The organism is Paenarthrobacter sp. CCNWLY172, assembly GCF_037402035.1.
Taxonomy (GTDB): domain Bacteria; phylum Actinomycetota; class Actinomycetes; order Actinomycetales; family Micrococcaceae; genus Arthrobacter.
Genome location: NZ_JBBEGB010000005.1, coordinates 224,176 through 404,096, shown reverse-complemented (window position 1 = coordinate 404,096; position 179,921 = coordinate 224,176). Strand labels below are relative to the sequence as shown.

The following is a 179,921-nucleotide window of genomic DNA, read 5'->3' as shown; positions in this document are numbered from 1 at the left end:
GCCACGGCGAACTTCATCCCGTTCGTATGCCGCGGCAACACCGTCAACGGATGCAACACCATATCCTCCACCGCATAGTCGAGGAGCTTCCCGCCGGCCAGGTTGAGCTTCCCCGTCTCCGCGATAGCGGCCAACCGCTCCTCCACCTCATCAGGAAGGATCTCCTCGGGGTCGTATCCTTCCAGCCCCAGCAGGACAGCAGTGAAGGTGCCGTGCCCCTTACCGGTGGCGGCCAACGATCCGTACAGATCAACCCGCAAACCGGCAATGGATTCAAGGTCACCGGATTCACGAAGCTCACGGGCAAACACCGCCCCGGCACGCATCGGCCCCACAGTATGAGAGCTCGACGGCCCAATGCCTACAGAGAACAGATCGAAGACCCCAACGGCCATGGCTATTTCCTCACTAGTAAAACGACATTGAACCCGCCCCGCCCCCAACAAACGGAACGGACCCCAAACCCCCCTTCGCCGATTCGGGGCTTCGCTGCACAACATGCCGCGCGAACGGCACGTCCCGCAGCACCCCCCCGAATCGGACAAAACACCAACGAGCCAAAAACCCCGGTTAGGCGAGGTTCGCGACCCCCGGGTACAGCGGGTGCGCCTTCGCAAGAACATCAACACGGTGACGCAGCCCGGAAAGGTCCGCGTCGGCGTCGGCGATTAATGCCTCGGCGATGATGTCGGCCACCTCGCGGAAGGCTGCTTCACCGAAGCCGCGCGTCGCCAACGCCGGAGTGCCGATGCGCAGTCCGGAGGTGACCATGGGCGGGCGGGGGTCGAACGGGACGGCGTTGCGGTTGACGGTGATGTCGATCGTGGCAAGGCGGTCTTCGGCTTGCTGGCCGTCGAGTTCGCAATTGCGGAGGTCGACGAGGACCAGGTGCACGTCCGTTCCTCCGGAGACGACGCTGATGCCCTTGGCGGCGACGTCGGGCTGGACCAGTCGCTCGGCAAGGATGCGGGCACCCGCGAGGACACGTTCCTGACGCTCCCGGAACTCCTCCGAGGCGGCGATCTTGAAGGCCACGGCCTTGCCGGCGATCACGTGCTCCAGCGGACCACCCTGCTGGCCCGGGAACACGGCCGAGTTGATCTTCTTGGCGATGTCGGCGTCGTTGGAGAGGATGATGCCGCCACGCGGACCGGCGAGGGTCTTGTGCGTGGTGGACGTGGTGACGTGCGCGTGCGGGACGGGCGAGGGGTGCAGCCCCGCAGCCACCAGGCCGGCGAAGTGGGCCATGTCCACCATCAAGTAGGCGCCCACGGAGTCGGCGATCCGGCGGAACTCGGCGAAGTCCAACTGCCGCGCATAAGCGGACCAGCCGGCAACGATCAGCGCAGGTTTGTGCTCCTGTGCCAGGCGCTCAACCTCGGCCATATCCACCGTGTGGGTGTCCTCGCGGACGCCGTAGGGAACCACGTTGTAGAGCTTGCCTGAGAAGTTGATGCGCATGCCGTGCGTGAGGTGCCCACCGTGAGCCAGGTTCAGGCCCATGATGGTGTCGCCGGGCTTGATGAGGGCGTGCATCACGGAGGCGTTGGCCTGCGCACCTGAGTGTGGCTGGACGTTCGCGAACTCGGCCCCGAAAAGGGACTTGATGCGGTCGATCGCGAGCTGTTCGATCACGTCAACGTGCTCGCAGCCGCCGTAGTAGCGCTTGCCCGGGTAACCTTCGGCGTACTTGTTGGTCAGGACCGAGCCTTGGGCCTGCATGACAGCAACGGCCGTGTGGTTCTCCGAGGCGATCATTTCCAGGCCGTCGCGCTGGCGACCCAGTTCGTCGTCGATCTTCGCAGCAATCTCAGGATCCAGCTCTGACAGCCGGGCGTCCAGCGACGCCGACACCACTTGCTGGTACTCAGTTACGGATACCGGGTTCACAGTTCTCCACCGTTCGTTGCAGCGTATTCTTCGGCCGACATGAGGGGCCCTTCTTCTGTGGCAGCAACCTTGAACAGCCAGCCCGCGCCGTAGGGATCGTTGTTGATGAGGGCGGGCTCAGTGACAACGGCGTCGTTGATCTCGGTCACCTCCCCCGTCACGGGCGAGTACAGGTCCGAGACCGACTTGGTGGATTCAACCTCGCCACAGGTCTCACCTGCGGTCACTGTGGAACCAACCTCGGGGAGGTCCACATACACAATGTCGCCCAGGGCGTCAGCGGCCACCGCGGAAATCCCGATCCCCACAGGCCCTTCACCGTCAGCGGCAACCCACTCGTGCTCAGCCGAGTACTTCAATTCAGCAACTACCTTGCTCATAAGATTCCTTCTCTCACTAACTGAAAACTTTTCAAGATCACCCGCTGTAGGGGCTACTTCCGACGCTTGTAGAACGGGAGCGCGACTACTTCGAAGGGCTCAGCCTTCCCGCGCAGGTCCACCTCGACCGTCGTGCCCGGCTCTGAATGCTCGACGTCGACATACGCCATCGCTACTGGGTAACCGAGCGTGGGGCTCGGTTGGCCGGAGGTGACTTCGCCGATGAGCGAGCCGTCTTTGAGGACCGAGTAGTGTCCGCGGGCGGCGCGGCGGCCGGTACCTTTGAGACCGACCAGCTTCTGGCCGATGGTGGATCCGACCCCGGCTGCCTTGATCGACGTCAGTGCTTCCCGACCAACGAAGTCGCTTTCCTTAGCTAAGGAAACTACCGGGCCGAGGCCTGCGGCGTAGGCATTGACGTGGATGGAGAGCTCGTTGCCGTAGAGCGGCATTCCGGCTTCCAAACGCAGTGAGTCGCGGGCTGCGAGGCCTGCCGGGATGAGGCCGTGGCCTTCGCCGGCTTCGAGCAATGCTTCCCAGAGGCCCGGGGCGTCGAGGTTCGGGACGTAGATCTCGAAGCCGTCTTCGCCGGTGTAGCCGGTGCGGGCCAGCAGCAGGTCCTGGGTGCCGCCGTCGAACGTCAGCCCAACCTCAACCGCAGCGTAGTACTTCAGATCGGTGACCAGCGCGTGCTGATCGGTGGGAACCAGGGTCAGCAGGATGGCTTCGGCGTTCGGGCCCTGCACCGCGATCAGTGACGTCTCGGCAGAAACATCCTCAACGACGACGTCGAAACCGGCCGCGCGCTTCAGCAGCGCCGCGGCGACCACCTTGGCGTTGCCCGCATTGGGGACCACCAGGTACTTGTCCACGCCGTCCTCAGGAGAGGGTCGACGGTAGGTAATAAGGTCGTCGATGATGCCGCCGTCGGTGTTGCAGATCAGCGAGTACTTCGCTTTGCCCACGGCGATCGCCGACAGCTTGCCTACCAGCGCGTAATCCAGGAAGGCCGCAGCGTCCGGGCCGGACACCCAGACTTCACCCATGTGGGAGAGGTCGAACAAGCCCGCGGACTTGCGGACTGCGTGGTGTTCGGCGAGTTCGGACTCGTACTTCAGGGGCATCTGCCAGCCGCCGAAGTCCGTGAAGGATGCACCGGCCTTTTTGTGCTGCTCGTAGAGAGCGGTGTAGTTCTCAGACATGTCGGGAGTCCTTAGTTTTCGAAGTCTTCGAGCGGAGGGCAGGAGCACACAAGATTCCGGTCACCGGCGGCGCCGTCGATCCTGCCGACCGGCGGGAAGTACTTGTCCTGCTTCAGGTGGTGGACCGGGAAGGCGGCCTGCTCGCGCGGGTAATCCCGGTCCCAGCCGGAATTCACGACGGCGGCAGCCGTGTGCGGCGCGTTGCGCAGCGGCGAGTTCTCAACGGTGAAATCACCGCTGGCCACCTGCTCAATCTCGGCGCGGATGGTGATCATGGCTTCGATGAAGCGGTCAATCTCCACGAGGTCCTCGGACTCCGTCGGCTCCACCATCAACGTGCCGGCAACCGGAAACGCCAGGGTGGGGGCGTGGAAGCCGAAGTCGATCAGACGCTTGGCCACGTCTTCGGCCGTGACACCCGTGCGGGAGGTCAGTTCGCGGAGGTCCAGGATGCACTCGTGCGCCACGAGCCCGCCCTCACCCGTGTAAAGGATGGGGAAGTGCTCATCCAGGCGGGAAGCAACATAGTTGGCTGCAAGAAGCGCCGACTTGGTAGCTTCCGTCAGCCCCTGCCCACCCATGAGCTTCACATACGCCCAGGAAATCGGCAGTACACCGGCAGAGCCGTAACGTGAGGCGGAAATCGCGACACCATGACCAGGCTCGTGCGCAGCCTTGTTCGCGTCACCGGGCATGAACGGTGCGAGGTGTGCCTTGGCAGCAACCGGGCCCACGCCCGGTCCGCCACCGCCGTGCGGGATGCAGAAGGTCTTGTGCAGGTTCAGGTGGGACACGTCGCCGCCGAACTTGCCCGGCTGTGCCAAGCCAACCAGTGCGTTCAGGTTTGCGCCGTCAACGTAGACCTGGCCGCCGGCTGCGTGGATCGCGTCGCACACCTCGCGAACGTCGGCGTCGTACACACCGTGCGTGGACGGGTAGGTGATCATGATGCAGGACAGGACGTCCTTGTTGGCTTCAATCTTGGCGGTCAGGTCCGCGTGATCGATGGTGCCGTCAGCAGCCGTGGCCACCACCACTACCTTCATGCCCGCCAGCACAGCAGACGCTGCATTGGTGCCGTGGGCCGACGCGGGGATGAGGCAGACAGTGCGCTGCTCATCACCGCGGGACAGGTGGTAGCCGCGGATTGCCAGCAGACCTGCGAGCTCACCCTGGGAACCGGCGTTCGGCTGGATGGAGACCTGGTCATAGCCCGTGATCTCCGTGAGGTCAGCTTCCAGATCCTCAATCAGTTCCCGCCAACCAGCAGTCTGGTGGTCCGGAGCGAACGGGTGGATGGAGGCGAACTCCGGCCAGGAAATGGCTTCCATTTCAGCAGTGGCGTTCAGCTTCATGGTGCAGGAGCCCAGCGGGATCATGGTGCGGTCCAGAGCAAGGTCCCGGTCGGACAGCTTGCGGATATAGCGCAACAGCTGCGTCTCGGAACGATGCGTGTTGAACACCGGGTGCTGCAGGAAGTCGGACGTCCGGACCACGTCAGAGGGCAGCTCAAACCCGGCCGCGTCCCCCACGGGTCCGGCGCCAAAGGCGACGGCTACCGCGGAGAGGACGTCCGGCGTCGTGGTTTCATCAACGGAGACACCAACGGTGTCGGCGTCGATGAGCCGCAAATTGATACCGCGGGCTTCAGCGGCGGCGATGACCTTGTCGGCCTTGCCCGGGACCCGGACGGTGAGGGTGTCGAAGAAGGCCTCGGAGACGAGTTCGCGGCCGGCCTTCTGCAGTGCGGTGGCAAGCGTACGTGCGTGGCCGTGGACGGTCTCGGCGATCGCCTTCAGGCCCTCGGGGCCATGGTAGACGGCGTACACCGAGGCGACAATGGCGAGCAATGCCTGGGCCGTGCAGATGTTGGACGTGGCCTTTTCGCGGCGGATGTGCTGCTCGCGGGTCTGGAGGGCCAGGCGGTACGCGGGGACGCCGGCGTTGTCCTTGGAAACACCAACGATGCGGCCGGGAAGTGTACGTTCCATGCCTTCGCGAACGGCCATGTAGGCAGCGTGCGGGCCGCCGAAGAACAGCGGGACACCGAAGCGCTGCGCAGTTCCGACGGCGATGTCCGCACCTTGCTCGCCCGGGGGCGTGATGAGGGTGAGCGCCAGCAAGTCAGCGGCCACGGTGACCAGGGCACCGTGTTCCTTGGCGTCGGCGATGACGCCGGAGTGGTCGAAGACGCGGCCGGAAACGCCGGGCTGCTGCAGGACGATGCCGTTGATGTCGCCATCGGGAAGACCTGCCGACAGGTCAGCAATCTCCACTTCGAAGCCCAGCGCCTCGGCGCGGCCTTTCACGATGGCGATGGTCTGCGGGAGGAGGTCGGCGTCCAGGACGGTCTTGCCGTCCTTGGCCGTCTTGGACTTGTTGGCCCGACGCATCAGCAATACGGCCTCGGCAACGGCGGTGGCTTCATCCAGCAGCGAGGCGTTGGCTACGGGAAGTCCGGTGAGGTCCTGCACCATGGTCTGGAAGTTGAGCAGCGCTTCGAGGCGGCCCTGCGAAATTTCCGGCTGGTACGGCGTGTAGGCCGTGTACCAAGCGGGAGCTTCCAGGATGTTGCGGCGGATCACCGGGGGCGTCACGGTGTCGTAGTAGCCCTGGCCGATCATCTGGACAGCGGTTTTGTTCTTGGAAGCCAGTTTGCGCAACTCGGCGAGGACCTGGACTTCAGTGAGGGCGTCCTGCAACTTCAGGGCGGTGTCCTGCCGGATGGAATCGGGGACCGCGACGTCTACCAGGCCGTCGACAGAGTCGTAGCCGATGGCCTTGAGCATGGTGTCAACGTCGGCTTGGCGGCGGGCGCCGATGTGCCGGTCCGCGAAGGCGGTGGGGGTTGATTGAACAGTCAAGAGGAACTCCATGATTCAGGCGCCCAATGAGCGCCACGATGATGTGGGGTTCCTCCCCGCTCTGTATTGGACCTGAGAGATTCCGCAGGAATGGTTGCCTGCTTGCACCGTCGGTGAGCCCGGTTGCCCGGACTGCTTTCCAGAGTTGCCTAACCGCGGCGGTACATGGGCCTGAGAGATTCCTGGGGAGGATTTGCTCCTACGGCGCCTGACTGGATGTACCGGCAGGACTCTCCCGCCGCAGATCAAAAGCGTTGCGCCACCATGAGTGACACGCTTCACACCATAGCGGGTTGTTTTGAAAAAGTGCAAGCAAGGTGTGGTTACTGATGCATCGCGTTCGACCCCCGCGGAATGTTCCTCAACGACCACACCAGGTCCCTGCTCGCCTGACAGGGAGTCATGGGTGTGCCGGGATGTGGGAGAAAGCAACGCTCTCTCACATCCCGAGCCCTTCCCACCAACGCTCTCTCACATCCCCGCTTACACCGGCTGGAAACCCCGGAGTGGTATTTTGATCTCTGCTGGAGGCAGACACTGCACCTATTCGGAGGATCATCCATGTTCAAGGGTTTCAAGGACTTCATACTTCGCGGCAACGTGATCGAGTTGGCCATTGCCGTAGTCATCGGCAGTGCGTTCACAGCCCTCGTTGCGGCCTTCACCACCAACATTATTAACCCCGTGATCGCCGCCGCAGGCGGAGTGAACGCTGATGGTCTCGGCTTCAGGATCTGGCAGGACAACCCCGCCACCTTCATCAACATCGGTGCCGTGCTGACGGCTCTCGTGACCTTTGTGATCACCGCTGCCGTGGTCTACTTCATCTTTGTGGCACCCATGAACAAGATCAATTCCCTGGTCAAGGACCGCCTCTCCACCGAGGAGCCCGAGGAAGAGCCGCTTCCGGCAGATACTGCCCTTCTGGCCGAAATCCGCGACCTCCTGAAGGACGCTGCTGCCGCCCGCAGCACTGCCCGGACCTCTGGCCTTGGATCGGACCTGGACTCCGAACTCGATTCCGACCGAACCCGCTAGGATCGCCGGCTCCCTGCGGGCATCAGTTCCCAGTTGCTTCACCGAACCCGGTGTTCTCTCCGCGAGGGCGCCGGGTTCTTGCACGTTCACCGGCCCGTCCACAGAACGTGACGCGCTGGCAACCGGCGCGAAACGGGGGGAGGGCAGCATGGGAACATGAAGCCCAACCCGAGCACTTCCGTCACCGCGGATCTTCTGTGTGATGTCTGCGGACAATTGCCTGAACCTCCCAAGGCCCGGCTCACCCTCGCCAACATCGCGGTGATGCTTCCTATCGAACTGTTGGTTCATGCGGCCGTGGTGGGAACCACCCTCCCCTACGTGGCCAAGGTCCTGCTGCTTGCAGTGACCGCCACCGTTTTGGTGATCTGGGTGGCCGAACCTTCAGCTGCCAAGGTCCTCCGGGGCTGGCTGCACGCGCCGGCCCTCCGCCAACGGCACAGACTACATCTGGCACCGGCCTTGTGGCGGGCCCGGACAGTGCTACTGGACCAGCCAGGTTCACTGCAGACGGTCACACAGTCCTTGGCCAAGTTGGGCACGAACATCCTCAGCCTTCACGTCCACCCGGTGATGAGAGCCGGGTCCCTCGCCCCGGGACACATCGGAACTGTCATGGACGAGTTTGTTCTCTCCGCCCCGGGGGACGTCACCGAGCAGGAACTGTTGAAAGCCCTGGCCGACGGCGGCGGGTGTAGGTCCCTTGTTTGGCCCACCACCGCTTTGGCCATGGCAGATGGCCAGACCAAAGCACTGACCCTGGCGACCCGGATTGCCGGAAACCCGAAGGAACTTCCGCACGCAGTGGCCGAGCTGCTTTCCGCCAAAGTCGTCCCGAGCGATCCGGAGCATCCGGCGCCCGAGACGAGCGCCGGCGTCGGGCCTTCACCGGACGTCCTCAAGATCCCCACGGCCTGGAATGGCCCGCTGGTCTTTTCCCGACCCGGCGAACCGTTCACGCCGGCCGAGTCCGCGCGGGCGCATAGGCTGGCTGAGCTCGCGGAGATCCTGGCGCACAGCCCGGCGGCCCCGGAGAGAGCGCGCTGCTGAACCCCACAGCGTTCAGTCCTGGTCGATCTTCTCGAGGAGCTTCCCCAGGGCACCCCGGATGTCGTCGTAGTCGTACTGGCCGGCCCTGCTCTCGGCGGCGATCACACCACAGCGGTGGATCTTCCTGAAATCACCGATGGGGAACTTGTAGTGGCCCTTTTGGTCATCCGGGTGGTCGTCGTCCACCCCGAGGAACCACTTGGAGTATTCGGCGTGCCCGTGCTTGTCCAGGAAGGCGTTTTCGTCCTTGGTGGAGGGCGCGTGCTCACTCCAGTCGTCTCGGGTGTCCTTGACCACCTTGCCGTCCGTGACCAGGCGCTTCGCATGGTCAAAGGCCTTTTTGTTGAGTTTCACTGTCATGGCGCACCTCGCTGGGGTTGGTGGCTTGGGCTGAATCCGGAAGCTCGTGCAGCCCAGCATAGGACGCCGGCGGACGGGTGGAAAGGCCGTTGGGTCGGAGGGCCGGAATGGCAGCCCCGGCGCTCAGGCTCAGCTACCGCGCCCAGCCATAGCGGTCAGTCCACCAGCCGGATCCTGAGACCGGTTCCCCGCTCTTTCTCCACCAACCTCCGCTCTATGGGCCCGCTTTGGGCAAGCCAGAGGACTTTGCCGTCATAGGTGACGGACTCCACGCAGCCTTGGTCCACTACCTCGTTGTACCGCCAGACCTCCACCGTCTGGCCCACGAGGACCCGCCAATTGGTCACGGCCCTGCCTTCGATGTGGCTGAAAGGCGTCCCGGTCGACGATTTTTTGTTGCTGTCCTTCACGTCAATGACTCCTAGCGGTGCTTGACAAACTGTCTGTAAAGACTTGTGCCGCCACGGGCCAGTACATGACGCGGTTCGCGGGTTTTTCCTAGAGTCCCTTCACCGCGCCCAGGACCTTGGTCAGTGAATCCTTGGCATCTCCGAACAACAAGGTGGTTTGGGGTTCGTAGAGGAGTTCGTTTTCGATACCGGCAAATCCCGGACGCATGGAACGTTTGAGGAATACCACCTGCCGGGCGTCGGCAACTTCAAGGATGGGCATTCCGTAGATCGGTGAGCCGGAGGTGGTCTTCGCGGCAGGGTTGACGACGTCGTTGGCGCCCACCACCAAAGCAACATCGGCGGTCTTGAATTCGGAGTTGATATCGCCCATTTCCTTCAACGATTCGTAGGGCACGTTGGCCTCAGCCAGCAGCACGTTCATGTGTCCGGGCATACGTCCTGCCACGGGATGGATGGCGAAATCCACGTCGATTCCGCGGGCTTCCAACGCCAGGGCGAGCTCGGCCGCGGTGTGCTGTCCTTGTGCGACCGCAAGCCCGTATCCCGGCACAATGATGACCCGCTGGGCATAGCCGAGCAGCACTGCAACGTCCTCTGCGCTGGAGGACCGCACTGGCCGCTCGCTCACAGCAGTGGATCCTGCCGTCGAGCCACCTTTGAAGGCGCCAAACATGATGCCGGCGACACTCCGGCCCATCGCCGCCGCCATGGCCCGGGTCAGGATGGTGCCCGAGGCTCCCACCAACGTTCCGGCGACCAGCAAAAGAACATTGCCCAGCACCAGCCCCGATGCCGCGACAGCCAAGCCGGTGAAGGCATTCAGGAGCGAGATGACGATCGGAACATCCGCGCCACCCACCGGAAGAACCAAGAGGATGCCGGTCATAAGACCCAGGACCAACAGCACCAGCGCCAGCGCGAGCGAGCCGTTCAGGATCACCACTACACCGGCACCCACCGCAGCCAGTAGAACCACTGCCATCAGTGCGGGCAGGCCCGGGAATGTGACGGGGCGGGTGGTCATGAGCCCTTGGAGCTTGGCGAACGTGACACCGGAACCGGCGAAGGACACCGCACCGACCAGCAGCGTAAAGACGATGGCCAGGCGAACCCAGGGATCGTCTGAGTGGGAGAGTTCCAGCATGGCAACAAGCGCAGCAGCACCACCACCAACACCGTTGAAGAGGGCCACGAGCTGTGGCATTTGCGTCATCTGCACGCGGCGGGCCACCGGCGCCGCCACACCTGAACCCACGGCAATGGCACCGAGGATCCAGGGAACGTTGTCCAACTTCACGGAGACAAAAACCGTGACCACGGCCAGCAGGGCGCCCAAGGCGCCAATCAGGTTGCCGCGACGGGCCGTTTTCGGTGAGTTCAGCCCCTTCAGCGCGAGGATGAAGCACGCCGCCGCAGCCAGATAGAGGAGCGCCGTCCACGTGGGATTAAGCAGCGTCACTGTTGGCGCTCCTTCGTCACGGCTTCGGCGGAGCCCGGACCAGCCGGCTCAACTTTCGACGGCGGCCGTTGCCTTCCGCGGAACATCTCCAGCATGCGGTCGGTCACCACGAATCCGCCCACTAGGTTGGCCGTGGCAAGGACGACAGCCAACAAGGCTACTGCCAGCACCCATGGGTCAGCAGCCTGTCCGGCAACGATGATGGCTCCCACCAGGATGATGCCGTGGATGGCGTTCGCGCCCGACATGAGTGGCGTGTGCAGGGTGCTGGAAACCTTGGAAACAACCTCGAAGCCCACGAACACGGCCAGCACGGTGATCGTCAGCAGGCTCATGCCATCCATCAGCGCACTCCTTCAGTTCCGGGACGGGTTGTGCCAACGGGTGCTGTTTCGCCTGCGAGCGCCCTGAGTGCCTCCGCGGTGGGTGCGTGCCTGACTTCGCCGAGGTGGGTGAGGCAGGTGCCCGCTACTACTTCGTCGTCGAAGTCCGGGGAGACCGTCCCGTCTTTGGTCATGAGCGCCAGCAGATTGGCCACGTTCTTGGCGTAGAGGCGGGAAGCGTCTGCGGGCATCGCGGAGGCTGGGTCCTTGATTCCCACCAGTGTCACGAGCCCTTGGCCGTCAGCGGTGGGCACGGGGATGTCCTGCCCTGGGATGCTTCCCTCAACATTCCCGCCGGACTCGGCCGCCAGGTCCACGACCACGGAGCCGGGGCGCATACCCTGCACCATCTCGCGGCTCACCAGGAGCGGCGCCCTTCTGCCGGGAACAGCGGCGGTGGTAATCAATACATCGGCTTGGGCAACGTGCGGTGCCAGGAGTGCCCGCTGCAACGCGCCGCGGTCTGCGCTGAGTTCGCGGGCGTATCCACCGGATGCCTCGGCGGTTTCCAGGTCCAGTTTGATGAACGTGCCGCCCATGGACGCTACTTCGTCCGCCGAAGCCGGGCGGATGTCGTTGGCGGAAACCCTGGCCCCGAGCCGCTTGGCTGTGCCGATCGCCTGCAGTCCTGCAACACCTGCACCCAACACCAGCACCTTGGCGGGCGGGATGGTCCCGGCCGCCGTCATGTACAGCGGGAAGAACCGGGGCAAACGCATGGCCGCCTCGAGGACGCAGCGGTAGCCGGCCACCAGGGCCTGCGAAGTGAGCGCATCCATGGATTGGGCGCGGGAAATACGGGGAACCAGCTCGAGGGCAAAGGACGTGATTCCACCTGCGGCGAGCGCCCGCACCGTAGGCAACTCCGAGGACGGCGACCCCAACCCGACGGTGACCGAACCCCGGCGGAGGGCTCCCGCCGTCGACGGTTCCATGGGACGTACGTGGCAATAGACATCAAGCGATCCGAGAACCAACGACTGCACCACAGCGGCGCCCGCCGCCCGGTAGTCGTCGTCGCCATGCCCGGACGCCAGCCCCGCACCGGACTCGATCTCAACCTCCAGCCCCAACCCCACCAGCTGCTTCACCGTTTCCGGCGTTGCGGCCACACGTCGCTCACCGTCGAGCCTCTCGCGCGCTATGCCTGCTTTCACCCGCCACCCCTTTTCCGGAATTCTCCAGAACTCAGTTGGCATGAGTCTATGACCGCAAAGGTCCCGGCGGGAGTAGGGGCTGCGCTATGTGCATAAGTCAATTAGGGTCGGTAAGAGCTGGGGCAACCAGTCACCACACCGTCGACGAGCCGGTTCCGGCCGTGCCGTTGGAAAGGAACGCCGCAATGGACACTTTCAAAATCGGTTACTTCGTCGGAAGCCTGGCGAGCAATTCCATCAACCGGGTCCTCTCCAAGGCGCTCATCAGCGTCGCGCCTTCGGAGCTCGAGTTCCATGAGATCGCCATCAAGGACCTGCCTCTTTACAGCTCGGATTACGACGCCGATTTCCCGCCGGCGGGCCGGGAACTGAAGGATGCCATCGCCGCATCGGACGGCATCCTGTTTATCTCCCCTGAGTACAACCGCTCCATTCCGGGCGCGTTGAAGAACGCCATCGACTGGGGTTCGCGCCCATGGGGCACCAACTCATTCGCCAGGAAGCCCACGGGAATCATCGGCGCATCGCCAGGCGGCATTGGAACGGCGGTGATGCAGTCGTCCATGCGCAGCGTGTTGAGCTTCCTGGACGCGCCGCAGCTGAACGCACCTGAGGCTTACATCCGCTTCGTCGCAGACGCGTACGACGACGACGGGTCAGTTAAGGACGAGGGAACCGCGGCCTTGTTGCGGCATTACATGGAGGAATACAGCGCGTTCGTGCAGCGTGTCCTCGCAGCCAACGCCCCGGGCCACATCGGGGACCAGGAACCGGATTCCGCCAAGCTCACGCGGTAGAGGCCGGTGGGTGCGGGTTACGTCCCCCCGGTGGCTGCACCGGCGAAATCACCCACCACCACGGTTTAGTCAGTATCCTTACGAGTACGAGGATTCACGCCCCTAAACCTTGGAGGTATCGATGTTTCGAAGACTAGCCACCACTACCTTGGCCGTGGCCCTTTTCGCAGGGTCCATGCTCCCTGCAACGGTCGCAGCCAACGCGGCGCCAGCCGTCCAGGGCAGCGCGGTCCAAGGCAGCGCGGTCCAAGGCAATGTAGCCGCCACGACACCGACACCCACAGCGGATTCCACCAACCCCTCCGGCCCCTCGACGCAAACACCAACCAACCCGGCACCATCATCCGGGGCTCCCAGCTCGCCGAATCCGGCAGGTAGTGGGCCCGCCAATCCGGGGACGGGAGAATCGGGCCCCCAAGAGCAGACCCGCACCGACGCCACGCCATGGGTGCTGGCCGGAGTAGCCGCAGTCATCATCATCGCCTTGATTATCTGGACCGCGCGCAATCGGCGCGGGCGGGACAAGGGGATCAGCGACGAGCCGCGCTAGGCGACGGGCTACGCCTTGGGAGCGCCCGCCGCCAACCGGCCGATGATGCTGCTTTCCAGGTGCTCCAGCAGGTGCCGCGGATTGTCATAGACCTCTGCGGCACCTGCGTCACGCAGCTCCGCCTCACTGATTCCGCCGCAGGTCAAAGCAATCACGGGAACACCAATGGCCGCACCGGCCATGACGTCCCAGACTGCGTCGCCAACAAAAACTGCATCCTCCGGGCTGACGCCAAGCTTCTCCAGGCAGGCGATCAGGATGTCCGGCGCGGGCTTGCTCTCCTTGGCGTCGTTGGAGCTGGTCCACGCATCGATGGAGGATCCGGCGTCGAGGATGTGCCTGCTGACCTCGAGGTCCCGCTGTTGTGCTGACGACGCCAAGCCCACTGCCAGCCCTGACTCAGAACACGCTGAGAGGAGGTCGCGGACGGAGTCGAAGGGCCGCAGCGTCGGCCAGAACGTTGAGAACACTGCGCTGTGGGCTGATTTCAGTTCTTCCTGCAGGTCTTCGGTGCAGTCAGGTACGAGGCTCTGGATCAGGCGGTCGCCTCCCATGCCCACCCGCCGATGGATGGCGGACATCTCTATGTCCAAGCCTTCACGCCGGAACGCCTGCCACCACGCCATGGCGTGGAAGTAGCTGGAATCAATCAGCGTGCCGTCCACATCGAAGAGGACCCCGCGCGTCTTTGGTGATGCTGAATCAGATGTCATTGCCAGCCACCTTCGGTTTGGTCTGGATGCCCTGCGCCGCAAGGGCAGGATCGGTGACTGGTTCCTCGAGCAGGAGGACGGCATACCGCTCGGGGGATCCCGTTCGCAACAGGCCCGTCCCGGCCACTTCCCTCATGGCAGCGACTCCCTCAACGGCCTCGTCCAGCGAGGAAAAACGTTTTGAAAGCCCCATCAATTCGTCGCTGCCGTCCAACACCAGAATGCGAAATCCTCCGTCGGGGGTCTCTACCAGTTCCAAATGACCGGCCATACCGACCTCCTTGCCTCAACAACCCACCCCATAGTAAGACTACTTAGTATAGGGCTGATCGACATATTTCGTCACGCGGGAATTAGGCGCCTGCAACTTCTTGTTGGCACGGACATGACAACAATCGGAATCATCGGTGCAGGACACATTGGCAGCCAGGTTGCACGCAAGGCCGTGGAATTGGGCTATGACGTCGTGATCAGCAATTCACGGGGACCCGAAACACTCGGCGAACTCGTTGCGGAACTGGGGCCGCGCGCCCGTGCCGCCACGGCAGCCGAGGCAGCAGCGGCGGGCGATTTCGCCGTCGTGACCGTGCCCCTCAAGAACTATCAGAGCATCCCGGCAGAGCCGCTCGAGGGCAAGATCGTCATCGACACCAATAACTACTACTGGGAACGCGACGGCCGCATCCCCGAGCTGGACAACGGCGAAGCCACCACGTCCGGCCTGCTCCAGAAGCACCTCCCCACGTCCAAAGTGGCCAAGGGCTTCAATCACATCTTCGCCAAGGACATCACCACCGACGGCACCCCGGCCGGTACGCCCAACCGCCGCGCGCTGGCCACCTCAAGCGACTTCCCGGAAGCCGCCGAGCTGGTCACCAAGCTGTACGACGAATTCGGCTTTGACACCGTCAACATCGGCCCGCTGGAGGACAGCTGGCGCGTCGAACGCGACCGCCCCGCGTACGTCATCCGGCAGACCGCCGTCGAGCTCCAGGACAACCTCGCCAAGGCGACCCGTACGGTCTAAACCAACAACGCACGACGGCGGGCAAGCGGCTGGCGCTGGCCCGCCGCCTTGTTCTGGGCTGCTCCCCTGAAAAAGGGGATGGAAACGGTGTCATAAACCGGGTCCGTGGCGCACTTTATGGGTGGCTGCTTCCTCAGGCGCTTGGCGCATCAGGCACCTGGGGAAGCAGTTGCCCCCAGCGCCCCGACCCGAGGAGTCCCATGTCCACCAAGATTTCGAGCTGGCCCGCCGCAACCCCCATGTGGGTGGACCTGGGTGTTGACGACCTTCATGCCGCGAAGACTTTCTATGCAGACCTTTTTGGTTGGGAATTCGTGTCAGGTGGCGTGGAATCCGGCGACTACGTCCTGGCTCATCTGAGGGGCCGCGCCGTGGCCGGAATGGGCCCCAAACAAAATCCCGGCATGCCCACAGCCTGGACCACCTTCCTGGCCTCTGACGATGTTGACCTCACGGCGAAAAAGATCGGCACGGCCGGAGGGCAACTCCTGGCCCCGCCCTTTGATGTCATGGAGTCCGGCCGCATGGCCCTGGCCACCGACAGTGTCGGTGCGGCGTTCGGCGTCTGGCAGGCCGGCACCCACATCGGCGCTGAACGCGTCAATGAGCACGGCTCCCTGTGCTGGAATGAACTTCACACCCGCAACTATTCCGCGGCCCGCTCCTTCTACTCGGAGGTCTTCGACGTCAGCTACCAGGATGTCACCGAAGAGGGCCTGGTCTACTCCACCTTCCGCCGCCCTTCGGACGGCCGGGAAGTGGGCGGGATGCAGCACGACACCGCACTTCCAGAAAACGCGCCCACCCACTGGATGACCTGGTTCGCCAGCGATTACGTGGCGGGGACGGCAACCCGGGCCGTCGAGTTGGGCGCAACCCTGCTGGGCCCCGTGGCGGAAACCACCCTGGGCCGGATGGTGGTGATCCGGGCGCCGCAGGGCGAAGTGTTCGGCGTCATCGACGCACCGCGGACCAGCGACTAATCAGGCTGCTGCGGGGTCCAGGGCTTCCGCGATGACCTCGTGCGCGTGGGCCGCGGCCAAGGGTGCCGCCAGACGATGAACTGCCTGGAACGTCCTCCGCACCGCCGGACCGTGCCATTCCGGCGGAAGGTAGTCGGTGGGGAGGTTCGGGTCGCGGTACGGGAACTTACGCCACATGGTGAGCATGGGAATGTAATAGCGGAAGGCGTCACGGCGCAGCTCTTCGGTGGAATCAGCCAGCGCCCTCTCGGGATCGTCGCCTACCTTCTCCGTCCATTGCTGCTCCGCACCTTCGTACAGCCCAAGGAACTCGGTGAATTGCTCATCGAGCTCCTTGAGGTCCCACCATTCCGAGATCTTGGGTCTCATGGGGCCGTCAAAAACGTAGTCGCTCCGGAACAGGTCCACGAACTCAATGAGCCCCCCGGCGGTAAGCCGCTCCCGGGCTTGCTCCAGCTTGTGGGCCGGCGCGATCCACACCCCGTTGGCCACCGAACCGAACCCCAGGGCCAGCAGCGCGGAACGGAGCTGGTGACGGCGGTTGCGCATGGATTCCGGCACTGAGAAAACAGCAAGGACCCACGTGTCCACCGGGGCTGGCGGTTCCGGTGCGAAGATCCGCCGGTCACCCTCACGGAACACATCGCTGATGGACTCGGAGATCTTGTACTTGGCGATTCCACCCTCGCGGACACTCTTCAGCACGCCCTTGGCCTTGAGCCTGGAGACCGACGACCTTACACCCGGAGCGTCATAACCGAGCGAACCCAGCATGGAGATCAGCGCAGAAACCGGCAAAGCATCGCCCGCGTTCCGGCCATAGAGGCCGAAGATCGTAACGAGCAACTGCTGGTGGCGCACCGGGGGTGCCGGGACGGCGAACATCGAAGGATCCTCATTTCCGCGCCCCCAATCAGGCGCCAGTCCAGTTCATCATAGGTGCGGTGATGGTCCCCGCCGATGTTCCGGATCAGCCCAGCGAAAGAAGAAGGAAGAGGATTGCGAGTACCAGCGCCACAGGAGTCATGACGAAACGCTCGGGCTTGCTGCGTGAGATCGCATTCATGACGACGCCCAAGGTGAAGTAGCCGGTGAGGACCCACATGAAAACCCCGGTAAAGGATTGGTTGACCAGCACCGGCACGAGGCCGGCCTGCGCCAAAGCCGTATAGCCGAAGAGGGCGTACAGCAGGATGGAGACGATGCTTCCGATCCTCAGTTTCCGCGGCAGGACGTCATGCTGTCCGCCCCAAGCGAATCGTCCAATAGGCGCGCCAGCAACCAAAGCCACTTGGAAAACGGCCAAACAACCAAGGATTATGCACGCGAGAATCGCGTAGAGCTGCTCCACCGGCTAAGCGTAACCGCCCGGCGCCGCACCGTCCGCGAACCTGACATGAACGCGGAACGAAAAATCCATTGCGACTGGCCGCATCTTTGTAAGCATGCTTACTATAGATGGACGCTGTTCGAGGCCCCACGCCTCACAAGGTTCTTTCCGTATCAACGACAGGAAGCACATCATGGCAGGAAATCTCGTAGCCCGTTCCCTTCACGACCTCACCGCCGCGGCATGGTTCGGCGGCTCGCTGATGGGGGCCATCGGACTGAACGGTGCCGCAGCAGAAGCCAAGGATCCCACCGAGCGCACCCGCCTCTCAAGCAAAGGCTGGGGTAAATGGGCTCCCGTTCAGACAGCAGCGTTCGCCGGACATCTGGCCTCGGATCTGGCCATCGCCTGGGAGAACAAAGGCCGGATCGCCAAGCAGGACAACGTGGCCGCAAACACTGTCTACAAGACTGTGGTGACTTTGGCGGGAGCTGCCGTCACCTTGTACGCAGGTGTTGTGGGCAAGAAGGTGGATGAGCTCTCGGGCGAGGGCGCTGAGGGTGCCACCGAACCCCGCGCCGGCGCGTCTGACGAGTTGAAGGCCGCCCAGACGCAGCTGAAGGCGCTCCAGTGGGCCATTCCTGCATTCGCTGCCTGGGTGATCATCCTTGGTGCCAAGCACGGCGAGATGCAGCGGCCCAAGAACATTCTGAAGGGCCTGCGCTAGCCACCCGCCCCGCGCACCCCACCCCGCGAAAACCCCCAGCCCTCGCTGGGACGGCAGTAGGTGACAGTCCCAGAATCCGGCCTTGTCACCTACTGCCATTTCGGCGGGGCTATTCGGTAATTCGCCCGGCACGTTCCGCCTTGACGGCGCGGACCAGATGTTCCGGCCAAGGCTGCGCCGACGTCGCGCCTTGGGGGACATACGCGGTGGTGACCGTCCCGTACGCGGCGACATCACCGGCGTCGGACGTTACCTCGAAAGCCAGCGTCAGCGAGGTTCGGCCAAGCGCACTGACCTTCACGGTGGCGGTGATGCGCTGGCCGAACCACAGTTTGGCCTTGTAATTAACCACCTGCTGGACGCGGGGAGCGCTGGGGAAATAGTCCGGCAACTCCAGCGAACGGAAGAGCTCGGCCTCCGCAGCCTCAACCCAGCGCAGGACGGCCGAGTTGTGCTGGTGTCCGGAGGCGTCGGTGTCCACCCATTCCACCGTCCGCTCGACGCACGCCTCCGGAAACGTTTCCATGCTGGCTCCTAGCGGGCGCTGACGGTGGCGTCGTCGGGATCAACGTCGACGACGCCGACGGGCACCTCAGGCTGTGGTTTGGGAATCATCGCCACAGCACCGGCTGCCAGTACTGCGATGCCGGCGAAGATCGCAAAGTTGGCCTCGAAAGGCAACTTGGAGCCTGCGATCCAGCCGCCGATCAACGGCCCGGAGATGGCACCCAGACGGGCGAAACTCAGGGCCCAGCCCGTTGCCGTGCCACGGACCTTGGCCGGGTAGTAGTCGGCGATGTACCCGGTGAGCACCAGTGACGTGGAGATGGAACCGACACCGGCGAAGGCGACGAACAGCAGGTTGACCACCATGGTGTTCGGGAAGACAAGCAGCATGATGCCCAAGCCGCCCAGAATGTAGAACACCACCAGGATGAGCTTCTTGCCGTACTTGTCTGCGGCACGGCCCAGGAGCAGGCCACCGATCGCGGAAGCAAGGCTGAAGACCAAGAGGAAGGTCAAGGAAGATCCGAGGTCATAACCGGCCTTCTTCATGATGCTTGGCAGCCAGGTGTTCAGGCCATAGACGAGGACCAGGCCGCAGAAGAGCGAGATCCAGAAGAACACCGTGGAGCGCAGGTACTTTCGCGAGAACATGGTGGTGATGGTTTTCCACCAAGGATCCGCCTGTACACCTGCTTTGGGAGCCACGGCAACAACAGGCGTGTAGTTGGAGATGTTCAGCTTGGTGGCCAGTGCCTTGGCCTCGGTCTTGCGGCCCTTGGATTCCAGGAATTCCAATGACTCGGGGAGGAACTTCCAGATGATCGGAATCAGCACCACTGGTGCTGCGCCGATGGCGACGACGGCACGCCAGCCACCCATGGGGAGGACGAACAGGGCGGCCAGCGCAGCTGCGACGATGCCCAGTGAGTAGCCGGAGTACATGAGGCCGTAGTTGTAGGAGCGCTTGTTAGGCGCCGAGTATTCAATGGTGAGGGCCGCTGCCACCGGGATGACACCGCCCATGCCTAAACCACCGATGAGCCGGAACAGTCCGAAGAGCTCCGGTGTCGGAGCCCAGGCAGCACCGGCCTGGGTGAGCGTGAAGATGGCCATGGAGGCCAGGAGCATCTTCTTGCGTCCCACGAGGTCGCTGAGCGTACCGATGAAAAGGGCACCAATAAGCATGCCAATCAAGGCATATGAGCCCAGGCCGCCCAAGGCCAGCGGGCTGAGGTTCCATTCCTTGTACTCGGCAAGTGCCGGAAGGATGGCTCCGAGGACGCCGACGTCGTAACCCTCGGCGAGGATCGCGAGCCAGCAGCAGAACAACACCAGGCCGGTGGTCTTCTTGGGCACGTTCCAGTTGTTGACGGGTGCGGTGGCCATGGCTACTTCACCAAAACCGATGCGGCGGCGGACTCGGGGGTCCAGCGGAGGTGGGTATTGGCCTCTTCGATGTCCGCTTCCTTCAGCAAGGACAGACGCGGACGAACGGCGTCAGTGCGGGAGCTGGGTGGTTTCCGGCGACCGGCACGGAACTGCGGGATCCAGTCAGCGCCGGGCCCTTGGTACTCCTGCTCGGCGGCGGCGTGGAGGGTCCACTGGGGATCGTAAAGGTGCGTGCGGCCCAACGCGATAAGGTCCGCGCGGCCTGCGAGGAGGATGGAGTTCACGTCGTCGTAGGTGGAGATGGCGCCGACGGCGATTACCGCCACGCCTGCCGGTACGGCCACTTCCTGACGGATGCGGTCCGCGAACGGTGTCTGGTAGCTGCGGCCGAAGGCGGGCTTCTCTTCTTTGGCGACCTGACCGGTGGAGACGTCCAAGCCGGCAGCGCCGTGTGCCACGAAGGCGCGGGCGATTGCCACGGAATCGTCGGAAGTGTTGCCACCCTCGATCCAGTCAGTCGCGGAGATGCGCACCGTCACCGGCTTGCCGGCGGGCCACGCCGCGCGAACGGCGTCGAACACTTCCAGCGGGAACCGCAGCCGGTTCTCCAGGCTGCCGCCGTATTCGTCGGTCCGCTTGTTGGACACCGGCGAAAGGAAGGAGGACAGCAGGTAGCCGTGGGCAGCGTGGATTTCGAGGAGGTCGAAGCCTGCCTCGTCGGCGCGGACCGTGGAAGCGACGAACTCCGCCTTGATGGCGTCCATGCCGGCGCGATCCAACTCCACGGGAGTCTGGTTCTCCGTGCTGTACGGCAGGGCTGAGGGCCCGACGGTGGTCCAGTTGCCGGACTCGAGCGGCTGGTCGATGCCTTCCCACATGAGCTTGGTGGAACCCTTGCGGCCTGAATGACCCAACTGGGCACCGATCTTGGCGGTGGAACGGCTGTGGACGAAGTCCACGATTTCCTTCCAGCTGTCACGCTGTTCGTCCGTGTACAAGCCGCTGCAGCCGGGGGTGATCCGGCCTGCTGCGGAGACGCAGACCATTTCGGTCATGACCAGGCCGGCACCGCCCAGAGCTTTGGAGCCGAGGTGGACCTTGTGGAAGTCGCCCGGGATGCCGTCCGTGGCTGAGTACATGTCCATGGGGGAGACCACAATGCGGTTCTTCAGCTCCAGCCCGCCCACACGGAACGGCTGGAACATAGCCGGAGCCACCTCTGTGAGTCCCTGGGATTCTGCGAAGTCGCGGTCCACGGCGTCAGCGAACTCCGGGTCACGCAGGCGCAGGTTTTCCTGCGTGATGCGGCGGCTGCGGGTCAGCAGGTTGAAGGCGAACTGGGTGGGGTCCTGGTCCTTGTACTGCCCGATGCGCTCGAACCATTCAAGGGATGCCTGCGCGGCACGCTGGGTGGATGCGACCACAGGCCGCCGTTCGGCTTCGTATGCCGCCAGTGCGGATTCAACATCCGGGTGCTCATGCAAGCAAGCGGCCAGCGCCAACGAGTCCTCCATGGCCAGCTTGGTGCCGGACCCGATGGAGAAGTGGGCAGTGTGGGCCGCGTCGCCCAGCAGCACTACGTTGTTGTGGCGCCAGTTCTCGTTGCGGACCGTGGTGAAGTTGATCCACTTGGAGTTATTGGTCAGGACCTCGTAGCCGTTGAGTTCCTCGGCAAAGATCTCGCGGATCTTGGCGATGGCCTTCTCATCCGAGACACCGGGAGGGAAGACCTCGTTGGCGGTCTCGTCGAAGCCCGCGGCGTGCCACACGTCCTGGTGCATTTCCACAATGAACGTGGAGCCCTCATCCGAGTAGGGGTAACCGTGGATCTGCATGACGCCCCACTCTGTTTCCTTCACGAAGAACTTGAAGGCCTCGAATACCTGGTCCGTACCAAGCCACATGAACTTGTTGGTCCGCAGGTCCAGGTTTGGCTTGAACGAGTCAGCGTACTTGGCGCGAATCTGCGAGTTGATGCCGTCCGCGGCAAGAACAAGGTCATAGTTGGCTTCGAGTTCCTCAACAGCAGGAGCCAAGGTGCTGAAGCGCACGTCCACGTTCAGTTCGATGCAGCGGCGCTGCAGCAGTTCCAGCAATTCCTTGCGGCTCATGGCAGCGAAGCCCTGTCCGCCCACCGTGATCATCTGGTCACGGAAGTGGATGTCGATATCGGACCAGCGGGCGAAACGGCGGCTCATGTACTCGGCCACCACGGGATCGGCGTTGCCGATGCCGCCCAGGGTCTCATCGGAAAAGACGACGCCGAAGCCAAAGGTGTCGCTGGCAGCGTTGCGTTCCCAGAGAGTGATGTTGTGGGACGGATCCAGCTGCTTCATCAGGGCGGCGAAGTACAGGCCACCGGGGCCGCCTCCAACAATTGCGATTTTCATGGATGTTGCTCCTTCTCAGGCCTGGCTCTGGCCGGCGGGGGTAAGTTGTTCGGTCTGGCTCGCGTTCGTGGTGGCATCCTCGGTGAGGACCTTGTCGCGGAGCTTAAAATGCTGGAGCTTACCGCTGGGATTGCGCGGAAGTTCGGTGACGAAGCGGACGTCCCGTGGGTACTTGTACGGGGCGATGGTTTGCTTTACGAAGTCCTGGATTTCCTTGCGCTTCGCGGCGTCGCCGGTGACGCCTTCACGCAGGACAATGAACGCGCAGACGATGCTCCCGCGCTCCTCGTCCGGAACTCCGATCACGGCGTTTTCCACGACGTCAGGGTGCTGGTCGATGGCCGTCTCAACCTCTGGAGCGCCGATGTTGTAACCGGAGGAGACGATCATGTTGTCCGAGCGGGCCTGGTAGGTGAAGTAGCCGTCAGCGTCCATGGAGAACGTGTCTCCCGTGACGTTCCACCCGCGGACCACGTAATTCGCTTGGCGGGCGTCGTCCAGGTAGCGGCAGCCGGTAGGGCCAATCACGGCGAGGCGGCCGATGGTGTCCGGGCCGAGTTCGTTGCCGTCGTCGTCCAGGATGGTGGCCCGGTATCCCGGCACAGCGCGGCCCGTGGTTCCCGGACGGATGTCGTCGCCGGCAGCGGAGATGAACACGTGCAGCATTTCCGTGGCACCGATCCCGTTGACCAACCGCAGCCCGGTGGCCTGGTGCACGGCCTCCCACGTTTCTTTTGAAAGGTGCTCTCCGGCGGAAACGGCGATGCGCAGGCCACGGAGGAGGTCGCCGCGCTGCTCCTTCAGGATGGCGCGGTACGCAGTGGGGGCGGTGAACAAGATGGTGGCCCCGGCTTGCGAGGCGTGCTCCGCCAGTTCCACAGGTCCTGCCTTTTCGGTCAAGAGCGACGACGCCCCAAACCGGAGGGGGAAGACCACCAAACCGCCCAGCCCAAAGGTGAAGGCCAAGGGTGGCGAACCGGCGAAGACGTCCTCCGCGGTGGGCTGCAGGATGTAGCGGGCAAAGGTATCTGCGTTGGCCAGGATGTCCCGGTGGAAGTGCATGGTCACCTTGGGCACCCCGGTGGTGCCCGACGTCGGACCCAGCAAGGCAACGTCGTCGGAGGCTGTGTCCACTGCCGTGAACTTGCCGCTCTTGTGCTCGCAGCGGGAGGCGAGGTCGCCGTCGTCGTCGAATCCGTTACCGGCGCCGTACGTCAGGACGGTGAGGTCGTCCCCGGCAGCAATGGCGAGCTCGTCCACAAACCGGTGGTCCGAAATGGCGACCGTCGGCTTTGTGAGTTGGATGAGCGTGGCCACCTCGGTGGAGCGCAGCATAGGCATGGTGGTGACCACTACGCCGCCGGCCTTCAGAACGCCCAGCCAGGCAGCGACGATCCACGGATTGTTGGGGCCGCGCAGGAGCACGCGGTTTCCGGGAACAACACCGAGGTCCTCGGTGAGGACCTGGGCCACCTGGTTGGATCGCTTCTGGAGCTGACCGTAGGTCCAGACCGAGCCGTCGGGGGTCCACAGGGCCGGGCGGTCCGCGCCGTACTGGTCGACAGCGTCGTCGATCAGCACAGCGGCAGCGTTGAGCCGTTCCGGGTAGTGGAGTTCGGGGAGGGTGAATTCAAGCGCAGGCCAGGTATCGGCGGGCGGCAGGTGGTCGCGGGTGAACGTGTCCACGTGGGCCGATGGCAACATGCTCATGGCCGTTCCTTTCAGTGGTGCGTCGTTGAAGCTGATGGTTGGGGAGGAAGAAAACTCTTTAGGCGCCGGCGCGGATCATGCCCTCCTGGGCCACGGTGGCGAGGAGCCTTCCTTGCAGGTCGAAGAAGCGGCCCATGGCAAGGCCCCGGTTGCTCTGGCCGGAGATGGCTTCCTGGACATATAAGACCCATTCGTCCGCACGCCCGTCCCGGTGGAACCACATGGAGTGGTCAAGGCTGGCGGTGGCGAGTCGGGGGCTGGACCAGTTCAGTCCGTTGACCCGGAGCAGCGGCTCCAAAATCGTGTAATCGCAGACGTAGGCGAGGGCCGCGCGGTGGAGGTCGGCGTCGTCGGGCAAGGCATCAAAGGCTTTGACCCAGATGGCTTGCTGAGGCACCGCACCGCCTTCAAGCTCGATGTATACCGGGCCGGGAATATGCCGCATATCGAAGCTACGACCGGTGGACCAATAGTCTGCGGCCGCTCCCTCGGTCCCGTCCAGCGCTTCCGCTGCCGTCCGCAGCGATTCAGGCTCGACGGCGGCAGGCGCCTCAGGCTGGAAGTCCGGCCCGTCCTCGGGAACCTGGAAGGAACCCATCGCGGCATACACGGGCTTGCCGTTCTGGAAGCCGCGAACGGTGCGGGTGGAGTACCCGCGGCCGTCCCTCAGGCGCTCCACTTCGTACCGGACACTGGAACCGATATCCACCGGACGCATGAAGTAGCTGTGCATCGAATGCAGAGTTCTGTCAGCATCAACGGACCGCATCATTGCGGCCGCTGCCTGTGCCACCATGTCTCCACCGTAGGCTTTTGGCCACGGCACGTACTGGGTGGTTGCTTCATACGCTTCATCGAATACTTCGGCCGTTGCCGGCGTGAGCTCGATGGCCTTCAGGAAGGTCTCCGACGTTAGGGTTCCAGTGATCATGACTTAGGCCCGGCGGTAGTCGGCGAGGGTTTCGTCGGCAACGTCTTCGAGGTTGACCACGAGGTTCTCCGGCGTACGCGCGGTGAGCCAGACCAGTTCTTCCGTGACGGACATGTTGGCTTCTACGTGGGGCATGAAGGGCGGCACGAACACCCAGTCGCCGGCCTTCATGTCGATGAATTCCGAGTAGTCCTCGCCGAAGTAGATGCGGCCGTGGCCCCGGAGTACGTAGCCGCCGGTTTCGGCCTCACCGTGGTGGTGCGGCAGTGAGCGGTATCCGGGGGTGTTGGATACCTGGCCGAACCAGATCTTGGTTGCCGGAGTGTGCTGGATGCTCACACCGGAGACGCGGATGCAGTCACCGGACTGGGCGGTATTCGTGTCTTCGGCGCCTGCGCGGGTGACAACGGGAACAACCTTGCCGTCAGCCTGGGCATAGATGGAGTTGTCGCCTTCGAGGCGGTATTCGGTGGTGGTCTGGCTCATGGGTTTGTCTCCTTTGGTGTGGTGTGACGTTTCTTAGGCGGGGACTGCGACAGGCGCGTGGATCCGGAACGTGTTTTCCAGCCGGCCGATCCCGTCGATCTCGGTGGCGAGGACGTCTCCGTCCTTGAGGAAGCGGGGCGGGGTCATCCCCATGCCCACTCCCCCGGGCGTGCCCGTGAGGACAAGGTCGCCAGGACGCAGGATGGTGAACTGCGAAATGTAGGACAAGAGCTGCGCCGGGCCGAACACCAAGGTGCTGGTGTTTCCGTGCTGGACGAGCTCTCCGTTGACGTACCCACGGACGTTGAAGCCCTCGACGTCATGGGGGCCGGATTCATCCGCAGTGACCATGACCGGCCCTACCGGAGTGGTGCCGTCCCAGGCTTTACCTTGGAACCACTGCAGCGTCCGGCTCTGCCAGTCGCGCATGGAGACATCGTTGGCCACGGAGTACCCGGCGATGGCCTCACGGGCTTGGCCTTCGTCCGCGTGGAACAGTTCAGAACCGACGACGACGGCGAGCTCGGCTTCCCAGTCGACGCGGCCGCTGCCGTGGACTTCCACAGCGTCGTTTGCGCCCACCAGGGTGTCCGCGTACTTGGCGAACAGCGTGGGGTACTCCGGAAGGTCGCGGCCCATTTCCTGGATATGGTCCCCGTAGTTCAGGCCGCAGCAGATGACCTTGCCGGCCCGGGGAAGTAGTGGGGCGAGGTCCGCGTCAGCCGCTGCTATCACGGTCTGGTCCGTGGATGCAGCGGCCTCTTCCACCACAGAACGCCACTCCGGCTGGGCCAGGAGCGCCCCAACGTCTGTGGCGGGCAGCGCGAGGTAAGAGTCGGCGCCCGTAGCGAGTGCCGCCGTCGTACCTCCGTTGGCCGTGCGCAAGGTGGCGAGTTTCATTGCAGGTTCCCTTCGAGTTTTACGATGTGTCGACTTTTTTACGATCGTCACATATGCTCAACGTAGCACGGCGGAAATGATCTGCACAGAGGCTTTCCAAAAGTTTTTGCAGTTGCCACAACGAGGAGGAACAGCATGAGCCACCAGACGATCAACCCGGAATCGCTGCCCAAGCCATCAGGCTTCGCGCACGGCATTCTTGCCGGCAACACAGTTTTCCTGGGTGGACAGACGGCCCTGGACAAGAACATGAACATTGTTCCCGGCGGCATCGTGGAGCAGTTCACGCAGGCCTTCTCCAACGTGATCACCACGCTGCGTGAAGCCGGTGGAGAACCCGAGGATTTGGTCAACGTGACCATTTACCTCACGGACGTGGACGACTACATGGCCAACGGCCGCGAAATCGGACGCATCTGGCGCGAGATGGCGGGATCGCAGTATCCGGCAATGGCTGGCATCGGTGTCACACGGCTGTGGCAGAAGGAGGCCCTGATCGAAATCCAGGGCATCGCGGTCATTCCCGAGCGCTGAGCCTCTGGCCGTACCGGGCGCCTGTGGTGAACCATGTCCCTATGGGAACTGTCACCGAATACTTGGAGAACGTCAGCGAGGCCAACCGCGGGATCCTTGAACGGATTGTGGGGATCGCCCGCGAGCTCGCGCCGGAGGCCGAGGAAGGCGTCAGCTACGGGATGCCCGCGCTGCTGGTTGATGGCAAGGGCTTCCTGAGCGTGCAGGAAACCAAGAAGCACCTGGCACTGTATCCGTTCAGTGGGCAGATCCTGCCTGAGATGTCGGAAGAGCTGGGCGGCTACTCATGGTCGCCGGGGACGCTGCGGTTTTCGGCGGACAACCCCGTCCCGGACTCGCTGGTGCGGCGGATCCTGGAGACGCGGCTGGCTTCGATCCGGAAGTAGGTTGTGACGGCCTAGTGCTTCGCCGAGACGTCCTGCGAGATGGCGTTGGCCGTGGCCACCACTTCCTGCCGCACTGCATCGAGGTACTTCTCCGGATCCGGCTGGGCTGCTACCGCCTGGGCCTGAAGGGACACGTTGATCGCAGCCACATTATCGCCATTGTTGTGGTTCCACACCGGCGCGGCGATGGACATCAGCCCGATCTCCAGCTCCTGGTCCAGCAGGCACCAGCCTTGCGTACGGACGCGTTCGACGGCGGCCCTCAGGTCGGGGACGCTGGCGACGGTTCGCGGCGTGAGCGGGGTGAGTTCCGCCGTCGTGAGGTAAGCCTCCAGCTTGGCCTGCGGCAGGCCGGCGAGCAAGACGCGGCCCATGGAGGTGGCGTAAGCGGGGAAGCGGGTGCCGACCGTGATGCCGACATTCATAATCCTGCGGGTGGCGACACGGGCCACGTAGAAGATGTCCGGTCCGTCCAGGACCGCGGCGGACGTGGACTCCCCCAGTTTCAGGCTCAGTTGCTCCAAGTGCGGCTGGGCCAACTGCGGCAGGGACAGCGCCGACAGGTAGGAGTAGCCAAGCTGCAGCACCTTGGCCGTGAGGGCGAAGGTCTTGCCGTCGGTGCGGACGTAGCCGAGCTCCACCAGGGTGTGCAGGAACCTCCGGGCCGTGGCGCGCGTCAGGTCAGTACGGGCGGCGACTTCGCTGAGGGTCATCACCGGGTTGTTCGCATCGAACGCCCGGATCACTGCGAGACCCCGGGCCAACGACTGGACGTACTGGTCGCTGGCCTGCGGGGTAACTGCGGAGTCGGTCATGGTTACCAATCCTAGGGTGCGTTGCGGGCCCCGCAACGAGAGGGCCGAACTTGCGGGGCCTACTCTGCAGGGTTAGCACCCCGGAAACCCTGCGCAGCGGGCCTCGCAACGAGGAGCCCGAATTTGCGGGGCCTGCTCTGCCTTTGTTAGGCCGACTTTTTCAACGGCAGCGGTACGAGCTCCTGAATTTCTTCGAAAGTGCAGCCGAACGTCTCGCGGACGGTGACGCCGTCGGGGCCTGTCAGGAAGACGGCTTTGTCTGTGTACACGCGGGTGACGCAGCCGACGCCGGTCAGCGGGTAGGTGCACTGCTCCACGAGCTTGGACACGCCCTCGCGCGTCAACAAAGTCATCATCACGAAGACGTCCTTGGCGCCGGTGGCAAGGTCCATTGCGCCACCTACGGCCGGGATGGCGTCCGGGGCGCCGGTGTGCCAGTTGGCGAGATCACCGGTGGCGGAGACCTGGAAGGCGCCGAGGACACAGATGTCCAGGTGCCCGCCGCGCATGATCGCGAACGAGTCGGCGTGGTGGAAGTATGAGGCACCGGGCAGCTCGGTGACGGGGATCTTGCCGGCATTGATTAAGTCACCATCGACGTCACCGCCCTCAGCTGCCGGGCCCATGCCGAGCATCCCGTTCTCCGTGTGGAGCGTGACGTTTTGTTCCTCGGTGAGGTAGTTGGACACGAGCGTCGGCTGGCCGATGCCCAGGTTCACGAAGGAACCCGGGGCGATGTCGCGGGCCACCAGCTGGGCGAGTTCGTCGCGGCCCAGCGGCTTCTCGGACGTCTGGATGCTTGTCTGGGTGCTCATGCTCAGGCCACCTTTTCTTTTGTTCCGGCAGAATCGACGCGGACCACACTGTTGACGTAAATGCCCGGGGTCACTACGTTTTCCGGATCCAGGGAACCGGTGGGCACGATCTCCGAGACCTGCACAATCGTGTGCTTGGCCGCGGCAGCCATGATGGGCCCGAAGTTCCGGGCGGTCTTGCGGTACACGAGGTTGCCCTTGCCGTCGGCCTTGAGTGCCTTGATGAGGGCAACGTCGGCGTGGATCGGTGTCTCGAACACCTGCCACTTCCCGTCCAGCAAACGGGTTTCCTTGCCCTCCGCCAAGGTGGTCCCGTACCCGGTGGGCGTGAAGAACCCGCCAATTCCGGCGCCGGCTGCGCGGATGCGTTCGGCCAGGTTGCCCTGCGGGACAAGTTCCAGCTCGATTTCGCCGGCGTGGAACTTGGCGTCGAAGTGCCAGGAATCGGACTGCCGAGGGAAGGAGCAGATCATCTTGCGGACCCGGCCTTCCTTGATCAGCAACGCCAAGCCCTGGTCGCCCTGGCCGGCGTTGTTGTTGACCACGGTCAGGTCCTTGGCACCGCAATCCATCAGGGCGTCGATGAGTTCGAACGGCTGCCCGGCGTTGCCGAAGCCACCGATCATCACCGTGGATCCGTCCTTGATGCCGGCGACAGCCTCGCCCACAGTGTCAATGAAGTTCAACATGACCAGCCCTTTCTATGCCGACGCGCCGGCAGTGACGTTTTCGAGCACCACGGCCAGTCCTTGGCCCACGCCGATGCAGATCGCTGCAACGCCCCAGCGCTGCCCGGAAGCCTGCAAGGAACGGGCCAGCGTGCCAAGGATGCGGGTACCGGAGGCACCGAGCGGGTGGCCCATCGCGATCGCGCCGCCATGGCGGTTCACGATTGCGGGGTCGATCCCCCACGCGTCAACGCACGCCAGCGACTGCGCGGCGAACGCCTCGTTAAGTTCGACGGCGCCAACCTGGTCCCAGCCGATGCCCGCCTTAGCGAGGGCCTTGTTCGCCGCTTCAACCGGGGCGAATCCGAAGAACTGGGGATCATTGCCATGCGCGCCGCGGCCGGCAATGCGGGCGAGGGGCTCCAGGCCCAGCATCCCAGCAGCCGCTTCCGAACCGATCCACGCAGCCGAAGCACCATCAGACAACGGCGAGGCATTCCCGGCGGTGACCGTACCGCCGTCGGGCCCCGACGACTCAGGCCGGAACACCGTCTTCAACCCGGCCAGCTTCTCCGCCGATGATCCGGCACGGATGCCCTCATCACGGACCAGATCAGTGCCCGGAACCTGCGACACCAAAGAATCGTAGAAGCCTCCGTTCCACGCAGCGTCGGCCAGATTGTGCGAATCAGCCGCAAAAGCATCCTGCCGCTCCCGGGTGATCCCGTACTTCTCGCGCAGCCGCTCTGTGGCCTCACCCAGGGAGATGGTCCAGTCCTTGTTCATCGCCGGGTTCACCAAACGCCAACCCAGCGTGGTGGAAGCGAGGGTCATATCCCCGGCCGGGTAGGGCTTGGAGGTCTTTGGCAACACCCACGGCGCACGGCTCATGGATTCGGCACCGCCTACCAGCATGAGGTCGGCGTCGCCGGCGTTGATCTGCCGCGAAGCGATGATCGCCGCGTCCAGGGACGAGCCGCACAGCCGGTTGACCGTGGTGCCCGGGATGGAAACGGGCAAGCCAGCCAACAGGGTAGCCATGCGGGCGACGTTGCGGTTTTCCTCGCCGGCACCGTTGGCGTTGCCGAACACCACCTCGTCGATCCGCTCAACATCCAGCCCCGGCGCCCGGCGAACAGACTCACGGACCACGTGGGCGGCAAGGTCATCGGGACGGACAGCGGCAAGGCCGGAGCCGAACTTGCCAAAGGGCGTGCGCACGGCGTCGTACACAAAAGCCTGGTTCATGGGTTTCTCTTTCGTTCTTCCCACCTGGGTGGGGGACTTAGTTGGGTTCGTTGGCGTCCAGGTCAGCGAATACTTTCTGGGCCGTCTTGAAGGCCGAATTGGCCGACGGAACACTGCAATAAATGGCGGTCTGCAGCAGGATTTCCTTGATCTCGTCCCTGCTGAGGCCGTTGTTGAGGGCCGCCCGGACGTGCATGGCGAGCTCCTCCCAGTGACCGTGGGCCACCAGTGCTGTGAGGGTGACCGCGGATCGCATTTGCCGGCTGAGGCCGGGTCGCGTCCAGATGCCACCCCAGGCGATCCTGGTGATCATGTCCTGGTAGTCCTCGGTAAAAGAATCCTTGGTGGCGTTGGCCCGGTCCACGTGCGCATCGCCCAGCACTTCCCGGCGGACCACCATGCCGGCGTCGTAAATGTCCTGGGCGGTAGCGTCGGGCTGTACGGCGCCGTTGTGGTCGGAAGTAGTCACAGTCCGTTCTCCTTCATGAAGGTGCGCATCAATTCCGCCACGGCGGCGGGCGCCTCGGCGGGGGCGAGGTGGGCGACGCCGTCGAGCGCTACAGCCCGGGCGGTACCGCCGCCTGCGGTAATACCGGCGGCAACAGCTTCGGCGAACGACGGCGGAGCAACAGAATCTTCGACGCCGGCGATCGCCAGCGTGGGGACGGTGATGCTGCCGAGCTGCTCGCGGACGTCGAACGACGCCAGGGCTTCGCAGCAGAACGAGTAGCCGAAGCGGTCGGCGTCGCGCAGGGCGTGCAGGAGGCGACTGCTGATGTCCGGCTGGCGGTCCATGAATCCGGGCGCAAACCAACGCTCCGCGGAGCCTTGGATCATCACAGGCGTGCCCAGTTTGCGAACGGTCTCCGCGCGTTCCAGCCAGCCTTCCGGGGTGCCGAGCTTGGCACCGGTGCACTGGACAGACAGGCTGCGGAGGCGGTCGCCGTGCTTGATCCCGAGCTGTAGGCCGGTGGCCCCGCCCAGGGAGACACCGGCGTAGTGGAACTTTGCGCCCGGCGAAACAGAGTCGACAAGATCGACGACGGCGTCCGCCAGTTCCGCGACTTCGAAACCTTCGGTGGTGGTCGGCGAGATGCCGTGGCCGGGGAGGTCCCAGCCGATGACGTCGTACTCGTCGCCCAGGAGGGCAGCGGTTTCCGTCCACAGCACAGTGGAGGTGCCCAGCGACGGGCCCACCACCAGGAGCGGCTTCGCTCCCAGTTCGCGCTGCGGGGAGAGCAGCACGGCCTTGACAGTTGGCTTAGCCACGAGTGGCTCCCTTCGATGAGGCTTCGATCCCTTTAGTGGGCGCTGCAAAGTGCGGGTACGCGGCGAGGATACGGCGGCTGATCTCACGCGCTTCGCCGAGGTAGCTCGCCGGATCCAGCAGCGCCTCAAGTCCGGCGTCCGAGAGCTGGTCCGCCGGAACGGTTTCGCGCAGCAGTTTGGTGTAAATGCGGGTCTGTTCGGCGGCGGCCGCCTTCAAGGTTTCGTCGACGACGGCCTGCAGCTTCTGCTTTCCTTCCTCACCCAGGAGCGGTGCGACGGCGGCCACCACCCCTTCGCTGAGGAGCAACGGCCCCGAGATGTCGAGGTTCCGGCGCATTGCGTCGGGGAAGACCCGGAGGCCTTCTGCGAGTTCGCGGAGGTGTCCCGCAGCGCCCATGGCCAAGGCGAGCAACTGGCGGAGGGCCGGCCATTCACTATGCCAGGCGCCGTCCGGCCGCTCGTCGTTGAAAGTTGCAGCCGCGAGATGGAGTTGCGATGCCAGCCCGGGAGCCTGCAACGCCGCACTGCGGATCAGCACCGACAAGACAGGGTTCTGCTTCTGCGGCATGGCCGAGGAAACTCCGCGTCCGGCCGCCAACGGTTCGCCAAGTTCGCCGACTTCCGGGCGGCTCAGGAACAGCAGGTCGGCAGCAATCTTGCCGAAGGAATCGATCAGTGCAGCGAGCCCGTCGCCGAGGGCAGTGATCGCGAGGCGGTTGGTGTGCCACGGAGCGGCAGCGGGTGCGAGGCCCAGTGCGGCGGCCAGCGCATCGGCCAGTGTGAACGGCGTCGCGGCCGATCCTGCAGTCAGCTTGGTACCCGAGGCCAGCGTTCCCCCAGCCCCACCAAACTGCACCGGCAACTCCAGGGACTCCAACCGCTCAGCAGCAGCGGCCACGCCCTGGAACCACTGGGCCGCCTTGAGCCCGAACGTGTACGGAAGCGCATGCTGCGTCAGGCTCCTGCCCACGCACAGCGTGTCCGCATGTTGCTCCGCCAAGGTAGCCAGCGCCGTCGTCGTGCCCTTGGCCTCTGCCAGCAACGCCGTAACGGTGCGGCTGGCGAGCAGCATGAGCGCGGAGTCGAGGACGTCCTGGCTGGTCAGCGAGGTGTGGACAGCGGAATTCGCGCCAACGCCGGCGGTATCCAACTCCCGGACCCGGGCCCGCAGATCACCGAGCAGGGGGATGACCGGGTTTCCGCCACCCTGGGCGCGTTCCGCTACCGAAAGAACGTCGTAAGAACCGGCATCGGCGGCTTCGGCCACCACGGCGGCGGATCCTGCGGGAGCCAGTCCCGCCTCCTCAAGGACGGCAGCCCAGGAGGCTTCGACGTCGAGGATTGCCGTGATCACGGCACGGTCGCCCGTCAGCGCCGCCACAGTGGGCGAGGCCGAGACGGGGCTGAGGAGGCCGAAGTCGCCGTTGGTCATGCCTGGTCCGTCGCCAGATCCAGCGAGCCGTCCTGCTGGAAATCCAGGAAGACGGTCTCGTCGCCACCCTGCAGGCGGATGTCCCAGGTGAGGCCACCGTCAGGATCGCGGCGGGCGATGAGCGTCTTGCGGCGCTCCGGGTCCAGGGAGCTCAGCAAAGGATCGTTGGCCAGGGCTTCCTCGTTCTCCGGCAGGTAGACGCGGGTGAAGAGGCGGTTCATGAGGCCACGGGCAAACACGGCCACGGAGATGAACGGTGCTGCGCCGGGTGCCGTGGGGCCGGGGTTGACGGTGGTGAACGTGTAGACGCCGGAGTTGCCCACGGAGCCACGGCCCCACCCGGTGAAGGTGTAGCCGTCGCGGACCAGGGAACCGGTGCGCTGGACGATGTTGCCGTCGGAATCCGGCTGCCAGATTTCCAGGATGGCGTCCGGAATGGCATCACCGGCGCCGTCGTACACGGTGCCTTGGAGGCGGATGCTGCCGGGGCTGCCGGGAGCCAGGAGTTCGTTGTCCTTGTTAAAGGGGAGGGCGTAGCCGTAGAAGGGTCCTACGGTCTGGCCCGGTGTGGGTGCCAGCTTGCTCATGCGCTTACTCCTCGTCCCCGGCGTCGCCGTATGCTTCGTTTTCGGTCCAGGTGCGCTTGGAACCGGTCAGGATGATGTCCCACTTGTAGCCGAGGGCCCACTCGGGGCTGGTGAGCTCATGGTCGTACTGGGCCACCAGGCGGTCGCGGGCATCCTGGTCCACGATGGACTGGTAGATGGGATCCAGCGGGAAGAGCTGGTCACCCGGGAAGTACATCTGCGTGACGATCCGCTGGGTGAACTCCGAACCGAACATGGAGAAGTGGATGTGCGCCGGGCGCCAGGCGTTCAGGTGGTTCTTCCACGGGTAGGCGCCGGGCTTGATGGTGGTGAAGCTGTACGAGCCGTCGTCACCGGTGATGCACCGGCCGACGCCGGTGAAGTTCGGGTCCAGCGGTGCGGGGTGCTGGTCGCGCTTGTGGATGTAGCGGCCTGATGCGTTGGCCTGCCAGATCTCCACCAGCTGGCCCGCCACCGGACGGCCATCACCATCGAGTACGCGGCCGGATACGATGATGCGCTCACCCTGCGGTTCGCCGTTGTGCTGGATGGTCAGGTCGGATTCCAGGGCGTGCACGTCCTGGTGTCCGAATGCCGGCGAGTAAAGCTCAATGGTCTCCGGGTCCGCGTGGTGCAGGCTCTTGGTGGGATGGCGCAGGATGCTGCTGCGGTACGGCGCGTAGTCCAGCCGCGGCATGGTCTCCGGTCCCTTGCCGTTCTTCAACGCCTCGGCGTAGCGGTCCCCGATGCCCTTGATCTCAGCACTGAGATCCGCTTGGGTTTCCACCTTCTTGGCTGGATGGGCGGCATTTGCGGCGTGTGGCTCAGCGGGCGGCACGAGTTCCTCGGATTCGAGCGCCTGTGCTGTCTGTTCTTGCGGCACGGCCGGCTCCTTTCGGTTGGTGGGTTCTCTTGGGTTTGCGGGGCGGCGGCGGGTTTACACCCGGTGGAGCGAGTCGTATTGGACGGCGTGGCGCACCGGGGCGTTGGGCGCCCCGTAGCCGTCGTAATTGCCGCGGCGCTCCACCATTTCGAAGAACACACTGCCCACGGTGGCGGTGTAGAAGTGGAGGAATTCGCCGTTGGCGTCCCGGTCATACAGGAGGTTGAGCTCCTTGAGGGTGGCCAGGAAACCGGGTTCAAGATCGAACCGGGCGTCCAGGTCCTCGTAATAGTTGGCCGGAATTTGCAGGAACTCAAGGCCTCTTTCTTGGGCGGAGCGGGCAGCCGCCACGAGGTCGTCCACGGCGAAGGCGATGTGTTCCTGGTACGTTTTACGGGCTGTTTGGGCCTGCTGCGCGGGCGCCAGGTTCAGGACCAGCCTGATCGCACCGTTGCTGGTCTCCATGACCTGCGAGCGCACCAGGCCATTGGGGCTGGGAACCTCAGCGAACGGCTGTGGTTCCAAAGCCAACGCGCTGGTGTAGAAGAGCACAGCCTCGTCAAAGTGTTGCCACGGCTGGGCCAGGTTGACGTGGTCAATCACTGCGTTCTGTGCGCTGGAGGCGTGCTCCTGGCCTTCGCCGAACTCGTGCGTCCACGCCGCGGTCCCATCCGGGCTGCCCTGGCAGAGGAAGATCTCGGTGGAGTCCGGTGCGGAGATGCCTTGGAAGACCTCCTCGTCCGCCTGGACCTTGCGGGCCACCACGGGAGCCTTGAGCTGCTGGGCGCGAGCGGAGGCAATCACTGGAGAGTCAACGTCGAATCCCAAAGCGGCAATGGCCGGTTCAGCGTTTTGTGCCGCCTGTTCGTTGATGATCACGCGCGCCTGTCCCATGGTCCACAGTTGGACGTCCTTGGTGCGGTGGCGGCCTTCGAACCCGAAGCCGAGCTGGCCCAGGAGCTTCTCCAGCTGCGCGGTGTCGTCAGCCTTGACCTCGGCGAAGTTGAAGCCGGCGGGTTCGTTCACCTTGGGCAGCGTGGCAAGTTCCATGGGATAACGACGGCGGGACGCGCTTTCGTTGCCGGCTGCTTCGGTTCCCGCGGGGCTGCTTGCAAGCCACTGGGCGCTCTGCTCCTCCAGCCAGATCAACGAACGCATGGCGTCAACGGCGGTGCGATCCGTGTCGGACTGCCGGAAGACGTCATTAAAGACTTCCAAGGAGACCGGCCCCGTGTAGCCGGCCCGGACGACGTGGCCCATGAACTTTGCGAGCTCGAACTGCCCTTCGCCCGGGAACACGCGGTAGTGGCGGCTCCAGGAGAGGACGTCCATGGAGAGCTTGGGGGCATCGGCAACCTGGACGAAGAAGATCTTCTCCGCGTTGATGTCCTCGATGGGCGCGGTGTCCCAGTCACGGGAGAGGATGTGGAAGGAGTCCAGGCAGGTGCCCAGGTTGGGGTGGTTCACCATCTCCACCAGGCGGTAGGCGTGCTCGTAGTCGTTGACATACTTGCCCCAGGCCAGCGCTTCGTAAGCAACGTTGACGCCGTGGGCCCCCGCAAGTTCGGCGAGTTCGGCCAGCTGCCCCGCCCTCAGCGCGTCATCGTCGATGGTTGCCGTGGCGACGTTGGAGCAGACCAGGATGGTGTCCATGCCCAGGCGTTCCATCAGGTTGAACTTGGCCTCGGCGCGCTTAAGGTTGGCCTTCAGCAAGTCCGGAGTGACGCCGTCGAAATCCCTGAACGGCTGGTACAAATCCAAGCCCAACCCGAGATCCGCCGCCATTTTCCGGACTTCTTCCGGACTGTGCGGCGAGGTCACAAGGTCCTGCTCGAAGATCTCGATTCCGTCGAAGCCAGCAATGGCGCAGGCCTGCATCTTCTCTTTCAAAGTGCCGGACAGGCAGACGGTGGCGATTCCTGTGCGCATCAGCGGCCTGCCTTCGCGAGTGCCGGGGCTGCTGCATCCTCGGCGGCGATCAGCTCCAGGAAGTGTGCGCGCATGCGGTCGCGGTCGGCATCCCGTCCGGTGATGAGCCTGAAGGCGTCGGACGCCTGGCCGACCGCCATCCGGCCGCCGTCGAGGACGTCGCAGCCCTTGGCGCGCGCTTCGCGGACCAGCTGGGTTTCGATGGGGCGGTAGACGATGTCCGCCACCCAGTGGCGAGGTTCCAGGAGATCGATGTCCAGCGGCAGGCCGGGGTGGGCGGCCATTCCGACCGGCGTGCAGTGCACCAGGCCGTCGGCAATGGGCATGATCTGCGGGAGTTCGTCGGTGCTCCGCGGCGTGACGGTGGCTTCGGGGAAGAGCCCGCCGAGCTCTGCGGCACGTTCCGCAGCACGCGCAGGATCCATGTCCACGAGGTCCAGCGTGCCGACGCCGGCTGTGAGAAGCGCGTAGGCCACGGCCGAGCCGGCGCCGCCTGCGCCCAGCTGGACCACGCGGTCCAGCGTCGCCCCGGGCAGCCCGTCGGCGAGCGCCGAGCCGAAGCCGGAGAAGTCGGTGTTGTGGCCAATAAGCCGACCGTCCCGAATCAAGACTGTATTGACGGCACCCAGGCGACGGGCGTCGTCGGAAATTTCATCAAGGTGCTCTAGCACCAGCTGCTTGCACGGGTGCGTGATGTTGAGGCCGTTGAAGCCCATGCGCTGGGCGGCAGTCAGGAGATCCCCGACGGCGGTGGCCGGCAACTCGAGTTCCAGCAGGTCGATGGGGCGGTACAGCAAGCGAAGGCCCTGCACATCGGCTTCGCGTTCGTGCATGGGCGGCGTGAGCGAGGGCATGACGCCTTCGCCTATGAGGCCCACCAGAACGGACTCGGCTCGGTTGCTCATCCTAAAGCTCCTTTGACTTCAGCACCGCGGGATTCGACGCCTTTTGGGGGCGCCGCCTGACCGGGTGTTCTTAGATTACTACAAGTGTTCATATTCCGCACGCATGTTCTTATCGCGAACATCTGCGAAGGGCACTCCCAACCAGGTAACAGATAACGCTCCACTGGGGGCTCATAGCGACAGTTGCTGTCACCTGGTTGGGATTAGCGCTGGGGCAGGCGGGCCGCGAGTTCAGCCGCAGCCTCCTGCAGGGTGGGCACGTGGGCGATCAGCTCCTCCATGGTCATGCGAAACACCGGCACGGCGACGGCCACCGAGGCGAAGGCGTGACCCTGCGAATTGAGGACGGGAACAGCGACGGCGCGCATGCCGATCTCATTCTCTTCGTCCATCACGGCGTAGCCCTGCCGCCGGACTTGCTCGATCTCCTCACGAAACGTGTCGCGATCGGTAATGGAATGCTGGGTGAGCGGATCCAGGGGGAGCTCCTCCAAGAGCCGCTTGCGCTCAATCTCATCCTCGAACGCCACGATCGCCTTGCCCACCGAAGTTGTATGGAGCGCCCCGAGATGGCCAGGGTCGCTGGTGACGCGGAAGGTCTTGGGGCCGTCCACCTTGTTGACCGTCAGATGGTGGTTGCCATCGCGAACGGAGAGGATGGTGGCCTCATGCGTGCGATCGGTAACCCGCTGCAGGACGGGCAGCGCAGTGGCGGCGAACCCATGGTGGTTCGATACCCGCTGACCGAGCTGGAAGACGCGCAAGCCCAAGTGATACCGGCGCCCGTCGGGCTCGTAATCCACAAAGCCATCGCGCGTCAGCGAGCCGAGCAGGCGGTATGTGGTGCTGAACGGCAGCCCGGCACTCCTCGCAAGATCCGCCGCACTGGCGCCGCGCGGCTCATCGCCCAGTAGTACCAACAAGCTCAGTGCCTTGCCGACCATGTCTGTCTTTGTGTCCTCTTTCACACTCATAGCTCGATGCTCTCACATAGTGAGAGCTATTTCTAGATGGTGGTGACTTCTCTTGACAAGTGACCCCACTCACAGCCACTATTGCTGTATTGCACAAGTAACTCTCACCATGTGGTTACTTGTCTGGGATTGACCGGCCGCACCTCGCTTGGGTCTCCCCACGAAAGCCAGATCCGCGACATCGTCGTCACAGAAGGAACCACCCATGAGCCAAACAATGCCGTCAGCGACGCCAGGCACTGAAACCGCCGCCGGAACCCCCAAAAAAGCCGCGCTTGCCAGCTTCCTGGGCAGCGCCGTCGAGTACTACGACTTCTTCATCTTCGGCTCGGCCGCGGCCCTGATCTTTCCCCACGTGTTCTTCCCGTCCGCCGATGCCAACGCGGCCATCATGTCCTTCGCGACGTTTGGCTTCGCTTATGTTGCCCGCCCCGTGGGCGCGGTGATCCTGGGCCACTTCGGTGACAGGATCGGCCGGCAGAAGGTGCTCATGTTCACCTTGGTCCTGATGGGTGCAGCTACCTTTGTGATCGGCTGTCTCCCCGACTTCAAGACCATCGGCTGGTGGGCGCCCGTCCTGCTGGTTCTGGCCCGTCTTTGCCAGGGCCTCTCGGCCGCCGGCGAGCAGGCTGGCGCCTCGTCCATGACGCTGGAGCACGCTCCGGACAACCGCCGCTCGTTCTTCACCTCGTGGACCCTCACCGGCACCCAGGGCGGCCAGATCCTGGCAGCGCTGGTCTTCATTCCTGTGGTGGCCCTGCCGGACGACATCAAGTACGGCATCGGCTGGCGTATTCCGTTCTGGTTGAGCGCTGTCGTGGTTCTGGTGGCGTTCTTTATCCGCCGCACGCTGCACGAGCCCCCGGCATTCGCAGAAGCCAAGAAGAACAACGAAATCTCCAAGCTCCCTGTTGCCGACCTGCTCCGCCTGCACTGGCGCGATGTCCTGCGCGTCGTCTGCTGCGCCTTCATCGCCGCAGTGAGCACCGTGTTCGGAACGCTCGCCATCAAGTACGCCCAGGACGTCGCCGGGGTCAACAGCACCATCACCCTGTGGCTCGTAGTTGTAGCCAACATCGTGGCCCTCGGAACACAGCCCCTGTTCGGCATGCTTTCGGACAGGATCGGCCGCAAGCCCGTCTTCATCTACGGCGCCCTTGCCAGCGCCGTCATGACCCCGGTCTTCCTGCTCACCTTGGAATCGGGCAATGTGCCGCTGATGTTCCTGGTGTCCGTGGTGTTCTTCTCCTTCGGGTACGCCGCTGCCAACGCAGTATGGCCGTCCTTCTACGGTGAAATGTTCAGCACCAAGGTCCGCTTCTCCGGCCTGGCTATCGGCACCCAGCTCGGCTTCCTCATGGCAGGGTTCGCCCCGGCAATCGTGACTGCACTGGGCGGAACCAAGCCCGGCGGGTGGGTGCAGATCTCCATCTTCACCGCCGTGATCTGCGTGATCGCAGCCGTCTCAGCCATGACGGCCCGCGAATCAGCCAAGACCCCAACTGCGGAGCTCGGCCTGCCCAAGCAAGCCCAGCACGCCTAAGCCCGACGCTTCTTCCCAGTGAGCTGGGACCAAGGCAGCGAAAACCCGGACTGTCACGAGACATTCCGGGTTTTTGCTTGCCCTAAACCTGAGGGCTTATGGCAACGGGGAAGGAGCCGCCAGACCTCGCCGATGCTACCGCGGGTCCACCGCCACCGGCTTGAACTTTCCCGTGCCCGTCCCGGAGTAAAGCAGCAGCGTTCCGTCGCCGGCTACGCCAACCAGGGTCGGATCGCCTGTGCCCGTGAAAGCGTTGCCGAGGGCAGCGAAGGAGGTGAACATGTTCCATCCAGAGCCCAGGTACTGCCGTGCGAGGAACCCTCCGCTGCCGTTGCCCGGGTAAAGCCACAGCGCCCCGTCCGTCCCCCGGGCAAGGACATCTTCCCGGCCGTCACCGTTGAAGTCGCTGCCCTGCATCACCGCGTTGAAGATATTCCACCCGGTACCGACCTGCTTCCATGGCTGGAATCCCCCGGCCCCATTTCCTGGGTAAAGCCATAAGGTTCCATCCGCGGCGCGCGCCAGGATGTCAGCCTTTCCATCACCGGAGAAGTCGCCCGGCGCCAGCATCTGCGTGAAGCCCTGCCAGCCAGTGCCGATCTGTTTGCGGGCAAGGAACTGGCCCTTCCCGTCGGTCGGATACAGCCACAGCGTCCCATCGGAGGCCCTGGCCACAAGATCCGGGTGCATGTCACCATCAAAATCGCCCACACTCAAAACTGACGTGAAGACGTTCCAGCCCGTCCCCACCTGCACGCGCGGCAAGAAACCACCCGAACCGTTGCCAGGGTAGAGCCACAGGATGCCATTGGTGCCGCGGGCCAAAATGTCAGCGACAGCATCGCCGTCGAAATCCCCCGCCTCCCACACCTGGCTGAACTGGTTCCAACCGTTTCCAATCGCCAAGCGGTCCGCGAAGCCGGTCCCGTCACCGGGATAAAGGGTCATGCGTGAACCGACGCCGAGGACGTCGGCCTTGCCGTCTCCGGTAAATTCCTGCCCGCCGACGATGTCGCCCGCCAGGTTCCACCCAGTCCCGACGGCGGTACGCGGCAGGAGGCTGCCCTTGCCGTCGCCGGGGTAGACGTAGAGGGTGCCGTCCGACGAACGGGCCAGGAGTCCTGCTATACCGCCCCCGAACGTTCCCGCCGCCGAAAGACTGGTGAACGCATCCCAGCCCTGGCCGATCTGCCGCTGGGCCAGGAAGCCTCCGGAGCCGTTTCCGGGATAGAGCCACAGCCGGCCATCGGTTCCGCTTGCCACCAGGTCTGCCCGGCCATCGCCGTTGAAGTCACCAGGTGCCACCAACTGGGTGAAGCCCTGCCAGCCAATACCTACCTGCAGGCGTGGCAGGAACCCGCCCTTGCCGTTGCCCGGGTAGAGCCACAGAGCGCCGTCGCTGCTGCGCGCCAGAATGTCAGCGAAGCCGTCACCGTTGAAATCGGAGGTGCCCAGTACGGCGTTGAAAATATCCCAGCCACTGCCAATTCGCACGGGCTCTTCAAGACGGTTTCCGGGCAGTCCTGCATAGAGCAGAAGCGAACCGTCCGCTTCGCGGGAAAGGACGTCGGCAAGCTTGTCGCCGTCGAAATCGCCGGCGGAAAAGCTCATCCGCGTCTTCAGTTTGGTGTCAGCGTTGATGGTCACCGTGGCCGACGTGGCGCTGACCGAGTTGATGGTCACCCTGGTGCCCGTATAGGTGGTGAAAGTGCTGCCTGCCTGCCAGGCATGGTTCTGGCTGTACCAACCATTAAAAGGGGTGGTGTCCGGCATAAGAATCAGTGACGAGGCGATGGTGGCACCGCCGCGCTGGACGATTTTGACGCCCTTGTTGCCGCCAGAGAGGTAGCTGTCGTAAGCACCCACAGGCTGCCGGAGTTCCAGGTAGTAGACCTCCCGGCTGACAGGATCCGTGAACTTGATGGCGCGCTGGGCCTCTGTGCCGCCCCAGGGCTTCAGGGTGTAACTCTTGACTCCCGTGGCCACGCCGGTATCGCGGATTTCGTCGCCTCGACCGAGGCCTCCGTAGTCCCAAAACGTGGAGCTGATGACCGGCGAGTTCCACTGCGCAGCGCCCATGATGTCTGTGGTGTCGCCGTATTCGCGGATGTAGCAGGACGGGTCCGTGAACTGGCCATTGCTGTTGACGCCGACGTCGGATGCCCCGCTGCGGCACTGCAGGGCATCAGCGTGCATCATGCCAATGACGTGCCCGAACTCATGGCTCATCACGTTATTGGAGAAGTTGCTGATCTGCGGCATCAAGACGCGGCCACTGTAACTGCCGCTGCTGTAGCCGGCGCCGAGAGCGTTCCCGGACAGGGTGGTGGTGGGAATGTAGATCACCAGCGCCGTGTACGGGCTCGCGGACCAGTTCAGCTCGCTGGTGATGGTGGCGATGATGGAGCTGTAGCTGTCGGTCGACTTCGCCCTGGACTGGTGCCCGGCAACCTTGCTGTTCACCGTCATGGACAGTTTGTTGGCCGACATCGCCTGCCAGTACTTGCTGGCGGCCTCCACCGTCTTTTCGGCGTCGGCCATGGAGACAGTGTTGGCGTTGTCCGCCAGCTTTGCCGTCACCAGCCGGACACGGATGTCCCCGGCGGGGCCAATCGCTGCCGCACCGTCACGGAGGAGGGAGTCGACGTCGGACTGTCCCTTGGGTGCATCGTCAGCCGGCGGCGTCTCGAACGTGTGATCAGAATGCGGGGTGCCCTCGACGAACTGGACGTTCGGATTATCCGGACCCGGCACTGGAACGGCCGTGGCGGGGGCCTGAACAAAAAACAGGCCGGTGGCAAACACCACCAAGCCTGTGGACAACGCGATTGATCGCCGCAAAACACCCATTAAATCTCCCGGGGACGGAGCCTGTGGTTCCTGTGAGTCTCAAGAACCGAGATCAGGCTACAGCCGCACCCGCGATGCGCCGGGAAGGCGGGGCTGCGTCACCGGAAATGCAACCAACCCGGAATGCTAACCGGACCCTAACCACCCCGAAATACCGTGGCAACATTGCCACGCCACACTGGAAGGGCCGGCAAGTGCAGGCACCAGCTCCAGCCCAGGAGGCCACCATGTTGAAGGAAGTCACAACACACACAACACGAGTACGCGCGATCAGCCAACTCCACCGTGGAGACGAGATCGAAGCCCGACTGTCCGTGGGACCCGCCTATGATGACGTGGTCATCCGCCGCGGACAGGTCCAGGAAACCGCGCCGGGTATCGGCGTTGTCTGGATCATGGATCACGCCTCCGGTATGAGGAAAGCCATCAATACCGACGAATGCAGTGTTTGGCGCGTCGCCTGAACCGGCCTGACCCCAAACCCCGCTCAGCCACCGGCCACGGACTGGACTATCAGGACCTCCTGGCCGGCTGCAACCTCCGTATCAAGACCCTTCAGACGCCGGACCTCATCACCGTTCACGTAAATATTCACGAAACGACGCAGCGCCCCGGTTTCATCACGCAAGCGCCTGGCCAGCACCGGGTAATCTCCGGTCACCGAATCAAGCAACTGTCCAACGGTCACAGCCCCGTCGGCGGACGCAGTCAGATAGGACTGTCCGCCGACGAGTGGCTGCAGGACACCAGGCAACAGGACCGTAAAGTCAGCCACAACGGGCCTAACCAGGTACCGGGGCGCTGGCTTGCCCTGCACGTGCGGCGCCCCTGGGGCTTCCCACCACGACGGCGGCCCTCACGCACAGGACGTCCGGCAAGTGCGAGGCCACTTCAGTAAAGGTCCCGCCCTCGTCGGCGCTGGCATATACGGCACCGCCACGCGTGCCGAAATACACGCCGACGGGCTCGGCGGTGTCCACGGACGCGGCGTCGCGCAGTACGGCGTTGTATTCGTGGTCCGGCAGGCCGGTATGAAGTTCTGTCCAGGTGTTGCCGGCGTCGTTGGTGCGGTGAACGCTGAGCCTGCTGTCCGGCGGGATGCGTTCTCCATCGGCCTTCAACGGAACCACCCACGCTGTTCCTTCACGCCGCGGGTGCGTCAGCATGACAAAGCCGAAGTCCGCAGGCAGCCCGTCCGCGATGGAATCCCAGTTCTCCCCGTTGTCATCCGTGCGGTACACGCCGTGATGGTTCTGCGCGTACAAACGGCCTTCGACGGCCGCGTCCGCTGCGATCTTGTGGACGCACTGACCGAACTCCGGGTTGGGATCGGGCATGAAGTAGGCCGAGATGCCTTTGTTTCGGGGCTCCCAGGAGGTCCCGCCGTCGAGCGATCTGTAAACGCCGCCCGTGCTCATGGCGATGTGGACCTTCTCGCCGGAAGGATCAACCACAATCGAGTGCGCCGCCGCGCCGCCATAGCCGGCACCCCACTCGCTGCGGTGCGGGTGGTCCCACAGCCCGCGGTTCAACTCGAAGTGTTCGCCCCCGTCGGTGGACTTCCATACTGAAATCGGCTCGCACCCGGCCCAGACAACGCCAGGGCGGGAGTCGGCGTCGGGATAGATCTGCCAAACGCGTTCCAAGGCGGCATCAGTGCCGTCCGGGAATTTGATGGCACCTTGCTCGGGCTCGGTCCAGGTGTCGCCAAGGTCATCAGAGTGGGCCACGGTGGGTCCCCAATGCTCTGATCTCACGCCCACCATAATCCGGGTTTTGCCGTCCCGCGTATCTATCCCGATGCTGGGAATCTCGCTCATCAGGAAGTGCGGGCCGGAAAGGGACCATTCTTTCCGGTCGGGGCTGGTTGCCCGCCACAGGCCTTTCTTGGTCCCGATCGCAATGACATAACTCTCTGCGGTATCTGCGGTTGCCATGCGTCCCATCGAACCACCAGGGCGGGTGGGTGGCAACGGTTTTTGGGCCTATGTGGATAGTCCCCTTTGCAGGGCAAGAACAACCCCTACGGTTACAGTGTGGTCAAACTCCAGATCGTGACGCAAAAATCGAGAAAACTTTTAGGGAGTTAAAGCGACCAACCTCCACCTGCACTGGAGAAAACGTGCTTGACTGTGGTTTTGCGGTCATGAGACCGAAACAACTTGCTGGGGGATCAGATGTTTTGCGAGGTCAAAGAGCCATGAGGCCATCACGAGGGAACTCCGCGGTTGTAGCCCGGTAGCGGGGCCGCGTCGTGATAGCAGTTTCGCTGCAAGAGGGAACGATTGTTCTGGACCCCTTCTCCGTCAGGATGGTCCTCGGCTTGGTCATTCTGACCCTGATCGTCATTTCCTGTGTCTCGTCCCAGCGGAGACGCTCGCCCTACGCCGAGTGGTGGCGCGTAGCTTTATGCCTCTTTTTGGTGGGCAATGCCGCTTTCCTGCTGAACGGTACTGACTTCCAGCTGTGGGCCAACCCCGTGGGCAAGGTCCTGGTTGTTGCCGGAAGCTTCTGCATCTGGGCGGGAGCGCGCACACTGCGCGACCACCGAGTGCATCCCTGGTTCCTGGCGGCTGCGTCCATTCCCAGCGGTGTTGCATCTGCACTGGATGACCCGGGAAACAGCGTATGGTCCGGCGGTTTGGTGTATCTGGGCCTGACAACGTTGGGCATCACGTTGGCGGGGCTGGAACTGTGGTTCGCCAAACCCGTCCGGTCCAGGATTACCAGGTTTCTGTCGATCATTGCCGGGCTGACAGCCTTGTATTACCTGTTCCGGACCGTCAGCTTTGTCCTGGACGGGCCCACCAGCCAGGTCTTCCGAACATTCTTTGGGTATGCGCCGGCCGCTCTGATGCATTTGATCCTGCTGGTGGCAGTGTCCTCCACCATGAACACACTCAGCAACAAGCAGTTGATCAAACGCCTCCGGGAACGTGCCGATCGTGACCACCTGACGGGCTTGCTTAACAGGGGTGCTTTCCTGGAGCTGGCCGCCCGGTCTCTTGCGGAGTCGTCCCCACGAGGTACAGCGCTGATCCTTGCGGATTTGGACAACTTCAAAGCCGTCAACGATGAGCATGGTCACGCAGCCGGCGACTCCGCGCTCCGGGCTTTTGCTGCGGCCTGCACTTCTTCGGTCAGGTCGTCAGACCTCGTGGCGCGGTATGGCGGGGAAGAATTCGTCCTGCTGCTGCCGGGAGCGACACAGCAGCGGGCTGAAGCCATCGCATCCGACATCAGTGGTCGGCTGGCGGCCATGAAGGGTCCGGATGGCCTGCCATTCCCGACAGTGAGCTACGGCGTGACGTCCACCGGCGCGGACGTCCAGGACCTGGCCTTCCTGATCAATGTGGCAGATGCCGCCCTCTACAGTGCCAAGGCCCAGGGCCGGAACAGGGTTGTAGGTGCGGACCCCGCGGACGCGGAAGCCGCAGCTGAAGCCAGCCACCCGCCGTCGTAATTCAGGACTCCGCCTATCTGGCCATCGGTAAGCGCACCAACGCCAACGGCTCCGCGGCGGCGGTGCCGGGCTTGGAGAAAGCGGCGAGTCAAGGGTAGGCCGTTCACTGCCCGCGGGCGCTTGGTATCGCGTTACGTGACGTTATGCCTAGGCTGTGGGAGGCAAGTGGGATTGGTCCCACCCGTGGAGCACGAAGAACAACAGTGACGGAGAGCGACGATGACTGAAGCAAACACCAATGCACGTGCACAACAGCTGAAAGCCCTGCACGAAGCCCCTGAAATCCTGAGTGTGGTCAATGTGTGGGACGCCATCAGTGCCCGCACGATTGCAGGACTTCCTGAAACGAAGGCCATCGCCACTGCGGGGCATTCCATTGCGGCAGCCTTCGGATATGCCGACGGAACCATGCCCCTGGACGTGGCGCTGGACGGTGTGAAGCGAATTGTCGACGCCGTGGATCACCCGGTCACCGCAGACCTGGACGATGGCTACGACAACCCTGCCGAAACCATCCGCCGGGCGATCGGGATCGGCGTGGTGGGCGCGAACGTTGAAGACCGCTTGCGGCCCTTCGACGAGGCCGTTGCCCGCGTACAGGCCATCATCTCGGCTGCTGCCGGGGAAGGCATCCCGTTCCAGCTGAATGCGCGCACCGACGCGATTGCCCGGGGTGGAGACCGGCCGATTGAGGAGAGCATCCAGGACGCCATCGCCCGGGGACGCGCCTTCCTGGACGCCGGAGCTTCGCTGGTCTTCGTGCCAGGTGCCATGACCCGTGAGGTCATCGAGCCCTTGGTGGAAGGCCTCGGGCACGGGAAGCTCTCCGTGATCGGCGCACCGGGAGCGCTGCCGGCCGCGGAGCTTCAGGAACTTGGCGTGGCACGCGTGTCCTACGGTCCGTTCACCCAGCGGGTGGCCCTGCGTGCGCTTCAGGATCTGGCCTCGGACCTGTACGGCTCCGGTGTCATCCCTGCCGACACTCCGGCGCTGAACTAGCGCCGCCTGCGTGTGCCTGCCTGTACCTGTCCCGTCCTCGAAGGCGGGACAGGTCAGGAGGCCGATCGGGTATCGAACGCCGCCGCGGATTCCCTCAGCAGCCGGGCCACCGTGTCCACAGGAAGACTCGCTGCCCGTCGCCGATCGAAGCGTCGCAGGGCGATATGGCGGGTGCCCAGCCCAGGAACGTCCAGGATGTCTACATGGTCGTGGACAACGCCGGTCAGCGCCAGGGTGGGCACAATGGCCACCCCCTCGCCGGCAGCGACGAGCGCCAGCGCGGTGAGGGTGTCGTGGTACTGATGGACAGTCTCAATCCGTGCTCCCGTCGAGTGGCGGAGGCGTCCGAGCACTGCAGTATTGGCTGCTGACGGCTCCACCCCCAGCCATGGCAAGTGCAAGCGGCTTAGGTCGATGTTGTCCGTGCCAAGCAGGCTTCCTGCGGGCACCACGAGCTTCCACGGCTCATCCAGCAGGGGCTCCTGGACCATTCCGGCCGCCATCGGATGCTGCTCTGCCGCCGTCGAATCCTGTTCGATGACCACAGCATCCAACTGTCGCTGGCGGAGCAGCCGCATCACCGCCGGGAAGCTGTCCTCAACGATCTGTATCTGCAGCTGAGGGTATTGGCTGCGCCACTCGGGAAGTCGCGGGATCACCACTGTGCGCATGAAACTGGTGAATCCGCCCACCCGCACGACTCCTGCGATGTTGACCTCGCTTTGCATCCGGGCGCGGGCGACGTTGAGTGCCCGTTCTATCTCTTCCCCTGCCTCTGCCATGGCCAAGCCGGCGGGTGTGAGCATTGATCCTTTGGGGGTGCGCAGGAGTAGCGCCTGACCTGCCTCAGTCTCGAGTTTGCTGAGCTGCTGCGACACCGCAGACGGCGTAATCCGCAGTTCGTCAGCCGCCGCCAGAACGCCTCCAGTGCGGGCGACAGCAAGGAGAACCAGCAGCCGGCGTGGGTCCACATCCATGTTAAGCACTCCTAAACACGGTCTTCAGAATATTGCAATTGATCTAAAGGTCATCGTCACTCAGTATTGACTCAAAAGCACGATTCAGCAACGCAACACGTCTAGCGAATCAAGCCTCCACTCCGGACCACACGCCGCCCGCCGGCGTCACCGGGGTGCCCAAAATCTTGAAAGGACTCCCATGGAACTGCTGTTCGAAATCACCGGCTGGGCCGGCGCAGTGGCAATGCTCGGCGGCTACATGGCAGTGTCCATGGGCTGGTTGCAGGCGGGCACCACCTTCCAGACCGTGAACCTCTTTGGTTCGTGCGCCTTCATCGTCAACGGCACCCTTCATGGGGCCTGGCCCTCCGTGGTGACCAACGTGGCGTGGTTCCTGATCTCCGCTGTGGCGCTTCTCCGGATGCGGGCCAAGGAGGGCCCCGCGCAGCGTCCTGTGCAGCCCATGCAGGCTGAGCACGTGACGCCCCATGCTCACGAGATCCACTCTCTTGCCCCGGACACTGCCGCCCAGGTGATCGTCGCCGCCGCCCGCCCAGTCGCCACCTGCGCCTAGCCCGACCGCACGCCGCGCCTGACCCCGCCGCCACGAGCAGTCCTTCCGCTGTGAACGGTCCGGGCATCACAAAAGGTAACGTCCCGCCGTCGTCAGCGGGACCGGAGCCTATTCTGGGCAAGTAGCCGCCGCCCTACCGTGAAGGAAGCCCATGCCCACCCCCGAACATCCCCTGCGCAAGCTTGGTTTCCTCACTATTGGCCTCTTCGATCCCACGGATCCCGCTGCCGGACACCAGTCCACGTTGGAGATCATCGAGCTCGGGGAGAGGCTTGGCTTCGACAGTGCGTGGCTCCGGCACCGCCACCTGCAGTTCGGGATCTCCTCGCCGGTAGCGGTCATGGCTGCGGCAAGCCAGCGCACCTCCAGGATTGAGCTGGGCACCGCGGTGACTCCGTTGGGCTGGGAAAACCCTTTGCGCCTTGCGGAAGACCTGGCCACCGTGGACCTCCTCTCCGGCGGCCGGATCAATCCGGGGCTGAGCGTCGGCGAACCCATGAATTACGACACCGTAAAACATGAGCTCTACCCGGACACTGCCGGCGTGGAGGACTTCAGCTACGCCCGCGTGAGCCGGCTTGCCCGCCTGATCGCCGGGGAGAAAGTGCGGGACTTCTCCGGTAAGCAGGGCGTGGTGGAAGAATTCTCCAACCGCGTGGAACCACACTCCGCCGGGCTGCGTTCGCGGCTTTGGTATGGGGCGGCGAGTATGAAATCGGCGGTGTGGGCAGGGGAAAACGGCTTCAATCTTCTCTCCAGCAGTGTGATCTTCCCGGACAAGGACCAAGAACCGGACTTCGCCGGGGTCCAGCAGTCACAGATCCGCGCCTACCGTGAAGCCGCAGCCCAGTCGGGGAACACCGCCCGGGCCTCGCAAGGCCTGGTAGTGATTCCCACAGACTCGGCCTCAGCTGCCCAGCGGAAGAAGTACCAACGCTACGTCGACGAACGTACGCCACGCACCCGCGCGCCCCAAGGGCCGAAGGGCATGATGTTCGCACAGGACATCATCGGCACCAGCGATGACATCGCCGAGCAGCTCTACGCCCACCGAGGATTCCAGGAAGTGGACGAAGTGGCCTTCGCGCTGCCCTTCAGCTTTGACCATGAGGACTACGTACAAATCCTCACCGACATTGCAGTCAAACTGGGGCCGGCATTGGGCTGGAAGCCCGCCGGCTAAGCCGCCGTCAGTCAGGCCAGCCAGTCAGTCCCGTCAGTCCACGAACTCGGATTGTGTCTCGATGAAGTCCCAATCCGCATCTGTCAGCACGCCGCTGACCTTGTCCGGATGGGGCCCGCCGGCCTCAGCAATATGCTGCAGCACGGGCAGCGGAAGTTCGTCGGCGCGCAGGTTCTCACGCAGCCATTCCTTGCTGTCGAGGTGCAGATCGAGCCACCACATGAAAATTTCCATCGCGGACCGCCTTCCGTCAGATGAGCCATGGGTTCTGATGCGCCGTGGGCCCGGATTAACCGTAGGCCGGGTCAGGAGCGTCTACAAGGGTCCGGCTCTTGTGGCGGGCCGGGCTTAGGGCCAATCTATTCCTAAGGGTGCTCCCGGCCCACTCGATGGTCGGCCGGACCGCCCGTCACACAAGGGATCCGCGATGGACTGTGACATCGAGCTGGAGATTGATGCCGGCTCTGCACGCGGCGAATACACGGTGCGCGTGGTCCGTGCACCGGCGGGAGGCCATGCCTCGGGCATGTTCACCCTGGACGTGGAGGGCATCCTTGGACGGCTCCCCCAGCTTGAAGCCACCGTCCTGGCGTCCGCTGTGGCCGCCCGCAGGACCATGCCCGTGGCAGAGATGGCCGTCCGTGAAGTGGGCCAGCAGTTGTTCCAGGCCTTGTTCACCCGCGAGGTTTACGGCACCTACCGGGCGAGCCTCGGCGCGGCGCAGCATGCAGGCCAGCAGCTCAGGGTGGTCCTGAGGCTGTCCGCCCCTGAACTGGCAACCATGCCGTGGGAGACCCTGTTTGATCCCGAAACCGAAACCTACCTCTGCCAGACTGAGCCCCTCCTCCGCCATGTCCCAGCGCCTGACTACAACCTGAATCCCCTGGATGTGGCTCCTCCCCTGCGCATTCTGGGGATCGTCGCCTCGCCGCGGGACCTGCCCAGCTTGGACGTCACCGCCGAGAAGGACCATCTGAGCCGGGCCCTGGCCGGGCCGGCGTCCGAAGGCCGGGTGGAGCTGGTCTGGGCGAAAAGCGGAACCTGGGATGACGTGCAATCCATGCTGCTGGCCGGGCCTTGGCATGTGGTCCACTTTGTAGGCCACGGCGACTACGACTCCCGCACCGACGAAGGCAGGATCGCGCTGGTGGGACCTGACGGAAGGGCAGCCATGGTCCGCGCCGTCCGCCTCATGGCCCTGCTCAGCGTCGCTGCTCCCCGCCCACGGCTGGTGGTGCTGAACTCGTGTTCCTCCGGGGAAATGGGGCAGTCGGACCTCTTCTCCGGCACCGCGTCCGCTCTGGTCCGGAGCGGGATCGGCGCCGTGGCTGCCATGCAGTTCGCCATCAGCGACTCCGCCGCCATCGCCTTCGCCCACGGCTTCTACGCAGCAATCGCCAACGGTCGCACCGTGGACGAGGCAGCGCGGGTGGGCAGAATCTCTGTCATGGCCAGCCCGGACGGAACGCTCGAATGGGTCACCCCGGCCCTCTACGTCCGCGGCGGCACCACCCAGCTGTTCACACTCACAGGAACACCGCGCGCGCCGGCTTCGGTTGAAAGTTCGACGGCGGCAAGGGCCCCGGGCGGTCAAGCTGCGGAACCAGCCCACGCATCTGCGCCGGCCTCACCGCCCGGAACCGGACAGGACCAATCCACGCCGGCCGAGGCGGCGCCGGTGCCGGCCACAGAACCGCAGGCCAACGCCGGGCAGGCCATGAAACGGGCGCAGTTGCGGGCCCTGTATGTCCAGGCGTCCGCTGAGTTGCGGGCCCGGCGCTTGGAACAGGCAGTGGAACTGTTCGAAGACCTCCTCACGCTGGAGCCTGGATACCGGGACGCGACGGCGCTCAGAGACAGCGCCCGGCACCGGCTGGAGCTGGACCGCACCTACCGTGAAGCGCTCAAAGCAGAGGAAGCCGAAGACTGGCTGGCCGCGGCTGATGGCTTCGCCGCGGTGCAGGAGGACCCCGGGTTCCCTGACGCCGCCGCCCGACGCCAGGACTGCGAGCGCCGGCAACGGATATCGGACCTGCAAGGAGAGCTTCGATACCATTCCTCCCTGGGATCCTGGGAAGCAGTGCTGGACGTGTCGGCAGAGTTGGCCACCGTGGACCCCAATGCCGCAGATCCCGATCGGCTCGCAACCGCGGCCCGGGCAGAGATCGAAAAGGCCAAGCCGAAAGAGCCACCTCCCGCTGAAGCGGCTGAGGTGCCTCCGACGCCTGGCGATCAGAGGCCCCACGGTTCGTACACGGCGGCGGATCTACCGGAGCGGCCAGCACGGACGAAAGACCCGACCCGCGCCAACCCCGGCCCATACACCGCCCCCGGCCCCGGCTCCCAACCGCGTTCAGTACTGAACCCAGCCCCTTCCGTCACCAAAGCCGAGGCACCCGCTGGGGTCCCGCCGTCGACCGCTGGCCTCCGGGGGTCAGCACCCGGCGTCCCAGCACCCGTCTCCGTTGGCGGGTTTGCTCCACCCCTGCGGACGCCCCTGCTGTGGGGCGGCGTCGCACTGATCGTGGCGGGCGGACTCGGGGCGTGCTTCGCGGTCTACTTCCTGTGGTTGGACGACAACTATTGGTACGAGAGCGGCGGCGACGGCTCCCTCCGCATCGTTTACGGCCTTGTGGCACCTCTTGGGTACCTGCTGTTGGCGGGCGCGGGCCTACCTGCCCGCACCACCATGGCCCGGGTGGTCATTACGGGGGTTGTTGTTTCGGGGGCTCTTTTTGGGCTCTCCGGGCTCACCGAAACGGTGGATCCAACTGCGGTGGTCGCCGGTTTTGTGCATGCGGGCTTCGGTTTGTGGGCGGGGATCCTTGCCCTGCGCTCCCGCACTTCCGAGCCGTACGGGTGGCTGCTGCTGTGGCCCACAGTGACGGTTCCGCTGGTCTGGGTCCAGGACAAGGGTGTCTTCCTTGAGTCCTGGTACCGGACGCACGCCTACTTTGTGCTGATTCAGCTGCTGGTTGTGTGCGCAGCCGGGATCGGTTTCGTGGTAGCGGCCCGCCGACTGCGGGCGTCGGAGAAGGGACAGGAACATGAGCAGGTTGGTTGAATTCACCACCGACGACGGCGGAACGGTTGTTGTGGAGGTCGCGAACGCAGCGGGGAGCCTGGTAACCCGGGGCGGTGATCACGCGGGGGACCATTCGGGGGTGTTCGCGCGGGCGCAGCAGACGTTCGAGCGGGCCCTGGCGCATGTGCGTCCAGCGGTGCAGGGGGTGATCGATGAGCTCCTGAGCCTGGAGAACCGTCCGGATGAGGTGAGCGTGGAGTTCGGCATTGACCTTCATGCCGAGGCGGGCGCTTTCATCGCGTCGGCAAGCACGGCGTCCAATTTCAAGGTGCGCCTCACGTGGAACAAGCCGGCGGAAACCTGACGTCGGCCCCTTCAACAGCCTGTTTTTTGGATCGCCCCGGCGCAACAATAAGGGTATGGCTGCGGAAAATTTCAGCGGACCGATTCCCTTGGTGGTGGGGGTTCTCCCGGACCAGCATGTGGAAGTACTCCAAACTGCCCGGACCTTGGCTGAGCGGCTCGGCGTCCCGCTGGTGTGCGCATATGTGGACGAGGCGAGTTACCTCGTCGAGTGGGACCCGTCCCGGGAGACACACCGGATGTCGCTCCACCCGGAGAAGGAAGACGCCGACGTCGAGGCCGTGCGCGGCGACCTCGGCAGGGTGATCGGGGAGGCGATGGACGGCGGCACGGCAGATTGGACCTTGCGCCTGCTGGCAGGTGACCCGGCGCGGGCCTTGGGCAGGCTCGCCGCGGACATCAACGCGTCCATGATCATTGTGGGAACGCCCGAGCCCGGTTTGGGGCACAGGATTTCCGAGGCACTCAACGGCTCAGTGGCCGCGTGGCTGAGCCATCACCAACGCCGGCCGGTGCTGATTGTCCCCCAGAAAAAACGGCCGGAAGCTGCCCATAGAAACTAAAGCGAAAGTACTTATTCGAGGTGGTGGCGAAGGGGTTGCGCGCAACGTAGAGTGATTACTGCAGGTCAGCGAAAGCGCCTGCTCAAAGACCGCTCCGGAGTGCGTATCCCCCAATAACGCACTCCGGAGCTCTTTTGTTTAACCCTGGAACGCTCTCCCACCCCCGCGCCCTTCGGCCCCACGACGGCGGCGCCCAGGTGAGTGCCGCCGTCGGACCTTAGGGGCAGCCTTCACTGTGTGGCTGGCTTCATGCCCCGTACCTTCACCACCCACTTTGAATCTCCGGGCAGTGCAACACGCCGCATTCACCGGCGTCTCCAGCCGTCAGCGGATTCAAAGTCGGTGGTTGCGGGACGGCCTACTTGTGAAAGCGGAGCTTCCACGGCGTAAGCGCCGACTCCAACTGCTCGCGGAGATTCATCTTCGAGGCACCTTCCACGCGTTCTTCAAAGTGGATGGGAATTTCGGCGATTGCCAATCCTCGCCTTGCCGCCCGGTAGTTCATCTCAACCTGGAATGAGTAGCCGTCACTTCGAACCGCCTGGACATCAATCTCGTTCAGTGCAGAGGCGGTCCAAGCCTTGAAACCCGCCGTTGCATCTTTGACTTTCAAGCCCAGGACCACACTCACATAGAAATTCGCCCAAGCGGAGAGGACCTTGCGATGCCAAGGCCATTCAGCAGCCGTGGAACCCCCGGAGACATACCGTGAGCCGATAACCAGCGCCGCGCCGGAGGTTTGAATCCGATCAAGCATGGTGGGAATTGCCAGCACGGGATGGGACAGATCTGCGTCCATCTGGATGACGATCCCGGAGCCATCGGCCAGAGCACGGGTCATTCCTGCCACGTACGCTCTGCCCAACCCATCTTTTTCTTTCCGATGGAGGACTGACACTCTTCCGCTGGATTCCGCTGCCAGTCGATCAGCCACAGCCCCGGTCCCATCGGGAGAGTTGTCATCGACAACCAGAACGTTGAGATTGGCAGCCAGTCTATTCAGTGGATCTTCATGACCTCCGCACGCCCTGCCTGCCCCGTGCCTTCGCCACCCACTTTGAATCTGAAACCACCCCGACACGCCACAAACGACGGCGTGTCGGACAGAGCCCACGCTCAAAGAAGGTCAGGAGGACACACGCCGCCCCACCACGGATGCCGGAACGGCCGGGATGCGCTGCCGTTTGGCGTAGACCCTTGCCCGTTGGCTGGACAACGCCAGCAGGACCAGGATGTCCGAGGCAAGTCCGGAGAGACCCGCTTCGAGAGTGAGATTCGCGGTCCCGGTGGAGTAGTCGACGGCCTGCACCAGGATCGAGATGGAGCTCAGGGCCATTGCGATTACCCGGGCGCCGTTGCTGCCAAGGAAAATCCGCCATGCCAGGAACACCTCACCGAGCCCGAAGAGCAGGACGATGACCGCCATGGTGACAATCGCCGTCGTCGTGGTTTCCGGGTCCAGGGCGACGTCTTCGAGTCCGATGTCGCTACCGGAGCCCAGCAGTGTCATCGCCAAGGTAAAAGCGGCAATCGCCCGGATACCAACCAGGACAGCGCCGGTCACGATAGGTGCCGGGCGCCGGTCACGGCTGTCGGTCCGGCTGGGCGGCTGGTCGGCGGGGACCTGGACACGGCTGGCGTCGATGATGGGAAGGTCGCCGTCGGTGGAGATGGAGTCACCGCCGCCGTTGCGGGTGTGATATCCGGTGGAGAAGTCCTCGATCACCTGCACCGTGACGGCAGGCTCGGCAGCGCAAACGGTGGAAACGATGTGGTCCCGCTCCACGTCCGTGTTCTGCTCGATTTTGTGCGTGATCTGCAGGGTGAAGAGCGAGAAGCCGACGCTGCGGTCGTACGTGCCTGCCGCGAGCCAATCCACTTTGTGCCCACCGGGGAGGAGCCACCCCTCAGGGCAACGCCAGAAGCGGACGTGGTGGCGTTTTCCTGGGGTGTTGTTGACCTCTTGTTGGTAAGCGAAATCCTGTTGCCGGTCGAAGAGATACAAGGGGCTGACCGGCGCTTCGGTGTAGCTCTGCCGGAAAATGGTGGAGCTTATGATGCGGCGGCTGCTGGCGAAAGTGACGTCGTCGGCCATGGTCCATCCTGCGGACCTCATGATCGCATGGACCTGGGGTTCGGCTCCCAGTAACGCAACATTGACGGGATCGCCCAGCAGCCCATCGCTGGTGCGTGCGCGGCCTATGAAATAGCCCGGAACGTAAATGGTGGTCAGGATCCGGTGCAGCCGCGGCAAAAGCAGGTAGGCAAGGAAGGCCCAGAAGACAACGGAGAACCACAGCTGGCCCCACCCCAGGTGGAAGCTTTCCCCCACCAGCAGGAAGGCCAGCCACACCGCGGCAACTCCACCCAGGACGAAGAACCCGTGATCGAGCCGGCTGTCCGTGACGCCGTTGTTCGGCACTTTATCCATGAAACTCCCCCTGTGGCCCCTTAAGCTTCGGGCCTCGGGTGGGCAGTTGTACAGGTTTATGTCAGCAGTTTCGGGACGTCGAGTTGTCCGTTGCCGATGAGCCACTGCACAGATTCCAGCACTGCCTGCTCGGGTTCGTAGCGCGGCGTATACCCGATCAGCGAGGTTGCCTTGTGGATACTCACGCAGTGATTGCGGGAGAGGTGGGCCCAGCTGATATCGGCAGATTCCTTGGTGGTGGTCCGCCGGAACTCCTCCCAGCCCACGGTTTCCATGCGGGGCACCTGCCCAAACCAGGAAGCAGCGACGCTCACGTAACCGCGCACCGTCAGTGCGCTCGGAGCAACAATATTGAAGTCCTCCCCGGCCGCAGCGTCCCGATTCAGGATGGCTTTCTCGAAGGCCTGCGCGACGTCGTCGGCATGCACATGGTGCATCAGTTCATTACCGATTCCGGGAATCCGGAGTGGCTGCCCTGAGGCAATCGTCTGCCACACTCCAGGATCGAGGTTGCCCAAGGGCCCGATCGGCTGCCATCCAGGACCCACGATGTGCCCAGGATGAACCGATGTTGTGGCCAACCCTCCGGAAGCAGTCTCCTCCTTGAGCATGCGCGCGATGTCACGCTTCTGGATCCCGTACTCATCCACCGGCTCTTCGGCGAAGTCCGCTCCTTCGGCAAGGGGCAACTTCAGGCTGACGCCGTATCGCCAGATGGAGCCACAGTGCAGCAGATGGCCTGTTTCGCCGCGCAAGCGATCCACCAGCGCAGTGGCCGACCCAACGGTGAAGCACATGAGGTCAACCACGACGTCGGCGCCCAGTTGAGCTATACGGTCACCAAAGATACCCTCGCGGTCCTCGAGCTCACGGTCCGCGGTGACCTGGCGGACCTGCTCCCACTCGGGGAAATCGGCATAGGGCAGGCGGCTTCCGCGGCTGATGTTGACGACCTCGTGTCCGGCGCGCACAAGCCTGGGGACAAGGAAGGACCCAATATGGCCGCTGCCACCGATAAGTACGATTTTCATGGGTTCTCCGATCTCCACGAGTCACGGTACTGGCTTGTGGGAGTGATCGGTAGGTCCGCACGAGTTCCGGGGACCGCGGGCGGCTTCCACGTCTCCGGGCAAATCTCCTAAGCGTCGAAGTGGGTCCGGACCTTCGGGTCCTTGGTCAGGGAGGAGACTACCGAGGAGGCAAGGTCCCGGAGTTTGACGTTGCGTGTGCTGGAAGCGACCTGCAGGATCTTCATTGCCGCTTCCTGGCTGCAACGGTTTTGGGCCATGATGGCGCCGGTTGCCAGGTCAATGGTGGTCCGGGATTCCAAGGTGGCGAGGAGATGCTTCTTTGTTTCGGCCAACTGGCTGAGACGAACCGCCACGCGAAGTGCCTTGGACGCGTGATACGTGTACGCCTGGACCACATCAATGTCCACCTCGGTGAATCCGCGGGCCTTGGTGGAGTACAAATTCAGGCCGGCTTCGGCCTCCCCCTCAAGGGCCAGGGGAACGGACAGGCTGGATCCCACCCCCACCTGGACCGCGGCCGACGAGAAGGAGGGCCAGCGGTCATCGTTTGCCAAGTCAGGCACATGCACGACGACCTGTTCCCTGATCGCCGAAAGGCAAGGCCCAGCACCTATCGTGTATTGCGTTTGGTCGAGGCGCATTGCCCGTTCTTCACTACTTGCTACTGTCACGGGCTTCTTCCGACGCATGAGTGTGATGCTGCAGAAGGCGAGCGCAGGGTCGGTCAAAGTGACCGCTGAGAAATCGGCAAGTTCATCCAGCATTTCCTTCACATCCTGTGTCTTCAGGACAAGATCTTGCATGCGGTCAACGACGTAACTCGCGGGCAGAAGGGTTTGTTGCGCCACGATTGGCCTCGTTCCTGGATATTGGGGCGGTGTAAGAGTTTTTGCTCAAGGAGTCCACAGGCCGGGCAGCTACCCGGGGGCAGTCACTGCTGCGGCTCTCTCTGGTGCGGTAAGCGCCAGGTGCCGCTGCCATGGGTGGGGATCCGTCGTAGAACTGGTGTTGCCCGGAACGTGCCATGCGCGGCTCTTTCCGCTCAAGTGACCTTGGTTCCGCCGTAGGGCAACGGCGGCTGGGCCTCCAGACCTTGCACAGGGGATCTGGAGGGGGCCGGAAGGGCGCTCTCGCGAATCCGGAAGGAAACATCATGGCCGGTTCCCCTGGGCTCTGGGGCCTCATACTGAACCGTCTACATCAACTGACTACATTGTAGACAATACACGTAGACTACTAAATAGACAATGCATATTCACTACAATGTAGACTGTTTCTGTAGTGGCTGATAGCCGCTGCTTCCCTCCTCAAGGAGGTCCCGTATCAAAGCATCCAACAGGAGGAAAACCATGGCTCCGGCAACGAAACCCCTGGCCGAGGCGGCACCGGGCAGGAAGCAGGCGCTCAGCCGGGAGTTGGTTTTATCCACCGCACTGGCCTTGGTGGACGCTGAAGGACTCGACGCTCTCACCATGCGACGGCTCGGGCAGGAACTCGGCAGGGACCCCATGGGCCTGTACCGCTACGCCAAGAGCCGGACGGAACTGCTGGACGGAGTCACCGAACTGGTCTTGAACGAACGGACCATCTTTCCGGACGACCCGGACTGGCAGGGCCAACTCCGCCGGATCGCCCACGACCTGCGCCTGATAGCACTCCGACACCCCAATGTCGTCCCCCTCCTGGTCACGCGCCCCCTATCCACCCCCATGGGACTTCGCCCGGTCGGCACCCTGCGCCCCCTCGAACAGATCCTGGACTTACTCATTGAGGCCGGGTTCGCCCCCTCGGACGCGCTGCACGTCTATCGCGCCTACTACGGTTTCCTCTACGGCCACATCCTGAACGAGCTGCAGGAATTCATCGTCGACCCTGACGAGGACGAAGCTCTCCTGCGCCTCGGCCTCCACCGCCTGCCCGCCAAGGAATTCCCGCGCCTCCGCGCGATCGCCCCGCTCCTGGCCGACTATGACGGTGAAGACGAGCTCGATGAAGGCATCACCATCCTCCTTGCCGGCCTCTCCGCACGCCTCACGGAACCCACGCACCAAACCCAGGCGTGAGCCCTGTCCGGGAACCGGAACTCTATACGTCCGCGCCAGGGCGGCGCGTCAAACCGGCACCTCATCACGAGACTTACTTGTTCCAGGGTTAGACAAACGGCAGGCTCCCCCGACTAGCATGAATAGTCCGGGCAAGCCCGGGTACGTGACCTCTTGAACGACCCCCCTCGGACGGTCGGCGTTGACGCGGCGACCACGTAAGGAGACAACTGTGCGGGAGCCTGCAGTCAACACGAGCGTGTCAGAAATCAGCGAAACTCCAGAAGAAAATCCGGAGGAGACGCCACAGGAAACGCCCGATGAAATCGCAAGCGAACCGGCGGAAATCACCTTTGACGAGCAGTTCTACCCGGCCCGGCCCAAGGCGCTCCGGCCAATCGCCCGAAGGCGCCAGTTCTTTGCCGCCCGGCCCTCCTTGGAATTCGACGGCCTGAACTCAACCTATGTGGACTGGCTCAGGAACCAATCCATGCTGGGTGATGCCAACACTATGGCCCGCCAGTTGTCCGGGCAGGCCAGCATGTGGCAGAACTCGTACGCCAGGCCCAATCCGCGCGCAGCCGTTGAGCGTTCACCTGTCTGGTTCACCGCCTATCCGTTGTCCTTCATCACCAAGGATGGCCAGTCCTTCCTTTCGGCGCTGGGTGATCCCGAGCTCTGGGATGCGTTCAGCAAGATTGGCATCCGTGGGTTGCACACGGGCCCTGTGAAGCTGGCTGGCGGCATCCGTGGCTGGTCGCAGACACCCAGCGTGGACGGCCATTTTGACCGCATTTCCATGGCGATCGATCCGGCGTTCGGGACGGAAGAAGAATTCCGTCAGATGTGCGAGGTCGCCAACGAGCACGGCGGCACCATCATTGACGACATCGTCCCCGGGCACACAGGCAAGGGCGCGGACTTCCGGCTGGCTGAGATGAACTTCCGGGACTACCCCGGCATTTATCACATGGTGGACATCCCCGAGGAGGACTGGCACCTTTTGCCGGACGTTCCCGAGGGCGAAGACTCGGTGAACATCAGCCCGGCCGCTGAGGAAGCCCTGCAAAAGGCGGGCTACATCATTGGGCGGCTGCAGCGGGTCATTTTCTACGAACCCGGTGTCAAGGAAACCAATTGGAGCGCCACCAAGCCCATTATCGACACCACGGGCAAGACCCGACGCTGGGTGTACCTCCACTACTTCAAGTCCGGCCAGCCGTCCATCAACTGGCTGGACCCAACGTTCGCCGGCATGCGCCTGGTGGTAGGTGACGCACTGCATTCACTGTTGGACCTCGGCACCGGTGCGCTGCGGCTTGATGCCAACGGCTTCCTGGGCGTCGAAAAGAGCGCGGAAGAGGAGCCGGGATGGTCGGAGGGCCACCCGTTGTCCGAGGCGGCAAACCAGCTGATCGGCTCCATGATCCGCAAGGTGGGCGGGTTCTCCTTCCAGGAACTCAACCTCACTATCGACGACATCAAGGCCCAGTCAGAATCGGGTCCCGACCTCTCATACGACTTCATTACCCGGCCCGCATACCACTACGCATTCGTCACAGGCGATACCGAATTCCTGCGCCTGACCCTGCGCCTCTCCATGGAGATCGGGGTGGACCAGGCCTCTTTGGTCCACGCCCTCCAGAACCACGACGAACTGACCTATGAGTTGCTGCACTTTGCCGCCGGGCACAGGGACGACGTTTTCGAGCTTGGCGGTGAAGAACTGACCGGAGCCGAAGTTGCGGAGAAGGTGCAGGAGACCCTGCGGGAACGTCTCACGGGCGAGAATGGGCCCTACAACGCACTGTTCACCACCAACGGCATCGCTTGCACCACGGTCAGCTTCATCATGGCCGCGCTGGGTATCAAGGACCAGGACGCCATCACCCCTGAGCAGGAAGCCCAGGTACTGGACGCCCACGTGCTGTTGTCCATGTACAACGCGCTGCAGCCGGGCGTCTTCGCACTCTCGGGCTGGGACCTCACCGGCATCACGGCCCTGGACCGCGAAACCGTCAAGGAACTCACGTCGCAGGGTGACACACGCTGGATCAACCGTGGAGCCCACGACCTCATGGGCACCAGCCCGGACGCGAAGACCTCGCTGGCCGGCATGGCCCGGGCCCGCAGCCTCTACGGTTCCCTGCCCGAGCAGCTCAAGGATTCACGCTCCTACGCTCGCCGCCTCCAGCAGATCCTCACAGTGCGGGAGGAGTCGGGCATTGCCACCAGCACCTTGCTGGACGTGCCGGACGTTTCCAACCGGGGACTGCTGGTGATGGTCAACCAGCTGGCCGACGGAGCACTGCAGGTAACGGTCCTGAACTTCTCGGACCAGGACATTGCAGGCAGCATCCAGTCCTCACACCTCGTGCCCGGAGCTACCGTGCATGACTTGTTCAGCGGCGAGGACGTCGGCCAGGTGGACGACCTCCACAGCTTCTATCTCGAGCTGCCGGCCTTCCAGGGCACGGCCCTGCTGTTGAAGGATCCGGTTGTTGAGGAAGAGACCGCCGAATAGGAAGCACGACGTCGGCGCTCACGGTGAGTGCCGACGTCGCGGTGGTTCAGGCGCCCGGGATGCCATGAGGGTAGGGACGCACATCCTCGACGAAGATGAGCGGCCGGCCATCGGCGCAGGCCCCCACGTCTTTGGAGTTCACCTCCAGGCCCCCATAGGAAATGACATCGCCGATGCTGAAGAACGCTCCATCGGGCATTAGCAAACCGGCGTCGGTGACCTTGGTTCCCGTGGGAAACAGGAGGCCGTTGCCGATACACCCGTTCTGGTCTGCCTCAAGTTTCTCCGTTCGGAGGACGTCCGGGCGCATGTAGATGCCACCGGCTATGAGGTTATCGATCCCGGTGGTGGCAGCGGCCAGCTTTCCTGCCCCGCCTGTGACGATCTCCGGTTCCACTGTGGGCGTCGGGGAGCCGGTAATCTCGGGCAGCGGCGAAACACCCGGCGGGTTGGACGCACTGTTGTGCGGCTCGGCGGCAGGCTGCGTCCCAACGGGCACATCCTCCAGGAGGGTATTCGTGGGCAGGGATGCGGTCACAACGACCCCCACCATCACCGCAGCGGCCGCTGCCGCCAGCCCATACCGTGCCAGCACGGGAAGAGGCCGCCTGACGGGCCGTTGATGGGCATCTCCGATGGACCCACCCACGGCAAGCTGCTCGGCGTCGGTGGCCATCACCGCCAAACTCATCTCCCGGCTGCGGGCCAGTTCATCTTCCGTCACCGCAAGGGCGGGATCGGCCGCGGTCAGGCGATCCAGGGTGGACATCTCGTTGTTACGCATTTCTGGGATCCTCCGTGATGTGGTCTGTACGAAGCAGGGTGCCGAGTTCCTTCCGTGCCCGGTGCAGACGCATCCTGACGGCCGTAGCGGTGACATCGAGCAGGTTTGAGACCTCGGCGGAACTGAATCCGTCCCAGTACGTCAGGAGAAGGACCTCGCGTTCCTCGGGCTTGAGCCGGTCCAGCGCTTCCCTCACCAGTCCGTCGTCGGATCCCAACTCAGCCGTCCGCTGCCGCTCCAACTGCTGCGTGAGGTTCTGCGAGCGGACGGTCGAACGGTAATGATTTCGGAGGACGTTGCGGGCAATGCCAAACACCACAAGCACAGAGAGTTCCTGGTCCTGTCGGGACTTTTCCCACGCAATCCGGAAAACGTCTGCGGTGAGGTCCTCGGCCGTGGACGCACCCTCCGTTCGGCGCCTCCGTTTGCAAGCTCATACCCCGTTAATGTCCGGCAATCGGAAAAGTGTAACGAGCCCTGGGAAAACACACGGAAAGCACGACGTCGGCACTCACGGTGAGTGCCGACGTCGCGGTTTGGCGTTGATCGCCTGCAGCGTTAGTCGCCTACGGCGTCGCGGCCACGGCGGAGGATCAGAGGATCGGCGTCGTAAACCACCGAGGTGTCCTTGTCCTCATAGTCGAATTGGTTCAGGAAGTAGCGCATGGCGTTGATGCGGGCGCGCTTCTTGTCATTGGACTTGATGGTGATCCACGGCGCGTGGTCGGAGTCCGTGTGCAGGAACGTCTGTTCCTTCGCCTCGGTGTACTCCTCCCAGCGGTCCAGGGATGCAAGGTCCATGGGCGAGAGCTTCCAGCGGCGGACGGGGTCGATCTGGCGGATGGCGAAGCGGGTCCGTTGCTCCTGCCGGGTGACGGAGAACCAGAACTTGGTCACGTGGATCCCGGCGTCCACCAGCATCTTTTCGAAGACCGGCGCCTGCCCCATGAAGGTGTCGTATTCGTCGTCTGTGCAGAAGCCCATGACTTTCTCCACGTTGGCCCGGTTGTACCAAGAGCGGTCGAACATGACGATCTCGCCGGCTGTCGGAAGGTGCTGGATGTAGCGCTGGAAATACCACTGGCCCTGCTCCCGGTCCGAGGGTTTGGCCAGCGCAACTGTCCTGGCGGACCGGGGATCCAAGTGCTCCGTGAAGCGCTTGATGGTGCCGCCCTTGCCGGCGGCGTCCCTGCCTTCGAAGACAATCACGTGCTTGAGTCCGCGGTCCTGGCCCCAGTACTGGAACTTCAGCAACTCAATCTGGAGTCGGTACTTCTCCACCTCGTACTCATCGCGGGTCATCCGCTCTTGGTACGGATAGTCCTCGTTCCACGTTTCAACAGCGGATCCACCGGGATCGATCAGGTCGGGGTCCTCCCCTTGCCCGCCGCTGATGGTGTAGCCCAACTCCACCAGGTGATCGATGGTCTCCCGAAGGTTGTCCCTGACCCACCAATCGTCCAGTGATGTGGATAGTGAGTTTGCCTCCGTCATGCGGTCCTCCTGGTCAGCCGTGTGGTGCGCGGCAGCCTAGCAACGGATGGTGACGGGAATATGAACAGGGTTTCGGCCATCAGCCGTGATTGCGGCGGTCCTCTGTTGTGGTGAACAGCAGCCAGGCCAACCAGACGCCCACAAGGATTGCGGCGCCAGGCAGCAGGTCCAGTGGTTCGATATCCCGCCCTTCAGGGAGGAAGCCGAAGCCGATCCATACAGCGGCAACCACCACCACCAAGCTGATGGCGTCGGACACCAGTTCCAGGGACCTGCGGCGAACCAGCTTGATCACCAGCTCTCCTGCCATGATCAGAGCGATGGCAGACCCCATTCCCAGCGGATAGGCGCTGAACCCCGGAACCAAATCCTGCGATGCAGTCCACGCCATGAAGATCAGCAGACCCGCTAAGAGTGCGAGCGAGGTGATGAGGGACGCCGTGATGGTCATCCCCGCCATGCGCCGGTCCTTGTCGTGGCGCTTCCCCGGAATGTAGTCCCACGCGCCGCGCGTGAGCTTCACACTGATCCACCCGGCAATCACCACCAGGACCAGTGGGACCAGCACGGGCGTGACGTAGTTGTTGCTGACGGCCCAGAAGACGGCCAGAAGCGCTGTGTAGACCTGGGGCGTTGCGAAGACTCCCAACCACCAGCCCAGCAGGAATTCCTTTCGGGCTCCGGGAAGGTCAAGGGGATGGACAAGAAAGCGGGTTTTCGGGTCCGGTAGCTGGACCTTCTCTTCGATGGGATTCACGATGTCCTCCAAGGGACCTGCTCAATGCAGGGCGGACGAAGACCTGCCCGTGCAATGTCGTATACCTTCTGGCGCGCCACTCCGAGCTCTGCGGCCACCGTCACGGCGCTGTACTCGTCCAGGAGTTCAGCGACAGCCACTGACCTGATTCCGGATGCCCTGGAATTGAGATGTGCGGCAAAGACACTGACCTCCGCGGACAGCAGGGCCACGGCCAACGGTCCGCCAAACGGTTCTGCCCAGCCCTGGCCGCCCGCTGCGGCTGCCGCGTAGAGGGCATCCCCGCCATCGGTCAGGACGGCGTGGAGCTGTTCCGGGGTGATCCCGCGGTCCACAAACCTCTTGGCTGCGGTGTCGCGGGAACCGTCGTCGGCCCGACGATGGGTGAGCACGTGCTGCCACTGCGGATCAAGGGTTTGGGAAGCTGCTTTGTCACCCCCGGGTTGACTTGTCATGAGTCCATAGTCCTCACACGGCAGTGAGGTGTCAACCCCCGGGTGACACCTCACTCACCTGCGGGGGCGGCAAGCTCAATCCAGTAGCGGCGGAAGGCCTTGCCCTCGCCGTCCAGGCGCACATCTTCCAGCACGCCGCCGCTTCGCTGAATGGTCCTCGCAGAAGCCGCATTGTTGTCATCACAGGTCAGGAGTACCCGCTCAGGCCCTCCCCCTGCAGCCAGGCTGGAGCACATCTCCCGCAGGGCCCAGGTTGCCACACCGCGGCCGCGATCCGAAGGGCGGACGCCGTATCCAATATGGCCGCCGGAGTTCAGGAGGGAAGGCGTGAGGTAGTGGCGGAAGGCAATCGAGCCCACGTATCGCGAATCCTCTGTTATCCAGCGAAAGGTGCAGGGGACGATGCCGTTCACTTCCTGGGCATGCTCAGCGTCCGCCAACTTTCGGACCCACGCGGCAAAGCCTTCGGCTGTGCTGACGTCATCGCCGGCGAACAGCCCGGCGCCGTCCTGGTGGGCGCCGTCCCATTCGCGGTGCGACTCGATGAATGACTCGTAGAGGGACACGTCAGGAGCGGTAAGAGTAAGCATGGTGACGACTCTAGGCCCCGCTGACCCGAACTTCTTGTCAAGCCAATTTACGGCCCTGGACCGCTGCGTGCGTCTTCTTCAGCGCAGAGACGGACGCATCGTAGGAATGCTGGGCCACTCCAACAAAGAGGCAGTCAACCACCATCATCTGGGCGATGCGGCTACCCATGGCCCCGGACCTGAAGGGCGTCTCCCGCGCGGCGGTATTCAGCACAATGTCGGCGGTCCGCCCCAGCGCCGAATCGGCATGGTTGGTGACCGCGACGGTGGTTGCTCCTGCCGCCTTCGCCGCCAACAGGAAGTCGACCGTATCCACGGTTGTGCCCGAGTGGGAGACGGCGACAGCAACGCCGTCGCCGTCCAGAAGGGCCGCAGATGCCAGCGCCGCATGGGGGTCCGCCCAGCTGAAGGACGTCAGGCCAATCCTGTGCAGCTTCTGCTGCAGGTCCTCGCCCACCAAGCCACCCGCCCCAACGCCGAAGATATCGGTCTTCCGCGAGGTGGAGATGACCTCCACCGCCTGGGCGAGTTTGTCGACGTCGAGCACTTGGGCCGTGTCCGCTATGGACATGGTCTCGTTGAAGGCAATTTTGGAGACGATGTCGCGCAGCGAATCGGACGTGTTGATGTCCTCATAGACTCCCGCCGGCACATTGTTGGCAAGGCTCTCGCGCGCGGTCTCCCGGGCCAGGTCCAGACGCAGATCCGAGTACCCGGTGTAGCCCACCTTCTTGTAGAAACGGACAACCGACGTGGTGGACGTCCCGCCCTGCTCGGCAAGATCCCCGATGGACATCATGGCCGCACGGGAAGGATCCGCCAGGACGAGCTCGGCAATGGCGCGCTCTGAGGGGCGCAACGTCGGCAGTGCCGAACGTATCCGCACTAAGACGGTCCGTGACAACTGCCCGCTCAGTGCCTCTTCCATGGTGTTTCCTTCCAGCCGACCCAGCCAATCCACGGTAGCGGCAGGCCCATGTAAGTAATTTACCCAAGGGCGGCGTCGGAGGTAAACGATTGACGCAGATCATCCCAGCGAATACGGTCGATGTAAGCGACATCACAAAAGTTGTCATGCCCTGCTCATCCGGAAAGGCTCCCCATGACACTCAACCGCCGAAAACTCATCCACGCGTCGGGACTGGCGGCAGCGGCCGCCGTCGTGTCGCCCTTTGCCCCGAGCGCCAGTGCAGCCACCGGACTGGCCACCCGCCCCGGAAAGCCTGGAACAGTTACCACCGGCGCCGACGTTGCCGCCGCCGACAACTGGGGCATTTTCGCCGACCGCCGGGTGGGAGTCATCACCAACCCCACCGGAGTCCTGGCGAACTTCCACTCGATCGTTGACGACATGGCGGAAAAGGGCGTCGACGTGAGGGCAGTCTTCGGTCCCGAACACGGCTTCCGGGGCACGGCCCAAGACGGCGCCAGTGAAGGGACCTCCGTGGATCCCCGCACCGGCATCACGGTCTACGACTCCTACGGCGCCGATGTGGACCACTACGTGGGCTTTTACGAAAAGTCCGGCGTCGACACCATCTGCTTCGACATCCAAGACGTGGGGGCGCGGTTCTACACCTACATCTGGACCATGTGGGGTGCCATGCAGGCCGCCTCCCGGACGGGTGCCAGGTTTGTCGTCCTGGACCGTCCCAACCCGATCGGCGGGCAGGCAAGGGGGCCGGTCCTGCAGCGCGGATTCGAGTCCGGAGTAGGAAAACTGGGCATCGCACTCCAGCACGGCATGACCGTGGGTGAGCTCGCCAAGTACTTCAACGCGGTGCATTTGCCGGCCGTGGGCCTCGCTCCCCTTCAAGACCTCCACGTGGTTGAAGTACAGGGGTGGCGCCGCGAGATGACCGGCCCGGAGAACCGGGCATCGTGGATCCTGCCGAGCCCCAATATGCCCACCCCGGAGACCGCCCTCTTGTACCCGGGCACGGCACTTTTCGAGGCCACCAATATGTCCGAAGGCCGCGGAACCACCAGGCCGTTCGAACTGATCGGCGCCCCCTACGTGGATTACCGCTGGGCCGAGGCGCTCAACGGCAAGGGCCTCGCCGGCGTCACCTTCCGCGAGGCCTACTTCCAGCCCACGCTCTCCAAGAACCAGGGGGTCATCTGCGGCGGAGTCCAGGTGCACATCACCGATCCTGCCCGCGTTGAGGCCCTGGAAGTCGGCACCCACATGCTGGTGGAAGCCAAACGGTTGTACCCGGGCTTCGCGTGGCGCGGCGACGCCGGACGCTGGATGGGGCTGTTGAGCGGGTCCGCCCGCTTTGCCGAACAGCTCGACGCCGGTGCTGACGCCCGCACCATCACGGACAGCTGGCGGGCGGAACTGGGTCAGTTCGTCCGGGATACCCGCCAATACCTCCTCTACAACGGGCCACGCTAGGCCAGCCGGAAATACTGTGACGATTGGGATGGGAATTCACATGCTCAGAAAAGGAACTACCTTGATGACGGCCGCCGCCACGGCGCTGCTCATGACGGGCGCGGGGGTGGTGACGGGCGCCGGCGCTGCAGTGGCGGAAGTCCCCACCACGGCACGCACGACGACGGTCACCGCCTCACCGGACATCGAGGCAATGATCTCCGGCATGTCGCTGGACGAAAAGATCGGCCAGATGACCTGGACCCACGTTTACGGATCCTCGGCCGATGACACGTCCATGGCGGCAAGCAACCAAGCACGTTACGGCGTCAATACTCCGGCGGAAGTCGTGGCCAAGTACAACCTTGGCGGCGTCCTCTACTTCGCGTGGTCCGGGAACACCAACAACCCCCGGCAGGTTGCGGGGCTGTCCAACGGCCTGCAGGAAGCCGCGGTGGGCCAGGACGGAACCGGCATTCCGCTGGCGGTCACCATCGACCAGGAAGGCGGCCTGGTTGCCCGCATCGGACCGCCGGCCACCGTTCTCCCGGGAAATATGGCGTTGGGAGCTACGGCAGACGCGGAACTTGCGAGGGCGCAGGGCGAAATCCTGGGCTCTGAGATGCGTGCCATGGGCATCAACGTGGACTTCGCGCCGGTGCTGGACCTCAACTCCAACCCGGACAACCCCGTGATCGGCATCCGCTCCATGGGCGAAGATCCCGCGTTGGTCAGCGCGCTCGGCGTGGCGCAAATCGACGGCATCCAGGAACACAACGTCGGCGCGGCAGCCAAACACTTCCCCGGCCACGGCGATACCTCGGTGGATTCCCACTACGGGCTCCCCACCGTCACCTACGACCGGGAGACCCTGAACCAGCACCTGAAACCCTTCAAAGCCGCCATTGACGGTGGCGTGGACATGGTCATGACAGCGCACATCATTGTGGAGGCCATCGACGCAGAGATGCCCGGCACCCTGTCCCACAAGGTCCTCACAGGATTGCTTCGGGATGAGCTGGGCTTCAAGGGCCTGGTCACCACCGACGCCTTGGATATGGCCGCGATGGCCGCCGAATGGCCCCAGGAAGAAATAGCCGTCAAGGCCATCCAGGCCGGCTCTGACATCCTGCTTAACTCCCCCGATGTGGACGCCTCGTTCGCAGGTGTCCGTGCCGCCGTCGAGTCCGGAGAGCTCGCCGAGAGCCGCCTGGATGAGTCCGTCCGGCGGATCCTCGAGTGGAAGGTCAAGCGGGGTGTCTTCGAGCAACCGATGGCAGACCCCAACGCTGTGGACACCCTTGTTGGAAGCGCAGAGAACCTGGCCACGGCCAAGCTGATCTCGGACCGGGCAGTGACCCTGCTCCGCAATGAGGGCAAGGTCCTGCCCCTCGCATCCGGCAGCTCGGTACTCATGGTGGGGGCCGGTTCAGCCTGGCCGGAGCTCGCGGGACCGATGCTCAAGGAGCAGGGATTTACGGTCACTGAAGACTACGAGGATGGGGCTTCCCCGTCCTCGGCATACCGCGCGCGTGCGGTAGCCGCAGCCGGCACCGTGGATGCCGTGGTCTTCGCTTCGTACAACGCAACCGGCAACGCTGCGCAGCAGCAGATGGTGGCGGAGCTGGCAGCCACTGGGACCCCCGTCATCGTTGTGGCCACACGCAACCCCTACGACATCAGCGTCTTCCCCGGCGCCGACGCCGTGCTCAACAGTTACGGGGTCAAGGACGTCAATTTCCACGGTGCCGTCCGTGCCATTTCAGGGGCGGTGAACCCCGGCGGCAAGCTTCCGGTCAACATACCGGAGGCAAACGGCGACGGCGTCCTGTTGCCTTTGGGCTTCGGCCTCCACTACGACACCGCGACGCCGGCAACGGTCACCTTCACGGACAAGCCGGGCCGCGGGCAGGACTCGTACACGGTCCCGGCGGTGGACGGCGTGGTCTACCTGGTTGACGGCAAGGAAATCGCGGCCGGAACGTACAAGAAGCCTGAGGGCACTGTGACAGTCACTGCAGTCCGCGGCAAGGGGTACGTCTTTACCGACGGCGCCGTCACCGAATGGAGCCACACGTTCACCACGGGGCTGCCCAAGCCGTAAGGCGCAGGTTGAATGGTTAAAAGGCTCACACCACCGACGAGTTCATCAGTGCGACCGTGATGAGCAGGGCAACCCCGAACATCGGCAGGCAAAGGACCATGTTGGTCAGGCGGTTGTCCCTCATCACGGCCACGAACTCGCGAAGGAAAGCGCTGGGCACAAAGTACCTGGCGGTCGGAGCACCCACTACCTCCGCGTTGATCTTCTGGCGTCGGGACAGGAGGGCAGCGCGGAGTACGTGGTAGTTGTTGGTGCACACCAGCAAGGGCCCTTGGATTCCCTTTTCAGCCAAAAGGGCTACGGAATAGGCAAGGTTCTCGCGGGTGGTGGTGGCCTGGTTTTCTTCCAGCACGTCGCCGGAGGCAGCGCCCTTTGCCACCAGATACTCCTTCATTGCCGTGGACTCGGGCCGGGGTTCATCCGGGCCTTGACCCCCGGAAGGCACCAGGACCGGCCTTGCCGGTGCGCCGCCGTCGTAAATTTCCAAAGCCTTGTTCAGGCGCGCGGCGAGCAACGGCGGGACTTTGCCGTCGATCAAACCGGAACCCAGGACAATGACGGCCGCCGGATTCGCGCTGAACCGCATCCTTGAATACACCAAGGCATACCCGAGAAACACCACAAAGGCGCAGCCCAGGTAAGCGCAGAGGAAGAAGGCCAACGCAGCGAGGCCTGCCAGGACGGGCTGCCCGCTCAGGACGAAGAGGAACGCGACCACCGGGGCGAGGAACACCGCCAGCCCCACCGCAATAGGCAGAAAGCTGCTGATGCCGGGGCCTTCCCTGCGCACCATGGTGATCCCGTTGGCGATCAGGAAGCCGGCGAACACGAAGATGCTCACCACCGGAACCACCACTACCACCAGGTTCAGCCATTCGAACCACGGGTTCAGGTCGATCAGGAAGTCCAGGATGGCCTGCAACAGGAGCCATACCGCCACCAGGAGCAGCACCCCGTTGCGGAGCCTGCGCCGATCGGACTGGTAGGAGGCAAGGAAGAGCCCCGCGAAGAGAAGTCCAAGGACCAGGTTCAGCATGGTCCAAGCCTATGCGTTGGGGGCTGGTGCCTCTCGGTGCCCGGCTCAGGCCGATTCGCGGATGACCAGCTCGGTGGGGATGGTGACGGCGGCGGGGCGCTTGCCGCTGATCACGTCCAGCAGGAGCCGCACCATTTCCTCGCTGATCCGGTCAAAGGGCTGGCGAACGGTGGTCAGTGGTGGCGCTGCCTCCTGGGAGACTTTGATGTCATCAAATCCGACGACGGCCACATCACCTGGCGTTGTCAGCCCGGCGTCCCGGAGGACGTCCATTGCGCCGAGTGCCATGAGGTCGTTCGCGGCGAAGACGGCGTCAATGTCCTGGGTGCGGTTCAGGAGTTCCCGCATGGCCCTGGCCCCGCTGTCGCGGCTGTAATCTCCGTGCGCGATGAGGGTTTCATCGATGTCCGCCCCTTGATGGTCCCGGTACGCTTCGAGCCGGCGCGTGCCTCCCGAGGTGTCAGCAGGGCCGGCGATGGTGGCAATCCGCTGCCTCCCGCCGTCGTGCAGGTACCGCAAAACATCCCGGGCGCCCTCGTAATCGTCGGCCGCGACGTAGCCCATCTTCTTCTCGAAGCCCAACGGGACGCCACAGGCAATGGCCGGGACACCCGCGGCAATAATGTCCGCGATGATGCCCTTCCGGCTGCCGTGGGACGAGATCAGCAGGACCCCGTCGACGTGTCCGGCGGTGAGGAAGTCGGTGGCGCGCCGCTGCTCGTCATCCGTGCCGGCCATGATCAGCACCAACGGGATGTCGTGAACGGCCAAGGCGTCTGCAGCACCACGCATAAGCACGGCGAAGTTGGGGTCCTCGAACAGCCTCTCCTGCGTTTCCGTGAGCAGGAACGCCACGGAGTTGGCCCGGTTGGTAGCGAGGTTCCTCGCGTGCGGATTGACGCGGTACCCGGTCTTCTTGATGGCTGCGTTGACGGCTGCCAACGCAGACGGGCTGACCCAGTGGCCTCCGTTGAGAACCCGGGAAACCGTACCTCGTGAGACGCCTGCCTCTGCGGCCACGTCGTCGATTTTGGGCCTTGGCCGATGGGTGGGTTGCGTCATGACCAAAGCCTACCTAGGACTAGGCTTTGACGGCGCCCGCGGCCAGGTCGACCCGCCAATAGCGTTGCAGCAGAAGGAACATGATGACCAGCGGGACGATCGACAGCAGAGCACCGGCGAGTACCAGGGTGTAAAGAGCCGGCGCGGAGGCTCCCTGGTTCAGCAGGCCGTTGAGCCCCACGGTGATGGGGAACAGATGGTCATCGCCCAGCATGATGTACGGCAGCATGAAGTTGTTCCAGATGGCGACGAACTGGAACAGGAAGATGGTCACCAAGCCCGGCAGCATCATGGGCGCGGCGATGCGGTTGAAGATGTACATCTCCTTGGCACCCTCAGTGCGGGCGGCCTCAATGACGTCGCCGGGAACTGAAGCCGCAGCATAGATGCGGGCCAGGTAAATGCCGTAGGGGCTGATGATCTGGGGCAACAGCACGGACCAGTAGGTGTTGGTGAGTCCGGCCTGGGCCAGCATCAGGTACTGCGGAATGGCGAGGATGACGCCGGGCACCAGCACGCCCATCAGCAGGACCTTGAAGACTCCGGACTTACCCGGGAAGTCGAACTTCGCCAGGACATAGCCGGAAAGGGCTGACACCCAGGTGGACACGATCGCGCCGACACCCGCGTAGAGGGCCGTGTTGAGCATCCAGCGCCAGAACAGGCCATCTCGGTATTCGGTGAGCTCAACAATGTTGTCCCACAGGTGTGTGCTGGGCGCCAAGGTAAAGGTGGAGAACAGCTCGGTGCCGTCCTTGCTCGCGGCAGCTACCACCCAGACCACCGGGAACAGGCAGTAGAGCGCCCCGAGGATCAGGATGCCTGTGGACAGATAGCTGGGCTTTTCCCTGACATACTCCGGCTTGGTGGCCTTGCTTGGCTTGGGGTTGGCGCGGCGGCTTTTGGGTGGCGTGGCGAGGGCAGTCACGGTCAGTTCTCCTGTCCGAAGGCCCGCTTCTGCACGATGCGCAGGAACAGGAAGGAAATGATGAAGGTAGCCAGGGCAATCACGATGCTGGTGGCGGCCGCGGAGAAGACGTCATTGCGCGTGAAGGCATCGCGATACACGAGCATGAGCGGGGACCAACTGGTGGAAAGACTGTTGGCCAGCGGACGCAGCGTGGTGGGCTCGGCGAAGACCTGCAGCGTTGCGATCATCGAGAACAGCGCGGTCATCACCAGGGAAGGGGCAATGATGGGGATCTTGATCCTGATGGCGGTCTGGATTTCAGAGCACCCATCCAGCTTGGCTGCCTCGTAGATTTCGCTGGGAACAGCCTTGAGCGAGGTGTACATGACAATCATGTTGAAGCCCACGCCGCCCCACAGGGCGATGTTGCAGATGGCGAACGTGACCAGGTTGGGATCCAGCAGCGAGGGCAGTTCCATGCCGAATTGACGGGCCAGGAAGTGGAACGGGCTGACACCCGGCAGGTAAAGGAAACCCCACAGGAGTGAGCTGATCACTGCCGGGACTGCGTATGGCAGGAAGATCGCGGTGCGGGAGAAGCTTCCGGCCCGTGTACGCCGCGAATCCAGCAGCAGCGCGAACAGCAGGGCGAAGCCGAGCATCAGGGGAATCAGGATGAGTCCATAGGTCAGGACCCGGAGGACGCTGCCCAGAAATTCAGGATCCGTCAGTGCGCTGACGTAGTTGTCCAAGCCAGCGAACCCGGTGCTTTGCGAGCCCTTGCCGAGACCCAACCCGCTGACCTTCTTCTTCTGGAAGCTGAGAACCAGCGTGTAGATGATGGGCGCTGCCATGAAGACGAGGAACAGGAGGATGCCAGGGGCAAGCATTGTGTAAGGGATGAGCACCCGGGACTTGAAGTTCTTGGCCCGCCTGGGGGTTTCGGCTGTTCTGCCAGCCGCCGGACCGGGCCTGGTTGCGGTCATTGCCACGGGTGCACTTCCTTGTGGTGGTTCGAAGGTAAGACTCTGGGTGGAGACGCTGCGGGAGGGCGGGGCACCACCCTCCCGCAGCTGGTGCGGTTGCTTGGAACGGCTACTTGACCGTGAAGCCGGTCTTCTTCAGGTCATCAACAGTGACCTGTTGCATGCTGTTGACCGCGTCCAGGAAGGCACTCTTCTGCTTGGACTGGGCGGCCTTGGCGAACTGATCGTTGTAGGCGTTGTAGGCAACGTTGACGTTGGGACCGTACGTGAAGGAACCCACATTCTGTGCAGCCTCACCCACAACCTTGTAGAAATCGGGCTGGTTGGAGAAGAACGCGGGAGCCTCTGTGAGCGCGGATTCAGCGCCGGCGGAGTCGGCCGGGTAGATGCCGGTTTCCTTAACCAAGGCCTTGACAGCTTCAGGGTCCGTGTTGAGCCACGTGGCGAACTTGGCGGCGGCGTCGAGGTTCTTGGACTGGGAGGTGACCGCGGTGGATGAGCCACCCCAGTTACCTGTGGACGGCTTGGACGCATCCCACTGCGGCATGGGTGCTACCTTCCACATGCCTGCTGTCGCTCCGGCGTTGCCCTCAAGAACGCCCGGGCCCCAGGCCGCGCTGAGCCAGCCAACCTGCTTGCCGGTATTGAGCGCAGTGTTCCATTCAGGGGTGTACATGGGCTTGTTGTCGATGATGCCCTTTTCGACGAGGCCACCCCAGTAGCCGGCCACTTTCTCGGTGGGCTCCTCGGCAATCTTGACGTTCCAGGCATCACCATCAACACCCCACCAGGAAGCTCCCGCTTGCTGTGCCATGCCCGTAAACCAACCAGCATCGTTGGAGGAGAACGTTCCGAGGTAGGCTTCAGGATCAGCGGCATGCACGGCCTCGGCGGCGGCCGCGTATTCATCCCAGGTGGTGGGTACAGCAATGCCGAGCTTCTCGAAGATGTCGGCGCGGTAATAGAAGACCATGGGGCCGGTATCCTGCGGGACCGAGTACAGGGCTTCGCTGCCCAGCGTCACGGAGTTCCAGACGCCTTCGGGGAAGTGGTCTTTGGTGTCATTGGCTGCGGTGCCCGACAGATCGGCGAGCGCATCGGCGGCCACCAAAGTGGGGATCTTCTGGTACTCGGCCTGGATCAGGTCCGGTGCGCCGCTGCCTGCCTTGACGGCGGTGAGAAGCTTGGTGACCGCGGGGTCACCGCCGTCCTGCTTGTTGACCGTGACGTGGATGGTGGGGTTCTTCTCGTTCCACAGTTCCACCACCTTGTCCAGGTTCGGGGCCCATGCCCAGTAGGTCAATTCCACCTTCTGGTTGGGGTCGCTGGCTGCAGCATTCTGGCTGCCGGCAGTGGGGCCTGCGGAACATCCTGCGGCGAGCATAGTGGCCGCTGCGAGCATGGCTACGGCGCCTGCACGAAATGACGTGCGCATTTCGTCCTCCTTGTCGAAAAGCTGAATGGGTCTGTCTGGGGTTTCACCGCTCATCCGAACTGGAGTCGCATGACTGTGAGCGGTTCCAGTTATTCACAGCACTGTGATCCATGTCAACCCTCAAATTGATCTAGCCAGCGTAATTGGAGCTGTGATACTACTGGGAGCGCACACAGTTCTTAGGAGATTTGATGACAGACGTCCTGCAGGCCCCCGCCACCCAACCCGCACAGGCGCCCTGGGTACAGCGACCGGCCGGCCTTTGCTACGGCGGGGATTACAACCCCGAGCAATGGCCCCGCGAGGTCTGGGTGGAAGACATCGCGCTGATGAAGGAGGCCGGGATCAACCTGGTCAGCATCGGCATCTTCTCCTGGGTGTTGCTGGAGCCGCGTGAAGGCGAATACGACTTCGAATGGCTGGACCACCTCATGGACCTGCTGGCCGACGCCGGCATCAGCGTGGACCTTGGAACTCCCACCGCCGCACCGCCTGCCTGGTTCTGGAAGAAGTACCCGCATGCGCGTCCCGTGACCCGCGATGGGGTCACGCTGGGCATCGGATCCCGCGGCATGGCCAGCCCCAGCTCACCGGAATACCGCCGTGCGGCCACCAACATTACGGAGCAGCTGGCACGCCGCTACGCGTCCCACCCCGCCCTGGTTCTTTGGCATGTGCACAACGAGTACGGCGCACCTGTCAGCGATTCATATGACGAGAATTCCGTGTTGGCGTTCCGCGACTGGCTCCGTCACCGCTACGTCACCCTGGATGCGCTCAACCAAGCTTGGGGAACGCTGTTCTGGGGACAGAAGTACGGCGAATGGGACGAGATCGACGCTCCGCGGGCCTCGGCCAGTGTCAGCAACCAAGGCCAGCGCCTGGACTTCCACCGGTTCACCTCCGACGCCATGCTCCAGTGCTTCATTGCCGAGCGCGACGTCATCAAGAAGTACACGCCCCACTTACCGGTGACCACCAACTTCATGGCCACCAACTGCCTGTCCCCTGACTACTGGGCCTGGGCCAAAGAGGTGGACATCGTTGCGAACGACCATTACCTTGTGGCCCAACGAACGGACAACCACGTCCTGCTCTCCATGGACGCCGACCTCACCCGATCCCTGGCAGGCAAGCGTCCCTGGATGCTGATGGAACACTCCACCGGGGCCGTGAACTGGCAAGGCCGCAACATCGCCAAACGCCCCGGCGAACTGGCCCGCAACAGCCTGTCCCACGTGGCCCGCGGTGCCGACGCCGTGATGTTCTTCCAGTTCCGGGCTTCCCGCTATGGAGCGGAAAAGTTCCACTCGGCCATGCTTCCGCACGCCGGCACAGGGACCCGTATCTGGCGTGAAGTCCTGGACCTCGGCGACGACTTGGGGAAGCTCTCCCCCGTCAAAGGCTCCACCGTTTCATCACGCGTAGCCATCCTCTGGGACGTGGAATCGTTCTGGGCGCAGGACCTGGAATGGCGCCCCAGCAGCGATCTTGACCACCGCGAGCGCATCGAATCCTTCTACTCCGTCCTGTGGAACCACGGCATCAGCGTGGACTTCGCCCATCCCGAAGCCGACCTTTCCGGCTATGATCTGGTCCTGGCCCCGGCTCTCTACCTGGTAGGTGATAAGGCGTCCGCGAACTTGGGCCGCTACGTCCACGACGGCGGCCACCTGATGGTGTCCTACTTCTCCGGCATTGTGGACAACAACGATACTGTCCCGGCTGGAGCCTCCCCCGGTGGCCTCCGTGACGTTCTTGGCCTGGAGATCCACGAATTCCTTCCCCTGCGCGAGGAAGAAATCGTCACCCTCGGCAACGGCGCCACCGGCACGGTCTGGTCCGAGGAAATCCACCCCGGAACCGCAACAGTCCTCAGCCGTTACACCAGTGGACCTGCGGCCACCGGCCCCGCCATCACGCGCAACGACTTCGGCAGCGGCACCGCTTGGTACGTTTCCACCAAGCTCGACGGCGCACACCTCGCCGACGTTGTCCTGGACGCTGTCCGGAATGCCGGAATCAATATCGGGATCCGGCCCCCGGCCGGGCTGGAAGTGGCTTCACGTAACTCCGAGGACGGCACGTTCACCTTCCTCATCAACCACACCGATGCGGACGCACAATACCCGGCAACAGGCCTCAACCTGCTTTCCGGGGAAGTCGTCGGCGGAATCGCCCACGTTCCCGCCGGGACGATTTGTGTCATCCACTCTCCAGCAGAACACTCCTGACCCGCTGGACCCAGGCCACCGGCCCGGACCCACCGCGGTCCGGGCCGGTATTCCAATCGCCCACTCCCTGCTTGATCCGACGTGATCCGAAAGGTGCCCCATGAACACTGCCACCGACGCCTCAGTGGAAGTCCGGGTGGAAACCGCCGCCCAAATCGAGGACCGGCTCAACGCCGCCATCCAGCAACTGCAGCCGCAGGCTGCCCGCAGCGGGCACGGCATCCTGGTGACCCGGCTCAACGCCGGGCACTTCAGCATCTCCGTCAGCGACGAGGTCCCCTTCGGCCTCACCCGCGAGCGCAGCCACTAACCGCAAACAGTCCCACTTCCAGGTAAGACCCCGGCAGCATCCGTCAAGGAGGACGAACCATGAACCACCCCGCTCTGATGACCCCAGGAAAACTGAAACATCGACGGCGGCTGCTACCCGCCGTCGTACTCGCTTTTGCCTTGGCAGGAGCAGGCCTGCTGACCCCTGGCGCGGCAACAGCTGCCGGAACCGTCACCAATGCAGGTTTCGAGGCTGGACTGAACGGCTGGACTGTTAACGGACACGAAGATGCGGCCAGGGTGGAGTCCGATGGGTTTCAATCCGCCAGCCGCTTGACGCACTGGCTTCCAGGCGATGGGACGGTCACTACGTCACAAACCCTCAGCGGTCTCGCAAAAGGCTGGTGGACGTTCCGGGCGAACATTAAATCCGGCGGTCCCGTGGACTCGTCCCGATTGACCCTCACCGGTTGCGGGGCGCACGGGACAACAGTTCTGCCCTCCACCGAAACGGACGACCAATGGTTGTCGATGGCCGTAAGCGCCAACGTCACAAGCGGCAAGTGCACACTGAAGCTGACCACCAGCGGCGCAGGCGCCTGGGCGAGCATGGACAACGTCACCTTCACCCCGGGCAAGGTCGATCGTAAGGTCCGCGGAGCCGACCTCTCCGGCATTCCCAAGAACGAAACACACGGCGCCGTATACGCCGACGCGAACGGCAACTCCGTGGATCCCGTCGAGGCGTTCGCAGACGCAGGAACCAACCTTGTCCGATTGAAAGTCTGGGTCAATTCGGCGGACGGCTTCAACATGAAGGAACAGGTCGCCGCCATGGCCCGGCGCGCCGATGCCCAGGGCATGCGGGTGCTCATCGATTTCCACTACTCGGACCGGTGGACGGATCCCGGCGCCCAGGGAGTTCCGGCTGCCTGGCAGGGGCTCTCTCCCATGGGGCTCGCGGACGCTGTGTACAGCCACACCCGTGACGTCTTGGCCGCGGTTCAAGCTGCTGGTGTCACCCCATACGCCGCCCAGATCGGCAACGAAATCAACCCGGGCATGCTGTGGCCCTACGGCCAGTCCTACGATGTGGACCCCAACGATTCCGTGGCAGGCGCCCAGTGGGACAATCTGGCCTCCTTCCTGAAGGCAGGGGCACGCGCAGTCAGCGACGTCAGCCCCGGCACCAAGAAGATCCTCCACCTGACAAACCTGAACAACGGGATTGACGGGATCAACTGGTGGTACGACCAAGCCACCGCCCGCTCCGTACCGTTCGACATCATCGGCTTGTCCTACTACGGCTACTGGCACGGCACACTCGCCACTCTGCAAAGCTCCGTGACCTCGCTGTCCGCCCGCTACAACAAGGACGTGATCGTGGTGGAAACCTCGTACCCGTTCACCCTCGCTGACAACCCGAATGCCCCGTGGGAGAACGTCATCGCCACTCCGGGCCAGCTGGTGAAGGGCTATCCGGCCACACCTTCCGGGCAGGCCGCGAACTTCCGCGCAGTCCAGGATGTTGTGGCCTCCGCCCCGGGCGGCCGCGGTCTCGGTGCTGTCTACTGGGAGCCAGCCTGGACGTCCGTCCCCGGAAACGGCTGGGACCCGGCCGATCCCTCCTCCGGCAATGCGTGGGAAAACCAGGCGATGTTCGACTACAACAACCGCGCGCTCCCGGCTTTGGATGAGTTCCGGCCGGACGCAGGATCGACGCCGACGCTTCGGTAGGTGGTCACCACATGAGTAAGGTTCGACTGCGGCACCCGGGTGGGTGCCGCAGTCGGGCTTTCACGCTGGTCTCGTCCCTGCAATCTGTTGGGCGAACTGGTTCAACGCCGCCGCCACAGCGCCCGGGTGGCTCAGCGTGGCGTAATGGCCGCCCGGGATTTCCACCGGTTCGATTCCCAGCCGATCCTGTACTTGGCGCCGCATGAAGGGCGCCGGAAAGAACAGGTCGTCCCGGCACAGAATGGCCAGTGTGGGCACGTCCGGATGCTGGCCAGGCCAAGGCCCTGACATCCAGGCACCTTGCTGATCGCGCTCCTTGTCCCGGGCTTGCTGTGCAAGATCGTCAGGAACCAGGTTGAAGAACGCCTCTTCGGGGATGGTCTCGCGGTCATGCCCGGTATTGGTCCACCAGTCGCCGAAGGTCTCGCCAGGCATGGGAATCATGGCCGAGAGATACACCAGGCCGTCGGACGTGAGTTCATTGCTGACCAAGGGTGCCGTAAAGCCACCCAGCGAGTGGCCCACAACTATGGTGTGCCGCGCGCCGTCCGCCGCCCTGATTGCCGCGCGGGTGTAGTCCTCAAGCATCGCGCCGTCGTCTTCAATAGGGAGGTCGACCGCGATGACCTCATGGCCCGCCGATTCAAGCAAGGGCTTGACCAAGTGCCAGTCCCACGCCGTGGAACCGCCGCCATGAATCAGTACGAAAACCGCCATTTCCCCTCCCCGTCCCAGTTCACCGTGTGCCGTCACCAACGGGTCCGCAAAGCCACGTGTGGCCGGTGGGTTGATCAGAAATTCATCGTAGTGCCGGCCCTCCGGCAAAGGCCAGAACACTTGGGTGCTGCCTGAGGCGCATCTGGTGCGTCCCGCCGTCGAGGGCTATTCCGCGGCCCAAGTGCGGGGTAGACTCCGGCCCAGGCGCGGGGGAAGCGTCTTGGCACTTTGGGGGGATTGCAGTGGGAACTGTTGTCAGTGTTTCAGGAACGCCTGTGCGCCGCTTTGCTGACCGGGGGCGGTCCCGCTGGGGCACTTTGGTTGCGGCAGCCGGAGTGGCGTCGCTGTTGATTTCCGGGATCCCAACTTCTCCTGCTGCGGCAGACATCGTCGCGGACATCATCGACGTGGGGCCCGAAGCCAGCGACGTAGCGGTCAACCCCGTCACCAATACTGTGTATGTCACTACCCGCGATGGGCTGACCGTCATTAATGGAAAAACACAGGCCACAGTCAAAATAGCCACGGGGAGCACCCCGGTGGCCGTCGCGGTTAACACTGCGACCAACAAGATCTACCTCAGCCTCAAAAGTGACCCATCCGCGCCGGGATCCGTGGCTATTGTCAACGGTGCCACTCATGCCGTCGCCAAAGTTACGGTGGGCGCCGCTCCCGGAGAGCTGGTCATCGACCAGAAGACCAACAAGATCTACGCGGGCACCCTTGACGGCGTTTCCGTCATTAACGGAAGCACCAACGCCAGCACCATCATCAACTCCGGATCAGTCAGTACGCTGGCCATCAATCAGGTGACCCATCGGCTGTATACCCTGGGTGGAGGTGGCCTCAATGTCATCGACACATCAACCAACGCCGTGACTCGCATTGACCTGGGCACCAATGCAATTCCGAGTTACTTGGCCGTCAATCAGGTGACCAACAAGGTATACGTCGCCGTAAGGGCGCGGCAGTATGCAGCGCTGGAAGTTGTTGATGGAGCCACAAACCAAGCAGGCGGGATGTTTTCCGATCTCAACGCCAGCCCCACGTCCCTTTCCGTGGACGAAAAGAACAATCGGGTCTACTTCGGCCGGACTTCGCTGGGGGATGGCACCATTTCATCGCGGACCGGGCTGCTGGCGATATTCGACGACGGCGGACCGGGGCGGGTCGATATCAGAACCGGCGCGGCGCCAGGAGCGATTGCCGTCAACGGAACCACCAACAAGGTGTATTTTGAGGCCGGGTACAGGGGCACCACGGTGGTCGATGGTAAAAGTTTTGCTCTCTCCACACTGTCACACCCCTTTACGGGCACCCTGGCCGTCAATGAGGCCACCAACAAAATCTACGCAAGCAATTGGCAAGGGTCCGTAACGATCATTGACGGGAACAGCCCCACACCCCTGAAAAACGACTTCAGCGGTGATCGAAAGACGGACCTGTTGGCCCGCGACGCTTCGGGTGTCTTGTGGCTCTACCGGGGAAACGGGGCCGCCGGATGGCTCCCCCGCACCCAAGTGGGTTCGGCGTGGAACTCCATGACCGCCGTCGTCAGTCCCGGCGACTTTAACGGCGACAAGAAACCGGACGTTCTTGCCCGCGATGGTGCCGGCCACCTGTGGATGTACCCGGGAAACGGGGCGGGTGGTTGGCTGGCGCGGGTTCTCGTCGGGTCGGGCTGGAATGCCATCACGGCCATCGTTACGCCAGGGGACTTCAATGGGGACGGCACCGCCGACATCCTCGCCCGCGATACTTCCGGGACCCTCTGGCTGTACCCCGGCGACGGTCGGGGAGATTGGTTGCCCAGGACCAACCTAGGGACCGGCTGGAACGCGCTGACGGCAATTGTTGGCTCAGGTGACTTCAACAGCGATGGCACCCCCGATGTCCTTGCCCGTGACGGATCCGGTGTTCTCTGGCTCTACAACGGGAACGGCACCGGAGGCTGGGCATGGGACCGCCAGAAGGTCGGTGAGGGTTGGAACAGCATGACATCCATCGTCGCCCCAGGAGATTTCAACGGTGACGGGCGGCCGGACATTGTGGCCCGCGATGGCAGCGGCTCACTCTTCTTGTACCCGAGCGCCAGCGGTGGAGCGTGGCTGCCTACCGTCCGGATCGGACAGGGCTGGAATGGCATGACCGCCCTGCTCTAGAAACAGTCAAGTTATACCCCTAGGGGGTACTTGCTTAATACCCCCATGGGGTATAAGTTTGTGTCATGAGCACGCCAGATCTGAGCATTGGCCAACCTGATGCATCCACCATCAACGTGGAACCGGAGCACGCCGCACCCCACGGGTACACCAGCAACAAGGATGCCTACCTCAAACGATTGAAACGGATCGAGGGGCAAGTCCGCGGAATCGCGCGGATGGTGGAGGACGACAAATACTGCATCGACATCCTGACCCAAGTAGCCGCCGCCACCAAGGCCCTCCATGCCGTCAGCCTTGGACTCGTAGAGGAGCACATCGGCCACTGTGTGGTCGGTGCTGCCTCCGAGCCCAACCCGGAAGCCCGCGCCGAACAGATCGACGCCAAAGTGAAGGAGGCCACCGATGCCATCGGGCGCCTGCTGCGGTAATTCCGCCAACAACCACCACACCATTCAACTCACCACCAAGGAGAGCTCCATGAGCCAGACCATCCAGACCAACGTCAACGTTTCCGGCATGACCTGCGGCCACTGCGTCTCCAGCGTGAGCGAAGAACTTGAGTCTCTCACCGGCGTCGAAAACGTGGCCGTAGACCTCAACCCCGGTGGGCTGTCCACCGTAACCATCACCTCAACCAAGGAGCTCTCGCCGTCTGAAATTGGCGAAGCCGTGGCAGAAGCCGGCTACCTGGTGGTAGCCAACGAAGCTTAGGAGTCCTCTTGAGTACCCAGGAGACTTTCAACCAACCTGCACACAGGGTCATTGAACTGGACATCGAGGGCATGACCTGCGCCTCGTGCGTCAATCGAGTGGAACGGAAACTGGGCAAACTTGAAGGCGTCGAGGCCAGCGTCAACCTGCCCCTCGAATCAGCCCATGTCACCGTCCCGGCAACCGTGACGGACCAGCAGATCGTCGACACGGTCAACGCCACAGGCTACAAAGCCACCGTCCGCCAAGCCCCAACGCCCCACGCCCGCGAACCCCGCCCCCATGAGCACCACCACGGCAACGAGGCTCCGGAATCAGAGCATGACGCCGGGCACGAAAATCACATGGAGCACGGCCCCTCCGCATCGACGCTCCGGCCCCGCCTGATCGTCGCCGCCCTCCTGACCGTTCCAGTCTTCGCCATCTCGATGATCCCCGCCCTCCAGTTCGCCAACTGGGGTTGGGTTGTCGGGGCGTTGGCCCTGCCGGTGGTGAGTTGGGCTGCCTGGCCGTTCCACAAGGCTGCTGCCGTCAACGCCCGCCACTTCGCCTCCACCATGGACACGCTGGTGTCCATCGGTGTGATCGCCGCGTACCTCTACTCTGCGTGGCAGTTGTTCGCGGACCCCCGGATGACTGAACACCCCGGCATGGAGAGCATGTCCGGCGGCGGGCTGTACTTCGAGGTCGCCGCCGTGGTCACCACGTTCCTGCTGCTGGGGCGCTACCTTGAGGCGAACGCGAAGGCCAAGGCCGGCAATGCACTCAAGGCCCTGCTGAATCTGGGTGCCAAGGATGCCACGATCCTGGTGGACGGCGTGGAGCAGAAGATTCCGGCCGATCAACTCCTGGTGGACGACCTCATTGTGGTCCGCCCGGGCGAGAAGATCGCCACTGACGGCGTGGTCACTGATGGTGCTTCCGCCGTCGACGCTTCACTGGTGACGGGCGAATCGGTGCCGGTCGAGGTTGGACCCGGGAGCGCGGTGACAGGCGCTACCATCAACACGTCCGGCCGCCTGCTGGTGCGTGCAACCCGTGTTGGTTCTGACACGACGCTCGCCCAGATGGGTCGCCTGGTCAGCCAGGCACAAACCGGGAAAGCACCTATTGCCCGGCTCGCGGACAGGATCAGTTCGGTCTTTGTGCCGATCGTTTTGGTGATTGCCCTGGTCACGTTCCTGTTGTGGCTGTTCTTCTCGGATGACCTCAACGCAGCCTTCACGGCCGCGGTCGCTGTCCTGGTTATCGCTTGCCCCTGCGCCTTGGGCCTGGCCACTCCTGTGGGTCTGCTGACGGGAACGGGCCGCGGCGCTCAGCTGGGCATTCTCATCAAGGGCCCACAGGTCCTTGAGGACACCCGGCACGTGGACACCATCCTGCTGGACAAGACGGGCACCGTAACCAGCGGCAAGCTCGCAGTCGACCACACTGTCGCACTGAACGGCCATTCAGCGGCCGCCGTCCTGACATTGGCAGGAGCCGTGGAAGCCGCTTCCGAGCACCCGATCGCCCACGCGATTGCCGCCTCGGCGCAAGAAGCACTGCACGACGCCGGCAGCCTGCCTCGCGTTGAGGGCTTCAGTTCCGCTCCGGGCGGCGGCGTCCGGGGAACCGTTGGGCTGGACGGGGTGACCAGGACTGTCGTCGTCGGGCGCTCCGGCTGGCTCGAGGAGAACGGCGTTACGCTCGACTCAAGTCACCGTGAAGCACTTACCTCGGAGGAAAACGGTGGTGCCACGGCGATCTGGGTTGCCGTCGACGGCCAGCCTGCCGGCATTATCAGCCTGAGCGATACCATCAAGCCCGGTTCGGCAGCGGCAATCCAGAAGTTGAAGGACCTGGGCATCCGTCCCATCCTGTTGACCGGCGACAACGCTGCCGTGGCCGCCCAGGTGGCTGCCGCCGTCGGGATTTCGCCTGAGGACGTATTCGCCGGTGTTCTGCCGGAGGGCAAGGTCGAGGCTGTCAGGAAGCTGCAGGCTTCCGGCGCTACGGTGGCCATGGCCGGTGACGGCGTCAACGACGCTGCAGCCTTGGCACAGTCGGACCTTGGCATCGCCATGGGCTCGGGCACGGATGTCGCCATCGAAGCCTCAGACCTCACGGTGATGGGCAGCGACCTTGGTCAGCTGGTGCAGGCGATTGAGTTGTCCCGCAAGACCCTGTCCACCATCAAGACCAACCTGTTCTGGGCATTCTTCTACAACGCGATCGGCATCCCGGTGGCAGCTCTCGGATTCCTGAACCCGATGATCGCCGGCGCAGCGATGGCAGCGAGCTCAGTGCTGGTGGTAGCGAACTCGCTGAGGCTGCGGTCGTTCGGGAAATAGACCCGGAAAGCGAACAGGGGCCTGGTTAGGCCGTCCCGAAACGGACGGCCGACCGGGCCTTTGCTTTTGCTGCTTCCTCTTCCCGGTTCTTCGCCGGAGCGTGGCTCACCAGGGAGTCCAGGAGATGCTGCGTAATGTGGGCAATCTCGTGGACCGCCTCGGCGAAGGCTTCCTCGTTGGCTTTGGAAGGCTTGGTGGATCCGCTGATCTTGCGCACGTATTGCAGCGCTGCGGCCTCCACTTCGGCGTTCGTAGCATGCGGTTCGAAGTTATGCAGGGTCCTGATATTGCGGCACATAACCCCATGCTAACTATGGGCAGTGCTGTATGGGGAGGGGTGCCCATCGACGGTTTTTGGATTCCCGGGATAGGTTTTAGTTATTGGATCTTCCGGATGAGCCGGAGGCCGCTGGGGATGCCGAAGAGCTCGGGTCCGAACAAATGAAGGAGAATCTCATGGCTATTTGGGGTGCAGATGTTGATCAGCTTCGTCAGCTCGGTAACAAGCTGAAGGCAGGTGCCGAGAACATCGAGCAGCAGCGTTCACAGCTCAAGGGTGCACTTGACGGCACCGACTGGAAGGGCCCGGACGCTGACAAGTTCCGCGGCGAGTGGGACAGCCAGCACGCTTCGAACCTGAAGAAGGTTGCCGACGCACTTCGCGAAGCCGGCGATCGCGCTCAGAAGAACGCTGAGCAGCAGCAGCAGGCCTCCAACTAAGACAGTTGGGAAGAACCCGGACGCGCAAGCGTCCGGGTTCTTTGCTTTTAAGGTCCGCCGGCTTAGCTGCGGGGCGCTTTGGCGACGGACCCTGACGGGACGGGTTCGACGTCGTTCGGGTGGTCCAGGACCCGGGCCGCAACCTCAGCGGGCTGGCCTTTAGCGGCGCGTCGGTCTCCCCGGAGCTCATCGACGCGGACCAGGACTACGCCGCCCACAATGAAGAGTCCGCCCAGCAACTGGATGGGGCCAGGGAGTTCGCCCAGCAGCAACCATGCCCAGATCACCGCGAACAGAACTTCGGTCAGGGACACGAACGATGCCACTTTGGAACCCAGGCTCCGCGCGGCCATGATCCCGGAAACATAGGCAAGGACAGTGGCCAGGATGATGAGTCCGACGGCGGACACCCACCACGGCGTTTTCCAAGGTCCGAGGGTTGTATCGGCGGTGCTGAACGTCATGGGCAGCAAACCCAGCAGGCCGACCAGCCACATCACCAGCGCACCCACCATAAGCCCGCCGGACGCGAGCACCAGCGGAGGCAGGGTGTCGTTCTCCTTGGCGGTGATGAAGAAGTAGATCACCAGGCACACGGCCGCGGCCATGCCCCAAAGAACACCGATGAAGTCCACCTTTACGGCACCGGTCAGGTCGAGCACCAGGACCAGGCCACCCAGTGACAGGAGTGCGCCCACGGAGGTAAGTGCCCGGGGCCGGCGGCGGCTTGCGATCCACAGCCACAATACGATCATCACCGGGGCCAGGTATTCCAGCAACAAGGCGACACCCACGGACAACCGCGCGACGGCGTTGAAGTAGAACAGTTGGCATCCTGCGACGCCGATCAAGCCGAACAACAGGATGGTCAGCCAGTTGTCCTTGAGTTGGTGCCAGCGGCCGCGGAGGACCACGACGGCGGGAATCAACAGAATCAGCGCGGCACCGGTGAGGCGCACGGCAACAGCAGCTCCGGGTGACCACCCGGTTTCCAGCATCGATTTGGCGAACGAGCCGGACGTGCCAAAGACAGCGGAAGAAAAGAGTGCGATGCCGAGTCCTGATGCCAGGAAACCTTGTGCATCAGCCTTCGTCGTTGGAGCTGACACAGCAGCCTCCTGTCAGGAGTAAAGTGGGCTTATGGTCATGACAGTACTCCCGGAACTTGTAAGGAGTCAAAGTGCTTTTTGCGCCTGACACCGAAATTGCCCTTCGCAGCGTCGTCAATCTCATCAACACTGCCGCCAACGGAGAGGAATCGCTCGCAACGCTGGAGGACCTCAACGCCTTTCTGGACGCCGAAGAGTTCACGGGTTCCAGGGTTAACTCCCCTGCGGAACTGACCAGTATTAAGCGTCTCCGCAGCGAACTCGCAGCGCTCTGGAGTGCCGACGAGGATACGGCGGCCAAGTCCGTCAACAAACTGCTGATCGATGCCAAGGCGCTCCCCCAACTGGTGAAGCATGACCACTGGGACTGGCACCTCCACGCCACCACGCCTGATGCTCCCCTGGCAGACCGGATGGGCACCGAGGCAGCCATGGCCATCGTCGACGTCATCCGCGGCAGGGAAATGGACCGCATGCGCGTGTGCGCGGCCGAGGACTGCGACGCCGTTGTGCTGGACCTCAGCCGCAACCGGTCCAAGCTCTACTGCGACACCGGTAATTGCGCCAACCGAGTCCACGTTGCCGCCTACCGGGCAAGGAAGGCAGCCGAGGGCGAGTAAAAGGGCATAATGGCGCTATCCATGCGGTCGATATAGAGGACATCCACCATGACAGCGAGTTCCATCAGCGAGTACATCGACCAATACGACGGCGATGTACAGCAACGATTGCTGACCGTGTACCAGATGATCAAGTCGGCCGTACCGGCTGAAGCGGTGGAATCGATCAGCTGGCGCATGCCCACTTTCAAACTCGGCGTCGAGCCGTTGTTCTTCTTCACCGGAACAAAGCGCCACGTCGGGTTCTACCCCACACCGCAGGCGATCACGCACTTCTCAACGGCTTTGAGCGACTACGGAACCACCGAGCACGCCATCCAACTGCCCCACAACGTCCCGCTCCCCATCGCGCTCCTTCAGGAGATCATCGATTGGCGGCTGCAGCAATTGCCTTCAGACGAGGCATGACCGTTTCGCTTGAGCCACCCTCTCCGGCCACGTCACACGATCGCCGGAGACCATCGACCTCGGGACTGCCAGCGGAATGCCACAGCACGCGCAAAAAAGCGCTCCCCCACCACGGTGGGGAAGCGCTGGAAGGTTAGCGGCCGGCGTCGGGCGTTTCAGTCTGGTTGTCCGGAGCAGCCGGGCCGCCGTGGCCGGGACGCTTGGAGCTGAGGTTGACCCCGGAGCCCTTGCCGAGGTGATCGGCGTTCTCCTTGTGGCTCATGGAAAGCATGGCCGCCACAACAAGGCTCACGATGAACGCGATGCCGGCGCCGGTGAAGGCGAGGTCGAACCGCGGGGCCTTTGCACTGCCGCCCGAAGCGAAGATGAGCACGGCCACGAAGGCCAGTACTGCAAAGAACGCGGAGAACATGAGGGGTCCCTTGACCGAGGTCCGCATCTTGCGCGGTTCTCCTGGTGTCTGGTCAGCCACGGTCATTCCTCCAATGATGGCGGTTCGTGTCCGCCGGTCTGCAAAAGTTCTACAACGAGTAGAACGTCCAGCTACTAGTTTACGGCCTCGGGCGAAGCGCCGGGAGCAGTGGCCTGGGCCGTACCGTCGGAGGTTGCCTTGGCGTCGTGCCGCAAGGTCAGCCCGGACAGAATCCAGAGCACGCCGGAAATGATGGCCCCGCCGCCGGTGACACCCAGCAGCGCATGGGCCCCGAGCGAGGTGAAGAACGGCAGCAAAACAGCCGTGCCCACGGAAATGACGCCGGAAACAAGCCAGTCGCGCGCCAGGGAATCGCGCTTCCGGATGCCGTGCACCACCTCCAGGAGGCCCAGCACCAGCAGCGCCAGCATGGCCGAAAGGGCGACGCCCGCATCAGACTGGGTGACCAGGGCGCCAATTCCGCCGAGCGCCATCACGGCAGGCACCGCCACCGGCAAAGCCCGGGACATCCACACGGCCCCGGCAGTCGCAAGCAAATAGAGGCCTACAGCCCATGCCAGGACGTGCACAGACGGGGAGGCCCAGAAGATGGTGACCGCACCAAACAGCAGTGCCACCGTGGCACGGATCAGCACGGGTTTCCAGAGTCCGGCCGCGGAGGCAGAAGGAGTCTGGGCAGGAGTCGCTGGGAGAGTCACCCGTCCAGTTTAGTGGGAACCCAGCACCATCCATCGATCAGTGCGTGCGCGAAGCCCCAAAGTCACGCCGCGGGCAAGCATGTAGCCCAGAGCAAACGCGGCCCACAGCCACAGGAGCCCCGCCTCGCCGTCGGGCCTTAACTGGTGGATGGCCACCAGCAGCGGCAGGTAGACCACCAGATTGACGACGCCGGCAATCGCCAGATAGCGCGCGTCGCCGGCACCGATGAGGACTCCGTCCAGGACGAAGACATAGCCTGCCAGCGGCTGCCCGACCGCCAGGACCCAGAGAGCGACGGTGAGGGCGGAGCGGACACCGGCGTCGGGAGTGAAGAGGTAACCGGCCCAGGGTGCCGCAATGGCAAGGAGCACACCGGTGATCACGCCGAATCCCAGGCCCCAGCGGATCATGGTGCGGGTCAGCTCACGGACGCGTTGGGCGTTCCTGGCGCCGAGTTCCTTGCCGATCAAGGCTTGCGCGGCAATCGCCAGGGCATCCAGGGCGAACGCGAGGAACGAGAAAATGGTCATGGCCAACTGGTGTGCCGCGAGATTCACGGCACCTTGGGCGGTGACCACCAAAACCGTGGCGAGGATGGCAAGGCGGAGACTCAGGGTGCGCAGCATGAGCCACGAACCCACCTTGGTCATGGCGCGGACGCCATGCCAGTCGGGCTTCAAGGACACGCCGTGTTGCCGGGCATTCCGGCTCACCATCACCAGATAAACCGCCGCCATGGCCCACTGCGCAATGCTGGTGCCGATCGCCGAGCCAGCTACCGAGAGGTTCAGTCCGTAGACCAGGAACAGGTTGAGGGCGATGTTCAATGCAAAACCAGCAGTGGCCACCAGCAAGGGAGTCCGGGTGTCCTGGAGCCCACGGAGGACGCCGGTACCGGCGAATATGAGCAGCATCGCGGCCAGGCCAGGCATGGACCAGCGCAAATAGTCGACGGCGAACTGCCTCACGTCTCCAGCTGCTCCCATGAAGCCAACCAGCGGTTCAGCCGCCACAAAGCCAACCACCGCGAGGACCAGGCCCAGCAGCAGCGCCAGCCACACGCCGTCGCGCCCTGCCGCCAAAGCCTTGCCCAACTTGCCGTCGCCGATCGCCCGGGCCACTGCCGGCGTCGTCGAATACGCCAGGAAAACCATCAGCCCCACTGCGGTATGCAGAATAGTGGACGCGAGCCCTACACCGGCCAGTTGGTCGACGCCCAGGTGCCCAACGATTGCGGAGTCGGCCAGCAGGAACAGCGGCTCGGCTATGAGCGCGCCGAACGCGGGGACGGCCAGGCGGAGGATCTCGCGGGCGTTGGAGCGCGTGGGGGTAATTGTGGTTTGTGGCACTAAACAAGCCTAGTCCGCCGATGGCCGGGTACATTTGGGCCGTGTCACACGAGCATCCCGTCACCGTTTCCGTCGCCCGCACCATCCTGCCGGGCTATACCCGCCAAGCCAACGCGTGGGCCCACGCCGGCCAGGAACTCGCCCGCGAATGGCCGGGATACCTGGGGTCGGGGTGGGTTCGCAACGGGGTGGACTCCACCGAATGGCACATGCTCTATCGCTTTGCTGACGCCGAGTCGCTGCAGGAGTGGGAAGACTCCGAGGAACGGCGCTGGTGGATCGACAGCGCCAGGGACATGATGGAGACCACCCGCGTGGAGCGTCACACGGGAATTGAGGGCTGGTTTTCGCGGCCTGGCGACGTCTCGGTGGTGGTACCCGAAACAGTGGTGCCGCCGCGTTGGAAGCAGGCCATCAGCATCTTCCTGCCGTTCTTCCCGTTGAGTCTGCTGGCCAACTTCCTGCTGCATCCGTTGACCCAGGACTGGCCGTTGGTGTTCGCGGTCCTCTTGAACATCGTGATCCTCACGCCGTTGATGACGTACATCTTCCTGCCGATCACCACCCGGCTGCTGCAGCCATGGCTTCAGGCGAAGCCCCGCGGCAGCCGTCCCGTTCGGACCAAGGGGGCTGCGCGATGACCTACGTTCTTTCCGCAGACAAGGACCGCGTTGATCGCGATTGGCTCTGGAATGAACTCTCCACCAACGTCTACTGGGGGAGGTGGCGCACTCGCGCCGATGTTGAAGCACAGCTGGACAACGCTTGGCGGATCGTGGGTGCCTACGATTCCCGCACCGGCGCCATGGTGGGCTACGCCCGGGCGTTCTCCGACGGAGTCGCCATCGCTTACCTGGCCGACGTTTACGTCCACGAATCCGCGCGCGGCCAGTCGCTGGGCAAGGCCATTGTCCGGGAAATGATCGACGCCGGGCCGGGGGCAAACTTCCGCTGGATGCTCCACACCAGCGATGCACATGGGCTGTACCAGCAGTTCGGTTTTGCAGAACCGGATGCCCGCTACCTTGAGCGTCGCGAAGTCAGGTAGCTGGGAGTTTGGTCATAAAAAGCCACGATTAGTTGACACTTCAACTTAACTCCTGAAGGGTTGAAGTATGAACAAGTCCAGCTTGACCACCACAGCCCTGACCATCCTGCGCGTTATTGCAGGATTTCTCTTCGCCGCGCACGGTTGGCAGAAGTTCAACGAATTCACCATTGCAGGCACCCAGGCCTCCTTCGCCCAGATGGGCGTGCCCGGCGCCTCGGCCGTGGCGCCGATTGTTGCAACCCTGGAGCTCGTGGGCGGCATCGCGCTGATCATCGGGCTCCTTACCCGCGTGTTCGCAGCGCTCCTGGCCGTCAACATGCTCGGCGCACTCTTCCTGGTGCACGCGCCGGCCGGCGTCTTTGTCGGCAACGGCGGGTACGAGCTGGTGCTGCTCTTCGCCGGAGCCGCCTTGGCCCTCGCACTGGCCGGTGCAGGCAAAATCTCCGCCGACGCCGCACTGTTCGGCCGTTCAGGATCCAAGCTCCGCGTCCTCGCATAAACCACCCACCGACGCTCTCTCACATAACAGCCCCTATACAGCGACGGTCTCTCACTTTCTTGAGAAAAGTGAGAGACCGTCGGCGTTTAAGCACCGGGATGTGAGAGAGGATCGGGGATGTGAGGGGGACTAGCCCTTGACGCCGGTCAGCTCGTTCGGGACATGCTCCACCTGCGCCGACTTCGCCACCTTGCCGGTCTTCAAGTCCACCGCGTGGATGGTGCGAGTCGCCGGCTCGGTGACGAACGCCGTCGAGCCTTGGACAAAGAGCGTTGGCCGCGGGTCCTGCCAGGTTGTGGATTCTTCCCAAGCCCCAACTACCGGGATCGTCGACGTAACGGTACCGGTCAGGGGATCGATCACACGCAGGCCGCCATCCGTGCCAAGTACCAGCGCCTCACCGGCGGGCCCGCGGCCGAGCGAGCGGAAGGAGTAGCTGGTGCCGATATCCACCAACTGCAGGCTGGCCGTCTCAGTATTAACCAGGGAGATCCGCGTGGGCCGCTCGAGCTCGGCAGCCTTGTCCACCTTGTAGTCACCGAGAATGACCGGCGACTTTTCGGACCCCGCCTGGTTTCCCATCCGGCCGTAGGCATCAGGGCTGGCAACCTTGGTAATGGCGCCATCTTTGTAGATGAGCATCCCGTTTTCGCAGCCAACCACTACAGCTTCGTTGGCGGCTACGGCCTCGCCGTGAACTCCGGGGCATTCTTCGTTGCGCACTACTTCCTTGCGTTCCTGGCCCTTGCCCGCCGACAGCACCGCGATGCCCGAGCGCCCCTCCTCGTTGCCGAGTGTCACCAGGAGCTTGCCGTCTTCCAGTTCCACAGCCACACCGTGATGTGCCTCGGGCGTTGTGTAGACGTCCGTCGCGGGCAAGTTTCCGTCCTCTACTGCAGCGGCCAGCGCAGAGGTTTGGAAGCTCTCTACCTTCCCGGAACCGTCGTTGAAGAGCACGGTCTTGTCTCCGTGCAGCACCACGTGACCGGCCTTGTCTGCCGCAAACGCCAACTCAGTCAGCTTGGGCTCGGCCACATAGTGGTGGCTGTGATCTCCGTGCGGCTCCGTCCAGGCGCCTGCGTCGAAGAGGCGGAAGGAGTCGCCTGTGGATACGAAGACGTGCCGGCCATCGCCGGCCGGGTTGAGCCGGTTGAAACCGGACATTTCAGCACTTCCCACCTGCTCAAGCGAGGTAGCGTCCAGAACTGAAATGCCGGCGTCGTGGGTGTAAACGAGCCGCGGAGTCGGCGCCCCAGCCTCCTTTGCGCTGGGTGCGGAGGTGGCTTGGGGCGCTGCGTCGACTGCGTTGCCGACTGAGCCACCAGGGGCGGCGCACGCTGTCAGCAAGAGGGCAGAGAGCCCGACGGCGGCAATCGGCTGGGCGCGAAGTCGGCTTTTGCGCGTACTGCGGACAGGGGGCATGGGAGTGGGGTGATGAGGCATGACTTAAATGATATTGATTCTCATTTGTGGTGCAACTCGAGCTGCCGATCGGGTGCACTTGAGGTGTCTGTCCACGCGGACAGCCGGGTCTGACTTACTCACGTAACAGAAACCTGCCGACAGTAAGATTCCAAGCATGAGCGAAGACGCCGCCAATTCAGTGACCCTCCGTTTCCTCGCGGCTCCCATGGACATCGGACACAGCGGGTCAGTCGACGCCGGCACGGTCCTTGAGTGGGTGGACAAGGCAGCCTACGCAGCAGCAGTGGGCTGGTCGAAGTCGTATTGTGTCACCGCTTATGTGGGCAACATCCACTTCACGGATCCGGTCAACAGCGGCGACATGGTGGAGGTGACGTCCACCATCGTCTACACCGGCCGCTCTTCCATGCACATCCACACCGTGGTCAGCTCGCGTGATCCCAAGGGCGGCCCTGAGACGATGCACAGCCAGTGCATGGTGATCTTTGTGGCAGTGGGGCCCGACGGCAAGCCGATTCCCGTCCCCCAGTTTGAGCCGTCTACGCCTGGAGAGATCGAGCAACGAGACCATGCCTTGGCGCGCATCGCGGTCCGCGAGGAGATCGTCAATGCGATGAACGCCCAGGAATATACCGACGCCGGCACCGCCGAGCGCGTTGTCCTGCGGTTCATGGCGTCCCCCACAGATGTGAACTGGGGCGGCAAGGTCCACGGCGGCATCGTCATGAAATGGATCGACGAAGCCGCTTACGTGTGCGCCTCCCGGTACGCCGGGAAGGACACCGTGGCTGTATTCTCCGGCGGTGTGCGTTTCTACCGGCCACTGCTGATCGGTCACGTCGTAGAGGTCGAAGCCCGTCTCGTCTACACCGGCGCCAAGGGCATGCACATTGCAGTCCACGTCCGCTCCGGAGATCCCAAGACCCGCGAAATGAACCTGACCACGTATTGCCTCACGGTGATGGTGGCGCGCGATGAAACGGGCACTGCCGTGCCGATTCCGTCCTGGGTACCAGTCTCCGAGGAGGACAAGAAGCTGCACGCCCATGCCCGCGAACTGCTGGAAATCCGTGGGCGGGCACCCGGAAACCGGCTGCCGGATCACCTGTTGAAGGCTTCGGGCCACTAACGTTGGGCAACTAAGGGAGCCGGCTCACCCTGAGTATCGAAGCGCGCGTGAGCTGTCCGTCATCGGTGAAGGCCCACCGTCGGCCGGGTTGGCCCCGGCTGCAGCCATGCCATCGCTGCCGCCTCCCATGAACCGGGGCCCTGGAGCATGAACTGATAGCCATGCAGTCCTTCATCGAGGACCTGATCGATCTGGCCCGAAACAAGGAGTCCCTTCCTTCATCGAAGAAGTTGATCTCAACGAACTTGTTCCTTACGCTGCCGCTGGCCGAAGGCAGCTAGGCACCTCGTCTGTTCGTCAGCCTGGCCGCAGTACACAGAATTCGTTGCCCTCGGGGTCCGCGAGGCAACGCCATGACACGTCGCCCTGGCCGACGTCAGCGTCAACGGCACCCAGGGTGTGTAAACGGTCCACTTCTGCCGCTTGATCGTCACCGGAGTAGGGCATCAGGTCGAGGTGTATTCGGTTCTGCAATGAGTCAGGGGCCGCCGTCCGGAGCAACTCCAGATATGGCCCGACCCCCGCGGACGAACGCAGCCTAGCGTGTTCATCCGTCACCTCGTGGAGGGTCCAGTCCATGGCACGGCTCCAGAAGGTGGCCATGGCCCGCGGATCTGCGCAATTGACCACCACAGTGGCAATAGGTCCGGTGTCTTGGTAGATCGGGCGGGGTTCCAACACGCAGAACAGGTTGCCCTCGGGATCTGCCAGCACCGTCCATGGCACCTCTCCCTGCCCTATATCGGCCGGAGTCGCGCCGAGCTCCTTGAGCCGCGCAATAAGTTCCGCCTGGTGGGCAGCAGAGGTGGTAGCGAGATCGAGATGCACCCGGTATTGCACCGTCTCCGGGTCCGGAACTGTCACGACGTCAACGCAGACGGCTGAAGGGTCAGGCCACGTGAAACCCACGGGTTCAACGTTGGTCACACCGGGCCCCTCACTGGAAGTACCCCATCCGAGGGCGTCAGCCCAAAACTTCCCGAGAGCAGAGTCATCCCGGGCTTTGAAGTTCACTTGAACAAGTCGCAGTCCCATGCCGCACTACCCTATACCTGACCCGAGCCAGATACCGGAGCATCACCACTGTCCGCAGGCTCTGCCCTCTCGAGAGCGGCCACCAGATGTCCTTCGCTGCGTAGCGCCTGCTGCTCAGCAACGGGGACCCTATCGGAGGTATAACCGGTTACGGCCATCGGCAATGTCGGCCAGCCGAGGCTGTAGCACTACCCCACCAAGTTCTCCGCAGCACCGTCCATGTGCGCGATGATCGTCTCCCTCGCCTTGGCCGCGTTCCCGGTCTCAATGGCGGCAACAATGTCGTGATGCCGCCCGACACTCATGTTCCGCGTGGCTCGTTCCAGGCCGGCGAACATGATGGACATCCGGATGGAGCCCTCCAGTGATTCCCACGAATGCAGCAAGGTTTCGTTCCCGGACAGGCGGCAGAGCGTGCGGTGGAACTCGAGGTCGGATTCGATCCGCTCCTCCAGTGAGGACTTGGCGGCTTTGTCCATATTATCGACGGCGGCACGCAGCTCTGCGAGCGCGGCTTCCTTATCGGACATGTCACTAAGGGTCCGTGCAGCCAATGATTCCAGAACGCCGCGGACGGCGAAGATGTCACGGATTTCCTTGACGTCCAGGTGCCGCACGGACATGCGGCCTCGCGCTCCGGCTGAGATCAGGCCTTCCTGCTCCAGCTGGCGCAGGGCTTCGCGGAGGGTGCCGCGGCTGATCTGCAGCATCTCGGAAAGTTCGGTTTCCACGAGGTGCCGCCCGGGTTCGAGTTCACCACTGGTGATGGCGGTGCGCAGTGCTGCGAGCGCCTGTTCGCGCAGGCTCTTCTTCTCAAGTCCCAGCAGGGATGCGGTGGCCATGGTGTGTCCTCGGTTCTTTGGGCAACTGCTGACAGTCCGGTGTTAACAGTTGATACTACGGGCAGGAGTGCGGGACGGGCAGTCATGGCCGTCCCTCACTCCTGCTCGATAACAACAACTCAGCCGAGCTCTGCCAGCACCTTCGACACGATCCGGTCCACAGACAGTCCGTACCGTTCGTGCAGCGTCGGCAGCGCACCGGCGTCGAGGAACTGGTCCGGAAGCGCGATGGGAACCACGCGCTTGCCGAGACCGGCCGTCACGACGGCGGATGCAACAGTTTCGAACAGACCGCCAACAACGGTGTGGTTCTCCAGCGTGACGGCGAGCCGGTCGGTGTTGAGTTCTGCCAGGACGGTTGCGGAGTCGAACGGCTTGATGGTGGGCGTGTGCACCACAGCCACATCCACGTTATGGGCAGCCAACGCATCTGCTGCCTGCAGCGCACGCATGGTCATCAGGCCGGAGGACACGAACACCACGTCGTTGCCGCCGCGCAGGACCTTCGCCTTGCCGAGCTCGAACGTGTAGTCATACTCATCCAGGACCGTGGGGACGTTGCCGCGCAGCAGGCGCAGGTACGTGGGCCCTTCGGATGAAGCGAGCTGGGGCACAGCCTGCTCGATGTCCACGGAGTCGCAAGGGTCCACGATGGTCAGGTTGGGCATGCCGCGGAAGATCGCCATGTCCTCGGTGGCCTGGTGGCTGGGTCCGTAGCCGGTGGTCAGGCCCGGGAGGCCGCCGACGATGTTCACGTTAAGGTTCGGTTCGGCGATGTCCAGGCAGAGGAAGTCGTAAGCACGGCGGGCTGCGAACACGGAGTAGGTGGAAGCGAACGGGATCAGTCCCGTTTCGGCCATGCCCGCGGCGGCGCCGAAGAGGAGCTGCTCGGCCATGCCCATCTGGAAGAACCGTTCCGGAAACGCCTTGGCGAAGATATGCATATCGGTGTACTTACCGAGGTCTGCCGTAAGACCGACAATGCGGGAGTCAGCCTCAGCGGCCTTGACCAGCGCGTGTCCGAACGGAGCGGAGGTGGTCTTCTGGCCCGGGTCCGCGAAGGACGCGATCATGGCGGAGGTCTTGAGCTTCGGTTTGGTCACTGTGCTCATGCTGAAACCGTCCCTTCGTATCCAGCGGTCAGCTGTTCGCGGCAGATCTGCCACTCGTGTTCTTCGATGCGCATGAAGTGCGCCTTTTCACGGGTCTCCAACAAAGGCACACCGCGGCCCACCTTGGTGTCGCACAGGATCACGGACGGCTGCCCTGAAGCAGACTTTCCCGCAACCGCCCTGCGGCTGGCGATGTTGTCGAACGCTGCCAGCAGCGCACCGACGTCGTTCCCGTCCACGCGCTGGGTGTACCAGCCGAACGATTCCCACTTCTCGGTGACCGGCTCGGTACGGAGCACGGTGTCGGTGGCGCCGTCAGCCTGGAGGGCGTTGATGTCCACCATGGCCGTCAGGTTTCCGAGCTGGTGGTGGTGCGCGCCCATGGCGGCTTCCCACGTCGAGCCTTCGTCGAGTTCGCCATCGGAAAGGAAGTTGATCACCCGCGACGGGGAGCTTTGCAGGCGCAGCCCAAGAGCCATGCCGACGGCGATCGTCAGGCCATGGCCCAACGAACCGCCGGAGATTTCCATGCCCGGGGTGTACGTGGACATACCGGACATCGGCAGGCGTGAATCGTCGGAACCGTACGTTTCGAGCTCAGCGACCGGAACGATCCCGGCCTCGGCCAGCGCGGCGTAGTGCCCGATTGCGTAGTGCCCCGTGGAGAGCAGGAACCTGTCGCGGCCTTCCCAGTGCGGGTCTTCGGCCCGGTAGCTGAGCTGGTCGGCGTAAACGGCGGCCAGCATGTCAGCGGCGCCGAGCGCCTGGCCAACGTAGCCCTGGCCCTGGACCTCGCCCATGGTCAGGGCGTGGTGGCGGATGCGGTACGCGGCGGCACGGATGCGGTCAACGCGGTCGGCCGCAGGGGCGGCCGGAGCCGCTTCAACTGAGGAGAGAGTCACTGGTTTCCTTCCGGAGTCGGGCGCGTACCGATGGGGAGAACGCGCACGACGTCAATGGGTGCTTTAGGCGTTTACCTTCTGGGGAGTTTTGCTGGCGGCTTCTTCGGCGAGCTCACGCTCACGCTTGCCCCAGGTTTCCCGGGTGATCAGTGCTGCCCACAGGCCGATGGCTGCGTAGATGCTGAACAGCAGCGCCGGTCCCATCCAGCCCATGCTGACGAACAGCAGGGTGGTGATGAAGGGGGTGAAGCCGGAGACCATGGCGGAGATCTGGTAGGACAGCGACGCGCCGGACGACCGTGTCTTGGCTTGGAAGAGCTCCGGGAACCATGCACCCTGGGCGCCGGCGAGGGAGTTCTGGCAGACAGCGTAGGCGATGACGATGGTGGCGATGATCAGGAGGAACAGGCCGGTGTTAACCAGCATGAACATCGGGATACCGAAGACCACTGCGAAAGCCGTTGACCAGATGTAGACGGGACGGCGGCCCACCTTGTCGGTCAGTTTGCCCCAGAAGTATGTGGCGAAGATGCCGATGCCGGCAGCGACACAGAGGGCAACGAGGGTTTGGGTTTTGTCTGCCAGCTGGTTGGTGTGCAGGTAGGAGATCATGTACGTCACGGAGACGGCGTACCCTGCGGTTTCGGCGATACGGAGGCCGATGCCCCGGACGATGTTGCGCCAGTCGGTCTTGATGACCTCAACGATGGGGGACTTCACGATGTCGCCCTTGGCCTTGACGTCTTCGAACACCGGGGACTCGGGAACCTTGGAGCGGATGATGAGGCCCACGGCCACCAGGACGATGCTCGCAAGGAACGGTACACGCCAGGCCCATTCGCTGCCGAGTCCTACGCTGCCGAGGAAGACGAGGTTCGCGAGGAGGAGTCCCACGGGGAAGCCGGCCTGCACGATGCCTGTGAACTGGCCCTTTTTCCGCCAGGGTGCGTGTTCGTAGCTCATCAGGATGGCGCCACCCCATTCAGCACCGAAGGCCAGGCCTTGGATGATGCGGACAAGGACAAGGAGCGCAGGAGCCAGCAGCCCCACCTGCGAGTAGGTCGGCAGGAGGCCAATGGCGAAGGTTGCCAGGCCCATGAGGATGAGCGAGGCCACGAGGACTGGCTTACGGCCAAGCTTGTCGCCGAGGTGGCCGCCGATGATGCCACCCAACGGACGGGCAGCGAAGCCGACGCCGAGGGTCGCGAAGGAGGCCAGGGTGCCGGTCACCGGGTCGGCGCCCGGGAAGAATGCCGTACCGAAGTAAAGTGCAGCGGCGGTGCCGAAACCGATGAAGTCGTAGGTTTCGATGACTGCGCCAACGCCGGAACCGACGGCGACGCGCTTTGCTTCCTTGGTTCCATGAACCGGACCACGCATGGTCAGAGCTTCATTGCTCATCTGTCTTTTTCCCTTTCGAAGAGTGCGGCGCTTCTTCGGCAACCCCACTGTCGACAGTCAACATAATACGACAACTGTGACGCAGGGCACCAGCAATGTCAACAGTCAACTTTCAAGGTTGACTGTTGACAGTTAACGCAGCTAACGTGGTTTGCATCACTAAGGCACCTCGCCGACGAGGGCCCCAACATGAGGATCGACGACGATGTTCCATTCACGACTGGGCTGTTCTTCCATCAGCTTCCGCCACCAGGATTTGGCAACAGCCCTCCGCACCATGCGCGGTCTCGGATTCGAAGAGATCGACCTCGGCGCACTCCCGGGCGTCTGTGACCATGTGCCGTACGTACTGGACGTGGAGGCAGTCGAAGCGGTCGCCGCCGTCGTCAATAGCTCGGGACTGCGCGTCCGCTCGGTCAACGGCGACGTCGGGGACCTGAACGCAGCGCTCGACGCCGCTGCGCAGCAAGAGCGCGAACGGCACCTTGGGATGCTTCTCGCCCTGGCCTCCAGGACCGGCGCGAAGGCGCTCGTCCTGCCATGCGGTGCCATCGACCGCGACCCCTTGCGGAGCCTCGAAGAGGACATCGACGTTGTAGCAACCCAACTGATCCACGCCTCGCAGCGGGCGGCAGAGTTCGGCGTCGAGCTGTGGACGGAATCCCTGCACTACTACCGGCTCTGCTGGAACACCGAACGCGCCCAACTGCTCGCGGACCGCCTGGCCGGGTCCGACGTCGGCATCGTCATGGACTTCAGCCACATCGTTGCCTCCGGAGGCGATCCCGTGGATTTCATCCGCCGCGTCGGCTCGCGGATCAGGCATGTCCATCTGAGGGACGCCGTACCCGCAACGGAGACCGGGCCGGGCAACATCAACCTCAGCATCGGCAACGGCAAGGCCGACTTCGCAACCGGACTCGCAGCACTGAGGACCGTGGGCTACACCGGCCACTTCTCACTGGAGCTCGAAACCCGTGATGTCACGCACGACGAACGTCCGGCGGCTGCGGCGAAAGCGGCCAGCTTCATTACAGACCTCATCTAAACCGCGCCATCTCATATTCAAGGAGCACCATGACCACCATCCAGCGCACCGCAGTCCTCACCGGAGCTACCTCCGATCGCGGCATTGGCCTCACCACGGCCCGCCGCTACGCCAACCAGGGCTGGGGCATCGTCATCCTGGACCTCGACGGCGAGAAGTCCGCCAAGGTTGCAGCCGAGATCGCCAACGAATTCAACGTTCCGGCGTTCGGCTACGAAATCGACGTCGCCAACGAAGCTTCAGTCACCGCAGCGCAGGCCGCCGTCGCCGCTGAAGTTGCCGCCGGAAACCTCCCGCCTGTAGGAGCCCTCGCCAACATCGCCGGCATCACCTCGCCGGTCCCGTTCCTGGAGACCACGCTTGAGCTGTGGCACAAGGTCATGGACGTCAACGCCACCGGTACGTACCTGGTCACCAAGGCGTTCCTCCCGGACATGATCGCCAATGGATGGGGCCGCATCGTGAACATGTCCTCGGTGTCCGCCCAGCGCGGCGGCGGCGTGTTCGGCAAGGTTCCCTACTCCGCAGCCAAGGCCGCCATCCTGGGCTTCACCAAGGCACTCGCCCGTGAAATCGGCGAGACCGGAGTGACCGTCAACGCCATCACTCCAGGCGCCGTGGACACCAACATCCGCGTCGGCAGCACCGAAGAGCAGGAAGCCGCCATCAACGCCGGCATCCCCCTGGGCCGCAACGCCACCACCGAGGAAGTCGCCGCCGTGATCACGTTCCTCTCCTCCGAGGAAGCCGCCTACCTCACCGGCACCACCATCGATATCAACGGCGGCAGCCACATCCACTAATTCGAGCCGCTCGAAGGAAACCCAGGACCCACCATGACCCGAATCTTCAACGATCCCGCAGACTTTGCCGATGAAGCCCTCGCCGGTTTCTGCGACGCTCACTCAGACCTCGTCCGCCAGGTTGAAGGCGGCGCAATCCGCCGCGGCCGTCCGGCAACTCCAAAGGTCGCCGTCATTACCGGCGGCGGATCCGGACATTATCCGGCCTTTGCGGGCATCATCGGACCAGGCTTCGCTGACGGCGCCGTGGTGGGCAACATCTTCACCTCGCCATCAACCCAGCAGGCCTACTCGGTAGCCAAGGCCGCAAATTCAGGGGCAGGCGTGGTCTTCACCTACGGCAACTACGCAGGCGATGTGATGAACTTCGGCATGGCCAGCGAGCGCCTCAATGCTGAGGGAATCGCGACGGAGAACGTGCTGGTCACGGACGACATCGCCAGTGCCCCTTCGGACGAGGTAGAGAAGCGTCGCGGTATTGCAGGCGACTTCGTGGTCTTCAAGGTCATGGGTGCGGCGGCCGAAGCAGGGCTGGACCTCGAGTCCGTGGTTCGCGTGGGGCGCAAGGCCAACGAGTTGACGCGGACAATTGGCACGGCCTTCAGCAGCTGTACCTTCCCCGGCGCCGACCAACCCCTGTTCCGCCTTCCTGAAGGACAGATGGGCCTGGGCCTGGGTATCCACGGTGAGCCCGGACTGTTCGATACCGAGCTGCCATCCGCCGTCGAACTTGGCCAGGAACTGGTGCGGCGCGTTCTGGCCGAAACGCCGGCTACCGGTTCTACACGACTGGCTGTGATCCTCAATGGCCTCGGATCCACCAAACACGAGGAGTTGTTCGTTCTCTGGCGCACCGTGGCTCCCCTCCTCCGCGAAGCCGGCTACACCTTGGTCATGCCCGAGGTTGGGGAGCTGGTGACCAGCCTCGATATGGCAGGCGCTTCGTTGACGCTCACCTGGCTGGACGGCGAGCTCGAACAGTACTGGATCGCGCCAGCACTGACTCCGGCGTACCGTCGCGGTGCTGTGGGGTTCGACGTCGCTGCCGCGGACCCCGTTGAAGCCGAACTGGACGCGGTGCCTGCAGCCGACTATTCCTCCACAGTTGAGTCCCGCGAATATGCAGCCCAATGCCTTGCGGCCCTCAACACAACCGCCACACTGCTGCGGGATTCCGAGGCGATGCTGGGCGCCATGGACGCCATCGCAGGCGACGGCGACCACGGCCGCGGCATGGTCCGCGGATCCGCGGCAGCTCTGGATGCGGCGGCCGTTGCGTTTGAACGCGGTGCCGGAGCTGGGTCGCTGCTGGCGGCGGCGGGAGACGCCTGGGCTGACAAAGCCGGCGGAACATCGGGCGTCCTGTGGGGTGCCGGACTGCGCGCCCTTGGCGAGCGGTTGGGTGACTCTGAGAACCCGACCCCGGACGTCCTCACCCAGTCCGTTCGAGCCTTCGCGGACCGCATCGCGAGCCTCGGAAAGGCCGAGATCGGCGATAAGACCATGATGGACGCGCTGCTGCCGTTCGTATCCTCCCTTGAGAAGCGCATCGCTGCCGGTACCTACGCGGAGCAAGCGTGGTCCGCCGCGGCAGCCGACGCCACGCGGGCCGCCGAGTCCACCGCGGAACTTCGCCCCTTGAAGGGGCGTGCCCGGCCCCTGGCCGAGAAGAGCATTGGTACGCCGGACCCCGGGGCGACGTCGCTCGCCATGGTGTTTGCCGCCGTCGGGTCGCATTTCACCGCCGTTCCCCTTGCAGCAACCACCTAGGAGATTCACATGCGCATCATTGTTGGCGCCGATGAAGCCGGCGTTGAGTACAAAGACCGAATCCTGGCCGACCTTGAGGCCGACTCCCGGATCGCTGAAGTGATCGACATCGGAGTAAACCGAGCCGACGAGGACTTCACCAGGCCCTACCCCTACGTGGGCATCGCGGCCGGCGAGATGATCCGCGACGGCAAGGCCGACCGGGCCATCCTGTTCTGCGGCACGGGAATTGGGGTGGCTGTCGCTGCCAATAAGGTTCCAGGCATCAGGGCCACAGCTGCCCATGATTCGTTCTCCGTTGAGCGCTCCATCCTCTCCAATGACTGCCAGATCCTCACCATGGGCCAGCGGGTTGTAGGCGTGGAGTTGGCCCGCCGGTTGGCCAGGGAGTGGATCGGCTACGCGTTCGATCCTTCGTCCGGTTCAGCCGCCAAGGTAAAGGTCCTCAGCGACTTCGAGGGCTGCTGAAAACCTCTTCAGGGCGTGAAAAAGCCGCACAGGCGGGGAAAGCTCCTGCCTGTGCGGCCCGGACATTCAAGAATTACTTGATCAGCGCTGCTGCCTGGTCCATGAGGGCGCCCGCTGCTTCCGGCCCACCGGCCACACCATCTTCGGCAGTTGCCGAGGCGGAGATCAAGACACCATCCTTAATCGCGTGCGCAATAAAGATGGCGCCTTTTCTTCCATCAGGGAGCACCATTACGGTCTTGAAACCCTCGGTTCCGGGCACGTTGCCCACGCCTTCGACCTTCTGAGTAGAGGTGGTGAGCGTTTGCCCTTCAGCGGAGTAGGACACCTTTTTGCACTCTTCCGCCTGGGATTTGCTCTTCTCCAAATCGTCTTTGAGACGGGCAGCATCGACGCCGGAGGTCAACGACACACTGCTGATGAAACCGTTGGTTTTGGTCCGGGTCGTGCCGGCCGCCGTGGAACCGTCGATGGTGCGCGGCGCCCCCAGCAAGAAAGGATCCTTACAGGCGGCGGGTTCGATGGTGGCTCCTGCGAATCCCTTAACCATCGAGTCATACTGCGCCAGCAGCTCGTCCCCGGAGAGTACGGCGGGGCTGGTGCCATCCGCCAGTTTGACCTGCCCGACCAATCCGATGAGCTCTTCCTTGGTGTACTGCTTCACGGGCGTCGGCGTCGAAGTAGCAGCCTCGCTGGCAGGGGCCGACGTTGATTCCTGTGCGGCCGTGGTACCACCGCCACACGCCGTGAGAGCCAAAATTACCAGTGCCGATGCCCCGAATCCGAGCAGCGAATTTTTCTTCATGTGTTTCCCCAATAATTCTTAGTGATGCGCCCGCAGTCACGGACTCCACTTAGACTACTGGCCCTCATTGGTCGCCCCGGACCATGCCGTGGAGGCTAGAAGCCGCCGCCGCCAGCGCCTGCATCGCCTGCCATATTGGCAAAACGCGAGTAGTGGCCCTGGAAAGCAACAACGATGTCCTTGGTGGGACCGTTACGGTGCTTGGCAATGAGGATGTCCGCTTCGCCGGCGCGGGGCGATTCTTTGTCGTAGACATCTTCACGGTGCAACAGGATGACCATGTCGGCGTCCTGCTCGATGGAGCCGGATTCACGGAGGTCGGACACCATGGGGCGCTTGTCCTGGCGCTGCTCGGAACCACGGTTCAGCTGTGACAGGGCGATGACGGGAACCTGGAGCTCCTTGGCGAGCAGCTTAAGCGCACGCGAGAACTCGGAAACTTCCTGTTGGCGGGATTCCACCTTTTTGCCGGAGCTCATGAGCTGGAGGTAGTCGAGAATCACCAGTTTGAGGTCGTGCTGCTGCTTCAGGCGGCGGCACTTGGCCCGGATCTCCATCAGGGACATGTTGGGGCTGTCATCGATGAACAGCGGAGCATCGTTCATGCGACCCATGGTGGTGGCGATCTTGGACCATTGCTCGTCCTTGATGGTGCCCTTACGGAGGTCTTGCAGACCAATAGTGGCCTCTGCGGACAGAAGACGCATGGCGATCTCGTTCCGGCCCATTTCCAAGGAGAACATGACTGTAGCCAGGTTGTTCTTGATGGCGGCAGAACGGGCGAAGTCCAGCGCAAACGTGGACTTACCCACGGCAGGACGAGCTGCAATGACGATCATCTGGCCGGGGTGAAGCCCGTGAGTCAGTTCGTCCAGCTCGTAGAAGCCAGTGGGAACACCGGTCATGCCTTCGCCGCGGTGACCGGAAGCTTCGATCTCGTCCACGGTGGATTCCATGACGTCCTTCAACGCCACGTAGTCCTCTGCAGTGCGCTTTTCCGCCACAGCGTAGACCTCGGCCTGGGCCTGGTTGACAAGGTCTTCCACTTCGCCGTCCTGGCCGTAGCCCATCTGGACGATCTTGGTGCCGGCGTTAACAAGGCGGCGAAGGACAGCACGCTCGGCAACAATCTCGGCGTAGTAGCCAGCGTTTGCCGCGGTGGGCACTGTCTGGATGAGCTCGTGGAGGTAGGCGGGGCCGCCAATCCTGTTGATCTCACCGCGCTTGGTCAGTTCGTCCGAGACGGTCACAGCGTCGGCCGGCTCGCCACGACCGTAGAGGTCAATGATGGACTCATAGATGGTCTCGTGGGCCGGACGGTAGAAATCATGCCCACGGACGATCTCGACGACATCCGCGATCGCATCCTTGGACAGCATCATGCCGCCAAGTACCGACTGTTCTGCGGGGATGTCCTGGGGAGGTTTCCGGCTCGAGTCCGAAGCGCGTGTGCCCTCGATTGAGTCCAAGTGCGTAACTGACAAAGCCGTCCTCCATTTGTGTACCGCTGCAGAGATTTACTCCCCGGCGGCCCGTAAAGCGCAGTGTGTGGTGACTAAGTCCGCCGGTGTCTCTGACGATGTCAGGCAGGGCCGACGAAATAGCATTCCGTATCCACAAGTTATCCACAGCCGATTCCCCAAACCCGCTGCCAATGGTGGTTGGAGCAGCGTCCGGGGAACTCAACAAGGGATATTCGCATCCAAAATGGACACTCCAGACACGTTACAGCAGGCGCCTTACACCCCCTGTGGAAAACCTGTGGAATACCAGCCCCTCGTTGTGCACAGACTGTGCGTTACCCTGTGGATAGAGAAATTCTTTTACAGGAAAATAGCGTCTGACCTGCGGAAACAGTCATCACAAGCTGTGGACTAAAGAAAGATTTGGGACAACTTCATCCACAGACGCTCTGCCACTCGGAGCCTCATGAAGGGCGGAAAGCACCCCAAACATGCCCCAAATGTGATGCATCTTACAAACCGGCCCTAAATTTGACACCACCGTCTCAGAAGCCTATGCCGGAAGTGGAATGTGCTGTGGATAACCAAGTTCTGGCATAAGCTCTAAGCATGGGGATGAACTTTGGTGACGTGTTGACGCTTGCCCTTCCGCTTCTAGTCCTCGTTGGCCTGTTGTGGGCACTCACGGCGGCCTTCAAACCGCGTGATACCGGCGTCTCGGACGCGGAGAGGTATCAACGTGAACTGGCAGCCCGTTCGGCTGCGCACCAAGCGTCCCAAGTGCAGGAGGCGCTGGCCCTGCGCGCCCGGATTGAAGCCACCACCAAGCCTAGCCAGAATGAGGCAAGCCACCGGGAACAGGCGGAGAACACCAGGTCCGCTATTCAGGCCCAGGCCGCCCGTTCACACGCTGCCGGCCAGGCCGGACACCAGCCTGCCGTCCTTCCCAATGGCCAACTGAACCCGCAGCTGGCGCTCGAGCTCCAAAACCTGGTCCGCAGCGGGAAGAAAATCGAGGCCATCAAGGTTCTGCGCCAAGCCACCCACTCGGACCTGCTTACCGCCAAGAACTACGTAGATCGGCTCTGACAACGCCATGGATTCCATCCTCATCCCGCTCCTGATCCTCATTGCGGTCATTGCGGGCGTGCTCCTGCTCATTCGCTCTTTCACCAAGCGTTCTGCTGAAACCTCAGCGGATGTGGCAGCCGCGAACGCCCCGAAGGATCCCGTCGAGCTGGCCAGGGAATCTGCCGCCAAGCTCAACCAGGAGCAGCACCGCCAGCTCTACTCCCTGATCGCCCGCGGACAGGGCATGGCAGCGATCAAGCTCTACTTACAGGCCACTGGCGAAGGCCTGCGTGCCTCGCGTGAAGCGGTAGGCGCCTTGGCGGCCCACCCGCAGCCTTTCACGCCGGAGCCAGCCGCCAAAGACCTGCTGGCTGAGGACGATGACGAGCCCGAGCGCTTTCCCTACCGTTACAGGGCGATCGTCAGCAAAGGCGAGGTGACGCGGGAAGTGAGCAGCAACATGCTCAACGATGAGATCTACGGACGAATCCGGACGCTCGCCAAAAGTGGAGATGTTGAGGGCGCCGCCATAGCGTTGACGCGCCACTCAGACATCACCATCAAACAAGCCCGCGAGTTTATTGAGCTGTTGGACGACTAGGAAAACCTAGAAGTCGAAGAGGTCTCCAAGGAAGCCTTCTTTTTTCTTGCGCTTACGGCCGTACCCATCGCGATCGTAGCCTTCGCGCCGATCGCCATCCCGTCGGTCGTAGTCGCGCCTGTCCCTGTCGTCATAGCGCGGCTGCTGCGGACGGGACTCAAACGGATTGTAGAGGGGCGGCGGCGCGACGGGGGGCTGGGACGGCGCGGCCGCAGGCCGGGCAGGGGCAGGGATGGTTTCTGCTGCGACGCGATCAATGATCTTGTCCAGCTCCCCACGGTCCAACCACACACCCCTGCATTGCGGGCAGTAGTCAATCTCCACGCCGCTTCGTTCACTCATCACCAGGTCAATGGAATCCACAGGACACTTCATGGTTGCCCCAACGATCAGCCGCGTGAAAAAGTTCGGGCCAACCAAGGGGTGGGATTCACCAAGCACCCAGCACCACGTGCATACTGATCGGATGGTTCATCCCGATGTCCTCCAAGCGCACCGGCTTATGAACCTCCTGGGGAAGACGTGCTCCCTCCCCGTTCCCGAGCCTGACAACTCTGAGTACGGCGCCGCAACGTCCACCTGTGGGCCTGCAGTGATCCGCTTCAGGGTGGGCAAGGTTACGCCGACCAAGGTGGGACTCTTCGTAGCGGTGTGGCGGCGGTCAGCTGCCGGAGGTACGGAACCGTTCCCGGCCGACCACCCGGATGCCAACGACGCCGACACTTTGGTGATCTCCGTCCGGGAAGGGGAAAACACCGGTCACTTCGTCTTTCTCCGGTCCGCCGTGGTCACTCACGGCATCAGTTCCCTCAGCGGAAGAGGCGGGAAGCGCGGGTTCCGCGTCTATCCTCCGTGGTCCGTCACTATCAACCCCCAGGCACGGAAGACCCAGGCGTGGCAGGTCGGGTACTTCCACTACTCCCCTGATGGCGGGCTACCGACCCGCTGAAATACCTGCCAACAGCTGTTCGAACGGCAGTGATTCAAGGGCGTCGGGCTTGCGGTTCGGCTGCGGGCCGCTGAGCAACTGCACCAGTTCTCCCGCAGCGCGGTCCACGCGCGCCGAAAGGGGCGAGCCGCCGTCGTCGTTGTTTCCCCAGTCCTGGGGTCCCGCGAACACGCCCGTAGCGGCAATCCTGGTGCGCAGGTAGGTGAACAGTGGGCGCATAGCGTAATCCAGGACCATCTGGTGGCGATCAGTGCCGCCTGTGGCGCCGAGCAGAACAGCCTTGCCATCCAGCGACTTCGGGTCCAGCACGTCGATGAACGATTTGAACAAACCACTGTAGGAGGCGCTGAAGACGGGGCTGACGGCGATGATGGCGTCGGAATCATCGACGCCGGCAATCACCTCAGCGAGGCGTGGCGCGGCATAGCCGGTGACGAAGTTGTTGGCGATATCCACGGCAAGGTCACGCAGTTCAACGGTGTCGATCTTCACGTCATACCCTGCAGCCCGCAACTGTCGCTCGGCGGAGGCGGCCAGCTGATCGGCCAGCAGGCGGCTAGACGACGGGACACCGAGTCCGGCGGAAAGGACGGTGATGCGGCGGGTTTCCATGGCATTCTCCTGTTGCTTGTTCATCCAGCTTACATGCGTTTGCATCTAAATCAATGAACAGGCGCATGCCCGAAACTATTCCCGGGAGGCCCTAGCCGCCCTCGGTCCCCGTCAGGAACGCAACCGTGGCCGCCGTAATCTGCCCTTGGGCAACGTCGCGACCCACGCCGGGTTCGCCGTCGCCGGGCTGCGGCCCGTAGTCCCCGAAGAACGCATGGTTACCGCCCTGGACTTCCACAAAGGCGGCGTCACGGGGCAGCAGCTCGCGGGAGGCGTCGATCTTCCCAGGCGTACTGAGTCCGTCTTCGGAGCCCGAGATGGACAGGACCCTCAGCCCCGTGCGGTCGCGCATGGAGTCCAGCGGGTAGGAGGCGTACAGCAGCAGGCCGTCCACGTCCTGGTTGGACAGGGCAAATGAACCCGCGCTGACCCCGCCCAGCGAATGACCCCCAACAGTCCACGTGGAGATTTCCGGATGGGCAACCATGGCGCCACGGGCCTGGTTTCCGTCCAACAAGCTGAGATTGAGGGGCGTTTTGAGGATCACCACCAGGACCCCGGCATCCACTGCCGGCTTGAGGATGTCCACATACGCCCGAGCCTCTACGCGGGCGCCGGGGTAAAAGACGAGCCCCTTGGTGGCCGGCGCCCCTTCGGGCCTCATGACAATCGCCGTCAGCTCGTCAGCCACCGAGGCCTTGGGAGACGATCCCGTCGCTACGACACCCTGCTGGTAGGCGAAGGGATTCAGCCAAACGAGCATGGCCACCAAGGCCAGCATAGCCACGCGCCCGGCCCACGCACCTGCAGCCCTTAGTGCCGAACGCTTGCGGGACGCGCGGCGGCGGCGCCACAGCAGAACAGCCCAAAGAAGTCCGACGACGACGGCAGTCACCAACAGCGCGGGCAGCAACGGGTGTCCGCGCAGGACAGCGGGATTCCCGAGCAACATCCACAGGGGCACCAAAACCAAGGCGCCAACACACAGGACAGAGGCCCAAAAGAGCGCCGGCCTGCGGGTGGCGGGTGGGACTTTAAGGGAGGTGGTCATACTCCAATAATAGTTCCATCATGGAGATACTTTGAACTTTTCCAGGAACCGGACGATCAGCGCCGCGGGGCGTGGGTGGACAGGAAAGCGAACGTCTTGTCCCGCGCCTCCCTCGCCTCATCGAAGTTCAGGTGGAACTGGTACTCATGCGGCAGCTCCGGCTCATGGGTGGCTGGCCAGAACAGCTCGGTCACCGGAACGCCGGCATCCTTGAGGCGGTTGCTGTAGGGCACGGACTGGAGCCATGTGAGCCCGTCACCGTTGCCCCCGCTGATGAACGTAGGCGGGAAGTCGTCGGTGACGAAGTCGATAGTGGACATGGTGGCCCCGGCGTAGGTAGCGGACCAGTCCTTGGTGCCTGTGTAGGCCCAAAGGGAGGTCTTGAATCCCCAAGCAACGATGCCGTTGAGGTCAGCCATTGCCCGGAGATCGTATACACCGCAATGGAGGATGGTGGCGGCCAACTCCGATTTCTGGAGGGCAGGCTGGATCCCCATCAGATTGGCGTACTCGGGGTTTACGGTGAGCGTGGTCATCTGGCTGGCAAGCTGGGCCCCGGCAGAGTCACCGGCGAGCACAATGCGGCTGGTGTCCACATTCAGTTCGGCCGCATGGCCCTTGATGTAGGCGAGGGCGTCGTTGATGTCACGCACGGCAGTGGGATAGGTGGCTTCGGGAGCGATCGGATAGCTCATGCCGATGGTGGTGTAACCCTCGGCGGCGATGATCTGGAGATACGGATTCACGTCGCGCTGCGCTCCGGAAATCCACGCACCCCCATGAATCCACACCACGGTCGGCAGTGGCGCGGTGGTCCCTTCCGGGCTGAAAACATCAAAGGTGGACCCGGGCTTGTACACCACGCCGGTCTGGGATTGCAGAGGCGTATCCGGCACGTAAGGGGTCATCTCATCAATGGTCGCCTGCGCCCCACGCTCAAAAACACTGCGGATCAGCATCGCGGACGGCCACGGGGTAGCCGACAGTGCCAGAAGGACGAACAGGACCAGCAGAATCGCAACGTCCAGCTTCTTCAGCCGCGATGACCGTACCCGCGAAGGCCGCGAACGTGGTCCCGCGCCTGCTGATCGGCTCTTATCTGTACTTCTTTGGATCGATTCCAACGGTCCCATCACACACTCCCCCGGTCGGTGCACCTGTGAACCATGCTAAGGCCGCCGCGGCGTTTGCCGACGTCAGCCCTGCGGCCGTGCCGCCGACAGCAGCACTCCTTCGCCGCCGTCGAACGCTACGGTGTGAAAACGGGCGCCCCGCGCGACCTCCCAAAATCCCCATCTTCGGTGCAACGCCAGAGACGCCTCATTGCGCGCATTGACCACATACCAGGCGAACTCCGCCCGCTCCCACATCCAGTGGAGACGGGCCTCAGTCAGCTGCGCCGCCAGGCCCATCCGCCGGAATTCAGGCCGCACGGTGACGCCCCCCAGGTAATGCCCGGCCGGCGCGGGGCCGTCCGCGTAGTCCCAGTAATGCGTTTTCGCCCAACCCACGACGCCGGACCCACCTTCCGCGATGGCGTCATCACGCGCTTCGGCCACCACGACGAGACGGGTGGGGTCTGCGACCGCGGCGCTGATGCCATCAGCGAATCGCTCAGCCTCACTGAAAGATGTCCGCCCAGCTGCAATGTCCGCGGCGAGGATGCCATGTACATCGGCTGGGCGGGCTGTCCTGATAGTGAAGTACACCGGCTTAGTCTATTTGAGCAAAAGACTTTCATTATGAGTTGCAGCCCATAATATGGGATAGCCGACGCCCTGTATTAAGGAAGCCCATGACACATCACACCATCGCCCCACTGGACGGCGTCCGGGTCCTGGAACTCGGCAACTACATTGCCGCACCCACGGCAGGCAGGCTGCTGGCCGACTTCGGAGCCGAGGTCATCAAGGTGGAGCGGCCCGGCACCGGCGACGAGCTGCGTAACTGGCGCCTGCACAAGGGCACCACGTCCATGCTCTACCGCACACTGAACCGCAACAAGAAGTCTGTGGTCATGGATCTCCGCACCGACTTGGGCAAGCAGGCCGTGCTGGAGCTGGTGGCCAAGTGCGACATTCTCCTGGAAAACTTCCGGCCCGGCACCCTGGAAAAGTGGGGCCTGGGACCGGAGGTCCTCAACCAGGCCAACCCGGAGCTGATCGTCACGCGCATTTCTGCCTTCGGGCAGACGGGACCGCTGTCCGAGCGGCCCGGTTTTGCCGCCGTCGCCGAAGCGTACGGCGGGTTCCGCAACCTGGTGGGCGACCCGGACCGCGCTCCCGTTCGTGTTGGTGTCTCGATCGGCGACTCGATCGCGGGCCTGTACGCCGCCTTCGGCTCCGTGATGAGCCTTTACCAGCGTGAAGCACGACGCCGGGACTCGGCCGGTGGCGTTCCGCTCACCGAGCGCATCATCGACGTTGCGCTGAATGAGGCAATGTTCTCGATGATGGAATCGTTGATCCCTGACTATCAGGCTTACGGCGTGGACCGTCAGCGTGTGGGCGGCCGGATGGAGGGCATTGCTCCCTCCAACGCGTACGTGTGCAAGGACGGCGCGAGCATTGTGGTGGCAGGCAACGGTGACTCCATTTTTCAGCGGTATATGCAGACCATCGGTCGCCCTGATCTCGCCGAAGACCCTTCGCTGCAAACAAATGCCGGGCGCTGGGCCCAGCGAGAGGAGCTTGACCAGGCCATCGGCGAGTGGGCAGCTGCGCTTTCCGGTGCTGAGGCGCTGGCGGCCCTCGAGGCCGCAGGAGTTCCGGCCGGACCGATCTATACCGCCGCGGACATCAGCACGGACACCCAGTATGCGGCCCGCAACATGATCCAGAAGTTCGACGTGTCCACCGGCGATGAAATTCTTCCGGGGGTGGGCTTCCCGGGCATCGTTCCGGTGATCGGGGACCAGTCCCTGCCCATCAGAAACCTCGGCCCGGACCTGGGCGAAAACACACAGGAAATCCTTGGCGGACTCCTGAAAATGGATGCCGCGCAGATTAGTGCGGCCTCCGGCCGCGAGGAGGCCCTCCGACCATGAACAACTTCGAAAGCCCTCTGGCCACCACGCTGGGCAACGCCATTCTTCGGGACGTCACGCTGCGCGACGGGCTCCAGCTTACCGGGAAGATCCTGCCCACCGAACGGAAGATCGAGACGGTGCGTGAACTGCTGCGGCTGGGAGTGCCCGCCATTGAGCTGGGTTCCATGGCACGCGCAGATTTGGTCCCCACCATGGCCAACACACTTGACGTGGTCCGGGCCCTCACCCCCGAGGAACTGGAGAAGTGCTGGATCTGGGTGGCCACCCCCGGTCACGTCGCTAAAGCATCAGCCGCCGGAGCAAGGAACTTCCAGTACTGCTTGTCGGCCTCCGACTCGCATAACAAGGCCAATATTGGGCGGACCACTGATGAGAGTTTGGCCGCCCTTCCCGAAGCCATTGAGTACGCGCGGGCGGTGGCTGGCCAGATCCAACTGTGCATTGCCACCTCCTTCACCTGCCCGTTCGAGGGTTACGTTCCCGAAGAGCGCGTTCTCTCCATCGCCAATGATCCGCGGGCTGAAGGCACCACGGACATCGTCATCTGCGACACCTTGGGGCAAGCCGTGCCCGCGCAGGTCTCCCGGCTCATCACCCGGGTTCGGGACGAGTCACCTGCACGCAGGATCGTCTATCACGGCCACGACACCTGGGGCTTGGGTGTAGCAAACACGCTTGCCGCTCTTCAGGCCGGAGCCGCCATGGTGGACGGCGCCCTTGGTGGACTGGGCGGCTGCCCTTTCGCACCCGGCGCCAGTGGCAATACGTCCAGTGAAGACATTCTCTTTGCGACCCGCCCTGAGTGGTTGGGTCCGGACGTCTTCGGGGAACTTGTGGTGCTTTCGGAGAAACTCCTGGCCGAGTTGGGTGAACCGAACCGCTCCAAGGCAGCCCAGGGAGCGCGGTCCAAGGCTGAGGCTTTTGACTGGGTCAGGCCGGCCTAGCTCTTCTTGCCCGCTCCGCCCGCAGCCATAAGTTCCAGACGCTTGAGCGTCTCGCGGTTCCGCACTGCTATCACGGGGTCCCGCAGTGCCTTGGGTATCAATTTTCCCGGGCCGCGGACGGCGTCTTCTGCAATGGACACCCGGCACTGGGAACCGCCAAGGTCTTCCAAGGTGATCAGGATTCTGGCTTCGCCCAGAGGCCATCCTCTCGCGAGGATTTCCAGCTTTCTGCCAGGTTCCACAGCAGTGACCCTGCTGCTGTCATCGATGAGGAAGGGCCAAGACCCAACGGAATGATGCAGCTTGGAACCCACCTGCGGCCACTGATCGTCGACGGCGCGGATCCGTGAAGCACCCACCACCCAGCCGGGATAGAGCCACCCGTCCTCGATGACGTCCCAGACGTCGGCGGCGGGGGATCTGAACAACTGCGTCACGGTGGACATGTGGACCCTTTCTCAGCAGATACGGCCACGGCAATGACACTAAGCTAAGCATGCTTATGGATTGGCCGCCATAGGCCGCTCCCGGTCACGGCTGTGGCTTGCTGGCCTTGCCGTCCAGCCAGAGCATGTCCGACTCGTCCCGGTGCGTGCCGTCCGAACCCACATGCTTGCTGTCGATCTGTGGGCCCTTCTTAATGACGTGTACCAGCGCCATTCCATGGCCGCGGCCAAGATCATAATCAGCCTTGAGCCATTCGAGGATGGTCCCGGCCTTCACCGAAGGGTCACTGAATCCCTTGGATTCGGCGATTTCAACGAGCTTCCTCGGAGTGAGGCCGGTCTTGTCTTCAATGGCGTCGAGATAAGCCTGGAATGACATCGGCGTGGCCTTTCGTTCTAGATTTCAGGGACGTTACTGCGAAGTCTGCGTGAGCCATAGCGTACCGCCACCAGGGCGTGCCGAAATCCCAGCGCGGCCGGATCCATAAGAACCCGCCGTCCACGAATCAGAGCCAGACCAATTCAGCGGCGGGCCCCGCGGTTCCTGCGAGGGTACCGCGCTGCTTGGCGGCGCCCCTACACTGATCGCATGATGAGCCGAGGGTGGCGTTCCCTTGCGGCGGGTCTGGGCTTCGCCGCGACACTGCCGCTTGTGGGCGCGTGCGACTCCGGCGGAACTGGTGGCGGCGGCTCCGTTTCGGAGCCCTCCAGCGGAAGCCCAGGACCCATCTACGTTGAGGTCAACCAGTCCCGGGACCAATACGGCAAGCAGGCCATCATGCTGCAGCTCACCAACACCACGGACGCTCCCCTGACTGTGACCGCCGCCCGGCTGCGATCCACGCTTTTTGACGGTGACATTTCCTGGGAACCATTGGAAGGCAGCTTGGAGCTGCCGCCGCGTCAGCCCAAAAGCCTTCCTGCTGCTTTGCCGGGGGCCGCCTGCGAAGCATCCGGCACAGCGTCACCGGAACTCAACGCCAGGATCACCTACGCAGCAACGGGCAAAGAACCCGTGGACGGGATCACCGAGGCTTCCGATCCCTTCAACGTCCTCGCCAGAAACGCCGGCGAACTGTGCCTCGCAGCAGAAGCTGCCGCCGTCGCCTCAATGGTCCTGGACCCCGCACTTGAGGTGGCAGCGGACGGCCGCACCGCCGTCGTGCGCCTTGTCATGACGCCGGCCACGCCGGGTGGATCCGCGAAAAGCCTCACCATTGAATCGATCGACGGAACCACCCTTCTGGCGGAGACACCCTCTGATCCCTGGCCGCGGAACGTCACCATCGCACCCGGTGACGCCACACGCGTTTTGGCCTTGCACATGAGACCTGCGCGCTGCGACCCACATGCCGTCGCCGAGGACAAGGTGGGGACACTCTTGCCACTAAGGGTCACAGTGGGTGAACGTCAGGGGTTGGTGAAGATCGCGGCGTCCAATGAACTCCGTGGCCGGATCTACGACTTCGTCACCGTCGCATGCGCCACTGCGGGCTAAGCGTGCCTAGCCGAGAGTGGCCAGGGCGCGGGGAGCGCACTCCACCGTGACCTTGACGTTCGCTTCAACGCTCTTCACCTCGCCATCCATTTGATACGGCAGGGGCTTGAGCGTGGTGAATTCATACTTGCTCATGCTCGGTTGGTCACCCAAGCCCTGCGTGGTGGCCTTGAGCGCAGTCAGGAGAACGCGCCACTTGGGCATATGCGGGAAGGTGATGACCTCAAACTTCCCGTCGGATGGGTGGTTTGCGGCTTCACTGAGCGTGGCGTACTTGGCCATTTCATTGATATTGGCGAAGACGAGGCTGTCGAATTTCCGGCGCTTCCCGTCAGCCAAGCGAATGCCAAACGGCTCGAACTTGGAAAACGTCTGGATCACGGTGACCATTTCCGTCAACGCACCTTTACTGCCCTTTTCGAGTTCGGTGGCCACCACAGGGGTCAAGCCGAATCCGATGTAGGAATGCGCATATTCGAGGGGCTCATTCTCGTTTTGGCCCGTGTGGATGCGGAGAAGGTCAATGTGGTGAACATGGCCTTCGGCAATGGCCTCTTCCAACGGTTTCGTCGACATGATCCTGCTGTGGTCGTTGGCGTTTCCGGCAGCCCTGACTGCACAAACAGCCTTGGGGTTCCCGGCCTGCATCACACCATTAACCACCTCGTTGTAGCCGCCATCGCCGCTGACGGACACCACCAGGACGTCGCCGCCCTTGCTGGCCGCTTCCCTCGCCAGATCGACGGCGTGTCCGGCGTGTTCGGTGGGCTGGAGGGTGATCTCAGGCTGATAGGAGAGGAGCTCCTTCAGTCGGTCATGCAACTGCTGCGCCAACTCAGGCGCATCCCCCGTGCTGTTGGGGTTAAAAATGATGACGATCGACTCAAAGGTCCGGGCAGAATCCACAGTGTGCTCCTGATTCATTGCGAGGTCCCTCTTCAGGCGATAGTTTCCCTCGGAAGTTCCCATAGTATTCCCAAAGCCGCTGGGGTTTCGGATGGGCCCTGAACGTGCAAGCATGAAAATGCACCTTAAGAAGCAAGATCACGTCAATCAGCCTGATGCGGTTAGTGCCGTGTCAGGAGTCGGGAAAGGTTCATGGAAGACTCACGCCAGACGGCCCGGTCGCTGGTCATGGAGCATGAGATCACCCTGGACGATTTATGGGCTTGGTATTGGGCCAACGGCGGAAACGCCAGGCCGTGGGATTTCGACGCCTACCTCTTTGGCATCCAAGAGCGGGATCCCTTCGACCTGAAGATCCTCACGTGGGCCATGGAAGATCTTGAGGCGCGTTCACTGCTCTGATTCCCCTAGGGCATTGCTGCATGGGCCGGCTGCTTACGCTCTTTCCGGGCCTCTATCAGATGCCGTGTTGAGTGGGCAACGAACGGGCGCCCGGACCTCATCTGCTCATCCAATTCCCTCAGTCTGCCCAGATAGCGTTCTGCTGAAAAATCGGGAACCCACCACACACATTTGCGCAGGATCCACACCACGGCGCCCACGTCGAAGAACTCCATCCGGCACCGGGCGGTGCGGAGGTCCGTGATGGTGAGGCCGGAGGCTTCGGCAGCCGCTGCCTCGGCCTGGGGGTCCCGCCCCTTACGCTGTTCCGGTAAAGGCCCCAGAAAGTGTTCAATCAGTTCAAAGGCCGACGCCGGTCCCACATGCTGGGCGAAATAGCAGCCACCGGGGATCAGGACGCGGTGAATTTCTTTCCAGTCGGGCCTGACCGGGTGGCGTGCGGTCACGAGCTCGAAGGAACTGTCAGGGAAAGGCAGGCCGGAACCGGCTGTCGTCTCCAGGATGTCTACTCCGCGCTGCCCCAGTAACCCACGGGCGCGTTGGGCGTTGGGCGGCCAGCCCTCGGTGGCAGCCATCAGTTCAGGAAACTGGGTGGCCTCTGAGAGCACCTCGCCGCCACCAGTGTCCAGGTCCAAGGCACTCCGGACAGCGGCAAGGCGGCCCGCCAGCAACTTCGCATATCCCCACGGCGGACGTTCTTCGGTTGCCCGCCCGTCCAGCCAGGCGAATCCCCAGCCGTTCACGTCGGCTTCCCCGGCCTCCGCCACCAAAGTCTCAAAATCACGCATCAGTGTTTCCGTCGTCTTTCCGCCGCGAGCTGGCCAGCAACCCTGCTGATCAATTGGTACGGGATTGGCTTGGATAAAGGAAACTTCAAGGTTCCTTTCCCGGACAGATACTGCTCCAACTCGTTATTCAACGTTTCGTCTCCCCGAGGGACCGGATACACCGAAATGTGGTGTGCCCAGGCAGCGAAATACACCACATAGTGCCCATCGATGGTGACTGTGGGAATGTCATAACTGATCATCTCGCCGGCATCGGGAACTGCTGCGTGAATGCTCCTGCGGATCTCCTTGAGGATCAGCTGGGTAGCCTCAGGCTGGGCTGCGATGTAGGCGTCCACTGTGGAGTGTTTCCCGGCCATCGTCATTCTCCCTTACGTTGTTAATCAGCTCTCGCCGGGGAAACGTCCACCGATCAGCCTGGTCATGTGCTCAGCGGCAGCCAGCAGGGGCTCCACCCAAGCCTCGCATATCTCCCGCGGCATCCGAAGGGTTGGCCCGCTGATAGTGACGGCGCCCACCAAGCCGGCGGCCGAATCGAAAACCGGCGCGGATAGCCCTGATGCGCCGTCTTCCCGCTCACCCACAGTGATGGCGAACCCGTCAGCGTGGGTCTTCTTCACCGCCGCTTCGAGCTCCTCGGAACTGGTGATGGTGTGATCCGTGATGGACTCCAACGGATCCCGCAGCACGGCTTCCATCAATTCCGGCGACCAGGCCAGGAGCACCCTGCCTGCCGACCCTGCGTGAAGCGGCACAATCTTTCCCAAGTGCATCTCCCGGCGGAGTGCGTGATGCGTTTCTGCCATGGCCACGCAGACCCGGTAGTGCTGTTCTGCTTTGAAGAAGCACGCAGTCTCGCCGGTGGTGTCCCGAAGGGACTTGAGCAGCGGACCCAGGATGTCCACCACGTCCATACCGCGGGTTGCCGGCGCCGCCCAGTAGGCCATCCGCATGCCGATGCGGTACGCATCGCCTTCCCGGTCCAGGAAGCCCTGCGACGTGAGGTTCGTGACCAGTCGCTGCACCGTCGACGTGGGCATGCCGGTGGATTCGCGGATGTCTGCCAACTGCAGTACCGGCTTGGACAACGAGAAAGCATCCAGGATGGACGTGATCTTGCCCAGGACAAGCAAAGGGTTGCCGTTGGCCTTCACGGAAGCATCGGATGCGGACATAAGACTCACGCTAAACGCTCCGGCAAGGTCGCGCCAATCCCGCCGGTAGGGTTGCATCATGGGGACAGTTTTGGAAGCCGAAGGCTTGCTGGTTGGGTACGCCGGGGCTCCGGTGTGCGGGGAAGTTTCTGCATCCGTGGATCCGGGTGAAGTCCTGGGAATCGTGGGTGTCAACGGCGCCGGGAAGTCCACGGTAGCCCGTACTCTTGCGGGACGGCAGGCGTCCTTGGCCGGCGACGTGAAAGTCCACGGCCTTCTCATCGACCCTGACGCCGTTCCCTTCCGCCGGCAAGTTTCGGCAGTGTTTGACGACGACCTCTTCTTCCCGTCCCTCACAGTTCGGGAGCACCTCCTCCTCATCGCCCGCGGCCATTCATTGGACAACCCCGAAGCGCGTGTTGAGGAAGAGCTGGATTTCTTCGGGCTCCAGGGAAGGTCGCACGCCATCCCTGACGCCCTCTCTTCGGGCCAGCGGCGCCGGCTGCTGCTGGCAGCGGGGCTGATCCGTCCGTCGTCGCTCCTGATCCTTGATGAGCCGGAGCAACGGCTCGATCCGCGGATGCGGGTGGCCCTAGGTGAGCGCATCGCCGCCCACGCCAAAGAGGGTGGCGCAGTGGTTCTGGTGACCCATGATCCCCAGCTCTTGCTCGCTACCGCCTCATCCTGTTTGGTTATTGACGAGGAAGTCCAGGTATTCGATCCGGAACAGGGGGCCTCGATCATTGCCGGCTCCTGACATGATCACGCTTGAACCGTCCGGCCGGAACAGGGAGCTGGCTGCTGACATCGTCCGGTTTACCCGCAAGTCCGCCCGACGCTACAAACGCAGTCGGATCTCGTGGAGCGACAGGTTCGTCGATGCCTACAGTTGGGGCCTCGGCATCGGCGTGTCCCTGACCATCGCAGCCTCGTTCGTTCTCGCGCTGCGCAACGAAATCGCGGACCGCGCTTCCACCACCGGCAGCATCATTGGCGAGCAATGGCTTGTCCTGCCGGAACCCGTGTTGTGGACGTCCGTGACCTTCGCGGTCCTTCTGTCCATCAGCAACCTGGCACGCAAGTTCGGACCCATGGCAGTGAGTGGTGCGGAGAGCACCTGGTGGCTGACTCTACCGGTGGATCGCCGCCCCATGGTCCTGCCGCCGTTCCTCGGCAAAGTCGCGCTTACCGCAGCCGGTTCGGCCATCATCTACCTTCCCTTCAGCATGGTGATCGCCATTGACCGCGCCCCCGTTGAACACGTTTTCGCTGCACTCACTTTTGGCGGTGCCAGCGCCATTGCGGTGGTTCTGGCGGCCGTGCAACAGCTCTGCCTACTGGGACCCCGGCTGGGTAAGGCGACCACTGCCGCGGCGACTTTGGGGTGCTCGTTCCTTCCCGCGCTGTCGTGGTCTCCGTGGCCAACAGCGCTGGTGGGCCTTGCCGCCGTCGGATTATTGGCGCTGGTGGTGCCGCGGTCCGGACGCGTGCGGGGTGAAGAGCTGGTTCGCGGCGGAGCCGTGGCCGGTCATGCCGGGGCTTCGCTGTTCATGATGGACGCCAATGAGGTGCTGCGCGCCTTGAGCGGCGGCCGTCAAAGGGTCGACGGCGGCAGGGCGGCCCGCTTTTACGCCCGGCACACGCACGGCCCCCTCAGGGCGCTGATCCGTGCTGATGCAGTTGCCTTCTTCAGACTCAATCCTCCGCTGATGCCACCCCTCCTGTGGCTTGTTGCCTGCATCGCCATGCTTTCGGTGGAAGGCGGGCTGCCGGAGTTCGTGCAGCTGGCGGTCATCGTGATCGCGGGGTGTGCCACGGCTTCCGGGATGGGAACCGTGGCCCGGAAGACCGCCCTGGTTCCTGAGCTCGACGCCATGCTTCCACTGCATCCGGCACTGGTCAGGACCAGTCGCGCACTCATGCCTTGCCTTGCCATGTCCCTGTGGATGGCGGTGCTCAGTGGGCTGTTGGTTCTCCTCGGCGCAGCGGATCCGTGGTTGATACTGGTCGGTGCCCTGGCAGGCGTGGGCATGGGCGCGGGAACTCTCCGCGCGGCCACCAGAACGCCACCGGACTGGACCGCCCCGCCGGTTGAGACTCCGTTTGGTCCTGTTCCCCGAGCGCAGCTGGGCTCCCTGCTGCGGGGGCTGGACGTGACCATTTTGGCGACCATCCCGCTGCTCGTGGCACTCTATCTGGGGTACGTCCCATCGACCGTCCTGATGGTGCAGGCCGTGTTCAGTTCAGGGATCTTCCTGGTGGTGGTGCTGTCGAGGCCCAAGCGCACGTGACAGCCGTGCGGGCAGTGCCGTGGGAAGCCTTTAGAGCAGCACCGTTCCTTCGATGCACGTGGCCGACGCTCCACCAACCCAAATCTCGCCGTCCTCCGCTGTGATATGGACCCTGCCTGCCCTGCCCAGCACGGTGCCCTGGGCTGCAATGTACTCTTCAGGCGCCCGACCACTACCGATCAACCACTGCGCCGCGCCGGCATTGAAACTGCCCGTGACCGGGTCTTCAACCATGGCGTCGCCAGGAATGAACGTACGGACTTCAAAGTCGACGCCGGTACCCGGTTGATGCGGTCCGATCACACCGACCTTAAGGTCACCCATGGCAGCGAAATCCGGTTCGATGGCCAAAACTTGTTCCGCGGAACCGAGGAGCACACCGATCCATGTGGGTCCGTTGACCAGCCATGAGGCGTCCAACAGAGCTTCGTCCGGAAGACGCAGGCCGGCAGCGAGCTGGACCCTGATACTGTCATCAACCGGGCCAAAGCGCGTCAGCGGCGGCGCGGCGAAAGCCAACCGACCTCCGTCGTGCTTCACCCTCACCAAACCGGCGCCGCACTCCTGGACCAGGACGCCGTCAGCCTTGGGCACTCCCCCGGCCTGAAGCCAGGTGTGTGCTGAACCCAGCGTCGGATGCCCTGCGAAGGGGAACTCCTCGCTGCCTGTGAAGATCCGCACCTTGTAATCCCCCAGTGGGTCCGTGGGAGGCAGGAGGAACGTGGTCTCGGAAAGGTTGGTCCAGTTGGCGAAGTGCTGCATTGTGCCTGTGCTGAGGCCTTCGGCATCGACCACCACGGCAAGCGGGTTGCCTCGGTAAGGCTGGTCGGAGAAGACGTCCACCTGGTGGAACGGGCGGCTGCGCAGGGCTTCTGAAGTCACCGCTGCAGGCTATCACCGGTTGCTGGCCGGTTTTGCTGACGCACGTGCCCCGGGTCTGCAAAACTACCCCTATGGCAGAGAACAAGACCCAGCCCACGGACGTGTCCGTAGAAGAATTCCTGGCCGCCGTGGAGCACCCGACCCGGCGTGCGGACGGTTTCGAACTGCTGGAGATGATGCGTGACATCACCGGCAAGGAAGCCGTCATGTGGGGGCCGTCGATCGTTGGCTTCGGCAGCTATCACTACAAGTACGACAGCGGCCGCGAAGGCGACGCCGCCGCCGTCGGATTCTCACCGCGCAAGAGCAGCCTGGTGCTCTACGGCCTCACCGAAGGTCCCGACGCAGACCGGCTGCTTCCGGAACTCGGAAAGCACAAGACCAGTGCCGCATGCCTGTATGTGAACAAACTGGACGACGTGGACCGGGACACCCTGGCTGAGATGATCCGTACCGGGTACAAGCACGTGATGGAGGAGATCCACACTCCCTGATTCCCCCGCAAAAAAGACCCCCACCACCGGAATCCGGTGGTGGGGGTCTTGGATGCAGTCAAAGACTACTTTGCGCTGCGTAACACTGCGTTACTTGCTTGCAACGACCTCGAGGTCGATGACAGCGGAAACGTCCTCGTGCAGGCGAACGTTGGCCGTGTACGAACCGACAGACTTGATGTGGTTCGGCAGTTCAACGTTGCGCTTGTCGATGGCGCCGAGGCCAGCGGCCTCAACAGCAGCAGCGACGTCAGCAGGCTTGACGGTGCCGAAGAGACGACCGGACTCGCCGGCCTTCACCTCGAGCTTGACCTTCTTGGAGGACAGAGCCTGGGCCTGGGCCTGTGCAGCTTCAACAGAAGCGTGCGCACGAGCGGCGCGGGCAGCCTTGATGGACTCAACCTGCTTCTCGCCACCCTTCGACCAGGTCAGAGCGAAGCCGCGGGGCAGCAGGAAGTTACGTGCGTAACCGTCCTTGACCTCCACAACGTCGCCAGCAGCACCGAGACCGGTTACTTCGTGGGTCAGAATGAGCTTTGCCATGTTAGTTAATCCCTTCCCTTAGCCGCGGCCAGCGCCGGAGTAAGGCAGCAGAGCAACTTCGCGGGCGTTCTTGATTGCCTGGGCGATCTTGCGCTGTTCCTGAACGGTAACGCCAGTAACGCGACGAGCACGGATCTTTCCGCGGTCGGAGATGAACTTGCGCAGCAGTGCTACGTCCTTGTAGTCGATGACAGTGATGTCAGCGGCCTTCAAGGGGTTGGACTTTGGTTTGGGCTTACGGAGTTCAGCCTTAGCCATCGTGGAGCTCCTTTTCTATGGAGCCCGTGGATATTGATCCACGGGATGGTGGTGTTCGACGGCGGTTGCCACCAAGGTGCCTCGCGGCAGTCCGGGTGAGCGTCCGGCGTCGGACGTTTATGTTTTGTTTAGAAGGGAGGTTCGGAATCCGGGCCGTTGCCCCAGCCGCCGGCATTGCTGACACCGGGCGTAGCCCAAGGGTCATCCTGCTGCTGTGCGGGCTGGTTGCCGCCCCAGGTTCCACCGGAGTTGCCGCCGCCCTGGTTTCCACCAGGAGCGCCACCTCCAAAGCCACCGGAATTACCGGCGTTACCGCCACCGAAGCCGCCCTGCCCGCCGCCGGAGCGCTGGGTACGGTTGACCTTGGCGTTTGCGTAACGCAGGCTGGGGCCGATTTCGTCGACCTCAAGCTCGATAACGGTGCGCTTTTCGCCTTCTTTTGTTTCGTAGGAACGGCTCTTCAAACGGCCGGAAACGATGACGCGCATGCCCTTTGTGAGGGACTCGGCCACGTTCTCGGCTGCTTCGCGCCAGACAGATGCGCGGAGGAACAGGGTTTCCCCGTCCTTCCACTCATTGGACTGGCGGTCAAAGGTCCGGGGAGTAGAAGCGATGGTGAAGTTCGCTACTGCTGAGCCAGACGGGGTGAACCGCAGCTCGGGGTCATTGGTGAGATTACCGATGACCGTAATAGTGGTTTCGCCTGCCATCTACTGCCTCCTTGTTCGTTCCTGCGGGATAAAGATCTGGAAGGGGCTGATTACTCAGCAACGACCTTCTGGTCTTCAGGACGGATGATCTTGGTGCGCATGATCGTCTCGTTAAGAGACAGCTGGCGATCAAGTTCCTTGGCGGTAGCCGGTGCTGCGGTGAAGTTCACCACGGCGTAGATACCTTCGGACTTCTTCTTGATGTCGTACGCCAGACGGCGACGGCCCCAGATGTCAACCTTTTCGATGGTTCCACCATCGGTGGTGATGACATTGAGGAACTTCTGAAGCGACGACTCTACGGTACGCTCTTCGACCTCGGGGTCGATGATTACCATCAATTCGTAAGGACGCATATGTGAACCCACCTCCTTTGGGCTAAGCGGTTACGGTATTTCCGTAACAGGAGGTTCATTTGCGATGCCGTGTACCCGCTCCCCCGCCGAAGACTCGGAAGGAGGGCGCAACACAGACTTCAATATCTTAGTGCATCTCCTGCACCCAAAGCTATTCGAGCGGATCCGTCGCCGGGACAGGTCATTTGGCGTATGTGGATAACCCGGACAGCCAGCAGGGAATACTGGAGCAATGACCGCCCTGAAGTCCATCATTCTCTTCGTCCTGGCCGCCGTTGCAGAGATCGGCGGTGCGTGGCTGATCTGGCAGGCCGTCCGGGAGGGCAAGGCCTGGTGGTGGGCCGGCCTCGGCGTCGTCGCACTGGGCATCTACGGCTTCTTCGCAGCGTTTCAGCCCGACGCGCACTTCGGCAGGGTCCTGGCCGCCTACGGGGGCGTCTTCATCGCCGGCTCGCTGGCCTGGGGAATGCTGGTGGACGGCTTCCGCCCTGATCGCTGGGACGTGGTCGGGGCTGCAATCTGCATAGTGGGCGTGGGCGTCATCATGTTCGCACCCCGCCCGGGAGCGTAGGCCCGAACACGAGAGCCCCGGGCCGAACGCTGCAAAACCCCCGGAAGGCGACCTTCCGGGGGTTTCTTTGTGCGCGGAGGGGGACTTGAACCCCCACCCCCTTTCGAGGACTAGCACCTCAAGCTAGCGCGTCTGCCATTCCGCCACCCGCGCAAGGTGATCAGGAGAAACAATGTTTCGTTTTTCTCCTCGACAGCGACAAAGACAGTAACACGAACAGGGCCGATCCGCAGATTCCTGAGGTCTTGATGGAGCCTCGCTAGGGTGGTGGCCATGGATGCCACACCCCTGAATGCCTTGGTCCTGACTGTCGTCTTCGCCGGGATCGGACTCTACGCCCTGTACTTCGTGATCCGCTCAGGCGTCCGCGACGGCATCCTTCAGGCCGACAAGAAGCGCAGCGAGCAAACGGAGCCGTCAAGCCCAACCGACTTTTGAGCTCCCCCACTGGTTAGGGTGGGCACATGGATAACGTCAGGGTGAGGCGGAGCCGGCTGCGCTTTGTGGTCATGGTCCTGGCGGGCACAGCCGCGTTCGTCGCTTCCGGCATCTCAGGCAGCTGGGTGGATGCGCCCGCGGTTGGCTGGGCCGTGGCCGCCTTGGTCTACGTTGTCTGGGTTTGGCTGGTGATCGCACGGCTCGATCCTGCAGAAACGCAGCACCATGCAACGTCCGAGGACCCGTCGCGGGGAGTCACCGACCTGCTGATACTCGTGGCCAACCTGGCCAGCCTTGCTGCTGTGGCCGCCGTGATCGTCAATTCGCACACTGAGGGAACCGGCTCCCGCCTATCTTCTGCGGCACTCGCCCTGGCGTGTGTGGGACTGTCCTGGATGCTGGTCCAAACGCTTTTCACGCTGCGGTACGCCGAGCTGTATTACAGCCAGGACGCCCACGCCGGCGGTGCAGTGGGTGGCATCAGCTTCAACCAGGACCGGCCGCCGCAGTACACGGACTTCGCTTATCTGGCCACGAGCCTGGGCATGACGTACCAGGTATCGGACACCAATCTCGGCAACCACTCGATCCGGCTGGAGGCGCTGAAGCACAGCCTGCTGTCCTACCTGTTTGGAACAGTCATCCTTGCCGTCACCATCAACCTCGTCATCGGCCTGGCCCAGTAACCACGAGGCCTACGGCGGTGACCTTAAAGCGAAACGGGGCAGCCGTCGTCGAACGCTGACGCTGGCTGCCCCGCTGCCGAAGGACGCTTACGACGCCGGTCCCCCACCGACCGTCGCCTGCTCGGCGTCCGCGGTGGTCGCCTCGGGTGAAGCGGCGCCACGCTTGCGGTAGCGCCAAATGCCGATGCCCACCACGATTGCGGCCAACGCCAGCGACAGGAAGAGCGACTCACGGGTGGATTCGATGATCACCATCCCGACAATGAGGGCCACGATGGCGCCGATGGCGATCCACGTGAGGTACGGGAAGAACCACATCTTGAGGTCGAGGTCCTTGGCTGCAGCCCCCATGCGTTTGCGCAGGATGAGTTGCGAGGCCGCAATGACCAGCCACACAAAGAGCGCGATGGCACCGGACGTGTTCACGAGGAACAGGAACACCGTGTCCGGGGCGATGTAGTTCAGGCCGACGGTAATGAACCCCACCACTGTGGAGGCCAGCACTGCTGCTGCCGGGACGCCACGCTTGGAGATCTTCATCCAGGACTTGGGGGCGTCTCCCCGCTGGGAGAGCGAGAAGAGCATGCGGCTGGCGGTGTAGAGGCCGGAGTTCAAGCAGGACAGCACCGAGGTGAGGACAACGATATCCATGATGGTGCCTGCGCCCGGGATTCCGTACAGCTCGATCACGGCAACGTACGGGCTCTTGGCAACGGAGGCGTCGTTCCACGGCAGAAGCGTGACAACAATGGCGATGGATCCGATGTAGAAGATCAGGATGCGCCACACGGTGGACTTCACGGCCTTCTTGACGGCGTCTACGGGGTTTTCCGATTCACCGGCCGCGATGGTGGCGATTTCGGCGCCGAAGAACGAGAAGACCACCACGAGGATGCCCGCCAGGACTGCGCCCGGACCGTTCGGCATGAAACCGCCCTGATCCAGGAGGTTGGCGACGCCCGGGGCGGAGACGCCCGGCATGAGGCCCAGGATGGCAGCGATGCCTGCGAGCAGGAAGATGACAATTGCGGCCACCTTGATGGACGCGAACCAGAACTCGAACTCGCCGTAGGACTTGACGGAACCCAGATTGGTCAGCGTCAGGAGCACCATCAAAATCAGCGCCCAGATCCACTGGTCCACACCGGGAACCCAGCGGTGCATAATGGCGGCGCCCGCCGTTGCCTCGATGCCGAGGACGATGATCCAGAACCAAGCGTAGAGCCAGCCGATACTGAAGCCAGCCCACCGGCCAAGGGCCTTGTCAGCGTAGGTGGAGAACGAGCCGGTCTCCGGATTGGCAGCAGCCATCTCGCCCAGCATGCGCATGACCAGGATAACCACCAGGCCGGCAGCCAAGTACGCCACGAGGATGCCGGGACCGGCTTGCTGGATAGCGGCGCCGGACCCTACGAACAAGCCTGCGCCAATAACGCCGGCGATGGCGATCATGGAGAGGTGCCGGGGCTTCAAGGATTTTGAAAGTTGTTGGTCAGCGTGCATGGATCTGCGCCGTCCTTTAGGTTTTTGCGGGGTGGCCGGAGTGGTGTGCCACGGGCCACATGACTCACTCACGCTAGCTTGCTGCACCATCGCACTACCTGTGCAGCTGAACATTTTGACGCCCCCAAAAAGGGGAGTGTGCACAAAATGTACACCTTCAGGCATCCAATGTTTCGTATTGAAAACTTTTGTAATGCCCCTGAAATGAGTGTTTGAGGCTTCCGTTAGACGAAGGTGCGGAAGAACAACTCAACAACAGTTGCCAGGTACCGTGGATCCTTAACGCCGCAGAGCTCGCGCGCAGAGTGCATCGACAACAAGGGAATGCCTACATCCACCGTCCGGATACCAAGGCGCGTGGCAGTCAGGGGTCCAATGGTGGATCCACACGGGAGATCGTTGTTTGACACGTATTCCTGGTACGGAACGCCGGATTCGTCGCACAACCGGGCCCAGAACGCAGCACCTGTGGCATCCGTGGCGTAACGCTGGTTGGCGTTGATCTTCAGCAGCGGGCCACCGTTCAGCACTGGTTTGTTGGCGGGATCATGCTTTTCCGCGTAGTTCGGGTGTACAGCATGGCCGGCATCGGCGGAAACACAGAACGACGCCGCCAGCGCCTGCCGCCGCTGGCTCACCGAGGCGCCGAGGCCGTCCGAGATGCGGACCAGGATGTCTTCGAGGATGGGGCCGCACGCTCCGGAGCGCGAGTTGGAGCCGATCTCCTCGTGATCGAACGCAGCCACGACGGCGATCGGACCCCCAACCCGAGCTGACGCCGCGTGACTGATCAGTGCCACCAGGCCCGCGTGGGTTGAGGAGAGGTTATCCATGCGGCCTGACGCGAAAAACTCGCTGTTGGCCCCGAAAACCGCGGGGGCCTGCGTGTCTGCCACCACGACGTCGTACCCGCCGATGTCCGCAGCATCAACAGCGGTGCCCTCCACACGATCGGCGAGCAATCCGAGGAGATCCTCCCCGGCGGGGTCGCCTTGGCCGAAGATCGGGTTCATGTGCTGCTGCTTGGACAGATGCAGTCCATTGTCGTTTACACCGCGGTCCAGGTGGATCGCCAACTGGGGGAAGCGAAGGAGAGGGCCCGTGGCTGTCAGATGCTGCGTTCCGTCACGCATGACCAAACGGCCCGCCAACTGCAGTTCCCGGTCCAGCCAGGAATTCAACAGGGGTCCGCCGTACACCTCAACGCCGGCCTGCAGCCAGCCGAATTTGCCCGTAGTGGGCTTCGGCTTGAGTTTGAAGGACGGCGAATCGGTGTGTGCACCGAGGATATTGAAGCCCGTGGTGGGGCCGGCATTTTCGGGCGTTACCCACGCAATCAGGGCGCCGTCGCGGATCACGTAGAACTTGCCAGCTCCGCCATCCCACGGCTCCAGTTCATCCAGGGCCATGAAGCCTGCAGCCTCCAAGCGGCGGGCGGCCTCGTGGACTGCATGGAAGCTCGACGGTGACGCAGAAACGTAGGCGCCGAGATCCTGGATGTGGTCAACTGCTGCGGAAGCATTCGAAGGCATGACCCCGAGTCTAGCCGCGCTTTCGCCGCCGGCCGGGCTAAACGGTAACGTTCAGCGCGGCCGTATAGCCGCCCGCGACCGAGCCGGATATAGTCGCGAGTTGGTATATACCCCCATCGTCGCCAAAGACATTGTCCGAGGTCAGCGTGGTGTTGGGGAAGTTTCGGGCGCTGGACTCGTAGCCCGCGGTTGCGTAGACCGCTTTGCATGCCGCCTCTGTGAGGGCGATCTGGGAGACAGCCAACACCTGCCCGGCAGCAGTGGTGTTGCTCATCGATTCGAATACCTCAAAGTGAATATGTGGCCAGCGGCCGTTGTACGCGCCTGGGTAGATGGTGCTGAAGGTCAACTGGCCGTTGGCGTCAGCCTCCTGTACACCCCTCAAATAGTTCTGGTTCTCCAAGCCCGAATCGTACAGGGAGTACTTGCCGTTCCGGTCACAATGCCAGACGTACACTGCAGCACCAGCCAGCGGTGAGCAGCCATTGGCGTTGTCCAGGAGTGTCAGGGTCACCGTGAGGGGTACGCCCTCGGCCGTAGTGGTGGACGTTCCGAAACTGGATCTGATGTCCCGGCGGACCACCCCGGAGGCCTCCAGTACGTTGGGGCCATTGGAGCCATCTCCCGGGTAGGGCCCGAGCGTCTCCTCAGGGATCTCGACGCCGCATTCAGCAAATGCCCGGGTCACCGTGCTGGTGGCGGACGCTGTTGGCGATGCGGCCGCCGTCGTACCTTCCGTGGCCGTTGCTGCGGCCGTGGCGCTGGAAGTGCTCGACGACGATGTACCGCTGACATCCGAACCGGGCGTGCAGGCTGCGAGGGCGGCCGCAGTCCCGGCGCCGAAGAGCACACCCAAAGTGCGTCGCCGGCTCAGGAGTGTGGAGAGGTCGAATTCGAGTCCGCGATCGTGGTTGGGATGGGGAGTAGTCATGTCTCCATGTAACGCGTGCGTCCTGTGCCTTGTACATGGGAAGGCTGTGGGGGGACTGTGCAAATCCGACGTCGCGTGCAGTATAAACATTTCTGTATGCTTGTAATGCACGTCACATCGTGGCACGATGGCTCAACGGACATAATGACGGAAGGTCACTCGCTATGAACATTGATTTGAAACCAGTGCGAAAGCTTCGAATTCACTGGCCCATTCCCGTGGAAACCATGAAGCAAATGGCCGCTGGCGACCTTGGCGCCCTCGATTCCGATGAAGGCATTGCCTCCCTGCTGAACGAACTGCAATCGGCCCCCGAACTGGGCGGCTTCGGCAACTACCACCACGTCTTCGAGTCCTCCGCGGGTTTCGAGGGATTCACGGTAGCTGAGGGGGCCAAGCCCACTCTCGGCGCTGTAGGCCAGCGGACCATCTCGCCTACTTTTGTATTCACCACCTACTTCGACGATTCCCTCGACTACCGGACTGTCCAGGAGTTGGTGCAACGGATTGTCGACATCCACCCGTGGGAAGTCCCTGTCATCGAGGTCTCGGGTCCGCTCAGTGTCTCCAGCAGCTCCGCCGTCCACGCCGAAGCGCGAGTGGCATCATGAGCTCGCCCCTTTGGCAGGAACTGGCACCCCTTCTCCGCAACAGGACATTTACGGACCTGACACACGCCTTTCATCCTGGCCAGCCGCATTTTCCGGCCTTTCCCGACGAAGACAGGGAAACCCTCTTCGATCTGGAAAAGGGAGACGGGTTTACAGCCCACAGATACTCGATTGTGGGCCAGTGGGGTACGCACGTTGATCCGCCGTCGCATTTTGTCCTGGGCGGCCGGACACTCGACCAACTGCCCGTGGAGGACATGATCCTGCCGTTGGTTGTCCTGGACATCAGCGACCGCGTCGCGGCCGATCCGGATGCTACCCCCACTGTGGAGGACGTCCTGGGCTGGGAGGCGCGGAACGGGGACATCCCTGCCGGGTCGTTCGTGGCCCTGCGGACGGGCTGGAGCCGCCGCTGGCCGGACAGTACAGCCATGGCAAACGTCGACGAAGCCGGGATCAGCCATACTCCCGGATGGTCGCGGGAAGTTTTGGAGTATCTGGTCGAAAAACGATCCGTCAGCGCAATCGGCCATGAACAGACAGACACCGACCCCGGCATGGCCACGTCGCGGCAGGATTTCAGCCTGGAAACTTACATCCTGGCCCAAGACAAGTGGCAGATAGAGCTTCTTGCCGCCCTGGACCACCTTCCGGAGGCCGGTGCAGCCTTGGTGGCTACGTGGGCAAAGCCGCTCGAGGGCAGTGGTTTCCCGGCCAGGGTCTTCTCCATCCACTGACTCCGGCCGTCCTGTGATGCCGGCTGTGACGCCGGGCTGTAATGCCGACGCAAGCCACGGTAGCTAGAATCGATCCATGTCAAAGACCTCCAGCATGGGCCGCGGCATGATGGCCCTTCTTGCGGTGGGGGCGCGTCATGCGGAAGGTTTCGACGGCGGTACGGTAGCCGACGTCGCAGCCCGCCTCGGCAAAGACCGCAGCCAGGTATCACGAAGCCTGAAGGGTGCGCAGCAGGAAGGCTTCCTGACACGTTCGGACCAACGCGAGTACAGCCTGGATTGGTCCATCCTGACGGACGCCCAACTTGTCACAGAACAACGGCTGAAGACCGATGGCCTCACGGCCTTGGAAGGATTGGCCACCGAAACCAACGAGGCCTGCTTTTTGGGCGTACTGAGCGGAAACAGTACGGTCACCATCGGCGAGCAAGTTCCCGAGAGCGCAAACCTTGTGGGCTCCTGGTTGGGCCGCCCCTACCCTGCCTACTGCAGTGACGCCGGCCAGGCGCTCCTGTGGGATGCCCCGGACACGGAAATCCGGAAAATCTTCAGCACAGTGGAGTTCGTGAGGCATGGCCCCAACACTCCGGTTTCCGTGGATGATTTCCTGGAACGGCTCAACAAAGCCCGCCTCCGCGGATACTCGATTGTTGATGAAGAAGCTGAACCCGGCCTCTACTCATTGTCCGCGCCCATCCGCGACTTCAAGGGAGATGTTGCCGCGGCCCTGCAAATCGTTGGGCCAAAACATCGCGTGGAGCCCCAGCGGGAAGCCTTCGCCGTGGCTCTCGGTTCCTGGCGGACATGGCTCGAGTCCAGGGTTGGCGGAGGCGTACGCCAGTTCGACGCCTAAGGTTCCAGGACCGGCCCGCCGCTGAGCCGTTGGGCGCTGGAGTGAAGGACAGCGGCGATCTCCGGGGCGGCGGACTCCACGGTGGACTGGCTTCCCAGCACGCTCAGAGCAGCAATGATCCGGCCATCCTCTGTCCGAACGGGGACGGCGAGCTCCCAAACGCCATGTTCAAATTCTTCAGCAGCGAGAACAAAGCCCCGTGGCCTGTCGCGTTCCATCAACTCGGCGACCTCGGGGGCGGTGTGCGCGGCGGCGGGTCCGCCTACGCCGATGAAGTTAACATCCCTGAGTAGGACTCCGATGTCCTTGGGCGAGTGGTCCCACAGCAAGGCCCGCCCCGAACCCGTGCACCACACCGGGGTGACCATGCCGGGCTTGGCGAACCCACCAAGGACAGAGTTGTTGGTGGACGAACGCAGCAAAAGAACACGGACACCTTCCCGAACGGACAGCCGGGACCGCAGTCCGAACGCGGACACCAGTTCTTCAAGTTCCGCAGGTGACTTCTGAACCCACGTACTGTTCAGGGAGGCTGCGAGGCTGAAGAACCGCGGTCCTGTGCGGAAGGGGCCACGGTCCACCCGTTCCAGCAGTCCAAGATCACACAATTCCTGGGCCAGTCGGGAGACCCGGCTTTGCTCCATGTCCAGTCCGGCAGCCAGCTGCGAGACACCCAAAAGTTGGCGTCCCTGCTTTTCGCGGTCCGTGACCATACGGACAAGGCGAAGACCCTGGCCCAGGGATGACGCCTCCGGTGACACCTCCACGAATCCGCTCCTTCCACCAAGCGTTCACGCCATTCTCACACGGTGGCGTCCGCTGCAAGGACACGGGCTCTGTTGGCCCACACAGTGTAGAGGTCAGCGAGTATCGCGGCATTCGCCGCTTCAAGTTCCCCGACCGTGATTTTTCCGCCGTCCTGCCCACCGAAGAGGACCACCTCGTCCCCTGGCCGGACATCCCTCACCGAGGAGACGTCCACAACCATGGAGTTCATGGAGATGATGTCCACCACCGGCACCCGCTGTCCACGGACCAGCACATTTCCCCTCCGGCCAAGTGAGCGTCGATACCCATCGCCGTAGCCCACGGTGACTGTGGCGAGGCGCGAATCCGTGGCAAGAGTATGGGTGAGCCCGTATCCCACGCCGCTTCCAGCCGGGTAGCCGTTGACGGACCCGATCCTGGCTTTGAAGGTCATGCACCGTTGGAACATGGCGTGCCCAGGATCCGAATCACCGTAGAGTGCAGCACCTGTGCGCACCATGTCCAACCAGGCCGTGGGGACGTTCAGGGCCGCAAAGGAGTTGGCGGCATGCAGCAGGACATCGAGCCGGGGTATCCCCGCCTCGTGAAGGATTGCATGCGATTCGGATTTGAAGCGGCTCAGGGCGTGCTTCACATGGTCAACGTCGTCCTGTGGAAAGTGCGTCATGATGCCAGCGAGCTCCAACTGCGGATGACTGACGATTCCCACTGCGGAGGCCCGTCCCAATGGTGAGGACACATCGAGGCTGTGACGGCTGATTCCCGAGGAATTGATGTCCAAATGCACACGCAGCGTCCGCTCCTCCGCTGCGGCGATCCTGCTCATTTCCCACGCACTCTGTGGATCGGCAACAAGTTCCTCGATCCCGTGGGCCAGGCCGGCCCTGATCTCCTGCGGTGCCGCGGCCCGGACCCGTAACAGCCTCCCGTTGAACCCATGAGCCCGGGCAAGCCCTGCTTCTGCGTTGGTGCCAATCCCTATGTACGGAACTCCGGACGCCACCAGGAACGGCAGCAACAAGTCCGCACCGTGCCCGTAGGCGTCGGATTTGATCACGGCGCACAACAGAGCCTTGCCTTGGAGCATGGCCAGCATGGACCGAACATTTGCGTCGAAGGCGGTGCCGTCAATCTCAAGCCAACTGGATAGATTGTCCGTCGCCGCAGAAAGTTCTTCATTCGCGGTCATTGTGTTTCCCCCGGAAATGGCGACACGGCCGGGCATGAAGCCCAGCCGTGACGCATGGCCAACCTCGAATCAGACCAAACGCTTCGCCTTGGCCTTCGGGCCGTAGCGGAAGTGGAAGAACAGGTAGCACGCCGCAACGAACGGAACCCCAAAATACAGCGCAGCGATCTGGGTGGGGTCGAAGGCTATGCCAATCAGGGATACCACGCAGAGGGTGAAAGCCAGGATGGGCAGGACCGGGAAGAAGGGGGCTTTGTAGGCCAGATCAGCCACCTTTCCGCCATTCCGGATGAATGCCCTCCGGTGGAAGAAATGTGAGGCAGTGATGGACATCCAGACTCCCACCACCGCGAATCCGGCAATGGACACCAGGGCCAGGTAGACGGTCTCCGGTGCAGCCACACTGCTGACCAGGGACGCCAGCCCGCCCACCATGCTGACGGAAAGGGCGACCAGGGGTATTCCGCGACGGGTCAGCTTCTTGAGTGCCCTGGGGCCATGTCCTTCATCGGCCAGTGAATAGAGCATTCGTGCACAGGAGAACAATCCGCTGTTCCCCGCTGACAACAGCGCGGTGATGATGACAAAGTTCATGATGTCCGCCGCGAACGGGATGCCCACAGAGGAGAAAACCGTGACGAACGGGCTTTCATCCAAACCAACTTGCTCGTAGGGGACAGTCGCAGCGATGACGGCAATGGCGCCCACAAAGAAGATCAGGAGTCGGATGACCGTGCTGCGCATGGCCTTGGGGATGTTCTTTGCGGGGTCCTTGGTCTCTCCAGCCGCAACGCCGATCAGTTCCGAGCCGGAGAAGGCATAGAAGACGGCCAGGGCGGTGACCAGGACCCCGGTGAAACCGTTGGGGAAGAGGCCACCTGAGGTATTGAAGTTCTCAAAGAGGAAAGGGTGGTTGCCGGACTCTGCGAGGGGATGGAAGCCGAACAGTGCAGCCCCGCCGAAGACGATCAACGCGATGATCGCCCCCACTTTGACGATGGAGAACCAGAACTCGGATTCCCCGAAGAACTTGGAGGAGAAAGCGTTGAAGCCGAAGAGGATGGCAGCGAAGACGAGGCACCACACCCAGACCTCAACGTCGGGGAACCATCGCTGCATGAGCAAGCCTGAGGCTGTGAACTCAGATCCGATGGCCACGGCCCAACAAAGCCAGTACAGCCAGGCCGTAGCAAAGCCGGTTGCCGGGCCGATCGAGCGGGACGCGTAGATGTGGAAGGCGCCGGAGACGGGGTAGGCAATGGCGAGTTCGCCAAGGCAGGCCATCACCAGATAGACCACGAAGGCGCCCACTAAGTAGGCGATCACGGCCCCCAGCGGGCCCGCTTGCGAGATGGTGTAGCCCGAACTCAGGAAGAGACCTGAACCGATCACACCTCCCATCGCGATCATGATCAGGTGCCGTGGTCCCATGGAGCGGCGCAACCCGGGTTCCGGCGAAGCCAAGGGTGCATCGGCTGGATGATCCAGTTTCAGGGGTGTAGAAGATTCCATGTCTTGTCTCCGTTAAGTGACAGGTGCGAACGGTACGCCGAGGACTTCCGGGGCGGGGAGCCGTGGGGGCGCTTGTAGTGACGAAGGTAACACAGATCGTGTGACTTTAGTCATTAAAAACATTTGTGAATGCGAATAACGCACACTTTGCACCACGGGCATGACGATGTGACCGTTTACTGGTCAGAATGCCCCACCAACGAGACAGCGCTTGAAACCCGCCGGAACCAGGTGATCCCTACTGCGAAGCCCGTCGGATGACGTTGGACAAGGTCATTGCCGTCACGGTGTCGCTTACTCCGGGGAGGGCAGCGATCTGCTCCCAGATCTCCTGGACGCGGCCGAGGGATCGCGCTTCGACACGGACGATGAGGTCAAAGTCGCCACTGAGAACATCGCACAGCACTACTTCCGGAATCGATCGGAGTTCGTTCAGGACGTCGGCCCCCCGCATCCTGTCCTTGCGGTAAACCATCAGGAAGGCCGAAACCAAGGATTCGGCATCCACTCCCGCTACCACTGTGTAGCCCTGGATATAGCCCTGCCGTTCCATGCGGTCGATCCGCTGCCGCACCGCATTCCTGGACAGAAGTACCTTGCCGGCGAGTTCGGCGTGAGGGACGCGGGCATTCTTGGTCAGTTCCGCGAGGATCCTTTGATCGATGCCGTCCAGACCAGCCCGCTCCATGCGTCCCTTTCCACCTACCCTGCAGGGACACCAGCCCCTGCCTCGGCCGAAAGGCCACGAAGGAAATGATACTTCCACAAGTCCCTGAGGCGTTTGCCCGCGCTCAGTAATCAGGGTTGCTCGGCACCACAAGCCCGGTCTCGTAGGCGTAAACCACCACCTGCACCCGGTCCCGCAACTGGAGCTTGCTCAGGATCCGGCGGACGTGGGTCTTGACGGTTGCCTCGGAGAGGAAGAACTTATGGGCGATCTCCGCGTTGGACAGGCCCTCGGCAATGGTGGTGAGAATCTCGGTTTCGCGTGGCGTGAGATCGTCGAGCAACGGGTCCCGGTGGGGAGTAGGAGTCTGCCCGGGGAGCGCGCCTCCACGAACATAAGTTTCCAGAAGCCGTTGTGTCACTCGCGGAGCAACCACAGCATCGCCGCTGGCCACGAGGCGCACGGCGTGGACCAATTCCGAGGGTGCAACGTCCTTGAGCAGGAAGGCGGAGGCACCGGCCTGCAACCCGGTGAAGGCATACTCATCGAGGTCGAAGGTAGTAAGGATGATGACCCGCGCCTCCGACCCGGAGTCCGAGATTCGACGCGTTGCCTCAATCCCGTCCATGGCGGGCATCCGCACGTCCATCAGGATCACATCCGGCGCGAGTGCTTCTACTTGGCGCACGGCTTCGATGCCATCGGACGCCTCACCAACTACGTTGAAGTCGTCCTCGCCTTCCAGAATGAGCCGGAAGCCCATCCGAAGCAGTGGTTGATCATCCACGAGCAGCACTTTGATGATGTCTTCTGTCATGATTCCCCCTTGTCGCCGGCCCAGCGGAGCTCGGCGTGAACTGCCCAGCCTCCCCTTTTACTGGGTCCGGCAGTAACGATTCCAGCATAAATTCCGGCGCGTTCATTCATCCCCGCGATGCCTTGCCCGGTGCCCAGGCTGCCCACGGGTTCGCTGCCGCCCTCCACGGTTCCGCGGCCGTCGTCGTGCACGTCAATGGTGACCAAATCGGCGTCCCGCGCCACCTGGACGTCAACGCGGCTGAGTGAGCGGCCGTACCGCAGGACGTTGGTCAGCGACTCCTGCACAATCCGGTAGACGGTGAGTTCAAAGGCGGGATCGGCCGGTAATCCAGGGCCTGTGTGCGCATAATGCAGCGGCAGACCCGCGGTCCGGAAACCATCCAGGAGCTTCGAGAGGTTGTGCCCGGATTCCAGGGGCGTGAGCGGTGCCGGCCGCCCCGAGTCGTCGCGAAGGACGCCCAGCACGCGGCGCATGTCGGCCAAGGCCGTCCTGCCAGTCCGGGACAATTCGCCCAGGACCTCAGCGGCGCGCTCCGGATTCTTCCTGACCACCACGGCAGCGCCGTCCGACAGGCTGACCATCACCGTCAGGGAGTGTGCCACGACGTCATGCATCTCGCGGGCGATCCTGTTCCGTTCGGTCACCTTGCCCAGATGGGTGGTGCGGGCTGCCCAGGCAGCGATCTCGGCCTCATGCTCCCGCCGCTGGCGTACGGAAATACCAATGCCGGTCGCCAGGAGGTTGGACAACATGATGGTCACCGCGGTGGCGATGTTGTTGATCAGGTGGAAGTTCTCCGGGACTTCCTGCAGGGTGTCCATGCCGCTGGGAATCGTCCACATGAACAGATAAAGCAGGCTCAGGGGCAGGCTCGCGGCAACAAACACCACCAAAGCGAGGCTGCGCTTCCTGATGGATGCCACGGCGTACAGCGCAAACCAAAGGCCCGCGGAGACGTTGGAACCCCACGGGTTCAAGATGGCGGCGGCAACCTCCAGAAGGACGACGGCGGCCACCACTTGAAGCGGGTACCGGCGCCTGAACATCAGTACGGCCGCGATCATCAGCAGCAGGGCCACCACCAGCCACTTGCCCTCGGCGATGGAAGTGATGATGGTGGGCAGGGCCAGGAGCACGTAGCAGAGGACCACCACGGCATCCATGGCGCGGGGGCGCTCGTAGAAGTAGCGCCGGATGCGGCCCCTGCGGCGCTGGGTGATTTCAGCGAAGGACGCGTCCACCGTAACGGTGGACGCGTCCTTCACCTGTGGAGCTTCAGTCATGGATTGAGCCTAGACGGCAACCCGCCCTAGACGTCCCGCTTCTTCAGCAGGAGCATGGCCAGCGCAATCGGTACAACAACCCAGGCACCCAGGACCAGCGCGGCCTGCCACGCTTCCAGCGTTTCAGGAACATGCTCGACGGCGGTCATCGGGGTGATGGTGCTGGTAGGGAGGTACTTGTTGGCTTCCTTGAAGAAATCACCGGGGATGAGCTGGAAGGCAATCGGCGCAACGAACAGCAGCCCCACCAGGCTCATGATGCCGCCGGCAGAGTTCCGGACGATGGTTCCAAGCGCCATGCCGATGGCTGCTACTGCTGCCACGTAAAGGCTGTTGACCAAGAGGAGCTTGACGGACTGCGAGCTGCCCAGGTCCAGCTTGAGGTCGTAGTTGTCCACGATCGGGAGGGACACCAGGCCGGCAATGTAGATGGACACGGCCGTCAGCAGGAAGGCGCTGACCATGACCACGATGAGCTTGGCCAGGAACGGTGAAAGCCTCTTGGGGACGGCGGCAAATGTGGAGCGTGCCATGCCGGTGGTGAATTCCGAGCTCATCAGCAGGACACCCAAGGAGCCGAGGATGAGCTGGGCGAATGAGATGCCGGAAGTCGGAATGCTGACGGCCAGGTCCCCACCCTGGGCGGCCATGGCAGCCGCGGCTTCGGGATCGTTGGCAACCTGCTCAGCAAACTGCCCGGTTCCCCAAGCCGAGAGGGCGGCGAAACCCACCATCACCAAGGCTGTGGATGCCAGGAGGATCAAGGTGGACATCAGCGTGCGGAACTTGATGAATTCCGAGTTCAGCACGCGGTGGAATGCCGGTCCCGGACCGACGGAGTTGCGGATGGACTTACGGTCCATAGTGGTGGTGCTCATGTCTATTTCCCTCCGGCCTGGGCGGGAACCGAAGCCCCGGTGGTGATGTGCGAGTGGTATTCCACCTCGTCCTTGGTCAGTTCCATGTACGCCTCTTCCAGGCTTGCCTGGAGCGGAGTGAGCTCGTACACCATGACCTGGTTTTCAAGGGCGGTCCTGGCGATGCCCCGGGGGTCCAGTCCGGACACCTCGAGGAGTTCACGCTCGTGGACTTCCACGGAAACGCCGGTTCCGGCCAGGAGCTGCATGAGGCGTTCCGGCTGGTCGGTGCGGACACGGGTCCGCGCCTGGCCTTTACCGGTAATGATCTCGGCGATGGGCGCATCGGCAATGATCCTGCCGCGGCCGATCACGATCAGGTGGTCTGCCGTCAGCGCCATCTCGCTCATGAGGTGGCTCGAAAGGAAGACTGTGCGGCCCTCGGAGGCCAGGTACTTCACGAGGTTGCGGACCCACACCACGCCTTCAGGGTCCAGACCGTTGACGGGCTCGTCCAGGATGATGGTCTGCGGATCACCCAACAGCGCGGCGGCAATGCCAAGGCGCTGGCCCATTCCGAGCGAGAATCCCTTGACCTTCTTCTTCGCGACATCGCCCAGTCCGGTCATTTCAATGACTTCGCGGACCCTGCTCTTGGGGATGCTGTGCGTCGCTGCCATGGCGAGCAGGTGGTTGTAGGCGGTGCGGCTCGTGTGGACTGCCTTGGCGTCCAAGAGTGCGCCGATTTCGCGGAGCGGTGCTTTGTGCTGGGCGAACGGTTCACCGTTCACTGTCACAGAGCCCGACGACGGAGCGTCCAGCCCCATGATCATGCGCATGGTGGTGGACTTGCCGGCACCGTTCGGACCCAGGAAGCCGGTCACCCGTCCAGCCTGGACAGTGAAACTGACACCGCCGACGGCGGTCTTCTCGCCGTAGACCTTGGTCAGGCCTTTTGCTTCGATCATGGAAGCGTTCCCTCCTCGGAGCACATGAGTGTGCGGATGAGTTTTGAATGTACTCACCACGCTACTCATGGAGGGAACGAAAATCGCCGGTCTCAGGGATGATTCAGGGTTCAGTCAGGGTAGTCCTCGCGGATGACCCGCGCCGCTTCAGCCGACCGGGAGCGGCGAGTACACGCGCAGCTGGCGCGGTTTCACGGTGAAGGTGGCACTGCGAACCCCGGGCTTCGGTTCGCCGTCCACCGCCAGGACCAGCGGCTGCCCGATCGCCTCCACGGTGATGGTGGTGGCCTCGGTCAAATGGGTGACTTTGGAGGCGGCCACCGTGCCTGTCACTACCGCCCACAGCAGCCGTGCACGGGCGAACGGCTCATCCGCTGTGATCATCCGCAGATCGAAAACACCGTCGTCCAGCACAGGCCGGCGAAGCGGTGCGTGGTCGCTGGGATAGAACCTTCCCCGTCCCATATAGAGGATCCAGAGCTTGTGCTTAACCCCGTCCACGGTAAGCGTGGTGGGCGAATTCACTCCGAAGGTGCGCAGCGATGCCACCACGCTGGCCAGCGGCTTACCCATAGCCGGCTGCAGACGTTCCCGGCGACGAACCAGGTTCGGATACACGCCTACGCTGGCGGTGTTCAACATGGCCAGCTCCGTAGTTTCCGGGGCCTCGGGCAGGCCACGCTGCACCACTACATGCCCCAGGTCAACCGCGGCTGCCTGCCCCTTGGTTACCGCCTCGATGGCGTCGTCGATCGAGCTGGTGCCGAGGTCGCGGGCAAAGTGGTTGAGGGTTCCGCCGGGCAGCACAAGCAGCGGCAGTGAATATTCGACGGCGGCCGCGGCTGCGGTGCCAACGGTTCCGTCTCCACCCCACACGCCCAAGGCAACGGTGCCAGGCCGCGTGGCTGCGGCGTCAATTTCCGCGGCGACGTCGTCCCCCTCCGCGATTTCCCGTATATACGCTTTAGGGAATATAACCCTGAGAAGCTCCCCGGTTTCGGGGGAGTAGGACCCTCCAAGGACGTTGACCGCAATACTCAGCCCCTCGCCGTCGGCGATGGCGGGCGCCTCCGCAGGCGTTCGGCGGGGTGTTGGTTCTGCGGGCTTGGCAGGCCACCACCTGCGCGTCAGGAGCGCCGCGCCTGCTCCGAGGGCCGAACCGAAGACCACATCGGAAGGCCAATGGGCTCCCGTGTGAACACGGGAATAGGCCACACCTGCGGCCAGGGGCGCCAGCACTGCGCCGAGAGCCGGGGAAACCATCCCGGCACCCACTGCGAAAGCTACCGCAGAGGCAGAATGCCCGGAGGGCATCGATGAGCTGGTTGGCTGCGGGTTGACGAAGCGAAACAGCGGCAGGTGCTCAGGAAGCGGGCGTCGCCGGGGGAGTAAGCGCTTAAAGATGACGTTGGTGACGCCCGAAGCAACACCCAAGGCCAACACGCCATGAAGGGCCGCCCTGCGCGGCGTTCCCGGGAACGCGGACATGATTCCCGCAATCCCGAACCACAGCTTTCCCTTGGTGGCCGCGGACGAAAGCCTCCTGAAGAAGACATCGTGGTCACCTTGGGGCTGCCTGGAGACAGCCCTGACCAGAAAGTGGTCGAATCCTGCAACTCGTCTGGGGGCCTTGCCCACGAAGCCTCGCATTACTTCACAGTATCGCCTGCACACCCCCACCGGAGGGCTGCCCATGCCATACGTCTGCCGTGGCTACGATGAATGGATGATTCGTGTCCTGCTTCCCCGTCAACAGCCCGGGTGGCAATTGGTTGTCCCGGCCGTGCTGCTTCTCTGTGCCTTCATGGTCCCGGGCATCATGATCCTGGCAGGACAGGGCGAGCCTGCATTCAATGGCGTTGACACCACGTGGCAGGCCTTCACCTTTACTCTGCAGTCACCCTTCTGGGACGGTGTGAACGCGGTGCTCAACTGGGCGGGTTACGCCGGGATCCTGGTGTTCCACGTGGTGCTCGCCCTTTCGCTCCTTGTCTGGCAACGCCCCATGGGGGCAGTCTTTGCCGCCACCTCCGGCATCACCGCACTGGCCCTCACCCAGCTGGCCAAAGCGGTGGTGGGTCGGGACAGGCCCCAGGGCGCCCAGGTCCTCACGGATACCGGTTCATACCCCTCAGGGCATGTATCGACCACCACCACGTTCCTTATGGTGCTGGCCATCCTCGTGGGCCGCTGGTGGATGACCTTGCTGGCGGCCATGGGTGTCATCGCCATGATGGTCAGCCGCACGTACCTCTCGGCACATTGGCTCAGCGACGTCCTTGGCGGCGCCTGCCTTGCGGCCGGCGTCGTCCTCATTATGTGGTGGCGCTTCAGGGAAATATGCGTCAAAGAGAATGAACTGGCAGATGGCCGGACTATTTGGGCGGCAAAGGCTTCGCGACGCCGGCAAGCAGGAGAGCGAGCAGAATAGGCGCTCCGATGGCCAGCAATGCCAAGTGGATTCCGGTGTGGTCGCCCAAGTAACCCAAGAGGGGTGGACCAGCCAGGAAGGCGACATAGCCGATGGTGGAAACCACGGAAACCCGTGCAGCGGCATGCTTGGGGTCGTCCGCAGCGGCTGACATGCCCATGGGGAAGGCCAGCGCCGCACCGATGCCCCACAAAGCCGCACCAACGCCGGCCAGGATGACGTTGCCGGCGAAGACAAACAGCGCCAGGCCCAAGGCCGCTGCCGCCATGCTGGCCCGCAGGACGCTCACGCGGCCAAACGTGTCAATCGCTTTGCCACCGAAGAACCGCATGATGGTCATCGCCAGGACGAAGAGTGCGAACAGCAGCGCACCCGTGGATTCCGAAGCACCAAGCCCGTCCACGGCAGCCTTCGCGATCCAGTCGTTGCCCGCGCCTTCGGTCAAGGTGGCACCCAGGACTACGACGCCGATCAGCAGCGTCCTGCCATCCCGCCAAGCCGAAGGTCCCTTCGCAACCGGACCGCCGTCGTCGTGAACTTCTGCGGCTTCATGCGGAAGGAAGTACTTAGGGACCGTCAGCGCCAAGGCAACGGCAATGGCTGCGATAACCAGCAAGTGTTGGGGGAGACCGACGCCAAGCTGTGAGAGGCCAGCGCCAATCAGTGCGCCAAGGAAAGCACCGCCGGAGAAGGCGGCGTGGAACTGGGGCATGATGGTGCGCTTGAGCCGGTGCTCAACGTCGGCGCCTTCAATGTTCTGGGCAACGTCCCACAAACCGATGCCGATACCGAAGAAGAACAGGGCAATTGCCGTGGCCGGCACTGAGGCGGCCATCAGGGAGAAAGCAATTCCTGCGCCCGCAGCTCCCGCCACGATGCCCGCCACACGAACCGTATTCGCCGTGCCGATCCTGCCCACAACCCAGCCGGCCGACGGCAGCGCCAGCAAGGATCCGACGGCGGTGCAGAGCAGCAGGGTGCCCATCTGGCCGGACGTCAGGCTGAGCGCCTCCGTCACTGCCGGAATGCGTGCAGCCCAGCTGGCAAATACCAACCCGTTCATGCCGAAGATCAGGAACGTCGCCACCGCCGCGGCATTGACGTTGGTGCTGCTTCTGGTGTTTGTGGTCATGCAATCACAACTTCCACGGAGAGTTTATTGAGCCGGGCGAGATCTTCTGGGGAGGGTTTTTGGTCGGTCACGATCACGTCCACGGCGTCCATGGCTGCGACCAAAGCTACTGCACTGGCATTCCATTTGCTGCCTGCGGAGGCCACGATCACGCGCGCTGCGGATTCAAGACCGGCGCGTTTCACGGCCGCATCATCAAGGTCGTGGGCCAGCAGTCCGTCCTTGAGGTTGAGGGCACACGGGGTCACGACGGCGGTGTCGAACCTGAGCGAGCGGATGTTGGCTTCGGCCATGGGTCCCCGGAAAGACTGCTCGCCCGGGATCAGGCTGCCGCCGGGAAGGATGAGCTGCGGCGTCCGGCCGGAATGGGGCCCTGTCATGGCCTCGACGCCGTGGAGGGACATGGGCATCACCGTCAGTTCCCGCTTGCCCAACCGGCGCGCGATCTCCGTGGCAGTGGATCCACTGTCCAGCCACACATGCTCGCGGTCGTTGATGAGTCCGTCAACAGCCTCAGCAATGCGCGTCTTGGCTTGGTGGTCTTCCAATTCACGTTGGCCGTAGCCGGGGTTGTCTCCGCGTGCCAGCAAGCTGCGGGCGCCACCGTGGATGCGTTTCAGCACTCCGTTGGCAGCAAGGATCTCCAGGTCGCGGCGGATCGTGGCGCCCGATGCTCCTGTGGCGTCCACGAGCTCATCCACGGTGGCTTGTTCGCGGGTGCGCAGCAGCTCGCCAATGAGCCGGTGGCGGTCAGCAGTTCCCATGCTTCAACGGTAGCAATGATTGCTCACTTAATCATCATTGCTGATCATTTGCTCACCGACGCTCTCTCACATCCCATGGCTGAAAGCGGAACGCCCCTGCAGCAAGTGCAAGAGCGTTCGCATAAAACAGGCGGCAGGTGAGAGCTACCGGGCGCGCTCCACGCGCTTCTCATCCCAGACGGGTTCTTCGGATTCGTAGACCTTTCCATCGGACCCAAAGATCATGAACCGGTCAAAGGACTTGGCGAACCAGCGGTCGTGCGTGACCGCAAGGACGGTGCCTTCGAAAGAGTCGATGGCACGCTCCAAGGCCTCACCGGAGTGCAGGTCAAGGTTGTCGGTGGGCTCGTCCAGCAACAAGAGGGTGGCGCCGGAAAGCTGCAGAAGCAGAATCTGGAAGCGTGCCTGTTGGCCACCGGACAAGGATTCGTACTTCTGCTCAGACTGGCCAGCCAAGCCGTACGAATCCAGGGCGCCGGCCGCGGCCTCGCGGGCGAGTCCGGAGCGGTGCTCGTCACCACGGTGCAGGATCTCCAGCAATGTGCGCCCCAGGAGATCCGGACGAACATGTGTCTGTGCAAAGAATCCGGGGCGGATGCGGGCGCCCAGCTTCACGGTTCCTTCGTGCGGCACTTCCGCAATCACGACGTCGGAGACCGGCAGGTGCTCACGCTCCGGATCGGTGCCGCCGGTGGCAAGGAGCCGCAGGAAGTGGCTCTTGCCGGAACCGTTGGAGCCGAGCACGCCCACACGGTCACCGAACCAGATCTCCGTGGAAAACGGCTTCATGAGTCCGGTCAGTTCGAGCTTCTCAGCTACTACGGCACGCTTGGCCGTTCGCCCACCTTTGAGGCGCATCTTGACGTTCTGCTCGATCGGCAAGGCCTCGGGGGGCCCGGCTTCCAGGAACTTTGCGAGGCGGGTTTGCGCAGCTTGGTATCGGTTGGCCATGTCGGAGCGGAAAGCGGCCTTGTTCTTGTACATGTTGACGAGTTCTTTGAGCTTCACGTGCTCCTCGTCCCAGCGTTTGCGGAGTTCCTCGAACCGGGCGTTACGGTCCGCACGTGCCTCCACGTAGGATCCGAAACCGCCGCCATGGATCCACGCCGAGGCACCGTTGATGCCCGGCTCGAGCGTCACGATGCGACCTGCCGCATTGTTCAGCAGTTCACGGTCGTGGCTGATGAACAGCACGGTCTTCTTGGACTCATTGAGCTTGCCCTCCAGCCAACGCTTGCCTGGCACATCCAAGTAGTTGTCCGGTTCGTCGAGGAGCAGCAGCTCATCCGGGCCGGCAAACAGGGCTTCGAGCACCAAACGCTTCTGCTCGCCACCCGAGAGCGTCGAGGCGCGGCGGAACTGCGCCTTGTCGAAGGAAATCCCCAACGCAGCCATGCACACTTCATCCCAGACGGTCTCTACGTCGTACCCACCGGCATCTCCCCAGTCCACTATGGCCTGGGCGTACTTCATCTGGGTGGGCTCGTCGTCGTGCTCCATCATGGCCAGCTCGGCGTCCTCAACCGCCTTGGCAGCAGCTGCGAGGCCAGCCTGGGCAGTGGAGACGAGGAGGTCGCGAACTGTTGATTCGTCACGGACCTGGCCCACGAACTGCCGCATGATTCCCATGTTGCCTGATCGGCCCACAACACCTTCGTCCGGCGTGAGGTCGCCGGAGATGATCTTGAACAGCGTCGTCTTGCCGGTTCCGTTGGGTCCGATCAGGGCAGTCTTGGTGCCGTCGGGGACCTTGAAGGTCACCCCGTTGAGCAGCTGGGTGCCGTCGGAGAGGAAGTAGTCGATGCCGGAAACGTCAATATGGGCCACGTTTCAATCCTCCCACGGCACGGTATTAACGCTCGACGGCGACAGTGGGCAATGCTCGATGACGGCAGTTGGGCGGGTCGAGCCACCCGGCTAGGGCTTCCGCCGGGCAAACTCCGGCGCATGCTCGGGGCGCGGACCGAAGGCGATCATCCGAGCGGGCAGCTTCCCGAACCCCGGGAAATTCCGCGCAACAAAGAGCAACGGTTTGGGAGGTTTCGGCTGCTTACCGGCCATGACCTGCGCGAACACCACACGATGCAGCACCCTCTGGAAGGACTGGATCACGACCGTAGGAAGCCAACGCCGCTTCTGGACGGCGGCGAGGTGGCCGTCGTCGAGCGTTTCCCTCAGCAACGGCGCGGCGAGCACACGCGCGGCTGCCACAGCGTCCTGCACTGCGAGGTTGATGCCCACTCCGCCGGCGGGCGACATCGCATGGGCGGCATCCCCAATCAGCAACAACCCAGGCTTGTGCCACCGGGACAGCCTGTTGAGTTTTACGTCCAGGAGGTGGAGGTCGTCCATGGAGGCAATGGTGTCCTCACGGTCCGCAAGGTCCGGTCGCAAACTGGCTATCTTAGAGCGGAAAGCCTCCACGCCTTCAGCCCTCAACTGAGGATCCGAGCCCTTGGCCGCCAAGTACGCTATCTGGTGATAATCCTTGCGGGTCAGGGTCAGCAGGACAGCTGAACTGCCAAAGCGCGGCGCAATGGAGGCCACCGGCTGGTCCTCGCTTGCGGTTCGCGGGAGCCGGAACCACCAGGTATCAAACGGCACCGGAAATTCGCGGGGGACCAGTCCGGCCTTCTTCCGGAGAATCGAGCCGCGGCCATCACAGGCCACCGTCAAAGGAGCCCGTAGTTCGCCGCTCCCCACAACAGAACCAGTCCGCGGATCACGGGTTCCGTACGTCACTCCGACCACAGTGCCCGAAGCGTCAGTCAGCAGGTCCGTCGCCTCCGTATTCATCAGCAGCGTAAAGGTGGGTTCCTGCCGGGCCGCTTCCACCAGGAAGTTCAGAAAATCCCATTGCGGGACCATGGCCACGTAGTTGTAGGGGTCCTTAAGTCGTTCGAAATCCGCGAGGACCACGGAATCACCGGATCTTGCGGGTAGCCGGAAATTGCCCAGTCCACTTTGGGGGAGGGCCCGAAAGCCCTCACCGAGCCCCAGCTCGTCCAAGAGCCGGATCGTCGAGGCGTGCACCGTATCGCCCCTGAAATCACGCAGGAAATCGGCGTGTTTCTCAAGCACAGTCACCTTCACGCCGGCGCGGGCAAGCAGCAGTCCCAGCACGATTCCGGCCGGCCCTCCGCCCGCCACCACACACTGGGTTTCTGCTGCCATGATCAGCCTCCGGTTCAGCCCGCCGCGGTCAGGAACGACTTCAACAACGGCCCGCTGGTGGTGGCACCCAGCCCGCCGTCTTCAACAAAAACTGAGACGGCCAGGTCCCCGTGAGTCGCCACGATCCAGGCGTGGGTCTTGGGCGGGTTGTCGTTGCCGAATTCCGCGGTTCCGGTCTTTGCTCCCACGGGCGCGCCGGGCACCTCGGCCAGGAACCCAGCGTGCCCGGACGTGACCACGGCGCGCATCATGTCGGCCAGGGACGCGGCCTCTTCCTTGGTAATCGGCTGGGTGGATGCCGGTGCAGCGCTTGCCGCAGCGGAAGCGGACGACGTCGGGGCGGAGCCGCCTTCCGTGGGGGCAGGAGTGGCGCCGGGGTCCTGCGCGGCGTCGGCATTCAGCACGAGCTGAGGTGAAACCGGGGCCCCGTTGGCGACGGAAGCGGCCATAACAGCGGCCGAAAGTGGCGAGAAGAGGACCTTGCCCTGGCCGATCATGGAGGCGGCGTGCTCGGTTCCTTCTGCAGCCCCGGGCACCGAGCCAAGGAAGGCATCCGCGCCCAGCTTGGGAGCTTCAACGGCCACGCCCAAAGCCTGGGCAGCCGATTCAAGTTGACCTTGGCTGACGGTTTCCCGGGCGTTGATGAACGCAGTGTTGCAGGAGTGCGCAAACGCGTCCCTGAGGGCGACCGAGCCCAGTGATGTTTCGGGGTAGCCCTCAGCGTTCTTGAAGGTGCGGCCGTCGACAACCAGCGTTGAGGGGCACTCCACCTTGGAATCCGGGGTGGCACCATTCCGGAACATCGCCAGCGAATCAACCATCTTGAAGGTGGATCCGGGTGCGTACTGTCCCAGGAGCGCAGTGTTGTAGCCGTTGCTGCCCGGACCGGAGGCCGCGGCAAGAACGGCTCCTGTGGAGGGCCTGATGGCCACGATGGCGGAAGCCGGTTCGATTCCTGCCAACGTTGCTTCAGCCAACTGCTGAAGCTTCAGGTCCAGGGTGGTCTTGAGAGAAGTGCCCGGCGCAGGAAGGGACGAGAAGAACACCTTGGTGCCGGGGGTCTCGCCGTCGGTCTTCTCAGCCGGGGTGGCCACCACTTCCACGCCATCCTTGCCGCGCAACAGGGAGTCGTACTTTTGCTGCAGGCCACCCGTCCCCGTGGTGTCTCCGGTGCGCAGTGCGCCATTGGATTTCTCGATCTGCTCTGCGTTGGCTTGGCCTACGCTCCCCAACAGGGCTCGGGCAAAGGTGCGTGTGGGTGCCAGCGCCATGGAGTCCAGGATGCTGACGCCCCCGGGTATCGCCTCGATTTTGGCCTCGGTAATGTCTGCTGTGTACGCACGGAGGACGAGGCCCTCCACGAAAGCCTGTGGCCCGGAGGCAGCAACCTGCTTGGCATACTCTTCGGCATCCAGGCCGAGCAGCGCCGCCATGGCACGGGCCGATGCGTCGGCCTGCTCAGCAGGAACCTTGGTCTTGTCGATGCCCACCCGGAAAACCGGGCGGTCCTCAACAATCGGAGCGTCCCCAGCGCCAAGGATCTGCCCGCGCTGGGCGGCAACGGTCTTGACCGACAACGTCTCGCCCTCGGAGAGTTGCGGCGCCAGCAGGGCCGGGCTCCACTGAACCGCCCACTTGTCGCCGGACTTCTTCAGCGTGGCATCGGAGGTGTACTCCCATTGTGCCGAGCCAATGTTCCAACTGTAGTTAAGGGGGAAAGTTGCGGTGTCACCGTCGAGCTTGACGTCGCCGGAAGCAACCGAGGGCTTAGCGCCCAAGCCCTCAAAGACGGCTTTAAGTTCATCGTTGGCCGTGGCAGAGTCCTTGCCCTCTACGGCGAGCGAGCCGACGTCGAGCGCCGCCAACGAGGACGCGAGCTGCTTGGCTGCTCCCTCAGCGCCGGCGCGGCCATCGTCACAGGCCGTCAATGAACCAACCATCACGAGCGTTGCGAGACCAAGGACAAGACCCTGCTGCATTTTCAGTTTCCCCATTTGGCACATTATGCCCCGTTCCCCTGACAGTTTCTTGTTGTGCCCGGGAAGCGGACAGCCGCCGCCTGCCAGCCCTGGAAAGAGCGGCAAGCGACGGCTGCCTGGAACATCCAACTACGGAGCACAGGTGAACTTGGCATCACCCCAGACACCGTGCGCACCGTTGATGGAGCCGGACGGGTCCACCACGAGTTCCACGTACGCCACTCCTGTCAGGTCAACAGACACCGATTCCGGAGCGAATCCGGGAGTGTAGGTGCGCGACTGGTACTTGTTCACGCCGTCGGCATTGACCTTGAAGATGATGTTGCCACCGAAGCCGCTCTCGAGCCCCACCTGCGAGGTAAACGAGGTGCACTTGCCGCCAAGGTAATACGTGATCTTCGAGGCAGCGTGGACCCCAAGACCCTTGGTGAACACGGGCTGCTGCCCGGTTGCGGGGTCGGTGTAGTTGATGGCCAGCGGCTTGTCCGGGGAGGATGCCGAGTCCTTGTTGGCCACGTTTTTGCCGATCACGCCGTAACCGTTCAAGGCCTGCACCCACGGGGTTTCGGAGGCGTAAACGGAGCCCACCGGAACAGCCGGCAAGGGCTGTGTGGTCACCTTCCAGTCGAAGAACTTCACCCGGGTGTCTGTCGGCAACGTGACAGATGCCAGCTCTTTGGTGGGGTTCAAGCGGACGGTATTGGAGAACGCCTGATACTTGTACTGCGTGTACTCCGGCGAGGGACCGTTGGCGTTGTTGCGACCCTGTTCGGACACTGCCAGGACAGCCCCGTTGAGGACCGACGGCTGCAGCCAGTTGGGGAAGAAGATGGATTGCTTTTCCACGCTCCCATCGGCGTATTTCAGGGTCAGAGTTGGGCTGGTGCCGTTGCCCACCGCGGCGGATCCGAGGACGGCCAAGTGCGTTCCCTTGCCCTTGACGGCGATCGTCTGTGCGGACAGCGCCACCGAGTTGGGGACGTCCGGTCCGACGGCGGGCCAGGTGTAGTCGACCTGGGTCGGCTTTCCGGCATCCACCGTTACTGTGCTCCCCGGACGGACGCCACCCGCAGGAACCGTCGCGGCCGCCAGCTGCTCGGCAGCGAAGGTGGCCCCGCCGCCGTCGAAGTTTCCGAGCGCCTTGCCCGCAACGGTGGTGACCGAAACGGTGTTGTACGCGGCGGCAAGCGATCCGTACGCGACGTAGATTTGGTTGCCGCCCGTCACCGTTTGCGTGCTGGAGTCAGAAGCAGCGTACGACGCCGACACCCGCACGGTCTGTTGGCCCGCCTTGGCGCTGGAGCCGGGTTTGATGACGAACGTTGCCGTGGTTGTCGCGCCACCTTCGACCTTGGCGGCAGTGGCACCGGAGGAAGAGACCACGGTCCAACCTTCCGGGAGCACCGGCGTCAGGACCACATTGGTCTTGGCCTTGGTTCCGGTGTTCACGAACGCCGCCGTGACAGTGGTTTCCTGATCCTGGAAGACCTGTTCGCCGGTGGTCACCCGGACCTCAGCGGCACTGTCTTCCTGGCTCTTGCCGCCCAATGGTCCGGCCTGCTGGAGTTGCACGGTGGCCGACTGGTTGGAGGCAAGTGAGCCCGTCTTTACCCAGATGATGCCGTTGTTGGCTTCATCGAAGTACCAGCCTGTGGTTGCTGCAGCATAGGCGGCCTGGGTGGAGTGTTGGGCAAGCTTGGTGCCGCCGATCTTCACATCCTTGGGTGCTGCGCCCGCGTGGACCTTGAGCTCGTACGGGCGGGCCGCTGCCTTGCCGGTGTAGTCTCCCGTCCGCTCTCCGATGGAGACCTTCACGCTGCTGTTGCCCGTACCCGGAGCGTCCACGGTGAAGACCTGGCTGGAGGATTTCCCATCCTTGAATTCGCGGGTGACCTTGTCGTCTTCGTAGAGGGTAAACGTGTCCTGGCCCTTGGCGTAGACATCCAAAGTAATCATGGAATCTTCGGGAACCAAGGATGCATTACGGGCCACGATGCCTTGCGGGATCACCGCTCCTGCACGAACGAAGACCGGAAGCCTATCCAGCGGCGCGTTGTAGCCGTTGAGGATCTGGCCGCCCTGGTAGAGCTTGCCGGTCCAATAATCCACCCACTGCTGGCCTTCGGGAAGGAAGATTCCGTTGCGGACATCGGTCTGGGTAAAGACCGGAGCCACCAGGAAATCGGAGCCGAGCATGAACTGGTTGTTGGCCTCGGCTCCGTAGGACCACTGCTGGTCAGGGAACTCGAGGGCCATGGAGCGCATCATCGAAACGCCGGTGGTGGAGGATTCCTGGGCCAGCGTGTAGATGAAGGGCATCAACTGCTGGCGGAGCTGCAGGTACTGGCGGTTGATGGCCGTGGCCTCGTCGCCGTTGAGCCATGGACGCTTGTCCGTAGCGGCCCAGCCGGACATGGAATAGAGCGCGGGGGCAAAAGCCTTCCACTGAAGGTCACGCACATAGGACTCTGCGGATCCGCCAAAGATGCCGTCAACGTCGCCCGTGGTGAACGCCAGACCCGAGTTGCCGGCGCCGGTGAGGGCGGAGACCTGCCAGCGGACGGCGTCGAGGTTTCCTGAATGGTCACCCGTCCACTGCATGCCGCAACGCTGGGAGCCGGCCCAGCCCTCAACCATCAGCGAGGTGCCGCGGGCGTTGGAGTACTGCTCGATTCCGCCATGCGCAGCTTCGCACCCGGTGAGCGCTTGGCGGTAGCCTTGGCCCACCCAGGCGACATCGAGCTTCCGGAGCCGAACCCCGGCTTCGCCCACTTCGTATTCCTGGTTGGTCAGGGAACGCTGGGTCCACAGGCCAACTTTGAGATCTGTTTCTTCCTCGATGTTGCTGACGGTTTCCGGGAGCTGCTGGTACTCGCAGCCGTAGCCGTCGTTGACCAGCATCCAGCCGGCGGGCATGTCGTTCTCAACGAACTTCCGCGCAGTCTTGATGGCGTCCGGGGTGCGCTGCTTGGCGCCGTCGGGATCGCCGTAGCCAGAGGAGGAATAGCCGGGATTGGACCGGTTGTAGCAGTCAGCATCGCCGTATTCCAGAGCGTAGACCGGGGGCATCATCGGCTTTCCGGTCAGCGTGGTGTAGGCACCCAATGACTGCTTGTAGTCGCCCACGAAGTAGTAGGCGTCAAATCGCCTTTCCTCATGTGTGGTGGTGGGCTGGCCGCCGAAGTTGTAGGAGCCGCGGGCAAAGGTGTCACGCAGGACGCCGTAGCCGTTGGAGGACATGTAGTACGGCACGGCGTTGGGGTAACCGTCGTCGTCCCAGTCGAAGTTCTTGGCGATGTTGATCAGGGCGCCGGTGTGCACGGAGCGGCCGTTCTGCATACCGCCACCGATGAACTGCTCCCCATCCTGCTGGGCAAGGTGCTGGGTGGCGGAGTTGGAGCCGAAGGTGATGGGTGCGGATTCTTCAAGGACCAGTGAGCCATCAGCCCGGATGACGCGGAGTTGGGTGGTGGCTTTGTTGATCCCGACGCTGATCTTTGCGGTCTTCAGGACCAGCCAATCACCGTCAGTGACAGCAGGCGTGACGCCTGGGAACTTGTCTTTGCCCACCACGATGTTGGCGGTCCTGGCCGGGTCGCCTTGGTCCGTGTTGGCGGGGTCCGTGAACGTCCCACTGGGGTCAGCTTCCAAGCGGAAGTTGCCGTCGTCCAGGAACGTGACGCGAATGGCGCCCTTCTCGGTGGAAAGGTCTACGACGTTGCCGGCTTGGGTAAAGCCCGTCACCGCGCCGAGAGGTACTCCGGCGGCGTCGACTGGTACTTCGGGAGTCACGGATTTGATCGCAGCGGGATCGCCGGGAGCGGCATTGGCAGCAGTGGCGAAGGACAGTGCGGGAATGGCTCCCGCGAGGAGTAACGATGCGAGGCCGAGTGCAGCGGCCTTCCTGGTTAGCGAACCTTTGGTGGTGCGTCCGGAGCTGTTGGGGAGAGCTCCGGACAGACCCAAGGAGGGTGCGGACATGTGGGGCCAACTTTCGACGAGTGACTTTTTGTGATCTAACTCATAGCGAAACGTGCACTAATCGTCACTGCAAAAAACCCAAAGGTCAACCGTTTCACCAAAATTGCCCACCCAACCAGGTCAGGGAGGGCCCGGCAGAGCGGCGGGACTCAGTGCCCGCGGATGATCCTGCGCTGCGTCGCAACGGCGATGGCAGCCGTGCGGTTATCCACCCCGAGCTTGGAGTAGATGTGCACCAAATGTGTCTTCACAGTGGCCTCGGAAATGAAGAGTTGCTTGGCCATAGCCCTGTTGCTCATGCCGGTCGCCAGCAGTTCCAGTAATTGGACTTCCCTGCCGCTGAGCGCCGGCGACGGGTTCCGGATACGCCCCATGAGCCGCGCCGCAACCTCCGGTGCCAGCGCGGTCTGCCCGGCAGCCGCGGACAGGACGGCCTGCCGGATCTGCTCCGGCGGGGCATCCTTCAGCATGTAACCGCTGGCGCCCGCTTCCACCGCGGACAGGATGTCCGCGTCGGTGTCGTAAGTCGTCAGAATCAGAACGGGAGGCGGGGGACTCCCGGCCTCACCCGCCTTGATCTTCTCCGTAGCCGTCACGCCATCCATGCCGCTGCCCATCTGCAGGTCCATGAGCACCAGGTCCACAGGCTCTCCGAGGGTGTTGAGCTTGCTGAGTTCCACCAGGGCAGCATCACCGTCGGATGCCTCCGCAACAACCGTCACTCCCGGGAAATCCGCCAGCATGGCGCGGAGGCCGGCCCTGACCACGGGATGGTCGTCCACCAAGAGGATGCGGATGTCACTCATGAAACACCTTCGTCTGCCGGAAGCGGCACCCGAACGGCCACTACAGTCCCCTCGCCAGGCGCCGACTCAATCTCCAGTCTGCCGTTCAGCGCGGCCAGTCTCTCGCGCAAACTTTGAAGCCCGACGCCGGTGCCGTCGCCACGCACTGTACCGGCCGCCGTCGACGGTTCGAAACCTTTGCCGTCGTCGAAAACGTCCAAGGTCACCTCAGCGCCAAGAAAGGACAGAGTCACGACGGCGGCACGTGCGTGGGCGTGTGCCCACACGTTCGCGAGGGAAGCCTGGGCGGCCCGGAGCAGGGTGGTCTGGTAGGTGTTGGGCAGCTCCACAGGCGTACCCACCAGCTCGAAGCGGCAGCGCAACGCCGTACCCCGGGCAGCGGCCTCGGTCTCGGTCTTGTCGCAGAGCCGGCGCAGGGTGTCCACCAGGCCGGACTGCTCCAGATCGGGCGACCGCAGGCCGCGGACAAAACTCCGTGCTTCGGCAAGGTTGGTGGACGCTGTGTCCTGGACAATCCTCAACCGTTCCTTGGCTGCCTGCGGATCCCCGTCATCAAGGGCTTTCTCCGCGGACCTGCCCATCAGGATGATGCTGGAAAATCCCTGGGCCAGGGTGTCGTGTATTTCGCGGGCCAGCCGTTCACGTTCAGCAAGCATGCCGGCGTCGTGCTGGGTTTGCGCGAGTTCAGCGCGTGTACGGCGAAGGTCGTCGGCAACAGTGCGCTGGTTCTCGGCTTCCAGGAACAACGCACGGTACGCCAGCCCGGTGACCACGGCGAAGCCAGCCCCGAACACCGGCCCCAGAACCATCGCCAGCTGCAGGCCACCGTCAACCGACCCCCGGCTATGGAACCACAATGCTCCGATCAGCAGGATGGTGCTGAGCGCAATCGCCGGGAGTGCCAGCCGCCGGGGGAGAAGGTGGAGTTGGACGAAGAACAGGGGAAAGGCTACCCAGGCGAAGTCACCGCTGACCAAAAGGAGCAGCAGCCACAGGATCATCACAGCGCCTAGCCACCACCGCGCATACGGCGTGGGGTTGAAGCGGGAGGCATCGCTGGCGTAGCGCTTCTCAAGGATTGTGCCAGCCAGATACACCGCGGCCAGTAGTGCCGAGAGTCCCAGACCCGCTGCCATGGCCACGGGTGTTGGAGGCGACCCGGCAACTCCTACACCTGTCAGCAAACGTACGACGGCCACCAGCAGCAGCACCGCGAAGCCGACGTGCAGGCACACCCGCAGCACGCGGAGGATGGTGGCGGCGCCGGTGGACTGCATGCCTCCCAGCGTATCCCCGGCGATGTGCGAACCGGGCCGGATTCCGTGTCCCCGCGGCTGAATCAACCATTTGGATGATCGCCCTTTCAACCCCTTGGCGTGAACGAATCCATCCGGTTCCCGATGTCTTCGCGAGGCATCGCGGGAAAGGTTGATTGTGCCGGGACCAAGCCCGCACCGAACCGAAGGAATCCGATGTTTCTCGCCATCCGCGACATCCGTTTCGCCAAGGGCCGCTTCGCGCTCATGGGCAGCGTGGTCGCGCTGATCACCTTACTGCTCGTCATGCTTTCCGGGCTGACGGCAGGCCTGGGTAACCAATCAACGTCGGCCATTGCCGCGCTGCACGTGCAGCAGATCGTCTTCGGCGCTCCTGCCGGAGGTGAGCCCAAGGCCTCATATACGGAGTCGGAAGTCTCCAGCCAGCAGCTCGAGGCTTGGCGGGAACAGCCGGGCGTTACGTCGGTGCAGGCACTGGGAATCAGCCAGACGCGGTTCCAGTCACTTGGTGATGGCGGCACACCGAGCGGAACGGCGAACGTCGCAGTTTTCGGCGGCTCTGTGGCTCCCTCAGCAGTGGAGGACGGAACGGTTGTGATCGGTGAATCCTTGGCAAAGGACCTGTCGCTGCAGGCCGGAAGCCGGGTCCGGGTTGGCGGAAAAGATCTCACCGTCTCGGCGGTTGTTGAGGACCAGTGGTATTCACACACTGGAGTGGTCTGGACGACGCTGGAAACCTGGAGGTCCGTCGCACACGCGACGCCAGGCACTGCCACAATCCTGGCGGTAACGCACGACGCCGGAACCTCCTTGGACATCGATGCCGCCAATGCGGCGGCCGGCACAGTGAGCGCGGATCCCGTTGGGTCCTTCCAGGCGTTGGCCTCATACAAGAGTGAGAACGGATCACTCATGCTGATGCAGGCATTTCTCTATGGGATCTCCGCGCTGGTGATTGTGGCATTCCTGACCGTCTGGACCGTGCAACGTACCCGCGATATTGCCGTGCTCAAGGCGCTGGGTGCGTCCTCAGGCTACGTGTTGCGGGATGCGTTGGCGCAGGCAGCTTTGGTACTGCTGGCCGGAGCAGCCGTGGGCGGCTCGTTGGGACTTGCCGGCGGATTGCTCGCGGCCCAGGCCGCGCCGTTCCTCATCACTCCCTTGACCACGCTGGTACCCATTGCCGGAATCGTCATCCTTGGCCTGGGCGGTGCCGTCCTCGCAGTCCGCAAAGTCACCAAGGTCGATCCATTGCTTGCCCTCGGCGGCAACTAAAACATACCCCGAAAGGCATACATCGTGACTACAGCATTGAACCTCGTCAACGTCTCCCTCGAATACCCTGATGGCGGCTCAACCCTCAAAGCACTCGACGCCGTCAACCTCAGCGTTCGCAGGGGTGAATTTCTCTCCTTGGTAGGTCCTTCAGGATCCGGCAAGTCCTCGCTGCTCGCCGTCGCCGCTACTCTCGTGACACCCACCGCCGGGCTGGTCGTCATCGATGGGCAGGACGTCTCCGCCCTCAAGGAGGCCGACCGCACGGCGCTTCGCCGGGACAAGGTGGGCATCATCTTCCAGCAACCAAACCTGCTTCCCTCGCTGACCGCCGTCGAGCAATTGCTGATCCGCGAGCACTTGCGGGGCAATCCGCTGAAAGAAGCCCGCCGCACGGCCGAGGGGCTGCTGGACGTTGTGGGCCTGTCCACAGCGGCACACAAAAGGCCCCATCAGTTGTCAGGGGGACAGCGTCAGCGGGTGAACATTGCCCGGGCGCTCATGGGCAACCCAACCGTCCTGCTGGTGGATGAACCAACTGCTGCATTGGATCACGAGCGCAGCGAATCCATCGTCCGGTTGCTGCGGCGGGTGACGGATGAGTTCTCCACGGCCACTGTCATGGTCACCCACGACACGGAGTTCCTGCCCCTCACCGACGCCGTCGCCACCATGCGCGACGGGCGAATCAGCCCCGCACTGGTCCCCGCCGCGCAGCCCAAGTAAGTAGCAGTTGATCAGTTGGGTGAACGGAGGAGGGCCTCGTCCTGGGCGTCGTCATAGGCGTCGCGGGCTTCGAGGATGGTGGGCACATGGGTCTCGGCCCAATGGCGCAACATCGTCAGCGGGGGCAGCAGGGACTCGCCCAAGGCCGTCAGTTCGTAGTCAACCCGAGGCGGTACCTGCGCGTAGACGGTCCGCGTAATGAGGCCGTCGCGCTCCAAGGCGCGCAGGGTTTGCGTCAAGACCTTTGGAGTCACGACGTTCACCATTTTGCGCAGTTCCGAAAAACGGACCGGCCCGTCGCCAAGCACTTGAATCACCAATGAGGCCCACTTATCGCCGATGCGCTGGAAAACCACCCGCGACGGACAGTTGGGATCCAGGACATTGCCGGCCAGGTCTTTAGTATCCATGAGGTAACCCAGTTCCTTTGAAGCTATCAGTATCCGGTGGATACCGTTGTGTTATTGCAAGGATACCAACCCCAAGGAGAGCTATGAAAATCGCAGTCTACGGCGCAACGGGCATGGTCGGCAGCCAGATTGTCAATGAGTCCATCACCCGCGGCCATGAGGTGACAGCCATATCCCGCAAGGGCGCAGAGGTTCCCGGCGCCGCCGCCCAGGCGGCGGATCTGGCTGACGGCCAGGCATTCGCCTCCATCGCAAAAGAGCACGACGTCGTCGTACTGGCTACGGGTCCCAGCCGCACCGGCGGCGACCATGGCGAATGGCTCGATGCCATGGCTACCGCCTACAGCAACGCCGAAGGAACGCGACTCATGATCGTCGGCGGTGCCGGCACCCTGGAAATCGATGGTGTCCGCCTGCTCGATTCCCCGGACTTCCCGGAGGCCTACAAAGCTGAGGCGACCACCGCAGCCAAGGCCCTCGAAGCCGTCAAGCAGACCCCGGAATCCGTTGACTGGACCGTCCTTGCCCCCGCTCCGGTCATTCAGCCGGGCGAACGCACCGGCGAGTACACCGTGGCCAAGGATTCCCCTGCCGGCAACAGCATCTCTTCACAGGACTACGCCGTAGCCATGCTGGACGAGATCGAAACCCCGGCCCACCGGCGCGCCCGTTTCACGGCCGCCAACTAACCCAAGCTAAAGCCCCAGGCCCAGCCCGGGTACGCGCGCACCAAAGATGTCCTTGAGGGCATGTTTCGCTGCGTGGTACCCGGGCATTCCTGTCACACCGGGCCCGGGCGGTGTGGACGACGAACACAGATATACACCCGGCATCGGTGTCCTCCACGGCGCGTTTGACACCACGGGCCGCTGCACCAAGCCGCGCAGGTCCAGGAGTCCGGCACTGAAGTCGCCCCCAACATAGTTCTCGTTGTACGCAGCCAATTCCGCCGCCGTCGTGGTTTGTGAAGCGACCACGACGTCCCGGAAACCGGGGGCGTACTTCTCAATCCGCGCCGTCACGGCCTCAGCCATGTCCACCGTGGAATGGGCAGGCACATGGCAGTATGACCAGAGAACCTGGCGGCCCTCCGGTGCCCGGGTGGGGTCTACTACCGATGGCTGGGACACCAGGACGTACGGCTCGGTGGGATGCTTGCCCAGATCCACCAGGTTCTCGGATTCGGCCATGGCAAGCCGCGAACCACCCACATGGACGGTTCCTGCCTTCGCCAATCCGGGATCCAGCCAAGGAACGGGTCCCGACAGAATGAAATCCACTTTGCAGGCCGCATTCCCGAATCGGAATGTTTCAAGTGCACGCCGGTAGCGGTCGGGGACTTCAGTTCCGCCGAGCCTGGCCAAGGTGGGCGGAGCGACGTCCAGCAGGATGGCCTTCGCGGGCCGGACTTGATCCAGCGAGTCCACGCGTTCACCCACGTGGATTGTCCCGCCGTGGTCCGTCAGGTCGTCTGCCATGGCCCTCGCGATGGACATCGACCCTCCGACGGGAATGGCCCAGCCTTCCGCGTGGGCCAGCACGCTGAGGAGGAGGCCGGCGCCGGTGGAACTGAGGGACGGCTGCGAACCGAGGGCGTGCGACATGACTCCCGTCAACAGCGCAGGAGCCGCATCTTCCCGGAAACGGCGGCTCCAGAGTGGCGTCCCCTGGTCAAGGGTGGCAAGCCCGAACAGGGCGGCCGCCAAGGGGTCCTTCGGCATACGCAACAGCTGGTTGGAGGTAAAGTCCACCACTCCGTTGACACGCTCCACCAAAGGCCCCAGAAGCCGTCGGTACGCCGCACCGTCCACGCCCAGTTCCAAGACCGTCCGTTCCAGCGACTGGTACGCCAGCGCCGCGCCGCCTGTGTCCAGGGGAGTGCCGTGCTGGACTTCCGGAACCCGTAGGTCTATCCGCCGGGAAAGCTCGAAAGCGCGGAAGAACGGTGACGCCAGGGCCATGGGATGGACAGCGGAGCAGACATCGTAGAGGTAGCCCGGTTCCAGGAGTTCACTGGTACGCGAGCCACCGCCGATTGCCTCCGCGGCCTCGTAAAGGCGAACGTCCAGGCCGGCGCGCGCCATGACCACTGCGGCGGCCAGACCGTTGGGACCGGCTCCGACGACGGCGACATCACCCATGGCCGGTTACCTCCGCTCGCTGGACTGCTGGGATTCGACGGCTCGGTGGGCAGCGCTCCACGGCAACAAGGACCGCGACGGCCGGAAAAGGTCTATCCGGAGCCAATCCGGGGCCCCGTTAAAGGGCCCTCCATGGGGATCGTCCTCACCGTGGATGCGCAAAGGGTCCTGTGCGGGATCCCAGATATCCATGACCACCCGTGCCATAAGGTAGGCGGTCACCGTCATGTGCAGGCCGACTGCCAGCACGTAGTAGGACATATCGATGTTGTGCTGGACGGAGCCGCCACTGGTCGCCTGGCCCAGGTACATCCAAATTGCAGCCCAATGCAGCCCCTCGGCTGCCTGCCAGATGAGGAAGTCGCGCCAACGCGGCCGGGCCAGAGCCAGGAGCGGGATGAGCCAGATGACAAATTGTGGTGAGTACACCTTGTTGGTGAGGATGAACGCAGCAACTATGAGGAACACGAGCTGGGCGATCCGGGGGCGCCGCGGCGCACACAACGCCAGGGCCCCAATAAGTGCACACGCCAGGATGAACAGGTACAGCGCCAGCGAATTGATGGTGGCCGCATTCATTTGCGTCCACTGGACCCGGTCGGCCACCAGGTTGTAAGCAAACCACGGAGAGCTGTACCCGGCCGGGCGTTCCTGGGTGAACTCAAAGAAGTAGCGCCAGCCGGAGGGATTCATGGCGGCGATCGGCAGGTTAACTGCGAGCCACGAAGCCAAGGCGGCACCGGCGGTGACGAAGAAGGCCCGCAGCTTGCCGCTGCGCAGTGCCAGGACCAGTACAGCGCCAAGGATCAGGACGGGGTAAAGCTTGGTGGCCGTGCCCAGTCCAATGAACACCCCGGCAAGCAACAGTTTGTCCCGTGAGAAGAAGTACATTCCCAGGGCCAGCAGCCCCACGGCCCACATATCCCAGTTGATGAAGCCGGCAAGGATGATCCCGGGCGCGACGGCTACCATGGCGGCGTCCCACGGGCGACGCTTGTTGATTCGTGCCGTCAGCAGCACGGTGATCATCCAGACGGCCACGATCAATGTCGCGTTGATATCGAAATAGCCCAGGATGCGTTCGCTGCCCACCCCCTGGCCAGGGACCATCAACGCCGTGATACCGGCGATGATTCCCATGAGGACGGGGTACTCGAACAGGCTGCCCTGGGTGAAGAAGGGGAAGATGCCATCGCCGAGGCCGCGGTTCTTGAAGAGCTCGGGGAAGTCGGAGTAGCAGGTGGCGTAGAACTGCCCGGGCGTTTGCCACCCATTAACGCGGCAGTACTCCTTGGCGAGAACTGCCAGTATCGCGGCCACTACGGTCAGGACGATGAGGACCCGTTCAACGGTGTACGGCCCGGAGGAGAGCTGTCCCGGAGACGAGTGCTTCCCCAAGGGCCCGCCAATGAGCTCCGTGAAGTTCCGAAGCAGGGAGTCGCTGCGGCTGGGAACCACAAAGCGGGCACGTTTTTGCTGCCGGTGCGGCTTCGTCTCCTGCATGGATCGAGCTTACAGTCACGCCTTGGCTGCAGCATCACACGCAGCCAACATCATCCCGCACCAGCGCCGTTAAAGCCCCTTAAAAGGGGGGAGCCCACGCGTAGCCGCGTGGGCTCCTTGAGGTTCAGCATGAAGGTGTGGCACCTGAACTCCTTAGTGGCGGTTGCAGGGCATCAACGGATGAGTCCCATCTGGTGCAGGACAACGTAGACGTCTTCACGGCGCTGGTCCAGCAGTTGGCCGTTGAACAGCGTGCGGTCCTTGGGAGCATTGGTGCTCTTGAAGAAGCGCATGTCTTCCGGGCGTTTTCGCATGGTTCACCTCCTTCCAAGGTAAATCATCGGAATTTAGGCACAGCAATTAGAGCCTTATGAACTCAAAGAATTCATGGCAAGAAAAGGGCATAAACAGCCGAGGCTAATAAGGGGATAAAAGCGGACCGAATCAGGAAAACCCGAATCATCGTGCACAATTGCGCGTGCTTCCAGCAGTCGACCCAACAAGAAGCTGGTTCCGAACTTTGGGGAAACTGCGCACCCGCGGCATGCTGCGTGGGTCCGCGCCTACAACTGACTACTCAGAAGGCCAACCACAGAGAGTGGCCGACCACGAAACTCCGCCGGCGTCAGGGCCGGTCCGGATTGTTCAGGAGTGGGTCAGAGAGCACAAATGGCGTCGATCATCAGCAGAGGCCGGGGTAGCAGTGACGGTCAACTTCCGTCCGCTAGTCAAAGTAATCATTTTTCCCAACCTCCTTTTCTGGCTGATAACCAGCCTGCTGTGGCATTGTTCCGGCTGACTGAACCGGAGAATGCGCGCCTGGTTCCCGGCGGGTCGCTCTGGGAACAAGATATAAGCTACCCCATGAACCGGGGATTTGACCAGCACAAATGGCTAATTCGCCAAAAGTTTTCTAAATTCGTGTTCTAGAGGCCCCAACGCACAATTGCCGGCGTCCGCTTATCCCACCCGAGAGTGCAGACTTTTGCAGTTCCGAGAATGAAGTGCCGGCCTTCGCGCGCATCCATTTCCAGCCATCGCGCGGTGAGGATCCTGGAGAAATGCCCGTGTGCCACCACCAGGACATTGTCCATTCCGGATTCCAGGACGCGTCCAATGATCTTGTCTGCCCGGGCGGCTACTTCGTCCAAGGTTTCACCGTTGGGCACGCCATCGGTCCAGATGAGGTAGTCCGGGTTGTCCTTGCGGATGAGGTCGGAGCTGATGCCTTCGTAGTCGCCGTAGTTCCATTCGACCGCAAGGGGCTCGTGCACGGCTTCCGGGTAGCCGGCCAGTTCCGCCGTGCGACGGGCACGGCGCAGCGGCGAGGTCAGGACGAGGTCGAAGTCGATGCCCTCCAGGACCTTGCGGGCCTCCACAGCCTGCTGTTCACCCTCAACAGTGAGGGGAAGGTCCGTCAGGCCGGTGTACTGGCCGCTCTTGGACCATTCCGTCTCGCCGTGGCGAAGGATCCAAAGTTGCGGACGTGGGGAAGTCGCAGCGTTCATGAAGGCTCCTCAGTTTCGGTCAAAGGCTCGACGACGGCGGACTCGGGTTGCGCTTCCCACCAAGCCAAAAGCTTCTGCTCGGCTTCCTCGGGGGACAGTGGTCCGTGTTCCATGCGTTCTTCGAGAAGGAACTTGTAGGCCCTGCCCACCACGGGACCGGGCTTGAGCCCCAGGAGTGCCATGATCTGCGCTCCATCAAGGTCGGGCCGCACAGCCGCCAGCGACTCCTGCTCCAAGAGCGTCGTGATGCGTTGCTCAAGGTCATCGTAGGCGAAGGACAGGCGGTCGGCCTTGCGCTGGTTACGCGTGGTGACGTCGGAACGCGTGAGGCGGTGCAGACGCTCCAACAGGGGACCGGCGTCGGTCACGTACCGGCGGACCGCGGAATCGCTCCAGCCCGCGTCGCCGTAGCCGTAGAAGCGCATGTGGAGTTCCACCAGGCGGGACACTGCTTTGATCGACTCGTTGTCAAAACGCAGTGCCTTCATTCTCTTCGCCGTCAGCTTGGACCCCACAACATCGTGATGACGGAAGCTGACCGCGCCGCCCGGTTCAAAACGACGCGTCGCCGGCTTGCCGACGTCGTGCATCAGCGCAGCGAACCTCAGCACGAAGTCCGGGCCGGGCACTGGACCGTCAGGTCCCGTTTCCAAGGCAGCGGCCTGCTCCAGTACCTGCAGGGAGTGCTGGTACACGTCCTTATGGCGGTGGTGTTCGTCGGCTTCGAGCCTCAGGGCTGACACCTCCGGAAGCACGAACTCTGCGAGCCCTGTGTCCACCAGGAGGTCGATGCCCACACGCGGGTGCGCTCCGTTGATGAGCTTGACCAGCTCTTCACGGACGCGCTCGGCGGAGATGATCTTGATACGGTCGGCCATTTGTGACATCGCCAGACGGACGTCGTCGTGGACCGACACGCCCAGCTGGGATGCGAAACGTGCCGCACGCATCATGCGCAGGGGATCGTCGGAGAAGGATGCCTCGGGCGCACCGGGTGTGGCGAGCTCGGAGGCGTGGAGGTCGCGGACACCGCCGAACGGGTCCACGAGTTCCAGGCTGGGCAACCGCAGTGCCATGGCATTGATGGTGAAGTCGCGCCGCAGCAGGTCATCGGTCAGGGAGTTGCCGAACGCCACCACCGGCTTGCGTGAATCGGGGTCGTAAGCCTCCGCGCGGTAGGTGGTGATCTCGATCTGGAAGCCGCTCTTCTTCATTCCGATGGTGCCGAAGGCGCGTCCGATTTCCCAGAAGTTGTCCGCCCACTTCTTGATGACGGCGATTGTCTGGTCCGGCGTGGCATCGGTGGTGAAGTCAAGGTCCGGGGATGTCCTCCCCAGGAAGAGGTCGCGCACAGGTCCACCCACCAGGGACAGCTCAAAGCCGGCATCGACAAAGCGCTGCCCGAGGTCGAGCACCACCGGATCGATGGTGAAGTTAACTGAAGAGCTGTCCAATACGTGCGCCATAGTTCCTTAAGCTTGGCAGATTTTTGCTCGGCATTGGGCCACTGTTCCATGCGAAATCAGGCATGTGTCCGCGGAGCATCTCCTGCAGTCCATCTTGTGGCCATGTCCCGGTCATCACTCGAGGGCAAGAGTCGTTAGAGTGGACCTCATGGCCAACCCGATCCCGAGCGCTCCTGGCAGGAGGACAAACGCACCGTTGCCGTCGGCAATCGGCGCGCACGTCGCGCCTGCCCAGCAGCACCCGGTCCAGGCCTCCCTTCCCACTGTGGAGGAAGTCTCAGCGGGCGGTGTTGTAGTAGACACGTCCGACGGCGAACTCCGGGTTGCGATTATTGCCCGCCTTAATAGGGGTGGCCGGCTGGAGTGGTGCCTGCCGAAGGGCCACCCTGAAGGCCGCGAGAACAATGAGGAAGCTGCTGTCCGTGAGATTGCCGAGGAAACCGGCATCGAAGGCAGCATCCTGGCGCCCTTGGGCAGCATCGACTACTGGTTCACTGTGAGCGGCCACCGGGTTCACAAAACAGTGCACCATTTCCTGCTCCGGGCAACGGGTGGCGAACTGACCATCGAGAATGATCCCGATCAGGAAGCCGTGGACGCTGCGTGGGTTCCCATCCAGGAACTGGCACGCAAACTGTCCTTCCCTAACGAACGCCGCATCGCCGACCTGGCACGGGAAGTGCTGCCGGAACACCTCTGAGCCCGGTACGTGGGACGATAAAGGCGATGTCTGAAGCCAAAACCACCCAGTCCGTTCAGTCCGGAGAAGCCCGTTCCAGCGCCATCATGGCTGCAGGGACGCTGGTTTCCCGGTTCCTTGGCTTCGCCAAAACATGGATGCTGGGCGCAGCACTCGGCCTGGGTTCCACGGTCAATGACACCTTCATCAACGCCAACAACCTGCCCAACCTGATCTTCCTGTTGGTTGCCGGCGGCGTTTTCAATGCCGTCCTGGTTCCGCAGATCATCAAAGCCAGCAAGGCCCCGGACCGCGGCGCGGACTACATCAGCCGCCTCCTGACCCTGGCGGTACTGGTCCTTTTGGCGTTGACGGCGTTGGTCACCCTCGCGGCGCCGCTGGTCATTGACCTCACCACCCAGGGCTACTCCGAGCAGCAAAAGGCCCTCGCAGTCACGTTCGCGTTCTGGTGCCTGCCTCAGATCTTCTTCTACGGGCTCTACGCCCTCCTCACCCAGGTGCTGAACGCCCATGGAGCATTCGGGCCCGCAATGTGGGCCCCCATCCTTAATAACCTGGTGGCCATTGCCGGCTTGGGCATGTTCATCTGGATCCTTGGCGAGAACGTTTACAACCCCCACACTCTGGACAATTGGGGGCCCACCCAGACGCTCCTGATTGCCGGTTTCTCTACTTTCGGCGTAGTCGCGCAGACGGCTATCCTGCTCATTCCCGTCTTCCGGTTGCGCCTGGGCCTGCGGCCTCGTTTCGGCTGGCGCGGCGTTGGACTGGGCCAGGCAGCCAAGCTGAGCGTCTGGACGCTGGCGACGGCCGCCGTCGGGCAGTTGGCCTTCCTTTACGTCATGAGGATCGCCACCATTCCCGGTGCTGAGCGCCTTCGGTTGGACAATGCAGGCGACAAGGCCGCCGCGGCTGTCCTGCCCGGTAACGCCGTCTTGGAAGTCGCGAGCCAGCTGTATCTGCTGCCGCACTCGATCATCGCTTTGTCCTTGGCCACCGTCCTCTTTAACCGCATGACACGCGCTTCGCAGGACGGCAACAAAGCCGAACTCCGCGACGCCCTTTCCCACGGCCTCCGCACTATGGCCGTTGCTACGGTTTTCGGTGCCCTGGCGCTGTTCGCCTTGGCTGGTCCGCTGGGCATGTTCTTCTCCGGTGGCGAGCCGCAGGACGGTGTCATGCTGGCCCAAACACTCACCATCCTCGCCCTGAGCACCCCGTTCCTCAGCGCGAATTTCATGATGTCCCGCGTCTTCTACGCCAATGAGGACGCCCGCACACCCCTGTACGTCCAGCTGTGGCTGGCCGTGATCTACGTGGTGGGCGCGTTCTTCATCCAGTTCCTCCCTGTCGGGCAGATCATTTACGCGATCGCCATCCTGTACACGTTGGGCAACATTCTGTCCGTGGTGATCAGCGTGATGTTCCTGCGCCGGATGCTGGGGCACCTCGACGGCCCGCGCATCGCCAATTCGTACATCCGCATGGGCTACGCCGGCCTCGGTTCCGCGCTTGCGGGCGCCGGCGCCCTGTGGCTGCTCGGCAGCTACCGTGCCGACGGTTTTGCGTGGAGCAGCCGCCCGGCCGCCCTGGTGACGGTGGCCGTCGTCGGGCCCGTCATGCTGCTCGCCTACCTGGTCCTGCTCCGCGTCTTCCATGTCACCGAACTCCGCGACCTCATGCGTCCGCTCATGGGACGCTTCGGACGCGGCGCCCCCGCGCCGGTGACCGGCGCCGTTATGGAACCCACGACGGCGGCACGCGCCACTGTTTCGGACGATACCGGTTTGATTCCGCGCATCTCGGGAGAGTTCGACGCCGCGTCCTACCGTGCAGGCCCAGCTGTGGAACGCATTGCTCCCCAGCCCACCCCTGACGTTCCGGACGCCCCCAAAACCTACCTTCCGGAAGAGGACGCCCCGAGCACGGCCCGAGGCAGCAGGTTCCGCCCACAGGTCCCGTTGCCAGGCCGCCGCACCTACCAAGGCGATGCCGGGCGCAATCCCTACTTCCCAACCCGCGGAAACCACCGGAAGTGAGCCGGTGGCGCCAACGTGGGCGCAGGGCATCAATCGGCTAGGCTAGAAAATGAATACAGGTAGTTGCAAAAGCGGTTGAACCGGCTCGCCGGGCCGGCCGCGTGCAGGGCCCGCAACTCCCGGACAGCCTAGGAGGAACACGTGTCCCACCCGATCGACGTCGGATCAGTACTTGGCGGCCGCTACAAGGTCACAGCCAATGTGTTGACCTCGCATGACCAAGATCAGGTGCTCGACGGCGTGGACCAGGTCCTCAACCGTCCCGTGAGCATCCTTGTCGCCGGCCCCGGAAACGCTGAGCAGGTTGCCCAGAGCGCCCGTGAAGTCGCCACGGGGGAACGCCCCGGCCATGTCCAGATCCTGGACCTCGGCGTCAGCGACAACACCACCTACCTCATCACCAACCACAGCAGCGCTCCCGATTTGCTGGACCTGGTGGTCGCGACCAACCCGCCGTACATCGAGCCGTTCTTCACTGAGACGCTCGGAAGCGAGATCTTCGGCCAGCCACGGACCTATGAGCCTGAAACCTACGACGGCTTGTACGAAGACGACGAACACGACGCCGAGTACATCCAGTACGACGAAAACGGCTACCCGATTCACCGTGAGGGCGATGCCGATCCTGCTGCCGCTCCCCAGGGCAGCAACGTGCCTCCGAGACCAGCTTCCAGCCCGTCATCATCCAAGAGCGGCATCGCCGGCAAACTGGCTGCTGCCGCCGCCGGCGCTGGTGCCGCCGGTTTGGCCGCGTGGAAGAACTCGGGATCCAAGAACCACGACGCCGGTGCTGCCGCCGACAGTGGTGCGGTCGCCGGCAATAGTGCCACTGACTCCGGCTCGGGTGCCGCTGCTTCAAGGGCTTCTTCGTCGGGTGCTGCGGGGTCGGGTGCATCGGCTCAGCCGCCAACGCAGGCCGTGACATCGCAGCCAACACCTCCTCAGGCTCCGCCGGCAGCCCCGGCGCAACCGCCAACACAGCCGCGAACACAGGCAGTCAATGCCCAGCCGGCACCAACGCGTGAACCGGCCGAACCCAAGGTTTCGTTGTGGTCCGAAGAGGACTACGGCTTTGCTGGAGGTGCTGCCGCTGGCGGTGCCGCGGCTGGTACCGCAGCCGCGGCACGAGGCACCGCAGACTCCTCTTACGACCGTGCCCCCAGCAGCTTCCCGGCGTCGGCCGCTGTGCAGGAAGACTACGACGACGAGGAAGTGTACGAGGACGACGCTCCGGAGAAGGAGCCACGTTCCCTCCGTTGGCTCGTCGGTGGCTTGCTTGCTGCTGTGTTGATCGTGGGACTTGTCCTTGCCGTCACCAACCTGGGCAGCCTCCTTCCCAGCGGTGCCCCTGCGGCCACGCAGAGCACCTCTGCACCTCAAACCAGCAGCACGCAGCAATCCGAGGAGCCAACACCTACGGAGACGGCGCCACCGGCCACACCGCCTGCCATCGAGGGCATTTCCCGTCTCGGTGACTTCCCCTTCGCGGCCACGTACGACAAAGACCTCGCCAGGGCCTTCGACGGCAACGCGGCAAGCTACTGGTCAGACATGGAATTCGCCACAGCCGACTGGGGTGGACTCGTCACCAACATGCCGCTGGTGATCGAGCTCAAGGAAAAGACTGAGGTTAAGTCCATCGTGCTGAACCAGTTGGGTGGATCCGGCGGCAGCATCAGCGTTTACACCAACGACCGCCCTGCCATGGACGGAGCCAAGCTGGTAGGCACCAACAGCTTCACGTCCCCGGAGCTGACCATGCCCTTGGCGGCGCCGACGCAGACCCAGTACGTCATTGTGGACATCAAGGCCTTGCCCAAGCTGGCTGCACCGAAGACCCGTTTCGGATTCGGCCTGCGTTTGGCAGAGGTCACGGTCCAGTAGCCCCACCCAACCAAGTAGTAGTAGAGGCCGTTGTGACTCGTCAGAACGGCCTCTACTTTCATCCGTAGTGGCGTCACCGCTTATTATCGGCACGCGCGCAGACGGTACCCTTAACAATGGTGGCTTTCAGGGTCCCCATCCCCAACGGAATATTTGGGGTGCAACCGGGGTTGAGTCAGGTGGCTGCCCCGAAAGCCGCAGCATCGACTAAGGAAGAGGTTCACGCCACGTGAGCATTGCAGAAAACAGCGCATCGCAGGTGCGTGACGTCATCATCGTAGGTTCAGGCCCCGCCGGCTACACAGCCGCTGTTTACACCGCCCGTGCCAACATGAAGCCTCTGCTCATTGCCGGTTCCGTCACCGCTGGTGGCGAACTCATGAACACCACAGACGTGGAAAACTACCCGGGCTTCCCCGACGGCATCATGGGCCCGGACCTTATGGAGAACTTCGAAAAGCAGGCCGCGCGTTTCGGTACCGAAATCCAGTTCGAGGACGTCACCGAATTGGACCTCGACGGCGACATCAAGACCGTGACTATCGGTACGGGTGAGACCTTCCAGGCGAAGGCCATCATCCTGTCCACCGGTTCGGCCTACCGCGAGCTCGGCTTGGCGAACGAAAAGCGCCTCTCAGGCCACGGCGTTAGCTGGTGTGCAACCTGCGATGGTTTCTTCTTCAAGGACCAGGACATCGCTGTAATCGGTGGTGGCGACTCAGCCATGGAGGAAGCACTGTTCCTCACCAAATTCGCAAAGTCTGTCACGGTGGTCCACCGACGCGACACACTCAAGGCTTCGAAGATCATGGGCGATCGCGCTCAGGCCCACGAGAAGATCAATTTCGTGTGGAACACCGCGGTGGAGGACGTTCTGGGTGAAGACAAGGTCACTGGTCTGAAACTGAAGAACCTTGTGGATGGCACCGAATCCGAGCTCGCCGTCACCGGGGTCTTCGTCGCTATCGGCAACGATCCCCGCACGGACCTCATCAAGGGCAAAGTTGATCTGACCCCCGAGGGAACCATCGCCGTGGAAGGCCGCAGCTCCCGGACCAACATCAAGGGTGTCTTCGCCGCGGGCGACGTCATCGACCCCACCTACCGCCAGGCCATCACGGCTTCGGGCTCCGGTTGTGTAGCGGCCCTCGATGTTGAGCACTACCTCGCAGACTTGCACTCCTAAGCTGCAACCAAGCAACCATACGAAGGGAAAAGTTATGAGCAACGCAAAAGACGTAACTGACGCAAGCTTCAGCACTGATGTCCTGGCTTCTGAGAAGCCCGTCATCGTGGACTTCTGGGCAGAGTGGTGTGGCCCTTGCCGCAAGCTCGGTCCCATCCTTGACGAGATCTCCGTCGAGTACGGCGACAAAGTTGATGTTGTGAAGCTCAACGTCGACGACAACCCCGCCATCGCCGCCGAGTACGGCATCACGTCCATCCCGGCTGTGTACCTGTTCAGTGGGGGAGAAGTGAAGAGCACTGTCATCGGTGCCAAGCCGAAGCAGTTCTTCGAGAAGGAATTCGCGGACGTCCTGTCCTAAGGTCGATTCCTCACCGTAATCCAATAAAGCCGACGGTTGCTGCTCTTCACGGAGCGGGAACCGTCGGTTTTTTTGTCGTTATTGGGATATGAACCATATGCGTTTACTTTTCCTGTTCCCGTTACCGTAGTGGGCATGTGGTCTAATCGTGGGGCGCTTTTCACTTCTCCCTACCTGGGGTAGGCGAAACTTTGACCCTCTCTCACATCCCACGCCCATGAACCCCACCCTCTCTCACATCCCACGCCCTTGAACCCCACCCTCTCTCACACCCATTCGGGCCGTCGTTCCGCGAGGTAACAAGCTGATCCGAAGTGATTAGTCGGCACTGTGTGATCGGAGACCTTGGAGAACTTCAGTTTCTGAATGCACCATCCTGAAGTGGATGCACCCTTGAACAGAGCGCTATGGATCTTAGACGTGCGATGCCAGGACCCGGGAATCGGGAATGAAACTAGTAGCCGCAGCTTCGTCCTATCAGGCAAATAGCTCAATATCGCCTGAGGGGTAGGCGTGTGGGATCGTCCGTTTTCGGCATGATGCTACCCGCAGTACAGGTCACCACAACGCGTGTCGTTGTGCCCCCGGCCCGGCCAGGGCAAGCCACCAGCGTGAAGAGCTCAGAAAGAGGCTCGAAGCAGAGGGGATGCTGATTGATCCACGGAATCTTGTCCGGTTATCCCCAGATTCAGTTGAACTGACTACCAGGACAATTCCTACGCCCGAGCCTGGCTTCATAACCCAGCGACTGCCGGAACTCCCGATCGGAAATACGTTCACTGCAGCACGCTCTTCCCACGGATGCAGAATGTGATCCGTATCCGTCGTTTCGCGTGAAACGACGACGGCTAGTCCTCCTCAGCCGCTTAGTCCATTGACCTTGCGCAAGTTTCACGTGAAACATGCTTCTCTTGGTCGGTTTTGGCCGCATGCATTGTGCGCCAGCCCGTCGGCTCTGGCACCGGCCGACCAGGCGTGACGGCTGAATAGTGGCGAAAGCCCGCCATTGAGGTGCTCTCGACGAGCATAAACCGCAGGATCCTCCGGTTACTTTTTGTCAGTTTCGGCGATCCCGGGAGTCCTTGGTCATCGCTCTCGAGCCCTTCTGACAGAAGAACGCGTCAGGGCAGCTCGTGGGTGGGCGCCTCGCTCTGACGGGCCTACATCGCTGTTGAGGAGCATTGCGCGGCAAATCAGGGAGCAAGAATGAGACTCTCAAGGGACATCAGCCGTGCTAGCGCCCAATCACGCACCCTAACGTCCTCATAAGAACCACAAAGAGTGGGGTACCTTGCCCTAATCTGAAACGCCATTTGACACTGTTCAGATCGGTGCCCCGGGGACCTGCCCCTGGATACACAGATGCAACGACTATTGGGGTCCAGTGGCCACGAGAACATCGAGAACACTCTGAGCAAGGTGCATCCAGGCCGCCAACAGTTCTGCAACCACCCTATAGATGCATCAGGACTTGGGCGATGAAAGGGGCTGCCGCGACTATCCGGCAACCTAGGGCGCCGGCCTGCATGATTGGGGTGCGTGCACGCTCAATGGATCAGATCCACGCGGGGACCCTCTGTTCGCCGTGCCTTTCCACAAACAAGCTCTGGGCCAATGCACGTTGAATGTGCTGCCGCCACGTGTCTATGAGGAACAAGCACGTGGAACAATGCGCGCACTGAACCACGACATGTTTCACGTGAAACACGTCAGCCCGGCCACAACCACATGCCAAGAATGCTTTGCCATGATGTAGCGGCTTGACCGGCAAATAGGCGTGCATCAGCATGCGCAGATGCGTTCTTGGTCTGCGACTCTAAACTTGTCGCAGCAGCGGAAGAAGACGCCGCCTCAGTGCTGATCTCGGTTTCCCGGAGCGGCTTAGTACTTCAGCACACTCAAACCCGCTATGGATCAAATGCAGGTCGGGGCGAGCTGCACTTTCCAGCACTAGTGAACCTGCAATGCAACGATGTCCTTGGTTGTCCGTCACCACCGACTGCGACGCGCCGTTCGGTACTGACCGACCTCATTAGGAAAGCGCGAAGCCTACGACGGCCTACGGTCGGGCCTAGGGGACCCCTAGGGGAATAGACACCATGAATCGAAAGAACTGAATGAAGAGACAGGATGTCTAAAGATGGTCGTCTAACCGACGGCCGGAGGTGTCGTGCGATTGCCGTCGTGCGGGACGCCAACAGACGTACCAACGACTCGAAACATGTCCACCGTCGGGAAATACAAACATGCGGCCGGCAAAGGCAATCAGCCGTCGGCGCCGGAATGTTTCACGTGAAACGCCGCATAGTCCCGGCCTGAATAACAGTGATCCTCCATGGGTCATAAGATGACGTCGTCTCCAGCAGACTCTGGCTCTTATAGGCCCAGGGCTCTAGGGAGCAGTTCTATACCCCGTTCCGCCACAATGCGAGCAGCCCCATACCGCTCGATCTTGTGTCTGTGACCGGTGTGCCCAGCCCGGTATAGAGGCGGACGGGTCCAGGGGATTAGGCCATTCGGGTCAGCCCACGCCCGCGGCGTCCGCCTACACGTATAGGCTCAGTCCCCTGGAGAATGCGGGTCACTCAATCACATAAGCCAGCGCGTGGGAGCACGCGGAGTGTCGTACTTAAGACATCGGATGAATCGCCGGGAGTCAACGGCCTCCGGTGCGTAGTAGGACGGTCAGCTGGACCGCCCCATTGATCCCAAAGCTTAGGTGCCATGGCCAACTACGACGACGTAGGATCCCCGGCTCGTTGACGCTCTTCATGCGCGATCCGGTACGGCATTCATTGCTAAGCATCAAAGCATCAGGACACACTTGCTGAGGTCATGGAGCAGCTTCACCCGGTACAGTTGTCCACCGGTGGACGACGCACAGGGGCAAGTTGTGCACAGCTTTATCCACAGGCTTATCCACCGCACATGAGATTATTCACAAGGCATCATTTCGCCGAACCGTAGTGGGCGGGACCCCGCCAAGGAGGGTCGAGTCTTCTACTCTCTGCCTACCAGGTAAAAGTGGGCACGCACCGCGAGTGTACATACGGAAAATCAATGAATCGAGGGGCCAAACACGAAGAATTACGACTATGGCCGCCGGTGGATAAGTCCGCCATGGATAGGGCCCTTTTGAAGAAGGAGCACCAAAGAAGGAAGGAGGACTTCTCGGCACCTCAACACACTCTGGGCCTCAAGAGGGACCGCAGCTCGGCTCAGGTTATCCCCAGACTTATCCACAATGATATCCACCACGATATACACAGGTAACTAAAGGTTCCCGACTATGTGTAGACGCTCCAGTCGACGTCCTGTTTCACGTGAAACACGAGTCGTTGATGTTCGGTGGGGGAGCAAGCAACATAGGTCGCCAAGGGCTCACGTCTAGTTCTCAACGCTCTCAGCGGAGTCTTCCCTGAAGAGGACAAGGATGAAAAGAGACGAGCACGCGCCGGCCCGGGCGACATCTGACCAATCCGGTTCACAGCGTCTCATCAACGCGTCCAGGGGCTAGGTACATGTACGCGTCCGGGGGGAATACGACCATCCTCTGACATTACGGAAAACCTCCCACCCAAACGTTGCCTGACGGATCCGTACTCCAACTTGGAGGGTCAATGCTGTAATGGAGGGGCATAGGCATTAGTCGGGGGATTATTTCCGTCTGCTCGACGGCCACATTGGCGGTACCGGCACAGTGACAGCCCCCGTCTACGAAGCTAAGGATGGGACCAGCTTCGACAGGCATGCCAGATTCGTCAACACCTGCTGCTGTAAGCAGTAATAGCCCGTTGGTGCCTGTTAGCGCCGGACACACGGGCTCAAGGGCCACAGATGCGAAGTTCCTCGTGACGCTGCGGAGGAACCAGCTGCCCAAGTTCCTGACGGTTAGCCTAAGTTCCAAAGCCCATTGACGCCGAGGGAAGCGTGCCTACCTGATACAGCTGCCAAGGACTCACCGGCTCCGCACTGGGAGAGGGCCAGTCTGTTCGAAGACCTCAATGCCTCTCTCCATCAGCCCGAGCGGATTTGGTTGAGCGCGTAAAACTGAACACAGCGCCTCAGCCCTGGCAATCCGTTACGCCTGCGATAGGACAGTGGTCGTGGCAGCGCCTCCGGCAACTACTGCCGGCTCGAGCGAGAACGGGAGAGGCCGCGATGTGCTGTCCTGGAGAGCGACGACGCGGAACCCTAAGGACATGGAGGAGTCTGCTGCTGGCCTATTAGCCAATGGCCGCGAACCGTCAGGCTTTGGCTAGGAGGCAAGCTAGCTACGCATCAGCTGTTCCGCATTGATGCATTCTTGGTTCCAGGATCGTCAATTATGGGGACGCAGACTGTTGCACTGCGTACTGCAGAATAGCCTTGCCCCGACCTTCCGGCGATATGGTCGACGGAAGAACCGCACCCCGGCGAGAATTGTGGCCATCTAGTCGACCCGCCCTTGAACCATCGGTTGTGAAAGAAGATCACATACCTTCAAATTGGATTCGGTGTCCCTACCAGCCAATCCTCACCTTTTGCGGTTTCATTGCCGAATCTTAGACTCAGCTGTTTCACGTGAAACAGCGCCAGCGGTGCGCGTGCCCGGAACCGGCTCAACTCCTCCGCGTATGCCAAAGATGCAAACCCTGGTTCTAGACGCTGGATATCCGATATTGCATGAGACTTCACCATCTCCGAGAAACCGCAATGCCAATACGCCGACCGCCGAACCAGTGCTTAGCCGAAGATCGATTGCATGCCACCGAGCTACTAAGAGTGTGTTTCACGTGAAACAGAAGCTTCCGCCGAAAGCTCTGATACGCGCGTGCCCTCGGCTACTAGAGAAGAGCAGCGGGGGATCCGCGCAGAACTGGGGTAAGTGTTCATGTGTGGTGAAAATCCACTGACGGGGCGTGCTCCACACCGGTTCCCTTCGCACCATTCGTGCCCGAATCCACCGGCATTCGGGAAAGCGTTACGAATCGTCGACGGCAATCGGACGCGGCGTGCACCGTATGCCATAAGCCGTCCCCCGCACCCTCTGCCGCCACCTAAGCCACGGGGGAGACCTGCAGAGTGCCAACGTTCGACCCAGTTCCACGCGCACTTCGAACCCCTCAGCCCGGCAAGGTGCGCACCCAAAAAATCCTTCTCGCATGTTTCACGTGAAACATGTTTCGTCCTTCTCGCTTCACGGTGAGTGTAGGGGAGTCTTGAGTGAACAACGTATCCCAGCCACAGACGGTGGGGCGAACGCTCTACGAAGGCGTAAGGTCCGCAAATCCCGGTAGAATCTGCCAAGTACAGCTTCTACCCACTGACCAAGAGAGTCCCTTTCGGCCAAATCGACTCATACGGCCCTAGGAATCCGTAGCAAAAGCCATGAGGATGCCACGCGACTCGTTGGTTTATGGCGCTGAATCAATCAGTGCCCTCCGCAAGGACTCCCGTAGGAAATACGGAAAGGCCAATCTGGGCACACTACGTAGAGCGAAACCGGGAAGGTACGAAAAACTGCGGGATACCAAAAACCAAAATGGGGCCTACTCGACGAGTAAGCCCCATTCAGTTGGTTCACTACAATTTAGCCTTCGGTGCCAGGGCCAAGCACATCCATGATGCGGTTCAGATCCTCAACGCTGGCGAACTCAATGCTGACTCTGCCTTTACGTGCACCCAAAGTAATCTTCACATTGGTGTCCAGGCGGTCCGAGAGTGACGACGCCAAGTAGTCCAAACGCTCGTGGCGCGCATTGGGTTTCGGAATACTGCTCTTGGCGGGAGCAGTAGGATCTTGATAGAGAGCCACTGCCTCTTCTGTTGCCCTCACAGACATCCCCTCGGCCACAATCTTCTGAGCCAGGCGTTCCATCGCAGCGGCGTCCGGCAGGGCCAAGAGTGCCCGCGCATGGCCGGCAGACAAAACACTGGCTGCTACACGCCGCTGGACCAGGGGCGGGAGCTTCAGCAAACGGAGTGTGTTGGACACCTGCGGCCTAGAGCGACCTATGCGGTCTGCAAGCTGTTCGTGAGTGGTCCCAAAGTCTTCCAAGAGCTGCTGATAGGCAGCAGCCTCTTCCAGAGGGTTCAGCTGGCTGCGGTGGAGGTTTTCCAGCAAAGCGTCGCGAAGGAGGTCGTCGTCAGTGGTATCGCGGACGATTGCAGGGATGGTTTCGAGCCCTGCGGCCTGTACCGCACGCCAGCGACGCTCACCCATGACCAATTCATACGGTTCTCCACCCTTTTCGGTTGAAGTACGTACAACAATTGGCTGGAGGACGCCGATTTCGCGAACGGAGTGAACCAGCTCGGCCATGTCATCTTCATCGAAGACCGAACGCGGCTGTTTACGGTTCGGATGGATGTCACCGACCGGAATC

175 protein-coding genes, 1 tRNA gene, 1 pseudogene and 1 riboswitch (1 of these 178 running past the window's edge) are annotated in these 179,921 nt (G+C 63.0%); of the genes and pseudogenes, 65 read left to right on the top strand and 112 right to left on the bottom strand.

Translation table 11 applies throughout. The annotated features are described in order from the left end of the window. The 5 genes from WBN73_RS10595 to gcvP all read right to left on the bottom strand — a co-directional run. A partial coding sequence (locus WBN73_RS10595; protein ID WP_337340038.1) for a serine dehydratase beta chain occupies window positions 1-395 on the bottom strand: 395 nt, incomplete at its 3' end. Window positions 396-570: 175 nt separating this feature from the next. Continuing rightward, window positions 571-1,890 (bottom strand): serine hydroxymethyltransferase, encoded by a 1,320-nt coding sequence (glyA, locus tag WBN73_RS10590; RefSeq protein ID WP_337340039.1) that lies wholly within the window; start codon window positions 1,888-1,890, stop codon window positions 571-573. Beyond that, window positions 1,887-2,270: a glycine cleavage system protein GcvH gene (gcvH, locus tag WBN73_RS10585; protein WP_337340040.1), complete on the bottom strand. Its 384-nt coding sequence runs from the start codon at window positions 2,268-2,270 to the stop codon at window positions 1,887-1,889. The genes glyA and gcvH overlap by 4 nt, the downstream gene beginning before the upstream one ends. Before the next feature lie 53 nt (window positions 2,271-2,323). Then, on the bottom strand, window positions 2,324-3,472 hold the full coding sequence (gene gcvT, locus WBN73_RS10580; RefSeq protein ID WP_337340041.1) for a glycine cleavage system aminomethyltransferase GcvT: 1,149 nt from the start codon (window positions 3,470-3,472) through the stop codon (window positions 2,324-2,326). 11 nt (window positions 3,473-3,483) lie between these two features. After that, the gene (gene gcvP / locus WBN73_RS10575; RefSeq protein WP_337340042.1) at window positions 3,484-6,336 is read right to left on the bottom strand and encodes an aminomethyl-transferring glycine dehydrogenase; all 2,853 of its coding nucleotides are present in this window, start codon (window positions 6,334-6,336) and stop codon (window positions 3,484-3,486) included. A gap of 149 nt (window positions 6,337-6,485) precedes the next feature. After that, a riboswitch (glycine riboswitch) is annotated at window positions 6,486-6,584 on the bottom strand. A gap of 313 nt (window positions 6,585-6,897) precedes the next feature. Here gcvP and mscL point away from each other — a divergent pair. After that, window positions 6,898-7,374, top strand: a complete 477-nt coding sequence (mscL, locus tag WBN73_RS10570; RefSeq protein WP_207595443.1) for a large conductance mechanosensitive channel protein MscL — start codon at window positions 6,898-6,900, stop codon at window positions 7,372-7,374. Between the two features lie 156 nt (window positions 7,375-7,530). Then, the gene (locus WBN73_RS10565) at window positions 7,531-8,424 is read left to right on the top strand and encodes an amino acid-binding protein (RefSeq protein ID WP_337340043.1); all 894 of its coding nucleotides are present in this window, start codon (window positions 7,531-7,533) and stop codon (window positions 8,422-8,424) included. A gap of 12 nt (window positions 8,425-8,436) precedes the next feature. On the opposite strand, the gene WBN73_RS10560 is transcribed toward WBN73_RS10565, so the two are convergent. The 5 genes from WBN73_RS10560 to WBN73_RS10540 form a co-directional block, all read right to left on the bottom strand. Continuing rightward, on the bottom strand, window positions 8,437-8,784 hold the full coding sequence (locus WBN73_RS10560; protein WP_337340044.1) for a hypothetical protein: 348 nt from the start codon (window positions 8,782-8,784) through the stop codon (window positions 8,437-8,439). A gap of 155 nt (window positions 8,785-8,939) precedes the next feature. After that, on the bottom strand, window positions 8,940-9,194 hold the full coding sequence (locus tag WBN73_RS10555) for a hypothetical protein (RefSeq protein ID WP_280624750.1): 255 nt from the start codon (window positions 9,192-9,194) through the stop codon (window positions 8,940-8,942). Window positions 9,195-9,282: 88 nt separating this feature from the next. Continuing rightward, window positions 9,283-10,656 carry an NAD(P)(+) transhydrogenase (Re/Si-specific) subunit beta gene (locus WBN73_RS10550; RefSeq protein ID WP_337340045.1) on the bottom strand — a complete coding sequence of 458 codons (1,374 nt, stop codon included), beginning with the start codon at window positions 10,654-10,656 and terminating at the stop codon, window positions 9,283-9,285. After that, window positions 10,653-11,000, bottom strand: coding sequence for an NAD(P) transhydrogenase subunit alpha (locus tag WBN73_RS10545; protein WP_207595448.1), 348 nt, complete (start codon window positions 10,998-11,000; stop codon window positions 10,653-10,655). The genes WBN73_RS10550 and WBN73_RS10545 overlap by 4 nt, the downstream gene beginning before the upstream one ends. After that, window positions 11,000-12,196 (bottom strand): Re/Si-specific NAD(P)(+) transhydrogenase subunit alpha, encoded by a 1,197-nt coding sequence (locus tag WBN73_RS10540; RefSeq protein WP_337340046.1) that lies wholly within the window; start codon window positions 12,194-12,196, stop codon window positions 11,000-11,002. Before WBN73_RS10540 ends, WBN73_RS10545 begins: the two co-directional genes overlap by 1 nt. Window positions 12,197-12,381: 185 nt before the next feature. Here WBN73_RS10540 and WBN73_RS10535 point away from each other — a divergent pair, with 185 nt between their 5' ends. After that, on the top strand, window positions 12,382-12,993 hold the full coding sequence (locus WBN73_RS10535) for an NADPH-dependent FMN reductase (RefSeq protein ID WP_207595450.1): 612 nt from the start codon (window positions 12,382-12,384) through the stop codon (window positions 12,991-12,993). A 121-nt stretch (window positions 12,994-13,114) separates the two neighbouring features. Further along, entirely contained in the window at window positions 13,115-13,543 is a 429-nt protein-coding gene (locus WBN73_RS10530; RefSeq protein ID WP_207595451.1) for a hypothetical protein, read from the top strand. Window positions 13,544-13,551: 8 nt separating this feature from the next. On the opposite strand, the gene WBN73_RS10525 is transcribed toward WBN73_RS10530, so the two are convergent. Next, the gene (locus WBN73_RS10525) at window positions 13,552-14,256 is read right to left on the bottom strand and encodes an HAD family hydrolase (protein ID WP_207595452.1); all 705 of its coding nucleotides are present in this window, start codon (window positions 14,254-14,256) and stop codon (window positions 13,552-13,554) included. Next, window positions 14,246-14,527 carry a hypothetical protein gene (locus tag WBN73_RS10520; RefSeq protein WP_242703443.1) on the bottom strand — a complete coding sequence of 94 codons (282 nt, stop codon included), beginning with the start codon at window positions 14,525-14,527 and terminating at the stop codon, window positions 14,246-14,248. The genes WBN73_RS10525 and WBN73_RS10520 overlap by 11 nt, the downstream gene beginning before the upstream one ends. 114 nt (window positions 14,528-14,641) lie before the next feature. Here WBN73_RS10520 and WBN73_RS10515 point away from each other — a divergent pair, with 114 nt between their 5' ends. Further along, window positions 14,642-15,283 (top strand): NADPH-dependent F420 reductase, encoded by a 642-nt coding sequence (locus WBN73_RS10515; protein ID WP_207595453.1) that lies wholly within the window; start codon window positions 14,642-14,644, stop codon window positions 15,281-15,283. Between the two features lie 200 nt (window positions 15,284-15,483). Further along, complete coding sequence (locus tag WBN73_RS10510) at window positions 15,484-16,266, top strand: VOC family protein (RefSeq protein WP_337340047.1); 783 nt, start codon at window positions 15,484-15,486, stop codon at window positions 16,264-16,266. On the opposite strand, the gene WBN73_RS10505 is transcribed toward WBN73_RS10510, so the two are convergent. Both WBN73_RS10505 and WBN73_RS10500 read right to left on the bottom strand, forming a co-directional pair. Next, window positions 16,267-17,151, bottom strand: a complete 885-nt coding sequence (locus WBN73_RS10505; RefSeq protein WP_207595455.1) for a PaaX family transcriptional regulator — start codon at window positions 17,149-17,151, stop codon at window positions 16,267-16,269. Window positions 17,152-17,236: 85 nt separating this feature from the next. Further along, window positions 17,237-17,617 carry a hypothetical protein gene (locus WBN73_RS10500; RefSeq protein WP_280624766.1) on the bottom strand — a complete coding sequence of 127 codons (381 nt, stop codon included), beginning with the start codon at window positions 17,615-17,617 and terminating at the stop codon, window positions 17,237-17,239. Window positions 17,618-17,789: 172 nt separating this feature from the next. Here WBN73_RS10500 and WBN73_RS10495 point away from each other — a divergent pair, with 172 nt between their 5' ends. Further along, complete coding sequence (locus tag WBN73_RS10495) at window positions 17,790-18,323, top strand: hypothetical protein (RefSeq protein ID WP_089596882.1); 534 nt, start codon at window positions 17,790-17,792, stop codon at window positions 18,321-18,323. Window positions 18,324-18,432: 109 nt separating this feature from the next. Here WBN73_RS10495 and WBN73_RS10490 read toward each other — a convergent pair whose 3' ends face one another. From WBN73_RS10490 to WBN73_RS10460, 7 genes are read right to left on the bottom strand one after another with little or no spacing between them, the layout of a single operon-like run. Further along, window positions 18,433-18,849, bottom strand: a complete 417-nt coding sequence (locus WBN73_RS10490) for an acyl-CoA thioesterase (RefSeq protein ID WP_337340048.1) — start codon at window positions 18,847-18,849, stop codon at window positions 18,433-18,435. Window positions 18,850-18,857: 8 nt separating this feature from the next. Beyond that, window positions 18,858-20,216 (bottom strand): MFS transporter, encoded by a 1,359-nt coding sequence (locus tag WBN73_RS10485; protein ID WP_207595458.1) that lies wholly within the window; start codon window positions 20,214-20,216, stop codon window positions 18,858-18,860. Between the two features lie 2 nt (window positions 20,217-20,218). Then, entirely contained in the window at window positions 20,219-22,609 is a 2,391-nt protein-coding gene (locus WBN73_RS10480) for a bifunctional salicylyl-CoA 5-hydroxylase/oxidoreductase (protein ID WP_337340049.1), read from the bottom strand. 15 nt (window positions 22,610-22,624) lie between these two features. Continuing rightward, window positions 22,625-24,319: an AMP-binding protein gene (locus tag WBN73_RS10475; RefSeq protein WP_337340050.1), complete on the bottom strand. Its 1,695-nt coding sequence runs from the start codon at window positions 24,317-24,319 to the stop codon at window positions 22,625-22,627. Window positions 24,320-24,377: 58 nt separating this feature from the next. After that, window positions 24,378-25,250 carry an acyl-CoA thioesterase gene (locus WBN73_RS10470; RefSeq protein WP_337340051.1) on the bottom strand — a complete coding sequence of 291 codons (873 nt, stop codon included), beginning with the start codon at window positions 25,248-25,250 and terminating at the stop codon, window positions 24,378-24,380. Window positions 25,251-25,253: 3 nt separating this feature from the next. Continuing rightward, window positions 25,254-25,736: a cupin domain-containing protein gene (locus WBN73_RS10465; protein WP_207595462.1), complete on the bottom strand. Its 483-nt coding sequence runs from the start codon at window positions 25,734-25,736 to the stop codon at window positions 25,254-25,256. Window positions 25,737-25,769: 33 nt separating this feature from the next. Next, window positions 25,770-26,636, bottom strand: coding sequence for a fumarylacetoacetate hydrolase family protein (locus WBN73_RS10460; RefSeq protein WP_337340052.1), 867 nt, complete (start codon window positions 26,634-26,636; stop codon window positions 25,770-25,772). Between the two features lie 135 nt (window positions 26,637-26,771). Here WBN73_RS10460 and WBN73_RS10455 point away from each other — a divergent pair, with 135 nt between their 5' ends. Then, entirely contained in the window at window positions 26,772-27,170 is a 399-nt protein-coding gene (locus WBN73_RS10455) for a RidA family protein (RefSeq protein WP_091463971.1), read from the top strand. A 41-nt stretch (window positions 27,171-27,211) separates the two neighbouring features. Beyond that, window positions 27,212-27,556 (top strand): iron chaperone, encoded by a 345-nt coding sequence (locus WBN73_RS10450; RefSeq protein ID WP_280624783.1) that lies wholly within the window; start codon window positions 27,212-27,214, stop codon window positions 27,554-27,556. A gap of 11 nt (window positions 27,557-27,567) precedes the next feature. Here the strand turns inward: WBN73_RS10450 and WBN73_RS10445 are convergent, their stop codons facing one another. The 12 genes from WBN73_RS10445 to WBN73_RS10390 all read right to left on the bottom strand — a co-directional run bounded on the left by WBN73_RS10445 (window position 27,568) and on the right by WBN73_RS10390 (window position 39,081). Further along, a complete protein-coding gene (locus WBN73_RS10445) occupies window positions 27,568-28,371 on the bottom strand; it encodes an IclR family transcriptional regulator domain-containing protein (RefSeq protein WP_207595466.1) in 804 nt (267 codons plus the stop codon). A gap of 146 nt (window positions 28,372-28,517) precedes the next feature. Next, window positions 28,518-29,186 (bottom strand): 3-oxoacid CoA-transferase subunit B, encoded by a 669-nt coding sequence (locus WBN73_RS10440; protein WP_337340053.1) that lies wholly within the window; start codon window positions 29,184-29,186, stop codon window positions 28,518-28,520. Between the two features lie 2 nt (window positions 29,187-29,188). After that, on the bottom strand, window positions 29,189-29,875 hold the full coding sequence (locus WBN73_RS10435; protein WP_178993081.1) for a 3-oxoacid CoA-transferase subunit A: 687 nt from the start codon (window positions 29,873-29,875) through the stop codon (window positions 29,189-29,191). 12 nt (window positions 29,876-29,887) lie between these two features. Next, a complete protein-coding gene (locus WBN73_RS10430) occupies window positions 29,888-31,102 on the bottom strand; it encodes a thiolase family protein (RefSeq protein ID WP_337340054.1) in 1,215 nt (404 codons plus the stop codon). Between the two features lie 37 nt (window positions 31,103-31,139). Continuing rightward, window positions 31,140-31,571 carry a 4-carboxymuconolactone decarboxylase gene (gene pcaC / locus WBN73_RS10425; RefSeq protein ID WP_207595470.1) on the bottom strand — a complete coding sequence of 144 codons (432 nt, stop codon included), beginning with the start codon at window positions 31,569-31,571 and terminating at the stop codon, window positions 31,140-31,142. Further along, window positions 31,568-32,371, bottom strand: a complete 804-nt coding sequence (locus tag WBN73_RS10420; RefSeq protein WP_337340055.1) for an alpha/beta fold hydrolase — start codon at window positions 32,369-32,371, stop codon at window positions 31,568-31,570. The genes pcaC and WBN73_RS10420 overlap by 4 nt, the downstream gene beginning before the upstream one ends. Beyond that, a complete protein-coding gene (locus tag WBN73_RS10415) occupies window positions 32,364-33,803 on the bottom strand; it encodes a lyase family protein (RefSeq protein ID WP_337340056.1) in 1,440 nt (479 codons plus the stop codon). The genes WBN73_RS10420 and WBN73_RS10415 overlap by 8 nt, the downstream gene beginning before the upstream one ends. Continuing rightward, window positions 33,800-34,390, bottom strand: a complete 591-nt coding sequence (gene pcaG / locus WBN73_RS10410; RefSeq protein WP_207595473.1) for a protocatechuate 3,4-dioxygenase subunit alpha — start codon at window positions 34,388-34,390, stop codon at window positions 33,800-33,802. Before pcaG ends, WBN73_RS10415 begins: the two co-directional genes overlap by 4 nt. A 4-nt stretch (window positions 34,391-34,394) precedes the next feature. Beyond that, window positions 34,395-35,273, bottom strand: coding sequence for a protocatechuate 3,4-dioxygenase subunit beta (pcaH, locus tag WBN73_RS10405; protein ID WP_207595474.1), 879 nt, complete (start codon window positions 35,271-35,273; stop codon window positions 34,395-34,397). A 54-nt stretch (window positions 35,274-35,327) separates the two neighbouring features. Beyond that, window positions 35,328-37,202 (bottom strand): bifunctional sugar phosphate isomerase/epimerase/4-hydroxyphenylpyruvate dioxygenase family protein, encoded by a 1,875-nt coding sequence (locus WBN73_RS10400; RefSeq protein ID WP_337340057.1) that lies wholly within the window; start codon window positions 37,200-37,202, stop codon window positions 35,328-35,330. Then, a complete protein-coding gene (locus tag WBN73_RS10395) occupies window positions 37,202-38,107 on the bottom strand; it encodes a shikimate dehydrogenase (RefSeq protein WP_337340058.1) in 906 nt (301 codons plus the stop codon). Before WBN73_RS10395 ends, WBN73_RS10400 begins: the two co-directional genes overlap by 1 nt. A 203-nt stretch (window positions 38,108-38,310) precedes the next feature. Beyond that, complete coding sequence (locus WBN73_RS10390) at window positions 38,311-39,081, bottom strand: IclR family transcriptional regulator (protein WP_207595477.1); 771 nt, start codon at window positions 39,079-39,081, stop codon at window positions 38,311-38,313. A 205-nt stretch (window positions 39,082-39,286) separates the two neighbouring features. Between WBN73_RS10390 and WBN73_RS10385 the strand changes: the two genes are divergently transcribed. After that, the gene (locus WBN73_RS10385; RefSeq protein ID WP_207595478.1) at window positions 39,287-40,624 is read left to right on the top strand and encodes an MFS transporter; all 1,338 of its coding nucleotides are present in this window, start codon (window positions 39,287-39,289) and stop codon (window positions 40,622-40,624) included. Between the two features lie 135 nt (window positions 40,625-40,759). On the opposite strand, the gene WBN73_RS10380 is transcribed toward WBN73_RS10385, so the two are convergent. Continuing rightward, complete coding sequence (locus WBN73_RS10380) at window positions 40,760-43,474, bottom strand: VCBS repeat-containing protein (protein ID WP_337340059.1); 2,715 nt, start codon at window positions 43,472-43,474, stop codon at window positions 40,760-40,762. A gap of 227 nt (window positions 43,475-43,701) precedes the next feature. Between WBN73_RS10380 and WBN73_RS10375 the strand changes: the two genes are divergently transcribed. Continuing rightward, entirely contained in the window at window positions 43,702-43,938 is a 237-nt protein-coding gene (locus WBN73_RS10375) for a hypothetical protein (protein ID WP_280624807.1), read from the top strand. A 23-nt stretch (window positions 43,939-43,961) separates the two neighbouring features. Here the strand turns inward: WBN73_RS10375 and WBN73_RS10370 are convergent, their stop codons facing one another. Both WBN73_RS10370 and WBN73_RS10365 read right to left on the bottom strand, forming a co-directional pair. Beyond that, entirely contained in the window at window positions 43,962-44,249 is a 288-nt protein-coding gene (locus WBN73_RS10370) for a MoaD/ThiS family protein (RefSeq protein ID WP_159707990.1), read from the bottom strand. Window positions 44,250-44,256: 7 nt separating this feature from the next. Then, complete coding sequence (locus WBN73_RS10365; protein WP_337340060.1) at window positions 44,257-45,420, bottom strand: WD40/YVTN/BNR-like repeat-containing protein; 1,164 nt, start codon at window positions 45,418-45,420, stop codon at window positions 44,257-44,259. 308 nt (window positions 45,421-45,728) lie between these two features. Here WBN73_RS10365 and WBN73_RS10360 point away from each other — a divergent pair, with 308 nt between their 5' ends. Both WBN73_RS10360 and WBN73_RS10355 read left to right on the top strand, forming a co-directional pair. Further along, a complete protein-coding gene (locus tag WBN73_RS10360) occupies window positions 45,729-46,937 on the top strand; it encodes a GGDEF domain-containing protein (protein WP_337340061.1) in 1,209 nt (402 codons plus the stop codon). A 219-nt stretch (window positions 46,938-47,156) separates the two neighbouring features. Beyond that, window positions 47,157-47,936: an isocitrate lyase/PEP mutase family protein gene (locus tag WBN73_RS10355; protein ID WP_337340062.1), complete on the top strand. Its 780-nt coding sequence runs from the start codon at window positions 47,157-47,159 to the stop codon at window positions 47,934-47,936. A 53-nt stretch (window positions 47,937-47,989) separates the two neighbouring features. On the opposite strand, the gene WBN73_RS10350 is transcribed toward WBN73_RS10355, so the two are convergent. Continuing rightward, window positions 47,990-48,913 carry a LysR family transcriptional regulator gene (locus WBN73_RS10350; protein ID WP_089596932.1) on the bottom strand — a complete coding sequence of 308 codons (924 nt, stop codon included), beginning with the start codon at window positions 48,911-48,913 and terminating at the stop codon, window positions 47,990-47,992. A 181-nt stretch (window positions 48,914-49,094) separates the two neighbouring features. Here WBN73_RS10350 and WBN73_RS10345 point away from each other — a divergent pair, with 181 nt between their 5' ends. Together WBN73_RS10345 and WBN73_RS10340 are read left to right on the top strand one after the other, a co-directional pair. After that, on the top strand, window positions 49,095-49,469 hold the full coding sequence (locus tag WBN73_RS10345; RefSeq protein WP_207595483.1) for a CBU_0592 family membrane protein: 375 nt from the start codon (window positions 49,095-49,097) through the stop codon (window positions 49,467-49,469). A gap of 151 nt (window positions 49,470-49,620) precedes the next feature. Further along, window positions 49,621-50,652 carry an LLM class flavin-dependent oxidoreductase gene (locus tag WBN73_RS10340; RefSeq protein WP_337340063.1) on the top strand — a complete coding sequence of 344 codons (1,032 nt, stop codon included), beginning with the start codon at window positions 49,621-49,623 and terminating at the stop codon, window positions 50,650-50,652. A gap of 33 nt (window positions 50,653-50,685) precedes the next feature. On the opposite strand, the gene WBN73_RS10335 is transcribed toward WBN73_RS10340, so the two are convergent. Next, window positions 50,686-50,886 carry a hypothetical protein gene (locus WBN73_RS10335; RefSeq protein WP_207595485.1) on the bottom strand — a complete coding sequence of 67 codons (201 nt, stop codon included), beginning with the start codon at window positions 50,884-50,886 and terminating at the stop codon, window positions 50,686-50,688. A 193-nt stretch (window positions 50,887-51,079) separates the two neighbouring features. Here WBN73_RS10335 and WBN73_RS10330 point away from each other — a divergent pair, with 193 nt between their 5' ends. From WBN73_RS10330 to WBN73_RS10320, 3 genes are read left to right on the top strand one after another with little or no spacing between them, the layout of a single operon-like run. Then, window positions 51,080-53,716, top strand: a complete 2,637-nt coding sequence (locus WBN73_RS10330) for a CHAT domain-containing protein (RefSeq protein ID WP_337340064.1) — start codon at window positions 51,080-51,082, stop codon at window positions 53,714-53,716. Beyond that, window positions 53,700-54,041, top strand: a complete 342-nt coding sequence (locus WBN73_RS10325) for a CU044_2847 family protein (protein WP_207595488.1) — start codon at window positions 53,700-53,702, stop codon at window positions 54,039-54,041. Before WBN73_RS10330 ends, WBN73_RS10325 begins: the two co-directional genes overlap by 17 nt. A 55-nt stretch (window positions 54,042-54,096) precedes the next feature. Next, the gene (locus WBN73_RS10320; RefSeq protein WP_337340065.1) at window positions 54,097-54,603 is read left to right on the top strand and encodes a universal stress protein; all 507 of its coding nucleotides are present in this window, start codon (window positions 54,097-54,099) and stop codon (window positions 54,601-54,603) included. Between the two features lie 358 nt (window positions 54,604-54,961). On the opposite strand, the gene WBN73_RS10315 is transcribed toward WBN73_RS10320, so the two are convergent. The 4 genes from WBN73_RS10315 to WBN73_RS10300 form a co-directional block, all read right to left on the bottom strand. Further along, the gene (locus WBN73_RS10315; RefSeq protein WP_337681307.1) at window positions 54,962-55,684 is read right to left on the bottom strand and encodes a polyprenol monophosphomannose synthase; all 723 of its coding nucleotides are present in this window, start codon (window positions 55,682-55,684) and stop codon (window positions 54,962-54,964) included. A gap of 45 nt (window positions 55,685-55,729) precedes the next feature. Continuing rightward, the gene (locus WBN73_RS10310; RefSeq protein ID WP_207595490.1) at window positions 55,730-57,034 is read right to left on the bottom strand and encodes an LssY C-terminal domain-containing protein; all 1,305 of its coding nucleotides are present in this window, start codon (window positions 57,032-57,034) and stop codon (window positions 55,730-55,732) included. Window positions 57,035-57,090: 56 nt separating this feature from the next. Then, window positions 57,091-58,065, bottom strand: a complete 975-nt coding sequence (locus WBN73_RS10305; RefSeq protein WP_207595491.1) for an NAD-dependent epimerase/dehydratase family protein — start codon at window positions 58,063-58,065, stop codon at window positions 57,091-57,093. A gap of 107 nt (window positions 58,066-58,172) precedes the next feature. Further along, window positions 58,173-58,913: a GAF and ANTAR domain-containing protein gene (locus WBN73_RS10300; protein WP_242703446.1), complete on the bottom strand. Its 741-nt coding sequence runs from the start codon at window positions 58,911-58,913 to the stop codon at window positions 58,173-58,175. Window positions 58,914-59,414: 501 nt separating this feature from the next. Between WBN73_RS10300 and WBN73_RS10295 the strand changes: the two genes are divergently transcribed. Continuing rightward, window positions 59,415-60,128, top strand: a complete 714-nt coding sequence (locus WBN73_RS10295; protein ID WP_337340067.1) for a TetR/AcrR family transcriptional regulator C-terminal domain-containing protein — start codon at window positions 59,415-59,417, stop codon at window positions 60,126-60,128. Between the two features lie 211 nt (window positions 60,129-60,339). Continuing rightward, window positions 60,340-62,631, top strand: a complete 2,292-nt coding sequence (treS, locus tag WBN73_RS10290; RefSeq protein ID WP_207595493.1) for a maltose alpha-D-glucosyltransferase — start codon at window positions 60,340-60,342, stop codon at window positions 62,629-62,631. Window positions 62,632-62,677: 46 nt separating this feature from the next. Here the strand turns inward: treS and WBN73_RS10285 are convergent, their stop codons facing one another. The 7 genes and pseudogenes from WBN73_RS10285 to WBN73_RS10255 all read right to left on the bottom strand — a co-directional run bounded on the left by WBN73_RS10285 (window position 62,678) and on the right by WBN73_RS10255 (window position 67,639). Further along, window positions 62,678-63,415: a hypothetical protein gene (locus tag WBN73_RS10285; protein ID WP_337340068.1), complete on the bottom strand. Its 738-nt coding sequence runs from the start codon at window positions 63,413-63,415 to the stop codon at window positions 62,678-62,680. Then, a pseudogene (locus WBN73_RS10280) lies at window positions 63,408-63,821 on the bottom strand (RNA polymerase sigma factor); the annotation flags it as partial. The pseudogene WBN73_RS10280 and the gene WBN73_RS10285, both read right to left, overlap by 8 nt. A 152-nt stretch (window positions 63,822-63,973) precedes the next feature. After that, window positions 63,974-64,909, bottom strand: a complete 936-nt coding sequence (gene ppk2 / locus WBN73_RS10275) for a polyphosphate kinase 2 (RefSeq protein ID WP_337340069.1) — start codon at window positions 64,907-64,909, stop codon at window positions 63,974-63,976. A 79-nt stretch (window positions 64,910-64,988) separates the two neighbouring features. Further along, complete coding sequence (locus WBN73_RS10270) at window positions 64,989-65,666, bottom strand: hypothetical protein (protein ID WP_337340070.1); 678 nt, start codon at window positions 65,664-65,666, stop codon at window positions 64,989-64,991. Further along, window positions 65,663-66,121 (bottom strand): hypothetical protein, encoded by a 459-nt coding sequence (locus tag WBN73_RS10265; protein ID WP_337340071.1) that lies wholly within the window; start codon window positions 66,119-66,121, stop codon window positions 65,663-65,665. The genes WBN73_RS10270 and WBN73_RS10265 overlap by 4 nt, the downstream gene beginning before the upstream one ends. 50 nt (window positions 66,122-66,171) lie before the next feature. After that, window positions 66,172-66,711, bottom strand: coding sequence for a GNAT family N-acetyltransferase (locus WBN73_RS10260; RefSeq protein WP_337340072.1), 540 nt, complete (start codon window positions 66,709-66,711; stop codon window positions 66,172-66,174). A gap of 37 nt (window positions 66,712-66,748) precedes the next feature. After that, on the bottom strand, window positions 66,749-67,639 hold the full coding sequence (locus WBN73_RS10255; protein WP_337340073.1) for a MurR/RpiR family transcriptional regulator: 891 nt from the start codon (window positions 67,637-67,639) through the stop codon (window positions 66,749-66,751). A 174-nt stretch (window positions 67,640-67,813) separates the two neighbouring features. On the opposite strand from WBN73_RS10255, the gene WBN73_RS10250 reads away from it, so the two are divergent. Continuing rightward, the gene (locus WBN73_RS10250) at window positions 67,814-69,109 is read left to right on the top strand and encodes an exo-beta-N-acetylmuramidase NamZ family protein (protein WP_207595501.1); all 1,296 of its coding nucleotides are present in this window, start codon (window positions 67,814-67,816) and stop codon (window positions 69,107-69,109) included. 64 nt (window positions 69,110-69,173) lie between these two features. Continuing rightward, window positions 69,174-71,192: a glycoside hydrolase family 3 protein gene (locus WBN73_RS10245; protein ID WP_280625004.1), complete on the top strand. Its 2,019-nt coding sequence runs from the start codon at window positions 69,174-69,176 to the stop codon at window positions 71,190-71,192. A 25-nt stretch (window positions 71,193-71,217) separates the two neighbouring features. Here the strand turns inward: WBN73_RS10245 and WBN73_RS10240 are convergent, their stop codons facing one another. From WBN73_RS10240 to WBN73_RS10220, 5 genes are all read right to left on the bottom strand, one after another. Then, window positions 71,218-72,228: a YdcF family protein gene (locus tag WBN73_RS10240; protein WP_337340074.1), complete on the bottom strand. Its 1,011-nt coding sequence runs from the start codon at window positions 72,226-72,228 to the stop codon at window positions 71,218-71,220. A 45-nt stretch (window positions 72,229-72,273) separates the two neighbouring features. Next, on the bottom strand, window positions 72,274-73,290 hold the full coding sequence (locus WBN73_RS10235) for a LacI family DNA-binding transcriptional regulator (RefSeq protein WP_207595504.1): 1,017 nt from the start codon (window positions 73,288-73,290) through the stop codon (window positions 72,274-72,276). 19 nt (window positions 73,291-73,309) lie between these two features. Further along, entirely contained in the window at window positions 73,310-74,218 is a 909-nt protein-coding gene (locus WBN73_RS10230) for a carbohydrate ABC transporter permease (RefSeq protein ID WP_337340075.1), read from the bottom strand. 2 nt (window positions 74,219-74,220) lie between these two features. Beyond that, entirely contained in the window at window positions 74,221-75,186 is a 966-nt protein-coding gene (locus tag WBN73_RS10225) for a carbohydrate ABC transporter permease (RefSeq protein WP_207597685.1), read from the bottom strand. Window positions 75,187-75,295: 109 nt separating this feature from the next. Further along, window positions 75,296-76,621: an ABC transporter substrate-binding protein gene (locus tag WBN73_RS10220; protein ID WP_207595506.1), complete on the bottom strand. Its 1,326-nt coding sequence runs from the start codon at window positions 76,619-76,621 to the stop codon at window positions 75,296-75,298. A gap of 191 nt (window positions 76,622-76,812) precedes the next feature. On the opposite strand from WBN73_RS10220, the gene WBN73_RS10215 reads away from it, so the two are divergent. The 3 genes from WBN73_RS10215 to WBN73_RS10205 all read left to right on the top strand — a co-directional run bounded on the left by WBN73_RS10215 (window position 76,813) and on the right by WBN73_RS10205 (window position 80,862). Then, entirely contained in the window at window positions 76,813-78,855 is a 2,043-nt protein-coding gene (locus WBN73_RS10215) for a beta-galactosidase (protein WP_207595507.1), read from the top strand. Between the two features lie 100 nt (window positions 78,856-78,955). Further along, window positions 78,956-79,165 (top strand): hypothetical protein, encoded by a 210-nt coding sequence (locus tag WBN73_RS10210; protein ID WP_337340076.1) that lies wholly within the window; start codon window positions 78,956-78,958, stop codon window positions 79,163-79,165. A 59-nt stretch (window positions 79,166-79,224) separates the two neighbouring features. Next, window positions 79,225-80,862 (top strand): glycoside hydrolase family 53 protein, encoded by a 1,638-nt coding sequence (locus tag WBN73_RS10205; protein WP_337340077.1) that lies wholly within the window; start codon window positions 79,225-79,227, stop codon window positions 80,860-80,862. A gap of 60 nt (window positions 80,863-80,922) precedes the next feature. Here WBN73_RS10205 and WBN73_RS10200 read toward each other — a convergent pair whose 3' ends face one another. Next, the gene (locus WBN73_RS10200) at window positions 80,923-81,579 is read right to left on the bottom strand and encodes an alpha/beta fold hydrolase (protein ID WP_337340078.1); all 657 of its coding nucleotides are present in this window, start codon (window positions 81,577-81,579) and stop codon (window positions 80,923-80,925) included. A gap of 275 nt (window positions 81,580-81,854) precedes the next feature. Between WBN73_RS10200 and WBN73_RS10195 the strand changes: the two genes are divergently transcribed. The 4 genes from WBN73_RS10195 to WBN73_RS10180 all read left to right on the top strand — a co-directional run bounded on the left by WBN73_RS10195 (window position 81,855) and on the right by WBN73_RS10180 (window position 86,788). Next, on the top strand, window positions 81,855-83,741 hold the full coding sequence (locus tag WBN73_RS10195) for an FG-GAP-like repeat-containing protein (RefSeq protein ID WP_337340079.1): 1,887 nt from the start codon (window positions 81,855-81,857) through the stop codon (window positions 83,739-83,741). Between the two features lie 65 nt (window positions 83,742-83,806). Continuing rightward, window positions 83,807-84,172 (top strand): metal-sensitive transcriptional regulator, encoded by a 366-nt coding sequence (locus WBN73_RS10190; RefSeq protein ID WP_337340080.1) that lies wholly within the window; start codon window positions 83,807-83,809, stop codon window positions 84,170-84,172. Window positions 84,173-84,221: 49 nt separating this feature from the next. Continuing rightward, window positions 84,222-84,455 (top strand): heavy-metal-associated domain-containing protein, encoded by a 234-nt coding sequence (locus WBN73_RS10185; protein ID WP_232481475.1) that lies wholly within the window; start codon window positions 84,222-84,224, stop codon window positions 84,453-84,455. An 8-nt stretch (window positions 84,456-84,463) separates the two neighbouring features. Next, complete coding sequence (locus tag WBN73_RS10180) at window positions 84,464-86,788, top strand: heavy metal translocating P-type ATPase (RefSeq protein WP_337340081.1); 2,325 nt, start codon at window positions 84,464-84,466, stop codon at window positions 86,786-86,788. A 25-nt stretch (window positions 86,789-86,813) separates the two neighbouring features. On the opposite strand, the gene WBN73_RS10175 is transcribed toward WBN73_RS10180, so the two are convergent. Then, a complete protein-coding gene (locus tag WBN73_RS10175) occupies window positions 86,814-87,086 on the bottom strand; it encodes a DUF2277 domain-containing protein (protein WP_089596993.1) in 273 nt (90 codons plus the stop codon). A 158-nt stretch (window positions 87,087-87,244) separates the two neighbouring features. Here WBN73_RS10175 and WBN73_RS10170 point away from each other — a divergent pair, with 158 nt between their 5' ends. Next, complete coding sequence (locus WBN73_RS10170; RefSeq protein WP_011776688.1) at window positions 87,245-87,508, top strand: WXG100 family type VII secretion target; 264 nt, start codon at window positions 87,245-87,247, stop codon at window positions 87,506-87,508. A gap of 62 nt (window positions 87,509-87,570) precedes the next feature. Here WBN73_RS10170 and WBN73_RS10165 read toward each other — a convergent pair whose 3' ends face one another. Continuing rightward, on the bottom strand, window positions 87,571-88,617 hold the full coding sequence (locus WBN73_RS10165) for an EamA family transporter (protein WP_337340082.1): 1,047 nt from the start codon (window positions 88,615-88,617) through the stop codon (window positions 87,571-87,573). Window positions 88,618-88,688: 71 nt separating this feature from the next. Here WBN73_RS10165 and WBN73_RS10160 point away from each other — a divergent pair, with 71 nt between their 5' ends. Beyond that, window positions 88,689-89,237, top strand: coding sequence for a CGNR zinc finger domain-containing protein (locus WBN73_RS10160; protein WP_337340083.1), 549 nt, complete (start codon window positions 88,689-88,691; stop codon window positions 89,235-89,237). A 48-nt stretch (window positions 89,238-89,285) separates the two neighbouring features. Beyond that, entirely contained in the window at window positions 89,286-89,645 is a 360-nt protein-coding gene (locus WBN73_RS10155) for an iron chaperone (protein WP_337340084.1), read from the top strand. Between the two features lie 133 nt (window positions 89,646-89,778). Here WBN73_RS10155 and WBN73_RS10150 read toward each other — a convergent pair whose 3' ends face one another. The 3 genes from WBN73_RS10150 to WBN73_RS10140 form a co-directional block, all read right to left on the bottom strand. Beyond that, window positions 89,779-90,123 (bottom strand): hypothetical protein, encoded by a 345-nt coding sequence (locus WBN73_RS10150; protein WP_207595517.1) that lies wholly within the window; start codon window positions 90,121-90,123, stop codon window positions 89,779-89,781. Window positions 90,124-90,191: 68 nt separating this feature from the next. After that, on the bottom strand, window positions 90,192-90,776 hold the full coding sequence (locus WBN73_RS10145) for a DUF308 domain-containing protein (RefSeq protein WP_242703449.1): 585 nt from the start codon (window positions 90,774-90,776) through the stop codon (window positions 90,192-90,194). A gap of 9 nt (window positions 90,777-90,785) precedes the next feature. Continuing rightward, window positions 90,786-92,126 carry an MATE family efflux transporter gene (locus tag WBN73_RS10140; protein WP_337340085.1) on the bottom strand — a complete coding sequence of 447 codons (1,341 nt, stop codon included), beginning with the start codon at window positions 92,124-92,126 and terminating at the stop codon, window positions 90,786-90,788. 41 nt (window positions 92,127-92,167) lie between these two features. On the opposite strand from WBN73_RS10140, the gene WBN73_RS10135 reads away from it, so the two are divergent. The 3 genes from WBN73_RS10135 to WBN73_RS10125 all read left to right on the top strand — a co-directional run bounded on the left by WBN73_RS10135 (window position 92,168) and on the right by WBN73_RS10125 (window position 93,676). Beyond that, window positions 92,168-92,767: an antibiotic biosynthesis monooxygenase gene (locus WBN73_RS10135; RefSeq protein ID WP_089597001.1), complete on the top strand. Its 600-nt coding sequence runs from the start codon at window positions 92,168-92,170 to the stop codon at window positions 92,765-92,767. Next, a complete protein-coding gene (locus WBN73_RS10130; protein ID WP_089597002.1) occupies window positions 92,764-93,174 on the top strand; it encodes a GNAT family N-acetyltransferase in 411 nt (136 codons plus the stop codon). Before WBN73_RS10135 ends, WBN73_RS10130 begins: the two co-directional genes overlap by 4 nt. A 67-nt stretch (window positions 93,175-93,241) precedes the next feature. Further along, entirely contained in the window at window positions 93,242-93,676 is a 435-nt protein-coding gene (locus WBN73_RS10125; protein ID WP_089597003.1) for a DoxX family protein, read from the top strand. A 129-nt stretch (window positions 93,677-93,805) separates the two neighbouring features. Here the strand turns inward: WBN73_RS10125 and aztD are convergent, their stop codons facing one another. After that, a complete protein-coding gene (aztD, locus tag WBN73_RS10120; RefSeq protein ID WP_337340086.1) occupies window positions 93,806-95,119 on the bottom strand; it encodes a zinc metallochaperone AztD in 1,314 nt (437 codons plus the stop codon). A gap of 136 nt (window positions 95,120-95,255) precedes the next feature. Here aztD and WBN73_RS10115 point away from each other — a divergent pair, with 136 nt between their 5' ends. Further along, window positions 95,256-96,230, top strand: coding sequence for an acyl-CoA thioesterase (locus tag WBN73_RS10115; protein WP_337340087.1), 975 nt, complete (start codon window positions 95,256-95,258; stop codon window positions 96,228-96,230). 297 nt (window positions 96,231-96,527) lie between these two features. Here the strand turns inward: WBN73_RS10115 and WBN73_RS10110 are convergent, their stop codons facing one another. The 5 genes from WBN73_RS10110 to WBN73_RS10090 all read right to left on the bottom strand — a co-directional run bounded on the left by WBN73_RS10110 (window position 96,528) and on the right by WBN73_RS10090 (window position 101,522). Further along, on the bottom strand, window positions 96,528-97,265 hold the full coding sequence (locus tag WBN73_RS10110) for a VOC family protein (RefSeq protein ID WP_337340088.1): 738 nt from the start codon (window positions 97,263-97,265) through the stop codon (window positions 96,528-96,530). A gap of 188 nt (window positions 97,266-97,453) precedes the next feature. Beyond that, the gene (locus WBN73_RS10105; protein WP_207595523.1) at window positions 97,454-98,107 is read right to left on the bottom strand and encodes a GntR family transcriptional regulator; all 654 of its coding nucleotides are present in this window, start codon (window positions 98,105-98,107) and stop codon (window positions 97,454-97,456) included. A gap of 119 nt (window positions 98,108-98,226) precedes the next feature. Then, window positions 98,227-99,219, bottom strand: a complete 993-nt coding sequence (locus tag WBN73_RS10100) for a transketolase family protein (protein ID WP_337340089.1) — start codon at window positions 99,217-99,219, stop codon at window positions 98,227-98,229. Then, window positions 99,216-100,121 carry a transketolase gene (locus WBN73_RS10095; RefSeq protein WP_207595525.1) on the bottom strand — a complete coding sequence of 302 codons (906 nt, stop codon included), beginning with the start codon at window positions 100,119-100,121 and terminating at the stop codon, window positions 99,216-99,218. Before WBN73_RS10095 ends, WBN73_RS10100 begins: the two co-directional genes overlap by 4 nt. A 63-nt stretch (window positions 100,122-100,184) precedes the next feature. Further along, window positions 100,185-101,522, bottom strand: coding sequence for an MFS transporter (locus tag WBN73_RS10090; RefSeq protein WP_337340090.1), 1,338 nt, complete (start codon window positions 101,520-101,522; stop codon window positions 100,185-100,187). A 205-nt stretch (window positions 101,523-101,727) separates the two neighbouring features. Here WBN73_RS10090 and WBN73_RS10085 point away from each other — a divergent pair, with 205 nt between their 5' ends. Genes WBN73_RS10085 through WBN73_RS10070 form a run of 4 tightly spaced genes read left to right on the top strand, consistent with a single transcriptional unit; the run spans window position 101,728 to window position 105,611 of the window. Further along, entirely contained in the window at window positions 101,728-102,570 is an 843-nt protein-coding gene (locus WBN73_RS10085; protein WP_337340091.1) for a sugar phosphate isomerase/epimerase family protein, read from the top strand. Between the two features lie 29 nt (window positions 102,571-102,599). Continuing rightward, on the top strand, window positions 102,600-103,373 hold the full coding sequence (locus WBN73_RS10080) for an SDR family NAD(P)-dependent oxidoreductase (protein ID WP_337340092.1): 774 nt from the start codon (window positions 102,600-102,602) through the stop codon (window positions 103,371-103,373). Between the two features lie 33 nt (window positions 103,374-103,406). Next, window positions 103,407-105,143, top strand: coding sequence for a dihydroxyacetone kinase family protein (locus WBN73_RS10075; protein ID WP_337340093.1), 1,737 nt, complete (start codon window positions 103,407-103,409; stop codon window positions 105,141-105,143). Between the two features lie 9 nt (window positions 105,144-105,152). Then, window positions 105,153-105,611 carry a ribose-5-phosphate isomerase gene (locus tag WBN73_RS10070; RefSeq protein ID WP_337340094.1) on the top strand — a complete coding sequence of 153 codons (459 nt, stop codon included), beginning with the start codon at window positions 105,153-105,155 and terminating at the stop codon, window positions 105,609-105,611. A 73-nt stretch (window positions 105,612-105,684) separates the two neighbouring features. Here WBN73_RS10070 and WBN73_RS10065 read toward each other — a convergent pair whose 3' ends face one another. Further along, entirely contained in the window at window positions 105,685-106,416 is a 732-nt protein-coding gene (locus WBN73_RS10065) for a hypothetical protein (protein ID WP_337340095.1), read from the bottom strand. Between the two features lie 95 nt (window positions 106,417-106,511). Then, complete coding sequence (gene dnaB / locus WBN73_RS10060) at window positions 106,512-107,900, bottom strand: replicative DNA helicase (protein ID WP_089597011.1); 1,389 nt, start codon at window positions 107,898-107,900, stop codon at window positions 106,512-106,514. A gap of 594 nt (window positions 107,901-108,494) precedes the next feature. Between dnaB and WBN73_RS10055 the strand changes: the two genes are divergently transcribed. Continuing rightward, entirely contained in the window at window positions 108,495-108,968 is a 474-nt protein-coding gene (locus WBN73_RS10055) for a hypothetical protein (RefSeq protein WP_337340227.1), read from the top strand. A gap of 7 nt (window positions 108,969-108,975) precedes the next feature. Next, entirely contained in the window at window positions 108,976-109,551 is a 576-nt protein-coding gene (locus WBN73_RS10050; RefSeq protein WP_207595531.1) for a hypothetical protein, read from the top strand. A 6-nt stretch (window positions 109,552-109,557) separates the two neighbouring features. On the opposite strand, the gene WBN73_RS10045 is transcribed toward WBN73_RS10050, so the two are convergent. Further along, on the bottom strand, window positions 109,558-109,914 hold the full coding sequence (locus WBN73_RS10045) for a TFIIB-type zinc ribbon-containing protein (protein WP_242703451.1): 357 nt from the start codon (window positions 109,912-109,914) through the stop codon (window positions 109,558-109,560). Between the two features lie 103 nt (window positions 109,915-110,017). On the opposite strand from WBN73_RS10045, the gene WBN73_RS10040 reads away from it, so the two are divergent. Continuing rightward, window positions 110,018-110,500, top strand: coding sequence for a MepB family protein (locus WBN73_RS10040; RefSeq protein WP_337340096.1), 483 nt, complete (start codon window positions 110,018-110,020; stop codon window positions 110,498-110,500). On the opposite strand, the gene WBN73_RS10035 is transcribed toward WBN73_RS10040, so the two are convergent. From WBN73_RS10035 to WBN73_RS10020, 4 genes are all read right to left on the bottom strand, one after another. Then, on the bottom strand, window positions 110,486-111,112 hold the full coding sequence (locus WBN73_RS10035) for an FMN reductase (RefSeq protein WP_337340228.1): 627 nt from the start codon (window positions 111,110-111,112) through the stop codon (window positions 110,486-110,488). The genes WBN73_RS10040 and WBN73_RS10035 overlap by 15 nt on opposite strands. A 91-nt stretch (window positions 111,113-111,203) precedes the next feature. Next, window positions 111,204-112,163: an alpha/beta hydrolase gene (locus tag WBN73_RS10030; protein ID WP_337340097.1), complete on the bottom strand. Its 960-nt coding sequence runs from the start codon at window positions 112,161-112,163 to the stop codon at window positions 111,204-111,206. Window positions 112,164-112,219: 56 nt separating this feature from the next. Then, the gene (locus tag WBN73_RS10025; protein ID WP_337340098.1) at window positions 112,220-113,296 is read right to left on the bottom strand and encodes an alpha/beta hydrolase; all 1,077 of its coding nucleotides are present in this window, start codon (window positions 113,294-113,296) and stop codon (window positions 112,220-112,222) included. 63 nt (window positions 113,297-113,359) lie between these two features. Beyond that, window positions 113,360-113,872: a GNAT family N-acetyltransferase gene (locus WBN73_RS10020; protein ID WP_337340099.1), complete on the bottom strand. Its 513-nt coding sequence runs from the start codon at window positions 113,870-113,872 to the stop codon at window positions 113,360-113,362. Window positions 113,873-113,958: 86 nt separating this feature from the next. Here WBN73_RS10020 and WBN73_RS10015 point away from each other — a divergent pair, with 86 nt between their 5' ends. Together WBN73_RS10015 and WBN73_RS10010 are read left to right on the top strand one after the other, a co-directional pair. Continuing rightward, window positions 113,959-115,209, top strand: a complete 1,251-nt coding sequence (locus WBN73_RS10015; protein ID WP_337340100.1) for a CaiB/BaiF CoA transferase family protein — start codon at window positions 113,959-113,961, stop codon at window positions 115,207-115,209. Then, window positions 115,206-116,156, top strand: a complete 951-nt coding sequence (locus WBN73_RS10010; RefSeq protein ID WP_280625057.1) for a hydroxymethylglutaryl-CoA lyase — start codon at window positions 115,206-115,208, stop codon at window positions 116,154-116,156. The genes WBN73_RS10015 and WBN73_RS10010 overlap by 4 nt, the downstream gene beginning before the upstream one ends. Here WBN73_RS10010 and WBN73_RS10005 read toward each other — a convergent pair. Continuing rightward, window positions 116,153-116,602 carry an SRPBCC family protein gene (locus WBN73_RS10005; RefSeq protein WP_337340101.1) on the bottom strand — a complete coding sequence of 150 codons (450 nt, stop codon included), beginning with the start codon at window positions 116,600-116,602 and terminating at the stop codon, window positions 116,153-116,155. The genes WBN73_RS10010 and WBN73_RS10005 overlap by 4 nt on opposite strands. A gap of 85 nt (window positions 116,603-116,687) precedes the next feature. Further along, complete coding sequence (locus WBN73_RS10000; protein ID WP_207595540.1) at window positions 116,688-116,981, bottom strand: DUF4287 domain-containing protein; 294 nt, start codon at window positions 116,979-116,981, stop codon at window positions 116,688-116,690. Window positions 116,982-117,191: 210 nt separating this feature from the next. Here WBN73_RS10000 and WBN73_RS09995 point away from each other — a divergent pair, with 210 nt between their 5' ends. Continuing rightward, a complete protein-coding gene (locus tag WBN73_RS09995; RefSeq protein WP_242703452.1) occupies window positions 117,192-118,100 on the top strand; it encodes a hypothetical protein in 909 nt (302 codons plus the stop codon). A gap of 6 nt (window positions 118,101-118,106) precedes the next feature. Here WBN73_RS09995 and WBN73_RS09990 read toward each other — a convergent pair whose 3' ends face one another. Continuing rightward, window positions 118,107-119,024, bottom strand: coding sequence for a diacylglycerol/lipid kinase family protein (locus WBN73_RS09990; protein ID WP_242703453.1), 918 nt, complete (start codon window positions 119,022-119,024; stop codon window positions 118,107-118,109). 174 nt (window positions 119,025-119,198) lie between these two features. Here WBN73_RS09990 and WBN73_RS09985 point away from each other — a divergent pair, with 174 nt between their 5' ends. Further along, a complete protein-coding gene (locus WBN73_RS09985; protein WP_089597024.1) occupies window positions 119,199-119,408 on the top strand; it encodes a hypothetical protein in 210 nt (69 codons plus the stop codon). A 5-nt stretch (window positions 119,409-119,413) separates the two neighbouring features. Here WBN73_RS09985 and WBN73_RS09980 read toward each other — a convergent pair whose 3' ends face one another. From WBN73_RS09980 to WBN73_RS09970, 3 genes are read right to left on the bottom strand one after another with little or no spacing between them, the layout of a single operon-like run. Then, a complete protein-coding gene (locus tag WBN73_RS09980; RefSeq protein ID WP_337340102.1) occupies window positions 119,414-120,196 on the bottom strand; it encodes a methyltransferase domain-containing protein in 783 nt (260 codons plus the stop codon). Next, window positions 120,196-120,555, bottom strand: a complete 360-nt coding sequence (locus WBN73_RS09975; RefSeq protein ID WP_207595542.1) for an iron chaperone — start codon at window positions 120,553-120,555, stop codon at window positions 120,196-120,198. The genes WBN73_RS09980 and WBN73_RS09975 overlap by 1 nt, the downstream gene beginning before the upstream one ends. Before the next feature lie 24 nt (window positions 120,556-120,579). After that, entirely contained in the window at window positions 120,580-121,371 is a 792-nt protein-coding gene (locus WBN73_RS09970) for an IclR family transcriptional regulator (protein ID WP_337340103.1), read from the bottom strand. Between the two features lie 58 nt (window positions 121,372-121,429). Here WBN73_RS09970 and WBN73_RS09965 point away from each other — a divergent pair, with 58 nt between their 5' ends. Continuing rightward, window positions 121,430-122,107, top strand: a complete 678-nt coding sequence (locus WBN73_RS09965; protein WP_337340104.1) for an ABC transporter ATP-binding protein — start codon at window positions 121,430-121,432, stop codon at window positions 122,105-122,107. Window position 122,108: 1 nt separating this feature from the next. Further along, the gene (locus WBN73_RS09960) at window positions 122,109-123,641 is read left to right on the top strand and encodes a DUF6297 family protein (RefSeq protein ID WP_337340105.1); all 1,533 of its coding nucleotides are present in this window, start codon (window positions 122,109-122,111) and stop codon (window positions 123,639-123,641) included. A 30-nt stretch (window positions 123,642-123,671) separates the two neighbouring features. Here WBN73_RS09960 and WBN73_RS09955 read toward each other — a convergent pair whose 3' ends face one another. Next, a complete protein-coding gene (locus tag WBN73_RS09955) occupies window positions 123,672-124,523 on the bottom strand; it encodes a PhzF family phenazine biosynthesis protein (RefSeq protein ID WP_337340106.1) in 852 nt (283 codons plus the stop codon). A 71-nt stretch (window positions 124,524-124,594) separates the two neighbouring features. Between WBN73_RS09955 and WBN73_RS09950 the strand changes: the two genes are divergently transcribed. After that, complete coding sequence (locus WBN73_RS09950; protein WP_207595546.1) at window positions 124,595-125,017, top strand: DUF1801 domain-containing protein; 423 nt, start codon at window positions 124,595-124,597, stop codon at window positions 125,015-125,017. A 90-nt stretch (window positions 125,018-125,107) separates the two neighbouring features. On the opposite strand, the gene rplI is transcribed toward WBN73_RS09950, so the two are convergent. From rplI to rpsF, 4 genes are all read right to left on the bottom strand, one after another. Beyond that, entirely contained in the window at window positions 125,108-125,560 is a 453-nt protein-coding gene (rplI, locus tag WBN73_RS09945) for a 50S ribosomal protein L9 (protein ID WP_024818808.1), read from the bottom strand. Window positions 125,561-125,578: 18 nt separating this feature from the next. Then, a complete protein-coding gene (gene rpsR, locus WBN73_RS09940) occupies window positions 125,579-125,818 on the bottom strand; it encodes a 30S ribosomal protein S18 (RefSeq protein WP_003800144.1) in 240 nt (79 codons plus the stop codon). Between the two features lie 128 nt (window positions 125,819-125,946). Further along, on the bottom strand, window positions 125,947-126,528 hold the full coding sequence (locus tag WBN73_RS09935; RefSeq protein WP_011776754.1) for a single-stranded DNA-binding protein: 582 nt from the start codon (window positions 126,526-126,528) through the stop codon (window positions 125,947-125,949). Window positions 126,529-126,578: 50 nt separating this feature from the next. Then, entirely contained in the window at window positions 126,579-126,884 is a 306-nt protein-coding gene (gene rpsF, locus WBN73_RS09930) for a 30S ribosomal protein S6 (protein WP_011776755.1), read from the bottom strand. Window positions 126,885-127,116: 232 nt separating this feature from the next. Between rpsF and WBN73_RS09925 the strand changes: the two genes are divergently transcribed. Continuing rightward, window positions 127,117-127,455, top strand: coding sequence for a YnfA family protein (locus tag WBN73_RS09925; protein ID WP_207595547.1), 339 nt, complete (start codon window positions 127,117-127,119; stop codon window positions 127,453-127,455). 70 nt (window positions 127,456-127,525) lie between these two features. On the opposite strand, the gene WBN73_RS09920 is transcribed toward WBN73_RS09925, so the two are convergent. Further along, a tRNA-Leu gene (locus WBN73_RS09920) sits at window positions 127,526-127,608 on the bottom strand. 120 nt (window positions 127,609-127,728) lie between these two features. On the opposite strand from WBN73_RS09920, the gene WBN73_RS09915 reads away from it, so the two are divergent. Further along, on the top strand, window positions 127,729-127,893 hold the full coding sequence (locus WBN73_RS09915) for a hypothetical protein (protein ID WP_207595548.1): 165 nt from the start codon (window positions 127,729-127,731) through the stop codon (window positions 127,891-127,893). Window positions 127,894-127,919: 26 nt separating this feature from the next. After that, the gene (locus WBN73_RS09910; protein ID WP_242703455.1) at window positions 127,920-128,579 is read left to right on the top strand and encodes a DUF1345 domain-containing protein; all 660 of its coding nucleotides are present in this window, start codon (window positions 127,920-127,922) and stop codon (window positions 128,577-128,579) included. 87 nt (window positions 128,580-128,666) lie between these two features. On the opposite strand, the gene WBN73_RS09905 is transcribed toward WBN73_RS09910, so the two are convergent. From WBN73_RS09905 to WBN73_RS09895, 3 genes are all read right to left on the bottom strand, one after another. After that, window positions 128,667-130,082 carry an amino acid permease gene (locus WBN73_RS09905; protein WP_337340107.1) on the bottom strand — a complete coding sequence of 472 codons (1,416 nt, stop codon included), beginning with the start codon at window positions 130,080-130,082 and terminating at the stop codon, window positions 128,667-128,669. Window positions 130,083-130,306: 224 nt separating this feature from the next. Further along, window positions 130,307-131,614 (bottom strand): M18 family aminopeptidase, encoded by a 1,308-nt coding sequence (locus WBN73_RS09900; RefSeq protein WP_337340108.1) that lies wholly within the window; start codon window positions 131,612-131,614, stop codon window positions 130,307-130,309. A gap of 37 nt (window positions 131,615-131,651) precedes the next feature. Beyond that, a complete protein-coding gene (locus WBN73_RS09895) occupies window positions 131,652-132,545 on the bottom strand; it encodes an intradiol ring-cleavage dioxygenase (protein ID WP_337340109.1) in 894 nt (297 codons plus the stop codon). Window positions 132,546-132,709: 164 nt separating this feature from the next. On the opposite strand from WBN73_RS09895, the gene WBN73_RS09890 reads away from it, so the two are divergent. From WBN73_RS09890 to WBN73_RS09880, 3 genes are all read left to right on the top strand, one after another. Beyond that, window positions 132,710-133,156: a hypothetical protein gene (locus WBN73_RS09890; RefSeq protein WP_337340110.1), complete on the top strand. Its 447-nt coding sequence runs from the start codon at window positions 132,710-132,712 to the stop codon at window positions 133,154-133,156. Beyond that, entirely contained in the window at window positions 133,153-133,893 is a 741-nt protein-coding gene (locus tag WBN73_RS09885; RefSeq protein ID WP_337340111.1) for a cyclase family protein, read from the top strand. Before WBN73_RS09890 ends, WBN73_RS09885 begins: the two co-directional genes overlap by 4 nt. Before the next feature lie 76 nt (window positions 133,894-133,969). Then, the gene (locus tag WBN73_RS09880) at window positions 133,970-134,746 is read left to right on the top strand and encodes an IclR family transcriptional regulator (protein ID WP_337340112.1); all 777 of its coding nucleotides are present in this window, start codon (window positions 133,970-133,972) and stop codon (window positions 134,744-134,746) included. Here the strand turns inward: WBN73_RS09880 and WBN73_RS09875 are convergent. The 9 genes from WBN73_RS09875 to WBN73_RS09835 form a co-directional block, all read right to left on the bottom strand. Then, window positions 134,743-135,513, bottom strand: a complete 771-nt coding sequence (locus tag WBN73_RS09875; protein WP_337340113.1) for an IclR family transcriptional regulator — start codon at window positions 135,511-135,513, stop codon at window positions 134,743-134,745. The two genes, WBN73_RS09880 and WBN73_RS09875, sit on opposite strands and share 4 nt — an antisense overlap. A 35-nt stretch (window positions 135,514-135,548) precedes the next feature. Continuing rightward, window positions 135,549-136,703, bottom strand: coding sequence for an alanine racemase (gene alr, locus WBN73_RS09870; RefSeq protein WP_207595556.1), 1,155 nt, complete (start codon window positions 136,701-136,703; stop codon window positions 135,549-135,551). Between the two features lie 69 nt (window positions 136,704-136,772). Further along, window positions 136,773-138,215, bottom strand: coding sequence for an amino acid permease (locus WBN73_RS09865; protein WP_207595557.1), 1,443 nt, complete (start codon window positions 138,213-138,215; stop codon window positions 136,773-136,775). 238 nt (window positions 138,216-138,453) lie between these two features. Next, entirely contained in the window at window positions 138,454-138,903 is a 450-nt protein-coding gene (locus WBN73_RS09860) for an Lrp/AsnC family transcriptional regulator (protein ID WP_207595558.1), read from the bottom strand. 103 nt (window positions 138,904-139,006) lie between these two features. Then, entirely contained in the window at window positions 139,007-139,699 is a 693-nt protein-coding gene (locus WBN73_RS09855; protein WP_207595559.1) for a response regulator, read from the bottom strand. Then, window positions 139,696-140,985, bottom strand: coding sequence for a sensor histidine kinase (locus tag WBN73_RS09850; RefSeq protein WP_280625157.1), 1,290 nt, complete (start codon window positions 140,983-140,985; stop codon window positions 139,696-139,698). Before WBN73_RS09850 ends, WBN73_RS09855 begins: the two co-directional genes overlap by 4 nt. 26 nt (window positions 140,986-141,011) lie before the next feature. After that, the gene (locus tag WBN73_RS09845; protein ID WP_207595561.1) at window positions 141,012-141,863 is read right to left on the bottom strand and encodes an ABC transporter permease subunit; all 852 of its coding nucleotides are present in this window, start codon (window positions 141,861-141,863) and stop codon (window positions 141,012-141,014) included. A gap of 2 nt (window positions 141,864-141,865) precedes the next feature. Continuing rightward, on the bottom strand, window positions 141,866-142,810 hold the full coding sequence (locus tag WBN73_RS09840) for an ABC transporter ATP-binding protein (RefSeq protein ID WP_280625159.1): 945 nt from the start codon (window positions 142,808-142,810) through the stop codon (window positions 141,866-141,868). A gap of 147 nt (window positions 142,811-142,957) precedes the next feature. Continuing rightward, the gene (locus tag WBN73_RS09835; RefSeq protein ID WP_337340114.1) at window positions 142,958-144,460 is read right to left on the bottom strand and encodes a bifunctional phosphatase PAP2/diacylglycerol kinase family protein; all 1,503 of its coding nucleotides are present in this window, start codon (window positions 144,458-144,460) and stop codon (window positions 142,958-142,960) included. A gap of 76 nt (window positions 144,461-144,536) precedes the next feature. On the opposite strand from WBN73_RS09835, the gene WBN73_RS09830 reads away from it, so the two are divergent. Beyond that, a complete protein-coding gene (locus WBN73_RS09830; RefSeq protein ID WP_337340115.1) occupies window positions 144,537-145,241 on the top strand; it encodes a phosphatase PAP2 family protein in 705 nt (234 codons plus the stop codon). Here WBN73_RS09830 and WBN73_RS09825 read toward each other — a convergent pair. From WBN73_RS09825 to WBN73_RS09790, 8 genes are all read right to left on the bottom strand, one after another. Beyond that, window positions 145,186-146,373 (bottom strand): MFS transporter, encoded by a 1,188-nt coding sequence (locus WBN73_RS09825; protein WP_337340116.1) that lies wholly within the window; start codon window positions 146,371-146,373, stop codon window positions 145,186-145,188. The genes WBN73_RS09830 and WBN73_RS09825 overlap by 56 nt on opposite strands. Continuing rightward, window positions 146,370-147,137 (bottom strand): DeoR/GlpR family DNA-binding transcription regulator, encoded by a 768-nt coding sequence (locus WBN73_RS09820; protein ID WP_280625167.1) that lies wholly within the window; start codon window positions 147,135-147,137, stop codon window positions 146,370-146,372. The genes WBN73_RS09825 and WBN73_RS09820 overlap by 4 nt, the downstream gene beginning before the upstream one ends. 144 nt (window positions 147,138-147,281) lie before the next feature. Then, entirely contained in the window at window positions 147,282-148,964 is a 1,683-nt protein-coding gene (locus tag WBN73_RS09815; protein ID WP_089597051.1) for an ABC-F family ATP-binding cassette domain-containing protein, read from the bottom strand. Between the two features lie 90 nt (window positions 148,965-149,054). Continuing rightward, window positions 149,055-150,311 carry an FAD-dependent oxidoreductase gene (locus WBN73_RS09810; RefSeq protein WP_337340117.1) on the bottom strand — a complete coding sequence of 419 codons (1,257 nt, stop codon included), beginning with the start codon at window positions 150,309-150,311 and terminating at the stop codon, window positions 149,055-149,057. 14 nt (window positions 150,312-150,325) lie between these two features. Continuing rightward, window positions 150,326-152,305 (bottom strand): penicillin-binding transpeptidase domain-containing protein, encoded by a 1,980-nt coding sequence (locus tag WBN73_RS09805; RefSeq protein ID WP_337340118.1) that lies wholly within the window; start codon window positions 152,303-152,305, stop codon window positions 150,326-150,328. Window positions 152,306-152,419: 114 nt separating this feature from the next. Beyond that, window positions 152,420-156,271, bottom strand: coding sequence for an NPCBM/NEW2 domain-containing protein (locus WBN73_RS09800; RefSeq protein ID WP_207595565.1), 3,852 nt, complete (start codon window positions 156,269-156,271; stop codon window positions 152,420-152,422). Window positions 156,272-156,420: 149 nt separating this feature from the next. Continuing rightward, the gene (locus WBN73_RS09795; RefSeq protein ID WP_207595566.1) at window positions 156,421-157,077 is read right to left on the bottom strand and encodes a response regulator; all 657 of its coding nucleotides are present in this window, start codon (window positions 157,075-157,077) and stop codon (window positions 156,421-156,423) included. Continuing rightward, on the bottom strand, window positions 157,074-158,354 hold the full coding sequence (locus WBN73_RS09790) for a sensor histidine kinase (RefSeq protein ID WP_207595567.1): 1,281 nt from the start codon (window positions 158,352-158,354) through the stop codon (window positions 157,074-157,076). The genes WBN73_RS09795 and WBN73_RS09790 overlap by 4 nt, the downstream gene beginning before the upstream one ends. A 195-nt stretch (window positions 158,355-158,549) precedes the next feature. Here WBN73_RS09790 and WBN73_RS09785 point away from each other — a divergent pair, with 195 nt between their 5' ends. Together WBN73_RS09785 and WBN73_RS09780 are read left to right on the top strand one after the other, a co-directional pair. Further along, on the top strand, window positions 158,550-159,629 hold the full coding sequence (locus tag WBN73_RS09785; RefSeq protein WP_207595568.1) for an ABC transporter permease: 1,080 nt from the start codon (window positions 158,550-158,552) through the stop codon (window positions 159,627-159,629). 24 nt (window positions 159,630-159,653) lie between these two features. Further along, a complete protein-coding gene (locus WBN73_RS09780; RefSeq protein WP_207595569.1) occupies window positions 159,654-160,355 on the top strand; it encodes an ABC transporter ATP-binding protein in 702 nt (233 codons plus the stop codon). A gap of 11 nt (window positions 160,356-160,366) precedes the next feature. Here WBN73_RS09780 and WBN73_RS09775 read toward each other — a convergent pair whose 3' ends face one another. Further along, a complete protein-coding gene (locus WBN73_RS09775) occupies window positions 160,367-160,765 on the bottom strand; it encodes a winged helix-turn-helix transcriptional regulator (protein ID WP_207595570.1) in 399 nt (132 codons plus the stop codon). A gap of 83 nt (window positions 160,766-160,848) precedes the next feature. Here WBN73_RS09775 and WBN73_RS09770 point away from each other — a divergent pair, with 83 nt between their 5' ends. Continuing rightward, on the top strand, window positions 160,849-161,454 hold the full coding sequence (locus WBN73_RS09770) for an NAD(P)-dependent oxidoreductase (protein ID WP_207595571.1): 606 nt from the start codon (window positions 160,849-160,851) through the stop codon (window positions 161,452-161,454). Between the two features lie 6 nt (window positions 161,455-161,460). Here WBN73_RS09770 and WBN73_RS09765 read toward each other — a convergent pair whose 3' ends face one another. From WBN73_RS09765 to WBN73_RS09745, 5 genes are all read right to left on the bottom strand, one after another. After that, on the bottom strand, window positions 161,461-162,906 hold the full coding sequence (locus WBN73_RS09765; RefSeq protein ID WP_207595572.1) for a phytoene desaturase family protein: 1,446 nt from the start codon (window positions 162,904-162,906) through the stop codon (window positions 161,461-161,463). A gap of 6 nt (window positions 162,907-162,912) precedes the next feature. Further along, window positions 162,913-164,409 carry a glycosyltransferase family 87 protein gene (locus tag WBN73_RS09760; RefSeq protein WP_280625189.1) on the bottom strand — a complete coding sequence of 499 codons (1,497 nt, stop codon included), beginning with the start codon at window positions 164,407-164,409 and terminating at the stop codon, window positions 162,913-162,915. Window positions 164,410-164,582: 173 nt separating this feature from the next. Then, entirely contained in the window at window positions 164,583-164,723 is a 141-nt protein-coding gene (locus WBN73_RS09755; protein ID WP_181151794.1) for a hypothetical protein, read from the bottom strand. Between the two features lie 612 nt (window positions 164,724-165,335). After that, window positions 165,336-165,917 (bottom strand): histidine phosphatase family protein, encoded by a 582-nt coding sequence (locus tag WBN73_RS09750; RefSeq protein ID WP_089597061.1) that lies wholly within the window; start codon window positions 165,915-165,917, stop codon window positions 165,336-165,338. Then, on the bottom strand, window positions 165,914-167,383 hold the full coding sequence (locus WBN73_RS09745; protein WP_207595575.1) for a CCA tRNA nucleotidyltransferase: 1,470 nt from the start codon (window positions 167,381-167,383) through the stop codon (window positions 165,914-165,916). The genes WBN73_RS09750 and WBN73_RS09745 overlap by 4 nt, the downstream gene beginning before the upstream one ends. A gap of 196 nt (window positions 167,384-167,579) precedes the next feature. Here WBN73_RS09745 and WBN73_RS09740 point away from each other — a divergent pair, with 196 nt between their 5' ends. From WBN73_RS09740 to trxA, 5 genes are all read left to right on the top strand, one after another. Further along, window positions 167,580-168,083 carry an NUDIX hydrolase gene (locus WBN73_RS09740; protein WP_026005276.1) on the top strand — a complete coding sequence of 168 codons (504 nt, stop codon included), beginning with the start codon at window positions 167,580-167,582 and terminating at the stop codon, window positions 168,081-168,083. Between the two features lie 26 nt (window positions 168,084-168,109). After that, window positions 168,110-170,122 carry a murein biosynthesis integral membrane protein MurJ gene (murJ, locus tag WBN73_RS09735; protein WP_207595576.1) on the top strand — a complete coding sequence of 671 codons (2,013 nt, stop codon included), beginning with the start codon at window positions 168,110-168,112 and terminating at the stop codon, window positions 170,120-170,122. A gap of 141 nt (window positions 170,123-170,263) precedes the next feature. Then, entirely contained in the window at window positions 170,264-172,006 is a 1,743-nt protein-coding gene (locus tag WBN73_RS09730; protein WP_337340119.1) for an ABC transporter substrate-binding protein, read from the top strand. Between the two features lie 229 nt (window positions 172,007-172,235). Continuing rightward, window positions 172,236-173,192, top strand: coding sequence for a thioredoxin-disulfide reductase (trxB, locus tag WBN73_RS09725; protein ID WP_207595578.1), 957 nt, complete (start codon window positions 172,236-172,238; stop codon window positions 173,190-173,192). A gap of 34 nt (window positions 173,193-173,226) precedes the next feature. Further along, complete coding sequence (gene trxA / locus WBN73_RS09720) at window positions 173,227-173,553, top strand: thioredoxin (RefSeq protein ID WP_021473158.1); 327 nt, start codon at window positions 173,227-173,229, stop codon at window positions 173,551-173,553. 5,572 nt (window positions 173,554-179,125) lie between these two features. Here trxA and WBN73_RS09715 read toward each other — a convergent pair. Then, on the bottom strand, window positions 179,126-179,921 hold the 3' portion of the coding sequence (locus tag WBN73_RS09715; RefSeq protein WP_337340120.1) for a ParB/RepB/Spo0J family partition protein. It continues 425 nt past the right edge of the window; only the last 796 of its 1,221 coding nucleotides appear in the window; its start codon lies off the right edge, out of view; the stop codon is at window positions 179,126-179,128.

Bases quoted from the DNA above. Each gene is read 5' to 3' on its own strand.
- WBN73_RS10185 (WP_232481475.1), top strand. From the start codon at position 84,222: ATGAGCCAGACCATCCAGACCAACGTCAACGTTTCCGGCATGACCTGC.
- pcaG (WP_207595473.1), bottom strand. From the start codon at position 34,390: ATGAGCAAGCTGGCACCCACACCGGGCCAGACCGTAGGACCCTTCTAC.
- WBN73_RS10285 (WP_337340068.1), bottom strand. From the start codon at position 63,415: ATGCGTAACAACGAGATGTCCACCCTGGATCGCCTGACCGCGGCCGAT.
- gcvT (WP_337340041.1), bottom strand. From the start codon at position 3,472: ATGTCTGAGAACTACACCGCTCTCTACGAGCAGCACAAAAAGGCCGGT.
- WBN73_RS10005 (WP_337340101.1), bottom strand. From the start codon at position 116,602: ATGTCCACCGTGACGCAGTTGTTCAGATCCCCCGCCGCCGACGTCTGG.
- alr (WP_207595556.1), bottom strand. From the start codon at position 136,703: ATGACCGCGAATGAAGAACTTTCTGCGGCGACGGACAATCTATCCAGT.
- WBN73_RS10320 (WP_337340065.1), top strand. From the start codon at position 54,097: ATGGCTGCGGAAAATTTCAGCGGACCGATTCCCTTGGTGGTGGGGGTT.
- WBN73_RS10385 (WP_207595478.1), top strand. From the start codon at position 39,287: ATGAGCCAAACAATGCCGTCAGCGACGCCAGGCACTGAAACCGCCGCC.
- WBN73_RS10435 (WP_178993081.1), bottom strand. From the start codon at position 29,875: ATGTTGAACTTCATTGACACTGTGGGCGAGGCTGTCGCCGGCATCAAG.
- WBN73_RS09925 (WP_207595547.1), top strand. From the start codon at position 127,117: ATGACCGCCCTGAAGTCCATCATTCTCTTCGTCCTGGCCGCCGTTGCA.
- WBN73_RS09745 (WP_207595575.1), bottom strand. From the start codon at position 167,383: ATGGCGCACGTATTGGACAGCTCTTCAGTTAACTTCACCATCGATCCG.
- WBN73_RS10115 (WP_337340087.1), top strand. From the start codon at position 95,256: ATGAGCGAAGACGCCGCCAATTCAGTGACCCTCCGTTTCCTCGCGGCT.
- WBN73_RS09765 (WP_207595572.1), bottom strand. From the start codon at position 162,906: ATGGGTGATGTCGCCGTCGTCGGAGCCGGTCCCAACGGTCTGGCCGCC.
- WBN73_RS10505 (WP_207595455.1), bottom strand. From the start codon at position 17,151: ATGTTCGCCGTCCCGGCACCCCCGGTGCGCCACCAGCAGTTGCTCGTT.
- WBN73_RS10125 (WP_089597003.1), top strand. From the start codon at position 93,242: ATGAACAAGTCCAGCTTGACCACCACAGCCCTGACCATCCTGCGCGTT.
- WBN73_RS10085 (WP_337340091.1), top strand. From the start codon at position 101,728: ATGTTCCATTCACGACTGGGCTGTTCTTCCATCAGCTTCCGCCACCAG.
- WBN73_RS09775 (WP_207595570.1), bottom strand. From the start codon at position 160,765: ATGGATACTAAAGACCTGGCCGGCAATGTCCTGGATCCCAACTGTCCG.
- WBN73_RS09895 (WP_337340109.1), bottom strand. From the start codon at position 132,545: ATGACTACTCCCCATCCCAACCACGATCGCGGACTCGAATTCGACCTC.
- WBN73_RS10325 (WP_207595488.1), top strand. From the start codon at position 53,700: ATGAGCAGGTTGGTTGAATTCACCACCGACGACGGCGGAACGGTTGTT.
- WBN73_RS09845 (WP_207595561.1), bottom strand. From the start codon at position 141,863: ATGAGCACCACCACTATGGACCGTAAGTCCATCCGCAACTCCGTCGGT.
- WBN73_RS10310 (WP_207595490.1), bottom strand. From the start codon at position 57,034: ATGGATAAAGTGCCGAACAACGGCGTCACGGACAGCCGGCTCGATCAC.
- WBN73_RS09980 (WP_337340102.1), bottom strand. From the start codon at position 120,196: ATGCGTGATTTTGAGACTTTGGTGGCGGAGGCCGGGGAAGCCGACGTG.
- WBN73_RS10530 (WP_207595451.1), top strand. From the start codon at position 13,115: ATGTTTCGAAGACTAGCCACCACTACCTTGGCCGTGGCCCTTTTCGCA.
- WBN73_RS09790 (WP_207595567.1), bottom strand. From the start codon at position 158,354: ATGCAGTCCACCGGCGCCGCCACCATCCTCCGCGTGCTGCGGGTGTGC.
- WBN73_RS10130 (WP_089597002.1), top strand. From the start codon at position 92,764: ATGACCTACGTTCTTTCCGCAGACAAGGACCGCGTTGATCGCGATTGG.
- WBN73_RS10430 (WP_337340054.1), bottom strand. From the start codon at position 31,102: ATGAACCAGGCTTTTGTGTACGACGCCGTGCGCACGCCCTTTGGCAAG.
- WBN73_RS09910 (WP_242703455.1), top strand. From the start codon at position 127,920: ATGGATAACGTCAGGGTGAGGCGGAGCCGGCTGCGCTTTGTGGTCATG.
- WBN73_RS10200 (WP_337340078.1), bottom strand. From the start codon at position 81,579: ATGGCGGTTTTCGTACTGATTCATGGCGGCGGTTCCACGGCGTGGGAC.
- WBN73_RS09750 (WP_089597061.1), bottom strand. From the start codon at position 165,917: ATGAACGCTGCGACTTCCCCACGTCCGCAACTTTGGATCCTTCGCCAC.
- WBN73_RS10235 (WP_207595504.1), bottom strand. From the start codon at position 73,290: ATGACGCAACCCACCCATCGGCCAAGGCCCAAAATCGACGACGTGGCC.
- WBN73_RS09835 (WP_337340114.1), bottom strand. From the start codon at position 144,460: ATGCGAGGCTTCGTGGGCAAGGCCCCCAGACGAGTTGCAGGATTCGAC.
- trxA (WP_021473158.1), top strand. From the start codon at position 173,227: ATGAGCAACGCAAAAGACGTAACTGACGCAAGCTTCAGCACTGATGTC.
- WBN73_RS09805 (WP_337340118.1), bottom strand. From the start codon at position 152,305: ATGGGGAAACTGAAAATGCAGCAGGGTCTTGTCCTTGGTCTCGCAACG.
- WBN73_RS10330 (WP_337340064.1), top strand. From the start codon at position 51,080: ATGGACTGTGACATCGAGCTGGAGATTGATGCCGGCTCTGCACGCGGC.
- WBN73_RS10175 (WP_089596993.1), bottom strand. From the start codon at position 87,086: ATGTGCCGCAATATCAGGACCCTGCATAACTTCGAACCGCATGCTACG.
- WBN73_RS10050 (WP_207595531.1), top strand. From the start codon at position 108,976: ATGGATTCCATCCTCATCCCGCTCCTGATCCTCATTGCGGTCATTGCG.
- WBN73_RS09800 (WP_207595565.1), bottom strand. From the start codon at position 156,271: ATGTCCGCACCCTCCTTGGGTCTGTCCGGAGCTCTCCCCAACAGCTCC.
- WBN73_RS10265 (WP_337340071.1), bottom strand. From the start codon at position 66,121: ATGACAAGTCAACCCGGGGGTGACAAAGCAGCTTCCCAAACCCTTGAT.
- WBN73_RS10335 (WP_207595485.1), bottom strand. From the start codon at position 50,886: ATGGAAATTTTCATGTGGTGGCTCGATCTGCACCTCGACAGCAAGGAA.
- WBN73_RS10190 (WP_337340080.1), top strand. From the start codon at position 83,807: ATGAGCACGCCAGATCTGAGCATTGGCCAACCTGATGCATCCACCATC.
- WBN73_RS10155 (WP_337340084.1), top strand. From the start codon at position 89,286: ATGACAGCGAGTTCCATCAGCGAGTACATCGACCAATACGACGGCGAT.
- WBN73_RS10520 (WP_242703443.1), bottom strand. From the start codon at position 14,527: ATGGCCGGTCATTTGGAACTGGTAGAGACCCCCGACGGAGGATTTCGC.
- WBN73_RS10565 (WP_337340043.1), top strand. From the start codon at position 7,531: ATGAAGCCCAACCCGAGCACTTCCGTCACCGCGGATCTTCTGTGTGAT.
- WBN73_RS09825 (WP_337340116.1), bottom strand. From the start codon at position 146,373: ATGACCACAAACACCAGAAGCAGCACCAACGTCAATGCCGCGGCGGTG.
- WBN73_RS09865 (WP_207595557.1), bottom strand. From the start codon at position 138,215: ATGGAATCTTCTACACCCCTGAAACTGGATCATCCAGCCGATGCACCC.
- WBN73_RS10260 (WP_337340072.1), bottom strand. From the start codon at position 66,711: ATGCTTACTCTTACCGCTCCTGACGTGTCCCTCTACGAGTCATTCATC.
- WBN73_RS10075 (WP_337340093.1), top strand. From the start codon at position 103,407: ATGACCCGAATCTTCAACGATCCCGCAGACTTTGCCGATGAAGCCCTC.
- WBN73_RS10495 (WP_089596882.1), top strand. From the start codon at position 17,790: ATGGCAGGAAATCTCGTAGCCCGTTCCCTTCACGACCTCACCGCCGCG.
- WBN73_RS10445 (WP_207595466.1), bottom strand. From the start codon at position 28,371: ATGACCGACTCCGCAGTTACCCCGCAGGCCAGCGACCAGTACGTCCAG.
- WBN73_RS09975 (WP_207595542.1), bottom strand. From the start codon at position 120,555: ATGGCCGGGAAACACTCCACAGTGGACGCCTACATCGCAGCCCAGCCT.
- WBN73_RS09995 (WP_242703452.1), top strand. From the start codon at position 117,192: ATGATGAGCCGAGGGTGGCGTTCCCTTGCGGCGGGTCTGGGCTTCGCC.
- gcvH (WP_337340040.1), bottom strand. From the start codon at position 2,270: ATGAGCAAGGTAGTTGCTGAATTGAAGTACTCGGCTGAGCACGAGTGG.
- WBN73_RS10070 (WP_337340094.1), top strand. From the start codon at position 105,153: ATGCGCATCATTGTTGGCGCCGATGAAGCCGGCGTTGAGTACAAAGAC.
- WBN73_RS09965 (WP_337340104.1), top strand. From the start codon at position 121,430: ATGGGGACAGTTTTGGAAGCCGAAGGCTTGCTGGTTGGGTACGCCGGG.
- aztD (WP_337340086.1), bottom strand. From the start codon at position 95,119: ATGCCTCATCACCCCACTCCCATGCCCCCTGTCCGCAGTACGCGCAAA.
- WBN73_RS10350 (WP_089596932.1), bottom strand. From the start codon at position 48,913: ATGGATGTGGACCCACGCCGGCTGCTGGTTCTCCTTGCTGTCGCCCGC.
- WBN73_RS10110 (WP_337340088.1), bottom strand. From the start codon at position 97,265: ATGGGACTGCGACTTGTTCAAGTGAACTTCAAAGCCCGGGATGACTCT.
- WBN73_RS10465 (WP_207595462.1), bottom strand. From the start codon at position 25,736: ATGAGCCAGACCACCACCGAATACCGCCTCGAAGGCGACAACTCCATC.
- WBN73_RS10295 (WP_337340067.1), top strand. From the start codon at position 59,415: ATGGCTCCGGCAACGAAACCCCTGGCCGAGGCGGCACCGGGCAGGAAG.
- WBN73_RS09755 (WP_181151794.1), bottom strand. From the start codon at position 164,723: ATGCGAAAACGCCCGGAAGACATGCGCTTCTTCAAGAGCACCAATGCT.
- WBN73_RS10225 (WP_207597685.1), bottom strand. From the start codon at position 75,186: ATGACCGCAACCAGGCCCGGTCCGGCGGCTGGCAGAACAGCCGAAACC.
- WBN73_RS09850 (WP_280625157.1), bottom strand. From the start codon at position 140,985: ATGACTGAAGCTCCACAGGTGAAGGACGCGTCCACCGTTACGGTGGAC.
- WBN73_RS09950 (WP_207595546.1), top strand. From the start codon at position 124,595: ATGGCAGAGAACAAGACCCAGCCCACGGACGTGTCCGTAGAAGAATTC.
- WBN73_RS09785 (WP_207595568.1), top strand. From the start codon at position 158,550: ATGTTTCTCGCCATCCGCGACATCCGTTTCGCCAAGGGCCGCTTCGCG.
- WBN73_RS10305 (WP_207595491.1), bottom strand. From the start codon at position 58,065: ATGAAAATCGTACTTATCGGTGGCAGCGGCCATATTGGGTCCTTCCTT.
- WBN73_RS10100 (WP_337340089.1), bottom strand. From the start codon at position 99,219: ATGAGCACAGTGACCAAACCGAAGCTCAAGACCTCCGCCATGATCGCG.
- WBN73_RS10395 (WP_337340058.1), bottom strand. From the start codon at position 38,107: ATGAGCAACCGAGCCGAGTCCGTTCTGGTGGGCCTCATAGGCGAAGGC.
- WBN73_RS10380 (WP_337340059.1), bottom strand. From the start codon at position 43,474: ATGGGTGTTTTGCGGCGATCAATCGCGTTGTCCACAGGCTTGGTGGTG.
- WBN73_RS09985 (WP_089597024.1), top strand. From the start codon at position 119,199: ATGGAAGACTCACGCCAGACGGCCCGGTCGCTGGTCATGGAGCATGAG.
- WBN73_RS09915 (WP_207595548.1), top strand. From the start codon at position 127,729: ATGGATGCCACACCCCTGAATGCCTTGGTCCTGACTGTCGTCTTCGCC.
- WBN73_RS09970 (WP_337340103.1), bottom strand. From the start codon at position 121,371: ATGTCCGCATCCGATGCTTCCGTGAAGGCCAACGGCAACCCTTTGCTT.
- WBN73_RS10240 (WP_337340074.1), bottom strand. From the start codon at position 72,228: ATGCTGAACCTGGTCCTTGGACTTCTCTTCGCGGGGCTCTTCCTTGCC.
- WBN73_RS10440 (WP_337340053.1), bottom strand. From the start codon at position 29,186: ATGAGCACCCAGACAAGCATCCAGACGTCCGAGAAGCCGCTGGGCCGC.
- WBN73_RS10255 (WP_337340073.1), bottom strand. From the start codon at position 67,639: ATGGAAGAGGCACTGAGCGGGCAGTTGTCACGGACCGTCTTAGTGCGG.
- WBN73_RS10515 (WP_207595453.1), top strand. From the start codon at position 14,642: ATGACAACAATCGGAATCATCGGTGCAGGACACATTGGCAGCCAGGTT.
- WBN73_RS09760 (WP_280625189.1), bottom strand. From the start codon at position 164,409: ATGCAGGAGACGAAGCCGCACCGGCAGCAAAAACGTGCCCGCTTTGTG.
- WBN73_RS10535 (WP_207595450.1), top strand. From the start codon at position 12,382: ATGGACACTTTCAAAATCGGTTACTTCGTCGGAAGCCTGGCGAGCAAT.
- WBN73_RS09935 (WP_011776754.1), bottom strand. From the start codon at position 126,528: ATGGCAGGCGAAACCACTATTACGGTCATCGGTAATCTCACCAATGAC.
- WBN73_RS10375 (WP_280624807.1), top strand. From the start codon at position 43,702: ATGTTGAAGGAAGTCACAACACACACAACACGAGTACGCGCGATCAGC.
- murJ (WP_207595576.1), top strand. From the start codon at position 168,110: ATGTCTGAAGCCAAAACCACCCAGTCCGTTCAGTCCGGAGAAGCCCGT.
- WBN73_RS10470 (WP_337340051.1), bottom strand. From the start codon at position 25,250: ATGATCACTGGAACCCTAACGTCGGAGACCTTCCTGAAGGCCATCGAG.
- WBN73_RS10545 (WP_207595448.1), bottom strand. From the start codon at position 11,000: ATGGATGGCATGAGCCTGCTGACGATCACCGTGCTGGCCGTGTTCGTG.
- WBN73_RS10080 (WP_337340092.1), top strand. From the start codon at position 102,600: ATGACCACCATCCAGCGCACCGCAGTCCTCACCGGAGCTACCTCCGAT.
- rplI (WP_024818808.1), bottom strand. From the start codon at position 125,560: ATGGCAAAGCTCATTCTGACCCACGAAGTAACCGGTCTCGGTGCTGCT.
- WBN73_RS09855 (WP_207595559.1), bottom strand. From the start codon at position 139,699: ATGACAGAAGACATCATCAAAGTGCTGCTCGTGGATGATCAACCACTG.
- WBN73_RS09830 (WP_337340115.1), top strand. From the start codon at position 144,537: ATGATTCGTGTCCTGCTTCCCCGTCAACAGCCCGGGTGGCAATTGGTT.
- WBN73_RS10150 (WP_207595517.1), bottom strand. From the start codon at position 90,123: ATGACCGTGGCTGACCAGACACCAGGAGAACCGCGCAAGATGCGGACC.
- WBN73_RS10215 (WP_207595507.1), top strand. From the start codon at position 76,813: ATGACAGACGTCCTGCAGGCCCCCGCCACCCAACCCGCACAGGCGCCC.
- WBN73_RS10035 (WP_337340228.1), bottom strand. From the start codon at position 111,112: ATGGAAACCCGCCGCATCACCGTCCTTTCCGCCGGACTCGGTGTCCCG.
- WBN73_RS09840 (WP_280625159.1), bottom strand. From the start codon at position 142,810: ATGATCGAAGCAAAAGGCCTGACCAAGGTCTACGGCGAGAAGACCGCC.
- WBN73_RS09885 (WP_337340111.1), top strand. From the start codon at position 133,153: ATGAGCTCGCCCCTTTGGCAGGAACTGGCACCCCTTCTCCGCAACAGG.
- WBN73_RS10560 (WP_337340044.1), bottom strand. From the start codon at position 8,784: ATGACAGTGAAACTCAACAAAAAGGCCTTTGACCATGCGAAGCGCCTG.
- WBN73_RS10460 (WP_337340052.1), bottom strand. From the start codon at position 26,636: ATGAAACTCGCCACCTTGCGCACGGCCAACGGAGGTACGACGGCGGCA.
- WBN73_RS10345 (WP_207595483.1), top strand. From the start codon at position 49,095: ATGGAACTGCTGTTCGAAATCACCGGCTGGGCCGGCGCAGTGGCAATG.
- WBN73_RS10010 (WP_280625057.1), top strand. From the start codon at position 115,206: ATGAACAACTTCGAAAGCCCTCTGGCCACCACGCTGGGCAACGCCATT.
- WBN73_RS10475 (WP_337340050.1), bottom strand. From the start codon at position 24,319: ATGAGCATGTTGCCATCGGCCCACGTGGACACGTTCACCCGCGACCAC.
- WBN73_RS10040 (WP_337340096.1), top strand. From the start codon at position 110,018: ATGGTTCATCCCGATGTCCTCCAAGCGCACCGGCTTATGAACCTCCTG.
- WBN73_RS10450 (WP_280624783.1), top strand. From the start codon at position 27,212: ATGGGAACTGTCACCGAATACTTGGAGAACGTCAGCGAGGCCAACCGC.
- WBN73_RS10400 (WP_337340057.1), bottom strand. From the start codon at position 37,202: ATGCGCACAGGAATCGCCACCGTCTGCCTGTCCGGCACTTTGAAAGAG.
- WBN73_RS10055 (WP_337340227.1), top strand. From the start codon at position 108,495: ATGAACTTTGGTGACGTGTTGACGCTTGCCCTTCCGCTTCTAGTCCTC.
- WBN73_RS10390 (WP_207595477.1), bottom strand. From the start codon at position 39,081: ATGAGTGTGAAAGAGGACACAAAGACAGACATGGTCGGCAAGGCACTG.
- WBN73_RS10205 (WP_337340077.1), top strand. From the start codon at position 79,225: ATGAACCACCCCGCTCTGATGACCCCAGGAAAACTGAAACATCGACGG.
- WBN73_RS10355 (WP_337340062.1), top strand. From the start codon at position 47,157: ATGACTGAAGCAAACACCAATGCACGTGCACAACAGCTGAAAGCCCTG.
- mscL (WP_207595443.1), top strand. From the start codon at position 6,898: ATGTTCAAGGGTTTCAAGGACTTCATACTTCGCGGCAACGTGATCGAG.
- WBN73_RS09960 (WP_337340105.1), top strand. From the start codon at position 122,109: ATGATCACGCTTGAACCGTCCGGCCGGAACAGGGAGCTGGCTGCTGAC.
- WBN73_RS09770 (WP_207595571.1), top strand. From the start codon at position 160,849: ATGAAAATCGCAGTCTACGGCGCAACGGGCATGGTCGGCAGCCAGATT.
- WBN73_RS10510 (WP_337340047.1), top strand. From the start codon at position 15,484: ATGTCCACCAAGATTTCGAGCTGGCCCGCCGCAACCCCCATGTGGGTG.
- WBN73_RS10015 (WP_337340100.1), top strand. From the start codon at position 113,959: ATGACACATCACACCATCGCCCCACTGGACGGCGTCCGGGTCCTGGAA.
- WBN73_RS10415 (WP_337340056.1), bottom strand. From the start codon at position 33,803: ATGACCAACGGCGACTTCGGCCTCCTCAGCCCCGTCTCGGCCTCGCCC.
- WBN73_RS10170 (WP_011776688.1), top strand. From the start codon at position 87,245: ATGGCTATTTGGGGTGCAGATGTTGATCAGCTTCGTCAGCTCGGTAAC.
- WBN73_RS09860 (WP_207595558.1), bottom strand. From the start codon at position 138,903: ATGGAGCGGGCTGGTCTGGACGGCATCGATCAAAGGATCCTCGCGGAA.
- WBN73_RS09900 (WP_337340108.1), bottom strand. From the start codon at position 131,614: ATGCCTTCGAATGCTTCCGCAGCAGTTGACCACATCCAGGATCTCGGC.
- rpsF (WP_011776755.1), bottom strand. From the start codon at position 126,884: ATGCGTCCTTACGAATTGATGGTAATCATCGACCCCGAGGTCGAAGAG.
- WBN73_RS10485 (WP_207595458.1), bottom strand. From the start codon at position 20,216: ATGGCCACCGCACCCGTCAACAACTGGAACGTGCCCAAGAAGACCACC.
- rpsR (WP_003800144.1), bottom strand. From the start codon at position 125,818: ATGGCTAAGGCTGAACTCCGTAAGCCCAAACCAAAGTCCAACCCCTTG.
- WBN73_RS09890 (WP_337340110.1), top strand. From the start codon at position 132,710: ATGAACATTGATTTGAAACCAGTGCGAAAGCTTCGAATTCACTGGCCC.
- WBN73_RS10480 (WP_337340049.1), bottom strand. From the start codon at position 22,609: ATGAAAATCGCAATTGTTGGAGGCGGCCCCGGTGGCCTGTACTTCGCC.
- WBN73_RS10220 (WP_207595506.1), bottom strand. From the start codon at position 76,621: ATGCGCACGTCATTTCGTGCAGGCGCCGTAGCCATGCTCGCAGCGGCC.
- WBN73_RS10105 (WP_207595523.1), bottom strand. From the start codon at position 98,107: ATGGCCACCGCATCCCTGCTGGGACTTGAGAAGAAGAGCCTGCGCGAA.
- WBN73_RS10000 (WP_207595540.1), bottom strand. From the start codon at position 116,981: ATGTCATTCCAGGCTTATCTCGACGCCATTGAAGACAAGACCGGCCTC.
- WBN73_RS10365 (WP_337340060.1), bottom strand. From the start codon at position 45,420: ATGGGACGCATGGCAACCGCAGATACCGCAGAGAGTTATGTCATTGCG.
- WBN73_RS10250 (WP_207595501.1), top strand. From the start codon at position 67,814: ATGACACTCAACCGCCGAAAACTCATCCACGCGTCGGGACTGGCGGCA.
- ppk2 (WP_337340069.1), bottom strand. From the start codon at position 64,909: ATGACGGAGGCAAACTCACTATCCACATCACTGGACGATTGGTGGGTC.
- WBN73_RS09905 (WP_337340107.1), bottom strand. From the start codon at position 130,082: ATGCACGCTGACCAACAACTTTCAAAATCCTTGAAGCCCCGGCACCTC.
- WBN73_RS09880 (WP_337340112.1), top strand. From the start codon at position 133,970: ATGTCAAAGACCTCCAGCATGGGCCGCGGCATGATGGCCCTTCTTGCG.
- WBN73_RS10210 (WP_337340076.1), top strand. From the start codon at position 78,956: ATGAACACTGCCACCGACGCCTCAGTGGAAGTCCGGGTGGAAACCGCC.
- WBN73_RS10455 (WP_091463971.1), top strand. From the start codon at position 26,772: ATGAGCCACCAGACGATCAACCCGGAATCGCTGCCCAAGCCATCAGGC.
- WBN73_RS10090 (WP_337340090.1), bottom strand. From the start codon at position 101,522: ATGAGCAATGAAGCTCTGACCATGCGTGGTCCGGTTCATGGAACCAAG.
- WBN73_RS09810 (WP_337340117.1), bottom strand. From the start codon at position 150,311: ATGGCAGCAGAAACCCAGTGTGTGGTGGCGGGCGGAGGGCCGGCCGGA.
- WBN73_RS10030 (WP_337340097.1), bottom strand. From the start codon at position 112,163: ATGACCACCTCCCTTAAAGTCCCACCCGCCACCCGCAGGCCGGCGCTC.
- WBN73_RS09795 (WP_207595566.1), bottom strand. From the start codon at position 157,077: ATGAGTGACATCCGCATCCTCTTGGTGGACGACCATCCCGTGGTCAGG.
- WBN73_RS09820 (WP_280625167.1), bottom strand. From the start codon at position 147,137: ATGGGAACTGCTGACCGCCACCGGCTCATTGGCGAGCTGCTGCGCACC.
- WBN73_RS10065 (WP_337340095.1), bottom strand. From the start codon at position 106,416: ATGAAGAAAAATTCGCTGCTCGGATTCGGGGCATCGGCACTGGTAATT.
- WBN73_RS10025 (WP_337340098.1), bottom strand. From the start codon at position 113,296: ATGGGACCGTTGGAATCGATCCAAAGAAGTACAGATAAGAGCCGATCA.
- WBN73_RS10340 (WP_337340063.1), top strand. From the start codon at position 49,621: ATGCCCACCCCCGAACATCCCCTGCGCAAGCTTGGTTTCCTCACTATT.
- WBN73_RS09990 (WP_242703453.1), bottom strand. From the start codon at position 119,024: ATGAATCAGGAGCACACTGTGGATTCTGCCCGGACCTTTGAGTCGATC.
- WBN73_RS10525 (WP_207595452.1), bottom strand. From the start codon at position 14,256: ATGACATCTGATTCAGCATCACCAAAGACGCGCGGGGTCCTCTTCGAT.
- WBN73_RS10245 (WP_280625004.1), top strand. From the start codon at position 69,174: ATGACGGCCGCCGCCACGGCGCTGCTCATGACGGGCGCGGGGGTGGTG.
- WBN73_RS10490 (WP_337340048.1), bottom strand. From the start codon at position 18,849: ATGGAAACGTTTCCGGAGGCGTGCGTCGAGCGGACGGTGGAATGGGTG.